Annotated in this window: 171 protein-coding genes and 1 pseudogene (2 of these 172 running past the window's edge); 88 read left to right on the forward strand and 84 right to left on the reverse strand. The window is 71.9% G+C overall.

Annotated features, from left to right (window positions below; all coding sequences use genetic code 11):
• Positions 1–1254: the 5' portion of an ABC transporter ATP-binding protein gene (locus WME83_RS44035; protein ID WP_437315691.1), read on the reverse strand. It extends 597 nt beyond the left edge of the window; only the first 1254 of its 1851 coding nucleotides appear in the window; it begins with the start codon at positions 1252–1254; its stop codon lies off the left edge, out of view.
• On the opposite strand from WME83_RS44035, the gene WME83_RS44040 reads away from it, so the two are divergent.
• The 3 genes from WME83_RS44040 (at position 1253) to WME83_RS44050 (ending at position 3009) form a co-directional block, all read left to right on the forward strand.
• Positions 1253–1438, forward strand: a complete 186-nt coding sequence (locus tag WME83_RS44040; RefSeq protein WP_437315692.1) for a hypothetical protein — start codon at positions 1253–1255, stop codon at positions 1436–1438. The two genes, WME83_RS44035 and WME83_RS44040, sit on opposite strands and share 2 nt — an antisense overlap.
• A gap of 243 nt (positions 1439–1681) precedes the next feature.
• Complete coding sequence (locus tag WME83_RS44045) at positions 1682–2059, forward strand: hypothetical protein (protein ID WP_437315693.1); 378 nt, start codon at positions 1682–1684, stop codon at positions 2057–2059.
• A gap of 512 nt (positions 2060–2571) precedes the next feature.
• Positions 2572–3009 (forward strand): hypothetical protein, encoded by a 438-nt coding sequence (locus tag WME83_RS44050; RefSeq protein WP_437315694.1) that lies wholly within the window; start codon positions 2572–2574, stop codon positions 3007–3009.
• 72 nt (positions 3010–3081) lie between these two features.
• Here WME83_RS44050 and WME83_RS44055 read toward each other — a convergent pair whose 3' ends face one another.
• Entirely contained in the window at positions 3082–4314 is a 1233-nt protein-coding gene (locus WME83_RS44055) for a choice-of-anchor L domain-containing protein (protein ID WP_437315695.1), read from the reverse strand.
• Between the two features lie 469 nt (positions 4315–4783).
• Positions 4784–6517 carry an arginine--tRNA ligase gene (gene argS, locus WME83_RS44060; RefSeq protein WP_437315696.1) on the reverse strand — a complete coding sequence of 578 codons (1734 nt, stop codon included), beginning with the start codon at positions 6515–6517 and terminating at the stop codon, positions 4784–4786.
• A gap of 294 nt (positions 6518–6811) precedes the next feature.
• Here argS and WME83_RS44065 point away from each other — a divergent pair, with 294 nt between their 5' ends.
• Both WME83_RS44065 and WME83_RS44070 read left to right on the forward strand, forming a co-directional pair.
• Positions 6812–8971, forward strand: a complete 2160-nt coding sequence (locus WME83_RS44065; RefSeq protein ID WP_437315697.1) for a protein kinase domain-containing protein — start codon at positions 6812–6814, stop codon at positions 8969–8971.
• A gap of 207 nt (positions 8972–9178) precedes the next feature.
• Positions 9179–9484, forward strand: a complete 306-nt coding sequence (locus tag WME83_RS44070) for a hypothetical protein (RefSeq protein WP_437315698.1) — start codon at positions 9179–9181, stop codon at positions 9482–9484.
• A 189-nt stretch (positions 9485–9673) separates the two neighbouring features.
• Here the strand turns inward: WME83_RS44070 and WME83_RS44075 are convergent, their stop codons facing one another.
• From WME83_RS44075 to WME83_RS44085, 3 genes are all read right to left on the reverse strand, one after another.
• Positions 9674–11083, reverse strand: a complete 1410-nt coding sequence (locus tag WME83_RS44075) for a GH1 family beta-glucosidase (RefSeq protein ID WP_437315699.1) — start codon at positions 11081–11083, stop codon at positions 9674–9676.
• Positions 11084–11128: 45 nt separating this feature from the next.
• Positions 11129–11308, reverse strand: coding sequence for a heavy-metal-associated domain-containing protein (locus WME83_RS44080; RefSeq protein WP_437322111.1), 180 nt, complete (start codon positions 11306–11308; stop codon positions 11129–11131).
• Between the two features lie 164 nt (positions 11309–11472).
• Positions 11473–12492 (reverse strand): hypothetical protein, encoded by a 1020-nt coding sequence (locus tag WME83_RS44085; protein ID WP_437315700.1) that lies wholly within the window; start codon positions 12490–12492, stop codon positions 11473–11475.
• 359 nt (positions 12493–12851) lie between these two features.
• On the opposite strand from WME83_RS44085, the gene WME83_RS44090 reads away from it, so the two are divergent.
• Together WME83_RS44090 and WME83_RS44095 are read left to right on the forward strand one after the other, a co-directional pair.
• On the forward strand, positions 12852–13631 hold the full coding sequence (locus WME83_RS44090; RefSeq protein WP_437315701.1) for a helix-turn-helix domain-containing protein: 780 nt from the start codon (positions 12852–12854) through the stop codon (positions 13629–13631).
• 17 nt (positions 13632–13648) lie between these two features.
• Positions 13649–14077, forward strand: a complete 429-nt coding sequence (locus WME83_RS44095; protein WP_437315702.1) for a membrane spanning transport protein — start codon at positions 13649–13651, stop codon at positions 14075–14077.
• A gap of 181 nt (positions 14078–14258) precedes the next feature.
• On the opposite strand, the gene WME83_RS44100 is transcribed toward WME83_RS44095, so the two are convergent.
• Positions 14259–15485, reverse strand: a complete 1227-nt coding sequence (locus WME83_RS44100; RefSeq protein WP_437315703.1) for an ROK family protein — start codon at positions 15483–15485, stop codon at positions 14259–14261.
• Between the two features lie 1027 nt (positions 15486–16512).
• Here WME83_RS44100 and WME83_RS44105 point away from each other — a divergent pair.
• Together WME83_RS44105 and WME83_RS44110 are read left to right on the forward strand one after the other, a co-directional pair.
• The gene (locus WME83_RS44105) at positions 16513–17448 is read left to right on the forward strand and encodes a Kazal-type serine protease inhibitor family protein (RefSeq protein ID WP_437315704.1); all 936 of its coding nucleotides are present in this window, start codon (positions 16513–16515) and stop codon (positions 17446–17448) included.
• Positions 17449–17739: 291 nt separating this feature from the next.
• Complete coding sequence (locus WME83_RS44110; protein WP_437315705.1) at positions 17740–18153, forward strand: hypothetical protein; 414 nt, start codon at positions 17740–17742, stop codon at positions 18151–18153.
• Positions 18154–18216: 63 nt separating this feature from the next.
• Here the strand turns inward: WME83_RS44110 and WME83_RS44115 are convergent, their stop codons facing one another.
• Both WME83_RS44115 and WME83_RS44120 read right to left on the reverse strand, forming a co-directional pair.
• On the reverse strand, positions 18217–19131 hold the full coding sequence (locus WME83_RS44115) for a metallophosphoesterase (protein ID WP_437315706.1): 915 nt from the start codon (positions 19129–19131) through the stop codon (positions 18217–18219).
• Positions 19132–19391: 260 nt separating this feature from the next.
• Positions 19392–20495, reverse strand: coding sequence for an alpha-hydroxy acid oxidase (locus WME83_RS44120; protein ID WP_437315707.1), 1104 nt, complete (start codon positions 20493–20495; stop codon positions 19392–19394).
• Between the two features lie 359 nt (positions 20496–20854).
• Between WME83_RS44120 and srmL the strand changes: the two genes are divergently transcribed.
• Positions 20855–22000, forward strand: a complete 1146-nt coding sequence (srmL, locus tag WME83_RS44125) for a PheS-related mystery ligase SrmL (RefSeq protein WP_437315708.1) — start codon at positions 20855–20857, stop codon at positions 21998–22000.
• A gap of 10 nt (positions 22001–22010) precedes the next feature.
• On the opposite strand, the gene WME83_RS44130 is transcribed toward srmL, so the two are convergent.
• The 3 genes from WME83_RS44130 to WME83_RS44140 all read right to left on the reverse strand — a co-directional run bounded on the left by WME83_RS44130 (position 22011) and on the right by WME83_RS44140 (position 25228).
• Entirely contained in the window at positions 22011–23006 is a 996-nt protein-coding gene (locus WME83_RS44130) for an expansin EXLX1 family cellulose-binding protein (RefSeq protein ID WP_437315709.1), read from the reverse strand.
• Positions 23007–23135: 129 nt separating this feature from the next.
• Positions 23136–24254: a hypothetical protein gene (locus WME83_RS44135; RefSeq protein WP_437315710.1), complete on the reverse strand. Its 1119-nt coding sequence runs from the start codon at positions 24252–24254 to the stop codon at positions 23136–23138.
• A 395-nt stretch (positions 24255–24649) separates the two neighbouring features.
• Positions 24650–25228, reverse strand: a complete 579-nt coding sequence (locus tag WME83_RS44140) for a hypothetical protein (protein ID WP_437315711.1) — start codon at positions 25226–25228, stop codon at positions 24650–24652.
• 195 nt (positions 25229–25423) lie between these two features.
• Between WME83_RS44140 and WME83_RS44145 the strand changes: the two genes are divergently transcribed.
• A complete protein-coding gene (locus tag WME83_RS44145) occupies positions 25424–25786 on the forward strand; it encodes a hypothetical protein (protein WP_437315712.1) in 363 nt (120 codons plus the stop codon).
• Positions 25787–25879: 93 nt separating this feature from the next.
• Here WME83_RS44145 and WME83_RS44150 read toward each other — a convergent pair whose 3' ends face one another.
• The 4 genes from WME83_RS44150 to WME83_RS44165 form a co-directional block, all read right to left on the reverse strand.
• On the reverse strand, positions 25880–26524 hold the full coding sequence (locus WME83_RS44150; RefSeq protein ID WP_437315713.1) for a DUF2267 domain-containing protein: 645 nt from the start codon (positions 26522–26524) through the stop codon (positions 25880–25882).
• 217 nt (positions 26525–26741) lie between these two features.
• Positions 26742–28154: a hypothetical protein gene (locus WME83_RS44155; protein WP_437315714.1), complete on the reverse strand. Its 1413-nt coding sequence runs from the start codon at positions 28152–28154 to the stop codon at positions 26742–26744.
• The gene (locus WME83_RS44160; protein ID WP_437315715.1) at positions 28151–29710 is read right to left on the reverse strand and encodes a YncE family protein; all 1560 of its coding nucleotides are present in this window, start codon (positions 29708–29710) and stop codon (positions 28151–28153) included. The genes WME83_RS44155 and WME83_RS44160 overlap by 4 nt, the downstream gene beginning before the upstream one ends.
• Positions 29711–29929: 219 nt before the next feature.
• A complete protein-coding gene (locus WME83_RS44165) occupies positions 29930–30211 on the reverse strand; it encodes a hypothetical protein (protein WP_437315716.1) in 282 nt (93 codons plus the stop codon).
• Positions 30212–30741: 530 nt separating this feature from the next.
• Here WME83_RS44165 and WME83_RS44170 point away from each other — a divergent pair.
• The gene (locus WME83_RS44170) at positions 30742–31593 is read left to right on the forward strand and encodes a fibro-slime domain-containing protein (protein WP_437315717.1); all 852 of its coding nucleotides are present in this window, start codon (positions 30742–30744) and stop codon (positions 31591–31593) included.
• Between the two features lie 58 nt (positions 31594–31651).
• Here WME83_RS44170 and WME83_RS44175 read toward each other — a convergent pair whose 3' ends face one another.
• From WME83_RS44175 to WME83_RS44185, 3 genes are all read right to left on the reverse strand, one after another.
• Positions 31652–31900, reverse strand: coding sequence for a hypothetical protein (locus tag WME83_RS44175; RefSeq protein ID WP_437315718.1), 249 nt, complete (start codon positions 31898–31900; stop codon positions 31652–31654).
• A gap of 11 nt (positions 31901–31911) precedes the next feature.
• The gene (locus tag WME83_RS44180; protein WP_437315719.1) at positions 31912–32145 is read right to left on the reverse strand and encodes a hypothetical protein; all 234 of its coding nucleotides are present in this window, start codon (positions 32143–32145) and stop codon (positions 31912–31914) included.
• 72 nt (positions 32146–32217) lie between these two features.
• Positions 32218–32547: a hypothetical protein gene (locus tag WME83_RS44185; protein WP_437315720.1), complete on the reverse strand. Its 330-nt coding sequence runs from the start codon at positions 32545–32547 to the stop codon at positions 32218–32220.
• A gap of 200 nt (positions 32548–32747) precedes the next feature.
• Between WME83_RS44185 and WME83_RS44190 the strand changes: the two genes are divergently transcribed.
• The 3 genes from WME83_RS44190 to WME83_RS44200 all read left to right on the forward strand — a co-directional run bounded on the left by WME83_RS44190 (position 32748) and on the right by WME83_RS44200 (position 35523).
• Positions 32748–33881 carry a PAS domain-containing protein gene (locus WME83_RS44190; RefSeq protein WP_437315721.1) on the forward strand — a complete coding sequence of 378 codons (1134 nt, stop codon included), beginning with the start codon at positions 32748–32750 and terminating at the stop codon, positions 33879–33881.
• Positions 33882–33994: 113 nt separating this feature from the next.
• Positions 33995–34156 carry a hypothetical protein gene (locus tag WME83_RS44195; protein ID WP_437315722.1) on the forward strand — a complete coding sequence of 54 codons (162 nt, stop codon included), beginning with the start codon at positions 33995–33997 and terminating at the stop codon, positions 34154–34156.
• A gap of 44 nt (positions 34157–34200) precedes the next feature.
• Positions 34201–35523 (forward strand): ferritin-like domain-containing protein, encoded by a 1323-nt coding sequence (locus WME83_RS44200; RefSeq protein WP_437315723.1) that lies wholly within the window; start codon positions 34201–34203, stop codon positions 35521–35523.
• Between the two features lie 29 nt (positions 35524–35552).
• Here WME83_RS44200 and WME83_RS44205 read toward each other — a convergent pair whose 3' ends face one another.
• Both WME83_RS44205 and WME83_RS44210 read right to left on the reverse strand, forming a co-directional pair.
• On the reverse strand, positions 35553–36098 hold the full coding sequence (locus WME83_RS44205) for a nuclear transport factor 2 family protein (RefSeq protein ID WP_437315724.1): 546 nt from the start codon (positions 36096–36098) through the stop codon (positions 35553–35555).
• A gap of 129 nt (positions 36099–36227) precedes the next feature.
• On the reverse strand, positions 36228–37703 hold the full coding sequence (locus WME83_RS44210) for an alpha/beta fold hydrolase (RefSeq protein ID WP_437315725.1): 1476 nt from the start codon (positions 37701–37703) through the stop codon (positions 36228–36230).
• 142 nt (positions 37704–37845) lie between these two features.
• On the opposite strand from WME83_RS44210, the gene WME83_RS44215 reads away from it, so the two are divergent.
• The 3 genes from WME83_RS44215 to WME83_RS44225 all read left to right on the forward strand — a co-directional run bounded on the left by WME83_RS44215 (position 37846) and on the right by WME83_RS44225 (position 41706).
• A complete protein-coding gene (locus WME83_RS44215; RefSeq protein WP_437315726.1) occupies positions 37846–38748 on the forward strand; it encodes a helix-turn-helix transcriptional regulator in 903 nt (300 codons plus the stop codon).
• A 185-nt stretch (positions 38749–38933) separates the two neighbouring features.
• Positions 38934–40049 carry a S8 family serine peptidase gene (locus tag WME83_RS44220; RefSeq protein WP_437315727.1) on the forward strand — a complete coding sequence of 372 codons (1116 nt, stop codon included), beginning with the start codon at positions 38934–38936 and terminating at the stop codon, positions 40047–40049.
• Between the two features lie 82 nt (positions 40050–40131).
• On the forward strand, positions 40132–41706 hold the full coding sequence (locus WME83_RS44225) for an ATP-binding protein (protein ID WP_437315728.1): 1575 nt from the start codon (positions 40132–40134) through the stop codon (positions 41704–41706).
• A 51-nt stretch (positions 41707–41757) separates the two neighbouring features.
• On the opposite strand, the gene WME83_RS44230 is transcribed toward WME83_RS44225, so the two are convergent.
• A complete protein-coding gene (locus WME83_RS44230; RefSeq protein WP_437315729.1) occupies positions 41758–43725 on the reverse strand; it encodes a TolB family protein in 1968 nt (655 codons plus the stop codon).
• Between the two features lie 551 nt (positions 43726–44276).
• On the opposite strand from WME83_RS44230, the gene WME83_RS44235 reads away from it, so the two are divergent.
• Positions 44277–44648 (forward strand): RNA recognition motif domain-containing protein, encoded by a 372-nt coding sequence (locus WME83_RS44235; RefSeq protein WP_437315730.1) that lies wholly within the window; start codon positions 44277–44279, stop codon positions 44646–44648.
• 183 nt (positions 44649–44831) lie between these two features.
• On the opposite strand, the gene eno is transcribed toward WME83_RS44235, so the two are convergent.
• Complete coding sequence (gene eno, locus WME83_RS44240; protein WP_437315731.1) at positions 44832–46127, reverse strand: phosphopyruvate hydratase; 1296 nt, start codon at positions 46125–46127, stop codon at positions 44832–44834.
• A gap of 293 nt (positions 46128–46420) precedes the next feature.
• Here eno and WME83_RS44245 point away from each other — a divergent pair, with 293 nt between their 5' ends.
• The 5 genes from WME83_RS44245 to WME83_RS44265 all read left to right on the forward strand — a co-directional run bounded on the left by WME83_RS44245 (position 46421) and on the right by WME83_RS44265 (position 55285).
• A complete protein-coding gene (locus WME83_RS44245; RefSeq protein ID WP_437315732.1) occupies positions 46421–47062 on the forward strand; it encodes a DotU family type IV/VI secretion system protein in 642 nt (213 codons plus the stop codon).
• A gap of 4 nt (positions 47063–47066) precedes the next feature.
• Positions 47067–48161 carry a type VI secretion system protein gene (locus tag WME83_RS44250; protein WP_437315733.1) on the forward strand — a complete coding sequence of 365 codons (1095 nt, stop codon included), beginning with the start codon at positions 47067–47069 and terminating at the stop codon, positions 48159–48161.
• 305 nt (positions 48162–48466) lie between these two features.
• Entirely contained in the window at positions 48467–53896 is a 5430-nt protein-coding gene (locus tag WME83_RS44255; protein WP_437315734.1) for an AAA family ATPase, read from the forward strand.
• A complete protein-coding gene (locus WME83_RS44260; protein ID WP_437315735.1) occupies positions 53893–54273 on the forward strand; it encodes a response regulator in 381 nt (126 codons plus the stop codon). Before WME83_RS44255 ends, WME83_RS44260 begins: the two co-directional genes overlap by 4 nt.
• 259 nt (positions 54274–54532) lie before the next feature.
• Positions 54533–55285 carry an Hsp20/alpha crystallin family protein gene (locus tag WME83_RS44265; RefSeq protein ID WP_437315736.1) on the forward strand — a complete coding sequence of 251 codons (753 nt, stop codon included), beginning with the start codon at positions 54533–54535 and terminating at the stop codon, positions 55283–55285.
• Positions 55286–55513: 228 nt separating this feature from the next.
• On the opposite strand, the gene WME83_RS44270 is transcribed toward WME83_RS44265, so the two are convergent.
• The 3 genes from WME83_RS44270 to WME83_RS44280 form a co-directional block, all read right to left on the reverse strand.
• Positions 55514–56395 (reverse strand): hypothetical protein, encoded by an 882-nt coding sequence (locus WME83_RS44270; protein ID WP_437315737.1) that lies wholly within the window; start codon positions 56393–56395, stop codon positions 55514–55516.
• 294 nt (positions 56396–56689) lie between these two features.
• Positions 56690–57694 (reverse strand): DsbA family protein, encoded by a 1005-nt coding sequence (locus tag WME83_RS44275; RefSeq protein ID WP_437315738.1) that lies wholly within the window; start codon positions 57692–57694, stop codon positions 56690–56692.
• Positions 57695–57857: 163 nt separating this feature from the next.
• Positions 57858–58475 (reverse strand): hypothetical protein, encoded by a 618-nt coding sequence (locus WME83_RS44280; protein WP_437315739.1) that lies wholly within the window; start codon positions 58473–58475, stop codon positions 57858–57860.
• A 642-nt stretch (positions 58476–59117) separates the two neighbouring features.
• Between WME83_RS44280 and WME83_RS44285 the strand changes: the two genes are divergently transcribed.
• Genes WME83_RS44285 through WME83_RS44295 form a run of 3 tightly spaced genes read left to right on the forward strand, consistent with a single transcriptional unit; the run spans position 59118 to position 61927 of the window.
• Complete coding sequence (locus tag WME83_RS44285) at positions 59118–60074, forward strand: c-type cytochrome (RefSeq protein ID WP_437315740.1); 957 nt, start codon at positions 59118–59120, stop codon at positions 60072–60074.
• Between the two features lie 6 nt (positions 60075–60080).
• Positions 60081–60941 carry a DUF692 domain-containing protein gene (locus tag WME83_RS44290; protein ID WP_437315741.1) on the forward strand — a complete coding sequence of 287 codons (861 nt, stop codon included), beginning with the start codon at positions 60081–60083 and terminating at the stop codon, positions 60939–60941.
• Complete coding sequence (locus WME83_RS44295; RefSeq protein ID WP_437315742.1) at positions 60938–61927, forward strand: HvfC/BufC N-terminal domain-containing protein; 990 nt, start codon at positions 60938–60940, stop codon at positions 61925–61927. Before WME83_RS44290 ends, WME83_RS44295 begins: the two co-directional genes overlap by 4 nt.
• A 276-nt stretch (positions 61928–62203) precedes the next feature.
• On the opposite strand, the gene WME83_RS44300 is transcribed toward WME83_RS44295, so the two are convergent.
• Positions 62204–65191 carry a penicillin acylase family protein gene (locus WME83_RS44300; RefSeq protein WP_437315743.1) on the reverse strand — a complete coding sequence of 996 codons (2988 nt, stop codon included), beginning with the start codon at positions 65189–65191 and terminating at the stop codon, positions 62204–62206.
• Between the two features lie 523 nt (positions 65192–65714).
• Between WME83_RS44300 and WME83_RS44305 the strand changes: the two genes are divergently transcribed.
• Positions 65715–66593, forward strand: coding sequence for a hypothetical protein (locus tag WME83_RS44305; RefSeq protein WP_437315744.1), 879 nt, complete (start codon positions 65715–65717; stop codon positions 66591–66593).
• A gap of 202 nt (positions 66594–66795) precedes the next feature.
• On the opposite strand, the gene WME83_RS44310 is transcribed toward WME83_RS44305, so the two are convergent.
• Entirely contained in the window at positions 66796–67896 is a 1101-nt protein-coding gene (locus tag WME83_RS44310) for an alpha/beta hydrolase family esterase (protein ID WP_437315745.1), read from the reverse strand.
• 1454 nt (positions 67897–69350) lie between these two features.
• Between WME83_RS44310 and WME83_RS44315 the strand changes: the two genes are divergently transcribed.
• Positions 69351–69998 carry a glycoside hydrolase family 11 protein gene (locus WME83_RS44315; RefSeq protein WP_437322112.1) on the forward strand — a complete coding sequence of 216 codons (648 nt, stop codon included), beginning with the start codon at positions 69351–69353 and terminating at the stop codon, positions 69996–69998.
• 131 nt (positions 69999–70129) lie between these two features.
• Here the strand turns inward: WME83_RS44315 and WME83_RS44320 are convergent, their stop codons facing one another.
• Genes WME83_RS44320 through WME83_RS44330 form a run of 3 tightly spaced genes read right to left on the reverse strand, consistent with a single transcriptional unit; the run spans position 70130 to position 73817 of the window.
• On the reverse strand, positions 70130–71524 hold the full coding sequence (locus WME83_RS44320; protein WP_437315746.1) for a hypothetical protein: 1395 nt from the start codon (positions 71522–71524) through the stop codon (positions 70130–70132).
• Positions 71508–72734 (reverse strand): MFS transporter, encoded by a 1227-nt coding sequence (locus WME83_RS44325; RefSeq protein ID WP_437315747.1) that lies wholly within the window; start codon positions 72732–72734, stop codon positions 71508–71510. Before WME83_RS44325 ends, WME83_RS44320 begins: the two co-directional genes overlap by 17 nt.
• 6 nt (positions 72735–72740) lie before the next feature.
• Positions 72741–73817 carry a TauD/TfdA family dioxygenase gene (locus WME83_RS44330; protein WP_437315748.1) on the reverse strand — a complete coding sequence of 359 codons (1077 nt, stop codon included), beginning with the start codon at positions 73815–73817 and terminating at the stop codon, positions 72741–72743.
• Between the two features lie 1556 nt (positions 73818–75373).
• On the opposite strand from WME83_RS44330, the gene WME83_RS44335 reads away from it, so the two are divergent.
• Positions 75374–75877, forward strand: coding sequence for an SRPBCC family protein (locus tag WME83_RS44335; RefSeq protein WP_437315749.1), 504 nt, complete (start codon positions 75374–75376; stop codon positions 75875–75877).
• Between the two features lie 207 nt (positions 75878–76084).
• Positions 76085–76342, forward strand: coding sequence for a hypothetical protein (locus WME83_RS44340; protein WP_437322152.1), 258 nt, complete (start codon positions 76085–76087; stop codon positions 76340–76342).
• A gap of 114 nt (positions 76343–76456) precedes the next feature.
• On the opposite strand, the gene WME83_RS44345 is transcribed toward WME83_RS44340, so the two are convergent.
• From WME83_RS44345 to WME83_RS44360, 4 genes are all read right to left on the reverse strand, one after another.
• Entirely contained in the window at positions 76457–77089 is a 633-nt protein-coding gene (locus WME83_RS44345) for a glutathione S-transferase family protein (protein ID WP_437315750.1), read from the reverse strand.
• Positions 77090–77171: 82 nt separating this feature from the next.
• A complete protein-coding gene (locus tag WME83_RS44350) occupies positions 77172–79472 on the reverse strand; it encodes a helicase-related protein (protein WP_437315751.1) in 2301 nt (766 codons plus the stop codon).
• Positions 79473–79755: 283 nt separating this feature from the next.
• The gene (locus tag WME83_RS44355; protein ID WP_437315752.1) at positions 79756–80616 is read right to left on the reverse strand and encodes a hypothetical protein; all 861 of its coding nucleotides are present in this window, start codon (positions 80614–80616) and stop codon (positions 79756–79758) included.
• A gap of 43 nt (positions 80617–80659) precedes the next feature.
• Positions 80660–83308, reverse strand: a complete 2649-nt coding sequence (locus WME83_RS44360; RefSeq protein WP_437315753.1) for a DUF6531 domain-containing protein — start codon at positions 83306–83308, stop codon at positions 80660–80662.
• Positions 83309–83778: 470 nt separating this feature from the next.
• Here WME83_RS44360 and WME83_RS44365 point away from each other — a divergent pair, with 470 nt between their 5' ends.
• From WME83_RS44365 to WME83_RS44375, 3 genes are all read left to right on the forward strand, one after another.
• Positions 83779–85662, forward strand: a complete 1884-nt coding sequence (locus WME83_RS44365; protein ID WP_437315754.1) for a protein kinase domain-containing protein — start codon at positions 83779–83781, stop codon at positions 85660–85662.
• A gap of 292 nt (positions 85663–85954) precedes the next feature.
• Complete coding sequence (locus WME83_RS44370) at positions 85955–86923, forward strand: D-2-hydroxyacid dehydrogenase (RefSeq protein WP_437315755.1); 969 nt, start codon at positions 85955–85957, stop codon at positions 86921–86923.
• Positions 86924–87397: 474 nt separating this feature from the next.
• Positions 87398–87649: a hypothetical protein gene (locus WME83_RS44375; protein ID WP_437315756.1), complete on the forward strand. Its 252-nt coding sequence runs from the start codon at positions 87398–87400 to the stop codon at positions 87647–87649.
• 26 nt (positions 87650–87675) lie between these two features.
• On the opposite strand, the gene WME83_RS44380 is transcribed toward WME83_RS44375, so the two are convergent.
• The 7 genes from WME83_RS44380 to WME83_RS44410 all read right to left on the reverse strand — a co-directional run bounded on the left by WME83_RS44380 (position 87676) and on the right by WME83_RS44410 (position 97699).
• Positions 87676–88692 carry an aldo/keto reductase gene (locus WME83_RS44380; RefSeq protein ID WP_437315757.1) on the reverse strand — a complete coding sequence of 339 codons (1017 nt, stop codon included), beginning with the start codon at positions 88690–88692 and terminating at the stop codon, positions 87676–87678.
• A gap of 185 nt (positions 88693–88877) precedes the next feature.
• Entirely contained in the window at positions 88878–90287 is a 1410-nt protein-coding gene (locus WME83_RS44385; RefSeq protein ID WP_437315758.1) for a DUF1552 domain-containing protein, read from the reverse strand.
• Positions 90284–91987 carry a DUF1592 domain-containing protein gene (locus WME83_RS44390; protein WP_437315759.1) on the reverse strand — a complete coding sequence of 568 codons (1704 nt, stop codon included), beginning with the start codon at positions 91985–91987 and terminating at the stop codon, positions 90284–90286. The genes WME83_RS44385 and WME83_RS44390 overlap by 4 nt, the downstream gene beginning before the upstream one ends.
• 265 nt (positions 91988–92252) lie before the next feature.
• The gene (locus tag WME83_RS44395) at positions 92253–93068 is read right to left on the reverse strand and encodes a BPTI/Kunitz domain-containing protein (protein WP_437315760.1); all 816 of its coding nucleotides are present in this window, start codon (positions 93066–93068) and stop codon (positions 92253–92255) included.
• A 216-nt stretch (positions 93069–93284) separates the two neighbouring features.
• Complete coding sequence (locus tag WME83_RS44400) at positions 93285–94976, reverse strand: metallophosphoesterase family protein (protein ID WP_437315761.1); 1692 nt, start codon at positions 94974–94976, stop codon at positions 93285–93287.
• A gap of 96 nt (positions 94977–95072) precedes the next feature.
• The gene (locus WME83_RS44405; protein WP_437315762.1) at positions 95073–96335 is read right to left on the reverse strand and encodes a c-type cytochrome; all 1263 of its coding nucleotides are present in this window, start codon (positions 96333–96335) and stop codon (positions 95073–95075) included.
• Positions 96332–97699 (reverse strand): DUF1501 domain-containing protein, encoded by a 1368-nt coding sequence (locus tag WME83_RS44410; protein WP_437315763.1) that lies wholly within the window; start codon positions 97697–97699, stop codon positions 96332–96334. Before WME83_RS44410 ends, WME83_RS44405 begins: the two co-directional genes overlap by 4 nt.
• Positions 97700–97882: 183 nt before the next feature.
• On the opposite strand from WME83_RS44410, the gene WME83_RS44415 reads away from it, so the two are divergent.
• The gene (locus WME83_RS44415) at positions 97883–99583 is read left to right on the forward strand and encodes an AAA family ATPase (protein ID WP_437315764.1); all 1701 of its coding nucleotides are present in this window, start codon (positions 97883–97885) and stop codon (positions 99581–99583) included.
• Here WME83_RS44415 and WME83_RS44420 read toward each other — a convergent pair.
• The 7 genes from WME83_RS44420 to WME83_RS44450 all read right to left on the reverse strand — a co-directional run bounded on the left by WME83_RS44420 (position 99573) and on the right by WME83_RS44450 (position 107346).
• A complete protein-coding gene (locus WME83_RS44420; RefSeq protein WP_437315765.1) occupies positions 99573–99776 on the reverse strand; it encodes a type II toxin-antitoxin system VapC family toxin in 204 nt (67 codons plus the stop codon). The genes WME83_RS44415 and WME83_RS44420 overlap by 11 nt on opposite strands.
• A 63-nt stretch (positions 99777–99839) precedes the next feature.
• Entirely contained in the window at positions 99840–100535 is a 696-nt protein-coding gene (locus WME83_RS44425; protein ID WP_437315766.1) for a hypothetical protein, read from the reverse strand.
• Between the two features lie 58 nt (positions 100536–100593).
• On the reverse strand, positions 100594–102522 hold the full coding sequence (locus WME83_RS44430) for a DUF1585 domain-containing protein (RefSeq protein WP_437315767.1): 1929 nt from the start codon (positions 102520–102522) through the stop codon (positions 100594–100596).
• Positions 102519–104108, reverse strand: a complete 1590-nt coding sequence (locus WME83_RS44435) for an ABC transporter ATP-binding protein (protein ID WP_437315768.1) — start codon at positions 104106–104108, stop codon at positions 102519–102521. Before WME83_RS44435 ends, WME83_RS44430 begins: the two co-directional genes overlap by 4 nt.
• Positions 104105–105187, reverse strand: coding sequence for an ABC transporter permease (locus tag WME83_RS44440; RefSeq protein ID WP_437315769.1), 1083 nt, complete (start codon positions 105185–105187; stop codon positions 104105–104107). Before WME83_RS44440 ends, WME83_RS44435 begins: the two co-directional genes overlap by 4 nt.
• Positions 105188–105196: 9 nt before the next feature.
• Entirely contained in the window at positions 105197–106294 is a 1098-nt protein-coding gene (locus WME83_RS44445; protein ID WP_437315770.1) for an ABC transporter permease, read from the reverse strand.
• A gap of 17 nt (positions 106295–106311) precedes the next feature.
• Complete coding sequence (locus WME83_RS44450; protein WP_437315771.1) at positions 106312–107346, reverse strand: BMP family lipoprotein; 1035 nt, start codon at positions 107344–107346, stop codon at positions 106312–106314.
• 231 nt (positions 107347–107577) lie between these two features.
• Between WME83_RS44450 and WME83_RS44455 the strand changes: the two genes are divergently transcribed.
• From WME83_RS44455 to WME83_RS44475, 5 genes are all read left to right on the forward strand, one after another.
• Complete coding sequence (locus WME83_RS44455) at positions 107578–108255, forward strand: hypothetical protein (protein WP_437315772.1); 678 nt, start codon at positions 107578–107580, stop codon at positions 108253–108255.
• A gap of 5 nt (positions 108256–108260) precedes the next feature.
• Positions 108261–109577 carry a c-type cytochrome gene (locus WME83_RS44460; RefSeq protein ID WP_437315773.1) on the forward strand — a complete coding sequence of 439 codons (1317 nt, stop codon included), beginning with the start codon at positions 108261–108263 and terminating at the stop codon, positions 109575–109577.
• A gap of 179 nt (positions 109578–109756) precedes the next feature.
• A complete protein-coding gene (locus WME83_RS44465) occupies positions 109757–111226 on the forward strand; it encodes a sensor histidine kinase (protein ID WP_437315774.1) in 1470 nt (489 codons plus the stop codon).
• Between the two features lie 14 nt (positions 111227–111240).
• Complete coding sequence (locus tag WME83_RS44470; protein WP_437315775.1) at positions 111241–111615, forward strand: response regulator; 375 nt, start codon at positions 111241–111243, stop codon at positions 111613–111615.
• 118 nt (positions 111616–111733) lie between these two features.
• A complete protein-coding gene (locus tag WME83_RS44475) occupies positions 111734–112354 on the forward strand; it encodes a DUF1349 domain-containing protein (RefSeq protein WP_437315776.1) in 621 nt (206 codons plus the stop codon).
• Between the two features lie 27 nt (positions 112355–112381).
• Here the strand turns inward: WME83_RS44475 and WME83_RS44480 are convergent, their stop codons facing one another.
• Entirely contained in the window at positions 112382–112975 is a 594-nt protein-coding gene (locus tag WME83_RS44480; RefSeq protein WP_437315777.1) for an NAD(P)H-dependent oxidoreductase, read from the reverse strand.
• 68 nt (positions 112976–113043) lie between these two features.
• Here WME83_RS44480 and WME83_RS44485 point away from each other — a divergent pair, with 68 nt between their 5' ends.
• Complete coding sequence (locus WME83_RS44485; RefSeq protein WP_437315778.1) at positions 113044–113973, forward strand: LysR family transcriptional regulator; 930 nt, start codon at positions 113044–113046, stop codon at positions 113971–113973.
• A gap of 57 nt (positions 113974–114030) precedes the next feature.
• Here WME83_RS44485 and WME83_RS44490 read toward each other — a convergent pair whose 3' ends face one another.
• Together WME83_RS44490 and WME83_RS44495 are read right to left on the reverse strand one after the other, a co-directional pair.
• Complete coding sequence (locus tag WME83_RS44490; RefSeq protein WP_437315779.1) at positions 114031–114540, reverse strand: DUF3291 domain-containing protein; 510 nt, start codon at positions 114538–114540, stop codon at positions 114031–114033.
• A 23-nt stretch (positions 114541–114563) separates the two neighbouring features.
• Positions 114564–115037 (reverse strand): MarR family winged helix-turn-helix transcriptional regulator, encoded by a 474-nt coding sequence (locus tag WME83_RS44495; protein WP_437315780.1) that lies wholly within the window; start codon positions 115035–115037, stop codon positions 114564–114566.
• 196 nt (positions 115038–115233) lie between these two features.
• Between WME83_RS44495 and WME83_RS44500 the strand changes: the two genes are divergently transcribed.
• From WME83_RS44500 to WME83_RS44515, 4 genes are all read left to right on the forward strand, one after another.
• Positions 115234–116400 carry a serine hydrolase domain-containing protein gene (locus tag WME83_RS44500; RefSeq protein ID WP_437315781.1) on the forward strand — a complete coding sequence of 389 codons (1167 nt, stop codon included), beginning with the start codon at positions 115234–115236 and terminating at the stop codon, positions 116398–116400.
• 52 nt (positions 116401–116452) lie between these two features.
• Positions 116453–118873 (forward strand): hypothetical protein, encoded by a 2421-nt coding sequence (locus WME83_RS44505; protein WP_437315782.1) that lies wholly within the window; start codon positions 116453–116455, stop codon positions 118871–118873.
• Positions 118874–119024: 151 nt separating this feature from the next.
• A complete protein-coding gene (locus WME83_RS44510) occupies positions 119025–119786 on the forward strand; it encodes an SDR family oxidoreductase (RefSeq protein WP_437315783.1) in 762 nt (253 codons plus the stop codon).
• A gap of 87 nt (positions 119787–119873) precedes the next feature.
• Entirely contained in the window at positions 119874–120620 is a 747-nt protein-coding gene (locus WME83_RS44515) for a class I SAM-dependent methyltransferase (RefSeq protein ID WP_437315784.1), read from the forward strand.
• 28 nt (positions 120621–120648) lie between these two features.
• Here the strand turns inward: WME83_RS44515 and WME83_RS44520 are convergent, their stop codons facing one another.
• Together WME83_RS44520 and WME83_RS44525 are read right to left on the reverse strand one after the other, a co-directional pair.
• Positions 120649–121122 carry a hypothetical protein gene (locus tag WME83_RS44520; RefSeq protein ID WP_437315785.1) on the reverse strand — a complete coding sequence of 158 codons (474 nt, stop codon included), beginning with the start codon at positions 121120–121122 and terminating at the stop codon, positions 120649–120651.
• Positions 121123–121211: 89 nt separating this feature from the next.
• Entirely contained in the window at positions 121212–121772 is a 561-nt protein-coding gene (locus tag WME83_RS44525) for an NADPH-dependent FMN reductase (RefSeq protein ID WP_437315786.1), read from the reverse strand.
• A 643-nt stretch (positions 121773–122415) separates the two neighbouring features.
• Here WME83_RS44525 and WME83_RS44530 point away from each other — a divergent pair.
• Positions 122416–122844: a DUF6184 family natural product biosynthesis lipoprotein gene (locus WME83_RS44530; protein ID WP_437315787.1), complete on the forward strand. Its 429-nt coding sequence runs from the start codon at positions 122416–122418 to the stop codon at positions 122842–122844.
• Between the two features lie 174 nt (positions 122845–123018).
• Here WME83_RS44530 and WME83_RS44535 read toward each other — a convergent pair whose 3' ends face one another.
• Complete coding sequence (locus WME83_RS44535) at positions 123019–123252, reverse strand: hypothetical protein (protein WP_437315788.1); 234 nt, start codon at positions 123250–123252, stop codon at positions 123019–123021.
• A 147-nt stretch (positions 123253–123399) separates the two neighbouring features.
• On the opposite strand from WME83_RS44535, the gene WME83_RS44540 reads away from it, so the two are divergent.
• Positions 123400–123996, forward strand: a complete 597-nt coding sequence (locus tag WME83_RS44540) for a TetR/AcrR family transcriptional regulator (protein WP_437315789.1) — start codon at positions 123400–123402, stop codon at positions 123994–123996.
• Between the two features lie 19 nt (positions 123997–124015).
• On the forward strand, positions 124016–124984 hold the full coding sequence (locus WME83_RS44545) for an alpha/beta hydrolase (protein WP_437315790.1): 969 nt from the start codon (positions 124016–124018) through the stop codon (positions 124982–124984).
• Positions 124985–125244: 260 nt separating this feature from the next.
• Here WME83_RS44545 and WME83_RS44550 read toward each other — a convergent pair whose 3' ends face one another.
• From WME83_RS44550 to WME83_RS44580, 7 genes are all read right to left on the reverse strand, one after another.
• Entirely contained in the window at positions 125245–128454 is a 3210-nt protein-coding gene (locus WME83_RS44550; RefSeq protein WP_437315791.1) for a hypothetical protein, read from the reverse strand.
• A 193-nt stretch (positions 128455–128647) separates the two neighbouring features.
• Complete coding sequence (locus WME83_RS44555) at positions 128648–129571, reverse strand: response regulator (RefSeq protein WP_437315792.1); 924 nt, start codon at positions 129569–129571, stop codon at positions 128648–128650.
• Positions 129565–132630: a response regulator gene (locus WME83_RS44560; protein ID WP_437315793.1), complete on the reverse strand. Its 3066-nt coding sequence runs from the start codon at positions 132628–132630 to the stop codon at positions 129565–129567. The genes WME83_RS44555 and WME83_RS44560 overlap by 7 nt, the downstream gene beginning before the upstream one ends.
• A 218-nt stretch (positions 132631–132848) precedes the next feature.
• The gene (locus WME83_RS44565; protein WP_437315794.1) at positions 132849–133709 is read right to left on the reverse strand and encodes a sugar ABC transporter permease; all 861 of its coding nucleotides are present in this window, start codon (positions 133707–133709) and stop codon (positions 132849–132851) included.
• Positions 133706–135970 (reverse strand): extracellular solute-binding protein, encoded by a 2265-nt coding sequence (locus WME83_RS44570; protein ID WP_437315795.1) that lies wholly within the window; start codon positions 135968–135970, stop codon positions 133706–133708. The genes WME83_RS44565 and WME83_RS44570 overlap by 4 nt, the downstream gene beginning before the upstream one ends.
• Positions 135971–135978: 8 nt before the next feature.
• Entirely contained in the window at positions 135979–137058 is a 1080-nt protein-coding gene (locus WME83_RS44575; RefSeq protein ID WP_437315796.1) for an ABC transporter ATP-binding protein, read from the reverse strand.
• A gap of 48 nt (positions 137059–137106) precedes the next feature.
• Positions 137107–139119: an alpha-amylase family glycosyl hydrolase gene (locus WME83_RS44580; RefSeq protein WP_437315797.1), complete on the reverse strand. Its 2013-nt coding sequence runs from the start codon at positions 139117–139119 to the stop codon at positions 137107–137109.
• A 520-nt stretch (positions 139120–139639) separates the two neighbouring features.
• On the opposite strand from WME83_RS44580, the gene WME83_RS44585 reads away from it, so the two are divergent.
• The 5 genes from WME83_RS44585 (at position 139640) to WME83_RS44605 (ending at position 151766) form a co-directional block, all read left to right on the forward strand.
• Complete coding sequence (locus tag WME83_RS44585) at positions 139640–143170, forward strand: AAA-like domain-containing protein (protein WP_437315798.1); 3531 nt, start codon at positions 139640–139642, stop codon at positions 143168–143170.
• Positions 143171–143422: 252 nt separating this feature from the next.
• Positions 143423–147004, forward strand: coding sequence for a protein kinase domain-containing protein (locus WME83_RS44590; RefSeq protein ID WP_437315799.1), 3582 nt, complete (start codon positions 143423–143425; stop codon positions 147002–147004).
• The gene (locus WME83_RS44595; protein ID WP_437315800.1) at positions 147001–150084 is read left to right on the forward strand and encodes a hypothetical protein; all 3084 of its coding nucleotides are present in this window, start codon (positions 147001–147003) and stop codon (positions 150082–150084) included. Before WME83_RS44590 ends, WME83_RS44595 begins: the two co-directional genes overlap by 4 nt.
• A complete protein-coding gene (locus tag WME83_RS44600) occupies positions 150081–150701 on the forward strand; it encodes a hypothetical protein (RefSeq protein ID WP_437315801.1) in 621 nt (206 codons plus the stop codon). Before WME83_RS44595 ends, WME83_RS44600 begins: the two co-directional genes overlap by 4 nt.
• Positions 150702–150872: 171 nt before the next feature.
• Positions 150873–151766 carry a hypothetical protein gene (locus WME83_RS44605; protein ID WP_437315802.1) on the forward strand — a complete coding sequence of 298 codons (894 nt, stop codon included), beginning with the start codon at positions 150873–150875 and terminating at the stop codon, positions 151764–151766.
• Between the two features lie 66 nt (positions 151767–151832).
• On the opposite strand, the gene WME83_RS44610 is transcribed toward WME83_RS44605, so the two are convergent.
• Positions 151833–153356 carry an MFS transporter gene (locus WME83_RS44610; protein WP_437315803.1) on the reverse strand — a complete coding sequence of 508 codons (1524 nt, stop codon included), beginning with the start codon at positions 153354–153356 and terminating at the stop codon, positions 151833–151835.
• 652 nt (positions 153357–154008) lie between these two features.
• Here WME83_RS44610 and WME83_RS44615 point away from each other — a divergent pair.
• The 4 genes from WME83_RS44615 (at position 154009) to WME83_RS44630 (ending at position 159077) form a co-directional block, all read left to right on the forward strand.
• Entirely contained in the window at positions 154009–155169 is a 1161-nt protein-coding gene (locus tag WME83_RS44615; RefSeq protein ID WP_437315804.1) for a tyrosine recombinase XerC, read from the forward strand.
• Entirely contained in the window at positions 155166–157469 is a 2304-nt protein-coding gene (locus WME83_RS44620; RefSeq protein ID WP_437315805.1) for a sulfatase-like hydrolase/transferase, read from the forward strand. The genes WME83_RS44615 and WME83_RS44620 overlap by 4 nt, the downstream gene beginning before the upstream one ends.
• Positions 157470–157600: 131 nt before the next feature.
• Positions 157601–158026 carry a MarR family winged helix-turn-helix transcriptional regulator gene (locus tag WME83_RS44625; RefSeq protein ID WP_437315806.1) on the forward strand — a complete coding sequence of 142 codons (426 nt, stop codon included), beginning with the start codon at positions 157601–157603 and terminating at the stop codon, positions 158024–158026.
• 67 nt (positions 158027–158093) lie between these two features.
• Positions 158094–159077 (forward strand): hypothetical protein, encoded by a 984-nt coding sequence (locus tag WME83_RS44630; RefSeq protein WP_437315807.1) that lies wholly within the window; start codon positions 158094–158096, stop codon positions 159075–159077.
• Between the two features lie 75 nt (positions 159078–159152).
• Here the strand turns inward: WME83_RS44630 and WME83_RS44635 are convergent, their stop codons facing one another.
• Positions 159153–159764, reverse strand: a complete 612-nt coding sequence (locus WME83_RS44635; RefSeq protein WP_437315808.1) for a hypothetical protein — start codon at positions 159762–159764, stop codon at positions 159153–159155.
• Between the two features lie 382 nt (positions 159765–160146).
• On the opposite strand from WME83_RS44635, the gene WME83_RS44640 reads away from it, so the two are divergent.
• Positions 160147–160773: a LysE family translocator gene (locus tag WME83_RS44640; RefSeq protein WP_437315809.1), complete on the forward strand. Its 627-nt coding sequence runs from the start codon at positions 160147–160149 to the stop codon at positions 160771–160773.
• A 19-nt stretch (positions 160774–160792) separates the two neighbouring features.
• Here the strand turns inward: WME83_RS44640 and WME83_RS44645 are convergent, their stop codons facing one another.
• Positions 160793–162028 carry a formylglycine-generating enzyme family protein gene (locus WME83_RS44645; protein WP_437315810.1) on the reverse strand — a complete coding sequence of 412 codons (1236 nt, stop codon included), beginning with the start codon at positions 162026–162028 and terminating at the stop codon, positions 160793–160795.
• 391 nt (positions 162029–162419) lie between these two features.
• Here WME83_RS44645 and WME83_RS44650 point away from each other — a divergent pair, with 391 nt between their 5' ends.
• Together WME83_RS44650 and WME83_RS44655 are read left to right on the forward strand one after the other, a co-directional pair.
• Positions 162420–163505, forward strand: coding sequence for an ATP-binding protein (locus tag WME83_RS44650; protein ID WP_437315811.1), 1086 nt, complete (start codon positions 162420–162422; stop codon positions 163503–163505).
• Positions 163506–163516: 11 nt separating this feature from the next.
• Positions 163517–165931 carry a DUF5682 family protein gene (locus tag WME83_RS44655; RefSeq protein ID WP_437315812.1) on the forward strand — a complete coding sequence of 805 codons (2415 nt, stop codon included), beginning with the start codon at positions 163517–163519 and terminating at the stop codon, positions 165929–165931.
• Positions 165932–166518: 587 nt separating this feature from the next.
• Here the strand turns inward: WME83_RS44655 and WME83_RS44660 are convergent.
• The 3 genes from WME83_RS44660 to WME83_RS44670 form a co-directional block, all read right to left on the reverse strand.
• Positions 166519–167439, reverse strand: coding sequence for a transposase (locus WME83_RS44660; protein WP_437322113.1), 921 nt, complete (start codon positions 167437–167439; stop codon positions 166519–166521).
• Between the two features lie 438 nt (positions 167440–167877).
• Positions 167878–168798, reverse strand: a complete 921-nt coding sequence (locus WME83_RS44665; RefSeq protein WP_437315813.1) for a hypothetical protein — start codon at positions 168796–168798, stop codon at positions 167878–167880.
• 192 nt (positions 168799–168990) lie between these two features.
• The gene (locus WME83_RS44670; RefSeq protein WP_437315814.1) at positions 168991–169920 is read right to left on the reverse strand and encodes a LysR family transcriptional regulator; all 930 of its coding nucleotides are present in this window, start codon (positions 169918–169920) and stop codon (positions 168991–168993) included.
• A 155-nt stretch (positions 169921–170075) separates the two neighbouring features.
• On the opposite strand from WME83_RS44670, the gene WME83_RS44675 reads away from it, so the two are divergent.
• The 5 genes from WME83_RS44675 to WME83_RS44695 all read left to right on the forward strand — a co-directional run bounded on the left by WME83_RS44675 (position 170076) and on the right by WME83_RS44695 (position 175420).
• Complete coding sequence (locus WME83_RS44675) at positions 170076–170396, forward strand: putative quinol monooxygenase (RefSeq protein ID WP_437315815.1); 321 nt, start codon at positions 170076–170078, stop codon at positions 170394–170396.
• A gap of 772 nt (positions 170397–171168) precedes the next feature.
• A complete protein-coding gene (locus WME83_RS44680) occupies positions 171169–171531 on the forward strand; it encodes a hypothetical protein (protein WP_437315816.1) in 363 nt (120 codons plus the stop codon).
• Positions 171532–171649: 118 nt separating this feature from the next.
• Positions 171650–173113, forward strand: coding sequence for a sensor histidine kinase (locus WME83_RS44685; RefSeq protein WP_437315817.1), 1464 nt, complete (start codon positions 171650–171652; stop codon positions 173111–173113).
• Positions 173110–174495 carry a sigma-54-dependent transcriptional regulator gene (locus WME83_RS44690; protein ID WP_437315818.1) on the forward strand — a complete coding sequence of 462 codons (1386 nt, stop codon included), beginning with the start codon at positions 173110–173112 and terminating at the stop codon, positions 174493–174495. The genes WME83_RS44685 and WME83_RS44690 overlap by 4 nt, the downstream gene beginning before the upstream one ends.
• A gap of 229 nt (positions 174496–174724) precedes the next feature.
• Positions 174725–175420: a UPF0158 family protein gene (locus WME83_RS44695; protein WP_437315819.1), complete on the forward strand. Its 696-nt coding sequence runs from the start codon at positions 174725–174727 to the stop codon at positions 175418–175420.
• Positions 175421–175519: 99 nt separating this feature from the next.
• Here WME83_RS44695 and WME83_RS44700 read toward each other — a convergent pair whose 3' ends face one another.
• Positions 175520–176539 (reverse strand): hypothetical protein, encoded by a 1020-nt coding sequence (locus WME83_RS44700; protein WP_437315820.1) that lies wholly within the window; start codon positions 176537–176539, stop codon positions 175520–175522.
• The gene (locus WME83_RS44705) at positions 176536–178905 is read right to left on the reverse strand and encodes a DUF4215 domain-containing protein (RefSeq protein ID WP_437315821.1); all 2370 of its coding nucleotides are present in this window, start codon (positions 178903–178905) and stop codon (positions 176536–176538) included. The genes WME83_RS44700 and WME83_RS44705 overlap by 4 nt, the downstream gene beginning before the upstream one ends.
• A gap of 285 nt (positions 178906–179190) precedes the next feature.
• On the opposite strand from WME83_RS44705, the gene WME83_RS44710 reads away from it, so the two are divergent.
• The gene (locus tag WME83_RS44710; RefSeq protein ID WP_437315822.1) at positions 179191–180432 is read left to right on the forward strand and encodes a VWA domain-containing protein; all 1242 of its coding nucleotides are present in this window, start codon (positions 179191–179193) and stop codon (positions 180430–180432) included.
• Between the two features lie 838 nt (positions 180433–181270).
• Here the strand turns inward: WME83_RS44710 and WME83_RS44715 are convergent.
• The 5 genes from WME83_RS44715 to WME83_RS44735 form a co-directional block, all read right to left on the reverse strand.
• Positions 181271–183460 (reverse strand): ATP-binding protein, encoded by a 2190-nt coding sequence (locus WME83_RS44715; protein ID WP_437315823.1) that lies wholly within the window; start codon positions 183458–183460, stop codon positions 181271–181273.
• A gap of 16 nt (positions 183461–183476) precedes the next feature.
• The gene (locus WME83_RS44720; RefSeq protein WP_437315824.1) at positions 183477–187808 is read right to left on the reverse strand and encodes a HAMP domain-containing protein; all 4332 of its coding nucleotides are present in this window, start codon (positions 187806–187808) and stop codon (positions 183477–183479) included.
• A gap of 116 nt (positions 187809–187924) precedes the next feature.
• On the reverse strand, positions 187925–188365 hold the full coding sequence (locus WME83_RS44725; RefSeq protein ID WP_437315825.1) for a response regulator: 441 nt from the start codon (positions 188363–188365) through the stop codon (positions 187925–187927).
• Entirely contained in the window at positions 188362–190026 is a 1665-nt protein-coding gene (locus tag WME83_RS44730) for an ATP-binding protein (protein WP_437315826.1), read from the reverse strand. The genes WME83_RS44725 and WME83_RS44730 overlap by 4 nt, the downstream gene beginning before the upstream one ends.
• A gap of 229 nt (positions 190027–190255) precedes the next feature.
• Positions 190256–190678: a winged helix-turn-helix transcriptional regulator gene (locus WME83_RS44735; protein ID WP_437315827.1), complete on the reverse strand. Its 423-nt coding sequence runs from the start codon at positions 190676–190678 to the stop codon at positions 190256–190258.
• Positions 190679–191181: 503 nt separating this feature from the next.
• Between WME83_RS44735 and WME83_RS44740 the strand changes: the two genes are divergently transcribed.
• Positions 191182–194160 carry a HEAT repeat domain-containing protein gene (locus WME83_RS44740; protein ID WP_437315828.1) on the forward strand — a complete coding sequence of 993 codons (2979 nt, stop codon included), beginning with the start codon at positions 191182–191184 and terminating at the stop codon, positions 194158–194160.
• 110 nt (positions 194161–194270) lie between these two features.
• Here WME83_RS44740 and WME83_RS44745 read toward each other — a convergent pair whose 3' ends face one another.
• The 4 genes from WME83_RS44745 to parA all read right to left on the reverse strand — a co-directional run bounded on the left by WME83_RS44745 (position 194271) and on the right by parA (position 199738).
• The gene (locus WME83_RS44745; RefSeq protein WP_129579780.1) at positions 194271–194693 is read right to left on the reverse strand and encodes a response regulator; all 423 of its coding nucleotides are present in this window, start codon (positions 194691–194693) and stop codon (positions 194271–194273) included.
• 277 nt (positions 194694–194970) lie between these two features.
• Positions 194971–197865 carry a PAS domain S-box protein gene (locus WME83_RS44750; protein ID WP_437315829.1) on the reverse strand — a complete coding sequence of 965 codons (2895 nt, stop codon included), beginning with the start codon at positions 197863–197865 and terminating at the stop codon, positions 194971–194973.
• Between the two features lie 570 nt (positions 197866–198435).
• On the reverse strand, positions 198436–199104 hold the full coding sequence (locus WME83_RS44755) for a hypothetical protein (protein WP_437315830.1): 669 nt from the start codon (positions 199102–199104) through the stop codon (positions 198436–198438).
• Entirely contained in the window at positions 199055–199738 is a 684-nt protein-coding gene (parA, locus tag WME83_RS44760; RefSeq protein WP_437315831.1) for a ParA family partition ATPase, read from the reverse strand. Before parA ends, WME83_RS44755 begins: the two co-directional genes overlap by 50 nt.
• Before the next feature lie 273 nt (positions 199739–200011).
• On the opposite strand from parA, the gene WME83_RS44765 reads away from it, so the two are divergent.
• From WME83_RS44765 to WME83_RS44795, 7 genes are all read left to right on the forward strand, one after another.
• Positions 200012–200536 carry an alpha-ketoglutarate-dependent dioxygenase AlkB gene (locus WME83_RS44765; protein ID WP_437315832.1) on the forward strand — a complete coding sequence of 175 codons (525 nt, stop codon included), beginning with the start codon at positions 200012–200014 and terminating at the stop codon, positions 200534–200536.
• 109 nt (positions 200537–200645) lie between these two features.
• Complete coding sequence (locus WME83_RS44770; RefSeq protein ID WP_437315833.1) at positions 200646–200927, forward strand: hypothetical protein; 282 nt, start codon at positions 200646–200648, stop codon at positions 200925–200927.
• 115 nt (positions 200928–201042) lie between these two features.
• Positions 201043–201744: a hypothetical protein gene (locus tag WME83_RS44775; RefSeq protein ID WP_437315834.1), complete on the forward strand. Its 702-nt coding sequence runs from the start codon at positions 201043–201045 to the stop codon at positions 201742–201744.
• A gap of 356 nt (positions 201745–202100) precedes the next feature.
• On the forward strand, positions 202101–202592 hold the full coding sequence (locus WME83_RS44780) for a hypothetical protein (RefSeq protein WP_437315835.1): 492 nt from the start codon (positions 202101–202103) through the stop codon (positions 202590–202592).
• Positions 202564–203127 carry a hypothetical protein gene (locus WME83_RS44785; protein ID WP_437315836.1) on the forward strand — a complete coding sequence of 188 codons (564 nt, stop codon included), beginning with the start codon at positions 202564–202566 and terminating at the stop codon, positions 203125–203127. Before WME83_RS44780 ends, WME83_RS44785 begins: the two co-directional genes overlap by 29 nt.
• 79 nt (positions 203128–203206) lie before the next feature.
• Entirely contained in the window at positions 203207–204145 is a 939-nt protein-coding gene (locus WME83_RS44790; protein WP_437315837.1) for a DUF6210 family protein, read from the forward strand.
• Between the two features lie 454 nt (positions 204146–204599).
• Positions 204600–205724, forward strand: coding sequence for an LLM class flavin-dependent oxidoreductase (locus WME83_RS44795; protein ID WP_437315838.1), 1125 nt, complete (start codon positions 204600–204602; stop codon positions 205722–205724).
• A gap of 82 nt (positions 205725–205806) precedes the next feature.
• Here the strand turns inward: WME83_RS44795 and WME83_RS44800 are convergent, their stop codons facing one another.
• The gene (locus tag WME83_RS44800) at positions 205807–206784 is read right to left on the reverse strand and encodes a DUF4423 domain-containing protein (protein ID WP_437315839.1); all 978 of its coding nucleotides are present in this window, start codon (positions 206782–206784) and stop codon (positions 205807–205809) included.
• A gap of 104 nt (positions 206785–206888) precedes the next feature.
• Here WME83_RS44800 and WME83_RS44805 point away from each other — a divergent pair, with 104 nt between their 5' ends.
• Complete coding sequence (locus WME83_RS44805; protein ID WP_437315840.1) at positions 206889–207515, forward strand: hypothetical protein; 627 nt, start codon at positions 206889–206891, stop codon at positions 207513–207515.
• A 261-nt stretch (positions 207516–207776) separates the two neighbouring features.
• Positions 207777–209537, forward strand: coding sequence for a carbohydrate binding domain-containing protein (locus tag WME83_RS44810; protein WP_437315841.1), 1761 nt, complete (start codon positions 207777–207779; stop codon positions 209535–209537).
• Positions 209538–209598: 61 nt separating this feature from the next.
• Here WME83_RS44810 and WME83_RS44815 read toward each other — a convergent pair whose 3' ends face one another.
• A complete protein-coding gene (locus WME83_RS44815; RefSeq protein ID WP_437315842.1) occupies positions 209599–210957 on the reverse strand; it encodes an FG-GAP repeat domain-containing protein in 1359 nt (452 codons plus the stop codon).
• Between the two features lie 405 nt (positions 210958–211362).
• On the opposite strand from WME83_RS44815, the gene WME83_RS44820 reads away from it, so the two are divergent.
• The 6 genes and pseudogenes from WME83_RS44820 to WME83_RS44845 all read left to right on the forward strand — a co-directional run bounded on the left by WME83_RS44820 (position 211363) and on the right by WME83_RS44845 (position 219266).
• On the forward strand, positions 211363–212742 hold the full coding sequence (locus WME83_RS44820; RefSeq protein ID WP_437315843.1) for a hypothetical protein: 1380 nt from the start codon (positions 211363–211365) through the stop codon (positions 212740–212742).
• Positions 212743–213580: 838 nt separating this feature from the next.
• Positions 213581–214516 (forward strand): glycosyl hydrolase family 18 protein, encoded by a 936-nt coding sequence (locus WME83_RS44825; RefSeq protein WP_437315844.1) that lies wholly within the window; start codon positions 213581–213583, stop codon positions 214514–214516.
• 230 nt (positions 214517–214746) lie between these two features.
• Positions 214747–215406, forward strand: a complete 660-nt coding sequence (locus tag WME83_RS44830) for a DUF4360 domain-containing protein (protein WP_437315845.1) — start codon at positions 214747–214749, stop codon at positions 215404–215406.
• A 209-nt stretch (positions 215407–215615) separates the two neighbouring features.
• Positions 215616–217175, forward strand: a complete 1560-nt coding sequence (locus tag WME83_RS44835) for an MYXO-CTERM sorting domain-containing protein (protein WP_437315846.1) — start codon at positions 215616–215618, stop codon at positions 217173–217175.
• Between the two features lie 106 nt (positions 217176–217281).
• Complete coding sequence (locus tag WME83_RS44840) at positions 217282–217971, forward strand: helix-turn-helix domain-containing protein (RefSeq protein ID WP_437315847.1); 690 nt, start codon at positions 217282–217284, stop codon at positions 217969–217971.
• 133 nt (positions 217972–218104) lie between these two features.
• A pseudogene (locus WME83_RS44845) lies at positions 218105–219266 on the forward strand (epoxide hydrolase family protein).
• A 109-nt stretch (positions 219267–219375) separates the two neighbouring features.
• Here the strand turns inward: WME83_RS44845 and WME83_RS44850 are convergent.
• Positions 219376–219576 (reverse strand): hypothetical protein, encoded by a 201-nt coding sequence (locus tag WME83_RS44850; RefSeq protein ID WP_437315848.1) that lies wholly within the window; start codon positions 219574–219576, stop codon positions 219376–219378.
• 6 nt (positions 219577–219582) lie between these two features.
• Here WME83_RS44850 and WME83_RS44855 point away from each other — a divergent pair, with 6 nt between their 5' ends.
• Entirely contained in the window at positions 219583–219819 is a 237-nt protein-coding gene (locus WME83_RS44855; RefSeq protein ID WP_437315849.1) for a DUF2845 domain-containing protein, read from the forward strand.
• 207 nt (positions 219820–220026) lie between these two features.
• Here the strand turns inward: WME83_RS44855 and WME83_RS44860 are convergent, their stop codons facing one another.
• Positions 220027–220449, reverse strand: coding sequence for a DUF6210 family protein (locus WME83_RS44860; RefSeq protein WP_437315850.1), 423 nt, complete (start codon positions 220447–220449; stop codon positions 220027–220029).
• Positions 220450–220925: 476 nt separating this feature from the next.
• On the opposite strand from WME83_RS44860, the gene WME83_RS44865 reads away from it, so the two are divergent.
• Complete coding sequence (locus WME83_RS44865; RefSeq protein ID WP_437315851.1) at positions 220926–222092, forward strand: PAS domain-containing protein; 1167 nt, start codon at positions 220926–220928, stop codon at positions 222090–222092.
• A 176-nt stretch (positions 222093–222268) separates the two neighbouring features.
• Positions 222269–222739, forward strand: a complete 471-nt coding sequence (locus WME83_RS44870; protein ID WP_437315852.1) for a MarR family winged helix-turn-helix transcriptional regulator — start codon at positions 222269–222271, stop codon at positions 222737–222739.
• A 36-nt stretch (positions 222740–222775) separates the two neighbouring features.
• On the opposite strand, the gene WME83_RS44875 is transcribed toward WME83_RS44870, so the two are convergent.
• The gene (locus WME83_RS44875; RefSeq protein WP_437315853.1) at positions 222776–223612 is read right to left on the reverse strand and encodes an NAD(P)H-binding protein; all 837 of its coding nucleotides are present in this window, start codon (positions 223610–223612) and stop codon (positions 222776–222778) included.
• Between the two features lie 364 nt (positions 223613–223976).
• Between WME83_RS44875 and WME83_RS44880 the strand changes: the two genes are divergently transcribed.
• The 3 genes from WME83_RS44880 to WME83_RS44890 form a co-directional block, all read left to right on the forward strand.
• The gene (locus WME83_RS44880) at positions 223977–228017 is read left to right on the forward strand and encodes a hypothetical protein (RefSeq protein ID WP_437315854.1); all 4041 of its coding nucleotides are present in this window, start codon (positions 223977–223979) and stop codon (positions 228015–228017) included.
• A 50-nt stretch (positions 228018–228067) separates the two neighbouring features.
• Positions 228068–229171 carry a UDP-N-acetylmuramate dehydrogenase gene (locus tag WME83_RS44885; RefSeq protein ID WP_437315855.1) on the forward strand — a complete coding sequence of 368 codons (1104 nt, stop codon included), beginning with the start codon at positions 228068–228070 and terminating at the stop codon, positions 229169–229171.
• A gap of 243 nt (positions 229172–229414) precedes the next feature.
• Positions 229415–230686 carry the 5' portion of a type VI secretion system Vgr family protein gene (locus tag WME83_RS44890; RefSeq protein ID WP_437315856.1) on the forward strand. It continues 1155 nt past the right edge of the window, so the window shows 1272 of its 2427 coding nt (coding positions 1–1272); it begins with the start codon at positions 229415–229417; its stop codon lies off the right edge, out of view.

The raw sequence follows: 230686 nt of genomic DNA on the forward strand, positions 1-230686 counted from the left end.
CCGCGTGAGCAGCTTGATGAACGTCGTCTTGCCGGCGCCATTGTGCCCGACGAGCGCCAGGCTCTGCCCGCTCGGGATGTGGAGATCGACGCCCCGGAGCGCCCAGCGCGACTGGCCAGGATACCGGTAGCCCACGCCCTCGAACCGCACGCCCCTGTCGAGCGCGCGGTCGGCCGACGCGGCGGGCGCGCCGCCGGTCGACGCCGGGGGCGCGCCGGCGTTCGTCAGCGCGGGCGCCTCGCCGGGCGGCAGCGCGGGCGGCGCGCTGGTCGGGATGCTCAAATACTGAAAGAGATTCGACATGTAGAGGTTGTGCTCGTACATGCCGCCGATGCCGCCGAGGACGGCCTGGAACGCCTGCTGGCCCTGCCGGAAGGCGGCGACGTAAAGGACCATCTCCCCGAGCGAGAGGCGCCCCGCCGCGGCGGAGGCCGCCATGGCGGCGTAGCAGCCGTAGAACGCGGCGGTCCCGAGGAGCGACAGGCCATAGGACCACCCGGCGCGGCGGACGGCGAGGGCGCTGTCCTCCCGGTAGAACGACGCGGCGAGCGCCTTGTACCGTTCGAGGAACATCGGCCCGAGCCCGAAGAGCTTCACCTCCTTGGCATGGCCGTCGTTGGCGAGCACGTACTCGAGGTAGTTGAGCCGGCGGGCCTCGGGAGAGCGCCAGTTGCGGAGGCGGAACGCCGCGCCGGAGAAGCGCGCCTCGGCGACCGTGGCGGGGACGGCCGCGAGCACGAGCGCGAGCACCGCGAAGCCGCTGAACCCGACGAGCAGCGCGGCGTACCCGGCGAGCGTGATCAGGTTCTGCACGAGGGAGAAGCTCTCGGTCACGACGGACGCGGGGCGCGACGAGGCCTCGCGCCGCGCGCGGGTGAGCTGGTCGTAGAACTCGGGGTCTTCGAAATGGCGGAGCTCCAGCGAGAGCGCCTTCCCGAGGATCATCGCGTGGATGTCGATGGAGAGCCGGGCGCCGAGCAGCTGCCGCGCCAGGGAGAGCCCGCGCTGCGCGAGCGCGAGCGCGGCGACGAGGCCGAGCTCGACCGAGACCCACACGAGCGCCGCGCGCTCCTCGCGGGCGACCACCGCGTCCGTGATCGCCTTTCCCACGTAGGCCACGCCGAGCGGCAGCACCGCCGCCGCGAGCGTGAGCGCGGCGAGCGCGAGGCTGGCCGCCTTCGACGAGCGCCAGACGAGCTGGAGCGTCCGCGGGGTGTAGGCAAAGCTGTCCCGCAGGCGGGAGAGGCCGAGCATGAGGGCGGATTCTAACCACGCCGCCGCGCGCTGCCCGGGCAGGCCCCCCGAGGGCGCGCGCAGGCGGGGGAGGCCCACGCGCGCGGGCGCGGCGAGCTCGGCGGGCCTCGCCGGGGCGGGGGCGTGCCCGGCGGCGGCGCCCGCGGCGCGGGGCACGCGCGCCGCGGGGCACGCGCGCGGGTGACCTGAGGCGCGGGGCGCGCGCGGGGGTCACCCCCGCCGCGGGGGGCGCGCGCGCGCGGCCGCGGTGGCGGGCGCGCGCCGGGCGTGGTGGCGGGCGCGCGCCGGGCGCGGTGGCGGGCGCGCGCGCGCGGCCGCGGTGGCGGGCGCGCGCGCGCGGCCGCGGTGGCGGGCGCGCGCGCGCGGCCGCGGTGGCGGGCGCGCGCCGGGCGCGGTATCCCGGGGGCTCCGAACAAGGAGGCTGTGCATGTCGAGCATGTCCAATATGACGATAGGCTACGGAGCGCTGCTCACGGCGCTCGGCGTCGGCGGCTTCGCGGCGACGAGCGCGCCGACGGCGCTCATCCCGGCCGGCTTCGGGGTGGTCGCGATCGGGCTCGGCGTGCTCGCGCGGCAGGAGAAGTACCGCATGCACGCCATGCACGCGTCGGCGCTGGTCGGCGTCCTCGGCGTCCTCGGCTCCGCCCGCGGCCTGTCGCAGCTGCCCGCCCTGCTCTCGGGCGGCGACGTGGAGCGCCCGGCGGCCGTCATCGCGCAGTCCCTGATGGCCGCGCTCTCCGCGGGCTACGTCGTCCTCTGCGTGCGCTCCTTCGTCGCAGCGCGGCGCGCCCCCGCCCGCCCCTGAGCGCGGCGCGCCGCGCTGCTGACGAAGGAGCGCGCCGTCCGGCCGCCGAGCCAGGCGCCGTCGCAGAGCCCCTCTCACCCCCACTCCCCCAGCCAGCGCGCGCCGAGCGGCCCTGTCGGCCGCGCGTCATCGGAGCCATCGAGCGATGGGCTCCTGTCGAATCCGTAGAGAACGGCCGGTGCGGCGTCCCCTGCGCGCCGATGAGCTCCCTCCCCTCGCCTTACTCTGCACGTCCCATCTCCGTATGTCCCATCTTCGAGCGTCGGATCCAGGCTCCCGCGCCGCCGGAGAATCTCCTCATGTCGATTCTTTGACAATCTTGGCCAGCAGTCCGGAATGCTAGAAATCCGCGCGCAAACGGCCAGATCGGTGCCCTTGCCGGCCGTGCTTGATGTACTGTCGTCGTTACCGGACCATCAACTACCAGAAGAGCGAGCACCATGCTTCGACGCGTCACTGCATTGGGGCTGACGGCGATTTTTTTCCTTTCGTGCGGGGAGGATGGTGCCGTCATGATGTGGAATTGCAACGAATGCCCCGAGGGGTGGACCTGCACCGAGAACACCTGTATCCCGCCGCATTGCAGCAATGGGATCAAGGATGGTCATGAAGGTGAGACCGACACCGACTGCGGCGGCTCGTGCGAGCCTTGCCGCTTCGGGGCCTCCTGCGAGACGGGAATCGACTGCAAGGAGGGCGTCTGTCGTTTGGGGGCGTGCCAGGCCCCGACGTGCGTGGACGGCGTGGCGAACGGCTTCGAGACCGGCGTCGACTGCGGCACGCGCTCGTGCCCGCTCTGCGCCGCGGGCGAGGGGTGCGTCGCCGGCGAGAACTGCGGGTCCGGCGTGTGCAGGGAGCGTGTCTGCCAGGAGCCGTCGTGCGACGACGGGGTCATGAACGGAAGCGAGCTCGACGTGGACTGCGGCGGGGAATGCCGGAGCTGCCGGTAGGGCGAGGAGCGGGGCGAGGCGCGCGCTCGCGGCACGGCCAGGGGCGCGCGCGGCCGGGGAGCGCCTCCGGCTTCAGCGGGGATCGACGGCGGGCGTGGTCTCCACGCTCACCGTGCCGCCGGTCGCGATCCAGCGGAATCCGTCGATGAGCGCGGTGGAGTCGAAGCGATTGTCGCCGGTGTCGAAGAGGATGAACCGGAGCGAGATCTCCTCGCCGCCGCGCACCGGCGCCCGGGTCTTCAGCCACCGGGTGCCGCCGTCGCGGCGCGGGCTGAAGCCCGTCCCGACGAGCTCGCTCGAGCCGAGCGGGCATCCGTCGCAGACATCGAAGAACGCGATATTGACGCTGACCGGCCTGCCCTCGCCGTCGAACGAGAGATTGCCGTTGTACGATCCGGGAGGCGCCGGCGTGGCGAGCGCGACGAATTGATCGTTGAAGTCCTCGCAGACCCACTCCGGGTATTCGTACGTATAGAACTTGAAGAGGAACTCGTAGCCGGTCGCGTTCTGCGGGGCGCGGAGGACGACCTCAAGGCCGATGTCGTCGTTGATGAAGTCGGAGGGAGGGCAGTCGGGGTTGTCCTGGGGGAACCCGGGCGGCGCGGCGCCGGGGCCGTAGCTCGAGCAGCTCTCGGTCCAGCAGGCGTCCGGGTGGTCCGGCAGGCGGGCGCGCCCCGTCGAGAGCGCGAGCAGGCGCGCGCCGCCCTGCACGCGCACGTTGGGCCCGAACCCGTCGAAGAGGCCGACGGCGGGCGATCGCGCCGCGGGCGAGCCGTCCCCGCGGACGTACCTCGCGGAGAGCACGCCCCAGCGGCGGTCGTCGCGGGAGGCGAACGCGCAGAGGTCGATCGCCCGGGCGCCGTTCGCCGGGTCGAAGTCGTCGAGCGAGAGGCCGTCGTCGCAGGGGGGTGCGACGTTGTCGATGGCGCCGTCGCAGTCCTCGTCCGCGGGCGCGGGGATCTGGCCGCTCGCGTCGGGCTCGGTGACCTCGACCTCGATGGCGCCGGGGTTCACGTTGGCGTCGGCGTCGTTGCAGTCGCCGGCGGCGGGCGTGAAGCCGTCTCCGTCGCTGTCCGCGTTGGGGTCGGTGACGGGGCCGGCGCCGCCGCTGCCCGAGCCGGGCGCGCCGGGCGCATCGAGCCCGCCGGAGCCGTCGTCGCCGCCGATCTGCGGGGGCTCCGCGCAGCCGTCGTCCGCGCCGCCCTGCGCGGGGGAGCCACCGACGGCCGAGCACCCGAGCGCGACGAGGAGTGCCGTCATGGCGGCGACGCCGGGGACGGAGGGGGCGAGCTGGCGATCAGTCATACTGCACTTTGCCACGAGGACCGGATCGAGCCCGGGCCTGCACGCAATGCCGCTCGGATCGGGCGACCACCGGATGGCCGGACGGCCTCAACCTCGGTCGGACGGCCTCAACCTCGGTCGGGTCGGCTCAACCTCGGTCGGGTCGGCTCAACCTCGGTCGGGCGGCCTCAACCTCGGTCGGGCGACCTCAACCTCGGTCGGGTCGGCTCAACCTCGGTCGGACGGCCTCAACCTCGGCCGGGTCGGCCTCAACCTCGGCCGGGTCGGCCTCAACCTCGGTCGGGCGACCTCAACCTCGGTCGGGTCGGCCCAACCTCGGTCGGACGGCCTCAACCTCGGTCGGGTCGGCCTCAACCTCGGTCGGGTCAGCCTCAACCTCAGTCGGCCTCAACTCCGGTCGGCCTCAACTCCGGTCGGCCCCCCCCCCCCCGGGGCACCCCGCAAGTAACCCGCCCGCCCTCCGGCCGCGCTACATCCGCTCCGGCGCCTCGATCCCGAGCAGGCCGAGGCCCTTCGCCAGCACCTCCGCCGTGAGATCGCACAGCGCGAGGCGCGAGCGGCGCACCTCCTCGCTCTCGGCCCGAAGCACCGGACAGCGCTCGTAGAATGTCGTGAACGACCCGGCGAGCTCGAACAGGTAACCGCACAGCCGATGCGGCTCGAGCGTGGCCGCCACGTCCTCCAGCACGGCCCCGAACCGGAGCAGCTCCAGCGCGAGCGCCCGCTCCGCCGGCTCGCCCACCGTGATCCCCACCCCGCGCGGCGACTCCACCCCCGCCTTCCGGAAGATCGACCGGATGCGCGCGTGCGCATACATCAAGTAAGGCGCCGTGTTCCCCTCGAACGCCAGCATGCGATCCCAGTCGAACACGTAATCCTTGATCCGATCGCTCGACAGATCCGCATACTTCACCGCCCCCACGCCGACCGCCCGCGCCACCGCGCCCGCGGCCTCGGCGTCGAGCTCCGGGTTCTTCTCCCGCACCACCTTGGTCGCGCGCTCCACGGCCTCGTCGAGCAGATCCGACAGCTTCACCGTATCGCCGCTCCTCGTCTTGAACATCTTCTTGTCGGCCCCGAGCACCGACCCGAACGCCACGTGCTCGGCCCGCGCCGGCGGCCTGAGCCAGCCCGCCTCCCGCGCCGTCGCGAAGACCATCGCGAAATGCTGGCTCTGCGGCGCGCCGACCACGTAGATGAGCCGCTGCGCGCCGACCGTCGTGAGCCGGTGGCGGATCGCCGCCAGATCCGTCGTGGCGTAGCCGTAACCGCCGTCCTGCTTGCGCACGATGAGCGGCAGCGGCTCGCCGCCCTTGCCCGTGAAGCCCGCCGGGAAGACGCAGAGCGCCCCCTCGCTCTCGCGCGCCAGCCCCTTCTGGCCGAGCTCCGCGAGCACGTCGAGCAGCATCGGGTTGTAGAAGCTCTCGCCCGCGAAATCGGCCTCGGTCAGGGTCACGCCGAGCCGCCGGTAGACCGACTCGAAGTAGCGCGTCGACTCGCGCACCAGCTGCCGCCACAGCCCGAGCGTCTGCTCGTCCCCGCCCTGGAGCCGCACGACCCGCCGGCGAGAGCGCTCGGCGAACGCCGGATCCCCGTCGAACTTGGCGCGCGCCTGCCTGTAGAACGCGTCGAGATCGCCGACCGAGAGCTCCTGCGAAGCGGCCGCCTCGCCGAGATCGAGCATGTGCTCGATCAGCATGCCGAACGGCGTGCCCCAGTCGCCCAGGTGGTTCTGGCGGATCACCCGGTGGCCGAGCGCCTCGAGCACGCGCGCGAGCGCGTCGCCGATGATCGTGCTGCGCAGGTGGCCGACGTGCATCTCCTTCGCGGCGTTCGGGCCCGAGTAATCGACGATCACCGTCTCGGGCTGCACCGCGGGCGCGATCCCGAGCCGCCCGCTGCTCGCCGTGTCGGCGAGCTCGCGCGTCAGGTAAGCGTCCTCGAGCGTCAGGTTCACGAACCCGGGGCCGGCGATCTCCACCTTCCGGCAAATCCCGCCGACCTGCAGCGCCCCCACGATCGCCGCCGCGACCTCGCGCGGCGGCCTGCCCAGGCGCTTGCCGAGCGCCATCGCGGCGTTCGCCTGGTAGTCGGCGTGGCTGGAGCGGCGCAGGGAGGGATCGGCCCCGGCGTGCTCGGCGCCGAACGCGGCGGTAATCGCCTCCTGGAAAGCGCGGGAAAGGGCGTGGACGGGATCGGCCATGGCGCATCCTTGGCTCGGCCCCGCGGCCAATTCAATAGGCAAGCCGGCGCTCATGGCCGAACCGCGCGCCGCCGCCCGCGGCACGCGCCCCGGCGCGGCCGTCTCGGCCGGGCGCTCGCGCCGCCGCGCCGCTGCGCGCGGCAGCGCGCAGCAGCGCGCGGCAGCGCCATGATTGCGCGACGACCCGCGGATCCACCTAGGAAAACGGGCCTTCCCGCGCGCGCGCCGGCGCGGCGCGCGGCGGCGATCCCCCTTTGACAAAAATCGGGCTAGGCCGGACAGTTCACGCCTCCCGTGAGCGCTTCCCTGCCCCCTGCCCCCGGCGATCCGAAGCCCGCCGCGAGCGACGCGCCCGCGGAGAGCGCGGCCGCCCAGATGGTCGGGACGGTCATCTCGGACCGGTACCGCATCGTGGAGCTGGTCGCGACTGGCGGGATGGGCGCGGTCTACAAGGCCGAGCACCTGCTCCTGCGCAAGTGGCTGGCGGTGAAGCTCCTCCTGCCCGCCGCGCAGGGCTCGCCGGAGCTCACCGCGCGCTTCGAGCGCGAGGCGATCGCGGGCGCGCACATCCAGCACCCGAACATCGCGTCGGCGACCGACTTCGGCACGCTCCCCGACGGCTCGCGGTTCCTCGTGCTGGAGCACGTCCGCGGCACGACGCTCGATCGCATCATCAAGAAGGGCCCGGTGCCCGCCGCGCGCGCCGCCGAGCTCGCGCGGCAGATCGCGGCGGCGCTCGCCGCGGCGCACGAGCGCGGGGTCATCCACCGCGATCTGAAGCCGCGCAACGTCATGGTCGAGCACGGCACCGACGCCGTGAAGCTCATCGACTTCGGGTTCGCGAAGGTCCCGCTGGAGCGCCTCGCCACGACGACCGCGCACAGCGGCGAGGAGCGGCCCGAGCCCATGCGCATCACGCTGAGCGGCATGGTCTTCGGCACGCTCGCGTACATGGCGCCGGAGGCGGCGCAGGGCATGGAGCACGTCGACGAGCGCTCCGACCTGTACGCGCTCGGGCTCATCCTCTACGAGATGCTCGCGGGCAAGCACCCGTTCGACTCGATCGTGCCCGTCGAGCTCTTCCGCGATCAATGCGAGACGGCGCCGCCACCGCTCCGGCTGCGCGCTCCGGGCGTGGAGGTGCCGCGCGAGCTGGAGGCGCTCGTGATGCGCCTCCTGCGCAAGGACCCGGCGGCGCGCCCCGCGAGCGCGCGCGCGCTGCTCGCCGCGCTCGACGCCGCCGTGCCGCGGTCCGAGGCCCTCGGCCTCCTCCCGTGGAAAGAGCCGCTCTCGAGCGGGTCGTGGTCCCTCGGCGACCCGCTGCGCGCGCTCCAGGCCGCCACGCCGCCCGAGCCGCCGGCGCGGCAGGACCGAGCCGCCGCGCTCGAAGGCGCAGCGCGCGGCGCGGCCGCGGCCGCTGGCGGGGCCGCAGCCCTCGACGGCGCGGCCGGCGCCGCCGCGATGCCGGCGGCCGGCGCGCCGCTCGCGGCCCCTGGCGGCGCGGCGCGCGGGCACGAGGCGCGCGGGCACGAGGCGCGCGGGGCGGCGGAGCGCCGGCCGGCGCCGCGGAGGCGCGCCCGGCGCTGGCTCGTCGCGGTGGCCGCGATGCTCGCGGCCGGCGCGGCGGGCGGCGCGGTGCTCCTCCGCCGCCTGCCCGCGGGCGCGCCGGCGGTCGCGAGCGCCCCGGCGCCGGCGATCGCCGGCCCGGAGCTCCAGGAGGCGACCGCCGCCATGCACGCACCGGCCGCCGCAGCGCCGGCCACCCCGGTGCCCGAGCCCCTCGGCGCGCCCCCGCCAGCGCCCTCCGCGGCGCCGGCCGCGAGCGCCTCGGCCCCCGTGCCGGCCGGCTCCGGGGCGGCGTCGGCCGAGGGCGCGGCGCTCGCCGGGGCGGCTCCGTCCCAGGGCGCGGAGCTCCCGGCCGAGCGGGAGCGCCTCGTGGGGGCGGTCCGGGCGAAGCGATGGGAGGACGCGGAGAGCGCGCTCTTCGTGCTGCTCGAGAAGGATCGCGCCGCCTTCGAGCAGCGCGACGTGATGACGGCCGCGGCCGCCGTCGCGGTGAAGAGCTCGTACCGGCCCGACGGCCGCGCGGACCCGATCTTCGAGGCGCTGGAGAGCCGCCTCGGCCCGGAAGGCCTCGACATCGCCTACGAGATCGTGAGCGGCTACGGCGGCACGCAGGGCGGAAAGCGCGCGGCCGCGCTGCTCCGCCGCCCCGAGGTGCTGGAGCGCGCGAGCGCCCCGCTGCGCATCGCCGTGGAGCTGCGCGAGGCCCCCTGCCGGCGCAAGCCGGCGCTCTTCGAGCGGGCGGCGCTCGAGGGGGACGCGCGCGCGCTCGTGTTCCTGGAGATGCTCCGCTCGTCGCAGTGCCAGCCGCGCATCGGGCAATGCTGCTTCCACCACCACGCGGGGCTCGAGCGCGCGGTGCGCTCGCTGCGCGACCGGCTGCGCTACTGATCCGCTGCGCCGCTGATCCGCTGCGCCCGCGCTGCGCCGCTCCGCCGGCGCCCGTCCCGGTGCTCCGCAGGGCCCGGGATCCCGGCGGGACACGGGCCCCCCCGACGGCCGCCGAGATGGGCTACGCTCGCGCCTGCGGTCCCGCGCGCCGAGCAGGCCCGAGCACGGCGGCGAACGGCGCGCGGACGATGAGAACAAGGAAGAGGAATGAGCGACAAGACAAATGAGGAGATCTACAGGGCCTACCTGCTGGCTTACGCGTGCAGCGGCGACACCTCGAAGGTCGCGGTGCTCCAGGACGCGCGCCCGCTGACCGCGACGGTCGCCGCCGCGCTCGCCCTGGCGGAGCGCGATCGCCAGGCGGGCGAGCCGCCGGACACGTGGGACTCGCTGACCGAGCGCCTGCAGGCCATGTTCGACGAGTTCGATCCGCACGGGTACGACCTGGCGACCGGAGACGACGAGGCGCTCGACGACGAAGAAGAAGACGGCGACGAGCCGATCGCCTCCTGAGCCCGCGCCTCCGCGGCCGCGGGCTCCCCGCGCGCCGCGCGGCCGGCGGCGGCCAGGCAAGGACCGGAAGGCGGTGAGCGGGAAGAAACGATGAACGTTCTTCCTGCTTTACCGCTCTCCTGGGAGGCCCTCTCCGGAGGAACTCACCAGCACCGGCGCCTCCCGGGGAGGCGCCGGGGAGCGGCCCGCTCAGCCCCCGAGGGTCGCGCCGTTCGAGGCGATGACCTCGCGATACCAGTGCGCCGAGTCCTTGAGCACGCGCTTGCCCGTCGGGTAGTCGACGAAGACGAGGCCGAAGCGGTGCTTGTAGCCGTGGGCCCACTCGAAGTTGTCCAGGATCGACCAGTGAAAGTAGCCGTTCACCACGGCGCCCTCGGCGATCGCCCGGCGGAGCTCGATCAGGTGGCGCGCCATGAAGTCGATGCGCTGGGGGTCGTGCACCTTCCCGTCGAGCGAGATCCAGTCCCGGGTGGACAGGCCATTTTCGGTGATCACGATGGGTCGCTTGTAGCGCTCATAAAAGAATTTCGGCCCCCAGTAGAGGCACTCGGGGGTGACGGACCACTCGAAGGCCGTGATCGGGTGTCCCACCGGGTGCGGCACGACCTCGGCGCCGCCGTTCGCCCCGGCGCGCACCGGGACTCCCCAGTAGACGTTCACGCCGCAGAACTCGACCGGCTGCGCGATGATCTCCATGTCGCCGCTCCGGATCTCGGGCAGCTCGCTCGCGAACAGGCGGAGCCCGTCCTCGGGGTACCTGCCGAAGAACACGGGATCCATCCACCACGTGTTGGTCCATGTGGTGCGGGCGCTGACCGACCACGTCGCCGCGCGCGCGGCCTCCAGATCCTCGGGTGACGCGCTGGCGGGGTATTTCACCTGCGCGACCGGCGCATAATAGACGTTGCACTTCCCCGGGCTCGCCGCGCGGATGGCCTGCACCGACTTGCCGTGCGCGAGCAGGACGTGGTGGCACACGCGCAGGACCTCGGCGAAGCGCAGCCGGTCCCCGGGCGCGTGGCGACCCTCGTAGTGGCCGGCGCCGGCGAACACCTGCGGTTCGTTGAGCGTCATCCAGTCGTTCACCCGATCGCCGAGCTTCTCGACCACGACGCCCGTGTACTCGGCGAACCAGTCGGCGCTGTCGCGGTTCAGCCAGCCGCCCTTGTGGTAGAGCGCGAGCGGGAAGTCCCAGTGGAACAGCGTGACGTGGGGCGCGACCCCCGCCTCGAGCAGCGCGTCCACCAGCCGATCGTAGAACGCGAGGCCGCGCTCGTTGACGGCGCCCGTGCCCTCCGGCAAGACGCGCGGCCACGAGATGCTGAGTCGGTAGGCGCGGAGGCCGATGTCGCGCATGAGGGCGACGTCCTCCCGGTACCGGTGGTAGTGGTCGCACGCGACATCGCCGGTCTGGCCGTTCCAGATCGCGTCCGGCTTCTTGCAGAACATGTCCCACACGGACGGCCCCTTGCCGTCCTCGTGCGCGGCGCCCTCGATCTGGTACGACGCCGCCGCGGCGCCCCACAAAAACCCTTCCGGAAAGCCCTTTTCGCTCGGTGCCTCTTCGCTCGATGCCTCTTCGCTCGATGATCGCGTCATGGTGGCCGCACCATACCAAACGCGGCCGAGCGCCGCACCGCGACGTCAGCCAGCCTCGCGCGCCTCGTAGCCCTCCTCGCGCACGGCCGCCACGAGCGCCTCGGCCGTCGCGCTCCCCTCGACGACCGCCTCTCCGCGCTCGAGGCTCACCTCGCACACCCGCGTGACGCCGGGGACCTTCGCGAGCGCCTTCGAGACCGCCCGAACGCAGTGGCCGCAGGACATTCCTTCGATAGCGAGTCTGCGCACCTCCCCTCTATGCCCCCACCAGGCAGCAGCGTCAACGAAGCCGCGCAGCGTCAAGCGACCGCGCAGCGTCAAGCGGCCGCGCAGCGTCGAGCGCCCTCGCAGCGTCGAGCGCCCTCGCAGCGTCGAGCGACCGCGGCGCGTCACCGCGGGCACTCCGGGCACGCCGGCCCGCCGCAGTCCACGCCGAGCTCGTCGCCGTTCCGCACGCCGTCGATGCACGTCGGCTCCTCGCACACGCTCGCCCAGCAGACGCCGGTCTCGCAGTCCGCGCCCGTCGCGCAACCCCCGCCCGGCGGACAGGGCGCCCACGGACCGCCGCAGTCGACGCCGGTCTCGGAGCCGTTCCGCACGCCGTCCGAGCTCGACGGGCGCTGGCACGTCTTCGGGTCCCCGAGGCACACCCCGGAGATGCAGTCCTGCGGGACGGAGCAGAGCGACCCGTCCTCGCACGGCCGCCTGCAGATGCCGCCGCAGTCCACGTCGGCCTCGTCCGGGTCGCGCCGCAGGTTGATGCAGTGGCTCGGCGCGCAGAAGCCTCCGCCGTGCTGCGCGCCCACGGTCGGGACGCAGATGCGCCGGGTCCCGCACTGGTCGTCCTCGACGATGCAGTCGAACGCCTGCGCCTCGTAGCAGATCTGGTCGACCGAGTAGAGCTCCATGAGGCTGATCCCGTTGTCGAGAGGCACATTGACAGGCCTGTCCTCCGCCGAGCAGACATCGGAGGTGCACAGGTTGCCGTCGTTGTAGAAGTCGGCCGGATCCGGCTTGGAGACGACCTTTCCCTCGTGCGTGCACTCCAGCTGCGCGCAGTCGCCGCGCACCTGAGAGGGCAGCGGGCCCGGGTAGATCTCCAGCTGGCACACCCGATCCACGCACCGCCCGGCGCCGCAGCGCGGGTCCGGCGGTCCGGCGCACTTCGCGTCGTTGTCGCACGCCGTCCCCGCCGTCCCCGGCGCGCAGCTGAACCAGCCCTCCTGGCACTCGCTGCACGGCCTGCAGGCGAGAAAGCAGTCAGGCGCCGTGTCCTCGGGCGCGCAGCACAGCGTGTGCCCCTCCTGGACGCACGTACACTCGTTGTCCGTGCACTCCGTGCCCGGCGCGTACTGGGTGTCCGACTCACAGTCGGCCGTCGATTCGCACCGCCCTCCCATCTGGCTCATCCGCTCGCAGGAAGAAACCGCCACGAAGATGAGAAATATGGAGCTGACAACGGAATGCTTAAGAAACCTGATCATGCGTCCAGTCCTCCGGCACGAGGCCATGGCGCCGACACCCCGGCGGCCCCAATCCGCCGTGATGTCGCTTCCAACTCGCGACGATCCTACTCGGACCCGGCACAGGTCTGCCAGTCCTGACGACAGTTTTCGACACGTTCGATCAACCCGGCATCGAGGCGCCGGCGCCGGCGCCAACGTGATTACGGGCGCGCGTCTCGTCCCATTTCGGATTCGGCTGCTCGCGGCGGCGCTCCGCGGCTCCGCGCTTGCGCGGTCCGCGCCGGAGTGGTTCGCTGCGGCGCGTGACGGCTCGCGAGCACACGGCGCTTGTCGGCCACGGCGGCGTGCACGTCGTCGAGGGCGCCGGGGCGACGCGCCGCCACGCGCTCCACCTCGTCAAGCTGATGGTGCCGGTCGACGGTCCGCTCGAGGTCGACGTCGAGGGCGGGCGGCCGTTCGGGGTGCGCGCGCCCGTGCTCACCGGCGCCGGGGTCGCCCATTCCGTCGGCGCGCCGGGCGCGACGGTCACGGTGTTCCTGCCGCCCGACGGGCTCGGCGCGGGCGCGCAGGCGGTCGCCCGCGGGCGGGCGCTGGTCCTCGAGGGGGCGCAGGCCGATCGGGTGCGCGCGGCGGCGCGCGACGTGCTCCGCGGCCGGCTCGACCACGCGGCGGCGCGCGAGCTCATGCGGGCGTGCGCCGGGGCGTTCGCGCCGGGCGGCCCGCCGTTCGACCGCCGCGTGGTGCGCGCCATGCATCGCCTGGCGGAGCGGGCGCCGGCCCGCCCCGCGCTGGGCCCGCTCGCCGCGGCCGAGGGCCTCTCGCGCTCGCGGCTCTCGCACCTGTTTCACGACGCCTTCGGCCACCCGCTGCGCGATTACGTGACCTTCCTGCGCGTCATGTCCGCCGTCCGGGCGCTCGTCGACGGCGCCGCGCCGGCCCGGGCGGCGCTCGCCGGCGGCTTCCACGACCAGGCGCACCTGGCGCGCGCCGTCGCCGCCACGCTGGGCCGCACGCCGGGCTCCGTGGCGCGCAGCCACTTCGTACAAGCGCCGGCCTCGGCCGGGCCCATCGTGGTCCTCTGAAACCCCACGGAGGACCCATGCCCCCTCGCGCTGTCGGCGCAGCCCGCGTCGCCCTCGGTCTCATCGTCCTGCTCGGCGGCATCAACGGATTCGTGCGCATCGTGCCGGTCCCCGAGCCGCTCCACCCGTTCGTCCAGCTGCTGCTCGACAGCGGCTACGTCTATGCCGTGAAGGCCGTGGAGATCACCGCCGCGGTCCTGCTCCTGCTCGACCGCCGCCGCCCCCTCGCGCTCGCGCTGCTCTGGCCGGTCGTGGTGAACATCGCGCTGTTCCACCTGCTGCTCGATCCCCGCGCCGGCATCAACGCCGTCATCCTGCTCGGGCTCCTCGGCGCGCTCACGTGGCACGATCGACACGCCTTCGCGCCGCTCTTCGCCGAGCGCCGCTCCGGATCGGCGTCCCCCGCGGGCAGCCCGGCCCGCGTAGAACGCGCGTCGCCCGCGTAGCGACGCCGCGCATGGGAGAGGCGAACGAAGAGGATTGGAACCACAGAGGCACAGAGAGCACAGAGGAAGAGAGAGATAGAGAGAGCTGGAGAGAAGAAGATATTATCTCTCCTTTTCTCTCCCTCTGTGCCCTCTGCGCCTCTGTGGTTCCAACTCTCTTCCCCCGCGTGGAGCCCCGGCGCTACGGCGCGCTGTCCTGGAGCACGCCGTCGGGCACGAGGCGGAGCGAGCGCACCGCGCCCTCGCGCGCGAGCAGGACGGCGCCGAGCAGGCCGGCCTCGCTGCCGAGCGGAGAGGCGACCACCGGCACCGCCCCCGCGCGGACGGCGTGGCGCGGCAGCTCCTCGCGCACGCCTTCGAGCAGGATGTCGGGCGCGGCGAGCAGCTCGCCGCCCAGCACGACCAGCTGCGGGTTGAGCAGGTTCAGCAAGACCCCGATGCCGCGCGCGAGCTGCACGCCCGCCTCGTGGAAGATCGCGCGGGCGCTCTCGTCGCCGGCGAGCGCCGCGCCCGCGACGGCGCTGACCGCGTGCGGCCGGGGGAGCGCGGCCAGCTGGGGAGAGCGCGCCGACGCGGCCTCGGCGGCGCGCCGGAGCGCCATGACCGAGGTGAACGTCTCCAGGCAGCCCCGGCGACCGCAGCCGCAAGGCGGGCCGTCGTCCGCGACGCGGCAGTGGCCGATCTCACCGCTGTACCCCTGCATCCCGAAGAACAGGCGCCCATCGACGACGAGGCCCGCGCCCACGCCGAGCCCGACGTAGATCCACGCGTACGACACCTGTCCTCGCGCGGCGCCGAGCTCCCCCTCCGCCACCGCCGCCGCCTGAGGCAGGTTGTACACGGGCACCTGCATGCGCAGCGCGCGGCTGAGCTCCGCGCGCAGCGGGAACCGCTCCCAGCCCAGGTTGGGCGCGAGCACGCAGACCCCGCTCGGCCGGTCGATGAGCCCCGGCACGATGGCGCAGGCGCCGCGCAGCCGCTTGCGCGGCACCCCGCTCAGCTGCAGCACCTTCGGCAACATCTCGGCCACCTCGCGGACCGTCCGGTGCGGATCGCGCATGACGGTCGGCTGGTCCAGGCGCGCCCGCAGCCGCCCGCGCGCGTCGGCCACGGCAACGGCCGTCTGCTCGACGCCGATCTCGATGCCCAGGTACGCCGCGCTGTCATCGTTGAACTCGAGGAGCCGCGCCGGGCGCCCGCCGCGCGACTCGGTCCCGACATCGCGGACGCTGCCGTTCTCGAGCAGCTCCTCGATGATGGCCGAGACCGTCGGCTTGGTCAGGCCGCTCAACCGCGCGAGGTTCGTGCGGGAAATCGGGCCGTGCTCCTGCACGAGATCGAGGACGAGGGAGCGGTTCAGCTCCCGAGGGGTGCGGTTGCTAGCCGTCTTGTCGTTTGCACGGACCATTCGAGCAGACCGAGACTTAGCCGTTCTCGCGCGGCGAAAGCAAGGGGCGTCACCACCGCGCCGCCACGAAACGCGCGCGCGGCGCGCCGCCGCCGGGCAACCCGCGCGCTGCGCGCACCTGGCCTCCCCCCGGCTTCCCCGCGGCCCTCTACCCTCTCCCTCTCCCTCTCCTCCCCCTCTCCCTCTCCTCTCCCTCTCCTCCCCCTCACTTCCCTTGGTTTCCTCCCCTCGCTCGCCCCGCACCACTGCGCTCCACACTCCGGGCGCGCTCGGACCGCCGGAGCCGTTATGTCATCATCGCACTTGCTGAGACCGGGCATGCGTTACCGGTGTCCCCTCCAGGTCTTCCGCGTAGCAAACTGCCCCGCAGCGCGGGATGCGGTCGTACGATGAGCACCCCCTGTGTGGCGGAACGCCTCATCCCCGCGTGTGAGGTGGGAACAGGGGGTGCGCGCGGTCTTCTCGCCGTCCGCCCCGCCCGGCCCTCCCCGGACCCGACGACCGCCGCGCTCCGCGGTGCCGTGACGCCGCAGAAATCGGCGGCGAGCGGACTCATCTCTTCTCGCGAGGAACGCTGATTGCAAACGGCCCACGCGGGAGGCGAGCAGACGTTGAGTCGATGAGGGCTGACGACGTGGATGAGTGAGGGAGAGCGATCGTCAAGGCGCTGGCGTGCGGACATACAGACGCACCACCGCCCCAGGTCGGGCGAGGACTCGACGGCATGGAGGATAGGGCGACATCGCGGCGAGGCGCGTTGCGCACGGGGGCCGTCGCGCGAGGCGGCTCGGCGCGCTCTTTCAGGGGCGATTGACGGGTCCTCGATGGGGTCCTGGCAACCGCCAGCCTGAGAGGGCAGGCCGAGGCGGCTCGCCCGGCGGCTGCGCTGGCGCTGCCGCTCGCGCGCGATTCGTATTTCCGAGGAGACGCCCGGATCGCTGGGCGTGTCTCTTCACGAGGAGTTTGCACGATCATGAAGATGGCAGATGTTCTGGGAGCTGTTCTCGCTGTAACGCTCGCTGGCTGCATGGCATCATCCGATGGTGCCGATGGCGCGGATCTAGAGGAGACCGGGACAGTCGAGGGCGCGCTCAGGCTGAGCGACGTGGCCGTCGTCCCCGTGTATTTCGATCACGAGAACCGTTTCACGGTCGACCGGGAGCGGTCGGTCTACGCGCACTTCACGAGCCATCCGGGCAGGACGCTCACGCTCGAGCTGCAGCCCGTCGCCGGGGGCAGGAGCGCCGCGATCGACTTCAGGCTCCACGAGGTCACGAGCGAAGGGAGGCTGAGGCACGTCCGGCGGCTCAGGGGCGACCGGGGGCAGGCCCTCGCGACGTGGGAGAGCCGCGGCACCGGGTCGTACGTCGTGCAGGTCCTCTCGCCGCGGGCGCCCGTCGAGGTGGAGCTCCGGCTCTCCTGCGGCGCCGACGTCTGCTCGCCCGTCGCGCAGCCGGGCGAGATGTGCGCCGGCATCGCGGGCATCCGCTGCGCGGAGGGCCTGTATTGCGACTTCGCCCCCGAGGCGAACTGCGGCGCTTACGACCGCAGCGGCACGTGCGAGTTCATGCCCGAGGTGTGCAGGCAGGATTATGATCCGGTCTGCGGCTGCGACGGCCTGACGTACGGCAACGACTGTGTCGCGGCGACGGCCGGCGTCTCGGTGAGGAGCCTCGGGGAGTGCGGCCCCACGGTGGTGGGGCTCGGCGAGAGCTGCGGCGGCTTCACCCTCGGCGGGCTGCGCGTCTGCGGGGACGGTCTCTACTGCAAGTACGCGCCCGACGCGATCTGCGGGCGCGCCGACGCCGCCGGCACCTGCGCGGAGAAGCCCGAGGTCTGCACGAAGGAGCTCGCGCCCGTGTGCGGCTGCGACGGCCAGACGTACTCCAACGCGTGCGTCGCCGCCGCGAGCGGCATCTCCGTCGACGCGCGGGGCGCGTGCGACCCCCCGCCCGTCGAGTGATCGCCCCCGGCGCCTCGCCCCTGCCCGCCCCGGCGGCGCCGCGGGCCCCCTGACGCCGCGACGGCGCGGCCAAGCGGAGCGCGCCAGCGCCGCGAGGGGCCGCGCTCCAGACAATCTGAATTTTTCCAGCCCTGCTTCCTGTCTGTCCGTCCGATCGGCGCGTCGTCGCCTCGTTCGGCGGGGGCCTGTGCCCCTTGACGCTCGCGCGCGCGGCGTGTGTGGCGTAGATTGGGTACAGCGCTCGACGTCCATTTGCTGGCTCTCTGGGGGCGTGAAGCGCAGGAGAACGACATGCTCGTATCGCCGCTTCCTGTCGATGTCCGCCACGAGTCCGGTCGAGGCAGCATCGAGATCTCGTACCCGGGGCGCCATCTCATCTATTACCGTCTCGCGGGGCATATCGACGCATCGCTCGTCCCCGGCCTCGTCAAGCCCACGTTGCACGCCATGGCGCTCCACGGGCACATCGACGAGTTCATCGATTGCACGCGGATGACCGGCTACGACTCGATCGTCCGTGTCCGCATGGTCGAGTACCTCCGCGCCGCGCGCGAGAGCGGCTCGGTGCTCCAGCACGTGCTCGTCGGCACCAAGATCGTGACCCTGGGCGTCTGGCTCGCGAAGCTCGCCGCCGGCGGCATCGAGATCTACCATGATCGCGCCGCGTTCGAGGCCGCGCTGGGCCGCGCGCTCTACCCGAGCTGACGCCGGGCGAGCCGCCGCAGGCCCATCCCCCGCCGCACCTCCACCGTAAGCCCCCGGCGCGCTCTAGGGCTCTCCCCCCGCGCTCTCCTCGCCGTGTCGGTGCGCTCGCGCCCGCCGTTCCCGGTTCCTCGCCACCCGCGCCGCCCGGCTCGCGATGAGCTCCGGCGTCGGCTTGCGCCCGCGGAGCGGCAGCTGCTCGGCGTGGTGCTCGTCGAACGACCCCGGCTCGCTGCCCAGCTCGAAGATCGCGACCTCGCGCTGGCCGCGCTCGCCGAGCCGCAGCGGCATCACCGCCGCGCCGATCCCCGCCCCCACGTAGACCGCCCCCTGGCCGGGCTCGCCCCGCTTGCGCGTCCCGTAGAGCCCGTGGATGTACCGGTGCCCCGCGATCTTGCCGATCGAGAGCTCGTTCAGGCGCGCGACCGTCACCTGGCCCGCGTGCGTGTGACCGGAGAGCACCAGCGGGATGCCGTGGCGCCAGAGGCCGTCCGCCTCCTCGGCGATGTGCGAGAGCCCCAGGGTCGGCAGATCGCGCCGCATCCCCTTCACCGCCTTCTCGCGCGACGCGTGGCCGGTATAGGCGTCGTCGAGCCCCACCACCTGGAGCCGCTCGTGGCCCAGCGTGATCACCGTGCTCGCGTTGCAGAGCACCGCGGCGCCGCCCCGCTCGAGCGCGCGCTTCACCGCGTCCGCGCCCGACCAGTGATCGTGATTCCCCAGCACGGCGATCACCGGCGCCTCGAAGCCGCGCACCACCTCTTCCAGCTGATCGAGGTAGAGCTGGCTGTGACACACGAAGTCGCCCGTGAGCACGACGAGATCGGGCCGCTGCAGGTTCGTCAGCGCCACGGCCGCGCGCTGCACCCGCACCGACGTCACCCGGCCGACATGCTGGTCGGTCAGGTGGGCAATGCGGAGCGACGACACCTGCTCGAGGTAAGCCGCCGGCCCCGCGAAGCGCCGGAGGCGAATCCCCATGGCCGCGTCCGCTCCCCCAGAATCCGGACCCTCACCCGAGGCGCCAGCGCCTCGCCGGAAGAGCCCCCGCCACCGCTCCCTCGCAGGTACTGCACCGCTCACGGCCGCCGAGTGTACGGGTGAGGTCGAGTGGCCGCCACCTTTTCTTTCGTCGAAGACGCCTTGATGCCGGGGAGCGCAGCAATCTGACGATCGCGTGGTCCAGCGCGTGGTCCAGCGCTGATCTTGGAAAACTCCGTGCTCGTGCGACTCGGCATCCCTCATCGGGCCTGAGCCCGGCGGATCAGGTCGCGATCGATGGAAGCCAGGGTGGGACAGCCGGCGAGCGCCATGGCCATCGACAGCTCATCGCGCAAGCCCCCGAGCACGCGCGCGACCCCCTCGCCGCCGAGCGCGGCGAGTCCCCACAGGACTGGCCGCCCGACCAGCACCGCGCGGGCGCCGAGCGCGATCGCCTTGAGCACGTCCGTACCCCACCGGACACCGCCGTCCATCAGCACCAGGCACCGTCCGGCGACCGCATCGGCGATGGCCGGGAGCACCTCGATCGTGGCGGGGGCGCCGTCGAGCTGCCGCGCGCCGTGGTTGGAGACGACGACGCCGGCCGCGCCCGCCCCGAGGGCGCGGACCGCGTCGTCGGGCCGGACAATGCCCTTGAGCAGGATGGGGAGCCTCGTGATCGAGCCGAGCCACTCGACATCGCGCCACGTGAGCGAGGCGTCGTGTCGCGAGGCGACGTAGGCCGCGAGCAGGGATCCCCGCTCCGCGGCCGGGGCCGCCGCGGCGACGTCGAGGAGGTTCGCCATCACGAGCCCCTCGGGGAGCGCGAAGCCGTTGCGCACGTCCGCGATCCGGCGGCCGAGGAGCGGCGTGTCGACGGTGAGCATCAGCGCCCGGTAACCTGCTGACTCGGCCCGCTCGACGAGCGCGCGCGTGAGGCCTCGGTCCTTGTGGACGTAGAGCTGGAACCACTTCGGCCCCGGAGAGGCCTCCGCGACCGCCTCGAGGCTCGTCGTCGAGAGGGTGGAGAGCGTGAAGATGGTGCCGAGCTCGGAGGCCGCCCGCGAAGAGGCGATCTCGCCGTCGGGGTGCGCGAGGCGCTGATAGGCGGTCGGCGCGACGAGGATGGGGAACGGCACCGTCGTGCCGAGCAGGGTCACGCTCATGTCCCGCTCGGCCACGTCGACGAGGACGCGATAGTGAATCTGGAGACGGCGGAACGCGTTGCGGTTCTCGCGGAGCGTCCTGCCCTCGTCGGCGCCGGATCGGTAGTAGTCATAGGCCATCTTGGACAGGCGGGCGCGCGCTGCGCGCTCGAAGTCATCGACGGTGAGCAGCGACGGGGCGGAGCGAGGCTCTTGCACGGCGTTCTCCTGAAAAGCGCGGCGAGGCGTCCTGGCCGCGGCCGCCGGCCATCTTACCAGCTGCCCTGGCGAGCGCGGCCCCGTCGATGGCGTTGGCAAGCGCGCCCCGCCGCGGTATGCTCGACGTCGCAATGCGCTGGACCGCCGCCGCCGCTCGTCGATTTACCGGCCCCTCGACCCAGGCCGGGCGTCGAGAGGTGCGGGCGTAGCGCTGTTTTCCAGGTTCTAGCGTCAGTCCCTCTCGCAGCGTGATCGCCGTGAGGCGGCCCCGGCTTCGGTCCGGGGGGTGACCCGAGGCTCGCGCCGCCCTTCGCGGGCGGCGCGTGGGCACACAGCACGTCTTGCCTGCGAGGGTTTCCATGTCTCGTCATGTCCTTGGCGCCGACGCGCGTCGGCGCGCGCTCTCTCTCCGCGATCTCACCGATCCGGCCCTCGGGCCGCACGCCATGCAGCTGCTCCTCGACGCGATCGTGGGGTCGCTCCAGCGCGCCTTCGGGTGCGAGGTGATCGTCCATCGCTCGAGCCCGGTCGTCTCGATCGAGGACAACTACGACAGGCTGCATTACCCGCCGGACGGGGCCGCGCGGGACGCGCGCTACACGCGGTATGTCTCCGAGACGGAGGTGCTGAGGACGCAGACCTCGGCGATGATCCCGCCGCTGCTCCGCCGGCTCGCGGCCGCGCCGAGCGACGATGTGCTCCTCGTCTGCCCGGGGCTCGTCTACCGCCGGGACACCATCGATCGGCTGCACACGGGCGAGCCGCACCAGGTGGACCTCTGGCGCATCCGGCGCGGGCCCGCGCTGACGCCGAGCGATCTCCGCGGCATGGTGGAGCGCGCCGTGGCCGCCGCGCTGCCGGGGCGCCCGCTCCGCTGCACGGAGGCGGCGCACCCTTACACGACCGATGGGCGCCAGATCGACGTCGAGGACGGCGGCGCCTGGGTGGAGATCGGCGAGTGCGGCCTCGCCCTGGGCGCGCTGCTCGAGGAGGCGGGGCTCGAGGCGCGCGGGTTCTCGGGGCTGGCGATGGGGCTCGGGCTCGACCGCATCCTCATGCTGCGCAAGGGCATCGACGACATCCGGCTGCTGCGGGCTACGGACGCGCGCATCGCCCGGCAGATGCTCGATCTCGCGCCGTACCGCCCGGTCTCGTCGCAGCCGCCCGTGCGCCGCGACCTGTCCATCGCCGCGCGGCTCGACGCGACCGCCGAGGAGCTCGGCGACCGGGTGCGGGCGGCGCTGGGCGACCGGGCGCCCTCGGTGGAGCTCGTCGAGGTGGTCTCGGAGACGCCGCACGAAGCGCTCCCGCCCGCCGCGGCCGAGCGGCTCGGGAGCGCGCCCGGGCAGAAGAACGTGCTGCTGCGGGTGGTGATCCGGGACGTCGAGCGGACGCTCACGCACGAGGAGGCGAACGCGCTGCGCGACGCGATCTACGCCGCGCTGCACGAGGGTCGCGTCCACCACTGGGCCTCCGGGCGGCCGCCCTCGGGCGGCGGCGCGTAGGCGCGATCGGTCAGTTGCAGGCGGGGAACTGAGCGCTCGCGGGCTGTTCCCCGCCCTTGAGCTCGAGCATCGCTTCCACGGTGGAGCCGTTGATGTCGGTGGCGCGGACATGGTACGGCGCATTCCCCATGTTCCCGTCGCCGACCACGAAGTAGTTGTACGACTGCCGCGTGGCCGTCTGCCACGTGCCGTTGATCTCCACCTCGACCTTCTCGATCGGGTGCGCGTGCCCCTCGACGAGGATCTCGTTCCAGTACCGGTTGGTCGCGTCCTTGAGGCGGAAAGTGACGGGGCTCGTCGTCGGGCACGGGATGTACCGCCAGGAGATCTTCCCCGCCGCGCCGCCGTTGGTGGTCCCGAGATACCCCTCGCGCTCTTCGCCGATCTTGAGAAAGGCGTTCTTGCTGAGATCGATGTGGCCCCTCACGCACTTCGGGTTCGTGGCGATCGGACACTGGTCCACGACCATCGCCTGCACCTTGCGGCCGTCGTCGCGGGAGACCTCCACGCACGCGCCGCACATCCCCGCGCTGTTGTAATCCTCGGTGTTCATGGCGGCGAAGTACTGGCCTCCGCCGAACGGCACGTGCGCGACGACGTCCGGGTTCCGCCCCGTGATCTGGTAGCTGCAGTTCACCTCGGCCGAGCCCATGTCGAGCGTGTAGAAGGTGATGGATCCGTTCGCGTGCTCCGCGGGATAGTCGCAGCTCACCGACGCGCCGCCGGCGCCCGTGGTGGTGGTGGCGGCGGCGACCGTGTTGCTGGGATCGCCGCTGCTGGCCGAGGTGGTGCCTGTCGTCGTGGAGCTGCCCGGGCCAGCGCCGGCGCCCGTCGTTGCGCCGCTCGCGCCCCCCACGCCGGCCGCGCCCGCGCCGCCCTCCCCGCCGGTGGCGGTCGCGGTCGAGGTGCTCTCCGTACCGCCAGCGTCGCCATTCCCGTCGTCGCCGCAGCCCGCAACGCCGAGCGCGATCAGCGACAACAGCGGCCATAAAATGCCCGTGGGCACGTAATCCAGCTTCATCTCGGCTCCTTAAGGTTTATGATAGGGGTGGATCCGCGAATCAACGCGACTGGATTACGCCAGGAGGGCCAATCGCGCAACAGCGCGTCGGCGCTGCAAATACGGCTGCGGGGTTCACGGCCCCACGGCCCGCTGCTCGATGAAGGTGCCGGCGCCCGTCGTGTACGCGATCCACAGCGAGCCGTCGCGATCCGCCTCGATGGCGACGTGCTTGAACGATTTGCCCTCCACCGCGAGGCAGCGCGGCTGAAACCGCCCTTCGGCGTCGAGCTGACCGAGCTCGAGCGCGTGCGGCGACCCGGGCTCGCGCGCGGTCGGCCGGACCCGGGCCACGTGGATCGGCGAGGCGCCCTGCGTGGCCGCGATCGGCGCGGGGCTCAGCCCGTTGGGGTAGAGCGACCAGACCGCCGGCATGTCGTCGCGCGGCGCCTGGTCGATGCGGATCGCCGCCATGCCGAACGCCGACATGTCCTTGGACGCCGGGAGGAGCACGAAGGCCGGCCCGTCGCCGCCGATCGCGAGCGCGCCGCCCATGCGCGACTCGCCGGCGTCGCCGACGAACAGCACCGCGTCGGGCCCGAGCTCGAGCTTGCCCTCCGGCGTGACGCCGACCGTGCGGGCGTGCACCGGCGTCAGCGCCGCGCGCGCGTCGATGTACATCGCGAGCGCGCCGCCCTTCCACGGCGACAGCGCGACGAAGGTGGCGCCGCTGCCCTCGGCGGAGAGCGGCACGGCGGGCTTGTCGTCGAGCACCGCGAAGGCCTGGGTCACGGCGCCCTCGCTCGTCTTGCGGTCCGAGAGGAAGGCGAGGAGCGTGTGCCCTCCGGGCAGCGGGATGGCGGAGATGCCGGTGCCGCGGCGCCCGGCGCCGATGGGCGGCCCCTCGCCTCCCCAGAGCGGGGTCCTCCGGATGGTGCCGCCGTGATCCATGCAGAACACGAACCGCGAGGCCACCGCGCACGCCGGCCAGGAGGCGCGCGCCGGCTCCGCGCTGGCGGCGCCGGCGTCGGGAGAGGCGTCGCGGGGGGGCGAGGCGGGCGTGGGGGGGCCGCTGGACGCCGGTACGGCGAGCGGGCCGAGCGCCGGCGCGACGTGCTGCGCCACGCCGTCGCGGTTGAAGATCACGCGGAAGTCCGCGCGGGCCGCGTCGTCCGGGGTCCAGAGCAGCGCCGGCCCGCGGAGCGAGAGCGAGAGGGGGCCGCGCCGGAGCTTGCAGCCCGCGCCGGGGGCCACGGCTGCCGCTGCGGTGTCGGGGGCTGCGGCGTCCGGTGCTGCAGCGTCGGGGGCTGCGGCGTCCGGCGCTGCGGCGTCGGGGGCTGCGGCGTCCGGCGATGCGGCGTCCAGCGCCCCTGCGTCCAGCGGCGCGGCGCTCGCTGAGGACGCCGCGCCCGCGGCGCTCGCGGTGGGCGCGACGGAGGGCGACGGTGCAGTAGCGCCTGCATCGGGCGCCGGCCCGGCGCCCGGCGCACCCGTGCCATCACGACAGGCCGCGAGCGCTACCAACACGATTGCGCACGCGCGCGGGGACCGGCAGCTCATCGCCGCAGCCAGACTCCGAGCAGGGCCAGGACGTTCCCTGTGCGCATGCAGAAGCTATCTCCGAAACACCCTTTCCTGGCCGGCTTCGCTCAGCTCAGGTCGTCGAGCACCTCGGCGAGCGACGCGGCGACGATGGCCCGTTCATGCCACCGCTCCAGGATCTCCGGATTCTTCTCGGCCAGGATGCGCTCCCGCGCCACGTCCGGCACGGCGATGCCGCGGACCCGGAGCGCCGTCAGCACGGCGCGCGCGGCCTCCTCGGCACGGCCCTCGTTGCGGCCTTCCTTCCGCTCCTCGGCGCGAAGCTTCCTCTCATAATCCTCGAACCACGCCCGGATCTCTGCGCTCACCTCGTCCTCCTTGTCGGTCGCCGGCTCCTGTCCTCCGAGCCGGAAGTGTACCAGCAGCGGCCTGGCGACGCTCTTCTCCCAGACGTCGTCCGGCAGCGCCGCGAGATCGGCCAGCGCCTCGCGCAGGAGGCGGCCCGAGCCGAGCAGCCGCAGGAGCAGCGTCGCCCGCGTCCGGGGCAGCTCCGCGAGCACCACCACGCGCATCGAAAGGCCCGGCACGGCGTGGTAGACGCCCGGCTGCACCGGCTCGCACCGGTAGGCGTCGAGCACCGTCTCAGGGCGCCCCGGGCCGATGACGACCAGCGCCGGGAAGTCCACCGCCGGCTGCGGCGGCGCATCGACGTCCTCGTCCGGCGCGGCGGAGCCGGCTGCGGAGCGGACAGCCGCCGCTGAAGTGGTACTCTATTTACACCGTCATTGGTCGGCTGACGCCATGGCCGCCGAAGAGGCGGCTGCCGGCGGGCGTCACGCGCCCGCGGTAGAGCGGTAAGGTGCCATGTCGAGGAGCAGCGCATGGGTGTCGGGTATCAGATGGTAAACTGGAGCCGGAGAGAGCGAATAAGCTTCGCTCACCTACCCGTGAACACTCGCAGAGAGATCTGCGGCAATCCTGTATCCGCATCGATCGTCGCCTGGTACTTGGCCACTCGCCAAGGCGACGAAGTGCAATTCGTCCCCGATCAGGGAGAGTGGCCGTTCCCCCATGGCTCGCTCGAGGAAGCACTTACGTACACAGACGTCACGGATACCGTCATTCAAGAGCTGATCGGCGCCCAAATACTCAGAGATGATGGGATCGAATGGGCGGACACGGACGAGCCGGACTCGGTCCACATCCGAGCGATCAAGAACATCTGGATGGATGGTGAACCATGACAGCGCCATGCTCGCGACGCACGGACATGCACGCGCGCGACGGTAGACGTAACGCCCATGAGCACATGGGCCGTGTGCCCAAAGGCGGGGTCATCAGCGCTGCGTCTCGCTGACCGGGCGCTCGGGGCCGGGCCGCCCCTCCGCCAGCGTGTCCCCGAGGCGCTCCTGCGTCAGCCCCCGGCTGCTCGACAGCTTGGTCTCCGCGTGCGGCTCGTCCGATCGGGCGACCGACCCCGCGTGCGCCGTCGCGGGGTGCGCCTCGCTCAGGGGGTGACGGCTTCCGGGTCTTCCTGTGGCGAGCGTCGCGCCCTGACCGACCTCGGGCGGCGCCGGTGCGTGCACCGGCCGCGGCGGGGGCGCTCCAGCCGCGCGCGGCGCGAAGAGGTCCGCCCAGTCCGGCAGGTGCCGCTGGAGCCTCAGGCGCTCGGCCTCGGGCAGCGCCTCCCCGATCACCTGGCACACGGCCTGGGCGTGCTCCACGCCGAAGCGGCGCGGCGCGCCCTCGCGACGGGCAACCCGGTCGTAGAGCTCATCGCGATCGAAGTCGCCCTGGTACGCCGCGCCGCGCACCGCGGCGCCGACCGGCCCCGGCAGCCCGCTCGCGACCGCGACCGCCTCCTGCTCCAGCAGCCGCTCGCCCAGCGTCCGCGCGGTCACCGCGATCGCGCGCTCGGCCTCGTCGCGACCCTCGAAGCCGGCGCGGCGCTGCACCTCCTCGACGAAGCGCCCGTAGTCCATGATGCACCTCCCTCCTGGGGTGATCTAGCGATGCCCGTGCCACGGCGGGACCGGTCCCCCGACGCGGGCCCGGGAGGGGCAACGGCGAGCTGAGCCCGCGCCGAACGTCCACATCAGCTCGCCGGCACTCCGGCTCGGGAGCGGGAATCTAGAGCGCCAACGGCACGTCGATCCGCAGGATCTCGCGCTCGGACGCCTTCCCCAGATGCCCCCGGGCCTACTGCTCGAGCACCGTGATCGACCGGTCCCAGTACGACGCGACCACCGCCCGCGCGCCGTCCTTCGAGACCGCCACCGCGCATGCGCCCTTGCCGGTGGGCAGCGACGCGACGACCCTCGGCGGATCCCCCGCGATGACCGCGACCCCGCTGCCCGCCGGCGGCCACTGGGCCCCGCCGAGCGCCACGAAGAGCGTCTTCCGATCCGGCGACGTCACCCCCGTCCGCGGCACCCCGCTGAGCGGCAGCGTGCTCTTCACCGTCATCGTCGACAGGTCGATGACGCTCGCGGTCCGCGCGTCGGCGTTGAGCGTGATGCCGTACCGATCCTCGTGGAGCAGGAAGCCCGCCGTCGGACCGACGCCGACGGGCGCCTTCCGCGTCTCGGTCACCCCGGCGACGCTCAGCAGGATCGCCGTGTTGGACAGCCGATCCGGGAAGAACACGGCGCCCCCGTCCAGCGTGATGTCGCCCTCGCGCGGCTCGCGCCCGACCGCGATGCTCCGCCGCGTGGCGCCGAACGGCGACTCGCTCGGGTCGAACAGGTCGATCCAGGCGCCCGCCGGGCGGCCGGCGTGCGTCAGCGCGCCGAGCGCCGCGATGTAGGGGCGCCCCTCGGCCTGCACCAGGAACAGCTGCCCCGTCGCGTGCGGGAGCGTGATGTTCGCGAGCCGCACCCCCGTCGGCAGCTCGAACTTCGTCACCCGCTTCGTGTCCGTCGTCGCCGCGACCACCGTCCGGCCATCCGGCAGCGCCACGATGTCGCCCGGCGTCCGGCCGACGTCGAGCAGCACCGGATCGCGGTCCCACGCCGTCGTGTCCATCACCGGGATCCGCGCGGCGTCCTCGTGCCGCAGCACCGCGACGTAGCGATCGAACAGGAGCCGGATGTGATCGCCCTGCGCCGGCACCGACGCCTTGTGGATGAGCTCGCCGCTCTCCAGCGTGTACTCGCGCAGCGAGGCGTCGTCGGCGCTCACGTAGACCGACGTGCCGCTCGGGTTGAAGACGACGTCGAGCGGGTGCACGTCCCCGATCCGGAAATCGCGGGCGCGCCAGCGGCCCTTCGGCTCGGGCGGCGGCGGAGGCGGCACGGGATCCGGGCCGAACGCCGCGGGGTTCGGCGCGTCGTCGGGCGCGCTCACCGAGGCGTCGGCCTCCGGCTCGAGCGCGGTCAGCGGCGGGGCCTCGCCCACGGGCGACTTCAGGCTCGTGATCGTGGCGATGATCACGGCCGCGACGCCGCTCGCCACCGACACCGCGGCCCGCGCCAGGCGCGGCTCGCGGCCGGAGAGCGAGGCGGCGGACCCGCGATGACGCTCGCCGAGCCACGCCTTGCAGGCGCGGCACTTGCGCGCCCCCTCGACGATCCGGGCGCCGCAGCTCGGGCACGGGACGCGGCGCTCGCTCATTGCAGCACCCACGCGACCTTGGCGCGGTCGCCGAGCGCGAGCGCCGAGCCGCCGTCCGGGGCGAGCCGGATCCGCGTCGGCTCGCCGCCGAGCGGGTGGACCTTCGCCGCGTACGTCTTCAGATCGATCAGCGCCACCGAGCCCGCCCCGTCGCCGCTCAGCGCCACCACCGCCTGCGCCCCGTCCGGCGCGACCGCCATGTCGAGGGCGCGGCCGGGGAACGTCACGGCGCGGAGGAGCTCGCGCTTCGAGAGGTCGAAGACCTGGATGGCGCGCCCCTCGTTGCACCGCACGAGGACGCGCCGGTCGCTCCGGACGAGCTCCATCTGCTCCGGCTCGCGGCACGTCGTGATGCGCGCCTCCTGCCGCACCGCGCCCGACGGGAGCCAGGTGAGCGGCACCAGCGTGTTCTCGGCCCGGAGGGCGACGAACCCCACCGAGCCGTCCGGGCTCATCAGCGCGCTGGCCGGGTTGCCCACCATCGAGGTGCGCACGCGATCCTGCTCGGAGCCGAGCCGGCTCGGGTCGAACGGATAGGCGACGCCCCCCGACGCCGGCTCGCGCTGGCCGGGCAGCGGGAGCTGGCCCGTCGTCGTGATCGCCCGCGTGCCGCTGTCGTCGACCGCCACCGGGCCCACGGGGTCGTCGCCGAACTGGATGCGCTCGATCTCGGCGTGGTACTCGGTCGCGAGGATCGCCACGGCGTGCGCCTCGGGCAGCGAGGCGAGCACGCGCCGGCCCGAGGCGCCGACCTGGATGTCGCCCACGGCCTCCCCGAGCTCGATCGTCTTGAGCAGCCGCGTCGTGGCGGCGTCGATCACGTAGATGCGCGACGGCGAGGTCGCGTAGACGACCTCGCCCACGCGGTGGAGGCGTCGCACGTTGGGCGCCTCGGTGACGAGGCTCAGCGCCTCGCCGGTCCGGGAGCTGCGCACCTCCAGGCCGGAGGACAGCGCGACCGCGAAGCGATCCCGGTCGAGCGGGAGCGCGTCGAACGCGTCCTTGGGCAGCGAGAAGGGCCCGGCGACCGAGGGCGCGTCGACGAGGTGGCCGACGTTGTTGGGGCGCTGCCAGACGCAGCGGCCGAGCTGGCACGACTCGCCGCTCCAGCACGGCGCCCCGCACACGGGGGCCGGCGGAGGGACCGCCGACGCGGCCCGGGACGGCGCGAACCGGTGGGGCGCCAGGTAGCGCAGGGCGCCGCCGGTGCTGATGAGCCCGAGGATGGCGCCGATCGTGACGAGCGGGCGCCAGTGGAGGGAGAGCCAGCTCGCGTCCGGGGGGGCGTCGGGGACCGAGGGCGCGCGCACCGGCCGCTTCGACCCGTCGGTCGGCTCCCCGCACTCGGGGCAGAGGGCGACCCCGGCGGCGATGCGCTCGAGGCAGACGGGGCAGCTCGCCTCATCGGCGGTGGGCGCGGGGGGCGACCGGCGCGACGGCGGCTCGGGCTCCGACCACTGCGCGGGCAGCGGCGTCGCCTCGGCGGCGTGGCGGGCCTCCCGCGCGTCCGCGGCGCTGGAGGCGGGCTCGATATCGCTCCGCGTCTCGTGGTCCACTGCGCACCTGCGTCTTTTCCGTGACGAGCGGTCCCCGCGTACTCCGAGCGTGCCCGGATGTCGAGCCCCTCGTCGCAGCGCGGCGGGCGCAGCGACGCCGCGAGCCGCGAAGAAGCCGCGTAGAAAATGACGCACGGAGAAATCGCGCGGCTGTCGGGAAGGCGCGCGGCCGGACGAGCGTTACCGCTGGATCAGGCGAGCATGGCTGTGGCCGCCAGCTCAGGAGTCGGCCGGCGGCCGCTGGATCGCCGCAACATCGGTGTAGTCGGATTGCCCGACGGGCTCGCGCCCGTCCTTCGGCGCGGAGGGCGAAATGCCGGAGGGCCGGTCCGCATACGCCTCATCGCCCGGCTCCGCGTCGTCGTCGGGGGGCTCGGCCGGCGGATCGAGCCCGGGGCCGTGCCCGATGTCCTCCGGCGGCGCGCCGTGCGCGGCGTGACCTTCTGCCCCGGTCTGTGCGGCCGTCCGCTCCGCGGCGTCACGTCGTTGATCGATCATCATCGCATCCTCCTTCCGCATTCCGCGTCTCGTGCTCCACAAGCAATCCTGGATCCACGCTCGCGGCGCTCCCCGCGGGCGAAGCGCGCCCGCGACGCCGGACACAGCCGCGCATGCGGTCGAGGCCGGCCCGCGAGCTCGGCGGCGCGCGCCGCACGCCCGCGCCGCGCGGCCCGCGCCGGCAGCCCGCTCCGAGGGACCGCCCGCCCCGTGGCGGCTCCCCGGGAGGCGCCGTCCGGGTCGACACCGGTCCTCGCGATGGCGAAGGAATTATCGTATGGGATCAAACAATGCCGCCCCTCGGATCGCGGGGCCTCTGACCACGATCGTCCGGCGATCAGCGATGATACAAAATACCAGCTTCAGCGAATCCCCAGGCGCGTCCACGTTGTGCGATTCTATCGGATGACGCACAACGTCAGCGTACATGCGAGGCGGCCTCATGCTATTTTACCGTCACGGCTTCGGGACGGCATCTTAACGCGAGGTTGGCGATGAAAAACACAGTGGGTGGCTTGGCGGCGCTTGCGCTTGTGGGTTTGCTGAGCGCGTGCAGCGCGGCGTCGAATGAGGGCGAGACCAGCGGCGGCCAGACGTCCGCGAACGGCCCCGGCGGCCCCGGCGGCCCGGGCGGGCCTGGGCCCACGGGGACCGGGGGATACGATGAGAGCTTCGGCTCGGTCAATCCGAGCGGCGGCGTCGGCGGCGGCGGCGAGATGCCCGGCGGGAACCAGCAAACCGGCGAGTCGTGCGACGGCAGGTTCACCGGCCGGGTGCGCGATTTCAAGGAGGAGCACCCCGACATGGAGCCTCAGGACTCCGGCAAGTGTGTCGGCTGCGACGACCATGAGATCGTCACCGACACGCTCGGAGCGGACCTGAAGCCCGTCTACGCCGGCGCGGCGGACGGCACGAGGAGCACGACCGGCAAGGAGGCCTTCGACCAGTGGTTCCGCGACCTGGAGGGCGTGAACATGCCGATGAACATCACGCTGCAGTTCGAGGACCCCGACAACGACGGCGTGTGGACGTACAGCGACCAGGAGTTCTTCCCGATCGACAACGCGCTGTTCGGCAACGAGGGGCGGCAGCACAACTACCACTTCACCTTCGAGATGCACATGGGCTTCGAGTACAAGGGCGGCGAGCGGTTCACGTTCGCCGGCGACGACGACGTCTTCACGTACATCAACGGGAAGAAGGTGGTCGACCTCGGCGGCGTCCACGTCGAGCAGACCGAGATCGTCAACCTCGACGATCTCGGCCTCGAGATCGGGCAGACATATCAGCTCGACTTCTTCTTCGCCGAGCGCCACGTGACCGACTCGCACTTCCGGATCGAGACCTCGATCGAGTTCATCAACTGCGGCGTCGAGGTCAAGTGACGCCGGGGAGCGCGCTCGATCGGCCGACGCGGCGGTCCGGCGGCTCGCCAGGTCCCGCTTAGTCCTCGCAGACGAACTGGGGGGGGAAGCTCGTTTGCACGACGCAGTCCGAGCCGCACTCCATGTGACAGTCCATGCACTCGTCGTACGCGGCCTCGTCGGACGTGGCGACCTGGCCGACCAGGGCGTCGCACGCCGCCCTCGCCTCGTCCTCGTCGTAGCCGCCGCCGCAGCCGAGCGCGGCGCCCCCGAGCGCGCCCGCGAAGAGGACCGCGACGACCCACGAAGCTGCTCTGCTCTTGCTCATGATGCTCCCTCTCACTCCGCGCAGGTGAATGTCTGGGGGCAGGCCCCCGACGGCTCGCAGCCGTCGCCGCACTCCTCGTAGCAGCTCACGCACGCGTCGTAGCTCTCGTCGGTTGCGCAGGACGGCACCGCGTCGCGCAGCTGATCACAGCGCTCTTGCGACGCCTCCGTCGAGAGCCCCCCGCAGCCGGACGCGAGCGTGACCAGCGAGAGCAGCACCGCGCCAATACCCAGCCTTCGAGCCATCGTCGCCTCCCTTCGAGCCACCGGAGCGTAACCGAAATGTCGCGGCGGGGCGCGGCTTTCCGCGCGGCGCGCTCAGCCCGCCGGCCGCGCCGCCGGCACGAGCCCGTACGTCCCTGCGCCGCTCACCTGAATCCACGCGCGCGTCACCTGGATGGGGCGCCCCGCCCGCGCGACGGCGGCGGCCGCCTCCGCGAGGTCGCGCGCGCACGCGGCGTGCAGGTCGTCGGTCGTCTCGTGATCCTCCGCCGAGCGGCGGATCCAGACCGCGGTCGACGGCATCGCCGCGCCCTCGTGCCTGTCCTGCCAGCGCCTGCCGACGAGGTGCGCCCGGAGGAGCTTCCTCGCGTCCGCGGGGGTATCCGGGTGAAGCTCGTAGACCATCGTCGCGATGAATGACCTCATGCGCCCGAGCCTGCCGGAGCGGCGCCGTCTCGTCCAGGCGGCGGCCGCTGCGTGGCGCACGCGCGCGCACGCGCGAACGCCAGCCGCTGCGCCGCGCGGCGCAGCGGCGCCGTCCTGCTCGCTCGATCGCCGGGTTGCATTCGAACGTAAGCGAGCTTATGCCTTTATGGCCAGCGGCTCTGTCGAGCTGGGGGTGCCGAATGACGCTTGATGAACGCCTTGCCCCGCTCGCTTCCTCCAACCTCGTCACGCTGGTCCTCGATCCGGAGCACCTGCGCTTTCGCTGGGCCAACGCCGCGGCGGTGCGGCTCTGGAACACCGCGAGCGTCGAGGAGCTCCTGGCGCGCGATCTCTCGGACATGTCGCCGGCGGCGCAGACGCGTCTCGCGGGGTATACGGCCCGGTTTCGAGAGGGCCAGACGGCACAAGAGACCTGGACCGTGTACCCGGGCGGCAAGCCTGTGCCGCTCCGGGCGTTTTTTTCTGGCATTGACCTGGATGACGGGCGCCAGGGCATCTTGATCCAGGCGCTGTCGGACGACGGGGCGCCGGAGGCGGAGCGCGCCCGGAGCGTCGAGGCGCTGCGCCATTCCTCGGTGATGGTGACGTTGCTCGACGCGCAGGGGGGCGTGCTGCTGCACAACCCGGCGGCGCTGCGCGCCTTCGGCGAGAGCGCGCCGTTCGCGGAGCGCTTCGTCGACGAGTCGCTCGCGCCGGCCCTGGTGGAGGCGGTCGCGCAGGGACAGGTGGTCTCGCGCGAGACGCGGGTGCGGACGCTGCAGGGCGAGCGGTGGCACGTGGTGGAGGCGCGCCCGGTGCCGGATCCGGCGACCGGCGAGGCCGCCATGCTGGTGCAGCACACGGACGAGACCGAGCTGCGGGAAGCCGAGGAGACGGCGGAGGCGCGGGCGAAGCTGGTGGCGGAGCTGGCGGGGGCGCTCGATCTGGTCGAGCAGCAGAAGGAGGAGATCCTGGCGCTGTCGGCGCCCATTCTGGAGGTCGCCACGGGGACGCTGGCGCTGCCGGTGATCGGCGCGCTCGACGGGGGGCGGAGCGAGGAGATGGGGGCGCGGCTCCTCCGGGCGATCGTGGAGCGGAGGAGCCGCAGCGTGATCCTGGACCTGACGGGGGCGGCGACGGCGGACGCGGCGGTCGCGGAGCATATCGCGCAGCTCGTGCGGTCGATCCGGCTGCTCGGGGCGAGGCCGATCGTCACCGGCGTGCAGCCGGCGCTCGCGCAGGCGTTCGCGGAGGCGGGGGCGGATCTATCGGGGGTGGTGCTGCTGCGGAGCCTGCGGGATGGGATACGGGCGTCGGCGCGGGGCTGGGGCTAGAGCGACAAACGGGTTGAAGCCGCTCGAAAGAGCAGAAATTCGAACCACCGAGGCGCCCGGGACGCCAAGACACTGCACACCTGGGCTGGCATTCACCGTGCAACGCCTGGGACATGAGCCTGCGACTCTCCAGCGTCGTGTCCGTGGCCGGCCTCGTCGTCGCGTGCGGCTCGACCGCCGGCCGCGAGCGCTCGTGTCCGAACGAGGGCGTCCGCGAGGTGTTCGGTGTCGAGCCGAGCCATTCCTCGGAGCGGGCTGTGGTGATTTTGCTGTAGGCGCCTCCAGCGCCGCGAGCCATCTTCACGGAAGGGGGGTCATCGTGGATTCACAAGATCATGTCGGTCGCGTCCTGCGCCGCGTGCTCGCGCTCTCGCTCGGGCCCGTCGTCGCCGGGACCTGCGCGAGCATCAACACCGCCGGCTTTACGCCCGCCGCCTGTCAGGACGACGGGACACCGCAGGTCCTCACGGGGCTCCGGCCGGTCGCCGGCGCCGATTACCTCGAGCTGCGCGGGGAGCTGCGCGAGCATGGGCACACGATCCGCAGGGCCGAGACCTCGGGCACCCCGTGCGCCCGGGCGACGGACCCGGCGGCGTGCGCGGCGAAGATCGCGGCGAGCAACCCGGACAGCGGCTTCGGGATGGGCGATTATCCGTGGGGGCACGGGCGGCATGTGCTGATCGTCAACGCGGGTGACGAGGTGAACGTCCTGCGCTCGAAGGCGGAGGTCAAGGCGTGGCTCGGGCGCGTGGACTCCCCCGGGGAGGCGGTGCTCGTCTCGGCGCTGGAGGGCTACCGCGTCCCTTGCGGGGGCAGCGAGCCGGGCGGGGTGCGATCCGCCGGCGAGGGCTACGAGGTGCTGGCGACCCGCTTGCGCACGTGCCCTATCGAGCGGGTCCGGTACGTGCTCCGGGTCGACCCGGAGGGCAACCTCAGCCAGGTCGACGCGGAGATCCTCGAGAGCAGTCCGGCCTGCATCGGTCGGCGCCCCGCGGGGCTGGTCCCGCGCGGGGCCGGCGGCGCGACCGTCGTCGGGGCGTGGTTCGCGGACGTGGCGCAGCTCGAGGCGGCGTCGGTACGCGCCTTCGAGGTGCTCCGCCGCGAGCTCGCCCGTCACGGCGCGCCGCCGTCGCTGATCGGCCAGGCGAGCGCGGCGCGGCGCGACGAGGTCCGGCACGCGCGCGCGATGGGCGAGCTCGCGGCGCGCTACGGCGGGCGCTGGCGCGCGCCGGAGGTGACGCCGCAGCCGTTGCGGTCGCTCGAGGAGCTCGCCGTCGAGAACGCGGCGGAAGGCTGCGTGCGGGAGACGTTCGGGGCGCTCATCGGCATGTGGCAGGCGCGTTTCGCGGCCGATCGCGCGGTGCGGCGGGTGATGCGGGGAATTGCCCGGGACGAGACCCGGCACGCGCAGCTGGCGTGGGCGATCGATCGCTGGGCGCGCCCGCGGCTGTCCGCGGTCGGGCGGCGGCGGGCCGCAGAGGCGCGGCTGAGCGCGCTCGGCCAGCTCGCCGCGGAGGCGCAGCGCGACGACGGCGATCGCGACCTCGTCCGCTGCGCGGGCCTGCCCGGGCCGGCGGACGCCCGCCGGCTGGCGGCGCATTTCGCGCGGGGCGTGGAGGCGCTCGCGCGCGACGCGGCCTAGGCCCCAGCGCTCGCGATCGGCGCCATGGCTCACCGCCCCACGTTGTAGCTCGCCCCGAGCGCGTCTCCGAACGCACGCTGCAGGACGATGGGATCGAAGTACTCGTAATACTCCGCGATCTGCCCGTTCTGGATCACGAACAGCGCGGCGTAGGTGTTGTTGTAAGGTCCGCCGGACTTGAGGCGGATCTCGCCGCGGTAGGTCACGAAGAACCGAGATGGGTCGACCATGTCGTGGACGACGAGGTCGGGGAACCGCATGCTGGCGAAGTTGTCGGGCATGCCCCGGTATTGATTGAAGATGGCGGTCCGCCCTTCGAGCCTCTTCGGGAAGCCTTCCGGAGAGAAGGGCATGATCTGCGTGCCCTGCTCGGCGAAGAGCTCGGAGAATCCGCGGATGTCGAACGCCTCCAGCCGGGCGAAGAAGGCGTGGACGACGGCGCGGTTCTCCTCGCGCACCTCCGATGAGCTCGAGCTGGGCACGACTTCCTCCGTGGGCCTGCGCTGCGGCGAGGCGCAGCTGGGGGTCGAGACGATGAAGAGAGACAACACTGCAACATCGAGCACGCGTCGCATGGCTTCCTCCATGGCGCCAGCCGGCGTGGCGGCCGGCGGCGACACCGGCGCGCCGCACCGCCGGACGTCCGTGAACTCCAACGTGGTCATCGGCGCGGGCCGCGCTCTCCTGGCGCGCGGGCCGCCGGCTCAGCGCGCAGCCAGCGTCGCGCGCAAATGCGCGGCGGCCTCCTGGCTCGCGCGATCCACCGTCGCCGGGTCGTCGTAGAAATGGAACTGCGTCCCAGCCATCCACACGACGCGCGGCGCCACCGGCATCGCGGCCGCAAAGCGCTTCGCCCCGTCCGGGATGGCGCCCTCCTCGGAATGGACGATGAGCGTCGGCGCGCGCAGGCGTGGCGCGCTCGCCAGCGCGTCGAACTCCAGCCACCCGGGCCACGACATCACGGCGAAGCGGTTCCCCCACTGCGGGATCCCGCCGCGGCGCACGTCCAGGTAGTAGTCGAATGGGCCGACCATCGCCGCGCTCGAGTCGGTCGTGCTCACGGTCGGCACATAGCTGACCTCGCCCGTCGACGCGAAGCGCGCGCGCGCCTCCCTCCCCTTGCGCACCCGCTCCGCGACGCCCTCCGGCCCGCCATATACCGAGGCGGCGAGCGCCGCGTCGTGCAGCCACGGGGCGATCATCACCACGCTCTTCACGCGCGGGTCGTCCGCCGCCTCCGCCGCGATGTAGCCGCTGCTGGCGCAGACGCCCACGAGCCCGAGGCGGCCGCCATCCACGGCGGGGTGCGCCGACAGGAGCGCCACCGCCGCGCGGATGTCCTCGATCTTCCGCGCCGGCGACTCCTCGTGACGAGGCGCCCCCTCGCTCTCGCCAAAGCCGCGCAAATCGAAGGTGAGCGCCGCGAACCCCGCCGCCGCGAGGCGCTGCGCATAGAGCGAAGGCATCTGCTCCTTCACGGTCGTCCACGACCCGAGCACCGCCACCGCGGGCAAACGCTCTCCTTCCCGCGCGCGCGCCGGCAGGTGCAGGACGCCCACGAGCTCCGCGCCCTCGCTCGGAAAGCGCACGTGCTCGACGCGGTACTCGGGCGCCCGCGGGGCGGGGAGGCCCGCCCGCTCGCGCGCGCGCTCGAGGAGCGCGGCGTTCCCCGTCGACTCGCCGGGGATCATGCGCATGCGCGTCACCTTCCACCCCGAGGCCGTGCGCGCGAGCTCGTGCTCGTAGCGGCCGGCGAGGCTCCAGAGCTCGCCGCCCGGCGCGCCGGCGAGGTGGTGCGCCGCCTGGAAGCGCGAGCGCACGCGCGCGAGGTCGGGGTCGACGAAGCTCACCTGCTCGTCGCGGATCGCGTGCTGGGTGCTGTCGAACGCCGACAGGAGCGGCTGCCACCGGGAGACGATCTCCTCGGGCGTGAGCAGCTCGGGGACGCCGTAGTCGAGCACGACGCGCCCGGCGAACGCCGAACGCACCGTGTCCCACTGGCGCAGATCGGCGCCCCGGGCGACGTTGTGGAGGGTCTCCAGGATGGCGGCTCGGTCTCTCGTCGCGTTCTGCATGGGGTTCTCCTGCGCGCCGGGCTTCACGGCGCTGGTCGGGCTTCCACAGGCGGTGAGCGCCATGGCAAGAGCGGCGATGGCGGCGCGGGCTCCGGTCGTGGTCATAAAGGCTCCTGATCGCGCCGTGAGGGTGCGCCCGCGCGGCCCCCCGCGCTTGAACGAAGCCCGCGCGCGCCGTTGAAGAAACCTGCGCGGCGGGGATCTGCGCCGTTCGCCTCGCGCCGCCAGGGCGGGTAAAGTCGGGCGGGTGAGAGGTCGCAGCGCGGTCCCGTTCGTCGCCTCGAGCTCGTCGGAGCCCGTCGATGCGCTCGCGTCGGCGTGCATCCACGTCTCCAGCGCGGACCTGGGCTGGCCGGAGGTGCACGTCGAGGCGGGGGAAAACCCGTCGTGGGACGTGCACGATCTCACCGTGCGCGCGCATTACCTCGCGCTGAACACCGACCCTCACGCGCTCACCTTCGAGGCGCTCGTCGACGGGCGCCCTCGCGAGATCACCCTCGCGCCGGGGCAGCTCTGGTTCTGCCCAGCGGGGGAGTCGTTCACGCACCGCGTGGCGGCCCCAGCGAGCTTCGCCATCGTCACGCTCGAGCCCGAGAAGGTGCTCCGCGTGCTCGGGGAGGCCGAGGAGCGCGAGCTCAGGCGGGCCTACTCGGTCGATTCCCCCCAGCTGGAGCACCTCGTCCGCGCCCTCGCGGCCGAGGCCGAGCGCGGGGGCCCGAGCGGGGCCATGTTCGTGGACGCCCTCGCCACGGCGCTGGCGGTCCAGGTGGCCGGGACGTTCGCCGTGAAGGCGGCGCCCGCCCTCGCGGCGCGCGGCGGGAAGCTGTCGCGGGGCGCCCTCCAGCGCGTGCTCGAGCTGATCGACGCGGAGCTCGGCGAGGGGCTCACGGTCGAGCGCATGGCCGACGCCGCGGGGCTGAGCGCGGCGCACTTCGCCCGCGCGTTCCGCGGATCCGTCGGCGTCGCCCCACACCAGTACGTCATGCGGCGGCGCCTCGAGCGCGCCCGGCAGGCGCTCGAGGCGCGGGGCGCCGATATCCTCAACGTCGCGCGCCGGCTGGGCTTCTCGGACCAGGCCCACCTGACCCGGCTCTTCAAGCGGGAGTTCGGCGTGACTCCAGGACAGTACATGCGCCATCGCGCCCGGTGACGCGACAGGCGTCCAGGCCCGACGGGCCGAGCAGCCTTGTGGGTCGCGCCGCCGTGGCGATGACTCGCATCGTCCTCATCGCCCTCATCGCCAGCGCAGCTCAGCTCGCTCCCTTGCAGGGAGTCCCGCGCTCCACGTCGCAGGCGAGGGCCTCGGCGGCGAGCCGCTGAGCTAGCATGGCGCCGATGTCGCTCGACCACCGGCGCATCCTGCCCATCGCGGACCGGCTCCACGCGGAGCCCGGCTATGCGGGCCGGGATGTGACCATCGCCTTCCTCGACTCCGGCTTTTACGCCCACCCGGACCTCGTCACGCCGCGCAGCCGCATCCTCGCGTACCACGACCTCTTCGCCCCCGAAGCGGACCTCTCCGCGCTCGAGCGCCCCGACGTCTCGTCGTGGCACGGCATGATGACCTCGGTGGTCGCCGCCGGGAACGGCGCGCTCTCGGGCGGGCGCTTCCGCGGGCTCGCCTGGGAGGCGAACGTCGTGCTCGTCAAGGTCGGCTCCGCGCACCGCATCGTCCACGACGACATCCGCAGGGGCATCGAGTGGGTGATCGCCCACCGCGAGCAGTACCGGATTCGCGTGCTCAACATCTCGTGCGGCGGCGATTACGAGGAGTCGTACCTGACCGGCGACCTGTCGCGCGCGGCCGACGACGCGACCCGCCACGGCATCGTGGTCGTGGCGGCCGCGGGCAACGCCGGGCACGACGCCGCGCACAACGTCCTCCCGCCGGCCAGCGCGCCGAGCGTCATCGCGGTCGGGGGGCTCGACGACGGCGGCGCCGGAGAGCAGACGTGGCATTACCACTCGTCGTACGGGCTCACCCTCGACGGGCTGCAGAAGCCCGAGATCATCGCCCCGGCGATCTGGCTGGCGGCGCCCATCCTCCCCGGGACGCCGACCGCGGCGCAGGCGCAGCTCCTGTCGCGGCTCGACGGCGCGCGGGACGAGGAGCTGCCGGGGCTGCTCGTCGAGCACGCGTGCGTCGATCCGGACCTCGACGCCGTCGCCGGGCGCGAGCCGTACCTCGTGCGCCAGCTCGCGGCCGCCAAGCTGCGCGACCAGAAGGTGATCTCCGGCCACTACAAGCACGTGGACGGGACGAGCTTCGCCGCGCCGATCGTCAGCAGCGTCGTGGCGCAGATGCTGGAGGCGAACCCGCGCCTCTCCCCGCAGCAGTGCCGGCGCATCCTGATGAAGACCGCGCGCGGGCTGCCCGGCATCCCGCTCGAGCGGCAAGGCTGGGGCGTCGTGCAGCCCCGCGCGGCCGTGGCCGCGGCGCGCGCCGCCTGAGCCGGAGCCTCCCGTCGGTCACCCCCTGCGCGATGCGACAGGCGCCTTGCGGGCGGGCGCGCGACCGGACCATGCTCGGGGCATGAAGCGGCGCTTCAACACGGCCGGCCCCTGCCGCCCGGACTGGCACTACATGATCCCGGCGGAGCGGAGGCTGAAAGAGGCGCCTTCCCTCGTGGAGCAGCGGGGCTACTTCGTGGTGCACGCCCCACGCCAGACCGGAAAGACGACCGCGCTCCGCTCGCTCGCGGCGCGGCTGACCGCGTCGGGCCACTACGCCGCGCTGCTCTTCTCCTGTGAGGCGGGCGAGGCGGCCGGCGACGACTACGGGGCCGCAGAGCAGCTCGTCCTCGCCGACATGGCGCGCAAGGCCGAGAGCGCGCTGCCGCCGGAGCTGAGGCCGCCGGAGCCGCCGCCGGCGCCGCCAGGGAGCGTGCTCGGCGGCGTGCTCGCCGCCTGGGCGCGCCGCTGCCCGAGGCCCCTCGCGCTGATGTTCGACGAGATCGACTCGTTGCGAGGACAGAGCCTCATCAGCGTGCTCCGGCAGCTCCGCTCGGGCTTTGCCGAACGGCCGCACGCTTTCCCCTCCTCCGTCATCCTGTGCGGGATGCGCGACGTGCGCGACTACAAGGCTGCGAGCGGCGGCGACCCGGACCGGCTCGGCACGGCGAGCCCGTTCAACATCAAGCTGGAGTCCGTTCGCGTCGGAGACTTCACGCGCGAGGAGCTCGGTGAGCTCTACGCCCAGCACACGGAGGACACCGGGCAGGTCTTCACCGAAGAGGGCGTCTCCCGGGCCTGGGAGGCGACGGCCGGCCAACCGTGGCTGGTCAACGCGCTCGGCCGCGAGATCGTGGAGAAGATGGCCGTGCCGGCGGCGGAGCCGATCGGCGGTAAGCACGTGGAGATCGCCAGGGAGCGTCTGATCCTGGCGCGCGCCACGCACCTCGACTCGCTGGCTCACCGCCTCGTCGAGCCGCGCGTGCGGCGGGTGATCGAGCCCGTGCTCGCCGGCACCTACGAGGGCGGGGGCGACAGCTACGAGGACGACCTGTCGTATGCCCGCGATCTCGGCCTCGTCGCGCCGGACAAGCCGCTGCGGATCGCCAACCCCATCTACCGGGAGGTCGTCGCGCGGGTGCTCTCCTCCGCGGTCGAGGACCGCATCCCGGCCGAGCCCTCGCGCTTCCTCCTGCCCGACGGCCGTCTCGCCTGGAGGCGGCTGCTGCGGGCGTTCGCGGCGTTCTGGAGCGAGCACGGCGAGATCCTCTCCGCCGGCGTCCCCTACCCCGAGGTCGCGCCGCAGCTCGTGCTCATGGCCTTCCTGCAGCGCGTCGTGAACGGCGGAGGGACCATCGACCGCGAGTACGGCGTCGGCCGCGGCCGGATCGACCTCCTGGTGCGCTTTCCGTACCGCAAGGCGGACGGGGGTCCCGCGCTCCAGCGGCGGGCGATGGAGCTCAAGGTGTGGCGCCGCGGGGAGCGGGACCCGCTCCGCCGCGGGCTCGCCCAGCTCGACGAGTACCTCGCGCGCCTGCGCCTCCGGCGCGGCACGCTCGTGGTGTTCGACGCACGCGACCGCCTCGCCGCGCGCCGGCCGCGCTTCGAGCGGGCCACGACCCCGGCCGGACGCGACGCCACCGTGCTGCGCGCCTGACGACGCCGGCGCGCGCCGGCCGCCCGGCGCGGCCCGCCCCGCCCGGCCGCCTCACCGCGGCACGGGGAGCGCCTTCTCGGCCCACTGCGGGATGTGGTTCCCCGTCGGAGCCGTCATGTCGTCGTTCTGCTGGGGCATCCAGACCGGCGCGAAGCTCGGGTCGCCCTCGATCGCCCCGCCCGGCGCGAGCGTCACGGCCGCGAACCAGAGCTGCGGCTTCGTCGTGCCGTCGGTCGACCCGGGCAGGCGCAGGCCGTACGGGCGCCGCGACGAGAACGCGACCCAGTAGATGTCCTTGCCGCGGTAGACGTCGTGGCCCGGCCCGAAGCGAGGCCACGAGTTCGCCCAGGTGTCGCCGCCGTTCGCCCGCGCGAGGTCGACCGGCGCGCCCCCCTCGACCGGGATCAGCTGGAGGCGCGCGGAGTTGTCGTCGTAGGCGTCGCACGGATCGTTGCCGGCAGCCCCGTTGCCCGGAGGCCCGTCGCAGCTCGACGTGTTGAACACCACCCAGGCGCCGTCATCGGAGATGGCAGGATAGTAATGGGTCCGGCCCTGCTCGCGCGGCACGAGCACGCGCGGCGCGTCGAACGCGCCCTCCCCGTCCGAGGCGGCGATCAGGATCTGCGCGCCCCTCACCGTGTCGCCGTAGAGCTCGGGGCCCGCGCCGTTCTCCCCCGGCTGCCACGCGACGAAGGCGAGGTGCTTGCCGTCCGGCGACCAGAACGGCTGCGTCAGCCGCTCGCCCACCTCGCCGAACAGCCCGCCGAGCGCCTCGAGCGTCTCGTCGGCGCGGCGGAGCGTGAGCGCGCCGCGGAAGGCGTTGACCATGAGCTCGCCGTCCGGCGAGAAGGTGGTCATCGTCGCGAACCCGTCCGGGTCGGTGTTGCGGAGCGCGATGATGTCCGCGGTCGCGACGTCCACGAGCGCGAACGAGGACGGGCCGCTGCCGCCGAACGTGAGCGCCATCTTGTCGCCGGCCTGCGCGAGGGCGTGGCACCCCATGCACGGCATCTCCTGGCCGTTCGCCAGCGGCGGCGACTGCTCGTTCTCCCAGAACAGCTCGGGCGGGCTCGCCGCGTCGTCGAGATCGTAGCGGTAGATGGCGGCCGACTGGAGCGAGGTGCCGTCGGTGCGCCAGTAGTACAGGCCGCCCGAGAGCGCCGCGCTCGCCCACCGGACGTCGATCGCCTCGCTCACCCCGAGCTCGCTCCCGTCCTCGGCGGCGAGGCGGACGCGCGTGTCCATCGCCCCGCCCTCGCTCGTGCGCACGAGCATCGGCACCATCTCCGCCGGGAGCGCCATCGCGCACCCGCCCGTGTCCGCGATCGGCTCGCAGGCGCCGACGAGGCGTAAGTTGACGAAATCACCGAAGATTTCGATCCGCCCGACGCGCTGCCCGGCGCTGCCCTTGCGGACCTGGAGCTCGACCGTGCCGATGTTGGAGGGGAAGAGCGCGCCGTCGAGGGGATAGGCGATCGCGGGGGCGTTCGCCGCCTCCGGGGTGCCGCCGAGCGCGGCGCTCGCTCCGGGGGGAGCGCCCGGCAGCGCGACCTCGCCGGCGAGCTTCACGGTGACGTCGGCGCTCGCCCTGAGGGAGCCGTCCGCGGCGGTCACCCGGACGCGTCCGGGGGAGCTGGTCGTGAGCTGGCCTTCGTTCACGTGGGCGAAGAGGTCGTCGGCGGTCCAGGTCACCAGCGCGGTGACGTCGCGCTCGGCGCCGTCCTGGAAGCGGCCGACGGCCTTGAGCTGCGCCGAAGCGGTCTTGCCGAACGCGAGCTCGACCGAGGTGGCGCCCGGCTCGACGCGCAGGGCGACGAGCCCCTCCACCACGCCGCCGCTCGAGGAGCCGCCGCCGCCCTGCGCCCCGCTGCTCGAGGAGCCGCCGCCGCCCTGCGCGCCGCTCGCCGACGCGCCGTCGCCCGAGGAGCACGCCGCCCCGGACGCCGCGATCGCCGTCGCGAGGGCGAGGAGGAGCGTCGCTCGATGCCCCGCGCGCGAGCCTGCCCTCGCGGAAAACACGCGTGATCTCATGGTGTGATCTCCAGGTTGAGCATCGAACGGGCAGGCTACCATGCCCGGCTGCAGGCGCTCGCCGGGCCCTCGAGCACGGACGGTACGAGGAAGAGCCGGAGCGTCGTTCGTCCGCAGTGCATCGACGATCGCCGCGCGGGAGCGCAGGCGCGGGCGCGATGCCCGCGCGCCGTCCTCGGGCGCGCTGGCGCCATCGCCGGCCGCGGGGGTCATCGCCGGCCGCGGGGGTCATCGCCGGCCGCGCGGGTCATCGCCGGCCGCGCGCCGTCATCGAGCGCGCCCGCGCGCGAGCATCACCAGGCAGACGCCGCCAGCCTGGGGGAATACCTTGCGTACCCCGCCGCCGGCCGGTAGCTTCGAGGCGCCTCAAGGCTCGTTCGTCCTCGACCTCTGATCCGGCCGCCTGCTGCAACGTGGTTGCCTCTTCTGAACGTGGGGTGACGGTCGGTCGTCGGGGAGCGTTTTCGCGTGCGGCCCGCGGCACGATCCGGGCCGTCCGCGAGGGAAGCGGGGATCGTGCAACGGGATTGGCGGCAGACATGAGCAAGCGGCTTTATGTGGGGAACCTGGCGTTCCATTCGACGGAAGACAACCTGCGCAACGCGTTCGAGTCGGCAGGCGTCGAGGTTCTGTCGATTCAGTTGATGACGGACCGGATGACCGGGCAGTCCCGCGGGTTCGGGTTCGTCGAGGTGAGCGATGCGCAGGCGCAGGCGGCCATCAACGCGCTGCACGGCAAGGACCTCGACGGCCGTACCCTGACGGTCAACGAGGCGCGCGAGCGCACCGGCGGCCCCGGCGGCGGCGGGGGCGGCGGCGGCTTCCGCGGCGGCGGCGGCGGAGGCGGGGGCCGTGGCGGCGGCGGCGGCCGCGGCGGCCGCGGCGGCGGCGGCGGGCGCGACCGCTGGTAGCCGCAGCGAGGTCGAGCCCCCCTGGCGCTTCGCCAGGGTGATCGGCGGGGGGACACGAAGGCGGGAAGGCAGGAAGAACGATCAAGGTTCGTCCCGCCTTCCCGCTTTCATCTGGGCGCCCTCCAGGGCGGAGGCGCCCCCGCCCCGGCGGCGCGGCGGCCTCGCGCCGCGCCGCCCTGGGCTCTAGCTGGCGCGCTGCGCCGCGGGGCGGCGGAACGGCTTGCGGCCGGCGAAGATCTGGCCGTCGCCGAGCGCGTACGAGATCCGGAGCAGCTGGTTGTACTTCGCGACGCGATCCGAGCGGGACGCCGAGCCGGTCTTGATCTGGCCCGCGTTCGTCGCGACCGCGAGATCGGCGATGAACGTGTCCTCGGTCTCGCCCGAGCGGTGCGAGATGATCGACCGGTAGCCGCCCTCGGCCGCCTGGCGGATGCACTCGAGCGTCTCGGTGACCGTGCCGATCTGGTTCAGCTTGATGAGGATGGCGTTGGCGAGGCCGTCCTCGATGCCCTTCGCGAGGCGCGCGGGGTTCGTCACGAACAGGTCGTCGCCGACGAGCTGGACCTTCTTGCCGAGCCGCTCCGTGAGCAGCCGCCAGCCCTTCTCGTCGTTCTCCGCGACGCCGTCCTCGATCGACACGATCGGGAACGCCTTGGCGAGCTCCTCGTAGATCGAGACGATCTCCTCGCGGGTCTTCTGCTGCTTGTCGAAGGTGTACCGCTCGGTCTTCGCGTCGTAGAACTCGCTGAGCGCCGAGTCGAGCGCGACGCCGACGTCCTCGCCCGGGCGGTGGCCGGCGGCCTCGATGGCGCGCACGACGTACTCGAGCGCCGACCGGTTCGACGCGAGGCGCGGGGCGAAGCCGCCCTCGTCGCCGACGGCCGTGACCATGCCGTCCTTCTTGAGCAGCCCCTTCAGGGTGTGGAAGATCTCGGCGCCCGTGCGCAGCGCCTCGGCGAACGACTCGGCGCCGTAGGGGACGACCATGAACTCCTGGATCTCGAGGCCGTTGTCGGCGTGCACGCCGCCGTTCAGGATGTTCATGAGCGGCGTCGGCAGCACGCGCGCCGCGGCGCCGCCGAGGTAGCGCCAGAGCGGGAGGTCGACCGTGTCCGCGGCGGCGCGGGCGGCGGCCATCGAGACGGCGAGGATCGCGTTGGCCCCGAGCTTCGACTTGTTCGCGGAGCCGTCGGCCTTGATGAGCACCTGGTCGAGCTCGGCCTGATCGAGCGCATCCATCCCGAGGATGGCCGGACCGAGGACGGTCTCGATGTTCTTCACCGCGGTGAGCACGCCCTTGCCGAGGTAGCGCTTCTTGTCGCCGTCCCTGAGTTCGACGGCCTCGTGCTCGCCGGTCGACGCGCCGCTCGGCACGGCCGCGCGGCCGGTGCCGCTCAGCGTGGTGACCTCGGCTTCGACGGTGGGGTTGCCGCGCGAATCGATGACTTCGCGCGCGATGACGCTCTGGATCTCCGACATGACCTCTCCTCAAGGGACCGCTTCCGCGCGACCCCGGCAGCTCTCGAAGGGGGCTCGAGAAGCGGCGGGAGCATAGGCACGGCCCTCCCCGGATGTCGACGCTCCGGTGCACCCGCGGCGCTCCAGCACGCCGCGCCGGAGCGCCGACGACCCGGCGGGGCGCGCCTCGCGGCCGACGCGGAGCCGACACGCGCCTGGACGGAGCGGCGATCGCCGCGTCCCCGGGGGCGCGCGGACGCGCACGCGCGCCCGGGTCGACGGGCCACGCGCGCCTGGCGTAAGCTCGCGGCCGCGTGGAAACCTCCATCGGCGTCTTCGGTGAGGAGATGCTCCTCTGGCTCTGCATGCTCCGCCAATCCCCGCGGCGGCCGCCGGCCGATCACGTGCTGCGGCAAGCGAACCTGCTGCTCGAGGAGCTCAAGGGGTCCAAGCTCGCGCAGGAGATGCCGATCGCCTCGGTCGACGACGGCATGTTCGCGATCGCCGCCTTCGCGGACGAGCTCGCGATGTCGCTGCCGGATCTCCGGCCGGTCTGGGCCCAGCGCCCGCTCCAGGCGGCGCGGTGGATGACCAACAACGCGGGCGTCGAGCTCTTCGAGCGGCTGGAGCGCGTCCGGAGCGGCCCGCTGCCGGTGATGGCGACCTACGCCTGCGTGCTCGGCCTCGGCTTCCGCGGCCGCTACGGGCTGCCGGGGCAGAGCGCCGACGACCTCCTGCGGATCCGCCGCGATCTCTCGCTGAAGCTCGGCGTGGATCCGGACCGCGACTGGAGCGGCGGGGTGCTCCGGCCGGCGCGCGTGGACGGCGTGGAGGCCCAGCACCTCCCCAACCTGCCGCTGTGGCAATCCGCGCTGGTCGGGCGCGCCCTGGCGGCGCTCGTGGCGATCGGCGGCGCGGTCGCGCTCGGGTGGACGATCGCGCAAAAGGTCGGATGATCGGATGAGCGGCTCCTTCGTCTACGAGCTGGCGAGCGTCCACGCGCTGGTCGAGCAGTCGAACCCGGACAGCGACCAGGGGATCTACGCGGTCCCCTGCTACCTCGTGCTCGGCGAGCCGGGCTCGGGCCGCTCCACGGTGATCCGCTCGATGAACCTCACCTGGCCCCCGGGCGGCGCCCCGCTCCAGATCGGCGTGCCCGGGGCGCGGTGCTCGTACTGGCTGGCGAAGGAGGCGCTCTTCATCGAGCCCGAGGCGTCGGTGCTCGGCCCGCGGCGGGAGCCGGCCGAGCTCGCGCAGCTCTGCGACGAGCTGCGCCGCTCGCGGAAGCGCGAGCCGATCGACGGCATCCTCCTCGTCCTGAGCATCGCGGACTTCGCCGAGCTCGACGAGCAGGGGGTCGAGGCCTACGCGAACCGGATGCGCGCGTACCTCATCGAGGTCGGCCGCGCGCTGCGCGCCGACGTGCCGGCCTACGTGGTGCTGTCGCGCTACGACACGCTGTGGGGCTTCGCCGAGGTGTTCCAGTGGACGCACGAGCGCGGGCGCGAGGAGCCCTGGGGCTTCACGCTCCCGCTCGAGGCGGGCCCGGGCGCGGCGGTCCCGCGGATCCTCCAGGAGCTCGAGGGGCTGAACGCGCGGCTGGAGTCGTACTGTCTGGCGCGGGTGAGCTCGGAGGATCCGCCCGACGCGCGGATGCGGGCGTTCCAGCACCTGGCCGAGGTGCGGGCGCTGATGGCGCGGCTGCGGCAGCTGTTCGGGGTGCTCGCCATGGAGAACGCGTTCGAGCGGGCGCCGTGGCTGCGCGCGGTGGCGATCGGCAGCGCGCTGCCCGGCATGGGGGACCGCCTCCGCGCGGGGGTGACGCGGTTCATCAACATGGGGCTGGCGCAGCCGCCGAACGTGGCGGTCGCGCAGCGGCCCGGGGGGCTGCCGATCCACGCGACCATGCGGGTGGTCGTGCTGCCGGAGCGGGACATCGTGCCGCTCCGGCCGCGGTGGCGGGACGACCGGTTCACGCTGATCGGCTTCGTGGGCGGGCTGCTCCTGTTGCTCGCGGCGGGCCTGACGGAGCTGATCCTGCGGTTCGTGGGGTGACGTGACGCCCGCGGCGCGGAGGAGGGTGACCGCCGGGGCGGCCGCCGCGCCTCCTCCGAGGCGACCGCCCCCGTCTGCGCGCCGCGCCCGCTGAAGCGCGGCCCGGCGCCGCGCCGCCGGCGCCGCGCGCCCGGTTGACAGGGCGTGCGGAAGGCTCATACGCACGCGATGGGGGGGCGCGTCTCGCCTGCGGGCTCGATCTGCCGATCAGGGCGCTCGCCGCGCGGCGCACGGCTCGGCGCCGCGAGGCTCCGTGCGCGGCGCTGCCCGGGCGGGACCGGGGCCGCGGGCGCGAGGACAGCGCGATGACGCACCTGCCGATCCAGCCAGGCGCGACCCGACTCCGAGGGCACCACGTCACCGCGAAGATCGGCGAGGGCGCGGGCTCGGCCATGTATCGGGCCCGCCGCGACGCCGACGGGCTCGAGGTGGCGATGAAGATGCTCTACGCCGATTACACGCGCATCGGCGACATCCTCCGCTTCAAGCACGCCTATCGCGTCATCCAGCGCATCGACTCGGCGAGGGTCCTCAAGGTGCACGCCGTCGAGGAGCACGGAGACGGCCTGGTGCTCTTCACCGAGGTTTTCCCGGGCGCTCCGCTGTCGTCGACGCGGATGTCGGCGGCGACAGGCGAGCTCGACGTCTTCGCGGTGCTCGACGCCGTGATCCCCGTGGCCGAAGCGCTGGCCGACATCCACCGTCACGGCCTCATCCATGGCGACGTGAGGCCCCCGAACATCCTGCTCGGAGAGGGCGGCCAGGTGAAGCTCACCGGCTTCGGCGTCGACGCCCTCGTGACGCGCGAGAAAGAGGAGATCTATTCCCGCCGCGTCCTCACGGAGGTGCTCCCTTACGCGTCGCCCGAGCAGACCGGCCGCATGAACCGCAGCGTCGACTACCGCACCGACATGTACTCGCTGGGGGTCGTGCTCTACGAGATGCTCACCGGGCGGCGGCCGTTCGAGGCGGCGGACCCGCTCGAGCTGATGCACGCCCACATCGCGGTGGCGCCCGTCCCGCCGTCGGAGATGAGCCCGGCGGCGCCCGGCGCGCTCTCGGCGATCGCGATGAAGCTGCTCAGCAAGAACGCCGAGGATCGCTACCAGTGCGCCGAGGGGCTGAAGGCCGATCTGGAAGAGCTCCGGTCGCGGGGGCGCCGCCGCGGCCTCTCGGGGACGTTCAGCCCCGGCCAGCACGACAGGAGAGACCTCTTCCGGCTCCCCCAGAAGCTCTACGGCCGCGAGGGGGACATCCGGACGCTCATCGACTCGTTCGACGACGTGCTCCGGGGCAAGCGCACGATCGTCCTCGTCTCGGGCTATTCGGGCATCGGCAAGTCGTCGCTCGTCCAGGAGATCCTGAAGCCGCTGGCGCGCGAGAAGGGCTATTACATCAGCGGGAAGTACGATCAGTACAACCGCGACAGGCCCTACAGCGCCATCGTCCACGCGTTCGACGGGCTCATCAAGCAGCTCCTCTCCGAGAGCGAGGAGCGGATCGCGGCGTGGCGCGGCGCCATCCTGGAGGCGATGGGGAGCAACGGGCAGGTCCTCTGCGATGTGCTCCCGTCCTTGAAGCACATCCTCGGCGAGCAGCCGCCCGTCCCCGCGCTCGGGCCGGTCGAGGCCCAGAATCGCTTCATCCTCTACTTCCAGAAGTTCGTCTCGGTGTTCGCCCGGCACGCCCACCCGCTGGCCGTGTTCCTCGACGATTTGCAGTGGGTGGACTCGGCCAGCCTCGGCGTGATCGCGAGCATCCTCGCGAAGGACAGCGCGGAGTCGCTCTTCTTCTGCGGCGCGTACCGCGACAACGAGGTCAGCCCGGCCCACCCCGCCCTCGTCGCGCTGGAGGAGCTCGAGAAGGGCGGCCTCGGGGTGCGGCGCATCGTCCTCGCGCCCCTCGGGCTGGGCCACCTGACCGAGCTCGTGCGCGACAGCCTCCAGACCGGCGACGGGGGCGCGCTCGCGGCGGCGGTCCTGAAGAAGACGGGAGGCAACCCGTTCTTCGTGAAGCAGTTCATGCGGCACCTCTACGACGTGAAGGCGCTCGTCTTCGATCCGGCGAGGGGCTGGGGCTGGGATCTTCGGCAGATCGAGCGGCTCGGGTGCACCGACAACGTCCTCTGCCTCATGGCGGAGACGATCCGGCGCCTGCCGCCGGCCACGCAGCGGGTGCTCCGGCTGGCCTCGGCGATCGGCAACACGTTCGAGCTGGACGTCCTGAACACCGTCAGCGAGCGCGCCCCCGAGGAGACGTACGCGAGCCTCGACCACGCCCTCCGCGAGGGCCTGATCGTGAGCGCGAACGGGCAGGCTCGCTTCGCGCACGACAAGATCCAGGAGGCCGCGTATTCGCTGATCCCGGAGCGCGACAGGCCGGCGTTCCACTACCGGATCGGGAGGCTCTTGCTCGGCAAGCTGCGCTCCGACAGGGGGCACGACCTGTTCGACGTCGTCGATCACCTGAACAGCGCGGGCGAGCTGATGAAGGACCCGGAGGAGCGCATGGAGTCGGCCCGGCTCAACCTCCAGGCCGCCGCGCGCGCCGAGGAGTCGGCGGCCTTCGCCGCGGCGCTGAGGTACCTGGAGCACGGCATGGCCATGCTGCCCGAAGACGCGTGGACCTCCGATTACGAGCTGGCGTTCCTCTATCACACGAAGAAGGGCCTCTTGGAGTCGCTGTGCGGGCGGCACGACGACGCGCTCGCGACGCTCACGGGCACCTTCGACAGGGCGAAGGGGCGCCGCCACAAGACGGAGGTGCGGCGGCTGAAGATGAAGGTCGAGATCCTGAAGAACGATCTGCCCGCCGCCATGGACGAGGGGCTCGCCGCGCTGCGCGCCTACGACATCCACCTGCCGCCCTATCCGGACGACGCCGCGCTCGCCGCCGAGCTCGCGCGGACCCTCGCGATCATCGGCGACCGCCCCATCGCGTCTCTGGTCGACCTGCCCGCGCTGGACGACCCCGAGATCGCGGCCCTCCAGGAGCTCCTCCAGGAGATGTTCTCGCCGACCTACCAGCTCGGCACGAACAACTTCGGCATCACGGTGATGAAGGCGCTCCAAAGCTCGCTCAGGCACGGCGTCTCGAAGAGCTCGATCTACGCCTACGTGAATTTCGGGACGTTCCTCTGCGCCGGGCTCGACATCGAGAAGGGCTATGCCTTCGGGCGGGCGGCGGTCCGCCTGAACGAGCGCTGCCCGGACGCGAAGTCCGAATCGATGCTGTGCAACATGTGGGGGGCGTGGGTCCAGCACTGGATGGACACCTACGACAGCTCGAAGGCGTCGTTGCGCAAGGGCATCCACGCCGGCGTCGAGACGGGGCAGTACATCTGGGCGTTCTACAACGCGTGCAACGCGAGCGTGAACGCCCTGCTCCGCGGGGCGCACCTCCACGACGTCCTCGAGGAGGCGAGGCTGCACGCGCCGCTCTGCAGGCTCGACGAGTTCAACACGATCACGTGGATGGTCGGGGCCGTCGCGCAGCTCAGCGAGCACCTGAGCGCGCCGGCCGGGGGCGACTGGAGGCGGGGGGCGTGGGTCGACATCGGCGCGGTCGCCGAGGAGGCGCGCCGCATCGACAACCGGGCGTCGCTCTATTTCCTCAACGTCTTCGAGGTCATCGCCGGCGTCTTCGAGGGCGCGTACGAGGAGGCGGCGGCGCTCTGGGGCAGGGCCGACCCCGGCACCCTCGGGATGCTCGCCGCGTGGCACGCGAGCCCTTGCTATTACTTCTATGGCGGACTGGCCTTCTCGCGGGCCGCCGGGGCCGCCGCCCCTGCGCTCAGGGACGCCTACCTCGCGAGGCTCCGGGAGTGCGCGCGCAAGGTGGAGTCCTGGGCGGCCCTCGGGCCGGAGAGCCACCGTCACCGCGCCTTGATCCTGAAGGCCGAGCTCGCCCGGAGCGAGGGGCGCGAGGGCGCGGGCGCCCTGTACGATCAGGGGATCATGGCCGCGCGGGAGGGCCAGTTCCTGCAGGACGCGGCGCTCGCCAACGAGCTCTGCGCCCGCCACTACCTCGACGCGGGCAGGATCTTCGTCGCGTGTGCCTACATGACCGAGGCGCACCGTCTCTATGGTCGCTGGGGCGCCGCGCGCGCGATGCGGCGCCTCGAGAGGGATTTCCCGCACGCGCTCCGGCCGGAGGCGATGCGCATGCAGGCCGCGGCGGGGCCTGCCGCGCCGTTCGATGCGCCGCACGCGAGGCTCGACCTCATCACCGTGCTCAAGGCGTCGCAGGCGGTCTCGGGCGAGCTGATCCTCGACCGGCTCATCGAGACCTTGCTGACGATCGTGGTCGAGCACGCGGGCGCCGAGCGAGGCCTCCTGATCCGCCCCCGCGGCGCCGAGCACGACATCGAGGCCGAGGTCGTCACCCGGCGCGGCCGGGTCGAGGTCACCCTCCGGCAGGCGCCCGTCACCCCGGCCGATCTCCCCATCTCGCTCCTCCACTACGCGATCCGCTCCCGGGAGAGCGTGATCCTGGACGACGCCGCCGTGCCCAACCAGTTCTCGGAGGACGCCTACGTGCGCGAGCGGCGACCCCGCTCGGTGCTCTGCCTCTCCCTGGTGAAGCAGGGCACGCTGGTGGGCGTGCTCTATCTGGAGAACAACCTGACCCCGCGCGCCTTCACCGCCGATCGCATCGCGATGCTGGAGCTCCTCGCCTCCCAGTCCGCCATCTCGCTGGAGAACGCGCGCCTCTATACCGAGCTGCAGCGCGAGAACAGCGAGCGCAAGCGGGTGGAGCTGGCGCTGCGCGAGCGGGAGGCGCGGATCCGGCGCCTCGTGGACGCCAACATCATCGGGATCGCCATCTGGGACCTCGACGGCAGGATCCTCGACGCGAACGACGCCTTCCTGTCCATGATGGGCTACAGCCGGGAGGAGCTCGCCTCGGAGAAGATCTGCTGGACGGAGAGCACGCCGCCGGAGTCCCAGGAAGTGACCCAGCGGGCGCTCGACGAGATCGCCCTGACCGGCCAGTTCCGGCCTTTCGAGAAGGAGTTCTGGCGGAAGGACGGCAGCCGCGTCCCCGTGCTGATCGGCGGCGCGCGGTTCGAGGGATCGGACGACCAGGGGGTGGCGTTCGTCCTCGACGTGAGCGAGCGCAAGCAGGCGGAGGAGCGCCAGCGGCTCCTTCTGAATGAGCTGAACCATCGGGTGAAGAACACGCTGGCGATCGTGCAGGCGATCGCCGCGCAGACGCTCCGCATGGCGGACTCGCCCAGGGCGTTCACGGAGGCGTTCCTGGCGCGGCTCCTGGCGCTGTCTCAGACCCATAACCTGCTGAACCAGACCTCCTGGCAGGGCGCGGGCCTCCGCGACATCGTGTGCGCCGAGCTGGCGCCGCACGCCGACTGCGACGCGGATCGAGTTCACGTGACCGGCGAGCACGTGCGCCTCCGCCCCGAGGCGGCGGTGACGCTCGGCATGGCCATCCACGAGCTGGCGACCAACGCGGCCAAGTACGGGGCGCTGTCGCAGCCTTCCGGGCGCGTCGAGGTCGCCTGGGACGTGAGCGCGGACGGGCGCGAGCCGCTGCTCCGGCTCGAATGGCGGGAGACGTGCGGGCCGCCGGTACGGCCGCCGCGCCGCCGGGGCTTCGGCTCGCGCCTGATCGAGCGCGACCTCGGGCGCCAGCTCGCCAGGGAAGTGCGCCTCGACTTCCTGCCCGAGGGCGTGCGCTGCGTGATGCATCTTCCGCTGGAGCGCGTGGCCGCATGATGCTCCCGGATCCCGAGGGCCCGCACGAGCTGGAGGGGCTGCGCATCCTCGTCGTCGAGGACGAGCCGATGATCGCCTCGTCCCTGGAAGATGTGTTGACCGACCTCGGCTGCGTGGTGGTCGGCCCGGCGTTGACCATGAAGGACGCGATCCGCCTGGCCCGCGAGGCGCAGATCGATGGGGCGAGCCTGGACGTCAACATCGCTGGCGAGAAGGTCTATGCCGTGGCCGACATCCTGATGGAACGGGGCATCCCGTTCGTCTTCGTGACGGGGTACGGGAAGGCGGGGCTGCGCGAGTCCGATCTCAGCCGTCCGGTGCTGCAGAAGCCGTACAGCCTCCACCGTTTCGTGGAGATCGCCATGCGGTGGCGATAGCCGGGCACCCCTGCGCGGCGGTGCCTGGCGCGGGCGCGCGTCGCGCGTTGCAGCGTCGAGCTCGCCCGCGCGCGTCGTCCCCGCTCCGGCGCCGGTGCGCGGGGTACGCTCCCCGCAGGCGGGCTCTTGGTGGCTTCTTGCGACGGCGCGTGCTCGGCCCTGTGACCTCGCACGACAGGCGCCGTCGCATCGACGTGCCCTTTCGCGAGGGCGATACGGCATTATGTTTGCAATGACTCCTCGTCGAAAGGAGGTTCCCATGGCGGAGCAGCAGCGTCAGCAAGCGGGTCAAGACGTTCCTGTGGCCAGGTCGCAGCAGGGCAAGCCCAGCAGCCAGGCGACGGGGCAGACTTCCTCTCTGGGGGCCGGCGGTCAGTCCACCGGGCTGCAGCGCCAGCAAGGCGGCGGTCAGCTTGGGCGGTACGGCGGGGCGGGCGGGGTCTTCAGCCCGTTCACGATGATGCGCCGGATGATGGAGGACATGGATCGCATGTTCGAGGACTTCGGCTTCGGCGGGACGCTGTCGCCGTTCAGGCAGTCTCGTTCGCTGGCCGAGCAGGGCGGCGGACGGGGTCCGTCGTCGTTCGGCGGCGGTCTCTGGTCGCCGCACATCGAGGTGGGCGAGCGCGAGGGTCAGCTCGTCGTGAAGGCCGATCTCCCGGGCGTGACGAAGGACGACATCCGGGTGGAGCTCCACGACGACGCGCTGATCATCGAGGGCGAGCGCCGGCAGGAGCAGCAGGAGCAGCGCGAGGGCGTGAGCTACAGCGAGCGCAGCTATGGCTCGTTCATGCGCTCCATCCCGCTGCCCCAGGGCGTGCGGGCCGACGACGTGGACGCGAGGTTCGAGAACGGCGTCCTCGAGGTCTGCCTGAAGCTGCCGCAGCAGCAGCGCGGCCGCACGGTGCAGATCAAGAGCGGCGGCGGGTCCGCGGCGCAGACGGCCGGCGGGCAGGGGGCGACAGCGGGCGGAGGCGCGACGGCGTCCGAGAAGGCGAATCGGCCGAGCTGAGCCGAGGTGGAAGGCGAATCATCCGAGCTGAGCCGACTTGATTCGAGGGGGGTGGCGGCGAGCCGCCCCTCTTCGTTTGGATGGCTGTGACGGGGGCCGGGGAGGTGTGCGGAGGCTGGAGGAGGTCGCCGGGAGGAAGCGTGGCGCGATCGTTCTGGGGGCAGGTTGCCGGCACCTGAGCGATGCATGGGCGCCGGGCTCCGGGGCCTCGGAAGCGCGGGGGGTGTCTCAGGAGCCGTCCGCGGCGAGGAGCTCCCGGGCGTCGGCGATGATGGCGGCGCGGCGGATCCAGCGGTCGAGCTCGGCGAGGTCGGTGCTCGCGAGGACGCGCTCCCGCACCTCGGCGGGGATCTCCAGCCCGCGGGCCTCGAGGAAGGTGAGCACGTCGTGCGCCTTGGCTTCGAGGAGCCCCTCCTGCCGGCCCTTGGCCACGTAGCTGCGCGCGAATTCACTCTGAAACTGGTATCCGCTCTTCATTATCGCCTCCAACGTCCGCCTCGCCGCGATGTTCAGCGAGGATAGCACCAGGTCTCCGTACACGGCGCGGCGCTCCTCATCGAGCCCGGCAGCCGCCGCCAGGAACGCCACGCCGATCGCTTCCCCCGCCTCGCCCTGCCCGTGCGCCATGGCCGAGAGCACGACCACCTCGGGCGCTGCCGTCGCCTGCTCGGCGTCCGTGACGACCGGGACGCCCTGCGGCCCGAGCACCAGCGGCGTCAGCATCAGGCCGGGGTGGCCCGTGTCGATCGGCCGCGAGCACCAGCGGGCCATCGCCGGGTCGGTCGTCACGACCAGCAGCCGGGTCGGACAGCGGTGGCGGGCCCGCGTCTGGGCGAGGTACACGAGCCAGACGTACGGCTTGTTCGGGTCCGTGCCGAGCTGCACCTCGACCACGATCGCGAGCGCGGGCCGCTGCTGCTCGCCCGCGAGCACGACGACCAGATCGGCCCGGCGGTCCGAGGGCACGATCTCGGCGAGAGTGGAGGACTCGATGCGCGCCTCCGTGAAGGTCGGAATCGGCTGGCCGAGCGCGTCCTGGAGCATCTCGGCGGCGAGCGTCGGCCGGTTCTTGAACAGCTCCACCAGGGCTTCATGGGTGACTGAGGGCATTGGAGCATCTCTCGGGTGATTACAGGCATGTTCGATTTTTAGGAGGCGCGTCTCGCGCATGCAGCGCTACCGTGCCAGCCGAAGCAGCCGCCTCCTGCCCTCTAAATTCCGGGTAGGTTCCCGGATTCGTCACGCCGTGTGATTTACGTGTGCTTCGACGTCAGACCACGGAGCCGGGGCTCCACGACGGCGATCAAGATCACCGAACGTGGGTGCGTCGCACACGTGGGCGAAGCTCTACCGAACAGTCCAGCAGGGCGATCGCATGATTACGCCCGCGCTGACCGGCGGACCTCAGCGCGCGCCCGCCGCCCCGGCGCCCCCGGCCGCCGCGCCCCCGCCCCCGCCGAGGATCGCGAGCTCCGTCGTAATCCACCGCTCCAGCTCCCCCTGCAGGCTGAACAGCGCCAGATCGAACTCCCGGCCGTTGACGACGATGAACGGCGTCCCCGAGAGCCCCGCGCGGTCGGCCTCGGCCTTGTCGCGCGCGATCACCCGGGCGGCCGCCTCGCCGGCCATGTCCGCGCGGAACCGGGCCATGTCGAGGCCGACCCGCTGCGCGTAGCCGAGCAGGTCCTTCTCCTCGAGCCGCTGCTGGTTCTCGAACAGGAGCCGCTCCATCTGCCAGTAGCGGCCCTGCGCGTGCGCCGCGATGGCGGCGCGCGCCGCGGCCTCGGCGTGCGGGTGCGACCGCAGCGGGTACACCTTGTGGATCAGCCGCACGTTCGGCGCGTGGCGCTCGATGATCTCGTCGAGGAGCGGGACCGCGCGGCCGCAGGAGGGGCACTCGAAGTCCGACCACACGACGATCTGCACCGGCGCGCGCTCCGGCCCGCGCGACGGCGAGTCGGCGAGGTCGATCGTCTTCACGTTCGGACCGAACCGCACGCCGTACGCGGCCTGCGCCTCCGCGGCGCTCGCGCCGCCGCGGATCTTGTCGGCGACGAGCTGCGCGGCGGGCACGCAGGCCGCGCAGGGGCGCGACTCGCGGACGCACTGCGCGAGCGACACCGCCTGATCGGCGCACGGCGCATAGAGCTGCGAGACGAGCTGCCACCACGTGTGGCGCTCGCGGCGGACGAGCTCGGCCGTGTTGACGCCCGGCAGCTCCTCCGGCTCGCCGCCGGGCGCGTCGAGCGGCGCGGCGCCCGGCGGCCCGGGGAGCGGGACCGCGGGCGCGTCGGCGAACTGGGGATCCTGCCGCTCCGCGCCGCCGCACGCGGCGAGCGCGGCGAGCGCGGCGAGCGCGGCGAGCGCGGCGAGCGCGAGCCGTCGTGCACCTGATTTCGGAATGAACACGCGCGGATGCTACACCCCCGCGGCGGCCGAGCCAGGCCGAAGCGCCGCCCGGATTGCGCGCGCCGCGCGCCCCTCGCGACGGCCGCCGGGCGGCGCGGCACCTCGCCGGCGCGCCGCGGCGCCGCAGCCCCCTCGCCGGCGCGCCCGCGGCGCCGCAGCCCCCTCAGAAGGCGCCGCCGAGGCCGAGCGTGGCGCGGTCCGGCGTCAGGGCGACGTGCGGCGCGAGCCGGAGCCGAGGCGAGCGGAGGCGGATGTACTCGTAGCTGTCGGCGGTCGAGCGCTCCTCGCGCTCGAGGAGCGCGATGTCGATGATGTTGGCCGTGAGCAGGCCGGCGCTGCTGCCGAGCATGATGCCACCCAGCTCTTCCCACCCGCGGGAGTCCGAAGCTCTGCCGACGAGCAGGCCGACCATGCCGCCGCCGAGCGTGCAGCCGGCGTTGAGGCCGAGGCTGGCGAAGCCCTTGCCAAAATTGCCGTTGGCCCAGTGGGTGACCGGACCCCCGAGCGCGAAGGTGCTGACGGACCACCAGGCGAGCACCTCGTTTTCCGTGCCGATGGCGATGGGCACGAGGAGGGCGGTCCCGCCGAGCACGAGGAGGTGCTGCCAGCCGTACCAGACGCGCTTCGGCTCGGGCTGCTCGCCCGCGGGAGCGCCCTCGAGCAGCCAGGGGCTCGTCGTCCAGGCCGGCAGCGCCTGGGGAGCTCCCGGCGCAACCCCGGTCGGCGGCGCGCCCGACGGTGGCGCGCCGCCGTCGCCCGGAGCTGGCTGCGGAGGAGACACGTCCGGCGCCGTCGCCGGCGCAAGGGGCACGTCCGCCGGGCCGCCCGGCGCCGGCGCTGACGGCGCGCCGGCTGGGCCGCCCTGCGACGCGGCAGGCGCCGGCGGCGCGCCGGCTGGGCCGCCCTGCGACGCGGCAGGCGCTGGCTGCGACGCGGCAGGCGCTGGCTGCGACGCGGCCGGCGCTGGCGAGACCCGGGGCGTGGGACCAGACGCCGGCTGCATGGCGGCGACCGGTCCCGCTGCGAACACCACGGCCGCTGCACAACCGAGCAACAGCCCCCCGCGAAGCATGCCTGTCATCCGGCGTTCCTCTTCTTCCTTCGACGCTCGCAGCCCTTGTACTTCCTTTCCCTTGACCGCTGCACGCAAATCCGGCCCGCCGCCCGCGCAAGCGGCGAAGACGGCTCCTCCGGCGGCGCGCGACGCGGACCCCAGCGCCGCGTCGACCGCGCGTATGTCTCGCACGCGGCGCCGAACCGGGCGCGCAGCCACCTCCCCTCGAACGCGATGTCCCCAACGATCGGAGGGTAGGCCTGCGACAACTTGACACATATTCCGCGCGCGCCAGCCGTGCCTACATGACCTGCGCCGGGCCGCCGGCAAGCGCGCGCAGCGCGCTCCTTGGGAGGCAGGACGACCACCATGACCCAATCACCGGGATCCACCTTGCTTGCGCTGGCGCTCGCCGGCTTCGCCGCCTTTGCGCCCGCCTGCGGCGACGACGACAGCGTCAACCCCATCTCCGGAACCGGCGGCGCCGGCGGCGAGGTGCCCGCCGGGACCGGCGGATCCGACACGGGCGGCGACGAGCCCGTGGATGACGAGGACAGCGACCACGACAGGGACGGCTTCACCCCGCGCGAGGGCGACTGCGACGACTTCAACAACACCGTCCACCCCGACGCCGAGGAGCGGAATCTCGATAACGTCGACTCGAACTGCGATGAGTCCGACGCGCCGGTCAGCACGCTCGTGTGGAACGCCGGCCCAGAGGACGATCTCGTGGACGCGATCGACGTCATGGACGAGGACGGCGATGGCCAGATCTCCCTCGAGGAGTTCGCCGCGGCGTGCGCCGAGTCCGCGATGCTGTCGGGCACCGCGCGCCCCGGCGTGGTGCAGGTCCACGCGTCCTGCGCCGGCACGAACAGCTGCCGCGGCATGGTCTATCAGACATGGAACGAGCTCTACGAGCACGCCTGCCGCGCCATGAACGGCTGCGAGGGCTGGAGCTGCGTGGAGACCGCGGAGGACCAGGATCGCGACGGCCCCGCGGCGTTCGCGGCCGGGACGTGCGCCCACTGCCACGCCGGCACGGCGGGCACGTTCGGCGTGAAGGTGCCGCCCGGCGAGGACGTGGACGCCTTCGTCGCCGAGTTCTGGGAGCGCCGCTCGGACATGTACCTGCAGTCCATCATCGCGTTCGGGATCGACGGCGTCGCCGCCGAGGGCTACGCCTACTCGAACATGCCCGGCGCCTATCACCTGCTCTCGCGGGCCGAGATCGATACGCTGATCGCCTACCTGCGCACGCTGACGCCGGAGGGCCACGCCTTCGAGCAGCTGCCGCCGGCAGATCCGATCGACCCGGGCCCCTAGCCGGCGATGAGCGCGCCGCGAGCCGCCGCCGACGACCGAGCGCCCGACGCGCGCGCTCTCCCGCGCGACGCGCTCGGCCTCGGGCTGCGCCCGCCGCATTACGAGGCGATCGAGCGGCTCCGGCCCCGGCTGGGCTTCTTCGAGATCATCGCGGAGAACTACCTCGGCGCGTCGCCCTTGCCCCGGGAGCGGCTCCGGCGCATCGCCGAGCGCACGCCGATCGTCGCCCACGGCGTCTCCCTCAACCTGCTGGGCGAAGCGCCCCTCGACCGGGATCACCTGTCCCGGCTCCGGGATCTGATCCAGGAGTTTCGCATTCCCCATTTCACGGATCACCTCTGCTGGACGGCGTTCGAGGGCATGACGCACCACGATCTGCTGCCGGCGCCGTACGATCCTGAGCTCATCCCGTACGCCGCCGCGCGGGCGTCGGAGGTCCAGGAGGCCCTCGGCGTCCCCTTCGGGATCGAGAACCTGTCGTCGTACGTCGCCTGGGAGCGCGACACGATGCCGGAGTGGGACTTCTATCGCCGCGTGGTGGAGGAGTCCGGCTGCTGGGCCATGCTGGATCTCAACAACATCTTCGTCTCCAGCCACAACCACGGGTTCGATCCGCGCGAGTACCTCGACGGCGTGCCGTGGAGCCGGGTCTTGCAGGTCCACCTGGCCGGACACCAGGTGTTGCCCTCGGGCCTGCGGCACGACACGCACGATCGTCCGGTATGCGACGAGGTCTGGTCGCTCTACGAGGAAGCGTGGCGCCGGGGCGGCCCTTTTCCGACGCTCCTCGAGTGGGACGCGGAGATCCCGCCCCTGCCCGTGGCGCTCGCGGAGCTCGACAAGGCGCGGCGGGTGCGATCGGCATGAGCCCGAGGGGCGGAGATCCTCCGCGCTGGCTGCGAGAGCTCCAGCGCGACTTCACCGCGGTCCTCCGCGCGCCGCTCGACCCGGGCGCCGGGCGCTTCCGCGAGCGGCAGGAGCGGTATCCCGCGCGCCTCGTGGCGCAGCTGAAGGGCGGCCCAGGGGGCCCCGCGCCGGCGGAGCGGCTCGCGGTCTATCACCGCCAGTACTGGATGCGGCTGTTCACCGCGCTCCAGACGAGCTTCCCCCGCGTGGCGCGGGCGATGAGCTGCTGGCACTTCAACCACCTCGCCGCGCTGCACCTCGCCGAGCGCCCGCCCCGCCACGCCGACCTCGACGACGCGGCCCGCGGCTTCGCGGCGCGGCTCCACCGCGCGCTCGAGCGCCTCGACGGCGCGGGCCCGCGCCGGCCGCCGGAGCGCCCGCCGCACGGCGACGCGTGGTGCCGGCGGGTCGAGCTCTCCAGGGCGCCGCTCGCCATGATCCGCCAGGCGCTCCGCATGGACGAGGCCGAGCGGCGCGCCTACGAGTCGCCCTTCGAGGGGCTGTGGCGGCCGACGCCGGAGGAGCTCTCCCGGCTGGCCGCATCGCGGCTGCGCTTCGCGGTGTCCTGCTCGCTGGCCGAGGAGGACTGGGACCTCGCCCGCTCCTCGCGGCTCGCCGGTGCCGATCGGGACGAGGGCGCGCCGGAGCCGATCCGTCGCCACGCGTCGACCCGGACCTGGGTCTTCGCCCGGAGCGCCGCCGGCACGACCACGACCTCCGTGGATCCGCTGTTCGCCCGGCTGCTCGAGCGCTGCCGGGAGCTGCCGTTCGGGCAGGCCCTCGCCGCCGTGGAGCAAGGCTGCACGGCCGCGGAGGCAGCGCAGCTGCGCGCGAACCTGCAAGGCTGGATCGCGCTCGCCCTCACGAGCGGCTGGTGGACCGGCCTCGCCGGCGGCGAGCCCTGCGCGCAGCCGGAGGGCTCGGGCGATGCTCCGGGCCGGGCGTGAGCCTCCCCGGCGAGTTTCGCCCGCCAGAAGATCGCCAGGGATCCGGGAGAGATTTCAACGCAAAGGCGCAAAGGCGCAAAGGCGCAAAACAACAAGATATTATGCATATTTGCGCCTTTGCGATCTTGGCGTCTTTGCGTTAGTGTACCCATCCTCTCGCGAGGCAGATTTCTGGCGGGACGATTCCGCGGGAACACCGCAGGCCTCGCCTCGATCGCGCGCTCAGATCATGACGTGACAGAGGCTGGCCCGGGGTGGGCTCGGAGGACGCGCCGGCTACGGCGCCTCGACCACCGTGCGCGACTCCTTCGCCTGGATCACGTCGGGAAGCAGGAACGGCACCAGGTGCGTCTGGTTCTTTCGCCAGAGCTCCGCCTGATCGCGGAAATGTGGGCTCTCGGCGTCCCAGACATTGCCTCCGGGAATGGCGTTCCACGCCTTCGGCCCCTCCGGGTCGAGCTCCACGACGAGCCGCTGCGACGGGCCGTGGACGTACCGGAAATCCGGTGACTCGTCGAGCGCCCACGAGAGGCGGTAATCCGAGGAGTCCACCGCGAACTCGTCGCCGCCGCGCGGAAAGCCGCCGCTCCAGAGGGGATCGCTCGGCGGAGGGATGCTGAGGCTGCTGAAGAGCGGGACGAGCGCGTCGAAGGTGACCGTGTGAAAGGCGCCCCAGCGGGGCGCCGCAGCCCCGGAGCCGCCCTGTCGATCGAGCCAGGCGAGGGCGTCGAGCAGGGCGCGCAGCACGCGCTCGTCCCTGGACTCGACCGCTGGCGTGCCCATGTCGTCCCACAGCGCGCTGTCCTGCACGGCCGGATCGAAGGTGGCGAGCTGCTCCCGAGCGGCGGAGAACAGGTGGAGGAGCGCCTTCGCCGACATCTCCCGGGAGAACGACGAGAAGCCCATCTGGCCGAGCTCGTCGCCCAGCACCCGGCGCACCACCCGGACGAGCCAGAGGTTGAAGACCAAGGTCGCCTCCGAGGCGCGGGCGTCGATCGCGCCGGGGCCATCGCCCTCGTCCGCGAGCGGCATGCCGGTATCGAGATCGACGCCGGCGGCCGCCTTGTAGTCCGCCTCCTTGCCCCAGCCGTCGAGGAGCGCCCGCAGGGCGGCGAGGCGCTGCGGTTCGTAGGCGGCGTCCGCGACGATCGCGCTCAGATCGGGGTGAGTACCGGGCGCAGCGCGCTCCTCTTCGGCGCGGTCCATGGCGCGGAGGAGGTGAGGCACGAGCCTCGCGCCGAGCGCCGACTTGATGTCGCCCTGGATCGCCGCGCAATCCTCCGGCGACAGAGGCCCCTCGTGGGCGTCGATCCGCTCCTGGATGCGGCCCTCGCGAAACCCGATGTCGAAGCTGCAACCCAGGTACATGGGGGTGCCGTCGGGGAGCGCGCCGTTCGATGGATCGTTGTCCAGGGAGTCCCCGATGGGGTCGTTGTTCGCCGTGGCGATGTATCCCGCCGGCGGGTTCTTCGCCCGGGGGATGAGGTGCTCGGGGAGCGTCCCGGTCCACTCCGCGGTCCCGTCGCCGGGGAGCACCATGCAGGGGAGGACGCCCGTATAGGTGGCCGCGTCCCAGGCGAACGCCTCACGAGACCGCGTCGGGATCGCCGCGTGCGTCGTCCAGAGGATGTCGCCCGCGGCGTCGCCCATCACCCAGTTCTGCGCGCCGACGCTGAATTTCGAGAGCGACGCCTGCGCATCATCGACCGAGCGAGCGCGCAGCAGGCCGAAGATGGCCTCCAGCTCCTTCGTCGGCTCCAGCCCCGTCCAGCGGACGCTGAGCGCCCCCACGGCCGGGTCCGGATCCACCACCGCGTGGTCGACGATGGTCGGCAGGAGCGGGCCGTGATGGGGCACGATCGGGACACGGTAGGTATAGGGCTCCCTGCCAGCGATCGCGATGACCTCCTCGACCGTCTGGAGGGGCACTGGATTGCCCTTGAAGAGCACAGCCTTGCCGTCGGGCGTGAGCGTCTCGGCGTAGACATCGGTGACATCGTACATCGCGACCGTCGCTCCCCACCCGACGTGCTCGTTGTGGCCCAGGATGATCCCCGGGATCCCGGGGAAGGTGACGCCCCCGACGTGAACATCGCGGCTCGCGTCCTTGCCCTCGGGCGCGGTGACATGGATCGAGACGGCATACCAGACGGCCGGCGCGCTCAGCGACAGGTGGGGATCGCTGGCCACGAGCGCGTGCCCCGTCGCGCTCCGGCTCGCGTGGATGGCCCAGTTGTTCGAGCCGAAGCCCTCCGGGGCGACCTTGCTCCTGGCGCGCCGGACCGCGCTCAGGTAGCCGGTCAGCGACGAAATGAGCTTCGCGCGGCCCGGCGCGGCGCGGCCCGGCCGTCGCGCGCGAGGCGCTCTCCTCGCCGCCTTGTCCTCCGCCTTCTGCGCCTTCTCCCGCGCCGGGGAGGCGGGATAGCCGCTGCTGGTCACCGCGGGCTCGGAGGGGGCGAACCTCAGGAAGTCCCGCTCGAAGCCGGCGCGCTTCTGCGCGAGCGGATCGGCGCTGCTCGACGCGAACGTCGTCCGGGCGGCATCGAAGAACTGCTGCGTGGTGATGTCCAGCTCGGCGTCGAACGACAGGAGGTAGCTGTGGAAGCGGCTGATCACGAGCGAGTCGACGCCGCTCCAGTCGGTGAACGCCTCGACCGGTATCCCCGTCGCGCCTTTGGGGAGGAGGATGTCCCCGGAGCGGATCTTCCTGAACACCTGGGTCACCCCGTCCGCGTACGCGTCGAGCATCTGGCGGAGCTCCCCCTCGGGGAGCGCGTCGTACTGGGCCGTGGCGATCCGACCGAGCCCGACATGGCGGAGAGCGATGTCCTGATCGATGGTGGTGGGATCGAGGTCGCCGAAGAGCTCTGCGAGCCTCCCCTCGGCGGTGCGCCGCAGGATCTCGAGCTGAAGCGCGCGGTCGCGCGCCGTCAGATACCCTTCGACGCGCATCGCGTCCACGAGGTTTTCGGCATAGATATGGGGTCTACCGTCCCTGTCCTGGACGACATCGACGGCGGAGAGCAGGTCGTCGATGGTGAGCCGCCCGTCGACGGGCAGATCCGGCCGATCGCCGAGCGGACCGAACGTCGCGGAGGAGGGCGGGCTGCCGTCGGGCGCGCCCGCGTCGGGCGGGCTGCCGTCGGGCGCGCCCGCGTCGGGCGCGCTGCTGCCGGGACCAGGCTCGTCCGAGCACCCGAGCATGCCCGTGAGCCCGGTGACCAAGGCGAGGACGCAATGTGCCGAAGAGAATGACAGTCGCATGAACGCTCCTTCATAGGATGGAAGCGAGCCACCTCGGCGGTGTCATCGCGCGACGCGGTGGCTGGAACGGCGCGTCGTCGAGCGAGGTAGGGTTCGGAGCTCCTTTCGCGGCAGCATGGGCCAGGGCACGACCGGGCAAGAGGGAGCGTGGCTTGGCGCGGTGTCTGGGCCAGCATGACACGCAGGCGCCGCCGCGGCCCGTGCCGGACCGCCGCCGCGCCGAGCCGTCTGCTCGCTGTTCGCGTTCGTCGGAAAGCGGCGGACCCCGCCCCCGCTTCCCGCGGAAGAGCAGCGCGCGACGAGCTGACCGGGCCGGTTCCATCGCGCCCATCCTGCACCAGCTGACCGACGTTGGGGCTTCGGCGCTTTGCGCAGCGCTTACTCGTGAGCGGCCGAGGTGTGGCGCCCCGTTCACGCGTCGCGTCTCGCGCCGCGATTTGGGCTGAAAACCCGCATGGTTCGGGGAGGTACGAGCTTTGCTCCCACCGCCGTCATGAGGAACTACTTTCGTTCGCTGGTTCTCGTGGGGGCTCCTTTCATCTTCGTCGCGGGCTGCGGCGGATCGGACGGCGACGCGATCGCCGAGCCCACCGCGGCGCCGGCAACCCCGTCGACTCCGGCGGAGGTAGACACCACCTATGAACAGATCGGGCGCGGCTGCGGCGACAACGGCTTTCTCGTTCGCTCGCTGGCGCACGTCCCCGCGCTCACCACCAACAACCTCTGGCTCGCCCCAGACGACGACGCCGCCGGCCTGGCCGCGTCCAAGAACGACAACGGCTGGGGAGCGAGCGTGGGCGTCTACGAGCTCGGGTTCGAGTCGAGCGCGGACAACATGGAGAGTCGCTCCGCCGAGCAGGCCGCACGATGCGACGCGGCCAGCGAGATCTTCGACCCCGCCGGGGACGGCGCGCGGCACCGCTTCCTCAACGTCCTCGTCTACGCCGGCGATCACCCGCACGCCGAGGCGATGCCCGCCGAGGGTCTCCCCGCCGCGGTCGAGGCGCCCGTCCGCCTGAAGGGCTATCTGGACGTGGCCACGGGCACGCGCGAGGAGATCAACGACGGCGTCGTGTACCGGGACGCGCAGCACCAGTACCTGCCCATCTACGTTCGCTGCGAGAAGCCCATGAAGATCACCCACGAGGAGCGCATGTTTTCTCGCGAGGAGGTCGAGGCGCTGAAGATCGACACCCGCATCTGTCGCCCCGTCGCCGAGGACGGCTACGGCTGCCTCTTCGAGCGCCCGCAGCCGATCGAGGGTGCGTGCACGTTCGTGGCGGCCGACGCGAAGTACGTGGCGACGAGCGGCGAGGAGCACAACATGTCGCTCGGTGGCCGCATCGAGCGCGGCGAACGACTCAGCTACAAGATCACGGTCGACCGCTTCGCCTTCCACTGAACGAGTGGTCCTCGGTCAGGGAGCGTGACGTCGGAGCGCGCGCACGTGCACCGGGATGCGCTCGCGAGCGCACCGAGCAGCCGCTCGATCAGGCTTGATTTGCCTACGCGCTCGGAGGCGGCCTCTATTCCCCTCGCAGGCGAGACGCCCCGAGCGCGGCGCTGCGCGCGGGCGAGCGTCCCGCCCGCGGCGAGGACGTCGGTCAGAACTGCTTGAAGAATTTCCACGACTCGATGGGAATCCAGTTCGGATTGCCGTCGATGTTCGTGTGCCCGCCGCCGAAGGTGCACACCCGCGTCGGATGCTCCGGATCGCAATCCTGGAAATCGTAGCAGCTGTACGCGCCGTTTGAAGTCGGGATATTGTCCGGAATCGTGCAGCCGTTGTCTTCGGCCTTTTCGAGGGCGATGAACTTGGCCCCTCTCTTCTGACCTTCGTTGTTCACCCAGGGGCAAGTCCCGTCGCTCATGCCCGTCGTGTGCATCCAAGCGATGGGCTTATGTGTCTTTTCAGGCAACCAGATGTTGTAGTTGGCCGGGGCGATGCCCACGGCCGCACGGATTTCCGCTTGATGGTTCGTCGACAGCGAATAGGTGATCATCCCTCCGAAGCTGAAGCCGGTCGCGAACACGCGGGTCGTGTCGTAGCAGACGTTTTCATTCATGAACGCCATGATGTCGTCGAACAGCGCGTGATCCTTCTGTTGCCACGTTGCACCGTCCGAGGAGGGGGCCACGAAGATGGCTTGCTCTCCGTCGGCCTCCAACTGCGGTTTGAGAAAGTAGAAGTCTTGATTCTTGACGTCTTGGTAGCGGCTGCCGATCCAATGTGAGGTGTAGAACAGCCGGTAGGGCTTGTTCATGTCGTAGTTGCGGGGCATATCGACGTAGTACACGCGATTTTGACCCGAGCTCGAGATCGTATACTCCTTGGACGTCAACGTGGTTGCCTTGCCGCAGCCCGCGCTCGGCACAGGGGCGTTCCCCATGGGAATGGCTCCTTCGGGCCAGCCACCCATGCCATTACCGCCGCTGCCGGTCGGCTCAGCCCCGCCACTCCCGCCGGTGTTGTCGCCGCCGGTCCCGGCCGCGGTGGTGCCGCCAGAGGTCGCAACGGTGCTGCCGCTCGCGCTGCTGCTCGACGTCGCAACGCCGCTGCCGCTCGCGCTACTCACGGAACCGGTCGCCGTCGCTCCCCCCCCTCCCTCGTTGTTCGAGTCGGACTCGGCGGGGGCGCACGAGATCGCGACCCAACTGGCAAGGGTGACACAAAGGGCGAGTCGGCTGAACGTTTGATCTTGCATCACAGGTCTCCTACGTACCGGAATCAGGTGAGAATGAAACAAAACGATCCGAGCGTATCAACGGCGACCCGCCACACGCACCTCAGGTGACAGAGCGTTCCTCACGGGATCCGCCTCCCTGGCAAAGTGCCTCCCACCCGGCGCAGACGAGCCCCCGGACGGGGCCGATGTGATGACACCGGTGCGCCCGAGGAGCGTCTCAGCGCGGCCCGCCGCGACATAGGTTCCCTCGTTCCCGAGCTTGCCGTCCGGCCGCTTCGCCAGCATCGCCGGATTCTTGAAAAAATCATCTCCGGTGGACAGCGCGCAGGATTTCACGACAGCCGTCGAACAAGCGAGGGCTGTCGCGTCCTCTATTGGATCGCTCTTGGCAAAACGCCGATCACCATCGATCAGCAATCGCTTCCGCGACGACCGAGCGAACAGGATCGGTGTAAAAATCGACCGAATGGATCAGATTGACGAAGAGCTCGGTACTCAGGAGGACCCGACCAAACCGAAACAAAAGGATGGCCCTCGACTGGAATGTGAACGTTAACATTGCCGGTGTCAATTCCAATCGACCGGCCCGCGGGTATCTTCGGGTCCGAGGGAGGACATGGCGGGCAGGGCTCCTTCGGAGCGCCGCGTTAAGAGGGGTGGGCGCCGGACCGCGGCCATCGCCGGACGGCACGACCACAATCGTACTGCCAGCGTGTCATGTCGCCGCGGCCGATGCGGAAACCGTGCCGCCATGGTCACTGAGCCCCGGAACATCGTCCGCTTCCTCTCCGCGCTCGGCGAGCCGACCGATGTTCCAGCGCGCTCTCCCAACCGGGGACCACCGTACTGGAAAAGCACCGTTGTGCGCCGCAAGGCGCTCGGTGTCGACGCCCGGTGACGAGCGCCCGCGCCACCGAGCTCGGGGGTGGTCGAGCTGGCGGATCGCGGCGGGCGGCGCATCGGCGTTGACAGCCGCTACGTGAACGTTCACGATGAGACCTCATCCTTACGCTTTCCCCTGAGTGGGCCGTCATGAGCACCGGGACCTCCGTCATCGGGATCGGGATCGATCTCTTCACCGGCTCCCATTGTTCGGTCGTCGCGGACACATGCGGCGGCGCGTTCGCGGGCGCCGCGCACAGGCCTCCACGACAGGTCCACTGTGCATTTCTCGCGTGGCCGCTCAGCTTCGAGCAGATCGAGTCGCTTCACGCCGAGGTTCGCGCGCCTGGCGCGCCGGGCGAGCGCGCCCGTCGAGGCCTCGGCCCCCTGTCGGCGTCAAGCCACCCTCGTCACTCTGCATCTGATAATATCGCACCTTCTTGATGACCAGGCCCGGTTGCATTGCTCAATCGACTTGACGCAACTGCCAGCCCCGAACAATAGATAGGCCAAGAAAGGCGATCGCCATGAACAACATCACCCGTCTCGGCATGTGCTCCGCCCTTGGGCTCCTACTGACCAACTGCGTCATGGATGGCGCAGAAGTGGACATGAACGAGACCGATCTGACCACCGATCAAAGCGCTCTCACGATAAGCGCGAATAAAACCGGAACGGACGGCCAGTGGTACACGTTCTGGAAAGACGGCGGGTCGGTCAGCATGAATTTGAACGGCGGCGGCAACTACGCTGTCAACTGGGCGAACGGCAACTACAATTTCGTCGGCGGCAAGGGCTGGAGCACTGGATCGTCGAGCAGGAACATTGGCTACAATGCCGGCGTCTGGTCGACGGGCAGCAGCAATGCATATCTGACCCTCTATGGGTGGACGACAAACCCGCTCGTAGAATACTACGTCGTCGACAGCTGGGGCAGCTGGAGACCGCCGGGCGGAACGCCGGCGGGCTCAGTCACCACGGACGGGGGCACCTACGACCTGTACAGGATGCAGCGGGTCAACGCGCCCTCCATCATAGGCAATGCGACGTTCTATCAGTACTGGAGCGTCCGAAGGTCGAAGAGGCCCACCGGGACCAACAGCACCATCACGTTTTCCAATCACGTAAATGCTTGGGCGTCAAAGGGGTGGAAACTTGGCACTCACAACTACCAGGTGATGGCGACAGAGGTGTTCAACCCCTCGAGCAGCGGCAGCTCCAACCTGACGGTGTGGTAGAAGCAACGTACGGGGCCATCGACGGCGCCATCCCAGGCCGCGCCGCGCGCGCCACGCCCGGTGCCGGTCGCAGAGGGCGGTGTACCGCAGACCGCAGGCAACGCGTCCGCGCAGGGAGACGAGCCCTACCGTCAGGCCACCTGCGCCCTGGCCAGCGCCTCCTCCATGACCGGGAGCCAGCGGCCATGTGTGCGGAATAACGCAAGATTCCGGGTGATGGACCGCGTGCGCCTCCGCGCGTAACGCTCCGCGAGCACCGGGAATATCCCCGCGCGCCCCGTCTGGGCGATGAGCGGCAGGACCTCGTCCGGCTCCTCCAGCACGTGCATCCCCCATCCGTGGTTGTCATCGGCGAGGATGTCCTCGACCAACGCGCGCTCGTCCCTGTCCGACCCATCGAGCATGGCCAGCAGGGCGGCTCGGTATACCGGCATGTACGCGAGCTGAAAGAACCCGCCCAGCGCGCGGAAGCCCGGCAAGAACGTCGCCGCGAGGAAGAGCAGGAACACATTCGGCAGCAGGGCGCCGCGGCGCAGCTCCTCGATCACGGCGCCTCGTTCGAATGGAACCGGCGCCACGTCCGGAGCTTCCTGCTCCACGAGGTGTCCGCCGCGCAGCGCCATGGCGCGGATCCGATGGTCGCGCACGCGCCAGAAAAAATCGGTGCCAGACGGGAGCATGCTGCCGATGGTCGCTCCAGCCGCCCGCTCGATGACGCGCATGCCGGCCGCGCGCCGACGGGGCTCGAAGAGCAGGCGGCCAAGCAAGCCGTCCTCCACCTCGAGGTGCCGCGCGACGAGGCGCGTACAGAACCCCTCGGCGATGACGACCAGCCGCGCCCGCCCCTCCGGCTCCCATTCCTGCCAGAGGAGGCGGTTGGCTGCGTCGACTGCCTCCGGCACGCTGTCATGCGCGGCGCCGCCCAGGAGATCACGCAAGTGGGCGAGCTCCGCGGCGACCGCAGGAGACAGCGCGCCCCTTTCCTCGAGCGCGAAGCGGACGGGCCCCGGGGCGGCGATGGCGCTGCTCCTGGTCATGAGCCTCCGCGACAGGCCAAAGACGTTGATGCACGTGCCCGCGACGCTCAGCCAGCCGGCGCCACGGCCGGGCCTCACCTCGAGCTTGTTGGTGAAGCAGGTGAACCAGAAATAATGCCTGCATCCCTGCGACAGCAGGCCGATGCGCGAGAAGATGGCCGTGTAGAACGCGTCATGGTCCAGCATGAGCTGACCATGAGGGCCGGTCTGGATCACGCCGGAGCGCTCGAGCTCGGCGAGCGCGGCCGGGACGTCCTCTGGCGGCAGCTGCGCGCGCAGCTCGGGTCGAAGCGCGTCGGCGAAGAGGGCGCGCGCCTCCAGGCCGAGCCGGCTGCGGGGAGGCCGCGCAGGGCGGTAGACGTGGCGGGCGTAGTCGACGAGCGGCGCGTCGTAGAGCGCGGACAGCGGCTGGCCGACCTCGGGCACGGCGCGGCGCAGCGCCAGCAACGCCGCGTCCTCGGGCAGGCGGGGGCTATCGTGAAACTCCATGGGATGACCTTCTGAATGCGGTGATTGACAGCCCGGCCCAGACCACGCCCAGAAAGACGGCGTAGCAGCGGTAGATGGCCGCTGGCGACGCGAGGTGGCCAAAGGCGCCCAGGTTCAAGTAAAGGACGCCGGAGAGGACCGCCACCCCGACCTGGACGAGGTTCTTGATGCGGCCGATCCTCTCGACGCCGCTGCGCTGCTGCAGGTCGCAGTCCGCGGACACCCGGCCCGTCACGATGCAGAGCCCCATGGCGGCGTAGAGCACCGCAGCGCCCGCGAGGCCGCGGCTCAGGCTGAACGCGCCGGTCGAGAGGCACAGCAGGAGCAGGCTGTGGCGCATCGAGAACCTCTGGAGCGCCTGGCTGCTCGCGGCGCTGAAGAGCGCCGCGCCGACCATCGCTCCGACCGCCCCGGCCGCGTCGATGACGCCGTACGCGGAGCCGTCGAGCTCCAGCGTATGCGCGACGAAGCCCGGCAGGAGCGTGTTCGTCACGCTGAGCAGGCCGATGAGCGTGGCCTGGAGGACGATGTTGACCTGGATCCCGCGACTCTGCTGCAGGGCCGCGACGCCCTCCATGAGAGAGTCCCGGAAGGACGCCGCGGCTCGGGCGCTCGTCGCCGCCGGGCGTGCCCGCCGGTCGCTGAGCCGGGAGAGCGCGAGCGGCGAGATGAAGAAGCAGACGGCGCTCACGAGCTGCGACGCGCCATAGCCGATGCTCGCCACGACGACGCCGCCGACGCCCGCCCCGAGCATGTTGCCGAGCTGGACCATCGAGGCGGTGCGCGAATTGAACCGCAAGAGCTCGTGCTCCGGGGCGATCTCCATGACAAGCGCATACACCGACCCCATGAACAGGCGATCGCCGAGCGCGGACAGGATGCCAAAGGTGTAGATCATGGCGGTCGCGCTGGGCGCCAGGTCGACGCTCCACGCGAGGAAGAGGAGCAGGAGCAGCGCCCCCCTCCCCGCGTCGGCGGCCATGCTGATCCTCTTGCGGTCCCACCGATCGATGACGATCCCAAGGAACGGCCCGACGGCGATATCCGCGGCGCTCTGCCAGACAAGCAGCCAGCCGACGGCGTTGACGGCGCCGGTCGCCCTCACGAGCTCCCACGACGCGGCGACGAGGAACGCGCCGCGCGCTACATAGGACGCGAAGACGGCGACGAGGAGCGGGATCTGGCTCATGCGCTGCTCGACGATCGCCATCGGCGCTCAACCGTGGAGCTGAGCCGTCGGGCGGGAGCTGGGCTGCTCGACCGTGAAGGTGGGAGCGAAGACCGCGTCGTCCATCCTCTCCCAGCCATCGAAGTTCTCCAGCGCGTCCGTCACGAAGATGCGCTGCACCCACCGGGACGCGCGCCCCTGCTCGTCGAACGACGCCTTGAAGGCTGTCCTGGCGTGGAGCGTGACGCGGTTGTCGATGCCCAGGAGCTCGCCGGGCGACACGATCTCGTCGATGGCCACCTCCTCCAGCGCCGCCTCGAAGCGCTTCGCCGCGCGCTCCGCTCGAGGGGACAGGATGTCGGCGATCATGTCTCCGTAAAACGCCGCGTTCACCACGAGACCAGCGGGCGTCCGCTCGATGAGCGGGATCGGGCGCGTGGTGACGTTCACATAGGCGCCGCGAGACCTCCTCCACCTGTAAGGCAGCTTCATCTGATAGGCCGGGCTCGCCAGCGCCGCGCGTTCTTCCGGGCTCAGCATGGATAGCGCCGACCGCGCGTCGCTGACCCGCGTGTACGGCGGGGAGGCGTCCTGACGGACGCCGGTGAGGAAGAGCGCCTTGGGTGAGCAGTCGCGCCCGGTCATGAAGCGGAGGGCGGCGTTCTCGATGTGGAGCCTGAGCTCGGAGGTCGTGCCTAGCCCGCTCAGATCGCCCGACGTCTCCCTGGACGGCACGAGGTTGTTCACGAGGCCGCGCCCTTCGCAGTACATCGAGTACGGTTCGCCGAAGAACGAGGCGATCATCGTCAGGAGGTTCTCGGAAAGATAGCTCGGCTTCTCGATCCTCTTCGCGAGCCCCGCCTGAGGCGGCGGCACAGGGACGTTCGCGCTCGTCGGCAGATTCCCGACCTTGAACGCGCCGCAGAACACCGGCGGCGAGCGGCCGAGATCCGCGAGCGCCGAGAGATCCGAGAACATGCCCGCGACGCGATCCCGCGCCTTCCGGAGCTGCGCGAGGTACTCCACGTAGCCGTTCTCTGGATACGTTATACCGGCGAGCGTCTCTTCGAGCAGCTCCCGTTCGCCGTTCGATAGCGTCTTCGTGTAGATTTGCGTAGATGCCACGATGCTCCTTCCGTCGACGGACGAAGGCCGCGATACCGCCGCAGAGGAGTCGGCGCTCCGCGAGCGGCCGGCCAGCACTGGCGGTGAATGGGTTCATCGACGAGGTCGGCCCATCGCGGCCCCGCCTCGTCGGCAGTCGACTCGGCGGGCTTGGCAACCCGCATACCAGAGCGCAGCGATGCTCCATCGGGGCTCATCAAGGCGTCCGCAGCCCACCCGGTGGCCTGATCGCGCCAGGAATCCGCAGGCGGGCGGCGCGGAGGCGGCGCGGAGGCGGCGCGGAGCGTGGACCGAGCACGCAGGAGCGGCAGTCACGTGTTGCGCGACCGCGCAAGGGATCGTTGCCCCCGGCGCGAGGAGTACTGGGATAGCGTGGAGGACGAGCAGAACGAGGGAGAGGGAGGAGGGCGCTCGCCCTGCGGCTCCGCAGAGGACCGCTGCGACGTCGGCGTCCGGAGCGCGCCCGTGCATGCAGGCAAAAAATCTCAGATCATGTCAATGCTTCAATCATGGCCGCAACGTAAAGAACGTGTTTCCAGCCAGCGTACGAAATCTCGCGAATTGGGGCCCTGGACTTCCAGTCCCTGCGGCTCTCCACCCGAACAAGCCTGTTGAGCTTGGGTCCCGGATGGCGACCCGCAACCGAGCCACATCGATAGCATTCTTTATAAAATCTTGAAAATTCGACTGCATTCGATCGTTGTCATTATTCGCGATATTAACCATCCGCTGCAGCCGCCGACGAGCCCCCTGATCGTAATTCGGACAATCGGAAAACCCATCGAACTGATTGGCGGCGCGAATGATGTCGATCAAGTTTCTCGCCCCGCGTGCCCCGAATCGAGAAGGATCGTTCGCCAATCGATTCTCCAGGACCCGTTGCATCCACCCCATACTATCCAATGTGTCTGCTGCCAGGTAGTCTGTGTGGGAAGGATCGCGGGCCTCCGACATCAACAGCCTGGCGACAGCTCCAGCTTCAGTAGCAGGATCCGGCAACTCTACCGCAACGTCAACCACAACCCTTAGTGTCGCCTGGATTCCGGACCGTGTCGCCGCAGTCACCGTTACAGCGTCGCTACCTGATGTTGTGGCAAGCGCGCTGAGGTAAAACGAAAAATTGCCAACGGCGCGCATGCGAGGTCTGCCATCGACGCTAACCACATCAGGATCACTGCTCGTTATTCTGGGAACACCATCCGAGCGTGGAACATCGGCGATCTCGATGCTGGCCGGAGAGTTCCCTTCGGTGCTCGATATGTGAATAGTCACATCCGTAACATCTGTTCCATGTCGCCGAAAACGCATATATCACCTGTCGCGAACGGATACGCGAGCCTATCGTAGGACAGCGGCAGGGGGAAGGCAGGAGCTCCGACGGCCTCGATGCTGGCGGCGCTGGAGAAGAGAGGCCGCACGCCCAGGCCGCGGCGGTGACGACGCGGAACCCGGGCGCGGTCTCGTCAGCCGACGGCGAGATCGCGTCCGGAACCCGCGGATCGTGACGGCCGTCTACAGGCCTTCCCTCGCAGCGCGGGGGGCCCTATGACCGCGGCATGATCGAGGGGATCAGCGAGGCGGTCATCCAGCGGCCGCCGGAAGCCATCATCGACTTCGTGACGGACCTCCATCGATACAAGCTTGCCGACCGGAAGATCGGCCGCGTCCTCGGCATGCGCCGCGAGGGCGACCGCATCTGGCTGCGCCACGACGGCAAGCTGCGCGGCCTCCCGGGGCCGCCGGTGACGCTCGAGATGACGATCCTTGGCCGCCACGCGGTGCGCTATCGCAGCCTGCGCTCGTTCCCCGCCTGCCTGTTCCTCACCTTCGAGGGCGGCTTCGATCTCGACGAGACCGCCGTGGGCACCCGCGTGGTGCATACCGAGCGCTTCCGCTTCTTCGCGCCGTGGCGCTGGGTAATGGATCCGTTCCTGCGTGAATGGCTGGTGAGGGACGTGCGCGAGGAGATGGGGCGGCTGAAGACGCTGATCGAGGCAGAGCACCTCGCGCGCCCGGCGCAGCGCGCTCTCCCGATGAACAATGCGAAACCGGCTCCCTGATCGCAGCTTTCTGTACGATCCACGCGCCCTTACCCCGACGCGCCTCCCCGGACGGCTTTCCACCCGGGAGGCAGCGCATAGCGGACATCTTCGGCGAGCCTTTGCCGAGGACGTGGACTGACGCGCCTCGCCGATCAAACAGCGCGCCGGGCCTGGTCTGGCGTGGTTCCAGTCCATGCTCGGCCCGATCATCGTCGCGCTGCACCCATGGGCGGGGACCCCGCGGACCTCCTGCAGCTGCTCCGGCGCTACCGCCGCCGCGCCCGGCTCATCCTCCCGTACGGCCACCCGAGCGGCGGGATGTACATCTGGTACGACTCCGTCAGCGACGACGTCGCCGCCCCCCTGGTCACGCGGGAAGCAGATCGGATCGCCGCCGCGCTCGCCGCCTTGGTTGCCGCCCGCCCCACCGTCGGCAACAGCGTCGCCGGGCGCGGCCCCGAGCTCAGCGCCGCCGACGGATAGAGCGACGGCGGGAGCAGGCCGCTGATGGGGAAGGCGGCCGCCAGCGCCTCGGGGTGGGTGACCGCCAGGGCGAAGGTCATGATGCCGCCCTGCGAGAAGCCGGTGACGAGGGGGCTAAGCCCCAGGCATCTTGAGGCCGCGCTCGTCCATCACGGCTTTGTTGCGCGCCTCGCTCTTCGCGTACGCCGGGCGGGCTCTGACCCGCTCGGCATATCCGGTGAAGCTCGGGCGCGGCTCGAGCATCTTGAAGTCGAGCATGTACGCGATGGTGCCGCCGAAGATGACGTCGGCCATCGAGAACTCCTTGCCGAGGACGAAGTCACGGCCAGAGATGGCCGATTCCATCGTCGCGATCATGTCGTCGTAGTTGCCCCAACCGGCGGAGCCGGGGCGGAACTCCCAGTTGCTGGCCTTGGCCATCGAGCCGGGCTCGATGACCGAGGGGGCGAAGAGCGACCAGCGGAAATACGTGCCGCGCGCCGCGTCGTCGAGCTTCGGCGCGAGGCGGCCCGGGGCATAACGATCCGCGAGATAGAGGCCGATCGCCGCGGATTCGGTGACGACGGTGTCGCCGTCGACGAGCACGGGCAGCTTGCCCATCGGATTGAGCTTCGTGACGTCCGCCTTCTTCTGGTCGCCGGCCATGATGTCGACGAACTTGAGCTCGTAATCGACGCCGACTTCCTCGAGCATCCACACAGTGTTGGCGGCGCGCGAAAACGGGTGGTGGTAAAGAACGATGGCCATGGTGGTGTCTCTTTCTCCGTTCGTCTCCGCCGGTCGGTCGGCGGCGCGGCGGAGGCTACCAGAGGCCGGCCCCGTTGGGCGCCTACCCGAGCAGCGACGCCGCGACGCGCGGCGCCTCCCGCGCCGGGCACCCCATCCAGCTCGAGAGCCGCGCCGCCGGCTCGCCGCTCGCGAGCGCGCGGTGCACCCGCTCCGCCACGTCCGCGCGGAGCGCCCGCGTCCCGAACACCGGGTAGCCGATCGCCGCGTAGGCCCTGGGATCCACGCCCCGGGCGACCGGCACCGACACGGCGCCGGGCGCCGGGCACGCGGGCACGCGGCCTCGGCCGAACCAGGCCGCGCACAGCGAGAGGCGGCGCTCGAGCGCGCCGCGCCGGAGCAGCTGCTGCACGTAGAGCACGCGCTCGCCCACCTCGATGCCGTGCGCCTTCAGCAGCGCGCGGTCCTCCGGCGCGAGCTCCGCGATCTGCTCCTCCGCGTCGCGCGCCGCCGCCGTCCCGAGCCCCTGCTCGAGCTGGTAGACGATCCCGCGCGCCGCGCCGGGCAGCGCGCGCACCTCGGGCGAGCGCAGCGGCGCGAGGAGCTCCTCGACGAGATCGCGCGCGAACGCCACGAGCCGCCGGAGGACGCGCGACCGCGCGCCGGCGCCGAGGTCGTCGAGCTCCGCGAGCCGCACGTCGGGCAGGAGCAGCGTCGGGCCGCGCGCGAGCTGCCCGAGCGGCCGCTCGCCGTGGGCGATCCGCCCGGCCGCGTCCACGGAGAAGCGCTCGTGCGGCGCCCCCACGATCGCCTCGACCCAGCGCGCCCGGTCGTCCTCGGGCGCCGGCGCCGCGGGCCCGGGCGCGAGCAGGGCCCGGAGCGCCGCGATCCGCGCGAACGGGTGCCCCGGGTCCACCGGCTCCGGCTCGGCCTCGGCCCGGCGCTGGCCCCCACGGGCGACCGCGCGCGCGCCCGACGACGCCCGCGCGCCGCCGCCCCGCTCGACGAAGCGCTGCACGAGCCGCTCGTGGAGCGCGTCGCTGAGCCGGTCCTCGATCGCCCGCGTCCGGTCCTGCCACGCCGCCGCGTCGCGGACCCAGCGGCCGTGGTTCGAGATGTAGGTCCACGTCCTGATCGACGCGATCCGCGTGATCAGCGTGTCGATGTCGCCGCCCACGTCGTCGATCTCGGCCACCCGGGCGGCCATCCAGTCGGTGTCGAGCGCCGCGCTCGGGCCCGAGAGCTGGCCGTAGATCTCGGCGAGGAGCGCGACGTGCGACTCGAACAGAAGCTTGCGGAAGTCCGGGATGCGGCAGACCTCCCAGAGCAGCGCCACCGCCTCGCGGCCACGCGCGCGGGCTCGCACCTCCGGGTCCTCGGCGAGCCGCATCAGGGCGGCGGTGTCCTCGGCGTCGTCGACGAGCTTCAGGCTGCGGGAGCGCGGGCGCTCCCGCAGCGACGCGAGGAGCGCGTCGATCGAGCTCCAGTCGAGCTCGCTGTTGCGCCAGAGCAGCCGCCGCACCGGGGGGAAGCGGTGCGCCTCGATGGCGGCCGCGACGCCGTCGGGGAGCGACAGCGGCGCGACCGTGCCGAAGGTGCCGTCGGCGAGGTGCCTGCCCGCGCGGCCGGCGATCTGCGCGAGCTCGGCGGGGTCGAGGTCGCGCACGGCGCGGCCGTCGAACTTGCGCAGCGCCGCGAACGCCACGTGGCGCACGTCGAGGTTGAGGCCCATGCCGATCGCGTCGGTGGCGACGAGGTAGTCGACCTCGCCGGACTGGAAGAGGGCGACCTGCGCGTTGCGCGTGCGGGGCGAGAGCGCGCCGAGCACGACGGCGGCGCCGCCGCGCTGCGCGCGCAGCCGCTCGGCGATCTCGTAGACCTGGGGGGTCGAGAACGCGACCACGGCGCTGCGCGGGGGCAGCCGCGAGAGCTTGCCGGCGCCGGCGCTGGCGAGCCGCGAGAGCCGCGGGTGCTGGACGATCTTGGCGGTGGGCACGAGCTCGGCCATGAGGGGCCGCATCGTGTCGGCGCCGAGGAACCAGGTCTCGCGCCGGCCGCGCGAGAGGAGCAGCCGCTCGGTGAACACGTGGCCGCGCTGGTCGTGCGCGGCGAGCTGGATCTCGTCGATGGCGAGGAAGTCGACCTCCAGGTCGACGGGCATCGCCTCGACGGTGCACACCCAGTAGTCCGGGCGCCTCGGGACGCGCTTCTCCTCGCCGGTCACGAGCGCGACGCGGGCCTCGCCGACGCGGGTGCTCACCCGATCGTAGACCTCGCGCGCGAGCAGCCGCAGCGGCAGGCCGATCATGCCCGAGTCGTGCGCGAGCATGCGCTCGATGGCGCGGTGGGTCTTGCCGGTGTTGGTCGGGCCCAGCACGGCGGTGATCGGGGAAGCGTCGACCATGCCGCGCGCAGCTTAGTACCGGATGCCGGAAAGACGCCCCCGGGCGGGAGCGAGGGGGGCGCGCGGGTGCTTCCGACTGGACGGGCTCTTCCGTTGGCCGCGGCGCGGAACGCGCGGCGGCGGAGGCCCTGCGGCTGCGGGGAGCACGCGGAGCGCACGCACCAGCGGAGGCCGTGCAGGTTCGCGGCGCACCATGGAGCCGGGGGTTGGGAAGTCAGCGCCTGCGAGGAACCCGCGACGGCCAGTCGGCGAGCCCGAGGTGCCGCGGGCCCCCGGCCAGCTCTCAGCTCCGGCGGACCTGGATGCGGTAGCTGCCCGGTCCGCCGTAGACCAGGACGTCCATGGGGCGGTCGCCCGGCTGCAGACCCCGGAAATGCAGGGTAGCACGCTCGCCGGGTTGAACGACGGCGCGCTCGGGGAGGCCGATCTCGAGCGGTGCCCGATCCATGATGGGGGAGATCGTCCCGAGAGCCCGTACCAGCTCGTCGGCGGACCGGAGCTCAGCCCGGGTGTGCACATGATATCCAGGCATGTTCGCCTCCTCGACATGCGCTGCGTGACCATGCCAGATCCGCGCGTATCGATCCCACGCCGGATTGAAGGCCTGCACGGAAAGCGCCTGCGCCATCGCGTCGCCCATCAGGTGCCCGTGGATCGTCAACGAGCAACGGTATCCGTCGTCGGTCCCCCCCGTCCCGCTCCACCACGGCTCACGCTGGAAAGCGTAACGCTCGAACATGGTCACATAGGATGCATAAACGGGCGCGCAGAAGCCGGAATCTTCCGGATCCCACGGAGGGCTCGCTGGCCAGCCTCGATAGATTGTGCCCTCGCCGTCCATCCAGAACTCCATCAGCTCGGAGCCGTGGATTGGCAGGAGCACCTCCCCCCTGCACACGAGCGCGTCCGAACGCCCGAAGCCGGGGCGGCTCTTCAGTGCACGAAATGTCGCAAGCTGTGTCTTGTCGCCGATGACGACGCCGCCCGCGCGCGCCTCCAGCTCCAGCACGGGCCCGTAAATGGGCAATCCGCGCTCTGCAAGCATGCTGGCGAGCTCGTGCGCATGGCAGGTCTCGGAGAGCTCGCGCCGGATGTCCAGCCGATCGAGCGCAGCCACCGCGTGCTCGCTCAGCACATCGAGCAATGACAGGCTCGCCCTCGGTCGCTCGGACGGATCTACGCTGCGTTCAGACATCACCGGGGGCGCCGGACGACGTCTCGTACACGGCGCCGGCCTCATCATAAACATAAGTCTCCGCGCTCGCATGCGAGGTGAAGCTCGCCAGGATGCGCCCCATCGGGTCGTATGAGAAATCGCGTCGACCTATATCCGCCCGGTGCTCCGCGATCACGTCGCCGCCAGGAGAATAGGCGTAGGCGGCCGCGAACGTCGTGCCAGGCGGCAGACGACCAACCCACCGCGGCTCCTGAGGAGCGACCGCACGCGCGCCGGGCGCGACCACCTGACGCTCGGTCAAATAGCCCATGGCGTCGAAGCGGCTCCGCACAGTCCCTCCCGCAGGAAGGATACGCGCCGTTTCGGAGTCGAGCGCGTCCCATTCGAACGCGACCGCGGCGTCCCCGCCAAGGAGCACCCGCGCGGGAAGCCCCATGCCGTTCGGCTCGAATCTCGCTGCGAGGCAGAGGGAGGTGCGAAGCGCCCGGCGGTGCCCCGCAGTCGAATACTCGCTCTCGACCGCATGCGTCTGTCCGTCGTACGTTTGCTTCTCCCGGACGAGGCGGCCGCGCGCGTCGTATGTGAACTCGCACCGGACATGCTCCGTCTCGGCGGCAATCAAACGACCCAGCTGATCATACTCGAACCTGTCGGCGGTCTCGTCCGCATACCGGCGCTCCGCGACGCGCCCACACGCATCACGCGTTATTTCGACAGCCATTCCGCCTTCGCTCCGGGTGCCAACGAGGTTTCCCGCGTTGTCGAGACGATACTCGTAGTACCTACCGTCGAAAGTGCGCTCCGCAACCACCCTCCCGGCTACGTCGCGTACGATCCGGTGTACCTCACCGCGTTCGTTGATGACCTGCACGAGGTTGCACTCGCGGTCATAGCGAAAGCGGACGGACTCACCTGTAGGTTTGCGGACCTCGTGCACGAGGCCGTAGCCGCCCCACGAGAGCTGGTAGACCCCGCCGTCGGCGCCGCAGATCCGGACAGGACGGCCGTCCGCGTCATGTTCCACGCGCTGGACACCGCCGTTGGGCATCCGGACGGTGGTGAGCAGGCCGCGGCCGTCGTAGAAGAACTCGGTGGCGTGTCCCTCCTCGTTCACGAACGACACGACTCGACCCACCTCGTCATAAAACAGTCTTCGCGGTTTGCCGTGCGGCTCGATCAGCTCAACAAGATTGCCGTGGGCGTCGTACCGGAATACCGTCTCGGCACCATCTGGCATCGTGGCGCGAACGCGCTGGCCCCGATTATCGTAGTCGAAACGAATAACTCTGCCGAGCTCGTCGACCGTTTCGATGAGACGCGAGTACGCATCGTAATGGTAACGCGAGAACTGACCAAGCACGTCGACGATCTCATCGAGATTACCACGCCGATTGTAAGAGAAGCGGGTCATCGCTCCCATGGGATCGGTGGTGCCGATGAGGCGCCCCTCGGCGTCCCGGTGATAGGTCGTCGATGCAGCGTTCTCGTCCGCGTACTGTTTCAGGTGCCCATGCTCGTCGTACGCGACCGTGGCCACGCCGCGCCCGTTCGTCGCCTTGTCGACCTTGCCGAGAGGGTTGATCTCGTATCGGCGTACCTGCAGCGAATTGATGACCTCGGTATATCCGTCCGCATATTCGAACCGGCAGTGCAGGACTCCCTTCGCCCGGGCCCTGCCATCGGCGAGGTACTCTGGCACGTCATTGGCCAGCGCTGGGTCGGCCCCGTCCGGGTAATCACACCATGTTTCTACGCACCGCCCTCGCTCATCATACCGATAGTGGACCTGCATCCCGCCCGGGTATGCGACGCGCGTGAGCCGGTGCTCGTCATAGGTGAACCGGACTGCATGACCATCGCCATCGTACACGGCCGCGAGGTCGCCGGCGGAGTCGTACTGATATGTCCGATACCGGACAGCTCTCCTGCCGCCGGCATCGATGTCGAAGGCGATGATATGCCCGCGCGCATCGCGCCGAACGTGCACGATCCTGCCCACGCTGTCGGTGATCGAGACCAGGTCGCGCCCGCGGTATGCGAGCACGATCCGGTTTCCGCTGAGGTCGGCGATGGCGCCGAGGATCCATCGCTCTTCGCCGCCTGGAACGCGTTCGAACAGGTGGACGAGCCCGTCCGGGTCCACCAGCACATACGCTTCCGGATCGCGCCTGAGGCGAACACCGCCGCCGAGATCCACCTCGGTGCCGACATCCGGGCGGGGCCGAACGGCGACCGTGCCGTTTGGTCGAAAGACAACGATCGTCCTCCGGCGCACCTCGATTTCATGGGAGAGAGAGTGGCACCATCCGGGGCCGAGGCCGACGTCGCGTTCGCGGGCCGATGTCGAGTACGACCGATGCATCAGCAAGAGCAGTGGGCCAGGCAGGACCAGATCGAGCTGCGGGACTGTGAAGACTCGCCCGTCAGCGACATCGACCGGATCGCCCACGGCAGTGCCTCCGCCGCCCCCGTGGGCCGGGTTCGGGCAGCCGGCGCCGCTGCCCTGGCCGCAGCCGTTCGCGCCGCGACCGCCGCCTTGACCGTCGTTGCCACCGCGCTGTCCGTTGGCGCCCTTTCCGTTCTTCCCCGCTCCTCCGTTCGGCCCGCCGGGGCCGCCGCCGCCGGCCCCTCCACCCATGACGAACACGCCGGGGTTCATGCCGGGAATCGCTGGTATATTCGGGAATGGTGCAGTTCGGGCCACCTGAGAAGGCTATCCAGACGCGGCAGGCGACGCCACCGCAGCGAGACGACCCGATCTCGGGCGGCTTCCACCGGGGCGGCCATCAAGCTGTGCGCTCGGCTGCAAGAAAATTCTACACCGACACCGGATTTTCAGGGGCAGGCACCTCGGCAACTGGCAACTGGCGGGAGCAGCGTGAGGACCGTTCACCATCGATCCCCCTCGCATCGACGCCGCGGAGCGCCCGCGGGTCCGGGAGCCGCGAATCCGGGGGAGGAGAAGATGCGACAGCAGACCGCTCGCGCTCGGTCTTCGTCCCGTCGCCGCGCCCGTGGCATGATGGCCCGAGATGCCGGCAGCTGTAAGAACCGCGACAGTGGGCCCCGCCTCTGCTAGAGCCCGAAGGCCCGAGCGCAAGGACACGGGGACGCAGAAGGCTCGAACGCATGCTGTCGCTTGAAGCGGGGAGCGTCGTCGGCGGGAAGTATCGGCTGGAGCGGCCGCTGGCGGGCGGCGCCATGGGCCTGCTCTGGGTGGCCCGGCACCTCCAGCTGGAGGTCGAGGTCGCGATCAAGTTCATGATGCCGCAGCACGCCGACTCCCCGGTCGCGCGCGCGCGGTTCGAGCGCGAGGCGAAGGCGTCCGCCCAGCTCCGGACGCCCAACGTGGTCCACGTCTACGACTATGGGCTCGAGGGCGACACGCCCTACCTCGCGATGGAGCTCCTCGAGGGCGAGGACCTCGCCGCGTACCTCGTGCGCCGCGGGCGCCTCGCGCCGGCCGAGCTGGTCGGCATCGTGAGCCAGGTCTGCAAGGCCCTCCGCCGCGCGCACGAGGTGGGCCTCATCCACCGCGATCTCAAGCCGGCGAACATCTTCCTCGCGCGCCAGGGCGAGGAGATCGTCAAGATCCTCGACTTCGGGGTCGCCAAGGCGACCGGCACCGGGCTGGCCGCCGACGCGACGAAGACCGGCACGCTCATCGGCTCGCCGCACTACATGAGCCCGGAGCAGGTGCGCCGGAGCAAGACGGTCGACCACCGCAGCGATCTCTGGTCGCTCGGGGTGATCATCTTTCAATGCCTGACGGGCCAGCTACCCTTCCCCGGCGAGGAGCTCGGCGACGTGCTCGTGGAGATCTGCACGGGCGACATCCCGGTCGCCTCGCAGCTCGCGCCGGATCTCTGGCCCGAGCTGGATCGGTTCCTGGAGCGCGCGCTCAAGCGCGAGCCCGGCGAGCGCTTCCAGAGCGCGAGCGAGCTCGCCCGCGCGTTCGCCTCGGCCGTGCAGCGCGCGGCGGTCCCGGATTCGCGCGACTCGCTGGACTCCGCCGAGGCGCTGGCTCAGGGCGGCGCGCTGGCTCAGGGTGGCGCGCCGGCTCAGGGTGGCGCGCCGGCTCGCGGCGGCCTGCTGGCTCAGGGTGGCCTGCCGGCCCAGGGCGGCCCGCCGGCTTACGGCGGCGCGGCGGCTCAGGGCGGTCCGCCGGGACACGGCGGCGCGCTGGCTCACGGCGGCGCGCCGGCTCACGGCGGCGCGTTGGCTCACGGCGGCGCGCTGGCCTACGGCGGCGCGCTGGCCTACGGCGGCGCGGCGGCTCACGGCGGCGCGCCGGCTCACGGCGGCGCGCCGGCCTACGGCGGCGCGGCGGCTCAGGGCGGCCCGCCGGGACACAGCGGCGCGCCGGGCTCGGGCGGCACTCCCGGCTCGGGCGGCGCCCCCGGCTCGGGCGGCACGGTGGCCCTCGATGACGCCATGGTCCCCGGCGGCACGCTGGTGGCGGGCGGAACGGTGGTCGCGGACCGAATGCGGGTGCCCGGCGGCATCCCGGGCCCGGGCGGCACGCTGACGGCGAGCGGCACGCTGGAGGCCGTGGGCGGCGCTCTGCCCCCGCAGCCGGACCGCCGCCCCCCGTCGTCGCGGGCGTTGCTCGCCGTGGCCGCCAGCGTGCTGACGGTCGGCCTGGGGATCGCCGCCGTCGTCCTGCTCCGCTCGCCGGCCCCCAACGAGCCCGTCACGCCGGCAGCCGCGCCCGCGCTCGGCGCCACGGAAGCCGCCGCGCCTCCCGACCGCGTGCCGGAAGAGCCCGCCCCGCCGCCTGCGGCCGCGAGCGCTCCTCCCGCCGCTGCGGAGTCCTCGTCTCCGGCCGCCGAAGACGCCTCCCCGGCCGCCGCGGACGCCTCTTCGGCCGACGCACCCCCCTCCCCGGCCGCCCCCCCATCCGGCGTCCCGAAGGCCACCCTCAAGCCGGCGCGCCCGCCCGCCAAGCGGCCTTCTCCGGCCGCGCCCTCCAGCAAGGGTGCTCCCGAGAAGGATCCGACCTTCGGCTTCTGAACGGGACGCGAGGGGAGAGCATCACGGCACCGCGCTCGCTCCCCTCGGCTCGGGCTCCACGGGCACTGCCACGCTCACCCCTGCTCCGCTCGATCGTGCCCAGGACGAGGATCGCGCCAGGCACGAGCGCGCGCAGCGGGGCTGAACGAGGCCTCGGCTCCTGCCGCACGTCTCATATAAAAGATTATCATCCGTTATAGTAGACAAACGACCGATCCTCAGGGATGCTCTTGCCCTCGCCAGCGCCGGCCGCTCGAGCGGCCGCGCTTCGCCAGCACCTGGAGGCCTGATCATGTCTGCATCTCTCACGATCGCGCTCGGCGTGGAGCTACCTCCGGAGATCGTCGAACGGGCGCGGAAGGTGGCGCCAGGCGTCGAGCTCTGGACCGCTGCCCAGCTCGAGCGCGATCCCAGCGGCTATCGGGAGGCCGAGGTGGCGCTGATCACGGGCTGGCTCGAGCAGGAGCACCTGCGGGAGGCCCGGAAGCTGCGCTGGGTGCAGACCGTCGGCGCCGGCGTGGAGCGCCTGCTCTCTCCGGAGGTCGTGGCGCGCTCCGAGCTCGTGATCACCAACGCGAGCGGGGTGCATGCGCAGCCGATCGCCGAGCACGTCTGGGGCTTCTTGCTCATGTTCACGCGCAACCTGCACCTGGCCGCGGCTCGGCAGCACGAGGGCGTCTGGCAGAGCCAGACGTACCGGGAGACGCTCAGGAGCCTGCGGGGGAAGACCCTCGGGGTGCTGGGCCTCGGCGCCATCGGCCAGCGCATCGCGAGCATCGGGCCCGCCTTCGGCGTGCGGGTCATCGGTCTGAAGCGCACGAAGGAGCCCGTCGAGCACGTCGCGGAGGTGTACGGCCCGGACGACCTGGAGGCGTTCCTCGCCCAGTCCGAGCTGCTGGTGAACATCCTCCCCCTGACGGCGAAGACGCGCGGCTGGATCGGGCGGCGCGAGCTCGCGGCGCTGCCGCGCGGCGCGTTCCTCGTCAACGTCGGTCGCGGCGCGACGGTGCAGACCGACGCGCTGGTCGAGGCGCTGCGCTCGGGTCACCTGGCGGGGGCGGGGCTCGACGTGGCGGACCCGGAGCCGCTGCCCGCCGAGCATCCGCTCTGGAAGCTGCCCAACGTGATCATCACGCCGCATTACTCCGGCGCCCATCCGGGCTATTACCAGCACCTCGGGGAGCTCTTCCTCTCGAACCTGCAGCGCTATGTGCGAGGCGAGCCGCTCGTGAACGTGGTCGACAAGCAGGGGGGCTACTGAGCGCCCGAGCCCGCGCTTCGCCCCCGCGTCGCCGCACGGGCCTCCGATGAGCAGCGCAGCAGCACGGCGCGCTCCGCCGCTCGCGGCGATGGGGCCGAGGTAGTCGAGGCGCGCCGGATTCGTTCGCTCTGCACGACCTGTGGCAGGTGCGGCGCGAGCTTTTCGTTATCCTCTTGGCTCAGAGGGCGCGGTCGCCGCCATGACCGCAACCCCCGCCGGCGGCGGCGCGGCGGCGTGACGGACAACGCGCGCCGCGGTTCCCGCTTGGGACTTCCATGTTCCTCGATTCCTGTGTCATCATGCTCAATGCTGGCGGCGCTGGATGTCGAATCGCCCCTGGCAAGATTCTCCTGATCGCGAACAACGTGTGACCTGACCGAGAAAGGTGTTCCAATGAATCAAGGCTCGTCTTCGGGGCGTCTGTCCAGGGGCCGCATCGGGCGCTCCCTGTCTGTCCTCCTCTGTGCGCCGCTGATGGCGCTCGCGCTCGCCGGTTGCGGTGACGAGGAACCCTCCTCTTCCTCCGAATCCGAGGCTGAAGAATCCACGCCGAGCGAAAACACCGACATGAGCTGGGAGGAGTTCAAGGCGAACGCCCACCGCGACAAGGAGAGTGGGCTCACCATCATCGACGGCTTCGAGCAGCGGCTCAACGACGCGGAGCTGCGCGCCGTCTATGATCGCTATGTTCAGACCGGAGCGCTCGTCGTGAACGGGCGGCGCTGACGATCCCCCCGGGGATCCGACCGATATCAAATCTTCGCCGACGTCATCCAGTGGGGGTTCTTGGTCGTCCCATCGAATCGCTCGGTGGTCTTGAACTGCTCGTGCTCCCCCTTCGCCCCGAGCGGCGCGGTCCGCGCGAGGATCTCCGACACGCGCTGGTTACCGAGCGGCTGGAACGTGTACGCCGCCTTGATCGCCTGCTTGAGGATGCCCATCGAGTCGCAGCCGGTGATCACCACCGACGTCGGCAGGCTCATGGGATAATGCAGGCAGTCCATCGGCGAGACCACCCCGGTCTTCGCGATCTCCCCGCTGGCGAACGGCTTCATCCCCAGCACCCCGATGCCCTGCTGCGTCAGCGCCGGGAGGACCATCTTCTCGAAGCTCCGGTAATGCGGATCCATGACGTTGAGCGGCATCTGCACGGCGTCGAGCGGGACGCCCTGCCGCTCCGCCATCTTCAGCATGGCGAGGTGGATGTCCGGGTCCTTGTGGCCCGTGAAGCCGATGAACCGGATCTTGCCGGCCTTCTTCGCGGCCACGAGCGCCTCCATCGCGCCGCCCGGCCCGAAGATCTTCTCGGGATCGCTCATCCGGATGATCTCGTGCATCTGCACGAGATCGATGACGTCGGTGCGCAGCCGGCGGAGCGACTGCTCGAGCTGCGCCTCGGCGGAAGCGCGGTCGCGGCCGTCGAGCTTGGTCATCAAGAAGACCTTCTGTCGATACCCGTCCTGGAGCGCCTTGCCCATCCGCTCCTCGCTCTTGCCGTCGTGGTAATCCCAGCAGTTGTCGAGGAAGGTGACCCCGTGATCGATCGCGAACCGGACGATCCGGAGGCTCTCCTGCTCGTCGTCCGGGACCGCCATGTGGTACCCGCCGAGGCCGATGAGGCTGACGTTCACGCCGGTCCGCCCGAGCGGCCTCGTCGGCATCACCCCGCCGGCCGGCAGCTCGACGTCCTTCTCCCCGGGCGCGCCAGGCGCCGGCCCCTGCGGCGGCTCCTGAGAGCCCCCGCCCGCAGATGCGGCGTTTTGCCCCACCTGCGCGCTTCCTCCACAGGCGCTGAGCGCGAGGCCCGCGCCCACGGTTTGCACAAATGCCCGTCGAGAAGGTCGCTTCGTCATAAAAGGCAGCGCTCCTTTTGAAGACGAAGCCCGTGTGCAGGGCGTGTGCCACGCGGCGCGGCGCGCGTGAACGTGAGCGCGCCGCGCCCCGGCCGCGCCGTTCAGGCCTTGAGCTCGTCGAACTCGCCCGGCTCGCCGAACGCGCCGAAGTTCTCGATCGGCCCGCCGCCCTCCTCGGTGCAGCCGACCGCGTTCGCGAGCGTCGTGAGCAGCTTGTTGTGAGGCGCGTCCTCGTCCTGCAGCGTGTTCTGCTGCCGCGTCACCTTGATGTACTGCCCCGTCTTGAAATAACCGCCGCAGCTCCCCGCGATGATGTACGGCAAATCGCGAAAATCGTGGACCTTGCCGTTGGAGAGCTCGTTCATGAACACGACGGCGCTGTTGTCGAGCACGGAGGTCCCGCCCTCGTCGTAGCCCGCGAGCCGGTCGAGCAGATAGGCATACTCGCCGATGAACCAGCGATCGATGTCGTAGAGCATCTCCTCGTAGCCGTCCACGACGCTCCCGCTGTCGTCGTCCTTCGTGTTGCCGTGAGAGAGCTTGTGGTGGTTGTACTCGTGGTTCATCCCATCCCACTTGAAGATGGGCCCGAACGCGCCCGAGCCCCATTGCAGCGTCGCCGAGCGCGTCGCGCGGGTCGCGATCGCCAGCGCGAGGATGTCCATCTGCATCCGGCCGATCTTCTTGAACTCGGCGTCGAACGACACCGTCGCCGGGTCGACCCCCTCGATCTCCGCCGCCCGCGCCGGCGGGAGCTCGCGCGGGATGAGCCCGGCGTCGCCCATGCCCACCTCGAGGTCGCGCACCGTCTGGAAGTGCATCTCGAGCTTGTCGCGGTCGGCCTTGCTGAGCTTCTTCTTGAGCAGGCCCTCGTACTCGGCCCCGACCAGGTCGAGCACGCTCTGGCGCCGCTTGGTCAGCCGCTCGAGCGCCTCGTCCTCGACGTTCGTCACGCCGATCAGGTCCTGGTACGCGAGCCACGGGTTGTTCTCGCCGGAGACGGGCTGCTCGCTGCCGCTGTACGAGATGTGCCCGCGCACGTTCGGGACCCGCGCCCCGACCATCAGCGTGAGCGCGGGCGTGCCCGGCGGGTTGAGCTTGTTCGCGATGAACTGATCGAGCGAGATCCCCGCGGCGTACTGGCTGCCCTGGACGAGCGGCTGCGCCGTGAGCTTGCAGCCGATCCCCTTCGCGTGATCGTCGCCCGCGCTCGGATCCCACCCGAAGCCGCGCGGCGCCATGTGAATGCCCCGCGGGATCAGGAGCTTGTCCCGGTACGAGGCGAGCGGCGCTATCGCGCGATCCGCGCCGAACGAGGCGTCCGTCAGCGCGCCGTACCGCGTGCTCGGGAAGAACCGGGCCATGTTCACGCCGTTGCACATGAAGAACGCGATGAACCGGCGCGGGGCGGCCTCCGGACCGGCCTTGGCGTCGCGAGCGCGCAGCGACTCGAGGAACGGCAGGCCGAGCATCACCCCGCACGCGCCCCGCAAGAACGTTCTGCGATTCATTGGTCCACCTCTTCCACGGCTCGATACCGGAACGTCTTCGTCTGGGTGAGCGCGACCAGCAGCTCCTTGATGTTGTATCCGGACGCGCTGAGCTTCGCGTCGAGGTCGTCGATCGTGCACGCGTCCTCGCGCGAGAGCTGGCGGGCGTTGCCGTAACGGTACCAGTTCGTCAGATAGCACCGCTCTGCGACCGGGCTCTCGGCGAGCTGCTTTGCGAGGTCGACGGCGCCGTCGAAGCGGATCTCGGCCTCGCCGACCGCCATCGTGCCGGTCGCGTCGATCGGCTCGCCGCCCTCGTCCTCGCGGTACCGCCCGACCGCGTCGTAGTGCTCGAACGCGAAGCCGGGCGGGTTGATCACGCTGTGGCACGAGCTGCAAGCCTTCGCCGACGTGTGCGCCTCCACCTGGTCCCGCGTCGTCCGGATCTCGCCCTGCTTGGGCGGCAGCTCCGTATTGATGTTCGCCGGCGGGTCCGGCAGGTCCGCGCAGAGGATCTGCCGCTGGATGAACACGCCGCGGTGGATCGGCGAGGTCTCGCGCGCGAACGCGTGCGAGGCGAGGAAGCCGGCCTGCGTGAGGAGCCCCGCGCGCGCCGCCGGGTCGAGCGGCGTCTCGACGAGCTCGCTCGTGAACGACCCCTCCACGCCGTAGATCGGGGCGAGCTTGTCGTTCACGAACCCGACGGGCGCGGTCATCAGCGTCCGGTAGTCGCCCTCCATCTCCAGGACGACGTGCCGGATGAACGCTTGCGTCTCGGCCAGCATCGCCGAGGACACGCTGGCGTCGAAGCCCTCGTAGAGCGACGGATCCTTCGAGAGATCCGCGTAACGGCTCATGTGGAGCCACTGGCGGTGGAAGTCGTCGAGCGCGCTCACCGCCTTGGAGTCGTCGACCATGCGCCGCGCCTCGGCCTCGATCCCCTCGGGCGAGCCCAGCGCGCCGCGCTCCGCCGCCGCGAGGAGCGCGTCGTCGGGCAGGCTGTTCCAGAGCAGGTACGAGAGCCGGGTCGCGACCTCGTAGCCGTCGAGCGGGATGATCTGCTCGCCATCGAGCTCCTCGCTGAGCTCGACGCGGTAGAGGAAGTGCGGCGACTGGAGCATCGCCTCCACGACGTGGCGGACGCCCTGCTCGAACGGCGTGCCCGACTCGAACAGGCCATCACCGCGCGCGTAGGCCGCGACGTACGCCGCCTCCTGCTCCGCCGAGAGCGGCCTCCGGTAGACGCGCTTGCCGAGCTCCCGGATGAGCTGCCGGGCGCACGCGGCGCCGTCGCCCTCCGGGGCGCACGGCAGGATCTTGCCGAGCACGGCCTGGTCGACCACGACGTCCGCCGCGATGGCCTCGGCGGCGCGCCGGTAATCGCGCGCGAGCCGGTCGGACACGACGAGCCCCTTGGCGTTGTTGTCGAACCCCTCGAACGCCGGATCCGCGAGGAACGACGCCGAGGCCTTCATGTCCTTGCCGAAGAGGTCCCGGATCGAGTTGTCGTATTGCGCGTGCGTCAGCCGCGTCAGGCGCGGGGTCGGTCCGGGCGCGGTGACGCCGGGCGCGCACTGGACGCCGGCGCCGGATCCGCCATCGCCCGCGCCGGTTCCGTCACCTCCCGCGCCGGTTCCGCCATCTCCAGTCGGTCCCGAGCACGCGGCCGCGCTGGAGAGCGCGAGGGCCACGAGCAGCATCCTCGGGGTGCTTCGATTCACGGGCAGCTCCCTTCGTGAAGAGGTCGAAGATGTAAGAATCTACAAGAGCTTCAAGACCCAGGCTATCGGGCGCAGCCGTCCAGCGTCAACGCGCGGCCACCGCGCGAACGGCATTTCCCGTGCGCTTTCTGGACTTCGTTCAGCGCGAATGCCCGGCGCGCTCATGACGCGCTGCGCGCGGGAGGCGCCGTGGTGGGTGCCGGGGAGAGCCGACGCTACGGTGCATGAAATTGCGCCTGATGGCGCAGGGCGGGGACGCGGGCGTTCACGGCGAGGACAGCTTTGGCTGACACCTGCCCTCCAGGCACACCGCGGTCATGCCCTCCGGGTACACGGGCGCGCAGGGGGGGCACGCGCCGAAGCCCTCGGGGCAGACGATGGACTCGATGTCCGCGCTCTGGTTGAGGGCGACGATGCCTTTCCCGCTGCACTCCTCGCAGCACCCGACGCCGTCGCGCAGCGCGCAGTCCGCGTCTTGGGTGCACTCCGTCAGCGGGGATTCGCGCACGTCGAGGACGACGCAGCGCCCGGCCTCGCACGCGGCGGCGAAGTACTGGCCGGTGCTCTCGGCCTCGCTGACCTCCGGGCACGGCGCGCACGCGACGTCGCCGCACCCGAGGGTGTTCCAGAAATCCGTCGCCGCGTCGCGGTGGACGGCGACGAACGCATGGGCGTCGTCCGGGTTGCAGGCGGCGCAGCAGCGCGGCGAGGCGAGGACGCAATCGCCCGGCGCGGCGCAGGCAGCCATGTCCGGGACGTTGCCCTGACAGGCCTCCTGGCACGCCTCGAGCGACTCGAAGCGGTTCTCGTTGCCCTCGCAGCCGCCATAGGTGAACGGAACGCACACGCCGGAGCTGGGGTCGTGCCAGTAGCTCGGGAACGCCGCGTCGCAGGGCCCGGGGTCCTGCGGCAGCGAACAGCGGTTCGGCAATTCGCCGCCGCCGCCGCTGCTCGTGACCGGGCCCGGGCCGCCGCCGCCGCTGCCGGCGACCGGGCCGCCGCCGCCCGCGCCGCCCGCGCCGCCGTCGCCGCCCGCGTCCGCGCCGCTGCAGCCCGCGGCGAGCAGGAGAGAGGTAAGCAAGCCAAGGCCGAGGGAGAAGCGCCGTCGCAATCCAGAGACATTGCAACCGGCGCGCCCTCGACCGCCCGAGGAGAAGGCAATCGATCGTAGGGTATTCATACGCATGCGATGGCATGCCCGGCCGCGGCGTGCCAGGCGACGCGGCACGCCGCGACGGCATCGTCGGCGGCAGCGTGCCGGCGCGGCGCGCCCGTCACGCGGCGGCCGCCTCGCTCGTCAGACGCTGAGCTCGAGCGACGGGAGCTGCTCCCGGAAGAACGCGTTGTACTTCGGGTCGTTGTACCGCTCGTATTCGATCACGAAGGGCGTGAGCTGACTGACTCCCCCCTTGTAACGGATGGTGAGGGCCATCGGGGTGACCTCGCGGTAGTTGCTGGTCAGCGGCAGGTCGTCGTTCGTCCTCCCGCCCGCGGAGAACAGCGTGAGGAGCACGCCGTCGGGGTCGTCGTAGACCACGCGGAAGCCCTCCTGGATGCGCTCGTGGCCGCGGATCAGCGTGGTGCAGCCGAGCTTCTGCATGAAGCTCTTGAACTGCCGCTTGCCGAAGGGGAAGCGGGCGGTGGACTTCTGGAGCTCCGCGGGGATGGCGTCGACCTCGCTCGGGTCGCTCCAGAGCATCTGGAACCGGATCTCGGGGTCGTTGAGCGAGGACACCGACTGCCACCGGGCGGCGAGGGTGTCGTCGCGGGGGATGCCCGCGTGGACGAAGAGGATGCGGTCGAAGATCAGCGTGTTGGGGAGCGCCTCGAAGAGGCGCATGTACGCGGCGAACACCTCGTTCGGGGCGATGGCCGCGAGCGAGCTCATCGCCTCGGAGGGCCGCACCGGCGCGAGCACGCGGCCGTTCAGCTCGACGTAGTACTCGTGGTTGCCGCGCAGGACGAAGACGTTGTCGGGCGCGGCGAGGAAGAGCTGCATCACCGTGCGCAGGATGCCGTTGTAGCTGAACCTGCCGCGATCGATGTAGTCGCCCAGGAACACCAGCATGATCCGCGGGTTGTGCGCGGGGTCCTCGCGGTACGCCTGCAGCTTGGCGAAGAAATCCGCCTGCATCAGCGCCGCCTTGAGGCACGAGTAGCAGCCGTGCAGATCCCCGATGACGAGGAGCTCGACCTCGTGGGAGGGATCGGGCGAGGCGACGTAGACGTGGCCGTCGAGGAACGGCGCCTGCCCGGCGAAGCTCGCGAGGTCCGCCGCGCCGTCGAGCCGGCCCGCGCCGCGCGCGCGCTGCTCGGCGAGCTTCTCCTCGAACCGGCGCATCAGGTCGAGATCGACCTTGGCCTGCTCCGCGAACGTGGCCGGATCGGTCGCGTAATCCCACTCGAACGCCTTGAAGAACGGGTGATCCAGCTCGCGCGCCTGCTTGCGCGTGGCCGGATCGATCACCACCGCGCCCTGCTCGATGGGCTCGATCTCCAGGTCGTCGATCTCGGCCGCGAGCGAGAGCAGCGCGGAGAGCTCGTCGCGGAACTTCTCCTCGCTCGGGTGGATGACGCCGTCGGCGAGCATGAGCCCGTCGACGGTGGCGAGCAGCGCCTCGCGGTTGTCGTCGTCGAAGCCGTCGAGGAGCTCGAAGCAGCGGAGCTTGATCTTCGCGAGGACGAAGTCCTTGGGGTCCTCGCCGTCGGGGACGCTCTCGGTGAAGAGGCCCTGGATCTGGTGGTCGATCTCGGAGAACACCTCGTGGAAGTGCTTGGTCCACCGCGCGATGACGTCCTGGTTCGCCTGGGCCTCGTCGCCGAGGGCGTCGCGCGCGCGCTGCTGGACGAGCTCCTGGATGTGGCCGCGGATGAACGATTTCTCGGTCGGATCGAGCTCGCCGTCGATGTACCCGAACCCCGTGAGGTAGTAGATGATGGCGTGCATCTGCTGCTCAGCGATGCGTGGATCAGGGCTGAACGTCATCATCAGGCAGCTCTCCTCTGGCGGTGGGGCCCCAGGGTAGCGCAAGACGGGCGCGCCGCGCCTGCAGCCGCGCGCGTCATGGCCGCATGGGCGCGCGCGTCACGGCCGCGCGCCATTCGGCCGCGGCGGCGGCGCGAGGCGCTCGACGAAACCGCGGATCCGCGCGCGATCGGCCTCGGACAGCGCGTGCCCCGGGGGCGGCATGGTCCGCTCCTCGACGACCCGGCGCGCGATGGCCTCCCGGAGCGACGCCCAGGCCGCGCGCGTCGAGAGGTCGACGCCGCCCTCGCCGCGCGGGCGGTGGCAGCGCGCGCACGCCCGGTCGAACACCGGCGCGATGTCGTCCCAGGCGGGCCCGGCGCCGACGTCGTCCGCGGCGAAGCGCCGGAGGGCGCCCGCCGCGAGCAGCCAGACGTCGCCGCTCGGCGATCCGATGAGCCTGCCGGCCTCCGGGAGGCGCGCGCCGCGGGTCGCGCGCGCGCCCGACGCGTCGAGCACGCCGAGCTCGCCCCCGTCGGCGAACCACACGCGATCGCCGGAGACGGCGAGCCCGTGGAGCGCCGCGCTCGCCCGCAGCCGGAGGCGCAGCACGCCGGCGGCGTCCTCGGCGTAGAGCGCCGCCGGCGTCGCCGCGAGCAGCGCGCCCGCGCCCGTCACGGCGAGGAGCGGCGCCGGGCCGTCGGCCTCGATCGGGTACGATCGCAGCGCCCTCGGCGCCACGTCGAGGGCGAGGACCTCCTCGCCGCCGAGCGCGAACGCCACGCGCCCTCCCCCCGCCGCGAACGCCGCGAGCGGCCCGGTCGCGTAGCGCGTGACGCGCTCGCCGTCCGCCACCGCGATCTCGCCGTCCAGCGCGAAGGCGGCGCCGCCGCCGAGGCCGAGGCCGGTTGCGGCCCGGACCGCGGCGCGCTCGAGGCCGTAGTGATCGGCGACAGGCTCGAACGACCCCCAGCTCGGCAGCCTGAGCAGCCGGCCCTCGGCGTCGACGCCGACGATCCATGTGCCGTAGCCGTCGGGCGCGGGCACCACCGCGGCGCTGACCCAGCGGTGGGGCGCGCGCTCGACCCGGGCGAGCGCGCCGTTCACGAAGACCGCCGCGGCGCCGTCGTGGAACAGGACGACGCGGTCGCCGTCGTCGGCGACCGCGCGGACCGGACCGAGCTCCCCCGGGGCGGACCAGGCGACCGGGCGTACGGCGAGCGGCGGGCGCGGGGGCGCGGCCGTCGACGAGCAGCCGGCGAGCGCGAGCGCGGCTAAGCAGGCAAGCGCGAGCGCCGTGAGGCGGGCGAGCGCGAGCGCGAGCGCGGCAAGGCGGGCGGGCGCGAACGCGGCCAGGGGCGCCGCTCGGCGCAGGGGCGTCACGACCGCCGGAGCAGCTCCGGCACCACCTCGCCGTCGCGCAGGTGCTCGAGCGGGGGGATGCCGAAGGCGAACAGGAAGGTGGCGAGCAGGTCCGGCGGGGCGATCGGCCGCGGCCCGCCCTGGAACGTCTTCGCCGGGGCCGGCAGGAGCTGCTCCGGGTCGGTCTTGCCGAACGAGATGCCCCCGCGGAAGCGGGGGGAGATCACCATCGCCGAGTTGTTGGGGTAGTGGTCGCGGCCCATCGCCGTGTTGAGCTGGGGCGTCCGGCAGAAGTCGCTCGTCACGAGGATGTGCGTGTGATCCGAGAGCTTCTTGCCGGCCCGGGTCGGGTGCGGGGTCTTGTCGAGCGAGCCGAGGAGGGCGGCGATCAGGTCGAAGAGCTCCTGCTGCGTGGCCGCGTGCTGGCGGTAGTTGCTCGTGTGCGTGTCGAACCCGTCGCACGCGAAGCTCACGCAGCGGACCACGTTCCGCCGCATGGCCTCGATCGCGAACGCCGCGTTGACGGCCGCTTGCCTGGCGAAGCGGGCCTTGTGGTCGAACTCCGGGTGCGCCTGGATGAGCTTGCCCCTGGAGAACACGTCCTGGAGCCCGGCGTTCAGCATCCTGCCCAGCGCTTCCGACTGGATCGCGAAGCCGTTCAGGGCCTCGGTGTAGCGCGATCGCGCGGCGAGGGACCTGGCCTCCTCGGAGAGCAGCGCGGTCACCGCGGCGCGGTCCTCGTCGGTGTCGTAGTGCCGCGCGCGGGCGAGGGAGCGGCTGATCGTGCCGATGTCGCCGACCGTGAGCGGGACGGCGCGCCGGTCGAGGCGGTCGCCCACGAACGCCGAGGGGAACTGCACGGAGACGGCGGGGAAGGTCTGGCTGGCGCCGAGCTCGCTGGCGCAGATGGCGTCGAGGCTGGAGGCCATGACGCGGCCGCCGCTCAGGTGGCGCCCGGTGGTCGCGAAGGCGGTGCCGTCGGGGTGGCTCACGGTGTTCATCGCCAGGCCGTTGACGATGCACAGCCGGTCGTGGAGGTCCGCGAGGGCGCCGATGCCCGGGCCGAACGTGAGGCTCGAGCCCTTCGGCGTGACCGGTGCGAAGCTCTTCGCGCCACCGGCCGCGGGCGCGTCGACCCAGAGGCGGAGCGGCGCCGTGTCGGTGTTGTCGGTCGTGGCCGGGGTCACGAGCCCCTTGCTCTCGTTCCGCGGGTCGGCCCAGAGCGTCACGTCCCAGCCGCCGGACGCGTGGATGAAGAGGAAGAACTCGTCCTGCGCCGCCTTGCCCTGCGCGGCGAGCACGCGCGCCGGCAGGCCGAGGACGCCGGAGAGCGCCGCGCCCGCGGCGGCCTGGAGCAGCGCGCGGCGCGGGAGACCATGGGGCATCGCGAGGGCAGTTTGCGCTCGGGGATGGCGGCGTGCAAGCGAGCGCGAGGCCGCCGGGGAGCGCCGGGACGCCAGCGCGCGATCGCCGCGCGGGGCAAGGCGGCGCCCTAAGGTCCCAGCTGGTCGCTTGCTCCCCTGCGCGCGCTTCTCCATGCTCCGGATGCCGGCGTGTCGAGCGTTCCCATGATCCAGCACATCCCCATCGGCGTTTCCGATTTCCGCGATCTGCGCGAGCGCGGGCTCGTCTACGTCGATAAGACGCACCTCATCCAGGAGCTGCTCGATCGCCCGGGGCTCCTCGGTCTCCTGCTTCCGCGGCCGCGCCGGTTCGGCAAGACGCTGAACCTGTCGATGCTCCGGTACTTCTTCGAACGCCGACACGAGGACCTGTCGCATCTCTTCGAGGGCCTTTCGATCTGGCGCGCGGGCGAGGCGTACCGGGCGCACTTCCAGCGCTATCCGGTCGTGTTCATGACCTTCCGGGACGTCAAGGCGCCGGCCTTCGAGGCGTGCTGGAAGGCCATCCGGAAGAAGGTCGAGGCGCTGTTCGACGAGCACCGGGCGCTGCTCGACGCGGGCGCGCTCAGCGAGCGGGAGGCGCGCGACTACCGTGCAATCCTCGACGGCACGGCGGACGAGGTGCTCTACCAGCGAGCGCTCTGCGACCTGTCCGCGTACCTGCACCGCGCCCACGGCGAGAAGGTCGTCATCCTCATCGATGAGTACGACGAGCCCATCCATGCCGGGTTCGTCGGGGGCTACGCCCGCGAGGTCCTCGACTTCTTCCGTGCCTTCCTGACCGGCGGGATCAAGGACAATCCCCACCTCGCCAGGGCGGTCCTCACGGGCATCCTGCGGGTCGCGCGGGAGAGCATCTTCTCGGGCCTCAACAACATCGGGGTCTACTCGCTCCTGCGCACGGAGTTCTCCACCTGTTTCGGCTTCACCGAGCCAGAGGTGATCGCGCTCCTCGCGGACGGGAATGCGCTCGATCGGCTCGAGAGCGTGCGCCGGGCCTACAACGGGTACGTGTTCGGCGAGACCGTGGTTTACAACCCGTGGTCCGTGATGAGCTTCCTGGCCAGCGACGACAGGCGCACGCGCAGCTACTGGGTATCCACCAGCGCGAACGAGCTCATCCGGGATCTCCTCGTGTTTCATGCGCTGGACGTCGAGGACGACATCGCGGTGTTGCTCGAGGGGGGCGCGATCGAGCAGCGGCTCGATGAGAACGTGGCCCTGGACCAGCTGCCGGGGAGCCCGCGGGCGCTCTTTGGCCTGCTCGTGTTCTCGGGATACCTGCGCGCCGAGGCCGCCGAGGCAGGGACGACCCATGTGCCGGCGTATCGATTGTCGATCCCGAACGAGGAGGTACGCGAGGTGTATACCAGCACCTTCCGCGACTGGATGGCGGAGCGGCTGTCCGGGCAAGGCGCGAGCTCGCGTCAGCTCGTGCGAGCGCTGCTGAGCGGCGATGCGGCCACCTTCGAGGAGCAGCTCCGGGCGTTCGTCACGAACGTGCTCTCGTATCACGAGGCGCGCCGCCTCGGTCCGGAGGAGGTCTACCACGGGTTCGTCGCAGGCCTGCTCGCCACGCTCGAACCAGACTACGAGGTGCGGTCGAACCGCGAGTCCGGCGAAGGGAGGCCCGATGTGCTGGTGCGGCCCCGGCAGCCGGGAAAGCCCGGGGTCGTGCTGGAGATGAAGGTGGCGCGGGGCGGCCAGACGCTGGAGCAGGCGCTGGAAGAGGGGGTAGCGCAGATCGCCCGCAGGGATTATACGGCCGAGCTCCGGGCCTCCGGCGCGTCTCCTGTGCACGCGCTCGCGGTGGCGTTCAACGGAAAGCAGGTCGCCGTGCGCGAGGCGGCGGGGATCAGCCGATGATCCTGACAGCGATCCTGCTGCTCAGCTGCCGGAAACGATCGTCGTTCGTCCACAGCCGATCGCAGCTGTGGTGGGTGGCGCACGCGGCATGGAGAGCGTCGGGAGTCTTCAGCCCATGCGAGGCCTGAAGCTCAGTCCCTAGGTCGAAGGCATCCGCAGAGAGCGATCCTCTGGAAGGTTGATCTCGACGCATCTCAACTTGGGAACGCGGACCATGAGCTTGTGTGCGTGCATGGCCCTTCGTGGAGCATACCCCCTAATACAGATGAAACTCCGGGTGCCTCACCAGCCCGTAACACACCGCCGCCCACCCCGCCTCGCCCGGCGAGAACCGCGACTTCGGCGCTCCCTTCGCGCGGTGCCGCGCGACCGTGCCCTGGTAGAGCGCGAAGAACTTCGCCTCCCGGTCCGGCGGCGCGAGGCGCGCCGGGTAGCTCAGGAACGTCCGGTGCAGCACGTCGAACCGCGACGCGAACGCCGCCGCGTCGAGGTCCTCCGCCGGCAGATCGAAGGCGAAGATCAGCCGGCGCTCGATCGGGACCGGCGCGCTCGCCTTGAGGTCGTGCTCCAGGGCGCGGTCGCACAGCGCGATCCCGAGCCGCTCGAACGCCGCCATCATGAGCGCATTGGTCTGCGTGCCGCGCGGGAGATCCAGGCCGTGCTCGGGGAGCCCGAGCGCCGTGAGGTAGTCCTCCCAGGTGTCGAAGAGCGCCGCCTTGTCGTCCCCCCGCGCGCGCCGCTCGACCTCCGCCGGCGCGAGGCCGCCGAAGAGCCGGAGATACGTCCTCAGGTACGCCTCGGCCGGGATGAGCCGCAGATCCTGCTTCGGCGTCCGGCTCTGCGCGACCCGCCCCGTCTCCCGGAGCGGCGCCGCAGGCCGCGGCGCGACCGCCTCCGGCGGGGCGCACGCGCCCGCCACCGCGGCCATCCCGGCAAGGGCGAAGGCCCTCACCCCGCCGCGCATCACCGCGCGCCCCCGCCGCGCATCACCCGCGCGCCCCCGCCGCGCATCACCGCGCGCCCCCGCCGCCGCGCTCCAGCGCTGGCCGCACGTTGCTCGCGCGCGCGTAGGCCGGCGACCGCACGATCGCCTCGACCAAGGGCCGCATCCGGTAGCCGCGCGACACGAACCGCTCGCGCAGCGCGCGGAGCAGGGCCTCGTCCTCGTCGCGCAGCGGCCGCCCGAGGAACGACTCGGTGACGCGCGCGACCGCGCACGACGCGAACTCCGGCATGCGCGTGAGATCGGCCGCGGCGCCGGCCGGGCCGCGCTCGGCGTGATCCGGCGAGGCATACGCGCCCCGGAGCACGCCGCGCTCCTTGCTCGAGAAGTCAGGGTCGTAGAAGCGCCGGCACGACCCGCCCGTCTTGCCCTCCGCGTCCAGCTTGCACACCGGGTTCTCGATCGGAAACCGCGAGGCGGGCAGATAGGTCCACGTCGTCTCCTCGACCCGCGTGAAATACGCCGCGAGCGGCTCCAGCGTCGCATGACAGCTGGAGCAGCCCGGCCGGACCATGAGATCGGGCTCGTCCGACGGCGGGAGCTCCGCGTGCTCGGCCGCGAAGCTCTTGCACAAGAACGCGCTGTAGAGCGCCGCCGCGCGAGCGCGGCGCGAGGAATACTTCGTCAGGAACACCGGCGTCGTGACGATCCCCGCCGCGCGCGGCCCGCGATCGGCGATGTACGTCCACTCCGACGCGTCGTGCGGCGCGACGACCGGCGGCACCGCGCCCGGCAAGAACAGCGGCGCCTCGTCCTCCCGCATCCCGAAGGACCTGTGCAGCGAGCAGCACGCCGCGGGCGCGCTCGATCGATAGAACTGCGCGAGCGGACCGTTGATGAACGTGTAACGCCCGGTGAGGATCTCCCGGAAATCGCGGTCGGCCCGGAAGACGTGCTGCATGAGGTGAATCGCCTCCTGCGACCACCAGAACTTGTTCCAGCCGGAGATCGTGCGCGGCGCGGCGCCGAGCGGGCTCTCGATGCCGAGCGGGACGTGGGCGGGCAGCACGAACGCGCGAGGATCCCTGCCGGAGTTGTCGCCCGGCAGACAATGCTCGAGGCCGATGCCGCAGCCGCAATCGACGCTCATCGCGAAGGCGAGCGCGCTCCGGCACGAGATCGGCTCGCCCCGGTGCTCCCTGGCATAGCGATCCTCGGGCATCGGCGGGCGAACGCGCCCCGCCGGCAGCGGAGCCCCCGCGGGCAGCGGGGGGATGCCGCTCGCATGGATGCGTCCGACCTCGGCGGTCTGCGCCTCTTCCTTGCAGACCCGGACCTCGACCGTCGGCGTCTTGCCGTCGGGCTCGACAAGGAGCTGCGGCAGCGGGACATAGGCGCTGTCGGCGTCCTTCCACCCGACGCCGTAGCGCTGCGTCGGCGAGACCGAGAGGTAATCGCGGTAAAGCCAGAACGGGCGCACCACCGTGGTCCGCTCGTCGAGGAGCTTCTGGGAGATGGCTTTGGGCGTCCCCGTCAGGGCGTGGAAGCTCCCGCGGAGCCCGCTCTCGGCCTCGGAGAAGCACAACTCGCCGTCGATCACCGGGTTCAAGCGGCGCTGGTTGTAGCGGAAATAGACGTAGAGCGGCTTGCCGTCCGGGCCGAGCACCTCGGCCCTCCGGAGCGTCGTCTCCGGCGGCGCGAACAGCCCCACCGGGCCGAGCTCCAGCCGCAGGACATCCATGTAAATGCGCGTCAGCCGCTCGACGTACCCCGGGCCGTCGAGGTGGCGCTCGATCCAGGCGTCGAGATCGAAGCCCGGCGACTCCATCTCCGCGAGCTCCTCGCGCGTCGGGAGACGACCCTCCAGATCGAGGGAGAGCGCGCGGAAATACCGGTACTGCTCCAGCGTCGGGGCGGCCGCGGACGGCGGCGCGAACAGGGCCGCGGCCGCCGCCGCGAGGAGCGCCGCCGCGGCGAGCCCGCCGAGCCCCCTCACGCCCCCGCCTCGCCCGCCTCGCCGGCGTTCCGCGCCGGCGCCGCCTCGCCATCACGCACCGGCGCCGCCTCGCCGGGGAGCACCCCGGCCATCAGCATCCCGAGCTCCGTCCGCGAGACCGCGCCCGCGTCCCGCGTCGCCACGATCCCGCCCCGGTACATCACCGCGATCCGGTCCGACAGCGCGAGGATCTCGTCGAGCTCCGCCGACACGAGCAGCACCGCCGCCCCCGCATCGCGCGCCGCCACGATCTCGCGGTGGATGTGCTCGATCGAGCCCACGTCCACGCCGCGCGTCGGCTGGCTCGCCACGAGCAGCTCCACGGGGCGGCTCATCTCGCGGGCGAGGATCACCTTCTGCTGGTTGCCGCCCGAGAGCGCCGAGACCGGCGTCCCAGGGCCGGGCGCGCGGATGTCGAAGGTCTTGATGAGCCGCCGCGCGTTCTCCTCGCGGGCGTCGTCGCGGAGCACGCCGCGCGCGGCGAACGGGGGCTTGTGGTACGTGCAGAGCACGAGGTTGTCCGCGATCGCGTACGAGAGCACGAGCCCGTGGCGCTGGCGGTCCTCGGGCACGTGCGAGACGCCGCGCTCGATGAGGTCGCGGGGCGGCGCGCCGGTGACGTCGCGGCCCCGGAGGAGCACGCGCCCGGCGCGCGGCGGCGCGAGGCCGGTGACGGCCTCGACGAGCTCGGTCTGGCCGTTGCCCTGCACGCCGGCGATCCCGAGGATCTCGCCGGCGCGCACCGAGAAGCTCACCTCGCGGACCACGTCGGCGCCCGACCCGCGCCGGCCCGCGACGCTGAGGCGCTCGACCTCGAGCACGACCGCCCCGGGGCTCGCCGGCGCCTTGCTCACCTGGAGCGCCACCTCGCGGCCGACCATCGTCGCCGCCAGGCCGCGCTCGTCGGTCTCGGCCGGGATCGCGGCGCCCACCACCTTGCCCGCGCGCATCACCGTCACCCGGTCCGCGACCGCGAGCACCTCCCGGAGCTTGTGCGTGATGAACAGGACCGAGACCCCCCGCGCCGTCAGCCCCCGCAGCACGCGGAACAGCTCGTCCGCCTCCTGCGGCGTGAGCACGGCCGTGGGCTCGTCGAGGATCAGGATCTCCGCCTTGCGGTAGAGCGCCTTGAGGATCTCCACGCGCTGCTGCACGCCGACCGGGAGGTCCTCCACGCGGGCGTCGGGGTCGACGTCGAGCCCGTGGCGCGCCGAGAGCGCGCGGACCTCGTCGCTCGCGCGCCGGCGATCGAGCAGGCCGCCGCGCACGATCTCGGCGCCGAGCACGACGTTCTCGGCGACCGTGAACACCGGGATGAGCATGAAGTGCTGGTGCACCATGCCGATCCCGAGCGCGATCGCGTCGCTCGGCGACCGCAGCGAGACGGGGCGCCCGCTGCGGCGGAGCTCGCCCTCGTCCGGGCGCAACAGCCCGTAAAGGATGTTCATCAGGGTCGATTTGCCGGCCCCGTTCTCCCCGAGCAGGGCGTGGATCTCGCCCTCGCGGAGGTCGAGATCGACCCCGTCGTTCGCGAGGACGCCGGAGAACCGCTTGGTGATCCCCCGGGCCTCCAGGACGGCCGTCACCGCCGGCCCTCCGGGTCGTAGGGCTGGCCGTCGGCGGCCGGCGGCGTGGTCTTGCCGATGACGCCGGTGAGGATGAGCAGCGTCAGGAGGTACGGCACGAGGCCGACGACCGACGATTGCTGCAGGAACGACCACGACGGCGGGATCTGGTCGCGGAAGAGCTGGAGGTTGATCTGGAACGCCTGCGCCGCGCCGAAGACGAGCGCCGCGGCCCACGCGCCGAAGGGCGTCCAGTCGCCGAAGATCATCGCCGCGAGGGCGATGAAGCCGCGCCCGTTCGTCATCATCGGCTCGAAGGACGGCACCGACTCCAGGGTGAAGTACGCCCCGCCGAGCCCCGCGATCGCGCCGCCGATCACGACGTTCACGGTGCGCACGCGGGCCACGTCGATCCCGACCGTGGCGGCGGCGCGCGGGTGCTCGCCCACGGCGCGCGCGCGCAGGCCCCACCGCGTGCGGAACAGCACGAGGTGCGTCACCCCGACCAGCGCGACGGCGGCGACGGCGATCGGCTGCTGCTCGAACACGGGGCCCACGATCGGGGCGTCCGCGAGGAGCGGGACGTGCAGGCGCGGCAGGACGCCGGGGGCGTGCGGCACCTGGCCGCCGAACGAGCTCCCGGGCCCGAAGAAGAGCTGTCGGTTGAAGAAGCCGGTGAGCCCCACGGCCAGCAAGTTGATCACCGTCCCCGCGAGGATCTGGTCCACGGAGAAGGTCACCGCAAGCACGGCGAGCAAGAGGCCGAGGAGCGCGCCGGTCGCGATCGCGATCGCGACGCCGAGCAGCAGGCTCGGCAGCGGGGGGACGCCGAGGACCGCGCTCGCGTAGATCGACCCGAACCAGCCCGAGAACGCGGCCGCGAGCATCATCCCCTCGATGCCGAGGTTCACGACCCCGGAGCGCTCGCAGAACACGCCGGAGAGCGCCCCCAGCGTGAGCGGCGTGGCCACGGCCAGGGTCGTGGCCGCCATGCTGGCCACGATCGTCAGCGGCGGCACCTGCGAGGCGCCGACGAGCGCCACGACGCCGACCAGCACCGTCACGACCACCGCGATGAAGGCGTAGCGTCGATGGCCCATCGCCGCCCCCTAGCCGCCCCACCCGCGCGTGAGCACGAGCCGCTCGCGCTCGCCGCGGACGCGGTAGATGCGGCGGACCAGGGTGTCCGCCGCGACGAACAGCAGGATCAGCGCCTGGATGACGGAGATCACGTCGATGGGGATCTGCGTGAGGTACTGCATCCGGGTCGCGCCGCTGCGCATCGCGCTGAACAAGAGGGCCGCGAGCACCGTGCCGCCGGGGTGCGCCTTGCCGAGGAGGGCGATGGCGATCGCGTCGAAGCCGTAGCCCTGCGAGAACCCGAGCTCGTGCCGGTGGTGGAGCGCGCTCACCTCGATGGCGCCGGCCACGCCGGCGAGGGCGCCCGAGAGCGCCATGGTCACGATCACGGTGCGGCCCACGCGCACGCCGGCGTAGCGCGCGGCGTCGGGGCTCTGCCCCGCGGTGCGGATCTCGAAGCCGAACGCCGTCCGCCGCAGCACCCAGCCCACGAGCGCCGCCGCGAGCAGGGCGAGCGGGAAGCCCCAGTGCAGCCGGTAGCCCTCCACGAGCTCGGGGACGCGCGCGCTCTCGTCGATGAGGGGCGTGCGGGACAGCACGTTGGACGCCGCGGGATCCTTCATGGGGCCGTTCAAGAGGAAGCTCACCGCGTTGAGGGCCACGTAGTTGAGCATGATCGTGCTGATCACCTCGTGCCCGCCGGCGCGCGCCTTGATCCACCCGGGCACCGCGGCCCACAGCCCGCCGGCCAGCGCGCCGAGGAGCAGCGTCAGGGGCACGTGCAGCGCCGCGGGCAGGCCGCCGCCCACGAGCCGCGGCAGCCAGTGGCCGGCCCAGGCCGCGGACAGCGCGCCGAGCGCGAGCTGCCCCTCGGCCCCGATGTTGAACAGCCCCCCCTTGAAGGCCAGCGACACCGACAGGCCGGCCAGGATGTACGGCGTCGCCCACACGAGCGTCTCGCTCACCGCCCGCGGCGAGCCGAAGGCGCCCTCGAACAAGCCCGCGTACGCCTCGAGCGGGTTGCCCCCGGCCAGGGCGATGAGCACGCCGCCCAGGACCATCGCGGTGAACACCGAGAGGGCCGGCAGGAGCAGCGGCTCGAGGAGCCGGATCAGCGTCTGTCGCATCCGCGGGAGCCCGGCGGCTACTTGGCGTCCTTGGCGGGCGGCACCGTCGTCTTGAGCGTCCCGTCGAGGAGCCCTTTCCGGAGCTCCTCCATCTTCGCCTTCACCTCGGCCGGGACCTTGCCGTCGAGATCGTGATACGGCGCATACCCCGATTTGCCCTGGAAGTTCCCGGACGGCAGCTTGCCTTCCTTGGCCATCTTGATGAGGTCGAAGGCGCCCTCGGTGATAAGCTTGACGGCGCTGGAGAGCAGGACCTTCTGCGCCTCGGGCACCGTGTAGTACTGGTCGGTGTCGACGCCGATGGCGTAGACGCCCTTCGTGGCCGCGCCGAGCAGCGCGCCGTTGCCCGTCTTGCCGCCGCCGCCGAAGACGATGTCGACGCCCTTGTCGATCATCGAGACGGCGGTCGTCTTCCCCCACTCGGGATCGGTGAACGTCTTATCGAAGCCAACGTCGTTGTGGTAAACGACGCTGAGCTCGATGTCCGGCTTGACGTGGCGCGCCCCGGCGCGGAAGCCCTCGCCGAAGCGGTAGACGGGCGGGACGGCGTCGGTGGCGAGCACCGCGCCGATCTTGCCGGTCTTGGTCATCATCGCGGCCAGCGCGCCGACGAGGAAGCCGCCGTGGTCCTCGGGGAAGACGAGCCCCACCACGTTCGGCTTCGTCGCGGCCTGGAACTGGTCGATGCCGATGAACTTGACGCCCTTGAACCGATCGGCCGCGGCGTGCGTCGCCTCGGTGAGCCCGAAGCCCGACGTGACGACCACGTCGTACTGCTCCTCGGCGAAGGTCGCGATGTTCTTGGGGTAATCCTTGGGATCCGTCGTCTCGATGTACTGCGTCGTGGCGCCGAGCTCCTTCTGCGCCCGCTGGATCGCCTCCCAGGCCGACTGGTTGAACGACTTGTCGTCGATCTTGCCCATGTCGGTCACGAGGCCCACGCAGAACACCTCGGGGCTCGCGCAATCCGCCTTCTTGTTGCGGGTGCACGCCGGGAGCGCGCTGGCGAGGGCCAGCAGGACCGCGATCGCGAGGCGCCGCTTCTTCAACATGCCGGATCTCCTTGGAAGGCCCGCATTGGACACCGGGCAGCGCACCAAGGCAACCCAAGGATCGCATCCGCGCACCTTTGCTCACATCGGGCTGCCGGGCTGAGCGCTCGCGCGGCGAAGGTGTCGCGATCGCGGAGCAACTTTTTTTTCTGAGGCGTTGTCACAGCCGATCGGCAGCGCCCGACGAGCGACGGGGCGCGCCGGCGCAGCCTGCCCGAGGAGGTCCTTTCCATGAATGGTCCCGCCGTTCGACTCACGCTTATTTGTGCTCTCGCCGCGTCCGCCCTGGTTTCTTCGGGGGACGCGTCGGCCTGCGGTGGTGTGGAGATCCTGCCCGCGATCGATCACCGCGTGATGGGGGTCGCCCAGGCCGAGCAGGCCCTGCGCGACGGCCGGATCACCGCGGCCGCGGGGAGCGTGATCCGCATGTTCCCCGAGATCCGGCGGATCTCTCACGACAAGGATCCGCTGCTCAACCGGGCTTTCCGCGTCCTCGCGGTGGCAACCGCGCGCGCCGACGGCGCGCTCGACGTCCGGCCGGAGGTGCCGCGCGAGCTGCTCGAGACGTGGGGCGGGGCGTCGGCCGAGGAGCGCAAGGCGAACCTCGCCTGGTCGATCCGCGCGCTGCGCCGGCTGAACGAGCACCGCAAGGGCGATCCCGCGCTGCAGACCGACCTCGGCGAGGCGCTCGCCCGGTCGCCGGAGCACCGCGGCGAGGCGCTGCAGCTGCTCGGCGGCCTGGCGGAGAAGGACCTCCTGGCGAGCCCCGAGGCGTACGCGGCGCTGGCGCGGCTGCGCGCGCTGTCGGGGGACGCCGCGGGGCACGACGCCGCGGCGAGCCGCTGCGAGGCGATGGCGAAGGACGCGGCCCTGTGTAGGACGACCCGCGCGGTCGGCCCGCAGAGCTGACGCCGATGCGCGCCCGTCCGCTGCTCGCCGCGCTCGTCGCGCTCGCCTCGGGCGCCGCCGCGTGCGCCTCCGAGGACGCGCGGGGGCCCGAGCCCGCCGCGCCGCTCTCCGCGGGCGGCGGCGCCGCGGAGGCCGCCGCCTCCACACAGGCCGCCGCCTCCGCCCCGACCGCCTCCACACAGGCCGCCGCCTCTGCGGCGCCGGCCGGCGATCCGGCGCGCGGGCAGCGGCTCGTCGCCGAATTTCAGTGCAACCGCTGCCACGACGGGACCGGGCAGGCGCCCGCGCCGCGCGACGCGCACTGCGTCCAGTGCCACCAGGACATCGCGGCGGGGCGGTTCCAGGCGCCTGCAGCGGCGATGAAGCGGTGGAACGAGAACCTTGTGCAGCTGCGCGACGTCCCGTCGCTCGCCGCCGCCGGCGACCGGCTCCGGCGCGACTGGATCCGCGGGTTTTTGCTCGCGCCGCACGACCTGCGCCCGCGCCTGCACGCGACCATGCCGCGGCTCGCGATCGGGCCCGAGCAGGCGAGCGACATCGCGGCCTACCTCACGCGCGATCGCCGCGAGCGGCCGCGCGAGGCGCTCGGGAGCGCGAGCGCGGCCCGGGGGCGCGAGCTCTACGAGGCCAAGGGGTGCGGCACCTGCCACGCCTTCACCGGGGCGGCCGGGCTGACGGCGGTCGCGCCGGTGAGGGCGATGGAGAAGGAGACGCGCGCCGCGGTCGCCCTGGCGCCGGATCTGCGGCACGCGCGCGACCGGATGGAGCCCGCGGACCTCGCCGCGTGGGTGCTCGATCCCGGGGCGATCAAGCCGGGCACGCCGATGCCCCAGGTGCCGATGTCGCCCGCCGAGGCGCGCGACATCGCGGCCTTCGTCGCGACCGCGCCGCTCTCGCCGCCGGCGCCGGCGAGCGCGCCCGAGCGGCTGCCGCTGCTCTCGCGCCGGGTGACCTACGCCGAGGTGGATCGCAGGGTGTTTCGCGTCACGTGCAGGCACTGCCACTCCGAGCCCGATTACGCGCTCGGCGACGGCGGGCCCGGGAACACGGGCGGCTTCGGGTTCGAGCCGCGCGGGCTGAACCTCGCGACGTACGAGGGGATCGCGGCGGGCTACGTCGACGATCGGGGCGAGCGGCGGAGCGTCTTCGCCCGCGGTCCGGACGGCGCGCCGCGCCTCGTCGCCGCGCTCGCGGCGCGGCAAGCGGAGGAGGGGGGCCGCGCGGATCCGGCGGTGCGCGGGATGCCGCTCGGGCTGCCCGCGCTCGGCCCGGAGGAGATCCAGCTCGTCGAGAGCTGGATCGCGCAGGGACGGCCGCAATAGCGCGACGAGGCGCGGCGCGGCGGGCGGCCCGGGCCGCGCCATCGCGAGGACCGCCTCGGTGTCGTCGTGGTGCCCACCTTGCTTCCCAGGCGACACCGAGGAGCTGGCCGATGTCTCGGTGGTCTCAACGTGCTCAGCACGCGGGCTCGCCTCCGAGCGGCGGGGGTGACGTGTATCCGATGCGGATGTCCATCGGCAGGCGCCTCTCCCTGCTCGTGCTGAGCGAGCTGCTCCTGGCCGCCATGGGCATCGTCGTATCCATCGTCGCGTTCAGGCGGCTGTCGGCCGAGACCGCCTACCTGCGTCACTACATCTTCGAGCCGTTCGTCGTCATCAACTCTGGCATCGAGTCGTCGAACGCGCTGTACGCCCTGCTCGCTCGGCCCTCGGCGAACGTCTCGGAGCACGCCCGGAGGCCGATCATGGAGCTCCGGTTCTTCATCGATCGGTACCAGCGCGACTGGCTGACGGCGACGTCGACCCAGCCGGACGCCGTCCACCTCCGCGCCGCGCTCGAGCGCGCCGGGAAGCTCAAGCTGCTGGAGGAGGAGCGCGACGCGGCGAACATCGTCGCCTCCGTCGTGGCGAGCCTCGAGCGCACGACCGGGGTCGTCGGCCCGGCGCCTGCCGTGCCATCCGTGCACCGCACCGACGTGCAGGACCTCAGCGCCGCGCTCGTCCGGCTGAACAAGATCAACCTGCGCTACATGGAAGTCGCTTACGTCGCCTACGAGCACAACCGGCAGAGCATCTTCCTCGTCTTCCTGGCCGTCGGCCTCGGGGGGATCACGGCGGCATCGCTCTTCGCCCTCGCCGTGCGCCGCGCGATCGTGCCGCGCATCCGCAGGATGGTGGCCGCCGTCCAGCGCTTTCGCGAGCTCGGCGTCTACGAGCCGCTCGGGAGCCTGGGCGACGACGAGCTCGCCGTGCTCGCCCACACGCTGAACACGAGCTTCAAGACCATCGCCGAGCGCGACAAGGAGCGCGACCGGTTCCTCGCCGTCGCCGCGCACGAGCTGAAGACGCCGCTCACCAGCATGAAGGGGTTCGCGCAGGTCGCGCTCGCCCACCGGAACGACGCGGCCGTCCGCGAGCGCGCCCTCGCGATCATCGATCGCCAGGCGACGCGCCTCGCCCGCCTCGTCCAGGATCTCCTGTGGTCGGCGCGCATGTCCGGAGGCGAGCTCCCCTTCAAGCCCCGAGCGATCGACGTCGAGGACCTCGCGCGCCGCGTGATCGGAGAGTTCGAGCTCGTGGCCAAGGATCACGTCATTCGCCTGGTGCCCCGCGGGGACGCGCACCTCCTCGGCGATCCCGAGCTCCTCGAGGAGGCCCTCTGGAGCCTGCTCGTCCAGGCCGTGGCGGTCGCGGTGGAGCACGATCCGGTGCTGATCACGATCGACGCCGCCTCCGCCTCGCGCGTGCTCATCACGATCGAGGTCCGGGGCGGGAAGGATCTCCCGGAGGACCTCGAGACGCTGCTGGAGCCCTTCGCCGTCGTCGCGTTCGAGGGGCGGCGCGACGAGCCGCGCAGCACGGGCATCGGCCTCCACCTCGTCCAGGGGATCGCCCGGCTCCACGGCGCGAGCTTCCGGGTCGAGCGGAGGCCCGGCGATCTCATGGTCTTCTCACTGGAACTCCGACGCTAGCGAGCCGAGGGAACATGCTGCGAAACCGCGTGCTGGTCATCGACGACGACCCCGATTTCCGGGAGCTCGTCGCCCTCAGCCTCGGCGCGTGGGGGCTCCACTGCCTCCAGGTCGCCGACTGTGCTCAGGCGCTCCCGCTGCTCGAGCGCGAGCGCGACCGGCTGCGGGCGGTGCTGTGCGACTACTTCATGCCCGGGCTCCCTCCTTGCCAGTGCGCAAAGGCGATCCGCGAACGGATCGACCCCGTGGTGCGCGTGGTGCTCGTGAGCGCGGCGGTGGACGTCGCGGAGCTCGCCGCGAAGCTCGGGCTCGCGCGGTTCCTCGCCAAGCCGTTCGATCTCGACGAGCTCCACGACGCGGTGCTCGGCCCGCGCGCGCCCTCGGCGTGAGCGGCAGCGCCGGGCCGCGCAGGAGCGCGCTCGGCGGCGGCGCGCTCCGTGGTAGGCTCCCGGCCCGCGCCCGCGCAGGGGCGGATCTCACGGGGCGCGATTTGTGGAGGCCGGCGTCATGACAGGGCAGCTTCTGGAAGAGGGCTTTACCAGCCTGGGAATCGACCCGCGGCTCACGTGGCGCAACCCGCCCTCGCGCTGGGCGGTGGAGCCGGAGCGGCGCGTGCTCGTGGTCGAGCCCGGCGCGAAGACGGACTACTGGCAGCGGACGCACTACGGCTTCCGCACCGACAACGGGCCTTTCCTCTTCACGCGCGCCGGCGGCGACTTCGTGATGACCTGCCATGTGCGGTTTCGGCCGGCGCACCAGTACGATCAGGCGGGGCTCATGGTGCGGATCGCCGAGTCGTGCTGGCTGAAGACGTCGGTCGAGTTCGAGCCCGACGGCCCGAGCCGCCTCGGCGCCGTGGTGACGAACGCGGGCTACAGCGACTGGTCGACCCAGCCGTTCCCCTCGGATCGCCGCGAGGTCTGGCTGCGCGTGCGGCGGGAAGGGCCGGATTACCTCGTCGAGAGCTCGGACGACGGCGAGGCCTGGACGCAGCTCCGCATGGCCCACCTGCACGAGGACGACGGCGCGCGCGAGGTCGAGTGCGGCCTCTACGCCTGCAGCCCGGTGGGCGAGGGCTTCGTCGCGGAGTTCGACCTGCTCCGGATCGCGCCGGGGCGCGCGACGTGAGCCCCCGCGGCGCGGGCGCCCCCGCCCTCATCGCCCGGCGCTGAACCGCCGCGCGTCCCGCTCGCCGATGCGCTCCATGTCCTGGAGCCAGGTCGCGCGTTGCCCGGGGGTCCGGGTGTTCTGATTGAACAAGGTGGTCTCGCGGACGGGCCCGAAGCCCACGAAGCGCAGCGTCGCGTTGACGAACGAGGCATGGAGGGAGCGCCGGTGCCAGAAGCGGTACCACCAGCTCGGGCTATCCATCGTGGTCACGACGCGCGCGCTGCGACCGGCGAGCAGCCCCTCGGGCAGCGGGCTGCGCTTTCGGTAGGCGAACGACCAGCCGGGCAAGAAGGTGCGATCGATGAAGCCCTTGACGAGCGCAGGCGGCCCCGCCCACCACGTGGGAAAGAACCAGGCCACGTGGCTCGAGCGCTCGATGGCGGTCCGGGCCTGGAGGAGATCGGGCTCGAGCTCTTGTCGACCGCTGAAGCCGGCGCGCAAGTGCGGATCGAAGGCGAGCGAGCGCAGGGCCAGGTGCTCGACGCTGGCTCCGCCCCTCTGGAGACCGCTGGCGTAGGCCTGGGCGAGCGCGTCGTTCAAGCTGTCGGGAGCTGGGTGACCGTGGATGACGAGGTGCATGCGTCGATCTTGGTCATGCAGCAGCCGCTGGGTAGACGAACCCGTGCAGGCGTGCCATGCGTGGATGCATGGCACGGTCTCCCGCTTCCGCGCCCGTTGGCAGGCCGCCCGCCGACGTGGATTGGGCCGATCTGCGCGTCTTCCTGGAGGTGGCGCGCGCAGGCAGCTTCTCGGCCGCCGCCCGCAAGCTCGGGATCGAGCAATCGACGGTGAGCCGGCGCATGGCGACCTTCGAGCGGACGCTCCGGGTGGCCGTGTTCGATCGGCACCCGGGGGGCTCCATGCTCACCCCGCTCGGCGAGCAGCTCCGCCGCCACGTCGAGTCGATGGAGGCCGGCGCCGACCAGCTCGTGCGCGAGGCCAACGGTCACGAGAGAGAGGTCGAGGGCCTGGTTCGCCTGGCGCTCACCGAGTCGATCGCCGTGCACGGCGTCATTCCGCGCGTGCTCCCGGTGCTCGCCGAGAGGCACCCGCGCGTGTCGCTCCACCTGCTGACCAGCTACGAGGCGGCGGATCTGGGCCATCGTGAGGCCGAGATCGCCGTGCGCTTCTTCCGGCCGAGGAGCGGCGATCTCGTGGCCGCGCGCGTCGTCACCTTGCCCACGGTGCCTATCGCCCACCGCAAGCACGCGAAGAAGGGCCGCGACGAGCTCGACTGGATCGGCGTCGATCTGGGCCGCATCCCCACGGTCGAGGAGGACTACCAGAAGCGGCACGTGCGGAGGGCCCCCAAGCTCGTCGTGAGCAGCTACATCGCTCAGCTCGAGGCCGTGCGAGCGGGCCTCGGCGCCGCCGTCTTGCCGCGCAGCGTGCTCGACCTGGACGACGGCCTGGTGGAGCTCGATCTCGGTCTCCCCGCAGGTCCCGTGCTCGAGCTCTGGCTCGTCACGCCGCGCAGCCTGCGCCACGTGCCGCGCATCGCCGCCGTGTGGGACGCGCTCGAAGAGCAGCTCCAGTTCCTGAACGGCGCGCGACGCGCGCGGGCGCGCCCGCGGTGAGCCGGCGTGAGCCCCGCGGCGCGGGCGGCGCCGGCGTCGTCGACCGGCGCCGACGGCTCAGCCGGCCGGGCAGCGCAGCGAGTCGTCCGCGGGCGCGGGGACGGCGGCGTCCGGCGCGTCCGGCGCGGGGAACGGGTGGCGGAAGGTGAACGCGCGGGGCGTCGGGCCGTGCCGGCGCAGGTGTTCGAGCCGCTCCTCGGCCTCGGCGACGGTCGGGACGTGCCCGGCCGGGATCCACCACAGCACCGCGATCGCCTCCTTCATCGGGACGAACCATTCCCGGCGACGGCGCATCACGGCGGCGTGCTCCGGGTTGCGGAAGACGAAGTCGGACAGGGCCTCCGCCGACGCCCACACCGACATGTTCACGAGGATCCGGTCGTCGCCGAACGCCCGCACCGCGGTGGCGTCGCCGCCGTAGCCCTGCAGCCGCCACACGAACCCTGGCGCGGCGTCGGCCAGCGCGTTGACCGGGGCGAGCGCCGACACGAAGTCGGCCAGCCGCGCCGAGTCGAGCGGCTCGAGCGGCAAGGCGATGTTGACCTGAGCGAGGTGGTAGGAAGGCATCCGGGGAGGATACCTCGCGGAGCCTACGGCTGCCGGAGCCGCCGTGAGGACAGGAGCGCGAGGCCCCCGGTGCGCTCCGCGATGCGCTGGAGCGACGCGAGCAGCGCGGCGGCCTGCTCCTCGCCGAGCAGCGCCCGGAGGCGCCGGTTCACCGCGGCCCGCGCGGCGCGCCCCGCCTCGACCGCGGCCCACCCGCGGTCGGTGAGCTCGACGAGCCGGTTGCGCTGATCGTCCTCGGCGACGCGCCGGCGCACGTAGCCGAGCTCCTCCAGCTCCGCCACCGCCTTGGACGCCCCCTGCGCCGTGATGCCGAGCCGCTCTGCGAGCTCCCTCACCTTCACCGGGCCCGGGATGAGGTGCTGGAACACGTACCCGTGGCTCGGGCGGAGATCGCCGTGGCCGGCCTTCTCCACGCGGCGCATCACCTCGTCGCTGGTCGCGGCGGCGATGGCGGCGAAGAGCAGCACGAGGTCCTCGTCCGGCGGCGCAGGCTTCACGGCGGGAGCCTGTACCCCGCAACCAAGGTTGCGCAACTGGAGTTGACGATCTCGAGCGGCGGCCCTATTCATCAACCACGGTTGCGCAACCGACGTTGCGCATCTCCGGGGTCGGCGTTCGGGATCGAGGGCCGGGCGGGATCGTCCGCGCGCGTCCCGTCCGTGCGGCCCCGAGAAAGGGACGAAGGGACGAGCGATGCACCTCGCGATCCAAGGCTCCTGCGACCCCGCGTTCGCGCCCGTGCGCGCGGCGTTCGCCTCGAACTTCGAGCGGTTCCCCGAGCTCGGGGCCGCCGTGAGCGTCGCCGTGCGCGGCCGCGTGGTGGTCGACCTCTGGGCCGGCTTCCGGGACGCGGCGAGGACCGCGCCGTGGGGCGGCGACACGATCGTGAACGTCTTCTCGGCGACGAAGGGCGCGGTCGCGCTGTGCGCCCACGCGCTCGCGCAGCGGCGCGCGCTCGACGTGGACGCGCCGGTCGCCGCCGCCTGGCCGGAGTTCGCCGCGGCCGGCAAGGCGCGCGTCCTCGTGGGCCAGCTGCTCGACCACAGCGCCGGCCTGCCCGCGCTCCGCGCCGAGCCCGCGGAGGGCGCGCTCTACGACTGGCGGGCGATGACCGCGGCCCTCGCCGCGGAGGCGCCGTTCTGGGAGCCGGGCGCCCGGCACGGCTACCACGCCGTCACCTTCGGCTTCCTCGTGGGCGAGGTGATCCGGCGCGCCAGCGGCCGGCGGGTGGGCGCGTTCCTCCGGGAGGCGGTCGCGGGGCCGCTCGACCTCGACTTCCACATCGGCACCGGCGCCGAGCACGACGGGCGGATCGCCGAGGTGCCGCCGACGATCGCGGGCCCTTCGGGCGTTGGTGGCGCGTTCGCCGCGAGCTTCCGCGACCCGGCGTCGCTCACCTCGATGGCCTTCACCCGGCCGCGGGACCTCGTGTCGCCGGGCCTGGTCAACACCGCGCGCGCCCGGCGCGCGGAGATCCCGGCGCTGAACGGCCACGCGAACGCGCGCGCCCTCGCGCGGATGTACGGCGCGCTCGCGAACGGCGGGGCGCTCGCGGGCACCGCGCGCGTGCTCTCGCCGGAGGCCGTCGAGGCCGCGCTCGCGGAGCGGTCGCGCGGCCCGGACGCCGTGCTCCTCGCGGAGAGCCGGTTCTCGCTCGGCTTCATGCTCCCGAGCGCGCTGCGCCCCTTCGGCCGCGGCCCGCGGGCGTTCGGCCACCCTGGCGCGGGCGGCGCGCTCGGCTTCGCGGATCCCGACGCGGGGCTCGGCTTCGGCTACACCCCGAACCAGACCATCGCGAGCGGCGAGGGCGGCGACCCGCGGTGGCCGGCGCTGATCGACGCGGCGTACGCCTGCCTCTGAGCCCCGCCGCGCCCCCCGGCGATGAGGCAGCCTCGGGGTCGAGGGCACGTCGATGGGCGGCGCCTCGGCGATGAATGGCCCGTGGACCGGAGGCATCCATGAGGCCATGCGCATGAGAGCCACAACGCTTGTCGCGGTATCGTTCGTCGCGCTCCTCGGCTGCTCCGACGCGGGGGGCGGCGACCCCGGCGGAGGTGGAGCTGCTCCTTTAGCAACGACGGGCACGGAGGGCAGCGGCGGCAGCCAGGGCGGCTCCGGGGGCGAGGGCGGAGGAACTGGAGGCGGCCTCGGCGGCAACGGAGGGCTCGGCGGCGACGGCGGCACTGGCGGCACCGGCGGCACCGGCGGCGACGGCGGCACTGGCGGCACCGGCGGCACAGGCGGCGACGGCGGCTCGGGCGGCGAGAGTTCTACCGTCACCTCCGGCACCGGCGGCGAAGGCGGCGGCGTCGGGGGCTCCGGCGGCGAAGGCGGCGGCGTCGGGGGCTCCGGCGGCACCGGCGGCGCCGCCGCCTCCTTCGGGCCGTGCGGCACATCAGGCCTCGCGCTCGGCGATCCGGAGGCCTTTCTCGATCTCGGTCACGAGCGCCGCCTGGCCCGGCTCTTCGTCTCCGGAGGCCGCGTCCTGAGCTGGGATTACGAGCGCTGGATCCTCTGGGATACGGACACCGGCGCCGCGATCGCCGACGGCCACGCGCCGGGCGGCATCGACCCCGGCGACCCGCTGGCTGGAGAACCGGAGTCCGAGCTGCCGGGCGGCGTGGCCCTCCGCGGAGACGTCGTGCTGGTCCAGACGAACCCACAGCACGCTTTCGAGCTGCGCAGCGCGGTCGACGGCTCCCTCCTGGCCTCCGTGACCGCGCAGTACGACGACGCGGGGCTCGCGACCGACGGAAGCTACGCCTGGACGCGCGACCTGTCCGCCAGGACGGTCACCCTGTGGAGCACCGCGGGGGTCGAGCGCTGGTCCGCGGCGGTGAGCCACTACGGCGACGTCCACGCGGCGCCGGACGCGCTGCGCATCGGACCGGGGCTCGCCCCCCTGCAAAACAGCATCGCGGTGCTCCCCGCCGACGGCTCGCCTCCCACGGTCACCCCCGAATTCGCAGGCACGTTCCACGCCTGGTTTCAGGACGGAGAGCGCTTCCTCACCACCGCCGGCACCACCGTGCGCGTGTATTCGAAGGCGGCGACCCAGGAGAGCATCGTCAATATGTCGTCGATCAAGCACCTCGCGGGGACGCGCGATTATTTCTGGTCGCTCGCGGACAGCAGACCGGACGACCCGCTCGTGATCTATCGCGTCGGAGGCGGAGCCGTCCCCGCCGCCGAGTACCCTGAAAGAGCCGACTATCGCTACACGTTCGTGCCGACCGAGCGCGCGCTCGCCTTGCTTCGCCAGGGAGAGCCGAGGCTCGACATCATCGATCTCGACGGCGCCGAGGTGACCCTGAGCGAACACCCGCTGCCGCTGGCCAACAACCGCAGCGTCACCATCGACCAGGACCTGCGCTGGGCGGTCTCGAATGGGCTCGGCGCGATCGCGCACAGGGGCACCCTCACCGATCCGGAGGGCTCGGGGCTGCTCGGCTGCGGCGCGCTCAACGCCATCACGGGCTCTCCCTCCGGGCACGTGGCCCTCGCGACGGCGTCGGGGAAGGCGTTGATCTACGATACGGCCGGGCTCGACGCCGGGCCCTCGGCGATCGTTCCGTTCCACAGCTCGAAGGTGCTGCTCTCGTCGGACGGCAGCCTGCTCGCGGCGCGCGCTGCCATCGATTCGTATACGGAGGACCGATCGCTCCGGCTCTTCTCGCTGCCGGACGGCTCGGAGCTCGCCTCGCTCTCGCGCGACACGATGGTTCAAGATTTCTCGATGTCCTTCGACGGCAGCACGGTCGGTCGCACCTACCTCATCGACGGCCGCATGACGGAGCGCGTCGTGAGCGGCTGGTCGGGCGGCGCGCCGCTCTTCCAGGACACCGGGATCCTTCGGCCGGCGCCGCTGGTCTCCCCCGACGGTCACCGCTTCGCCGTCACCGACACGGCCCCCACGGAGGGCTGCGGGTTCACGCAGTTCTACGAGGACGGCGCCCTCGTCAACGCGGTGCCCGGCTGCGCGATCGGCTGGATCGACGACACCCGCGTGCTCGTCCAGACCTACGTTTTCAACAGCAACCGCATCCGCTGGGAGTACAAGGCCTCGACGATCTACGACGAGCTCGGCAATCCCGTCGCCGCGCCGCCGCTGCCGATGATCCCCATCCGCACCGACATCAACTTTTCGCCCTGGTACGACGACTACGGGATCCAGCCGGTCTCGGCGGCGTTGTTCTACTCGCGCGGCGACGGCGTCCTCTACGACATCGACACAGGGGCGGCGCTCGCGAACTTTCCGGACTGGCGGAGCGCCGCCGCCGGCGCCTTCATGGTCTATCCGTGCGGCCACGGCGTGTGCGCGGAGACCTACTGAGCGGGCCGCGACGGCGGCGCGTGGATTCGATGGCAAGATCCGGAGCGCAGCCCGCCCCGGCGGTCGCTAGCTTCCCTCGTGACGCGGTCACGCGCGGCGCGATCCAGAGAGAGCGCCTGTAAGCGGACCGCCTCGCAGAAGGAGCAAGTCCATGACCAAGCGACTCGAGGGCAAGGTTGGCATCGTGACGGGCGCAAGCTCGGGGATCGGGCGGGCGACCGCCGTGGCGTTCGCGCGGGAGGGCGCGAAGGTCGTCGTCGCCGGCCGCCGCCCCGCCGAGCTCGAGGCGACGGTGCAGGCCGCCGCCAGGGCAGGCGGGCAGGCGGTCGCGCGCGCCGCGGACGTCACCAAGGAGGATGACGTCCGGGCGCTCGTCGGCTTCACCCTGGAGAGGTTCGGTCGCCTCGACATCGGGTTCAACGCCGCGGGAGGGACCTTCCCCGGCGCGCCGACCCACCAGCTCGACGTCGGCGACTTCCGCGCCTGGCTGGAGAGCTACCTGGTGAGCGCGTTCCTGTCGACCAAGCACGAGGTCGCCGCGATGCTGCAGTCGGGCGGAGGCAGCGTGATCAACGTGGGCACCTTCGTCGGCCGCACGAAGGCGCTCCCCGGCACGGCGGGGTACGCCGCGGCGAAGACCGGCCTCATCGGCCTCACGCGGACGGTCGCCGCCGAGTACGCGACGCAGGGCATCCGCGCCAACGTGCTCATCTCGGGCGGCGCCGACACACCCATGTTCCGGCTCTGGAACGACACCGACGAGAAGCGCGCCTTCGCGGCCCAGCTCCATGCCATGAAGCGCGTCGCGTCCCCCGACGAGATCGCCAGCGCGGCCGTGTTCCTGGCGAGCGCGGACGCGTCGTTCGTCACCGGGACCGCGCTGGACGTCGAAGGGGGCGTGTCGCTCGGGTAGCTCTCCTGCTCCCCTTCTGCTCACGAGGACGCCTGGCCCCCTCCGCGCAGCGTTCGTGATACAACGCCAGCGAGAGGACCGAAGGCCATGAGCGCGCTCTACGATCGCATCGGCACGTGCTATTCCGCCACGCGGCGGACGGATCCCCGTATCGAGGCGCTGATCAACGGCGCCCTCGGCGATGCCCGCTCGGTGGTCAACGTCGGCGCGGGCACGGGCGCGTACGAGCCGACCGATCGAGAGGTGCTCGCCGTCGAGCCCTCGGCGACCATGATCGCGCAGCGGCGGCCCGGCTCTGCGCCAGCCGTCCAGGCCAGGGCCGAGAGCCTGCCCCTGCCCGACCAGAGCTTCGACGCCGCCTTGGCCGTCAACACGCTCCACCACTGGACCGACCTGCGGGCAGGCCTGCGCGAGCTCCGCAGGGTCGCGCGCAAGCGAATCGTCATCTTCATGCGCGACCCGAGGAGCGGTCGACCTTTCTGGCTGACCGAGGAGCATCTCCCCTCGCTCGACCCGTCACGCAAATACTCCGCCGTCGCCGACGCGATTCGAGAAGAGCTCCCGTCCGTCAAGGCGCTGCCTTTCGCGCTGCCTCGCGATTGCGCCGACGGTTTGTTCGTCGCGTACTGGGGGCGGCCCGAGATGTACCTGGACGGCGAGGTCCGGCGGAACATCTCGAATTTCGCCCTCGCGGACGAGAATACCGTGGAAGAAGGGCTCGCGCGCTTGAGGGCGGACCTCGCGTCCGGGGAATGGGATCGCAGGCATGGAGAGCTGCGGCGGCTGGAGTCGCTCGACCTGGGTCATCGGGTGCTGGTCGCCGAGCTGGCGTGACGCACCACCTGGGCGGACCGCGCGCCGCTCACCTCGACTCCGGCGAACGCCCGCCCTCCGTCCACCTTCGCGCCATCCACGAGAGCAGCAGCACGCCCGCGGCGTCGGCCGCGAAGTCGGCGACGGACGAGGTCCGGCGCGGCGACAATCCCTGCGCGAGCTCCTCCAGGCCGGCGCCGGCGAGCACGAGCGCCGGGCCGAGGCGCGGGAACGGAACCCCGCGGCGGAGCGGGCGCTGGCCGAGCGCCCCGTCGACGCCGACCGCGAGCAGGCCGAAGCCCAGCGCGTGCCCCACGAGGTCGGCGTGCGGGACCGAAGGGAGCGAGGTGGGGAGCAGGCCCAGGTAGGCGCCCGCGGAGGCGGCGGCGACAAGCGCGAGCTGGGCGCAGAGCAGGAGACGGAACTGGCTGATCCGTGCGGCGGTCATGTGCACGGCGTAACGGCGGAGCGCACGCGGGCAATCCGAGGCGAGCAGGCTCCACGAGAATTCCTCGAGCGCCACGGCTCCGCCACATCGGCTCCACGCCCGCTCCTCGCCGAGGAGGCTCACCCGCTGGCTGACGCTCCGCGCGCTCCGCGAGCGCGTGTCCCTCACTTGTTGCGGAGGGTCTTCAGCGCACCGGCCCACGCGAGCAGCTGGTCGAGCAGGTTGCCGACGGACGCCTCGTGGCGGGAGCGGGGCTTGAACACGCTGAAATTTTCGAAGTCGTCGTACAGGGAGAGCGTGACCTGCGCGCGCACGTCCGCGACCTGGAGCTCGGCCATCACCAGCCGGAGGTGCTCGACGGCGCGGACGCCCCCCGCGCTGCCGTAGCTCACGAAGCCGGCCGCCTTGTTGTTCCACTCCTTGTACAGGTAATCGATCGCGTTCTTGAGCGCGCCCGAGGTGCCGTGGTTGTACTCCGGCGTGACGAACACGAAGGCGTCGAACGCGTCGATTTTCGCCGCCCACGCCTTGGTGTGAGGCTTTGTGTACTGCCCCATCGACGGCGGCGCTGGCTCGTCGAGCAGCGGCAGATCGAAATCCTTGATATCGACGAGCTCGTAATCGGCGCCGCCCTTCTTCGTCGCCACGCCGTGCACCCACTTCGCGACGGCCTCGCCGTTCCGGCCCGGCCGCGTGCTCCCGAGGATGATCGCCACCTTCAGCATGTCTCCGCTCCTGGCAATGGCCCCTCTCCGGTCGCCCCGGCGGGCGGCGTGATGCTCATTCCCACGACACCCCGGCGGAGAGAAGGGACCTTCGACGTTACTGCCAGATCGACGCTGCGACCAGCCAGGTTTCGCGCGATCGCGCGAATGCACGTCCGGTAGCTCCCACGCGTCGCGCAGGCCGGCCGGAGCGTGGCCGCCGCAGCAGCGGCGCTGGCGAGCTCGAGCGCGTCACGGCGTGCTCGGCGATGAAACGGCAGCCTCGGCGCCACGGGCGAGCGCCACATCCTCGATATCAGGCCGAGCGCTGAGCGCAGCGCGAGCACAGCGAGCGGCCAGGTGTGCAAGCGCGGAAAATGCAGGATGTCCCGGCAAGGGCCGGCCGCCTGTTGCGAGCGCGCACGCGGCGTCGCAATCTGCCACAAGCGTGCGCCTGGCGCATGGCGGCGCGCCGCAGCGGACACGCGCGATCCTCGTCGCAGAGCGCCTCCGAGCGTCCGCGGACGCGACGGAGGGCGACCTGGCACGGACGGTGCCTGAGCGGGTTGTACATGATAGCGAGCCCGCGGCGCATGGCCGCGAAGCGGGCTACGCGTGAGGCCGCCATTCAACATTCTGGCGAGCTGCGAGAGAGGAAACAACGATGCAAAAGTGTCTCTGGGTTTCTCTGGCGACGACGATCGTCCTGGTCGGAGCCGCGGGCTGTGACGACGCCGCGGACACGGTGAACGACGTGCTGCCCGGCGAGGAGTCGCGCGAGGCGCGGATCACGCAGATCGCCGAGGCGGCGTGCGACCGGTACGCGGACACCGAGGCGGGCTGCCCTGGTTATGGCACCGGGGACGAGCAGACCTACGAAACGGAAGAGGATTGCCAGCGCGATTTCGAGGACCGCGCGGGCGAGCTCTGGCCCGCGAGCGAGTGCGGCTCGGGACAGATCAACGATAGCCGTTACGACGTCTGCGAAGAGCGCGCCAAGGCGGTCGCCTGCTCACAGGGCGTCTTCGACGCGATCGCCGCGCTGGACGAGTGCAGCGCCGAGAGCGTGTGCACGGATCCCGCGGACAAGTGACCTCTCTCGGCGGGCTGCTGGACCGGCAGCCCTCCGAGTAGGACCCTGAACGGGTCGAAACCCCTAGGAAATGAGCCGCAGAGGCACAGAGGACACAGAGGAACAACGAAAGAGCTCTGTGCCCTCTGTGGTTCCAATCTCTTCATTCTCGGGCGTTTCGAGCTGATCGGCGCTCTAGGGTTGCGCGTTCGCTCGTCGTGCCCGGGCCACGGCTGCGCCGATCGCCGCACCGATCACCGCACCGAGCAGCAATCCCAGCCGGCCTGTCGCCTCGTAGCCTCGAACCCCCTGGAACTCGAGGTGGGTCGCGAAGTTGCCGCCGAAGAGCGCTCCCAGGAGCAGCCCCAGGGGAGCTCCCGCCGCGGCCCCGACCGCGGCGCCGACCACCAGCCGAACCACGTGCACCATGTCGAGGAGCCTACCCGCATTTCTTCTGCGTAGGGTTCCGAGATCTCGTCGATGTCAGGATCGCCCGCAAAGTCTCGAAGGTCGTCCGAGCGGAGCCGCCGCCCGCGCCCGTCTTGACGAAACGAACGGTCGTGCTACCGTCTCGTCGTGGCCAAGGGAGAGGACACCCGCAGGGCGATCCTGGCGGAGGCGCTGTCGCTCGCCAGCGAGGTGGGCCTCGACGGCCTGAGCATCGGGCTCCTCGCCGAGCGGGTGGGGATGTCGAAGAGCGGCCTGTTCGCGCACTTCGGCTCCAAGGAAGAGATGCAGCTCGCCGTCCTCGACGAGGCGACGAGCCGCTTCGTGGAGGTGGTCGTGAGCCCCGCCCTCCGCGAGCCGCGCGGGCTCCCGCGCGTCCGGGCGCTGTTCGATCGCTGGCTGCGCTGGACCGATCAGCCGTCTTTACCTGGCGGCTGCGTGTTCGTGCACGCGGGCGTCGAGCTCGACGACAAGCCCGGGCCGGCCCGCGACAAGCTCGTCGCCAGCCAGAAGGACTGGCTCGAGACCCTCGCGCACGCCGCGCGCATCGCCGTCGATGAGGGGCACTTCCGGGACGACCTCGACGTGCACCAGCTCGCGTTCGAGGTGTTCTCGATCGCGTACGGCTTTCACTTCCTGTACAGGCTGCTCCGCGACCCTAAAGCAGAGAAGCGCGCCCGCGCCGCGTTCGAGCGGCTGGTCGACGACGCGGCGGCGACGCGCTGACGAGACCTCCGGAGGTACCATGGGCAAGGCGATTCCGAGACCACAAAATAGTACGAACGTTCGACCTTTTGATCTGCGTCTTTTCGCGGTGCGCGCCGGCCTGCGCGCGGTGGGTGCTTTGTCGTCGGAGGCGGCGGCGCAGTGGGCCGAGCGGATCTACAGGACGCCCCGGCGGCACGCGCGGCCGGCGTGGGAGCGTGAAGCGCTCGCGGCGGCGGTGCCGTCGCGCGTGGCGAGCGGCGCGGGCAATGTCCCGGTGTGGACGTTCAACCCTCCTCGGCCGCGGTCCGGCGATCCTGCGGTGCTGCTGGTGCACGGGTGGGAGGGGCGCGGGAGCCAGCTGTCGGCCTTCGTCCCGCGGCTGCTCGCGGCGGGGCTCAGGGTCGTGGCGTTCGACGCGCCCGGTCACGGCGATCACCCCGCGCCCGACGCCACGGTGGTCGACCTCGCCGACGCGCTCGTGCATGTCGCGCGCGAGGCCGGGCCGATCGAGGGCATCGTGGCGCACTCGCTCGGGGGCGTGGCGGCGATCCTGGCGCAGCGGAGAGGCGTGGGCGCGGCTCGCTATGCGTTCATCGCGCCGCCGCTCAACCCGCACCGCTTCATCGGGGCGTTCGTGTCGTTCTTTGGGCTGGATGCGCGCGCCGAGAGCCGCCTGAAGGCGCGCATCGAGGCGAGGACCGGCATCGCGCTGCGCGAGCTCGACGGGCGCCTGCTCGCCCCTCGGATGCGCGGAGAGCTGCTGGTGGTGCACGATCGGCAGGATCAGGAGGTGTTGTTCGAGGACGGGCTCGCGCTGGCCGGCGCGTGGCCGGGCGCACGCCTCCACGAGACGCAGGGGCTGGGCCACCGGCGCGTGCTCCGCGACAGCCTCGTCATCAACGAGGTGGCGAGCTTCATCGCGAGCGCGGAGGCGGCGGACACAGGTCTCAGCATGGATTCGCTGGAAGGCGAGCTATTTCATCGAGAGCTGCGGTGGGTCGCCTGAGCGCTCGGCCGCCAGGATCGCTCGGCGCGTGATCGGACCCCGGCGAGCGACACCGCAGGATCATGTGGTTCTCGTTGCCCTCCTCGTCGTGCCACACCTCGTCCATGAAGGTGCGGATCAGCATCAGGCCGCGGCCGCTCGGAGGGCGCCTTCGTCACGGGTGCCAACCTGACGATCGACGGCGGCGCCTCGGCCTGAGCGGAGGCGGGAAGCCGCGCGCACCGGAAGCGTTGGGCCGCAGCCGCGGGCCCCCGAGCTCTTCAGGGATTCAACGTGGCGACGAAGGTCTCGAAACGCGCTGTGGAGGGGCGAGGGTCGGTGTCCATCGACGGGTAGATGTAACCGGCGATTGCAAGCGTGCCATTCGGAGAGATGGTCATGTCCGCCCCGCTGCCTCGATAACCCGTGGGGACGTCGACGTAGGCGGACCAGAGCGTGGTCCCGCCGTCGTCGAGCTTGGTAACCGCCAAGCCCCCGGCGAGGAACATTCCACCAGCAGGATCCAGGATTATATTCCCGGGGTAGGGAATCGTGCTGGAGGTGATGACCTCCCCTGCGGCGTCCAGCTTGACCAGCACGGCGGACAGCTCGTCGCCGGCTCCTGGCGCGCCACCGCCGAAGTCGACGGTGCCATCCGTGTAGCCCGTCACCAGGACCTCGCCCGCGGCGTTGACGGCCACCGAGGTGGCTGACGCCATGGGGTCCACGTGCGCCTTGGATGAAAACTGCCGTTGCCAGAGCAGAGCACCTGTCGTCGACAGCTTGATGACGTTGAAATCCGCACCGGGGGAGTAGATATAATCCTGGTCCGCGTTCACCACGAGCACGTTGCCGTCGCTGTCGACCGCGATGCCTCCCGTCCCGCTCGAGGATCCTGGACTCTCGGATCCTGGCAGAGACTCATCCCAGAGGACGGCCTCACCTCCGGCGCTCACCTTTGTCACGTGATAGGACACAGAATCCCAGCCACCCGTCACGTGGAGGACGAACACGTTGCCGACGCCATCGACGGCCATCTCCACCACGCCCCCGAAGTCGATCGCAGTCCGCGGGAAGCCATTGCTCCAGATGTGGTTGCCCTCGGGGTCGAGCTTGACCAAAAAGAGCGCGTTGGCAGAATAATCGGCGGGCGGGATGGGACCCCCACCAAAATCTGGGCTTTCATAAAAGTACGGCGCCTCCCCATCATAGGTTCCGGCAAAGTAGATGTTTCCGCTTCCGTCGACGGCCAGGCTGGGGGCCCACTCGTCGTGCTCAGACCCGAAGCGCCTGCTCCAGATGAGCGAGCCGGAGGGGTCGATTTTGAGGAGGAAGAGGTCGATTTCTCCTGCGCTGGTGAGGGGGCCGGCGCCGAAGTCCACCGTCCCTTGGAAGACGCCGGAGACGTAGTAGTTGCCCCACGCGTCGCTCACGATGGACGTGGCGCCCTGGTCGCCGGGGCCGCCGTATGCCCGCGCCCACGGCGGGAGGCGGGGGCACTGAGGATCGCCGTCGCAGTCCTCGTCCACCGGGCTGGCGCAGAGCTCTGCGGCCGGCGCCACCGCACCTGCACACGGGCCGTAGCCGAGCCCATCGGAGCGACACGTCTGCGTCCCGGTGATGCACGGCCCGATGCCCACGGTCCCGGTGGGGCCCGTGTAGCAGGTGAGCACCGTGCCCGGCACGCACGTGCCTGGCGTGCCGCCGCCCTCGCCGCCGCCGCTGCCGCCCTCGCCGCCGCCGCCGCCGCTCCCCCCGCCGCCGTCGTCGAAGGGGTTGAACGTGGCGACGAAGATGTCGCTGCCCGCCGCGTACGCGATCGGACCCGTCCCGAAGTCCACCGGCGCGAGCACGCGCCCGGTGGCTGCAATCGTGCCATTCGGAGCAACGGCGATGTCCCCGAAGATCGCATCGACGTCGATCGACCACGTCTCCGTCCCGCTCGCGTCGAGCCCGGCCAGGTCCTCCCCGGCGATGACCATGCCGCCGGCTGGGTCCAGGGCGATCTTGCCGCCGGAGCGGACCGGGCGGCTGAAGAGATGCTGGCCTTCAGGATCCAGCTTCACGAGCATGGCCCCACGAGGGAGCACGCCGCCGCCGAAATCGATGGTTCCGTCCGTGAAGCCCGTCACGAAGATCTCGTCCGCCGCGTTCACCGCCACCGAGGAGACCGATTTCTCGGCGGACTCGTCGGGCGAGTTTTGCACGAGCGATCGCTGCCACAACTCAATACCATCAGGATCAACCTTGAAGACGCTGAGGTGATACGGAGGAGGAAGACTGGTCGAGTCTATCGCACACACCACAACCGCGTTTCCTGCGCTATCGATCGCGAGATCTGCTCCCGCGATATCGATGCTGCGCGGCGCAGCCCAAGTTGTCCACGTGGGGGTTCCGGCGATCAACCTCGAGAGAATCACGTCACCGGCCGCAAAAAGCACGTACCCATTTCCGTCGCCATCGACGGCAGCTCGCTTGATCTTCCGGCCGCTCGCCGGATCCTGAATTCCTCTGCTCCGGATGTGATTGCCCTCGGGGTCGAGCTTGGCCGCGAAGAGCGCGGCCCGTTCGGTGGGCAGGAGCGGACCCCCGCCAAAATCTGGGCCCGGCACGGAAGCGTGGGCTGGACCATCATTATAGGTTCCGACAAGGAAGATGTTTCCGCCCTCGTCGAGGGCCACGGTGGCGCTCTCATCGTCATACTCGGCCCCGAAGCGCCTGCTCCAGATCACCGAGCCGGAGGGGTCGAGCTTGAGGACGAAGACGTCGGAGCCCCCTGCGCTGGTGAGAGGGCCGGCGCCGAAGTCCACCGTCCCCTCGAAGGCGCCGGAGACGTAGTAGTTGCCCGACGCGTCGCTCACGATGGACACGCCGCTGTCGTCGCCGGGGCCGCCATATCCTCGAGCCCACGACGCGAGGCGGGGGCACCGAGGCTCGCCGTCGCAATTCTCGTCCACCGGCGTGGCGCAGATCTCTGCGGCCGGCGCCACCGCGCCGTCACACGGGGCATAGCCGAGCCCATCGGAGCGACACGTCTGCGTCCCGGTGGTGCACGGCCCGATGCCGATGGTCCCGGTGGCGCCCGTGTAGCAGGTGAGCACCGTGCCCGGCACGCACGTGCCCGGCGTGCCTGGCGTACCGCCCTCGCCGCCGCTGCCGCCCTCGCCGCCGCTGCCGCTGCCGGCCACGCCGCTCCCGCCCTCGCCGCCGCCGCCGCTGCTGGCCACGCCGCTGCCGCCCTCGCCGCCGCCGCCGCTGCTGGCCACGCCGCTGCCGCCCTCGCCGCCGCCGCCGCTGCTGGCCACGCCGCTGCCGCCCTCGCCGCCGCTGCCTCCGGCGCCGCTGCCGCCGTCGCCGCCCTCGCCGCCGCTGCCGCCGCCGTGAGCGCTGGTCGTGGCACCGCTGTCCGCTCCGCCGCCGCCATCACCATCCGTGCCCCCGCGCACGACGAGATCGCACGCCGTGGACACGAGGACAGCTGCGATGGCCAAGGCGGCCGTCCCACCCCGGCTTGCCCGAGTGCGCGCTCGAGCCATCGACTCGTCGTCTCTGGTCATGGCGGCTTCGTTGCCCGGCGTGGCCGGGATATTCACGTTCCGCGACGGCCCCCGAGCAGAGCCGAGGCCATGAGCCGATGGCCGGACGCATTGCGCCGGCGCTAAAAGCCCACCGATCGCGGCCGCCTCAGCCGCCAGGGTCGCTCGGCTCGTGGTCGGACTCCGGCGAGCGACACCGCATGATCATGTGGATCTCGTTGCCCTTCTCGTTGTGCCACACCTCATCCATGAAGGTGCGGATCAGCATCAGTCCGCGGCCGCTCGGCTTGTCCAGGTTGGCGAGGTCGGTCGGGTCGGGCAGGTCGCGCGGGTCGAAGCCGGGGCCCTCGTCGCGCACCACGTAAGTCGCCTCGGTCCGCGTCTCCCGCGCCCAGACGACCACCCGCCGGTCCCGGTAGGGGCTCTCGGTCCGGCGCCGCTCGACAAGCGCCGAGAAGGCGCTCGGGTCCTCGTCGAGCAGCGACGAGCTCACCTCGAGGTTGCCGTGCACGATCGCGTTCACCAGCGCCTCGCGCAGCGCCACCGCGACCTGGATCCGGCCCGTCTCGTCGCACAGCCGCATCCGGCCCAGGCTCTGCTCGATGTGGCCCACCAGCGCGGGCACCTTCGCCACGTCGTTGTCGAGCTCGAAATGGGACTCGGTCGCCGTCAGGCACGCGAGCAGCTGCTGCTCCCGCCGGTCGAGCCGCGCCACCGCGAGGACGTTCTCGACCGTGCTCACGAGCTCCGCCGCGAGGCTCCGCTTCGCGACGTAGCTCGCGGCGCCGCGCCGGAGCGCCTGCACCGCGATCTCCTCGCTGCCGTGCGCCGTCATCAGGATCACCGGCAGGTACGGGTGCTCGCGGCGGATCGCCTCGACCAGCTCAAGGCCGTCCATCTCCGGCATCTGGAGATCGGTCAGCACGATCTCGGGCATCGCCTTCGCGATCGTCTGGAGCGCCTCGACGCCGTTCTCGGCGTACATCGGCTCCATGCCGGCGCGCTTCTTGAGCAGGCTCCCGGAGAGGCGCCGATCCAACGGGGAGTCGTCCACCACGAGCACCCTCACCATCGCGTCACCTCGTTATCAGAGCGCCGCTCGCCCTGCACCGGCGGCGCGGCGTCCACAAGCGGCGCGGCGTCCGCCGGCGAGCCCTCGCGCACGAACGCGGCGAGCTCGGGGATCAGGCGATCGATCTGCGCCCGCAGCGCGAACTGCGCCTCGGCCAGGCTGCCGAGCTCGTTCGAGCGCGCCATCTTCTCCAGCGCGAAGGCCGCCTCGAACGCGCCCCGGGCGCCGAAGCTGTCGACCCCGCCCTTCAGGCTGTGCGCGGCCCGCTGGAGCTTGCGGGCGTCGCCGGCGGTCACCGCCTCGTCGATGTCGGCCATCCACCGCGGGCACTCCTCCAGGAAGACCTCGGCGAGCTCGCGCAAGAGGTCGGCGTCGCCGCCCGTCCGCTCCAGCGCCCGGGTGCGGTCGAACATCGGCCGGCTCGCGATCGACGAGGGCGTGCCCTGCGGCCGCTCGTCCGCCGACCGGGTGCTCGGCGGCCCGTTGTCGAGCGGCGACGAGGGCACCGACGGGTACGAGTTCGGCGCGCCGAGCGACAGGCGCGCCGGGTCCTCGATCTCCAGCGAGGAGGGCCCGGCGGCGAGCCGGTCGATCATGTCGTAGAGCTCCTCGACCTGGACCGGCTTCGACACGTAGCCGTCGAAGCCCGCCCGGAGGCAGCGCTCGCGGTCGCCCTTCATCGCGTACGCGGTCACGACGATGAGCGGCATGTGCCCGCCCTCGCGCCGCTCGCGCGCGCGGACCGCCCGCGCGGCCTGGAGGCCGTCCATCTCGGGCATCTCCACGTCGAGCAGCGCCACGTCGTACTGGCCGGTCGCGATCTTCTCGACGGCGAGCCGGCCGTTCTCGACGATGTGCACGTGGTGGCCCTGCCGCTCCAGCCAGCGGCGCATCAGCTTCTGGTTGATCGCGTTGTCCTCGGCCACGAGGACCCGCAGGCCGCGGGCGCGCGGCCCGGGCACGGCGCGGCGCAGGTCGGCCGACCGGAGCGCGCTCCGCGTCGGGATGCCGAAGGCGTGGAACACGGCCTCCTGGAGGTGCGACGTCTTCACGGGCTTCGTGACCATCGCGAAGACGCCGAGATCGCGGCAGCGCGCGGCGTCCGCCTGCGCCGAGGTGGAGCTGAGCATCATGATGGTGCGCCCCTTCAGGATCTCGCGCCGCCGGCAGTGCTCGACCACGGCGAAGCCGTCGACCTTCGGCATGCGGGCGTCGACGATGGCGAGGCCGAACGAGGAGGTCGGCCCGACCGCGTTGCCCCCCGGCTTGCCCCACGGCAGCGCCCACGTGCCCGAGTCCTCCGAGAGCGCCGCGATCGCCGCCGCCCCCGAGTCGACGGGGACCGCCTTCATCCCCCAGCCCTCGACGGTCTCGCAGAGGATGCGCCGCGCGGTCGCGTTGTCGTCGGCGATGAGCACCCGCGTGCCGAGCAGGTCCCGCGGCATCTGCAGGCGGCGCGACCGGGCGGCGCCCTCGAGCGCCCGGAGCTGGAGGGTGAAGTGGAACGTGCTGCCCTTACCGAGCTCGCTCTCGATCCAGATCTTGCCGCCCATCATCTCGACGAGGCGGGCGCAGATGGTGAGGCCGAGCCCCGTGCCGCCGTACTTGCGGGTGGTCGAGCCGTCCGCCTGCGCGAACGCGTCGAAGACGAGCTGCTGCTTGTCGGGGGCGATCCCGATGCCCGTGTCGATCACGCGCACGTGGAGCACCACGAGGTCGCCGAGCGCCTCGCCCGCGTAGAGGCTGGGCGCGCTCTGGCGGTCGGCGCTGGCCTCCTCCTCGGGGGTGAGGGGCGCGCGCGCGTCGACCTCGGCGCGGACGACGATCTCGCCGGCGTCGGTGAACTTCACCGCGTTGCTGACGAGGTTCACGAGGACCTGGCGCAGGCGCAGCGGGTCGCCGACGAGCGCCTCGGGCACGTCGGGGCCCACGTCGTAGGCGAGCTCGAGCCGCTTCTCGTGCGCGCGGAGGGCCAGCGTCTTCACGGCGTCGCCGATGATCTCGCTCGGGTCGAAGACGACGGGCTCCATCTCGAGCTTGCCGGCCTCGATCTTCGAGAAGTCGAGGACGTCGTTGATGATGGCGAGGAGCGCGTCGGCCGAGATCTTGACCATCTCGAGGTACTCGCGCTGCTCCTGGGTGAGCTCGGTCTGGAGCGCGAGCGACGTCATGCCGATGATGCCGTTCATCGGGGTGCGGATCTCGTGGCTCACGCTGGCGAGGAACTCGCTCTTGGCGCGGCTCGCCGCCTCGGCGGCCTCCTTGGCCTGCTGGAGCTCGGCCTCGACCGCCTGGCGCTGCATGAGCAGGGCGCGCAGGCTCGCCGAGTGCTCGCGCTCGTTCTCGAGCGAGGCGGCGCCCATGGCGTCCGCGCGCCGCTTCGCGATGCTCGCCATCACCGCCATGGCGGGCGTGGTGACGGCGAAGACGACGACGCGGAGCAGGTTGTCTTCCTTGTACGAGAACGGCACGCCGTCCTCGGAGAAGTAGAGCGCGAAGTAGACGCACGAGATGAGCGCGGTGACGATGCCGCTCCACAGGCCGCCGCTGAACGCCGCGAAGACGATGATCATCGAGAGGATCGCCGGCGGGTTCGGGATGTTCCAGTCGAACGCGGCCTCGAGCGTGGCGACCGCGCCGATGACGAGCAGCGCGAGCAGGGGCCCGAGCAGCGGGAGGAGCCAGAGCTTCTCCCACGAGGTCCGGCTGTGGCGCCGCTGCGGCACGGCCCCGGCCGGCAGGAAGGTGCCGCGGCCGTCGGGGTCGCCGACGAGCGAGAGGCGGGGGTCGCCGACGAGCGAGAGGCGGGGGTCGCCGGCCAGGGAGGGGCGCGGCTCGCCGGCCAGAGACAGCCGCGTCTCGCCGCCCGGTGACGGACGCGGCTCGCCGGCAAGCGACGGGCGCGGCTCGCCAGCGAGCGACGGGCGGCCGTCGCCGGTCAGCGAGGGGCGGCCGTCGCCGCCGAGCGAAGGCCGGCCGTCGCCGCCCAGCGGCGGACGGGGCTCCGGGTGGGCGGTCCCCGGCGCGGCGGCAGGCGGGGGATCCTCGGCCTTCGGCATGGCTTTATGGAGATAGCGGGGTCGCGATCGGGCGTCCATGGCCGCGAGGTGGGGTCAGGCGGACGGTTGCCGCCGGGGCGGCCGGGGGGCGGGCCGGGGGTGCCGTACGCCCCCGCGCGCCGCGCCGCCGCCGCGCAGCGCGCGTCGCGCCACCGAGCGGCGCGGCCGCGCCGGCAGCCCGAGCCGCGCCTCCGGGGCGGGGTCGCGCGCAGGTCCGCTCACCCCTTCACGCCGCCCGTCGTCAACCCCGCCACGAGGTGCCGCTGCACCAGGTAGAACGCCCCCATGACCGGCAGCGACACGAGCAGCGCCCCCGCCGCGAACCGCTCCCACTGCGCGTCGTGCTCGCCGATGTACCGCTGCAGCACCACCGGCAGCGTGAACATCTCCTCCTTGGAGAGCAGCGTCGCCGCGAGGATGAACTCGTTGTAGGCCGTCATGATCGCGAACAGCGCCGTCACCGCGATCGCCGGCCGCGCCGCCGGGAGGACCACCCGGACGAAGGCCTCGAAGCGCGTCGCCCCGTCGACCATCGCCGCCTCCTCCAGGTCGACCGGGATCGCCTCGAACGCCGCGCGGAGCTGGAAGATCGAGAACGGAACCGCGGTCGACGCGTAGCAGAGCACGAGCCCCGTCCGCGAGTTGAGCAGGCCCAGCGCGTCGAGCAGGAGGTACAGCGGGATCGCGCTCGCCACCGTCGGGAACATCTGCGTCGCGAGCAGCGCCCGCAAGCCGCGGCGTTTGCCGACGAAATCGAAGCGCGCGAGCGCGTACGCCGCCGGGATCGCGATGGTGACGCCGACGGCCGCGGTCGCCAGCGCCACGGCGACCGAGTTGGCGAGCTGGCGGGGGAACAGCCAGATCGTCTCGCCCCCGACCTTCTGCGACGTGGTGACCACCGCCTCGAGGTGCTCGAGCGTCGGCTGGTTCGGGATCGGCAGCACCTCCGGCACCGGCGGGCGCGCCCCCGAGAAGGCGATCGAGACGACCCAGAGCACCGGGTACAGCGCGAACGCGACCGCCGCGAGCAACGCGACGTGCACCGCGACCGACTCGACCGGAGAGGGCCGCCGCGTCATACGGCCTCCGTCGCCGCCACCGGCGCGGGCGCCGACCCGTCCGCCGCCCCGCCGCCCTGCGGGATGAACGACCCCGGCGTCCGCCGCCGCCACCGCCAGTCCCGCGTCGCCAGCGTGAGCAGCAGGAAGATCAGCACCGAGTACGCCGCGGCGTAGCCGTACTGCGCCTCGCGGGTGAACGCCCACCGGTACGCCTCGGACACGAGGATGTCCGTGGTGCCGTCCGGATCGCCGCCGGACACGAGGAACACCACGTTGAACATGTTGAACGTCCAGATCGCGCCCAGCGTCACCGCCGGCGCGAGCACCGGTCGAATCAGCGGCAGCGTGATTTTCCAGAGACGCTGCCAGCGCGAGGCGCCGTCGACCTCGGCCGCCTCGAGCACCTCGCCGGGCACGGCGGTGAGCGCGCCGAGGGTGACCACCATCATGAACGGGAAGCCGAGCCAGACGTTGGTCGTCACGTTGGCCGTGAACGCGGTGGTGAAGCTCGAGAACCAGGCGATCGGCTCGATGCTCGTCCCGAAGGCGGCGTTCACCGCCTCGATGAGGCCGGTCACGGCGCCGTACTGCCGGTGGAACATGCCCTTCCAGGAGAGCGCGGTCACGTAGCTCGGCACCGCCCAGGGCACGATGAGGAGCACCCGGTAGAGCGCGCGGAGGCGCAGCGTCGGCCGGTGCAGGAGCAGCGCCAGCGAGACGCCGAGGACGAGGTGGCAGACGACGTTCACCGCCGTCCAGAGCACGGTCACCGCGAGCACCAGGTAGAACGAGCCGCTCGAGAAGAGCGGCTCGCCGCGCGCCGTGAGGATGCTGATGAAGTTGGCGAGGCCGACGTACCGGAGGCCCTCGCCGCTGCCGGCGAAGAGCGACGTCGCCGCGCCGATGACGAGCGGGACGATCACGAGCACGCCGATCGCGACGACGGCGTGCGCGACGTACTTGTAGGCCGGAAGCGAGCGTTCGAGGGATCGCCGGAGCGCGGGGCCCTGGACCGCGCCCTTCGCGGCGGAGACCCACCGGAGGACGAGGACGAGCGCGAGCGCGCCGAGCCCGACGAGGAGCGGCGCCGGCGAGGCGGGCGGGGGCAGCGGCCGGCGCACGTCGTCGAAGCGGTGCTTCGCCTCGGCGAGGGCGACGCCCGGGGGCGCGTCGCCCCGCAGCACCTTGCGGATCGCGCGCGCGGCGGGCTCCCAGGTCGAGCGCATCGCCGGCGACGTCGGCATCGGGATGGCCACCTTGGCCTGCTCGGTGAAGGCCGCGATGAAGGCGTCGTCGGCCGGGACGGCCACGTCGCTCCGCACCGGCGGCGTGCGCGCGATCTCGATCCGCGCGGCCGCGGCCGCGGCCCCGGCGATGTGGCGCGCGAGCGCCCGCGCCTCGGCCCGCTGCGCGCCCTGGGGCGAGAGCATGACCGCCTCGACGGTCATGAACGGCCGCATCGGCTGGCCGGTCTCGCGCACCTTCGGGAGCGGGACGACGCGCGCGCGCCGCTTCGCCTCGTCCTTGAGGCCGCCCACGAACCACGGCCCGCTGATCACGAACGCCGCGCGGCCCGCGTTGAACAGGTCGGTCACCAGCGCGCCGTTCGCGTCCTCCGGGACGACCCGCCGCGCGATCAGCGAGCGGACGAGCTCGAGCGAGCGCTCGGGCCCCGGGCCGAAGAAGCCGAACTGGTCGCGCTCGTCCAGCATCGCGCCGCCGAACGCGGCGAGGATCGGCATGTGCGCGTAGGCGTTCGACGCCTCGTACGCGAGCGGATACGCGCCCTGCGGCAGCGCACCGGCGAGCGCCGCGATGTCCTCGAGGTAGGCCGGGGCCTCCTGGACGAGCGCGGTGTTCATGTAGAGCGCCATGCACTTCTGGCTGATCGGCAGCCCGAAGATCTCGCCGCCCAGCCGGACGGCCGCGAGCGCCGGCCCCTGGAACACCGCCTCGCCGCCCGGCTCGAGCGCGTCGCCCACGGGCGCGACGATCTTGCGCGCGCGGTAGTCGCCGAGCCGCTCGTGGGCGTCGATGAACAGGTCGGGCCCCTCGCCCATCGGGACCGCGGCCTGGAGCTTCGGGGCGTAGGCGTCGAACGGGACGGCGAGGAGCTCGACCTCCGCGCCCTGGAAGGCCGCCACGATGGCGCCGAGCGCCCTGGCCTCGTCGTCGCGGTAGGCGTGCCAGAGCCGGATCGGCGCCGCGACCGCGAGCCCGGGCAGGAGCAGGACCAGGGCGAGCGCGGCGAGCGCGGGCGCGGGGCGGCGGCTCGGCATGGCGCGCCTCACGCCTCCCGCAGGGTCAGCCCCGAGTCCGCGTCGAACAGGTGCACGTTGCGGAGCGCGAGCGTCACGGTGTCCCCCTTCGCCACGCGCGCCGAGGGGTCGAGGCGCGCCACGAACGGCGCCCCCGCGACCGTGCCGTGGGCGTACGACTCGGCCCCGAGCGCCTCGACGATCGCGACCTGGAACGGGGCGCCGCCCTCGCCCGCGGCGAGATCCACCTCGTGCGGGCGCACGCCGACCATCACCCGCCGGCCGGACGCGAGCGCGCCCGGGAACTCGGCCGCGTCGACCTCGACCGCGAGGTCGCCCTGGGCCGCGACCCACCGGCCACCGCGGTTGTCCATGCGCGCCTCGACGAAGTTCATGGCCGGGCTGCCGAGGAAGCTCGCCACGAACTGGGTGCGCGGCCGGGCGAACACCTCGAGCGGCGGCCCCGACTGCTCGACGACGCCCTTGTTGAGCACGAAGATCTCGTCGGCGAGCGTCATCGCCTCCACCTGGTCGTGGGTGACGTAGACGCTCGTCGCGCCGAGCCGGTCGTGCAGCTTGCGGATGTCGACCCGCACCTGCGCGCGCAGGGCGGCGTCGAGGTTCGAGAGCGGCTCGTCGAACAGGAAGAGCTGCGCCCGCCGCACGATGGCCCTGCCCATGGCGACGCGCTGCCGCTGGCCGCCGGACAGCGCCCGGGGGTGCCGGTCGAGGAGCGGGCCGAGCCCGAGCATCTCGGACGCCTCCTTCACGCGCGCCTCGATCTCGGCGGGCGGCGTCTTCCGGAGCTTCAGGCCGAACGCGAGGTTCTCGCGCACGGTGAGGTGCGGGTAGAGGGCGTACGACTGGAACACCATGGCGATGTCGCGATCGCGCGGCTCCAGCCGCGTCACGTCGCGCCCGCCGAGCGCGATCGAGCCCTCGTCGGCCTCCTCGAGGCCGGCGAGCAGCCGGAGCAGGGTCGACTTGCCGCAGCCGCTCGGGCCGACGAGGACGGCGAACGAGCCGTCGGGCACGTCGACGGACACGCCGCGCAGCACGTGCGTCTGGCCGAATCGCTTGTTGAGTCCACGCACTTTGACAGAGGCCATAATCAAGGTTCTCGGAGGGAAGTCGGAGGGGAGGAGAGCTCGTGGGGATCAAAGACCCTGGATGACCTGGTCTTCCGGGATGAGCAGCGCCCCGCTCACGGGGGGCAGCTCGACGGTGACGGCGCCGTTCGCGCCCACCGTATACGTCGGTTTCCCGGGAGAGAGCACGTCGACGAGCACGGTCCCCGGCCGGAGCTCCGTCGTCATGACCGACCCCGCGAAGCGCGTGGCGCTCCGCTTCGCGGGGTGCGTGTTGAGCACGACGAGCGCGTAATCGCCGCCCGGCTCGCCCCGCTCGAAGGCGAAGATCCCCGCGTCCTCGTCCCCGTCGCCGGTCCGCTCCGTCGACCAGCGCACCCGCTGCTCGCCGGCCGTGAGCGCCCGGTAGCCCCGGCGCAGCGCCGTGAGCCGCTCGACCCACCGGAAGAGCGGATGCTGGGTGTCGTAGCCGCTCGCCCAGAGGTCCTCGCGGTTCGCCGGGTCGTGGCCGCCGCGGAAGCCCTGCTCGGTGCCGTAGTAGAGGCAGGGGATGCCGTCCTCGGTGAGGAGGAACAGGAGCGCGTTCCTGAGCGCCGCCTCGGGATCGGCCTTGAACGGCGAGACGCCCGGGCCGTCGTAGAGGAAGCGCGGGACGTCGTGGTTGTCGATGAAGTTGACCAGCGTCTTCACCGGCGGCAGGCCCGTGCCGTTCGCGTTCGGCTCGGTGCCGTAGTTGGCCTCCCGCGCCGCCCAGAGCTCCTCGATGCGCCGCGTGCCCAGCGCGTCGCGGAAGACGTCGCGGAAAGCCTGGTAGTACTGGGAGAAATAGAGGGCCCCGTCGAGCGTGTCCCCCGTGATCGGCGCGGCGCCCGGACAGCCCCCCTCCGCCTCGCTCGCGTTCTCGCGCTGTAGATCGCCGCCGAGCGCCGCGTCGTGCGGGTGGGCTGGGACGTCGTGCCTCGTGAAGCTGCCGATGAGATCGTCCCTGCCGTCGAGGACCTCGCCGAACATGAAGAAGGTGATCTTGCCCTTCTCCTTGAGCCGCAGCCGGACGTTCTGCGTGAAATAACGCCAGAACTCGTGCTCGACGTGCTTCACCGTGTCGATGCGGAACCCGTCGACGTCGGTGAGCTCGACCCAGCGCACGAACACGTCGACCATCGTCCGCTTCACGTCGCAGCGGGCGGTGTCGATGTCCTTGAGCCCGCCCGGGAAATCGCCGTGCACGAGCTGGTCGATGTCGTCGAAATCGACGGCGCGGCCCTTGCGATTGTAAACCTCGGGGCGCTGGAAGAGCTCGGGCCGCGGCGGGAGGTGGTTGGTCGCGGGATCGTGACGGAAGACGATCGGCGCCGGGCCCGACGCGCCGAGCGACGTCCGCGCCTGGACGCCGCGGGGGTCGAAATCGGGATCGTATTCGCTCTGGGGGTGCGCGCCCTTGCCGCCGCCGTCAACGGCCTTGTCGGGCTGCCCGTTCTGGTTGATGTCGTAAAAGAACAGCTGACCGACGTGGTTCGTCACGATGTCGACGATCACCTTCATTCCGCGGCCGTGGGCCGACGCGACGAGCCGGCGCAGCGACGCGAGATCGCCGAAATGGGGGTTCAGCGCGGTGAAGTCCTGCGTCCAGTAGCCGTGGTATCCGTCGAAGCCGGCGTCGGTCTCGACGTTCTTGACGATCGGCGAGATCCAGAGCGCGGTGACGCCGAGCTCCTCGAGGTAGGGCAGCCGGTCCTCGAGCCCCTTCCAATCGCCGCCGTGCCAGCTGCCGAGCGCCGAGGAGACCCGGTGGTTGTTGCTCGCGTCGCCGTCGGCGAAGCGGTCTATCAGCACCTGATAGACGATCTCCTCCCGCCAGTCGCTCACGTGCGCCGCGAGCGCGGCCTCCTGCGCGAGCCCGTCGTCGGGCTGCATGCACCCCGCCACGGGGAGCGCGAGGAGGGCCGCCCGGCAGAGGGCCGCCCCGGCCACCCGGCCAGAGGCCGCCCCACGCGACGAGGCGGCCGCGGCCTCGCTGGGCAGCCCGTGCCGGGCGGCCGCCGCCAGGAGGGCCGCCCCTGCAGTCGGCGGCGGACTCTGCATCTCTTCTCCGGAAGGTGCTTCAGGAGTGTCGGGCAAAGCCGTAGTATCCGAAGGAACCTGCTGAGCCGCAGAGCGCCATGCGAAGCGCAGCGGCGACAGGGCCGCCAGCGCGGCCACGACGCCTTGCCCCCTCGCCTTCAACGCCCCTCGCACGGCGCGAACGCTACACCAGCCAGAGTGGCCCGGTCCACGATTTCTGGACGTGGCAAGTGGGTTTTGAGGCGCAGCGCAACGGGCGCAACCGCGATCGCCGCACGGCGAAGGAAGGGAGGAGCGGAGGCGCGCGGCCGCGGCCGCGCCGCGCCGCGCGACGCCGCGCCGAAAGAAGCCGGCGGCCGCGCGCGAGGGCGCGCGCCGCAGCCCTGCTCCTGCCCTGCTCCTGTCCCTCCCCCGGCCCTCCCACGTGACGCTCTCGTGAAGTTCACGCGCCGTCGCGAGACCCGTTGTTCCACCGCGGACGCTAGCGACGCGGGATGTCGCTCCGTTGACGGTCCCGGCGCTGCATGGCACCGTCTGATTCGTGACCTTCTCGGCGCCTCCCGACCTCGATCAGGCGAAGGCCAGCGCCGGAGATCACAGGCGCCGGTTCCAGGCGGGCGGGACCGTGGGCGACGGCGCCATCTATATCGAGCGCTCCGCGGACAGGGAGCTCTTCGAGGCGCTGCTCGGCGGTGAGCTCTGCTATGTGCTGTCGACCCGGCAGATCGGCAAGTCCAGCCTGCGACTCCGGGTCTCGATGCGGCTCCGCGCCGAGCAGATCGAGTGCGCAAGCGTCGATCTCGGGGCGCTCGGCACCGACACCGCCACGCCGGTGGGCTGGTACCTCGGGATCGCGTCCGAGATCGCCGAGCAACTCGGCCTGGAGCCGCCGGACGAGTTCTGGGACGCGCACTGGCACCTCGGGCCGGTGCACTGCTGGCTGCGCTGGCTCGAGGACGTCGTGCTCGTGGAGATCTCCTCCGGGATCGTCCTGTTCATCGACGAGGTCGACGCCACCCTGTCTCTGCCGTTCTCGCGGGACGACTTCTTCGCGGCCATCCGCGCCTTCGTGAACCGGCGCGCCGAGCGCCCGGCCAACGCCCGGCTGACCTTCTGCCTGCTCGGCGTGGCGGCGCCGTCGGAGCTCGTCTCCGATCCGACGCGGACGCCCTTCAACATCGGCCGCGCGATCCGGCTCGACGACTTCACCCGCGCCGAGGTGCGGGGGTTCCGCGCCGGCCTGGAGGGGCTCGTGGCCGACCCCGACGCGGCGCTCGACGCGATCTTCGCGTGGACCTCGGGGCACCCCTACATGACCCAGCGGATCTGCGCGGATCTCGTCGGAGAGCGGCGCGGCCTCAGCGTCGACGAGGCCGTGGAGCGGCGCTTCCTGGGCCAGGGGCGGGCCGAGGACCCGAACCTGCGCTACGCGGAGCGATGCCTGGAGCCGCACGGGCCCCACCGCGCCCACGCGCCGAAGCTGCTCCGGCTGTACACGCGGCTGCTCGACGGCCACCCGGTGCCGGTGGACGGCGGCGATCCGATCCAGCTCTTGCTGCGGCTCTCGGGGCTCTGCGCCGAGCGGGCGACGGCGGCGGGCGCGCCGTGCCTCGACGTGCGAAACCGCATTTTCCGCCGCGCCTTCGACCGGGCGTGGGCCGGGTCGCGCGAGGTGGAGCGCGCCGTCACGGAGCCGCTCCTGCGCTGGCTCTCGAACGGGCGGAAGGACGACTTCCTCGTGGGCGGCGCGGCGCTCGCGGACCTCACGTCGTGGTGTGACGGGCGGGGCGACCTCTCGGCCGAGGAGCGGGCGTTTCTGACCGCCTGCGCGCGGGCCGAGGGCCAGAAGCGGTCGATGCGGCGGCTCCTCACCGTGCTCGCCGTCGCCGTCACGCTGCTCGGCGGCATGATCCTCGTGCTCCTCTGGCAGATGGGCAAGGAGGAGCAGGCGCTCGTCCGGGCGCAGCAGGAGGCGCGCGAGAAGGACGCCCGGCGGCTCGCGGCCCAGTCGGCGAAGGAGCTGTCCGGCGGCCTGCTGCAGCGCGCGCGCCTGCTCGCCGTGGAGGCAGGCCTCGCCGCCAGGGCGAGCGGCCGCCCCGCGGCCGCCACCGTGGTGCAGGCGCTCGGCGACGCCGTCTGGGGCCCCGCCGTCGGCCAGGAGGTGCTCGCCGGCCACGGCGGCGCGGTCCACGACGCGGCCTTCAGCCCCGACGGCCGCTTCGTGGCCACCGCCTCGGCCGACGGGGCCGCGCGGCTCTTCCGCCTCGGCGCGCGCGACGCGCCGGTCCTGCTGCGCGCCCACGACCCCGGCGGGGTGGTCGCCGTCGCCTTCAACCACGACGGCAGCCGCCTGGCGACCGCATCGACCGACGGCACGGTGCGCCTGTGGCGCCCCGACGGCCGCGAGGACGGGGCGCTCCACACGCGGGACGCCGCGCCGTCCAGCGTGGCGTTCAGCCCGGACGGCAGCCGCGTCGTCGCGGGGACCACGAACGGCGCGATCTACGTGTGGCGCCCCGGCATGGGGGACGAGCCGCCGCTCGTCGTCCCGCTGGGCGAGCGGCTCATCCGGCGCGCGGTCTTCAACCACGACGGCGCCTGGATCCTGGCCACGGCCATCAGCGGGACGGTCTACGTCGTCCGCGCCGACGGCCACGACGCCCCCGAGGCGCTGAAGGGGCTCGGGCAGGGCGTCGAGGGCGCGAGCTACAGCCCCGTGGACGCCCGCGTCGCCCTCGCCGCGGGCGACGGGACGGCGCGCATCCTCGAGCCCGGCCGCCGCGAGCCCGTCGTCCTCCGCGGGCACCAGGGCTCCGTGCGCAGCGCCGCCTTCAGCGCCGACGGCACGTCGGTCGTCACGGCCTCCGCGGACGGGACGGCCCGCATCTTCCGCTGCGACGGCAAGGGCACGTCGACGGTCCTCGTCGGCCACGAGGGGGCGGTGAACAGCGCCGCCTTCAGCCGCGACGGCAGGAGCGTCGTCACCGCCTCGGAGGACGGCACCGCGCGGGTGTGGCGCCTCGAGGCGCCGGGCGAGCCGCTGCTCCTCCACGGCCACACGGGGCCGCTGACCAGCATCGCGGTGAGCCACGACGGCAGCAAAATCGCCACCGCCGGGACGGACAAGACCGTTCGCATCTTCCGCGCCGACGGTTCGGGCGAGCCCGTCGTGCTGCGCGGGCACGAGGAGCACCTGCTCAGCGTCGACTTCAGCCCCGACGGCAGCCGCCTGGTCACCGGCTCGGCCGATCGGACGGCGCGGGTGTGGCGCACCGACGGCAAAGGCGAGCCGGTCGTGCTCGGCACCCACGACGATCGGGTGGTGGGCGTCGCGTTCAGCCCGGACGGCACCAGGATCGTCACGACCTCGTGGAACGGCATCCTGCGCGTGTTCGAGGACGGGGTCCCGGGCGAGCCGGTGGTGCTGCGCGACGAGCGCGCGGGGCTGCTCAAGGCGGCGTTCAGCCCGGACGGCAAGAGCATCGTGGCGACGTCGGGGCCCAACGTGAAGGTGTGGCCCGCCGACGGCCGCGGGGCCCCGCGCGTCCTCGCCTCGGGGTACGAGGACCGCGCGATCGCGGCGCTGGCGGTGAGCCCGGACGGCAGCCACATCGCGATCGCGGCCCTGGACGACGCCGTGCGGCTGCTCCGCGCCGACGGCCAGGGCCAGCCGCTGGTCCTGAGCGGCCTTGGCACCTCCGTCCGGACCGTGTCGTTCAGCAGCGACAGCGCGCGCGTGGTGGCGGTGTCGAGCGACGGCATCGCGCGGGTGCTCCCCGTCGACGGGCAGGGCGAGCCGATCACGCTCCGGGCCGAGGGGGTCACGCTGACGGACGCGGTGTTCAGCCCCGACGCGACCCGCGTGGTGACCGCCGCCAACGACGGCGCGGCGCGCGTCTTCACGATCGCGGCCGAGCCGCTGATGGCCCGCGCGTGCGCCTACGCCGGGCGCAATTTCACGCGCGAGGAGTGGGCGCTGCTCATGCCCGACATCGCCTACCGCGCCACCTGCCCCGAGTGGCCGGGCGCGCCCGAGCCGGACGCCGGCGCGGCGCCGCGCCGCGACCGATAGCCAGTGCGCTGACGCGCGCGACCGTCGGTGGCTGTCCGGCGCTGTCCGGCGTCGGCCGATATCGTCCGTCGTGGGTCGCGCGCGTGCGTCACACGCAGCCTCGCTGCCACCTTACGAACGCCTCTCCCACCTTTGTTCGGTGGGGGCGGACGAGCTTGTCCTGGTTCGCGCTTCACCGGGAACCATGTATGCTCGGCCTGGTTTACTCGCCCTCTGCCGCGCACGGCGCGGCCCTTGTCCGCCGCCCGGTCTATGGCCCCGCTCGACCCGCACGCCGAGGAGCCGAACCTCGTAGATACCGCCGCTGCGCGGATCGGGACGGCCCTGAACGCCAAGTGGCGGCTCGACGATCTGCTCGGCGTCGGCGGCATGGGCGCGGTGTTCGCGGCGACCCACCGCCGGGGCTCGCGCGCCGCGGTGAAGGTCCTTCACATCGAGTTCGCCCGCAACGCCGAGCTGCGCGACCGCTTCCTGCGCGAGGGCAAGATCGCGAACCGGGTCGACCACCCCGCGCGCGTGGCCGTGATCGAGGACGACCTCAGCGATCGCGGGGAGCCGTTCCTCGTGATGGAGCTGCTCACGGGCACCACCCTCCAGCGGCTCGCGAGCAACCACGGCGGCACCCTGGCCCTCGCGCAGGTGCTGCCCGTGTTCGACGTCGTGCTCGACCTGCTCGACAAGTGCCACTCGATCGGCATCGTCCACCGCGACATCAAGCCGGCGAACATCTTCGTCACGAGCGCCGGCCACGTGAAGGTCCTCGACTTCGGCATCGCCCGGATGCGCGACCCCGAGCGGCAGGCGACGCGCGCGGGGCTCACGTTCGGCACGCCGGCGTTCATGTCGCCCGAGCAGGCGATGGGGGTGTCCGGCATCGACGGCCGGTCGGATCTCTGGTCGGTCGGCGCGTGCCTGTTCACCCTGCTGTCGGGCAAGCGGCTCAACCGCGGCCGGAGCGAGTCCGAGTCGTATTTCCTCGCGGCGACGCAGACCGCGCCGTCGATCGCGACCGAGGTCCCCGACCTGCCGGTCGAGATCGTGGCGTTCGTGGACAAGGCGCTCGCGTTCGAGCGCGGGAGCCGCTTCCAGAGCGCCGGCGCGATGCGCGCCGAGCTCCGCCGGCTGACCGCCGCGAACGCCGCCGGCCAGCTGACCCCCTCGCGCGAGAAGAAGGCGCCGCGCGTGCTCGTCCGCGGCAACGACGCCATCGACGAGGACCCGGATCCGCAGCCTTCGTCCCTCGTCGAGCAGACCTGCCAGCGGCTCGTCGGCGTGTGGAAGCAGCTCGCGCTGGTGCTCAGCAACATCCGCCAGTACGGGTGGAACCACCCGCATGTGAACAAGGGGATCCACTTCGCGTTCGACGAGATCACGCGCACGCTGGCGCAGAACCCGCTCGGCGTCCGCTGGGAGGTCACGCCGAACGCGTTCACCTCGGGGGGCCAGCCGATCTGGCAGCCCGACAGGCCGCCGTTCGATCGCATCCCTTACCAGCTCTTCGCCGACGGCGTCCGGAAGATCCAGATCAAGGCCGGCATCACCGAGGCCGAGCTCCGCGACTTCGCCGCCATCCTGCTCCGCGACCAGAGCTTCGGCATCGGCGAGGACGACGACGCGGTGACGGCGCTCTGGGACCGCCGCTTCGAGCACATCGCCTACATGGCGATCGATCAGTTCGCCGAGGGCGACGTCGACCCCGAGGATTTCGAGGAGCAGTGCCGCGAGATCGCGATCGGGGCGCGCGCGCTCGCGCAGATCGAGAGCCTCTGGGACGAGAGCTCGCTCGCGGGCCGGGCGCTCCAGCGGAACGTCGAGGCCGCGCTCGCCGAGACGGGCGCGGCGGCCTCGGCGCTCGCCGTCGACCCGCTCACCCGGAGCACCCTCGGCGCCCAGATCGCGCTGCCGTCGGAGCAGTGGACCGAGCGGTACATGGAGGCGTTCGTCGACGGCTACGTCGACGCCGCGAGGCACGGCGACGCCGACCGCATGACCGGGGCGCTCACCGCGTGGACCGCCGACCAGATCGTCCTGCACAGCTACGAGCTCGCCTTCGAGGTGCAGACGATGCTCCGGCGCGCGTTCTCCACGCGGCTCGAGGGCGTCCAGCGCGGCGCGGCGGGCGCGGCGAGCAGCCGGCAGCTCGCCGCGATGCCGCAGCTCTCGCCGCGCGCGATCGACCGCGCGCTCGCGCAGTCGATGTTCCCGGTCGAGGCGCTGAGGGCGATCCTCGACGACCTCGCGACGACCCACCCGGAGGAGCCGGCGGCGACCGCCGCCGCGACGCTGGCGCCGGCGGCCGCCCGCGCCGGCGCCAGCCACGGCGCGGCCGCGGGCGCCGGCGCGGCCGCCGGCGCCGGCGTCGCGGCGCAGCCCGGCGCAGGGCGGAGCGCGGCGCAGCCCGGCGCAGGGCGGGGCGCGGCGCAGCCCGGCGCGGGCCGGAGCCTCGTGCCGCTCGACCCGGCGATCGCCGAGGGGCTGGCCCACGCGCTCGACGCGCTCGACGACGGCGCGCTCTTCGGCGCGGCGTGCCAGTGCCACGGCGCCGCGCAGTCCGAGCGCCTGCGCGAGGTCCTGTTCGCGTACATGCGGCGGTGGGCGCCGGGCCGCGAGGCCGAGCTCGGCGACCTGCTCTCGCGCGCGCCGGCCCCCCTCGCCCTCACGATCGTCCAGCTGCTCGCGCAGCTCAAGACCCCCGAGGCGCTCGCCGCGCTGGAGGCCGGCTTCGCGAGCCCGCACGTCGAGGTGCGCATCAGCGCGCTCGCCGAGCTCCCCGACGCCGCGGGCAGCGACGGCGCGAACGGCCCGGGCTCCGCCGCCGAGCGCGTCCGGGAGGAGCTCCAGAAGCTGCTCGACGATCCCGCGCCGCCGGTGCGCCGCGAGGCGCTGCGCCTCATCGGCAAGCTCGGCGTCCTCGCCGCGGGCCCGACGCTCGTGCGGCGGATCATCGCGCCGTCGTTCCACGACCTGCCGGGCTCGGAGCGGCGGCAGTGGCTCGAGACCGTCGCGCAGCTGAACCCCGCGCGGGCCGAGAAGCTCGCGATCGAGCTGCTCGAGAAGCGCCAGCTCATCCCGTCCGAGGCGATCGAGCAGACCCGCGAGCTGGCCGCGCACTTCCTCTGCCAGGCGCGGAGCTACGAGGCGCTCCGCGCGGTCAAGGAGGCCACCAAGCCGCGCTGGTGGAACACCCCGCCGGTGCGCGACGCCGCCGCCCGCGCCGCGGTCGCGATCGCCGCGCGCCTCGTCGCGCCGACCCGCCCCAGCGAGCGCCCGCCGGCGCAGGCGTCGCTGCCGTCGCCGCCCGCCCCCGAGGCGAGCGCGCCGCCCTCCCGCGCCGCGCGCTCGTACTCGCCGGTCTCGGTCCGGCGCGTGAGCCCGGGCGGGCCGCTCAGCCTGCCGGACCAGCTCGAGCCGTGGAGCACCCCGCGCCCGGGCTCCGTCGGCCCGTACAGCAGCGGCGACGCCGGCCGGCCCGCTTACCGGCCGCCGATGGTCTCGCCGGTGCCGTCCTCGACCGGCGCCGCCTCGGCGCCCCCCAACTCGGTGCCGTTCAGCAGGCGCGGCCCGCCGCCGTCCTCCGCCGCCGCGGCGTCCACCCCGACCGCCGCGCCGCCCCCGATGCCGCCGTCGATGCCGCGCCCGGCCGCGCCGCCGCGGTCCCCCGCCCCGCCGTCGGGCCCCAGCGCTCCGCCGTACAGCGTGCGGCAGGGCCCCGCGTCCTTCACGCTCGGCCCGTCGGCGCGGCCGGCGCCGGCGATCGAGCCCGCGCCGACGAGCGCGGTGCCGTCGACGAAGCCGGCGCCGTCGCCGTCGCCCCGGGGCGGGAGGAAGCCGTGAGCGAGGAGAAGGCCAACCTCCACGAGATCACCGGCGAGACGGCGATCTCGGGCGTGAAGGCCGACGGGCGGCGCCGCGCGGCGCTCGGCCTGGTGCAGATGATCTACCGGCTCGCGAAGGCGTGCCTCCTGCACAGCGACTCGAACCAGGCGGTGCTGTCGCTCGTCCCGTCGGCGATCGACAGCATCGTCCAGTTCTGCGAGCTGTCGGGGAGCGAGGCCGCGACGCTGGTGTTCGCGGGCAACACGCTCTTCATCAACGGCCAGATGCTCCGCGCCTCGCGCGAGACGTACGAGATCGCCCTGGAGCTCGGCAGCTTCTTCGAGGCCTGCGACGTCTCGGAGCTCGTGCTCGACAAGACGGTCCGCCGCGCCGAGCTCGCCGCCTTCGCCCGCCTCCTCGCCGACGCGCAGCGCGACCGCAGCATCGCCGCGCGGCTGCTCCAGTCGAGCCTGCGCGGCGTCCGGGTCCGCAAGCTCACGAACCCGTTCCCCGCCGGGGCCATCGAGGGCGACGGCACCCGCATCGGCCGCATCAGCCGCACCTACGCCGCGGCGATCCTCGTGATGCGCGGGTTCTACGCGGCCCTGCGCTCGTCCGAGCCGGCGCTGCCGCAGCGGGTGAAGCGGGTCGCGCAGAAGCTCGTCGCCGCGGCCGAGGAGGACGCGCGCCTCTTGCTCTCGGTCGCCGCGGGCAAGGTCGCCGACCCGGACGAGGCGGGCCTCTGCGTGTCGACGGCGATCGTCGCGCTGGGGATCGCGCGCCAGCTCACGACGGACCGGCGGATGCTGGGGAGCCTCGTCACGGCGGCGCTCCTCTACGACGTGGGCAGGCTGCGGCTCACGGGGGCGCTCGCGGGCTCGGCCGGCGACGACGAGCTGGCCGGGCGCTCGCTGCTCGAGCGCAGCCTGAGCGACGACGAGAAGGAGCGGCTGCCCGCGAGCGCGGCGGTCATGCTGACGGCGCTCGGCAAGCTGCACGCGCCGTCGATCACGCGCACGGTGATCGCCTACGAGGCGCTCGCGCTGCGGCCCGGCGGCCGGCAGGGCCCGCTCTACGGCGGCCGGCGCAGCCCCACGGTGCTCGCGCGGATCCTCGCGGCCGCCCGCCAGTTCACCGAGCTCCGGGCCGCGCCGTTCCCGTCGCTCGAGGGGGCGTCGGGCGGCGGCGCGTCGCTCGACGCCGTGCTCCAGCGGATGGTCTCGGGCGCCGAGAGCGCGACCGACCGGGCGATCGGCAAGCTGCTCGTCGGCGCGCTCGGCATCATCCCCACGGGGACGTTCGTGCAGCTGAGCACCGGCGAGCTCGGGGTCGTGCTCGCGACGCCGTCGTCGCCCGCGCACTTCGCGCAGCCGCCGGTGCGCATCCTGTTCGACGAGCAGGGTCACCTCGTCAGCGCGCCGTTCGACGTCGATCTGTCGCTGCGGGCGCCGGGCGCGGAGCCGTGCTTCATCGTCCGGCCGGTCGAGGTGGAGCCGCACCACGAGCGGGCGATCCGCGCCGCGTTCGGCTTCCGCTCCGGGCGGGGCGCGGCGGGCGTGGAGTCGCGCGGGGCCGGGTCGGCGCCGCTCCTCTTCGGCGACGAGGTCCCGGCGACCGAGCCGGGCGACACGCTCGCGCCGCGCGCGGTGCGGCCGGCGGAGGAGGGCGCGCGCTCGTCGCAGGGGCGCAAGGACGCCGCGTGGCTCGGCCGGCCGCTCGCTGGCTCGGCGCAGGGCGCGTCGTCGCCGACCAGCGTGCGGCCCCGGCAGCCTGCGCCGGCGGATCGCCCGGCGTCGGCCGAGCGGGGTCGCGACGAAAACCTCATCTCGACGCAGCCGCCCCCCTCGACGGCGGCGGCGCGCGCGGCCATGGCGGTCCCGCCGCCGCCGCGGCTGCCGCGGGACTCGCGGCCGTTCGGGCAGGTCGCGTCGACGAGGTACTCCGTGCCGGCGCCCGAGCCGACGCGCCCGTCGCGGCGGATGGAGCGCCGGGAGGACGCGCCCACGCGGGATCCGGGCGTGGGCCAGCTGCCGACGATCGGCCCGCCGGCGGGGTTCCCGATCTCGCGGAGGTCGGCCGATCTGCGGCTCGGCCCGCCGTCGCGCCGGTCGGATTCCCGAGTGGATCCGGAGGATTGGGACTGGGACGACGAGCTGCCGACCATCGATCCGCCGCCCCCTCCGCCGCCGCCGACGTCGCGGAGCCCCTCCTTCCCGCCCGAGCCCATGCCCAGCGTCGCGCCCGAGCGCGCGCCCAGCGTCGCGCCGGCCCGCGCGCCCAGCAACGCGCCGGCCCGCGCGCCCAGCAACGCGCCGGGACAGGCGCCCAGCGTCGCGCCGGGCCGCGCGCCCAGCCACGCGCCGGCCCGCGCGCCCAGCAACGCGCCGGGACAGGCGCCCAGCGTCGCGCCGGGCCGCGCGTCCAGCCACGCGCTGGAGCGGAGGTCCAGCCCTGCGCTGGAGCGTGCGTCGAGCCACACGATCGACCGTACTCCCCCCGAGTACACCGCGGACCGCCCATCGAGCCACACGCTCGACCGAGCCCCCGGGTACACCGCGGACCGCGCGTCGAGCCACACGCTCGACCGCGCGCCCGGGTACGCGCCCGACCGTCCGTCCAGCCATGCGCTGGATCGCGCTGCTCCCAGCTACGCGCCGGAGCCTGTCCCGACCGAGCGGAACGCGCCGCGGAGGTTCTCCAGCAGCGCCGGCTCCGTCCCGAGCCTGGAGGAGGCGGACCTGACCTGGACCGACGAGCTGCCGACGCTCGATCCCCCGCCGCCGCCGAGCACGGAGGAGCTCGAGCGCGACCGGCTGCTCGCGGCCTACCTGGCCGAGCGCACGCCGTTCCCGCAGGCGGGGCTGCTCGAGGGGAGCGCGGCGTCCGGCGGACCGCCGGGGCCGGCCGAGCCGGAGGCGAGCGGCCCGTGGCGCGGCGGCGCGCCGTCCCAGCCTGCGGCGCCCGACTCGCGCGCGGCGCCGCCGATCAGCTCGAGCTCCTTCGGCGCCACGAGGCGCCCGCCGCGCGCGCCCATCCCCCGGGAGGAGCCGGAGGACGAGGAGGGCCCTCCGCCGGCGCCGGAGCGGCGGGATCGATGACGGCCGCTCGCGCTGCGGCGCGGCGGGCGCTCGCGGCGCTGCTGCTCGTCGCGCCGGCGTGCGGCGACGACGAGGAGCCTCCTCCGCCGGTCGTCGAGGAGATGTGCAAGCTCGGCTACCTGGGCGAGGAGGGCGCGCCCATCCAGCTCGAGGTCATCGCGCTCGACTCGAGCGGCGTATCGCGCCCGGTGAGCGACGGCGATGCGGTCGACATCATCATGCCGCCGCAGGGCGGGCGGGTGCTCTTCCTGGGTGTCCGCGCGACGAACCTGAGCGCGTGCGGCGTCCAGCTCTCCGGCGCGCTGCGCGACCCCGGGTCGGGGCGGGTGATGTCCGAGGTGAGGACGGTCAACCTGAAGCCGACCGGCGACGGCTGGGGCGCGAGCGTCGACGTCGACATCTCGACGTTCGCGAACGTGGGCGTCTGTCCGAACAACTGGTCGAGCGACGACATCTTCGATCAGGACTACGAGATCGTGGTGCAGGTGAAGGACAGGGAGGGCCGGACGGCGAGCCACACGAGGCAGGTCCGGCCGGCGTGCAACGAGCCCGAGCTCGAGGTCGAGTGTCGCTGCATCTGCAAGCACGGGTACATCCTCGGCGAGGCGTGCGAGTAGGCCGTCGCGCTGCCAGATCCGGTGGCGGAGTGAGCGGTCCACAACATAAAAAAACTCGTGGCACATGCGTTTCTCAGACGCGCAGATATCGTCGTGCGTAAGGGCCGAAGGGCCCATGAACACGGCGATATGCGCTGGTTCCGGTGAACACGCTCTGGTACTGCGCTGCGCGTGGGCCATCCGGATCAGTTCGCCAAGCGCACCTTTGCCGACGAGACGGAGCGGATCACCGGCGGTGCCGTCACGTGGCGGGATCCGCCCGAGATCGGCCTGGTGAAGGTGCAGGGCGATGGGCTCTTGCTCGTACGCCACCCCGATCGCATCGCAGGGCTGTCCGCGCCGTGGCCGGAGGCCCGGATGCACGAGGAGATCCTGGTCGAGCTGAAGATGCCGGGTGACCATCTGGATTTCCCGGCGGTAGAGCGCGCATTGCTCCGGCGGCAGGCGAGGCAGGTGCAGCGGGCGGAAGAGAGCGCACGTGGGTGGTTGGGCCAGGAGCCGCTCTGGCTCGTCGCGCCGCACGTGCCCGACTGGCTGCGGACGCAACGCGCGCTCGTCGCGATCGGGCCGGGCTGCTACCGTGTGGAGCCGTCGTTCTTCCCCTTCCTGTGGATCGCAGCGAACGACCTGCCGCTGCGCGACGAGCTCGTGCCCTTCCTCGTGGCCCGCTCGGGACGGGCGCTCGACGAGTTCGCCCGGTGGGTCGCTTCGCGAATGCCGCTCGCGTGGGTGCTCGGCATGGTAAGATCCACCGCGATGTCGGCGACCGTACGCGAAGAGCTGTTGTGGTGGGTTGGCAAGGGAGAGGACCCCGAGGTCAAGGCGCGGGAGCGCGAGATCCTTCAGGCTCTGCTCGGCGCGAACCCGGACGTGCAGCAGAAGCTGGTCGAGAAGGGCCGCATTGCCGAGGCCCGGACCGCGCTGCGGAGGGTGCTCGCGCAGCGGCAGCTCGCGCTGCGCCCCGAGGAGGACGCGCGCATCGAGGGCTGCGCCGAGCTCGATGTGCTGGAACGGTGGCACGAGCGCGCCGTCACCGCCGCGACGGCGGCCGAAGCGTTGGAGTAACGCGGAGCGCCCTGCCCGCGGGCCCGACCGACGGATCGGGCCGCGCAGCAGCTCGGCCGGCAGAGCCTACACGTCGAGATCCTTCCACCGCTTCGATCGCTGGGAGAAGAGCAGCATCCCCACGAGCGACGCGACCCCGACCGCCGCGAACGAGTACCAGATCTCGTAGGGTTGATAGGTGTCCCAGAGCAGGCGCGTGGCCTGGGCCGCGTCGATCTGCAGCACCTCCTGGAGCTTCCGGAAGGCCTCCTGGCGCGACACCCCGAGGAGCTCCGGGAGCGACGCCACGTCGCCGTTCCAGGCCTTCCCCTGGGCGACATCGGTCTTCTCGGCGAGGTAGCGCAGGGCCAGCGTGGCCTTCTCGCCGCGCGTGCCATACAGGATCCCCGCCATCTGCGCGCCGATCGCCGGGCCGATCGCCGCCGGGATATTGACATAGCCGAGGTAGAGCGCCTTCTTCCCCTTCGGCGCGATGAGCGCGAAATACTCGCTCTTCTTCGGGCCGGTCAGCATCTCGCCGATGGAGAAGAGCAGGATGCCCAGGAAGAGGACGTAGAGCGACGTCGTGGTCCCGGAGACGATGATGCCAAAGGTGGCGACGAGGATGCCCAGCGTCATCGCCGAGAGCACCTTCATCCTCGCCACCAGGTACGAGAACGGCACGAGGAAGAGGACGATGCACACCGCGTTCAGGTTGAGCACGTTCTCCTGCTTCAGCTGGACCCCGCGCGCATCCTTGACGTCGAGCCACGAGCCCGGGAGCCAGGGGTTGTTCTGCACGAACGAGGTGCTGCTGATCCAGTCCGTGTAGAAGTTCGGCATCAGGTCCCAGAGCTGATACATCATCAGCCAGAACCCCGAGAGCAGCAGGATCACGGTGATGAGCCGCGCGTCCCAGATGTTCTTGATCGTGTCCCTGAAGACCCTCCACGCGTCGGCGGTCTTGTCGGCGCCGGAGTCGACCTCCCGGTAGGTGAAGAGCATCAGGAAATTCAGGGAGATGATGGCGGCGCAGCCGTAGAACACCCACGGCCAGCCCTTGCCGTGGAGATAGCCGGCGAGCGGCGGGCCGATCGCCGCGCCCACGTTCACGAGCCAGTAGAAGAGCCCCCAGCCGACCGACGAGTTCGATTTATCCATCGACTGGGCCAGCGTGCCCTGGATCCCGGGCTTGAAGAGGGCCGTGCCCGTCGCGAGGACGACCACGCCGAGCAGGAAGCCGGTGAAGCTCCGCTGCGTCGCCATCAGCAGATAACCGATGATCTTCAGCCAGACCGTGACGAAGATCGTGCGCTTGTAGCCGTACCGGTCCGCGTAGCCGCCGGTGATCATCGGGAGCAGCGACTGGATGAGGGCCCAGACCATGTAAATGGTGCCCTTGTCCTGCTGGCTGAAGTGGAGCCCCCCAGGCTCGTCGGCCTGGGCGATGTAGATGGGCATGACCACGCGCACGCCGTAGTAAGCGAGCCGCTCCCACATTTCCATGATGCAGCCCATCCAGAAGGAGCGCGGCAGGCTCCTCAGGGTCTGAGCAAAGGAGAGCTTCGGCGGGACCTCGGTGGCCGGCTCGCTCACGACTGCATTCGTCATTTCATGCTCCTCACGCCCCGCGCGCCGTCGCCAGCGCGCCAGCCCTCGTACCACACCGAAAGCGGCGCACATATCGGGATCACGCGCGCGATCCGCGGACGTCCGTCACAGGCGGCAGCCGAGCTGCCCAGGAGAGGGGCGCGCGAGGGCGGAAGGCGGGGAGATCCTCGCTCTTCCTCTTCGTATTCACCGTCATGTCCGGAATCCGGCCGGCAGCCCGCCGCCGCAACGCCGATTGAGCGGCGCCCACGCGCGAGCGCGCCGCCGTGGATCTTCCCGCAGCGCGCCTCCCGCAGCGAAACAACCCATGTCCGCCGCACCACGGCAAAACAGCCCATGTTTGAAGCGCGGTTCGGTAACTCAAGTCACGAAGCCATAACGATGGTCACCGAGCGAACTGAGCAGCATGGACGCGCGGCGGGCGCGTCCGCGCACCCCGAGGACCGTACGCCGCGCCGGCCGCGGCGAGCGGCGCAACGGCCCTGCGCAGCGCGCGCCGCGACCTCGACGGGGCTCGAGTCGGGCAGCCGCCGCCTCCACCCGGCCTGCGGGTTGCTTCCCGGCGCGGCCGCGCGGCGGGAGCGCGGCGCCCCGGCGGGCCGCCGGCGAGTCTTTGCCTGCCGCCGCGTCCTGGTGGTAGGGCAAACCGGTGATGCACGTGCGGCGAGGCGGCGATCGATCCGGCGAGACCACGCTGGAGCAGGCGATCGCGCGCTTCCTCACCTACCTCACGGCCGAGCGACGGGCGTCGCGCCACACCGTGGCCGCGTACCGGCGCGACCTCGAGCAGCTCGCGCGCTTCGCCCGCGAGAAGGCGGCCGCGAACGCCGACCACCGCTCCGTGCCGGCGCGCGGCAAGGCTCAGGCCGCCGGGAAGGTCCCGGCCGCCGCCGGCAAGGTCCCCGCCGGCAAGGTCCCCACCGGCAAGGCCCCGGCCGCCGGCAAGGTCCCGGCCGCTGACCAGGCCGCCGGCGAGGCCCCGACCGCGGGCGAGGACACGGCCGTGAACGGCCTCGACGTGCTCCTCCTGCGCAGCTGGCTGGGCTCGCTCGCGCGCACCCACGCGCCCGCCTCGATCGCGCGCAAGGTGGGCGCCGCCCGCGCCCTGCTCCGCTACCTCGAGCGGCGCGGCGAGGTCGACAAGAACGCGGCCGCCCAGCTCGCCCTGCCCAAGGTCCGGCGCCCCCTGCCGACCTTCCTCGACGTCGACGCCGCCGCCGAGGTCATGGAGATCCCCGGCGCCGACACCGCCGAGGGGCTCCGCGACCGCGCCATCCTGGAGACCCTCTACGGCGCCGGCCTGCGCGTCTCCGAGCTCTGCGGGCTCGACCTCGCCCACGTCGACCGGCGGCCCGCCGACAGGGCCTCGGTGCGCGTCATCGGCAAGGGCGACAAGGAGCGGATCGTCCCGCTGGGCTCCCACGCCCTCGCCGCCATCGAGCGCTACCTCGAGCGGCGCGACGAGCTCACGGACCCGGCGACCGGCGCCCGCGACCCGCGCGCGCTCTTCCTCTCCCGCCGCGGCGCGCGCATCGGCGTGCGCCGCGTCCAGGCCCTCGTCCAGCGCTACGGCGCGCTCGGCGCCGGCCGGTCCGACCTGCACCCGCACGCGCTCCGGCACACCTGCGCGACCCACCTGCTCGACGGCGGCGCCGACCTCCGCGCCATCCAGAAGCTGCTCGGGCACGCGTCGCTCGCCACCACGCAGCGGTACACGCACGTGTCGATCGACCACCTGCTCAAGGTCTACGACGCCGCCCACCCCATGGCGCGGAACGCCCACCCCATGGCGCGGAAGCGGAGCCCGGCGTGAAGCGCACCCCCAGCTCACCGGGGCCCGCGGTCCCGACGCTGGCCCGCGCGTGGGCAGGGCGGCTCGCCAGGAGCGCCCTCGGCGCCAGCGTCCTCGGCGTCGTGGCCGCGTCGCTCGACGCCGGCTGGGCCGCGGCGGGCGCCGGCGACGACCCCGCCTTCCAGCTCGCGACCTACCTCGCCGACATCGGCGTGTTCGCGCCGGTCGCGCTCGCCGTCGGCCTGCTCGGCGGCCTCGGCGCGATCGTGGTCGACCCGTCGCGCCCGCCGTCGCCGGCCACGCTCGTCGCCTCGCTCCGCGTGCGGGCGATCGGCCGGCCCGCCGACATCGCGGCGTTCGTGCCGCTCGCGGTGCTCGCGGCCTTCCTCTGGATGACCCTGTGCGCGCACCTCGCCCGCGCGCTGCTCGGGCTCGAGGCCGCGCCCCTGCTCGTCGGCACCGCCGTCGCCGCGGGCTCGCTCGGCCTCGGCCTCATCGCGGGGCTCGCCGTCCTCGCCCTGACGCCGCCGCTCCGGCGCGCGCTCGCGACCGCGAGCGACGGGCGCCCGGCCTGCGTCGACCCGGCGGTCACGGGCGGCGTCGCGCTCGGGATCGCGGCGGCCCTGTTCGCGGTCGGCGTCGCCACGGGCGGCGTCTCCGGCGAGGGCGGCTTCCTCGGCATCTACGGCATCTTCAAGCGCCCCGAGCTCGACCTGCGCGCGCCGGCGCTCCTGCTCGTGGTCGCGCTCGCCGCCTTCCTCGCGCCGGCCGCCGTCCGGACGGTGCGCGCCCCGGTGGCGCTCCTCGTCGCGCTCCTGCCGCTCGCGCTCACCGCGCGCGCGGCCTCGGCGCTCAACGCGGCGCCGGCGGTGGGCCAGGCGCTCGAGCGCGGCGCGCCCGTCGGCGGCAAGAGCCTCGCGGTCCTGCGCCGCCTCGCCGACCGCGACGGCGACCGCGCGGCCGGGCTCTTCGGCGGCGGCGACTGCGACAACCGCGACGCGCGCGTCCACCCGCTGGCCGAGGAGATCCTCGACAACGGCGTCGACGACGACTGCTCCGGCGGCGACCTGACCGCCGCGGCGCTGGCCGCGCTCGCCCCGGCCCCGAAGGCGGCCGCGCCCGCCGAGTCGCCCGCGGCGCGCCTTCCGCAGGACCTGAACGTCGTCCTCATCACGATCGACACGCTCCGCTGGGACCTCGGCTACGCGGGCAACCCGCGGCCCGTGTCGCCGAACCTCGACGCGCTCGCGGCCCGCTCCACGGTGTTCGAGCGCGCGTACGCGCTCGCGTCGTACACGGGCAAGAGCATCGGCCCGATGCTCATCGGCAAGTACGGGAGCGAGACCCACAGGAACTGGGGGCATTTCAACAAGTTCGGCGAGGAGGACACGTTCGTCGCGGAGCGGCTGAAGGCGGCGGGGGTGCGCACGATGAGCGTGCACGGGCACCGCTATTTCGGCAGCTTCGGCGGGCTCGATCGCGGGTTCGACGTGGTGGACATGTCCGCGGCGCCGCCCGAGGGCGCGCCGTGGGACGTCGACAACAAGGCGACGAGCCCCGCGCTGACCGACGCCGCGCTGCGGCTGCTCGGGTCGCCCGAGAACACGGGCGGGCGCTTCTTCCTGTGGGTCCACTACCTCGATCCGCACGCCGACTACCTCCGGCACGACGACGTGGCGGGCTTCGGCGCGTCGTCGCAGCGGGAGCTCTACGACGGCGAGGTGGCCTTCACGGACAAGCACATCGGCCGGCTGCTCGACGCGTTCGCGGCGGCGCCGTACGGCGGGCGCACGGCGATCGTGGTGACGAGCGATCACGGCGAGGCGTTCGGCGAGCACAAGATGTTCCGCCACGGCTTCGAGCTCTGGGAGGAGCTCGTGCGCGTGCCGCTGCTCGTCCATGTGCCGGGCGCGACGCCGTCGCGCGTCTCGGCGCGGCGGAGCCTCATCGACCTCGCGCCGACGCTGCTCGATCTGATGCGGGTCCCCGGGCCGGGCGAGGGCGCGCCCGCGACGGACTTCCTGTCCGGCGCGTCGCTCCTGCCCGACGTGTTCCTCGCGCCCGGCGCGCAGGCCGCGGCGCGCGACGTGCTGATCGACATGCCGGCCGGGCCTTACAACGACGCGCGGCGGTCGTTCATCCGCGGCGACCTGAAGCTGACGATCTCGGGCGGCGCCCGGTTCGAGCTGTACGACCTGGCGGGCGACCCGGAGGAGCGGAAGAACCTCTGGGGGACGCCGGCGGCGAAGGAGATCGAGCCGTACTACGCGGCGGCGCGGGCGCGCCTGCGCGAGATCCAGGTCACCGGCGCGCGGAAGTGACCGGCGCGCCGAGGTGACCGCGGCCGGGCGCGCGGCGGACCTGCCGGCTCTTGCACGGTGGACGGAGCCGTGCCGGCGATCGCGCCGATTGATACTTGCAACAACGCAAACAATGCACAAACAATAATATTGTGAGCAAGCAAAAGACCCTGGGCTCGCCGCTCGAGCAGTTCACGCGGATGATGTTCTCGCGCATCATCGCGGGGCTCGCGCGCACGCTGCACGAGGAGGACTTCAGCGTGGCGCAGGTCGCCGCGCTGCACCTCGTCGATCAGGACGGCCCGATGCGGGTCACCGCGCTCGCCACGTCGCTCGGCCTCTCGGCCTCCGCCGGGAGCCGGCTCGCCGATGGCCTGGTGCAGCGCGGGCTGCTGGCGCGGGAGGAGGATCCCGAGGACCGGCGCGCCAAGACGCTCGCGCTCACGCCGCTCGGCCGCCGCTTCGTCGACCGGGCGAGCGTGGAGCGCGTGCGGGTGATCCTGGAAACGGCCAGGTCGCTGCCGGAGGAGATCCCGGCGGCGATCCTGTCGGCGGTCAGCGCGTTCCGGCGCGAGTGAGCGTCTTCATCGAGCGCGCCGCGCGGGGCGCGGCGCGTGAAACCCCTTGTCCGAAGAGGAGGTCAGCATGGATATCGTCGTACTCGAGGCTCATGAGATCCCAGCCGCGCTCGGCGCGCTCCGGGAGGTGGCCCTGGCCGACGGAGCGCTCGCGCCCGCGGAGCGCGCCGTGATCGAGGAGATCGCGGCCCTGCACGGGGCGCGCGTCGACGTCGTCGACGTCGACGCGCTGCCGCGCGTGACGCCCGAGGCGGTGGCCCGCGCGGTCCCGGATCCGCACCGGCGCAAGCGGCTGGTGCAGCTCGCGCTCGTGATCGCGACGGCGGACGGCGCGGTGAGGGCGGCGGAGGTGGACGCCGTGGAGGCGCTCGACCGGGCGCTCGGCGTGCGCGAGCAGGGCGTGGGCGTGCTGCGCCTCGTGGCGCGCGGCCACCGGCGGCTCGCGACGGCCGCGGTGAGGCGCCGGCTCCTCGGCTCGTTCCTCCGCGAGGCCGCGGGAGAAGAGGGCCTCGCCGGCGTGCGCAAGCTCATCGGGCCCCTGTTCGGGGCGGGCGTCGAGGATCGCGCGCGGGCCCTCCGCTACAAGCAGCTCGGGCTCCTGCCCGAGGGCACGTTCGGCCGGGTGTTCTGGGAGCACTGCACCGAGCGCGGCTTCCTGTTCCCCGGCGAGAGCAGGGACGCGATCGCGGAGCGCATGGTGTTTCACGATCTCGGCCACGTGCTCGCGGAGTACGACACGGATCCGACGGGCGAGATCCAGGCCGGGTCCTTCCAGGCCGGGTTCATCCGGCGCGACGGGTTCGCCTTCCTGATGTTCGTGATCCTGCAGTTCCACCTCGGGATCCAGATCACGCCGATCGCGGCGCCGCAGGTGGGCCTCTTCGAGGCGCGCAAGGTGCTGCGCGCGGTGGCGCGCGGCGCGGCCTGCAAGGTCGATCTGAGCGACCGCTGGGACTTCTGGGACGTCGTCCACCTGCCGCTCGGCGAGGTGCGCGCGCGGTTCGGGATACCGCCGCTCGACGCGATGGGGGCGCGGCAGGAGGCCGCCTGAGCCCATGAATCCGCCGCTCGCCTGACCGCCACGGAGCCAGGTGTCTGGCTCACCGGAGCCGGGCGAGGCGGGCGATCACCTCGGTGCGAGCCGATCCGCGATGTCGGTGCAGGTGGCGTCGTCCACGGCCTGGCAGTTGCTCAGCCCTGACCACGGCACCCAGACACACCCCTCCTCGGAGTCTTCCTCGCACGCTTCTTCCAGGGACTCAGGGATCTCGACATCGCAGATCTGATGCAGAGACGGCGCCTCCCACGTGTCGGCCTGGCAGGGCGGCTCGTCGGGGGCTCCGCAGTGCCTCTCGCGGGTCTGCACGAGCGCGGTGCCGTCGCCCAGCACCACGATGAGCGACTCTGTCTCGTCGATGAACGGTCCGGGTGTATCGAGCGCCGCGAGGACGCCCGTGCCGCCCGAAAGCAGGAGCCTGGCCGCGCACTCCAGTGCCTCTCGTGGCTCCGGGCCGAGGTGCCGCGAGATCTTCTCACAGCTCAGCTCGAGGCCGCATGCGAACAGGTCTGGCGCTGTCTCGGGCGCGCTCACGTCGCCGCCGCCTTCGCCGGAGGGCTCGTTCCCGGTATCCGGCTCGGGATCGCCCGAGCCTTCGACCGCGCCCGAGCAGGCGGCAACGAACGGAACCTGTGCGGCGACCAGCAGGAGCGCGACCCGGGCGAGTCGATGTGCTTTCATGATCATCATCTTTCCAAGGGGTGGGAGAGCCGTCCGTGAGTGCGGCTCCGTCCTCGAGCGCGGTCAGTGCAAACTGCGTGCTCATCTGGCCCATGGGGTTGCGATCACGCCGTCGCGCTCGATCTAGCGCTGCCCACGATGCGCCGGTGTGTAGCAGAGCACGGAGCTCAGCGAGACCCGAGACCCCGCCGATTGACTCAGTTTGACACATATTGGCATCGATGATAGCGGCCTCCTCGCGGCTCCGGGACGTGCTCTGACCACCGCGCGACAGCCTGTGGTTCGCCGCGATCCTGCTCGGCGGAGCCCTGTCCTGTAGCTGCGGCGTTCGGGCTCGGTTACATTCGACCACGTAAGGACCCCAACACAGAGGATCGCTGCGATGTCGGAGACCCAGATCGTTCTCTTCTTGCTTACTTCGCTCCTCGTCATCGTGACTCCGGGCCAGGACATGATCCTCGTGATGTCGCGTTCCCTCGCGCAGGGCTCGTCCGCGGGCATGGCGACCGCGGGCGGCATCAGCCTCGGCCTGGTGGGCCACACGGCGCTGGCCGCGCTGGGGCTCGGATCCATCCTCATGGCGTCTGCCACCCTGTTTCTGATCCTCAAGCTCGTCGGCGCTGCGTACCTCGTCTATCTCGGCGTACGCCTCCTGCGCACGCGCGCTGCCGCGCTCGATCTCTTGGAGGCGAGGCCGTCGAGCCTGGCCAGGCTGTTCGCCGAGGGCGCGCTGTCCAACCTGTCCAATCCCAAGGTGACGATCTTCTATCTCGCCTTTCTCCCCCAGTTCGTCCCTGGTGATGCCGAGCACCCGACCTTGCTCATCAGCGGCCTCGGATTGGCGTTCTCGCTGCTCACCTTCCTGGTGAAGGGGCTGGTCGGCTACTTCGCGGGCGCCCTGTCGGCGTGGCTGCGCGCGCGCCCGAGGGCGCTCACCGGCGTCTACCGGACGAGCGGCGCGATGATGGTCGGCATGGGCGTCAAGCTCGCCTTCGAGCGGCGCACCTGAGCGCTTCACATCTGCGCTCTCACTCCGCAGGTGGCGGGGTCCTCGCGCACCGGACCCCGACCCCGGATTCGCGACCCGGGCTTCGGTAGGCACCGATCCACGTCGCCCGCTGGAATACCTCGCTCTGCTGATAGTTCCCGCCGTGGGTTATCAGGTAAGCGCCCATCGACGGCCTCTCCAGAATGGCACAGTCGACGCACGGGACCGGGAGCTCGCCCGACCAGTCCCGCGTGAATTCCGCCATGCCTCCGCTGAGATCCTGGTGTCCCCATCGCCCGGCTCCCGCCGGCTTCGATCCGACAGGGAGGATGTCGCTGAACGCGCACTCGCGCGCGGGGCTCCCATCCCCGAGGCAGTCGTAGCTCGCGTAGCTCGGATCCAGCCCCTGGCCCCACGGGTATTCCCGCTCCTCGTCGCCGCCGACGGCCGCGTAGATCAGCTCCGCGCTCGTGGGGAGACGCCCCCCGTCCCACACGCAGAACGCGAATGCCTCTGGCCACGTGATGCAGTTCATCGGCAGGTCCTCATTGGGCCCGACCGCATCGGTCCACGTCGCGTGCGTAGACGCCGAACCAGGCTCCGAACCGCAGCCGAGCGCGGCCCTGAGCGCCGCGGTGTCCTCTTTGAGCCAGCCGTTCCAGTCGGCAGACCAGCCGCTCCCCGGGATCTTCGGGTGCTGCCCCGCGTCGACGTCGGGTGCGCTCGCCCGCGTCCCCTGTCCCGCCTCGACGAACGCGCGAAACCGCCCCACCGTCACCTCGTACGTGTCCAGGAGAAAGCTGCTCACCGTCCTCTGCCCGACCGTGCCGCCAGGAACCAACCTGCTGTCGCAGCAGCTGATGCTCTCGTCTCCGCACAGCGCCTCTATCGCCAGCTCTCCTGAGCCGCAGCTCCGGGGCGCAGTTGGCGTCCCGGCGCCCGCACCGCCCACGCCGGCCCCACCGCCTCCCGTCGCGTCCACGCCGGCCCCACCGCCTCCCGTCGCGTCCACGCCGGCCCCACCGCCTCCCGTCGCATCCGCGCCGGCGCCGCCTCCGCCGCCCGTATCCGCCCCGCCGGCGCCGCCTCCGCCGCCCGTATCCGCCCCGCCGGCGCCGCCTCCGCCGCCCGTATCCGCCCCGCCGGCGCCGCCTCCGCCCTTGCCGGGAGGGTCGTGTCCCGGATCGGCGCCGCAGGCAGCCGCGCCACCGCCGGCGAGGACGACCGCGACGATCACCTCGACCCACGTGCCTCGTCCACGGCGCTTGCGCCTCATGGTCCGCTCCCTCCCTCTGGCCCTTCCATCGTTGCGCCACCGTCGGTGCAACCTTCGCCGGGTAAAGGCAAGATCCCGTACGAGCAGACGCGGCGTCAAGTCGCGCCCATGGCAAGCACGTTATCGTCTTCCGCACGCTGAGCGCCTCGCCGTGCAGCGCGCGCGCCGCTCCACAGCGCCTTCTCTGTGCGTCCCCGCGGCGCCGCCTCGTCGCGTTGAACGGCCAGAGGCGCGCACGGCAGCCCTCAGCGAGGCGCGGTCGGCTGAATCGGAGTCATCAGGAGCACCGCCCGCCCGGGAAGCCCGCCGGGCGCGCCGGCCCTCCAGGAGGTCCCGTCCGCTCGTGCCATTGCTCTCTCGGCCCCATTCTGCGGTAGCCTCTCCCTCGCCCATGAGCGACCTCCGCCAGCCCGCCGAGACCAAGTACGCCCACGAGCTCGCCGCCCTCGCCGCCGAGGACACGGCGCCGAGGCCGCCCGGGTGGCGCCTCTCGCCGAGGGCCGTGGAGACCTACATCCTCGGGAGCGACAAGCCCGTAGGCGGCGTCGCGATCACCCCCAAGTACATCGGCGATCGCGCCCTCGTGCAGGTCGCCCTCGCGACGCTCGCCTCCGACCGCGCCCTCATGCTGGTCGGCGAACCGGGCACCGCGAAGAGCTGGCTCTCCGAGCACCTGTCGGCGGCCATCAGCGGGACGAGCGCCCTCGTCGTCCAGGGGACCGCGGGCACCAGCGAGGAGCACGTCAAATACGGCTGGAACTACGCGCTGCTCCTCGCCGAAGGGCCGTCGCAGAAGGCGCTCGTGCCCTCGCCCATCCTCCGCGCCATGCGCGACGGGCGGTTCGCGCGCTTCGAGGAGATCACCCGCACCTCGTCCGAGATCCAGGACGCGCTGATCTCCATCCTGTCCGAGAAGCAGATCGCCGTCCCGGAGCTCGATCAGGTGGTCCCCGCCCAGCGCGGCTTCAACCTCATCGCCACCGCGAACACCCGCGACCGCGGCGTCAACGAGATGAGCGCCGCCCTCAAGCGCCGCTTCAACTTCATCACCGTCCCGGTCGTCGACGACCTCGAGCAGGAGATCCGCATCGTGCAGAAGCGCGAGGCCGAGCTCCGCGGCGACTATCAGGTCGGCGTCGAGCCGCCGGCCGAGCTCGCGAAGCTGCTCGTGACGCTGTTCCAGGAGCTCCGCGCCGGCGTCACCAAGGACGGCAAGACCAAGGTGAAGACGCCAGGGTCCGTCCTGTCGACCGCCGAGGCGATCAGCGTGCTCTTCAACAGCGGCATCCTCGCGCAGCACTTCGGCACCGGGAAGGTGACCGCCGACGACCTGTCCCGCTCGCTGCTCGGCGCCGTGAGCAAGGAGGGCGGCGACGACCTCAAGGCGGTGCGCGAGTACTGCGAGACCGTCGCCAAGGGGCGCACCGGGCTCTGGAAGGAGTTCTACGCCGCCGCCAAGAAGCGCCTCGCGCCCTGAAGGAGCCCCCGATGGACCTGGCCCGGCTCGCCGCCGTCCACCTCTTCCCGGTGCGCCACCACTCGCCGCGCTCGAGCGCGACGCTGCGCGCCTACCTCGACGAGGTGCGCCCGAAGGCGATCTTCGTCGAGGGCCCGAGCGACGCGACGCCGCTCCTCGAGGCGCTCGTCGACCCGAAGACCGTCCCGCCCGTCGCGATCCTCGGCTACCGCACCGACGGGACGCCCGCGTCGTCGCTGTGGCCGTTCGCCGCCTACTCGCCCGAGTACGTCGCGGTGAAATGGGCCTTCGAGCACGGCGTGCGCGTCGAGCTGATCGACGTGCCGGTCGGCATGACGCTCGCGCCGTTCGAGGGCGCCACGGTCGGCCACGACGACGTCGAGGACCCGGGGGGCCACGAGCAGGAGGGCGACGCGGAGGGCGGCGGGCGCGCGGACGACGGCGGCGTCGGCGAGGGCGACGAGGACGGCGGCGATGCGCCGGCGTCCGCGGAAGGGGCGCAGGAGAGCATCTACGAGGCGTGCGCGCGGGCCCGGGGCTTCCGCTCGTTCGAGGAGTTCTGGGAGGCCTCGTTCGAGGCGCCCCGCTACGACCCGAGGTCGTTCCGCGAGGCGCTCCTCGCGTACGCGGACCTCGCGCGCAGCGACGGGGACCGGCTGGTCCACCGGGCGCGCGACGCGTACATGGCGCGGTGCCTGCTGGAGCGCATGGGGCCGGACCTCGCCCCGCACGAGGTCGCGGCCGTGCTCGGCGCGGCGCACGCGGCGGCGTTCGCGGCGCGCGACGTCGATCCCGCGCTGGAGGCGCGGCTGCCGGCGCCGGTGCCGTGCGCCGTGACGCTCATCCCCTTCAGCTTCCCGCGGCTCTCCGAGCAGCTCGGCTACGGCGCAGGCAACCGGGCGCCGCAGTACTACCAGCGCGCGCACGACGCGGGCGGCGACTTCCGGCGCGCGACGCTCGAGGTGCTGATCGAGTTCACCGAGCACCTCCGCCTCCGCGGCTTCATGGCCTCGCTCGCCGACACCATCGAGGCGTTCCGCCTCGCGGTCACGCTCGCCGAGCTCCGCGGCAAGGCGGAGCCGGGCCTCGACGAGGTGCGCGAGGCGACCATCGCGACGATGTGCCGCGGCGACGCGACGCACGTGGACGGATTTCTGTGGCCGGCGGTCATCGGGCGCAACGTGGGTCGCGTCGGCGGCGGCATCGGGAAGAACTCGCTCCAGGAGGAGTTCTGGCGCGAGGTGCGCGAGCGCAGGCTCCCCGCCACGGACGCGCCCGAGTCGTTCCGGCTGTCGCTCACCAACCAGGTTGAGGTCGGCACGAGCGTGCTCCTGCACCGGCTCCGCATCGCCAAGATCCCCTACGCGGGCTACGCCGGAGCGCGGCGCGCCGGCGGCGGGGCGAGGCGGCGCGGCGGCCAGGCAACCCAGGAGACGCCGCCCGACGAGCTGCTCGGGCAGCTCAGCGAGACGTGGGAGGCGCAGTGGACGCCGGCCACCGACGTTGCGCTGGTCGAGAAGATCGTGCTCGGCGACACGCTGGAGCAGGTGGCGACGCGGCTGCTCGAGGAGGACCTCGCGGCGTGCCACACGACCGGCGAGGCCGCCGACGTGCTGCTGAACGGGGTGCTGGCGTCGAGCGCCCGCGCGGTGGCCGCGGCGCTGAGGGCGTGCGACCAGTTCGCCGCGGGCGACAGCGATCTGCCGTCGCTCGCCCGGGCGTGCCGCGCCTTCGCGGGGCTCGCGTCGTTCGGGTCGTCCCGGTCGCTGTCGTCGCTCGGCGACGGGGTGATCGCGCCGATGCTCGAGAAGACGTTCGCGCGCGCGGTGCTGCGGGTGCACGGGGGCTGCACGGGCAGCGACGAGGCGGTCGCCACGGCCAAGGAGGCGCTGCGCACGCTGCACGACGTGGCGCTGTCGCAGCCGATCGTCGACCGCGCGGCGTGGCTCGCCGCGGCGCGGGGGCTCGTGGACAGCGACGCGGTGAACCCGACGGCGTCCGGCTTCGCCTGCGGGCTGCTCTACCTGGCGCAGGCGATCGACGACGCGGAGGTGGCGAGGGTGGTCGGTCTGCGGCTCGGGGGCGCGGCCCCGCCCGAGCCGGCGGCGTCGTTCCTGGCCGGCTTCCTCGAGGTGAACGCGCTGGTGCTCGTCAAGAGCCGGACCGTGGTTGAGGCGCTCGACGCCTTCCTCGGGGGGATCGCGCCGGAGCGCTTCAACGACACGTTGCCGATCCTGCGGCGCGCGTTCGCGACGCTCGGCGCGACCGAGCGGCGGTATCTGCTCGAGAACGTGCTGGCGGCGCGCAAGCTCGGAGACAAGGCGCGCGCCGCGCAGGCCGTGCTCCTGGAGAAGGACCGCGAGAAGCTGAAGGAGATGAGCGAGGACCTCTCCGAGGCGATGGACGAACTGGACGACCTGCTCTGACGGAGGGCCGCTGACCGCGCCCGGCATTACCGCGGCGGGCCGGCGGCCACACGGCCGGACGTGGGCTCGATGGGGTGATTCTTCCTGGCCGGTCCGCAGGCGGCGCGAGGGGAGGGCAACCTCACCCGGGTTGGGCAACCTCACCCGGGTTGCGACCACCCCGGGGCAACCTCACCCAGGTTGCGACCACCCCGCGGACGGGGCAGGCAACATCACCCGGGTTGCGACCACCTCCGCGGACGGGGGCACCCCCCCCCGGACCCGGGTTGCGGGTTGCTGGTTGGGGGGTTGCTGCGGCTTGCTCCAGTCCGCGGGCTGCCGGGCAACGACCCGGATTGACCTGGTGAGCGAGACGCGACGGCGCGGCAAAGAACCGTCTCGTGCCATCGACCTGAGGCTTCGACAGCCCGGCATGGGCGCCGCGTCGTATTCGCTTGGCCCGGCACGGCATATGCGCGCAAGGCGCGTGATGCAACTCAGAGCATCCGCCGGCCGCTATCGCCTCACCGACACGGGCATATCCGCACCACAACGCGTCAAGACAACGCCGTTCCTCCCGAGTCGCTGTCGCGCTCCCGATCGCCGTTCTACGCTGCAAGCGTCGCGTCGTTCACCCTGGCACCGTGGAACGTACGCATCCACCACGTACCCACTGGGAATATGGCGTCGCGCACGCCAGCGCACCACTGTTGAAGCGCCGTGCGGTAGGATACGCGAAACGCACGTACAGCGGCCGTAGCGGTTCGCCAAGCGTCGCCCTGGTTGCGGCCCACGGCGAACGTTGGATTGCGTGCACCGAGCTCCTCGAAGCTCGTGGCTCGCTCGTACGGGGAGATCTCGCTGGCTCGCTCCGCGTCCGAAAAGCGGCGGCCTCGTTGCTCCACCTCTGCATGGGCCTGAGCTTCTTGGCGCTCAAGCTCGGCCGCGACCTGCAGGCGAAAGGCCTCCGCGTTCTCCTGCTCGATGGTAGGCGGCAGCGCGAGCGAGAGTGTCGCTTGCTCGACCCACTGCGGATTCTTTGGATTGAGATATGCGGACGGGCGCAGCGCGTGCAGCACTCCACGACCGAGGTCATCCACATCCACCTTGACGCCCGGCCATTCGCTCGCGCGCCGAACCAGCCCAGCAGCCACAGGGTTCGCGAGCACGTAGGCGATCTTCTCTACCACCGCCGCCTGCGTCACGAGCTGTACCACGCTCGTGGCCTCATGGTCCCATACTGGCCCTTCCCATTGCCGCAGCACCTTGGTGCCCAATGCGACCAGGCGATGGTAAAATTGCAAGAAGCGCGGCAGCACGCCCTGCACATCGGTCACGACCAAGTGCAGATGTGTTGACATCGCGCAAAGGGCATGAACCTCGATGCCGAAGCGGCGAGCCGATACAGCGAGGGCGTAGACCAACAACTGGTTGATGGCCGCATCGGGGCGCAACAGGAAGTGCCGACGCATGACCCGGCGGGTGAGTAGGTAGGTCGCACCTGGAGCGATTTGGCGAGGCTGGCTCATGGCCGCGCGCAGATACAAACGCCGCGCCATGAGTCGGCATGAATCATTTCAAGGACTTGCACCGTTGCATGGGTGGCGGCAGCGGTTTTCCGCCAGTTTCCGCCACGCTGAGTCGGCGTGCGACATAGACCAACCCATACCCGTAACCTGCCTTACTGCCTTGGATCGGGTTCGATCGGGTTCAACATGGGTTAGCTCCAACATGGGTTCGGGTGCCAACCTGGGGGCTGCGCCAACCTGGGTCGGGGCGGGCGGGGGGCGCCAACCTGGGTCGGGTCGGGCGGGCGCCAACCTGGGTCGGGTCGCGCGGGCGGGGTCGGGTCGGGCGGGCGCCAACCTGGGTCGGGTCGCGCGGGTCGCGCGCGCGGCGCGCGGGGGCGGCGGCGGGCGGGTAGTCGCCAACCTGGGTCGGGTCCGCCGCCGGGCGCGCAGTCCTCCTCACTCCTCCTGGCCGGCCCGCGACCATCCACCGAGCCTTACCCCCGGCGTCCGCTCCAGAAACGCTCGCACATCGGGCGGCGGCGACGCCCACGCCACGAGGCGCGCCGGCGTCCTCTCGACCGCCACCACCGCCGAGCGCGAGTACGAGCTCCACGCCCCATCGCTGCATGCGTAGCAGGCCGATCGCGCAAGCTGCGCCGTCAGCCGGAGCGCCCCCCGCTCATCGTAGGCCGGCGCGATCTGCACGAGCTCCGGTGCATCCCGCTCCTCCCCCGCGGCCTCTGCGCCGTCCTCGCCGTCGTCGAGCAGCGCCTCGGCCGCGCTCTGCAGCGCGGTCACGCCGCGCACCTCGGCCAGCAGATCGACGGCCGCGCCCCGCTCGGCGTCCCACGCCACGAACGCCGCGCCCTCGAAGCCGTGCGCCCCGCAGAGGTCCGTGTACGTCCGCTCCTCGATGAACACGTACGGCCCCACGCTCCCGATCAGCGCGGCCGTGTGGCGGATCTCGTTGCTCTCGTCCCCATCGGGCGGCGAGAGCACCTCCTGGCGCTCGCCCTTCCCGCGGAGCACGAGCGCCGCGCGGGTCGCCGTGCCCTCGCCCGGCTCGCGCATTTCCCCCAGCCCCATCTCGCAGGCCGACGTCGCCACCTGCTCCTCGCGCGTTTCCCAGCGCCACTCCCCTCGCCGGGTCGCCACGACGATCCCGGGCTCCTCGCGGATCACCGCGCCGCCCTCCGCGAGTTGCCACGTCCGCGGCGCTCCGTCGCCCACGCTGCCCCAGACCAGGACGACCCCGCCGGGCGCCGCGTTCCCTGCCGCCTCGGCTTCGGCCGTGCGCTGGGCCGGCGCGACCGGGATCTCGAGGAGAACGGGAGATGCGGACCGCGACCGGGCGGCACAGCCCGAAGTCAGCGTCACCAGGGCAATCAGCGCAGCGGCTCGGATGCACGGCATGCCGGCCCGGAGGAGCACGGCGCGTGCCGCCAGAGCACGACCCGGAAAGCCCGCACCGCGCCTGAGGCACGTGTCATCGCAGGACCACGCCGCGTGGCAGGCCGGCCCCATCACGCCCCGCCGTGCACCGGCGCCCGGCGCAGCTCGCGCCGATCCTCACCCGGACGCGCCCGCACCTTCGACCGGCTCGCAGGCGACGGCCCTCGCAATGGCGGCGCGAAGCCAGCGGTGCGCTTCATCGCGCTCGGAGCGCTCCGCCCAGACGAGCGTCAGCGCATAGCCCGCGATCTCGACCGGACACGGCCGCACCACCAGGTCGAGCTTCGACGCCACGGCTTCGGCGACCCGCGCCGACACGGTGAGCAGCAGGTCGGAGCCGGAGACGATGAACGGAGCGACGAGAAAGTGCGACACCGTCAGGGTCACCCGCCGGCGCAGCCCCCGCGCTGCCAGCTCCCGATCGATGACGCCGTGATCCTCTCCATGCGGCGACACCATCAGGTGCTCACAGGCGGCGTAGCGCGCCGCCGTCAGCGGCTTCCGGGACGCCGGGTGGCCTCGCCGCATCACGCAGACGAGCCGCTCGGCCGCCAGCAACATGGACCGACACCCGTCGGGCGCCGGCCCGCCCCGACCCAGCTTGCCGTCGAGCTCGCCGGAGCGCAGGAGCTCGGCGAAATCCGCCGGGATGTTGCGGCACCGCACGTCGACGTGCGGCGCCTCCGCGGCGAGGAGCCGGGCCAAGGCCGGAAGCACGAGCAGCTCGAGGTTGTCGGTCGCGACGAGCCGGAACGTGCGCCTGGAGCGCCCCGGGTCAAACCGCTCGGCCGGGCTGAAGACCTGCTCGAGGCGCTCGACGGCCTCCGCCGCTCTCGGCAAAAGATCCCGCGCCCGCTCGCTCAACGTCATCCGCCTGCCGACCTGGACGAGCAACGGGTCCCCGAAATGGGCGCGCAGCCGTGAGAGCGCGTGGCTCATCGAGGGCTGCGTCACGCCGACGCGGCGCGCGGCGCGCGTGACGCTCTTCTCCTGGAGCAGAGCGTGCAAAGCGACGACGAGGTGGGTGTCCACCGACTGCAGGCGCATGGTCGATGGATAGCACGCCAGCCCATAGACACCATCGATGGCTCGGCGCGCCGTCTGTCGATTCGACGGCAGCGCCGCGGTCACGTATCCCTGCTCTCCGGAGGGCGCGCGCCCCCGCGCGGAGCGCCCCCGGCCACCCGACCCAGGGAGCTTCCATGATCATCGAGTACATTCGTTACGCCATCCCCGCGGACCAAGAGCATGCGTTCCTGTCCGCTTATCGCGATGCGGCCGCGGAGCTGCGCGGCTCCGAGCATTGCCTCGACTACGAGATCTCCCGGTGCGTCGAGGATCCGGCGAGCTTCGTCGTCCGCATCCGCTGGGACTCGCTGGAGGGCCACCTCCAGGGGTTCCGCAAGGCGGCGTCGTTCCCGTCCTTCTTCGCCAAGGTGAAGCCTTTCTATGAGCGCATCCAGGAGATGAGACACTACGCATCCACCGACATCGCCGGCGCGGGGGGCGGCGCCAGCGGCTGATCGAGCGCGCGTGCGACGGGAGCCCTCCTGGCTTCGCGCGGGCCATCGTGCGATGCTCCCTTGGTGACACGCAAGCCAGCATCGGTCCGGGCGCTCGGGCGCCCTCTCTCGCTGCTTCTGTTCCTCGTCCACTGCGCGAGCACGCCGAGCCCGACCACCTCGGCCGCAGCCCCGGGCGCCAGGCCGGCTCGAGGGCCCGATTCGACCGCTGAGCGCGCGCCCGGCGCCGCGCCGACCGCGGGAGAGCCTGATTCGACCGCCGAGCGAGCGTCACGCCTCGAACCGACACACGGCCCCGAGCCGTCGCCGGGACCTACGTCCGACCGCGGGCCCGCGTCAGCGCCCGCGCCCACGGCCGGCGGCGCGCCGGCGTCCGAGCCCGCCCAAAGCCCTGCTTCCGGTCACGCGCCCAGCGCGGATCCCCATCCGCCCAGCAGGCCCGCGCGATGCGCTGCTCCCGCCCATCCCGCTCCGAGCTTCAGCGACTGCGGCGCCAGCGAGGTCTTCGCCGGCGGCTGCTGCCATCCCAGCTTTGAAGCGGCCTGCGCGGGTCTCGGCTGCTCGACGCGCACCTGCCTGCGCTTGAAGTCGAGCCCGTTGCAAGCCCGATGCAACCCCTGAAGGGCGAATCATGGCGCGGCGGCGCCGGAGAGCGCGCGAGCGGAGGCGGCCCGCAAGGCGGCGCTGGAAGCGCCGCGGCGCGCCCATCTCGACCTCTTCAGCCAGCGCGCCGATCGCGAGCCGGCACGCCGACGCGGGAAGGACACGAACGATGATCTCCACACCTCCGGAACGCCAGAACACCGTCGACGCTCACCGGCAATCCTCCCGGCGACGACAGCCCAGGCGCGCGTCGCCCTGGGCCCGCGGGCCCGTCGCGGCGCTCCTCGCGCTGCTCGTGGCCGGCGTCGCGCTCGCGGCCTGCTCCAGGGGCGCAGGCGCGCCGAAGCGCCGCGAGGCAGCGCCGGAGCGCGACAAGGCCTGCACGGATCCAGAGAAGCCCAGGGCGTACTTCTATCCTGCGGAGAACCGGACGGACTACGCGCCTGACGACCCCTGGAAAGACGGTTGCGCCATGCTGGTGCCCGATCACCTGTTCTGCTGCCCGGAGAAGGCGTCTGAGACGCCGAGGTGAGATCACACACCAGAGCCGTCCACCGCAGCTCCCTGGTGTTGCAAAATGCGGCATGTCGTAATTTGCGGCGGCGTCGTGCGGGTAGCCCGCCGCGCACCACCTGCGCTACGCCGTCGGCATGAAGCTCGCGCGCAAGCTGACGCTCGCTCTCGTGTTCGGGGTCTTCCTCGTGCTCGCGCTGAGCGCCTACGTCCAGATCCGCAGAGAGGCCAGGATCTTCGAGAAAGACGTGCAGCGGGATCACCACGCGATGGGCCGCGTGCTGGCCGCCGCCGTGACGGAGGTGTGGCGCTCCGAAGGGCAGGCTCGCGCGCTGAGCCTGGTCGACGACGCCAACGAACGCGAGCGACAGGTGGACATCCGGTGGGTCTGGCTCGACGAGCAGGCGAGCGAGGCGCATCAGCCAGGGCTGGCGCCGGCGCTGCTCGTCCCCGTCTCGATGGGACAAACGGTCGTGCACAGGATCCCCCGCAAGGACGCGGACGTGCTCGTCACCTGCATGCCCGTGCCGGTGCCCGGCGACCGCGTCGGCGCGCTGCAGCTCTCCGAATCGCTGGCGGGCGCGCGCCGGACCATCCGGAGCATGATCCTGAGCACGACCCTCACGACAGCCGCGCTGACGCTGGTATGCGGGTTGCTAACCACGTCCCTCGGAGTCGGGCTGGTGGGACGTCCCATGCGAACGCTGATCGACCAGGCGCGGCGGATCGGCGCGGGTGACCTCTCCCGACGTCTGTCGCTGCACCAGAAAGATGAGATCGGCGAGCTCGGGCGGGAGATGAACGCGATGTGCGATCGCCTCGCCGCGGCGAACCAGAAGCTCGAGTCCGAGGCGGCCGCGCGGCTCGCCGCGCTCCAGCAGCTCCGCCACGCCGAGCGGCTCGCCACGGTCGGCAAGCTCGCCTCCGGGATCGCACACGAGCTGGGCGCGCCTCTCCAGGTCGTCGCGGGGCGCGCACGCATGCTGGTGGACGGTGACGTCTCGGGAGACGAGGTGCCGACCAACGGACGGATCATCCTCGATCAGGCGCAGCGAATGACCCAAATCATCCGCCAGCTGCTCGATTTCGCCCGGCGCCGCAGCGCGGAGAAGCAGGAGACCCTGCTGGGGAGCGTGATCCGCAGCACCTTCACGATGCTGAGGCCGCTGGCGGAGAAGCAGGGCGTCACGATCCTTCAGGAAGGAGACTCGTCGGAGCTGTTCGTCCACGCAGACGCCGACCAGCTCCAGCAGGCGCTCACGAACGTGGTGGTCAACGCCCTCCAGGCCATGCCGGCCGGCGGCACGCTGACGGTCGGCGTCCGGGCAGAACGCGCCAGTCCCCCCGCCGACCAGGGAGGTGGGACCGCGGCGGATTACGTGGCGCTGTCCGTTCGTGACGAGGGAGGAGGCATGCCGGCCGACATCCTCGAGCACATCTTCGAGCCGTTCTTCACGACCAAACCCGTCGGCGAGGGGACGGGGCTAGGCCTGTCGGTCACGTACGGGATCATCAAGGAACACGGCGGCTGGATCCGCGTCGACAGCCGAGTGGGCTCGGGGAGCTGCTTCACGATGTTCCTGCCACGGTGGAAGGCATGATGGGGCGTGTCCTGATCGTCGACGACGAGCGCGGCGTCTGCGAGCTCCTCGACGCCGGGCTCAAGAAGCGTGGATTCCGGACGGCGTGGCGGACGTCGGCCGCCGAGGCGTTCGAGCTCCTGGGCGTCGAGGACTTCGACGTCGTGGTCACCGACATGACCATGCGCGGCATGAACGGCCTCGAGCTCTGCGAGCGGATCGTCCAGAATCGGCCCGATCTGCCGGTCATCGTCATCACCGCGTTCGGCAGCCTCGACACGGCCACGTCGGCGATCCGCGCGGGCGCGTACGATTTCGTGACCAAGCCGTTCGAGCTCGACGCGCTCCGGCTGACCGTCGAGCGCGCCCTGCGGCACCGCGCCCTCCGCGAGGAGGTCCGCCGCCTGCGGCGCGCCGTGGCCGACGCCCGCGGGTACGAGCAGATCCTCAGCAGCAGCCCGGCGATGAGGAGCGTGTTCGATCTGCTCGATCGGGTCGCCGACTCGGACACATCGATCCTCATCACGGGAGAGAGCGGGACCGGCAAAGAGCTCGTCGCCCGCGCCGTCCACCAGCGCAGCCGGCGGAGCGAGGGCGCGTTCGTGACGGTGAACTGCGCGGCGGTGCCGGACGCCCTCCTCGAGAGCGAGCTCTTCGGCCACGCGCGTGGCGCGTTCACCGACGCCAAGGGCGCGAGGAGCGGCCTGTTCGCGCGAGCTCACGGCGGGACCTTGTTCCTCGACGAGATCGGCGAGCTGCCGATCGGGCTCCAGCCGAAGCTCCTGCGCGCCGTCCAGGAGCGCGTCATCCGGCCCGTCGGCGCCGACGAGGAGATCCCGGTGGACGTCCGGCTCATCGCCGCCACGAACCGCGACCTCGAGACGGCGATCGAAGAGCGCCGCTTCCGCGAGGATCTCTATTACCGGATCAACGTGGTCCACGTCGACCTGCCGCCGCTCCGCTCCCGCGGCGGCGACGTGCTGCTGCTCGCGCAGCACTTCCTCGAGCACTTCGCGGCCATCAAGGCGCGGCCGATCGAGGGACTCTCGGCGCCCGCGGCGGAGAAGCTCATGGCCTACGCGTGGCCCGGAAACGTCCGCGAGCTCCAGAACTGCATCGAGAGAGCGGTCGCGCTCGCACGGTACGACCAGATCACCGTCGACGATCTGCCCGAGAAGATCCGGACCTACGCGCGCTCCCATGTCCTCGTCTCGAGCGACGATCCGACCGAGCTCGTCCCCATGGAGGAGGTCGAGCGACGCTACATCTTGCGCGTCCTGGAGGTGGTCGGCGGGAACAAGAGCCAGGCAGCGCAGATCCTGGGCTTCGACCGGGCGACCTTGTATCGAAAGCTCGAGCGGTACGGCATGCGCGGCGGACGCTCGAGCGACCCGAAGCCGTGACCGTCCGGCCGCCCTGCCGCTGCGCGCGCCTGCGCCGCGCCCTGCCGACGTGAGCGGCGGTCGCCGAAGGCGCCGCGAGGCGCCCGACTCCGCCCCTCGTCGACGTGTTGCACAACGCAACACCCACGGCGGCCAGCGCAGGACGGATGACCCTCGGGCGCGCCGCGCAGCGTGGGTGCGCGCCTCTTGCGTGGGTGGCATGAGAGCTGCCTGCGGACCGGGCGCCACCATGAGCACGACCACGACGGAGTCCGCTGCTGCGGGTCGGAGAGTCCCTGTCGACTGGAGCGCGCTCGCGAGCGCCTTCGACAACACCGCTCAGCACATCCGCTATTTTCTCCACCTCGAGACAGGCGCCCTGATCCGGCTGGTCGACGGGCTCGCCGATCCGGACACGCGCGTGCGCGTCGAGGCGGATCCGGCCTGCGTGCGCGTCGAGGCCATCGCTGCGCGCGACCAGTATCGATGGCTGCAGGCGTTCATCCCGACGGTCGACGACATCGAGCTCCAGGTGCTGCTCCTCCAGTGCCTCCAGGGGCCGGGGTCATTTCGGCGGTTCAAGGCCGTGCTCTCCGGCAGGCCGGACCAGCTCCGCCGCTGGCGCGTCTTCCGGATGGAGCGGATCCGCGCTGCCATCCTCGATTGGTTTGGCGCCCGCGGCCTCGTACCCGCTTCTTTCGAGCACGCCTGGCCCGGCGCCGGCGCCGAGTCGATGCGGTCTCGCGCCGTCGACTCGGCTCGCCAACAGCTCCACGCGATGACGCGCGACCTCGCGCCCGGCGATCTCCACGCGCTCACGGCGCTCGCGGAGTTCCTGCGCGCGACGCGCTCTGGCGCCCACGCTCCCGTGGTCCCGTCGAGGAGAGACGCAGAGCGACCCGACGGCCTGGGCCCGGAGCGGCGGGCGATGGAGACGCGAGGATGAGGGGTTATCCATGACCAACGAGATGGGATGAGCGCTCACGCGCCGCACGAGCGCCCGCGCCCGGCGGCGCTCTACCCTGCCGGCCGCGCCGCCGCTGGATCAGAGGGCGAGCCGAGCCGACAGGCCGGCCACCTCGCCCTGCAGCACGGGCAAGAGCTCGATCCGAACACCGCCTCGATCCTCGGTGCGGTGGGACTGGGGCCCGTTCATGAGGAGCAGCACCGTCCCCGTGATCATCGCCGCCCCACCCGCGATGAACGCGCCGATGGCCAGCCGGTTCTCGATGACGCTGACGTCGTACGCGTCGCGGGCCGACGGCGCGCACCACGGGTCGCACCCGCCCGCGAGGCGCCGGTCGGCGTCCCGGTGGTGCACGTCGGCCTGCCACCACAGACCGGCGCCCGCGACGCCCAGGGCCGCGCCGGCCCCGAGCGTCGCCCAGGGGACCCACGGAGCCCACCGACGCTCGACGATGACGGCATCGACGCTCAGCGTGACGCGGCCCGAGGCCTCCTTGCCGGCGAGCACGAGGACGGGCTTCACGACGGTGAAATACCCATCCTTCCTCGCCGTGATCACGTGCTCTCCGGGCGTGATCATCCGGCGCGCGGCGCCCGGGCCGACGAACCACGGCTTGCCGTCGAGCAGCACGCGGGCCCCCCGCTCATCACAGCGAATCTCGATGGCGGCGAGCTCGTGCTGCACCAGCGCCCGCAAGGTCGAGCGCGCCTCCCGCTCCTGCTCGGGGGTGAGCGAGCCAGGCCCCCATTGCAGCGACAGGCGCAGGCTCTCGTGGGCGAGGAGCGGCAGCCCGATGCTCCGGAGCACCCGCGCCAGGTAGAGCCGGAGCTCGGGGTGCTCCCAGGAAGCGAGCGCCTCCTGGTACTTCTCCCGCGCCTCCGCCAGCATCATCCGCCGGTGCAGGTCCCGCGCCTCCTGGAAGAGCGCGTGTGCCCTCTGCTTCCGCTCCTCGGAGACGCCCTGGTGCCACGGCTGCAGGGCGGGCGGCGCCTGGGCGCGCGCGGGCGCGGCGACCGCGGCCAGCAGCGCGAGCGACACGAGCGACGTCGCGCGGCGGCGGCGCGCCCTCTGGAAGGAAGGAGCCTGCGCGGCCTTCACGGCGGCGCCATCCGGGTATGACGATAGATGACGCCGCCCTCGCCGACGATGAACGAGGTGCCGCCGTCGCCCCACACGTCCAGGAGGTGAAGGTCCGTCGTCGAATTGAGCTTCAACCAGGAGATGCCGTCATAGTGCAGGAGCGTCCCCCGCTCGCCGACGGCAAAGACGTCCTCCGGCCCGCTCCCCCACACCGCGAGCAGGCGCGCGGACGTGGGCGACTCCATCGGCCCCCAACGCCGGCCGTCGTAGCGCAAGATCGTCCCGCTCTCGCCGACGGCAAAGACGTCCTTCGGCCCGCTCCCCCACACCGCGCGCGGGAGCGCGAACTCGGGCGAGGGCATCGGCTCCCAGCGCTCGCCGTCGTAGTGCAAGATCGTCCCGCTCTCGCCGACGGCGAAGACGTCGTTCGGCCCGCTCCCCCACACGGGCCCCAGGTTCACCTGCACGGGCCTCGCCATGGGCTGCCAGCGCTCGCCGTCATAGTGCACGATCGTGCCCGCCACGCCGACGGCGAACACGTCCTCTGGCCCGCTCCCCCACACGCCGAACAAGAGGTCGAGCGTGGACGACTCCATGACGTCCCAGCGCTCACCGTCGTAGTGCAAGATCGTCCCGCTCTCGCCGACGGCGAAGACGTCCGCCGGCCCGCTCCCCCACACGCCGGACAAACCGGACGACAGGGGCGTATCCATGAACGCCCAGCGCTCGCCGTCGTAGTGCACGATCATGCCGTCGTCGTCGATGGCGAAGACGTCCCTCGGCCCGCTCCCCCACACGCTGACCAGCGCCTCCGGCGTGGGCGATTCCATGGGCTGCCAGCTCTGGCCGTCGTGATGCACGATCGCGCTGTCGATGCTGACCGCGAACACGTCGCTCGGCCCGCTCCCCCACACGCCGTACAGCAGCTTCGAGGGGACCACCATCGGCTCCCAGCGCTCGCCGTCATAACGCAGGATCGTGCCCGCCAGGCCGACGGCGAAGACGTCCCGCGGCCCGCTCCCCCACACGCCGTACAGGGCCACGGACGCCGGCGACGCCATGGGCTCCCAGCGCTCGCCGTCGTAGTGCACGATCTCGCCGTCCTCACCGACGGCGAAGACATCGTTGGAGTCGCTCCCCCACACGCCGAGCAGCGCTGCCGGTGTACGCGAATCCATGCGCTGCCAGCCGTCGCCGTCGTAGCGCACGATCTCGCCGCGATCGCCGACGGCGAACACGTCGCGCGGCCCGCTCCCCCACACGCCGTACAGGGCCGCGGACACCGGCGACGCCATGGGCTCCCAGCCCTCGCCGTCGTAATGCAGGATCGTGCCCGCCAGGCCGACGGCGAAGACGTCCTCTGGCCCGCTCCCCCACACGCGGAGCAAGACCGCCGTCGTGGACGAGTCCATGGGCGCCCAGCGCTCGCCGTCGTAATGCAGGATCGTGCCGCGATTGCCGACGGCGAACACGTCGCGCGGCCCGCTCCCCCACACGCCGCCGAGCCACATCGGAGAGGTCGAGTCCATCGGCTCCCAGCGATCGCCGTCGTAATGCACGATCGCGCCCGCATCGCCGACGGCAAAGACGTCGTTCGGCCCGTGTCCCCACACGGCGAGCAGCGGCGCCGTCGTGCCGGGCTCCTGGAGGCGCCAGTTCCAGTCCCCGCACGACGCCGTCGAGAGCCCATCACACGCGCTCGTGCAGCCGGGCCGGCCGAAATCATAGCGCAGCGCCGCGCAGGGCGTGGTGATGAGCGCCCCCGTATCACACGCCTCCGCCTCGGCCACCCGCCCGTCGCCGCAGTGGACCTGGCAGTCGTTCCGGCAGTACCCGCCCGACGCCGCGTTCTGCGCCCCGCGGCACTGCGCCTCGACGGGCAGGACGTCGCCCGCCCCGCAATCGCACGTCTCGCCGCGCACCCTGTCGACCACCCCGTTGCCGCACCGCTCGTCGGACCGGCAGTCGGCGCTGCAGCCGTCGCCGTCCCTCGCGTTGGCGTCGTCGCAGACCTCCTCCAGCGCGGGATCGACCACCCCGTCGCCGCACTGCTCGTCGGACCGGCAGTCGGCGCTGCAGCCGTCGCCGTCCGCCGTGTTCCCGTCGTCGCAGATCTCGACGCCCTCGACGACCCCGTTGCCGCAGAGGTCGCGCTTGCCGGGGGCGAGGCACAGGTGCGTCGCCTCCCGGGTCAACACGCACGCGTGCTCGACGGCGCAAAAGCCGTCGCCGCACGGGACCCCGCCCTCGAGGCACGCCGCCGCGACTGCGCCCTTTGCCGCCGCGAGCACCACCGCGGCCGCACGGCGGAGCGCCCCGCCGCGACGGCGTCCCGCGGCGCCCCCGCCCGACCGCATGCCCCGCTTCCCCGTCCGCGCCCGCATCGTCCCCTCGCTCTCCTCCGCCGCGCGCCCGCCCCACCCGGCCGCTCGCTCCGGCCACCGCTCGCGGCGCGCGGGACGCCGCCGAACGCGCGCGCTCGTCAGCGTCGCGCGCGCCCGTTCTCCTTGTGCCCGTCCGCCGCGCCCCCTATTCTGCCTCTGTGCAGCGCGCTCGCACAGCGCTCGCACAGCGCGCTCGCCGGCTCGTCGCATGCGCCTCGGGACGGCTCACCGGGCTTCCGCCAGACAGGTCCTCTGGACAGTTCGCGATCCCCTCGACACCCCGCGATGAGCGCCCGCAAGCCAGGAAAAGCCCCGCCGCCCCCCTCCCCCGCCGCCGCGCCGGACGACCTCTCCGACGCCGACCGCGACGCGCTCTTGCGCTGGCGGCTCGCGCTCGGCCCGGAGGCCGAGCGGGTCGACCCGCGCCTCTCGCTCGGCGGCCTCGGCGGCGCGGCGACCGCCCTCCACGTCGACCCGCGGCGGCTCGGCGACCTCGACAAGGCCCTCTCGTTCATCTACGACGAGCGCGCCGGGAACCTCGGCGGCTCGCGGCCTTACGTGCCCGAGTGGCTGTCCGCCGTGCGCGAGTTCTTCAGCCACGACATCGTCGCGCTCGTCCAGAAGGACGCCATCGAGAGAAAGGGCCTGACTCAGCTCCTCTTCGAGCCCGAGACGCTGCCCTTCCTCGAGAAGAACGTCGAGCTCGTCGCCACCCTCATGAGCGCGCGAGGCCTCATCCCCGACGCCGCGCGGGAGACCGCCCGGCAGATCGTGCGCGAGGTCGTCGAGGAGGTGCGGCGCGCGCTGGAGTCCGAGGTCCGCACCGCCGTCCTCGGCGCGCTGCGGCGGAACACGACGAGCCCCCTGCGCGTCCTCAGGAACCTCGACTGGAAACGCACCATCCGCAAGAACCTCAGAGGATGGGACGCGGACCGGCGCCGCATCGTGCCCGACAAACTCTATTTCTGGGCGAACCAGACGCGACGGCACGAGTGGGACGTCGCCATCCTCGTCGACCAGTCGGGCTCCATGGGCGAGAGCGTCGTCTACAGCTCCATCATGGCCGCGATCTTCGCCTCGCTCGATGTCCTCCGCACGCGGCTCCTCTTCTTCGACACCGAGGTCGTCGACGTGACACCCATGCTCGTCGATCCGGTCGACGTGCTGTTCACGGCGCAGCTCGGCGGCGGCACCGACATCAACCGCGCCGTGGCCTACGCTCAGGCCAACTTCATCGAGCGCCCCGAGAAGACGCTGCTCATCCTGATCACCGACCTCTTCGAGGGCGGCAACGCGGAGGAGCTCGTCGCCCGGATGCGCCAGCTCGCCGACAGCAAGGTGAAGTCGATCTGCCTGCTCGCGCTGTCCGACAGCGGCAAGCCCTCGTACGACCACGAGATGGCGCAGAAGCTCGCCGCCCTCGGGACCCCTTGCTTCGGCTGCACGCCAAAGCTGCTCGTCAAGGTGGTGGAGCGGCTGATGAAAGGACAGGACCTCGGGCCGCTGCTCGAGGCCGAGGCGCGATAAAACCACGGAGGCACAGAGGACACAGAGGCTCTTCTCTTTCCTCTGCGTCGTCTGTGCCTCCGTGGCCCCCGCCTGGCGGGGCCTGAGCCCTATCGGCGCGCCTTAAGACGCGCTTGGACGCGCGCCTTCGTCAGCGAAGGCGCGCCCTCGACCTCCGTCGACGCGTCAGCGTGCGCGACGGATCGCCTTCGCGGCGCGCTCGTCCGTCCGCCGCGCGGCGGCGCGCTTGCGCGACGTGGCGCCCCGGGCAGCGCTCGCGGAGACCCGCCGGCGGGTGCCGGCCGCGCGAACCACCGCCTCCAGCGAGGGGGGCTGGGCCATCAGCGCACCAGTGCTGATCGAGGGGCCGACTAGGCTGATAGAAAGTTTCACTTGAACTACCGATTGGGTGGCGGACCGATCACGTCGCTCAGCGGAGGGCTCGTCAACCTATAAACTGTTTCGATCGTTTACGCAGCGTCGCAGTGCGGAGATCACGAGCCCTGGAGCGCCCGTCCGGACGTGAACATGTCCACCCGGGAGATCCACTCGCCTCTCCGCCTCTCACGGCGGATGCACGCACCACGGAGGCACGAAGGCACGGGTCTGGGTTTGCTCCGTGCCTCCGTGTCTCCGTGGTGATCGGCGAGGGACTGCCCCCGGTGGTTGCACCGGGCGCTCTGTTACGATCATGTTGCACGTTGCAGGCCAACGATGGCTGGATGCCGGCATCGCCCGTTTTCTCGGGATGCGCGTGGGCCGCCTTTCATGGTTGAAACCACCGGTTGCAACCGTGGCGCAACGCAGCGGCGCCCGCACCTCCGGGAGCGCCTCGCAAGCTCGGAGGGTGGATCTCGGCTCAGCCGGCAGGGCCGGTCAACGGAGATCCAGGGCGCTCACCCAGCGGCCCCGGGGATCCAGCCGCTCGGGGCGGGAGCGGCAACGCCACTTGGAACCTCGCCCCCATGCCCGGCGCGCTCTCGACCTGGATGCTCCCGCCATGGGCCCGGAGGATCTGGTCCACGATGTACAGGCCGACGCCGAGCCCCCCATAGGAGCTCGTCGGCGCCGCCCGCTCGAAGCGCCCGAAGATCCGGGCGATGTACTCCTGCGCGATCCCGATGCCCTGATCCATCACCTGGAGCACCGCGGACTTGCCGTCGACCGAGATCCGCATCTGGATCGGCTTGCCGCGCCCGTATTTGATGGCGTTCGTGAGCAGGTTGGTGATCACCTGATCGATGCGCAGCCGGTCCCACCGGCCGATCGCCGACTCCGGGATGTCCAGGTCGAGCGAGCAGCCGGCCCGCTCCAGCTCGGATTCGAGGCGGCCCGCCACCTCGCGCGCCACGTCGCACAGGTCCACGTCCTCGAGGCTGAGCTCGAGCTGGCCGCTGTTGATGCGCGTCACGTCGAGCAGCGTGTCGATGAGCCGCGTGAGCCGCTCGATCTGCGCCTCCGCCTGGGAGAGCTTCACGAGCGCCTGCTCGGCCGGCAGCCCGCCGTCCGAGCGGCCGACCGCGCGGGTGAGGCCCTGGATCTGCAAGACCAGCGCGCTCAGCGGCGTCCGGAGCTCGTGCGAGGCGACCGCCACGAAATCCTCGCGGATCTGCACGGCCTCGCGCGTGAGCCGCAACAGGCGGGCGTTCTCGAGGCAGAGCGCCGCCCGCTGCGCGACGTCGAGGGCGACCGCGAAATCCGGGGGCTCGAAGCGCTCGCCCGGCTCCACCCACACCATGCTGAGCGCGCCGAGCACGTTGCCGCGCGTGACGAGCGGCACGCACAGGTAGCTGCTCGCCCCGAGCTCCTGGATCTCGCCCGGATCGTCGATGTCGAGCGCCCTCGCCACGTCGCGCGGGGCGCACTCGACGCGCAGGTCGGGGCGGCCGCTCGTCAGCACCGCGCCCACGCCGCCCTCGGTGAGCGGGACCTCCCGCGGGCCGAACCGCTCCGCGAACCGCGCCGCGTCGCGCCCCCGATGCGCGGCGGCGACCCTGCACGCGCCGCCCTCCTTGCGCAGGTCGAGCACGCACCAGGTGCAGATGCGCTCCGCCGCGATGCGCACCAGGGCGGCCGAGACGCTGGCCTCGTCGAGCGACGCCGAGAACGCGCTCGACGCCTCCGCGAGGAGCTCCGAGCGGCGCACCGCGGCCTCGGCCTCGGCGCGGGCCGCCCGCTCGCGCGTCAGGAGGTGGATGCGCTCCTGCTCGTGGCGCTTGCTGTCGTCGATGTCGGTGAAGCTGCCGAGCCAGCCGACCACGCGCTTCCACACGTCCCGCTCCGGGACCGCCTGGCAGAGGTGCCAGCGGTAGGCCCCGTGGCGGGACCTGAGGCGACACTCGCCCTGGAGCGGCTCGCCGGACTCGATGCAGCGGCGCCATTTGCTGACGAACTGGTTCAGGTCGTTCGGGTGCACCGCGGCCTGCCAGCCCCAGCCGCGGAGCGCCTCGAACGCGAGCCCCGTGTACTCCAGCCAGCGCGAGCTCACGTAATCGACGCTGCCGTCGAGCTTCGCCGTGAAGACGCACTGCGGGATGGCGTCGGCCAGGTTCTGGTACCTCGCCTGGGCGGCGCGCCGCAGGTCCTCGACCTCGGCGTCGCGCCGCCGCTGCTCGGCCTTGCGCAGGAGCTCGGCCTGCTCCTTGATCTGCTCGCCGCGCCGGTGGAGCTCGACGAAGACCGCGACCTTCGCCTGCACGACCTCCGGCTCGAGCGGCTTCAACAGGTAGTCGACGCCGCCGACCGCGTACGCCCTGTAGATGGCCGAGAGATCGTCCGTCGCCGCGGTCAGGAAGATGATCGGCGTGTGGCGCGACCGCTCCCGCTGCTTGACCAGCGAGGCCACCTCGAAGCCGTCGATGTCCGGCAGCCGCACGTCGAGCAGGATGACCGCGAAATCCTCGGACAGGATCCTGAGGAGCGCGTCCTTCCCGCTCGCGGCGGTCACGAGGCGGTAGCTCTCGTCGACCAGGATCGCCTTGAGCGCGGCCAGGTTCTCGGGCTGGTCGTCGACGAGGAGGATGCTGGTCGTCGCGGGAGCGGTGGACACCGTGCGGCTCCGTGGGTCAGTCGGGGCGCAGCCAGTGCAGCATGACCGACATGAGCCGCCCCTCGTCGACGGGCTTGGCCACGAAGTCGTTCAGGCCGGCGTCCAGGCACTTCTGCCTGTCCTCCGGCATCGCCTTGGCCGTCACCGCGATGATCGGCAGCTCGTTGAAGCGGGGATCGCTCCGGATCTCGCGCGTCGCCTCGTAACCGTCGAGCTCGGGCATCATGATGTCCATGAGCACGATATCGATGCTCGCGTCGGACTCGCGCAGGAGCTCGATGCCGTGCCGCGCGTTCTCGGCGAGGAGCACCTGCGCCCCGCGCCGCTCGAGCAGGCTCGTGATGGCGAAGACGTTGCGCGCGTCGTCGTCGATGACGAGCACGTTCCGCCCCGTGAGCGCGACCGAGGCGGAGCCGTTCGTGAGCAGCGGCGCGACCGGCTCGGGCAGCTCGGCGCGCGCCGGCCGCGCGGCCTTCTGCTCGGGCCGCTCCGCCGGCAGGTAGAGGGTGAACTTGCTGCCGAGCCCGGGCGTGCTGTTCAGCGAGATCTCGCCGCCGAGCAGGCTGGCCAGCTCCCGGCTGATGGTCAGGCCGAGGCCCGTGCCGCCGTAGGTGCGGCTGGTGGAGGCGTCGGCCTGCTGGAACGCGTCGAAGATGAGCGTCTGCTTGTCCGGCGGGATGCCGATGCCCGTGTCGGTGACGGCGAACGCGAGGACGGTCTTCGCCTTGATGAGCGTGTCCCGCTTGAACGAGAGCCCCCGGCTGGCCACCTCGATCTCGAGCGAGATCCGCCCGGACGACGTGAACTTGAAGGCGTTCGACAAGAGGTTCTTCAGGATCTGCTGCAGCCGCTGCAGGTCCGTCATGATCGTCGAGGGCACGCCGGTGGCGACCCGGACCCAGAACTCGAGCTCCTTCTGCTCGGCGATCTGCCGGAAGCTCCGCTCGACGTACTCCGCGAGCTCGGACAGCGACACCCGCTGGGTCTTCACGTCGATCTTGCCGGCCTCGATCTTGGAGAGGTCGAGGATCTCGTTGATGAGCTGGAGGAGGTCCTGCCCCGCGGCGGCGATCGTCTTCGCGTACTCGACCTGCTTCGGCGTGAGCGTGTGCTCCTCGTTGTCCGCGAGGATCCTGGCGAGGATGAGCAGGCTGTTGAGCGGCGTGCGCAGCTCGTGCGACATGTTCGCGAGGAACTCGGACTTGTACTTCGAGGTGCGCGACAGCTCCCTGGCTTTCTCCTCCAGGGAGGCGCTGGCGCGGGCGATCTCGCGGTTCTTGATCTCGAGCTCCGACGCCTTCTCCTCCAGCTCCTGCGAGCGGGAGCCGAGCTCGGTGTTGGACCTCTGGAGCTCCTGGAGCAGCTCCTCCGTCCTCATGCTGGCGCCGATCATGTTGAACACGACGCCGATCGACTGCGTGAGCTGCTCGAGGAACGTGAGGTGGATGGGCGTGAAGTTCTGGAAGCTCGCCAGCTCGATCACCGCCTTGAGGCCGCCCTCGAAGAGCACCGGCAGGACGCAGATGTTGCGCGGCGGCGCCTCGCCGAGCCCCGAGCTCACCCGGATGTAGTCGTCCGGCAGATCCGTGACGACGATGCTCTTCTTCTCGAGGCCGCACTGCCCGACGAGCCCCTCGCCGAGCGCGAACCGGTTGGAGATGCCCTTGCGCTTCTGGAACGCGTAGCTCGACGTGAGCTTCAGCGTCGGGTGCTTGTCCTCGGACTCCAGCACGTAGAAGGCCCCGTGCTGCGCCGAGACGAGCGGGGTGACCTCGGACATGATGAGGCGGGAGAGCGCCTCGATGGTCCGCTGCCCGGCCATCATCCCGGAGAAGCGCGCCAGGTTGGTCTTCAGCCAGTCCTGCTCCTGGTTGGCGCGCGTCGTGTCCCGCAGGTTCGAGATCATCTGGTTGATGTTGTCCTTCAGCTGAAGGACCTCGCCCTGCGCCTCGACCGAGATGGCCCGGGTCAGGTCGCCCTTGGTCACGGCGGTCGCGACCTCGGCGATGGCGCGCACCTGGGTGGTGAGGTTGCCGGCGAGCTGGTTCACGTTGTCGGTGAGGTCCCTCCACGTGCCGGCCGCGCCGGGCACCTTGGCCTGGCCGCCGAGCTTGCCCTCGATGCCGACCTCGCGCGCCACCGTCGTCACCTGCTCGGCGAACACGCGGAGCGTGTAGGTCATGTCGTTGATGGTGTCGGCCAGCGAGGCGATCTCGCCCTTGGCCTCCAGGGCCAGCTTCTGGCGGAGGTCGCCGTTCGCGACCGCGGTCACGACCTTGGCGATGCCGCGCACCTGCGAGGTGAGGTTCGAGGCCATGACGTTGACGTTCTCCGTCAGGTCCTTCCAGGTGCCGGAGACCCCGGGCACCTGCGCCTGGCCGCCGAGCTTGCCCTCGGTGCCTACCTCGCGCGCAACGCGCGTCACCTCCGCGGCGAACGCGCGCAGCTGATCGACCATCTTGTTGATGGTGTCCTTCAGCTCGAGGATCTCCCCCTTCGCCTCGACCGTGATCTTCTGAGACAGGTCGCCGCTCGCGACCGCCTTCGTGACGAGGGCGATGTTGCGCACCTGGTTGGTCAGGTTGCCGGCGAGCTGGTTCACGTTGTCGGTCAGGTCCTTCCACGTGCCGGCGACCCCCGGCACCTGCGCCTGACCGCCGAGCTTGCCGTCCGTGCCTACCTCGCGCGCGACGCGCGTCACCTCGGCGGCGAACGCGCGCAGCTGGTCGACCATCTTGTTGATGGTGTCCTTCAGCTCGAGGATCTCCCCCTTCGCCTCGACCGCGATCTTCTGGGACAGGTCGCCGCTCGCGACCGCCTTCGTGACGAGGGCGATGTTGCGCACCTGGTTGGTCAGGTTGCCCGCGAGCACGTTGACGTTGTCCGTCAGGTCCTTCCACGTCCCGCTGACGCCCCGCACCTCGGCCTGCGCGCCGAGCTTGCCCTCGGTGCCTACCTCGCGCGCCACGCGCGTCACCTCCGACGCGAACGCGCGCAGCTGCTCCACCATCTTGTTGATGGTGTCCTTCAGCTCGAGGATCTCGCCCCGCGCCTCGGCGGTGATCTTCTGCGAGAGATCGCCCTTGGCGACGGCCGTCGTCACCAGGGCGATGTTGCGCACCTGGTTGGTCAGGTTGCCGGCGAGCTGGTTCACGTTGTCGGTCAGGTCCTTCCACGTGCCGGCGACCCCGGGCACCTGCGCCTGACCGCCGAGCTTGCCGTCCGTGCCTACCTCGCGCGCGACGCGCGTCACCTCCGCGGCGAAGGTCCGGAGCTGCTCCACCATCTTGTTGATGGTGTTCTTCAGCTCGAGGATCTCCCCCTTCGCCTCGACCGTGATCTGCTTCGACAGGTCGCCGTTCGCGACCGCCGTCGTCACGACCGCGATGTTGCGCACCTGGTTGGTCAGGTTGCCCGCGAGCACGTTGACGTTGTCCGTCAGGTCCTTCCACGTCCCGCTGACGCCCCGCACCTCGGCCTGCGCCCCGAGCTTGCCCTCGGTGCCTACCTCGCGCGCGACGCGCGTCACCTCCGACGCGAACGCCCGCAGCTGCTCCACCATCTTGTTGATGGTGTTCTTCAGCTCGAGGATCTCCCCCTTCGCCTCGACCGTGATCTGCTTCGACAGGTCGCCGTTCGCGACCGCCGTCGTCACGACCGCGATGTTGCGCACCTGGTTGGTCAGGTTGCCCGCGAGCACGTTGACGTTGTCCGTCAGGTCCTTCCACGTCCCGCTGACGCCCCGCACCTCGGCCTGCGCCCCGAGCTTGCCCTCGGTGCCTACCTCGCGCGCGACGCGCGTCACCTCCGACGCGAACGCGCGCAGCTGCTCCACCATCTTGTTGATGGTGTTCTTCAGCTCGAGGATCTCCCCCTTCGCCTCGACCGTGATCTGCTTCGACAGGTCGCCGTTCGCGACCGCCGTCGTCACGACCGCGATGTTGCGCACCTGGTTGGTCAGGTTGCCCGCGAGCACGTTGACGTTGTCCGTCAGGTCCTTCCACGTCCCGCTGACGCCCTGGACCTCGGCCTGCGCGCCGAGCTTGCCCTCGGTGCCTACCTCGCGCGCGACGCGGGTGATCTCCGAGCCGACCGTCTGGAGCTGCTGGACGACGTCGTTCACCTCGTCGGCGATCTGACCGATCGTCCCCGGCACCTCGCCGATGCCGACGCGCGCGGAGAAATTGCCCGCCTTCACCGCCTTGAGCACCTCCAGGATCGCCTGGAGCTGCATCTCACGCACATCCAGGTGGTTCCCGTCGGCGCCGCGCCTGCGGGACGGCGGCTTCTTCTTGCTGGCGCCGTTCCCGTTCTTGTCCTTGGTCGCCGCGATGTTGTTCGGTTGCATGGATACCTTCCTGACGACGAGTGCGCGCCTGGAAATCTCGGTCCCGCTGGGGGCTGATCAGGCCCGCGCGACGCCGGGGGTGGGCGGCGTCGCGGGGCCCCTGGTGCGCCGCCGTCTCACGACTTGCCGCGGCGCAGAACTTCTTCGACTTGTCGCTGGAGACGAGCGTGCTCGATTTCGCGGGCGCGCCGCTCGAGCGCGCGCCGCATGCGAGAGCTTAGCTCATCGGAACGGAAAGGTTTGGAGAGGTAATCGGAGGCGCCGACGCGGAGGGCGCGCATCCCCGTTTCGACGGAGCCGAACGCGGTGATGGCGATGACCGCCAGGGACGGGTCGTGCTGCTTGGCCCGGGCGATCAGCTCGATGCCGTCCATGCCCGGCATGCGGATGTCCGTGATCAGCAGCTCGAATTTGCCCGACGGGAGCAGGCGAAGGCCCGACAGGGCGTCGGCAACGTGCGTCGCGTGGTAGCCGTGGTCCGTTGCGATGTCAACGACGAACCGGCCAAGGTCGTCGTCGTCCTCGACAATCAACACGTTCGGTGAGCTCGAACTCATCCCTTCTGTCCTTCCTCCGTGCCCCCTGTCCTCGCCTCTCCCCTCGCCTCAGGGCCCATGGCCAGGCTCGCCCCATCGTCACCTGTAGAGCTCGCCTCCTCCCCCTGCCTCGCCTGCATGTCCACGGATGAGCTCGCATCCCGGCTCGACGGCGCGTCGGGCGCGACCGTGGGCAGGGTGACCCGGAAGCGCGCCCCGCCGGTCGGCGAGGCGGCGACCTCGACCGAGCCGCCGGCCTCCTGGACGATCCCCTGAACGATCGCGAGGCCGAGGCCGCTCCCGCCGCGGGTCGACTTCGTCGTGAAGAACGGCTCGAAGATCTGGCCCATGTCCTCGGCGCGCACCCCGGGCCCCGCGTCCTCGACCTCGAAGCACACCGCGCGAGAGCCCGCCGGGCCGTCGTGCTCGGGCAGGACGCGCACCACGAGCTCGCCCCCGCCGTCCTGGGCCTCGATGGCGTTCAGGCACAGATTGAACACCACCTGAAACAGGCGATCGGAGTCGAGCGCGACGCGCGCCCACGACCCGCTGTCGCGCGGGCACTCGACGCTCGTCTCGATGTCGCGCTTCCTGCACTCCGGGCCGAGGAAGGCGACCACATCGTCGATGACGCGCCGCAGATCGCTGTCCCCCTGCTGCGGCCGCGACGGCCGAGCGAGGGAGACGAGGCGGGAGACGACCCGCGTGATCCGCTCGGACTGCCGCGCGATCGTCTCCAGCTCGGCGCGCAGGTGCTCCGGGCAGCCGGGCAGGTCGGCCGCCCGGCGCGCGCGGCCCTGGATCACGTTCAGCGGCGAGCCGATCTCGTGGCCCAGCGAGGTCGCCACCTGCCCCGCGGCGGCGAGCGCCTGCGCCTGCTGCAGCCTGCGCTCGACGTTCACCCGCGCCATCTCCTCCCGCTCGGCGCGCTCCCGGGCCTCCCGGAGCGACCAGGTCATCGTGTTGAACGCGTGGGCCAGCCGCGACAGCTCCTCCGCGCCCTTCTCGGGCACGGCCGCGTCGAGATCGCCGCTCGCCACGCGCTCGGCCCCGGAGAGGATCGCCCGCGCCGGGAGCGCGACGGTGAAGCGACCCACGACCCCGGCCACGACCGCGCTGACCAGCAGCAGCACGACGCCAGTCGCCGCGAGGCCCCGATTCAACGAGCTCTCCAGCACTTCGATATAATGACGGTCGCGCACCAGGACGGCCACCAGCGGTGGATTGGCGCTGCTCGGATGGATGGCGACCGTGCGGACGAGCACCGGCTGCCCGGCCACGTTGGTGGGCTCCTCGATGTCCCCTCCCTCCAGGAACGCCCGGCGGGCGAGCGCCTCGAGGCGCTCCTGCTCCCGCTTGACCCCCTCGGTGATGAAGACCGCCTCGCCCTCCCGGGTGAACGCGGCGACGCCCTGGATGCGCTCGGCGCTCGCGAAGTGCTCCGCCCGCCGCCGGACGAGCGCGATGTCCCTGCGCTGCAGCGCGCTCTCGACGAACGCCTGAAGCAGCGTGGCGTAATTCCGGAGCTCCGCCGTGGCCTCGTCCCGCAGGACCTGTTTGCGGTGCGCCGAGGAGAACAGCCCATACAGCGCGATCGCCATCGCGATCGGGACCACGAGCGACAGCCAGAACTGGTGCGCGAGCCTCATCCCCGCGGGTCGGCGCTGGAGCTTCGGTGCCATACGACGATCCACCGCGGCGCCCGGAGGACGCCACCGCGTTAACGCTTCGCATCATCGGTGACTTCCGACCGTACGAAGCCCTCGAATCACATCATCATTTCACCCGAGCGGCAAGGCCTTCCACGAGATCGACAGGGGCATTCATCTCGCTACCTCGCCACACGAGGGCTCGGCGTCAGGCTATCCCTGAATGACGCCCAGGATCTGGCGGACTCCTTCGTGACATGCGTCACGGGCCCTTGCGTGGCTGCGCGGCGCGCCGCCGAGCGCGCTTCGCCGCCGGGCCGGGCTTCGCCCCGCGCGCGCCGCCCTTCGCCCCGCCGGCGCGCGCCGCGCTCTCCGCGAGCATCTCCCCCCACCGCGAGATCGCGAGCGCCACCTCGCCGAACCCCCGCCCGGCGGCGGTCAGCTCGTACTCGACGCGGACGGGGGGGCCGGGCAGCACCCGCCGCTCCACGAGGCCGAGCGCCTCGAGCTCCTTCAGCCGGCTGGAGAGCATCCGGTCGCTGATCGCGTCGAGCCGCTCGCCGATCTCGCCGAAGCGCAGCGCCCCCTCCTCGAGCGTCGCGATGATCAGGCCGTTCCACGGCTTGGCGAGCACGCTCATCGCCGTCTGGAACCTTTGGCAGAGGTGCTGGCAAGAGCGCTTCATCCCTCGTCCCCGTGCGCAGCATGACCTCTTCACTACCAAAAAGGAAGTACCCCGACGCGAGGCAGCTGCGACGCAGGATGCGCCTCCGACGGAGTTTACTCCCCTTTTGAAAGTAACGTCTCTTTTGCAAGCAGCGTCGATCGGGACCACCGCCTCTGACCTGCTGTTCAGCCCCTTCGCGCTCGGTCCCCTGTCGCTGCCGAACCCCCTCGTGAGGGCGCCGAGGACGCGCTGCCGCGCGGTCGCGTGCCAGCGGTCGCGCGCCAACCGAGCTGCACGCGCGGCGCTGCGAGCAGCGCGCCGGCGCCGCGCTCGGACCCGAGGGCGTGAGGGCGTGATGGCCTGAGCCCGGGATCCGCGGCCCCGGCCGGGCGCCTGGGCCAGGAGCTCCCGCGCTGCGGCCCATGATACGCTCCGAGGCCCATGCCGGCCGCCGCTCCCCCGCTCCCGAACGATGGACTTCCCCCGGCGCCGGGCCCGGCGCGCTCGCCCGCGGAGGCCCCGTGAGCGCGGCGCCGGGCGAGGTGCAGCGCATCGGGGCCGCCGAGCTCCGGGCGTTCATCCAGGACGCGGGGGAGCTCAAGAAGGGCACGCTGCTCTACGACGGCGGGCAGCTCCTGAACCTCGCGCGCTACGAGAACAAGCTGTTCTGCGAGGCCCGAGGCTCGGGGGCCTCGCCCTACAAGGTGACGCTCGTCTACAGCGACGCGCCGGCGCCCGGCTTCAAGGGGCGCTGCACCTGCCCGGCGCGCACCTTCAACACCGCGTTCTGCAAGCACGCGGCGGCGCTGCTCGTCGCCTGGGCCCGCGCGCCCGAGTCGTTCGCCGTGAGCGACGCGGCGCCGCCCGGCGCGCCGGGCGGGGAGACCGCGCGCAAGAGCGTGAAGAAGGGCGCCGCGAACGCGCAGGCGCTGATGAAATCGGGCGTCGAGCAGGTCAGCACGCTCGTGCGCGAGCTCGGCGTGGCCGGCGTCGCGACGATCGGGGCCGACCGCATCGAGCAGATGGAGAAGCTCGCCGAGGGGCTCCGGGAAAACCGCCTCCGGCGGCTCTCGGCCCGGACGCTCGATCTCGCCGCGCTGCTGCGGGGGCAGGCCGCGGGCGTGCGGGTAGTCGACCAAGCCGCGCGCGGTCCGCAGGCCGCGGCCGGTCCTCCGGCGGGCGCTCGCCGCGGCGCGCTCCCGTCGGTCGCCTACGCGAACCTGATCGCCGACCTCCTGCTCACCGCCCGCAAGCTCGAGAAGCACCTCGCGGGCGAGCCGCTCGACGACCGCCACGTCGAGGAGCTCGTCGGCAAGACGTGGAAGGCGTCCGACCGCAAGCCCGCGGACGGGCTCACGCTCGTCGAGTACGCCTTCTCGACCCGGACCACGAGCGACGATTTCGTCATCCGGGAGAGCCGCTTCCTCGACCTCGAGTCCGGCCGGCACTTCAGCGAGAAGCAGATCCTCCCCGCCTTCATGGCGAAGCGGACCGAGCCGAAGCGGAGCTTCGCCGGCGAGGTGCTCGCCGGGGCGCGGGCGACGACCTACCCCGGCTACCCGCCGCTCCGGCTCGATTTCACCGACCTCGGCGACAAGCGCCCGCTCGACGCCGGCGCCCTCGAAACGGTGCTCGCGCGGGCGCTGCCCGACGTCGGCGCCGCCCTCGCGGCCCTCCAGGAGCACCGCAAGGACGTCTTCGCGCCCGACCTCGTGCCCGTGGCCGTGCGCACCGACACGCTCTTCGCGCGCGGCGCGCGGCTCTCGGCCGTCGACGACAAGGGGGAGGCGCTCCACCTGCCCGACGACCCGGCGCTCGAGGAGCGGCTCGCCGGCTCGCTCCGCGACGCCCGGCTGCGCGCGCTGCTCGGCGACGTCGGGATCGACGCCGCGCTGCCCACCCTGTGGCCGCTCGCCGCCATCGTCGAGGGCCCGCTCGGCCTCTCGCTGCTCCCGGTCGTCGAGCCGGGGGCCGCCGCGCGCAGCGGGCCGCTCGAGGGCTCCGCGTGGAACGCCGCCGCCCGCGAGGCGGGCGCCTCGCCCGCGGCGATCGCGCTCGGCGAGGTCCGCGAGGAGCTCGCCGACGCGCTCGCCACCGGCCTGACCGGGCTCAGCGCCCGCGTGACCGACCCGCTCGCCGAGCGGCTCCGCGATCTCCGCCTCGAGAAGCAGGCCGCGCTGCTCCAGGGCCTGCCGCAGCGGCCCGATCCGGCGGACCGGCTCGACGACTTCATCAAGCTTTACCAGGTGCTCGAGATGGCGCTCGTGCGCCTCGCCGGCGCGACGCACGTCGATCGCGGAGGCGGGGCCATCGAGCGCGTGCCGACCTACGAGAGCGTCGCCGTGGCGCGGCCCGACGAGACGCTCCCCCCGGACGAGGTGGCGCGGCGCCGGGCCGCGGGCGCCATGAACCGCTACGTCGCCGCGGTCCACCACGCGCGCTACTACGCGTCGCTGCCGCCGGGCGAGCTCGTCGGGAGCATCTTCCCGATCTGGGCGGACGGCACCGCGACGCCGACCATCGCGCGGACGTTCGCGCCGCTCGGGGCCGAGGCGATCGCGGCCGCGGAGAAGGCGCTCACGGTGAAGGCCGGCCGCGTGGCCAAGCTGACCGCGGTGCGGGTGCTGCAGGCGGTCGTGCAGCACGGCGGCCCGGCCCGCGCCGAGGCCGCGGCGATGCTCGGCCGGGTCGCGGAGCACGCCAAGGACGCCGGCCTGCGGGCGCTCGCCCGCGACGCGCTCGACGTGGCCGACGCGGCCGGGCCGGGCGGGGCCGCGGTGCGCGCGCGCCGCGCCGCCCGGATGGAGCGGGTGCAGGAGCTCGCGAAGGCGCTCGGCGCGGCGCCGACCAAGGAGGAGCGGCTCGAGGCGCTCAAGGCGCTCGCCGAGCTGGGCGACCTCGCCGCGCTCCCGGCGCTCCGCCGCGCCTTCTACGCGGACGCCGCCCGCGGCGTGCGCGAGGAGGCCGCCTACGCGCTCGCCCAGCTCGGCGACGTCGAGATGGTCGAGACCTTCGCGCGGATGCTGGCGAGCCGTGGCGAGGACGACCGGGAGGCGAAGATCGCCGCGTACGCGCTCGGCTACCTGGGCGACGTCCGCGGGCTGAGCGAGCTCCTGTCGGCCTACGCCGAGGGGTACAAGCCCGGCATCGTGGCGGACGCGATCCGCGCGTTCGGCCCCGTGGCGCTCGCGCCGCTCGTGGAGCTCATCGAGGCGCGGCCGGAGCTCGCGAAGCGGGCCGCGGCGCTCGACGCGCTGAAGAAGATGGACGACACCGCGGTGGCGGGCTGCCTGCTCGAGCGGATCGAGGCGCGGCGCGGCGACGCCGATTTCGCCGAGAAGGCGCAGCTCTACCTGAAGCTCGCCGACGTGCACCCGCACAGCCGGCGCGAGGTCGCGGCCGCGATCGCGGCGGCGCTCGCGGGGGCGGAGGGCAAGGAGGCGCAGGCGGCCCTCAAGGCGGCGCAGAAGGCGCTCGGCGTGGTCAAGCGGAGCAAGTAGCCCGCCCCCGCCCGGTCCCATCGCGGTCTGTGGGGGGATCGCACGCGCGAGCGCGCGTCTCGCCGCCTCGCCGCCTCGCGCGGAGGGGGACAGAAAGCCGGCGAGCTTCGCTACGGTAGCTCGACGAGTCTCCAGTACTTGTTGAGCGCTGCCATGAGCTCAACGAAGCTGAGGAACGTGACGGGCTTGAGGAGATAACCGGCCACGTTGAGGTTGAAGGCCCCCACCTTGTCGCGATCGTCGTTCGATGTGGTCAGCACGACGACCGACGTGGCCACGAGATCCGGATCGGCCCGCAGCTCGCGGAGGAACTCGATGCCGTTCATCTTCGGCATGTTCAGGTCGAGCAGGATCAGCCGGCGCTCCACGGGGATGGCGCCGCTGCGCAGCATCTCCAGCGCCTCGACGCCGTTGCCGGCGACCCAGAGGGGGTTCGAGATGTTGTTGCGCTTGAACGCCCGGCGGACGTTCATCACATCGACCTCGTCGTCCTCGACGAGGAGGATGTTGAGCAGTTTTTCTTCGACGCTCATGGTCTCCTGGATCTCCTTGGCGAGGAGGACGTGAACGTCAACCTCCGCGCGATCGCCGCCGCGGCAATTCCCAAAGCAGCACGGCGACCGCCGCGGAGGTCTCGCGGCCGCCGGTGAGCCCGGACGCGCTCCGACCTGGCCCTACCCGCGCAGGCGCTCTCGAGGCGTCTCATCGTTCGAGCTTGGACCACCGGTCCGTCGGGTTCAACTCCAATGACGAGCTCCGAACACCTGCTGAGCCTGCTGCTTTCGCGCTCCGACGCGCGAGCGCCGCGTTTCAGGAATCGCTCGGATCGCGCTTCTGCCAGGTGAAGCGGAAGGTCGCGCCCTGGCCCGGGGAGGACTCGATCCAGATGCGTCCGCCGCGGCTCTCGACGATCTTCTTCACCACGGACAGCCCGATTCCCGTGCCCTCCACCTTGTCGCGCGCCTCGAGCGTCTGGAAGAGGCCCCAGACGCGCTCGTGAAACTCCGGGGCGATGCCTGGCCCGTTGTCCTCGACGAAGAACTCGTGGAGCAGGCCGGCGTCGCGGTGCCCGATCCGCACGCGCGCGTCGGCGCGCCGCGCGTGCTTGAGCGCGTTGCTGACGAGGTTCATGAACACCTGCTGCAGCGGGATCCGCTCGGTCCGCAGCGCCGGCAGCCCCGGCGCGACGTCGATGTTCGCCTCGGGCGGCGGCGCGATCAGCTCGACGACGTCCGCGAGGATCTGGCCCACGTCGACCGGCTCCACCGCGTGTTTCACCCGGCCGGCGCGGCTGTAGTCGAGGATCCCGTCGATGAGCGCCTCCATCCGGCGGACGCGGCCGCGCAGCAGGCTCATGTGCTCGCGCGACTCGCCCTGGAGCGTCCCCGAGAGGTCCTCCTCGATCCACTGCGCCAGGTTCGCGATGCCGCGGAGGGGCGCCTTCAGGTCGTGGCTGGCCACGTACGCGAACTGGTCGAGCTCCTTGTTGCTCCGCTCGAGCGCGGCGATGAGGCGCTCGCGCTCCGCCTCGGCGCGCTTCTGCTCGGTGATGTCGCGGACCTCGATGACCGTGCCCACGGGGACGTCGCCGTCGAGGATCGGGCTCGCGGTGAAGGCCACGTGGTAGAAGGAGCCGTCCTTGCGGACGAAGACGTCCTCTCCCTGCTCCTGGCTCTTGCGCGGCAGCGCCCGGTCGATCGGGCACTCCTCGATGGGATAGCGGCTGCCGTCCGGCCGCGTGTGGTGCACGATCTCGTGCAGGGGGCGATCGAGCGCCTGCATCTCGTCGAACGTGAAGCCGGTGATCTTCTCGGCCGCCGGGTTCATGAAGGTGCAGCGCTGGTGCGCATCCATCATGAACAGGCCGAGCGTCGCGTTCTCGGCGATGGTGCGCACGAGCCGGTGCTGGACCCGGAACGCCTCCTCGGCGCGCCGGATGTCGCTCACGTCGACGTTGCAGCCGACCCACTCGTAGATCGCGCCGTCGTCCGCGATCAGCGGGACGCCCCGCGCGACGGTGTGCGCCCACGAGCCGTCGCGCCGGCGCAGCCGGTACTCCACCTCGTACCGGGTCCTCGACGCGACGGCCCCTCGCCACGCGGCGTTCGCGTGCTCGCGATCGTCGGGGTGCACGGCGTCGAGCCAGCCGTAGCCGACCCACTCCTCGTAGCGCTGCCCGGTGAAGCCGCGCCAGGACGGGGAGTCCTCGACGACGTGGCCGCGCGGATCGGTCCGCCAGACGACGACCGCGGTCGCCTCGACCATGGAGCGGAAGCGCTTCTCGGCGGCGAGCGCCTCCTCGCGCAGCCGCGCGTTCTCGATGGCCACGCTGGCGAGCTGCGCGAGCTGCACCAGGATCGACTCGTCGTCGCCGGTGAACTCCCCCTCCTCCTTGTCCGAGAGCTGGACGAGCCCGAGGTTCCTGCCGTCGCGGCCGATGAGCGGCGCCGCGAGCCAGCCGCGCATCGGCGGGTGGCGCGCCTCCTCGCCGCTGAAGCCCCGCCACGCCGGGTGCGCCTCGAGCTCGGCCTGCGTCATGCGGAGCGGCTTGTTGGTCTTGCAGACCAGCGTGTAGATCCCGCTCCCGTCGCTCTTCGCGTCATAGCCGCGGTACGCGGCGTACTTGTCCGAGAGGCTGACGGCGTTGATGGCCTGCGCCCAGTTCTGGTCGTCGGTCATGCTGATGACCGACTGGTGCGCCCCGATGAGCGCGCGCGCCCGCTCGGTGATCTCCGCGAGCATCCCGTCGAGCGACGTCGCCGAGTTGACGGCGAGCGACGCCTCGGCGAGCCCCTTGAGCTGCTCGCTGCGGCGCTGCTCCTCGCGCAGGGCGCGGATCCGCGCCGTCGCGTCGACGCCCACCACGACGCCGGCCACGATCTGCCCCGAGGCGTCGCGGATGGGCGCGGCGCTGTACTCGATGATGGCGCGGGTGCCGTCGGTGCGCAGCATCTCCACCGGCTCGGCCCGGACGAGCTCGCCGCTCAGGACCGCGCGCGCGAGCGGCCACTCGTGCGGCGCGTAGGGGCGGCCGTCCCCGTGGAAGCCGCGGTAGGACGCGCTGTACGCCTCGACGTCCTCCGACGCGACGAAGGGGCGGCCCAGCTGCGCGGCGCCCTGGGCGTTGCCCATCACGAGGTGCCCCGAGGGGGCCTCCGCGATGTACACCGCGTGGGGCATCTGCTGGATGACCTGCTCCAGCTTGTGGCGCTCGTGCTCGAGCTGCTCGGCGAGCTGCTCGATGCGGCGCCGCGCGAGCACCTGGTCGGTGACCTCGACCGCGAAGAGCACCACGCTGTGCGCCCCGCCGGCGCCGGCCGGGATGGGCTGCAGGGTCACGTTGAAATAGCCCTCGGCGAGCGCCCCGTCGCCGGCGCCCCGGTCGAGCAGGATGAGGAGCTCGCACGCGGCGGCGGGCTGGCCCGAGCCGTAGGCCCGCTCGAGCAGCTCGGCCACCTGGGAGCCGGCGAGCTCCGGGGCGCACTGGAAGAGGCGCCTGCCCACGGTGGTGCGGTCGCGGAAGAGCCGCTGCGCGAGCCGGTTCGTGAAGTCGATCACCCAGTCGGGGCCGCGGAACACCGCGATGGCGGTGGGCGCCTCGATGAACATCGCGTGTACGGAGCGCCCGGCGTCCGGCGTGACCTGCGCCTCCTTCTGGTTGAGCCCACGCGCGGTCGTCCCCTCGTCCCGAACATGCTGGGTCATCGCTCGTCCTGGTGGTCAGTCGCCGCCGCGGCGAACGGCCCGGCGACGCTGGAGCCACGGCGCGCTCGGCGGCGGGAGCAGTGCGCTTCTCGCGCGGCGTCGCGGCGACTCAGAGCCTGCCCGCTCACCCCATGAATGTCAACGTCCGCCCCGGAAGTCGCGGCGTCGGCCCGGCGGGCGCGGCGCGCTCGCGACAGCGCGGTGATAGCGCTCACCGCGTCTGGCGGCGAGCGACCGGCGCGCGGCAGAGCGCCTGTCCGCGGCCGCCCCGGCGGAGCCGCCCGAGTGACCGCGCCTGCGGCGCGACGTGCATCATGCCGTCTGGATGCTGGACGCGGGCTGCGCGCGGGAACTCGGCAGGACCGCGGATGGCCCGTTTGGACCGGAGAGGCTCGCTCCCGATTCGAGATAGCGGGTAGACAGGAAGATCCTTGTTTTCCCCCCCGCGCGCCCGCCAAGGGTCGTCCGGCCACCCCGGAGCCGCGGCCGCGCCTGGGTTTGTTCAGGGACGGCGCCGGGGTTCGTTCGGGTTCGAGAGGGGGAGTCGCGCCGCGGGTCCGGGCGTTTGCGTCAGCTCGCGCGGGGCCGCTGCCGCCACAGGGTCATCAGCACGCGCCCGACCTGGACCATCCGGCCGACGCGCCCTGTCGGGCGGGTGTCGGCCGCGCGGAACGGCTCGGCGCGGTAGCTCGGGCCCGGCGGCGCGGCCTCGTGCGCGGCGGCCGCGCCGCCGCCGGCGGGGGCCGCGGAGACCGGCGCCGGCCCGAGGCGCTTGTCGAGGTGCACCTCGACCGCCTCGCCGACCAGGTTGCTCACGTCGCGGTCGTGCTCGATGCAGTGGAGCAGCAGCCGGTCCGCGAGCGGGTCGGGCAGGTAGACCGTGACCGCGCGCCGCGAGCGGCCGTCGTTGCCGACGAGCACCGGCGGGGCGGCCGGCGGCTCCGAGGTGGTGGCGAGCGGCTGGGGCTCGGCGGCCGCGCTGGCCTGCGGCGGCGGCGGCGTCGTCGCGACGGACGGCGGCGGCTCGGCGCTCGGCTGCGCTTCGGGCGCCCGCGCTTCCGGCGCGCGCTCCTGCTTTGCCTCGGCCGTCTTGTCGTCGTGCGCTCGCCTGTCGGCGGCGGGCCTCGACTTCACCGCGTCGTGGGCCGGCGCGCCGCCCTCGCCGCCCGCGACGAAGGCGTCGACCTTTTCAGGCGACGGCGGCTTTCTTAGCGAGACCGCGACTTGCTTTTTCGCCATGATGAAGCTTCTCCAGTTCTCCGAGAAGGTGGGTGATCTCTTTGGCCGCGGCGTCCCGCGGCGCGTAGCCCGTCACCCCTTGCCCGCAGGCGAGGGACTCCTGGTAGGCGATGCGATAGCCGAGCTCCGTGGCGAGCACCGGCAGGCCCGACGTCTCGAGCACCGCGCGCGCCGATTTGCCGAGGGCCGTGCGGCCCTGCTTGCGCGTGATGAGGATGCAGCCCTTGAGCGCGCTCCGCAGCGCCGCGGCCTCCCGGAACACCTCGATCGCGGCGGTGAGGGCCCAGGCATCCGCGGCCGTGGGGCCGCAGGGGTAGACGGCGACGTCGGCGACCATCAGCGCCGACCGCGCGATCTCGCCGTGACGGGGGGGGCAATCGATGACCGTGAGGTCGTACGCGGCGGCGACGTCCGGCAGCTGCCCCGGCTTGTGCATCGAGGCGCCCATGGCCATGACGGTCGGGGTCTCGTGCCCGGCCTCGGCGGCCACGTCGCCCCACGTACGGACGGTCCCCTGGGGATCGGCGTCGACGAGGAGCACGCGCCGGCCCTTCGCCAGCGCGGCCACGGCGAGGCTCACGGCCGTGGTGCTCTTGCCGATCCCACCCTTCTGTCCGGTGAGCGCGATGATCATGAGCCCCCCCTAGCAGAATTCTCGCGGCGCCGCCCAATTTCTGGAGGTCCCCGGCCGGCCGGGATCTCGCGCGAAGCGTGGAGCGTAGAGCGTGGACGGAGCGCGCGTCCCTCGCCTGCGTCGCGCGGCCGGCGCGCGCGGAGGCGATCTTCATCGCGGTCTGCCAGCCGCGCGAGCCATCCTCCACCTCTCGTTTCGAGGCTAAGATAAAGCGGAGGGCCGTATGGCGCGCAACCTCCGCGACATCGACGGCTGGCACCACCGCAGCGACACATGCCGGAAGACCTAGAAGCTCAGTACCTGGAGGGATTCGTCGCCGATCCGACGACCCTGTTCGACGTGGCGGAGCGGAGTCTCTCGTGGGACGACCGGATGCATTCACGCCGAACCGCCTCGTGCGGGGTGGCGTACAACTACTCAGGCATCTCCTACCCGGACCGCGAGATGCCGCCCTTCGTGCAGGAGCTCGCGGCCCGCATCGCCGGCGTGGTGGGGCACGGGATCAACAACTGCCTCGCCAACTTCTACGCCGATGGGGCGGCGAAGATGGGCTTTCACTCGGACTCCAGCGCCGGCGTCGTCGCCGGGACGACGACCTCGATCCTGTCGCTGGGCGCGCCTCGCGTCCTCACCTTCCGCCGGCGCTCTCGCCGAGAGGAGCGGCACGACATAGCCTTGGCGCCCGGCTCGCTCCTGATCATGCGCGCCAGCGTCCAGGAGGGGTGGCAGCATGCGGTCCTCGCCGTCGAGGCCGCGGGCCCGCGGATCAGCCTCACATTCCGGTTGCTCTCTCGATGAGTCGGCATCGATTGCAGCAGGCGGCCGATGGGACCAGCTGTTCATCCGAGCGGCCGCTCCGATCCGAAGCGAGCACAACGGCTTCTCTCGAGGGGACGCAGGCGGACGCATGATGAGAAGAATGGCGCCAGAGCCGACCCTGCGCGCAGCCCTACGGGTTCTCTACGTGGCATCGTACACGACGCGCAACTGGACGCTTCACGAGGAGGTCTCCCGGCGACAGGTCAACGACCTCTGGGAAGCCATACACGAGATCCCGGACCTCCTTTGCCGCTGGCACGACGGCGCAGAGAGGGAGCTACTCATGTACTTGGACGAATACAACCACAAATGGCCATCTCCGCACCTGCGAGGGATCTACGAGCAGGCGCTCGAAGATTCGGCGATATGAGAGAGCCGCCGAACATCGAATTGGATCCGGCGGGCGGCCTATGCCCGCTCGCGGCGCCAAGGGCGTTCATTGCACGGGCATGGCGCGGCAGCGAGCAGACGAAGGTGAATCCTTGATGTCAGACACGTCCACCAAGCTCGTTGCCGCCGCGCTCGCGGATCATGGCAGGTTCAAGCACGTCGCGGCAGAGCTTGAGCGACGTGCGCCCGATGCCGACGCGGCCGGCGCTCTTGTGGACGCCTATCGCGCCGGGGAGGCCCCACCCTGGTTGGTCGCGCATCTTCTCGGCTGCATCGGCCACGAGGTTGGCTACGCCTTGGTTCGCAAGATTCTGTTGAGCGCACCCGGGATGCTCGCCGAGAGCTACGCTGGCCCCGCGCTTGCGAAGATCCTTGGAGAACATGCTCTCTCGGACCTCTGCACGCTCGTCCGCGACGCCCCGAAGCAGGCGTCTCGCGAAGGTGCCGCCTGCGGGCTCGCGCGCATCAGATCGCCGAGCGCGGAGGCCGCTCTTCTCGACGCAGCCAGCACTGGGCGCATTCGTTGGCACGTCGCCGCGAACGTCCTCGCTGGTATTCCCATCGCTCCGTGGCGTCTGTGTGAGCTGTTCCGCTCGGGCGAGATCGAGCGCCTCCGGCTCGCCACCGAGATTGTTTCGGTGGCGCTTGGTGATGCCGACGGCGGCGGAAGCACGTGGATATACGATATTGCAGCAGAGGTGGGGCCCCTGGCTCGCGAAGCGCTCGCGAACCCCGCTCTAAACATGGCTCCTCGAAAGCGGACGCAACTGGAAGCATGGGTGTCCAAGGCGCACTGAGCGCAGCGCGCGCGCCGCATTCTTACTGGCACGTTGGGCTGGCACCGGTGATTTGGTGAAACATGGCATGGAAGGCTCTGCTGGATGATGCTCGATGGAACCATCGAGACGACCCGACGCGCGCTGACGAGCTCGCTCGACAGACCATCCGTTGCGCGGAGGCGGAGGCCGATGGAGCGGAGCGCGTACGCGCCTTCGAGTCGATCGCCGACTACCTCTGCGGCCGGGAGCGGTGGGCAGAGGCGTCCACGCTCTACGGTCGTCTGATCGACCTGCTGCGAGAGGATCGCGCTTCACCGGACGAGCTCGCAGCGCGGATCGCGCGCCGTGCCGAGCTCGAGGCGAGCGCCGGCGGCATGGAATCTGCCGCGAAGCTGCTCGAGGAGGCGCTCAGCCTTTGGCGCGCGTCGTCACGAGGTACGCTGGAGCGGGGCGCCGCATGGTATGAACGGCTGGCCGACGTGCGAGCGTCGGCAGCGCACCATGCCGCTGCGTCCGTGGCGCGGGGCCGTGCTACCGAGCTGCGCGTCGAGGCTTCGGGCCAGTACTACCAGCCCCGCGTGATGCGGCATGCGAAGAGCGACGGGACCGTCGAATACGCCGTCCACGACGTCTACTTCTCCTTGTACGGCGACGTCGAAGGTTACACCAAGCACGCGCGCTCACCGCGGATGCCCTCCGTGGCCGCGCTCCAAAGGTGGCTGGAGGAGACGTTGCCGATGGCCGCAACGGGTGTACTGTGCGGCGATCTCGGCTACGTGCACTACGCGCCCCAGCTCGCTCAATGGCTTCGTCATGTTCAGGAGGAGCCGCTGGACTATGAAAGCGAGCCCGAGTATACAGTCTGACGAGCGGCTGGCACTGACCCCGCGCCGCAAGCACACCCGCAAGTCGCACTACCCGCGAGAGGCGATGACCGTGGCTCGTCAAATGTCACCGGAGAGGCAACGCGAGTGGCAAGAGTTGAGGGGATTTTTCGACTTTTGGGAGCGACACCTGTTCCCCAGCTTCATGCCGCTGGACGATCCACGCCATCCTGCCAACGCCTTGGAGCAGATCGCCGAGAAGCTCGGCCCTTCGAAGGCCCTGCAAGGCCTGAAGCAGGCCATCCATGACATCGTGGAGCAATACGGACACTTGAGCGGCGAAGAAATCCGTCGAGCGGACGCCGCCCTCGCAGCGAATGGATTGCTTACATTCTCGGAAATCAGGAGGCGGTACTGGTCGAAGTATCGAGCAGTTTTGAAGCGGGGAGCCATCAGGGACGAGACAGAGTTCTACTTGCTGAAGGGCATCGCGGACGACTTGACGAGCGGCCCATCGGAGGAAGAGCGAGCGCAGATCAGCACGCTACTCTCAGAGTATGAAGCGCATCGATCATAACAGCTGCTCGCAGGCGACGCTTTCAAAGCGATGCGCGACTGAGCCACGTCGTGCGCCACGGAGGGCGTAACGGATGGGGATGCTTGAGCTCCAGGTCGGTGCTCGCGTGGTGTTCGCGCACTACCTGCCCGCGGACGCCGGCCCGAACAACGGCGGCTACCTTGGGCTGGTATACCCTGGTGGCACCTTTTACGGCGTCGGGTTCGACGAGCTCCGGGCGCTGGGCACCGGGCGCCACCAGCTCGCGCTGGACGAGCGGGCGCGGTCGGAGCGGGGCCGCGAGCCGGAGTACGAATCGGAGTGGCAGCGGCAGTTCGAGCGCTTCCAGTTCATGCTGTTCAGTTACAGCGTCGGTGCGTACGTCGCCCTCGAGGTGCTCTCTGCGGCCCGCGAGATCTTCGAGCTGGAGTGCCGGATCGGTCGCCTCACCCGTCGCCCAGACGATGATCTAAAGGCCGTCATGGGGGCCGACGGCAAGTGGCAGTTCCAGCGGGAAGACGGAGCGCCCCATTCATCGTCGGCGTCCCCGAGCACGGCGGAGCATACATTTGCCGTGAGCTCATCGTCGAAGCGACACGTTCACCTGGACCCGGATGGTACGTGGCGCGCCACCTGGCTGGTCGTCGTCGTCGAAGCTCCTACCGGCGTGCTCTACGAGCAGCAATGCGCCGGCACCGGCTGCGACGATCGTGCCATCGAAGGATATCTGGTTCCGCTCGGCGGCTTGAAGGTCGACGCGAGCGCTGGATTCATCGAACCCGACGAGCTCACGTCGGTGTTCCATGACGGCAGCGCGTGCGTCTGGGGGATGTGCGGAGATCGCCTCCCTCACGACCGGCTTGGACGGCTGCGCCAGCTGGTCCGCTCCGTACCATACTGGCATCGGCGTGATGACGGCGAGGAGGTGCCCAGCCCCCTCGAGCTCGACGAACGACGTCTCGGAGAGCTCGCGGAAGCGTGGGTGCCGGTCATCACCCCCGACGGACCGGGCATCCTGATGTGGCATAACTGCGACTGATCGGACGAACGCGACCCCGGCCTGGCCGCCGCGCTCGTTCACCTCGCCTGGAACACGATGCGCAGCGGCAGGTGGTCCGACCCCGTGGTCTTCTCTGGATGGCGCGCCGGCGGGGCCTTGCGCCTTCGTCACCGAAGCGCCCGAGCCTACACGGCCAGCGGGAGGACGGCCGTCGAGCGGCGGGCTGGGCGCGGCCGGGTGGTTCCCTGGCAGCACTGCTTCAGCAGCTGGGGCGCTCCAGTGCTGCTCTAGCAGCACAGCCCCGTGGCCGGGGAGGAGAGGTGCCTTGCCTCCGGCCGGTGCGCCGAGGGCTCCGCCTCCGGGCGCGCCGCTTGCAGTGTGCGGCCCGGCCGCACGGCGGTACGCGCCCGCGCCTACGCCATCCATGAGCGACCATCAACGACGATCCGAACGAGACATCGTTATGGCATGGAGGCGCGGCTAGGAGATTTCAGTGAGTAGCGACTTTCTTTGGTACCTGCCGACGCACGGCGACGGCCGCGACTTGATCGGCAGCGCACACCACCTCGAGGCTGAAGCGCAGCGACAGCGAGCGCCGGACATCGCTTACTTGACGCAAGTCGCGCTGGCGGCGGAGCGCGCGGGCTTCCTTGCGGCGCTCATCCCCACGGGCTCGCGCTGCGAGGATGCGTGGCTCGTGGCCGCGGCGGTCGCGCAGCACACGCGTCGCTTGAAGCTCTTGGTCGCGTTCCGGCCCGGGCAGATGTACCCGGCCGTGGCCGCGCAGAGCGTCGCCACCCTGCAGCGCATCACGGGCAATCGTCTCCTGCTCAACGTCGTGACCGGCGGGAGCGCGAAGGAGCAGCGGGCATACGGCGACTTCCTCGATCACGACGCGCGCTACGACCGGACCGCCGAGTTCCTGGAGGTGGTCGACAAGGCGTTCGGCGGACCCGGCGTGAACCACGAAGGCGCGCACTTCCGCGTCGAGAACGGCGGCCTGGTGGAGCCGCTCGCCGTGCGTCCCACCATCTACTTCGGCGGCGCCTCCGAGGCCGCAGAGCGCGTGGCTGCCAGGCACGCGGACGTCTACCTGCTGTGGGGCGAGACGCCGAGCATGGTGCGCGATCGAATCGCCTCGATGCGCCGCCGCGCGGAGGGCCTCGGCCGCACGATCCGCTTCGGGCTACGCGTCCACGTCGTCACGCGCGACACCGAAGAGGACGCCTGGCGCGAGGCGAAGCGGCTGCTCGACGGCATCCCGCCCGGCGCGATCGAAGAGGCGCAGCGCGGGCTCGGCTCGATGGAGTCGGTGGGTCAAGCGCGCATGCTCTCGCTGCACGCGGGCAAGAAGCTCGGCGTACGCGAGCTCGAAGTGTCGCCGAACCTCTGGGCGGGCGTGTCGCTCGTGCGCGGCGGCGCCGGCACGGCGCTCGTCGGGAGCCATCGGCAAGTGGCCGAGCGCATCGCCGAGTACGAGGCGCTCGGCATCGACACCTTCATCCTCTCCGGGTATCCGAACCTCGAAGAGGCGGTGCGCGTGGGCGAGGATCTGTTGCCGCTCGTCTCGTCCCCGCGCCGCGCTCGCGCGCCGCTCGGCATCGTCTCCGCGTCGTGAGCCAGCCGCCGTCACGAGCGCTCTCCGGCGGCGGATCGTCGTCGACATGCCCGGGGGGGAAGGGCGCGCTCCGGTTCGTGCCTCACGCGCCCAGCTCGAAGAGCTGCATCGCCACCAGCGCGACGCAATCGGGCTCGCGCGAATCCGACACGATCTGACGAAGCTCGTGGAAATACCGCACGTGCAGGGCCCGCAGCCGCTCGAGGTCACGGCGCGCGACGCTGACGAGGTTGTAGGAATACAGCCCCGGATCGCCGCGGCGCTGCCGGCCCGCGGCGACGTCGAGCCAGTGCGATTTCAATCGTTGTCGCGGCTCGGCGGCGCCGCGGGTCATATCGACCGTCTCGGCCGTGGTGGCGTACCGCCCTTCGCGCCACCGGATCAGGCCCGCCCGCGACAGGGCTTCGCGGCACGCACGCACCTCGTCGTCCGGGAGCCCGAGGCGAGCGGCGACCCAGGCGTCGTCATGGCGGGGGAGGGCTGCGTAGCTCGCGAGCTCGAGGACGCGCAGGACGGCGTGAGACCAGGGTAGCTCCGTCGCTATCCGACGGCGCTCCTCGAGCACACGGAAGTCGCGCGCCACCGAGGGCAGCTGCCCCGGATGCACGAAGAGGGCGAGGAAGTCGAGGAGCCGCTCGGTGGTCGCGTCGACGAGGGCCAGCACATCGGGGAGCCGGGGCTGCGACGCGCCGGCGATGAAGCGCGACACCTGCGACGCGCTGCGCCCGATACGGGCGCCGATGTCTGCGTTGCTCAGCCCTCCCTTGATGACCTGAAAGAAGGTCGCCGTGAGGGCCGGGTCGGAGACGGCGACGTCGGCGCCGAAGGCCGACTCCTGGCGAACGAAGCCCGAGAGCTCGCGATGGACGTCGACGCCGTTGTACGCCGCGACGCGCAGCAGGGTGGGGAGCGTGGGAAAGCGCCGCCCGGACTCCCAGCCGAAGGCGACGTTCGTGCCGTACCCGAGCCGGACGCTCAGCTGCCGCTGCGAGCGCCGGCCCCGGAGCGCGCGGCAGAAATCCTTTGCGATTTCATCGTACTGCGGCCTTTTGTATCGCATATATGCATCGACGCTAGCACATCGGAGCGATAGAATAATGCGTGGCTGCGCTACGCGCTCTTGCGCTGGCTCGTGCGCTGCGACAAATGGGGGCGGAGGCTTCGATGAACGTACGACTCGCTTGCTGGCTCTCGGCGGGGCTGCTCATGGGTTGCTCGCACGCCGGGGGACAGACGGGGGAGGTCGGCTCCGATCCCTGTGACTCCCTGCCGCTGACGCCGGGTCGGGCCGTGGAGCATGGCCTCACCGACCCGACGCCCCTCGGCGTGAGCGGCCAGGAGGCCCTCGACGCGACAGGCCGGGCCGGGCGCTTCGACGTGGCATGGGCCAACGGGATGATGAGCGCCGTGAGCTGGTCGCTCGTCGCCGACACCGAGAGCTCACCGGCCGTGGCGTACATCGACCGCAGCGGCGAGTGTGGCGACGGGTATCTGCAGATCCTCGTGCTCGGGCATCTATCGAGCGCCGACGGCATCCTCCACCACGAGCAGCGCGGGGCGCTCTATCGGGGCGACGACGGGGCCGCGCGCCTTCGCCTGTCGTTCATCTTCGACGAGAACCCGTTCCCGGACGTATACGCCGGCGGAGGATCGGGGGACGGCTGCACGGGGTGCGGCGGCGCCTTCGACCTCTCCGTCGAATCGCGCTGGGAGGCGGGCGAGTCGGCCCCTCGAGGCCATGTCTACCTGCTCGAGAACGGGGCGCTGCTCGGCGAAGTCGGCGCCTTTTGAGCCCGATCCGCGGCGCGCGCGTCCGCCTTTCACCCAAGGAAGCGGCCTGCGGAGCGCGAGGTCGGCGCAAGCGACTTCTCCCCGCGTCGGTGCGGCGCGGCGATTCACGGATGTAGTGACGGAGAGGATCGACGCAGCTTGGAGTCGCGACGCACGCTTCCCGTGTGCGCGAGCCTGAGCCGGCGCTGTCCTCGTTTCAAAGAAGAAGGTCGATTCATGAGTTTGGTTTCCAGGAAGATCAAGGTCAGAAGTCTCGCTGGGGTGCTCGCTGGTTGTGTCGGTCTGGCCGCCGCTCAGGCGTCGGCCGGCGTGGTCGTGGGTAAGCCCACGCCGCACGGCAACACCGCGTACCCCGAAGCCGGGACGACCCTGGCACGGGCAGGGACCTACACGCTGGTGGGCGCGCTCCAGGAGCACGTGAAGATCAGCGGGGAGCCAGAGCCCACGTTCCCCAGCACGATGCAGGGCGCCGTCTACTTGATGAACGGGACGAACGCCACGCCCGAGCGCGTTTACCAGTTCCCGGGCGTCGCCCAGTTCAACCTCCAGGCCGGGAGCCAGCTCGCGATCTCGAACCGCTTCCTCGCGTTCGCGACCCGAGGCACGAGCTCTTCCACCTCTCCGCAGGCGAACTCCGTGTTCATCGCCCGGAAGAGCAACGGCTCATGGGCGGAGTGCCCCCTGGTCGGCGGTCAGCGGAACTGCAACGGCGCGGTGCGCGAGAACGGACAGAACATCAGCCACGCGCTCACCCGCATCCCGCTCAGCTACCCCGCGCTGAGCAGCTTCAAGGACATCGCGCTCGCCCTCTCCGACGATTACCTCGTGATCGGCTACAAGCGACACAGCGTGCTCGAGATCTACCGCTACAACTCCTCGAACGACACGTGGGTCCTCGAGCACTTTCTCAACGAGCCGGACGAGCGCTTCACCGGCGCCGCGGTCGCGATCGACGGCGACCTCGTCGCGGTCGGATCGCCGTGGTCCGACGGCGGCGAGGCCGGGGCCGAGCTCGGCTCGGTCCGCATCTTCCGCAGGAATGCCAGCGACGTCACCTGGAACGCCGTGGCCCTCGTGAGCGGCTATTTCTCGAGCGGCGCCTTCGGGCGAAGCCTCGCCATGGCCTCCGGGAACTTGGCTGTCACGTCCGGCGCGACGTTCCTCGTCAACGACGTCATGCCGCAGCAGCACCTCTCGTTTTACCGGGTGGCGGCCGACGGCACGATCACGGCGAGCCAATCGCTGGCGACGGCCTACCCTCACGTGCACCTGGCGCTTTACGGCGACACGCTGGCCAGCACGGTCGGCGGTGGAGACGAGGGCCTCTCGCTCTACAAGCGCGACGCCGCGTCGGGGCAGTGGGCCTACGAGACCGGCCTGATCCGCGACTTCTACAAGAGCGTCAACAGCTCCAACTCCGGGTACGGCGGGATCGATCCCATCGGCCTCGTGGGCGATGACCTGTCGCTCGGCTGGCGCGCCTTCTCGGGCCTCCTGGGCGGCGTGGTCCACGAGAAGGTCAGCTTGATCGACGCTTGCCGCGATCCTCTCAACCTCGTGAGCAACTGCTCGTTCGACAATGTGACCAACACCTCGCTCGCGGGGAGCCAGAGCAGCAGCGGCTGGCAGCTCCTCAACTGGAACGGCGCCTCGGCATGGGCGGACTTCACCGGCCGCCAGATGCGCATCAACGTGCAGCAGCCCGGCTCCGACATGTGGCACATCCAGGCTCGCACCACGGTCAACGTGTCGCAGGCGGGGCGCTACCTGCTGACCTTCCGCGCCAAGGCGGACGACGTGCGCACGTTCGTGGTGAACCTGGGGCGCAACGGCAACAGCGACAACAACTGGGCGAGCTACGGTCGCGTGACCGCGGCGGCGGGCCCCGCGTGGGTCGTCTACGCGTTCGAGCTCCCGAACGTCCCGCAGGACTCCGCGGCGCTCCTCGACATCAACGTCGGCAACGCAGGGACCGCGGCCGTCACCGTGGACAGCGTGAAGCTCGTTCGTCTGGCGCAGTAAACACGCCTTCGCGGGCGCCGACGACGCCCTTCATTCCTCCCGGTCGCGCGCGCGGCGGCGCTCAAGGCGCCGTCGCGCAGCCGCGACCGCGGAAGACGACCAGTCCGTCGACCTGGACGCCCACGACGTCAGGGCAGCCGTTGCAGTCGAAATCGGTGATACCGACGCCGAAACCGTCGATGTCCTGGAAGGTGCCGGGGAATCGCGCCGGCTGGCCTTCGAACGTGCCCGCCGCGGTCTGGAGGAACGACCACATCTCGGCGGTGTTTCGGCTGACCACGACGAGATCGCTCCGCCCATCGAGGTTCAGATCGGCGATCTGCAGGCCTCCGGAGGCGAAATACTGGTGGTCGTCGATGGAGAGCAGCGCCTGCGGCGCCGTCAGCTTGCCGAGGTCGTCTTGCAGCAGGATCCAGACCCGCATCGGCCCGTCGCTGTACTCGTGCGTGACGGCGGCGACGTCCTTTCGTCCGTCGTTGTTCACGTCGCCCACCGCGACCGAGACGAACGAGACGCCCGAGCTCGGCGGCGTGGTCTCGAAGAAGACCTGCTGCCCGGTCGTGTCGAACCCGCGCTCGGCGTCGTGCGGAAAGACCGCGACGCCCGCGCCCACGCCGTCCATCGCGATCACCGCGTCGGGGCGCCCGTCCCCCGTCACGTCGCCGGTGACGACGCCGGACATGAACACGCCGGCCGGCAGATCGTGGGTGAGCGCGAAACCGCCGCCGCCGTCCCCCCGGTAGACGAGGATCTTGCTGTCGTATCCGATCCCGACGAGGTCGAGGACGCCATCTTCGTCGTGATCCACGGCGCTCGGGGAGAACGTGGGCAGCTCGGAGATCGGCCTCGGGGGCGCGAAGGCGCCGCCGCCCTGGTTGTGGAGGAAGACGAGCCCTTGCTGCTGAGCGACGACGATGTCGAGCGCGCCGTCGTGGTCCGCGTCGAGCAGCAACGTGCCTTCGACCGCGTCGGCCGGCGCGGAAGGGGTGTAGATGACTTCGCCGTTCAGGTCCCGCACCCGCGGGTGCGTCTGCACATACAGCTCTTCGCGATCCGTGCTCACGAAGTCGAAGCGCTTGTCCCCGTCGATGTCGCCGAGCGACAGCTGACCCATGTACACGCCCGGGGACTCCGCGGGGTAGAGGAGGCCGGGCTTCAAGGTGTAGCCGCTGCCGTCGCTCGGCTCCTCGCCGGGGAACGGGCCCGCGCATCGATCGATCGCGCCGCCGCCGACCGGCACATCGACGGCGGGCTCGGCCTTCCCCGGCTGGACAACGGGCCTGTCCGCCGAGCCGACGTCAGCCGCCTCCTCGCCCTGCGGCGGCTCGGCCGAGCCGTCCTGGGAGGATGGATCGGGAAGCACGACCGAGCCCTGGCACCCCGAGCTGAACCCGATGAGCAAGCAAGAAGCGACAAACATCCGTCCGCTGCTGTGTCGCGCAAACGTCATAGGCTACCTCCGTAAGACAAGTGCAATCCACGAACCCGAACGTCGCCGAGGCGCCCGCCCCACGGCCTCGGCGGCGCGGCGGATACGATGCAATGAACGTGGTATGGCATTGATTCGAACAGAAAATTTGCGCCGAGTCACCGGGCACGCGGCAGCGCGATCTTGCTCAACGCATCGCGTCGCGGCGCCGGTCGCGAATCATGATTGAACCCCTGGGCCACCGTGCGCCACCGTGCGCCATGCGACACGAGCCTCGCGCTCGGAACCTGGTCAGAGGGGCCCGGAGCTCGGGCATCGCGCGACTCCCTCGCTGGCGCGTGGGTTGCAGCGAGGCGAGGCATGCGGACAACGACCTCTTCCTGCACGATAGCATCGTTGCTCGTGGTGACGCTCGGCGCCTGCGGCTCGGTCGAGGTCGACCGAGATCCGGGCGGCGCGGGGGCGTCCGGCGGCACGGGCGGCTCCGAGCCGTTCCCCGAGACCTGCAGCCCGCCCGAGCGCTCCGCGGTGTGCGACACCGACGTGAAGCGCTGCGGGAACGGCGTGCAGGACACGTGCGAGGTCTGCTGGAGCGTCGACGGCGGCCCTGTCCAGTGCAGCGACCGCACCGAGGAATGCGACGGCGCCGTCAGCGAGACGTGCGGCTCGCTCGGATATGCGGGGGGAGGCCGCCTCGCGTGCAGCGACGTCTGCTCGATCGATGTCCGCGACTGCGACTCGTGCCTTGGGGCCCCGAGCCAGCTCGCGTGCGCGCGCCCGCGCGTCGACGGGTACAACGTCGGCGACCTCGCGCTCGCGAGCGACGGAGAGGGCCTCGCGGCGGCCTGGAAGAGCTTCGACGGTCAAATCCACTTCGCCCGCTTCTCGATGGACCTCGCTCTGGAGGGCCAGTGGGGCTGCGTGGACGTCCCCTCGCCGGGGTTGACGGTGGCGCTCGCGCCGAGCCCCGGAGGCTTCATCCTGGCGCTCGGCGGCGCGGGCGACGGCCCTGTGCTGCGCCTCTACCGCCTCGATCCGAAGGGGAACGAGATCGCGACGCGCACCATCGCCGACGCGATGTACCCGGTGCTCGCGGCGAGGCCTGGCGCGGCGCCGCTGCTCGTCTATACGAGCGGCGAGCACGCGGCCGCGCAGGGGGCGCTCGTCGCCGAGCTGCTCGACGAGGAAGGGAACGCGGCGTGGCAGGCGACCGTCGCCGCCGCGGTCTACGGCGACCTGACCGCGGCGGCCTTCGCGGATCCGGGGTTCCTGGTCGCCGCGCGCGTGATCGCCGGCGACGGCTCGGCGACGACCGAGCTCGTGCCGCTCGACGCGTCGGGCGCGGTCGGCCCGGCGCGCGAGCTCGCCGGGATCCACGACGTCGCGCTCGCGCCCGCCGGCGCCGGCCGGGCGGCGGGCGTGTGGCACGATGGAGAGCGCTTCGAGGTCGGCTGGTTCGACGGACAGGCGGCTCCGGCCGGCGCCCCCGTGACGATCGCGGCGCGCGACGCCATGAAGGCGACGCAGGAGCACGCGATCGCCGTGTCGGACGGCCGCGCCGTCGTGGCGCTGGTCGAGGAGGGCGATAGGCAGCTGAGCCTCTTCCACGTGGACGCCGACGGCTCCGTCGCCGTCCCGCGGTATGGCTTCGCGAGAGAGCCCCTCGGGCTGTCCTGGGTCGCGGCCGCGCCGACGGGCGACGGCGCCGCGCTCGTGTGGACGACGTACGCCGAGCCCGACCGCAGCCGGTTCGTCCTCGGCCGCGCGCGGCGCTGAGGCACCTTGGCTCGATCGACCGCCAGGCAGAGGAGCGCCTCGCTGTGGAAGAGCTTGGCCAGCGTGCCCCAAGCGCGATTCAGGTGGTGCGCCGCATCGTGGGTGCGAGCGCGCTCGAAATACGAGACCGCCTCATGAAACCGCCCCGACAAAGGCAGCATCACCCGCGACAGCTTCATCCACGTGCCTTTCCAGACGACGAACAGCACAACGACCAACCGATGGGGCCAAGTGAGGGTGTTCCGCTCGTCGGTGAACGGCTACGTCCGTCAGTGATCGAGGCATGAGGGCGCGCCTCGACGGCTCCGGACCGGGGATCGTCGGGGCTGCGCCAAGGCCGCTCATCGGCGCGCCACCCCGGCGCCCGCCGCGCTTCGCACCTCCAGCGTCGACACCGCGTCGCCCAGGTGGATCCGTGGTCCCGCGACCACGGATGATTTCGTCGCGGCAGGAAATACCACGCCTCGGTACATGGTCAACCCGTTCGTAACCCCATCATCACGCGGCGGACAAGCGAACGGGCTGAACACGCCCTGATCAAATAATCTGAAGGGCTGGCCTCCGTCGCGCCATCAAGTCCACGAGCTGCCCGGATCCGGGAGGCGAGCTGTCCTGTGTGCTCTGGGCCGATGCGCGAAAGGGTTCTACCATGCCGCACAATTCTACCTTCACTGCTGCCAGGATGTCTTTTCTCCTTGCCGCCATCGCGGCAGGCGGAATCGGATGCCTCGATTCCGGGTCGTCGCAGGGCGAGGCCGATATCGGGCACAACGAATCTGCCGCGTGCGCTGACGTTCCGGAATGGCAAGAAGGTCAATGGTACGAGGAGGGCGCCATCGTGAATTACCAGGGAGCGGCCTACATCGCCGAGCACGAAAATCCCGGCTATATCCCGACGGTCAGCACGTACTTCTGGGAGCCTTACTCCGCCTGCGCCGACACCCCCGAGCCCGGCGCGGTCGGCCCGCTCCCCGCGAAGGTCGTCGCCGGCTACTACCCCAACTGGACGCCGTCGCCCGTCCGCATCCGCGACGTCAACAGCAATTACAACCTCATCTACCTCTTCGCCGCGCATCCCGTGGGAGGGCCGCCCGGCACCACCGGCGCAGTCACCTGGACGCCGCCGGGCGACGGCAAGGGAGCGGCGACGCACCTCAAGGAGGACATCCAGTACGCCCGGACGACCCAGGATCGCAGGATCATCCTCTCCATCGGCGGCGCCGGCCAGGGCATGAGCTTCCCCGACCGCGGGAAGTCGCAGACGTTCGTCGACAGCGTGGTCGGCATCTACAACGACCTGGGTGGGTTCGACGGGATCGACTGGAACACCTTCGAGGCCAACCAGAACCCCGACACCGAGGAGATGATCTGGATCAGCCTGGAGCTGAAGCGGCGCTTCCCCGGCTTCATCATCACCGCGCCTCCGGCGCCCTGGAACCAGCGCGACAAGGATTTCTGCAAGGCGATGGTGGACGCCGGCGCCATGGACTACGCCGCCCCGCAGTACTACGACGGCCCCGACCTCGACCAGCAGTCCTACATCGTGAACAACGTGGACCAGTGGGTCGAGCTGCTCGGTCCCACGCACGTCGTCGTGGGCTTCGGGATCTGGGACGCGCAGCACTACATGTCGATCGACGAGGCGATCCCCACGTGGAACGAGGTCGAGGGCAACCACCCGACGCTCCGCGGCGCGTTCGACTGGCAGATCCACATCGACGAGAGCCAGGGGTGGCCGTTCGCCGACCGCATCGGGCCTCTGGTCACGGACTGAAGCGACGCCGCGCGGCCCCCGGGGGGTAACGCACCGTCGCCGCCGCCGCGTCCCAGATGGCACGCGGCTCTGCGTCGGTTCGTCATGAACAGTTATTTGCGCTGAGCGTGCTTCACTCGCTGCTTCGTGCGTGACAAGCTCCTACGGTCCGCGGGCGGCGTGCGTCGCACGAATCGAGAGATCAGAGCTGCATACCGCACCGGCTCGTCCGGTCACCATGAGAGGACGTCATGAAACGATTCCAACTTGCCAACGAGATTTTGAACCGTCATCTTCGGTCGTGTCTTGCGATGCTGCTTTGTTCCTCCCTGTGCGCCGCGTGCGCCGACCCCTCCGGCGACGGCGAGACGGTGGAAGGCCAGCCGGCCGCCCTCGGCGACGGCGACGTGCCTGATCCGAGCCAGGTCTCGATCAAGGCGACCGCCTCCGGCTGCGGAACCATGAATACGCAGATTGGGGCTCTCAACACGGAATACGCGCTCACGTTCGATGACGCTCGCGGGGGCCGCGACGACTTTGGCACGTACGACGTCGCTTGTGACGTCGAGGTCACCTACACGTTTCCAGCGGGCTACACGTTCGACGCGCCGTCCTTGGACGTGTTTGGCGACGTGTATACCGAAGACGCAGCCGTCGTCACGGTTCAAGCAAGCCGGTCACTGGCCGGCACGGCCAGCGTCTCCAAGACGTTCGAGAACATCGACACGGACGCCGAAGGGGTGTTCGAGCTGCTGTCTATCCCTGCCGGGGGACAAGCGGGCAGCGCCCCGTGCGGCGCCACCTCGGCTACGGTCAACGTGCAACTCCGCGCCACGATCGGTGGCACGGGAAGGGCATCCGTCAAGTTCAACTATATCGATGGGGTGATCCCCTGGCGTCGCTGTCAATGAACCGACCCAGGGGCCTACCGCCGCCGCCAATGTAGCACTCGCGGATCCGCGCCGCGCCGCCGAGGAGCAGGCGCCGTGTCAGGCCGCGCCAGCACGGGCCGCCGCGGAGCTCGATGAGCCCAGCCCGTCTGGGGAGAAGGTCGCGCGCGGACGTCACACGTCGCACGCGCCGTCTTGACGGACGAGCGCACCGGCGCATGCTGGCGGCCATGTCGCTACGCCGCGCGCCCATCGCTCCGCTCGCCCTGCTCACCTCCCTCCTCCTCGCCGCCCCCGCCGCCGCGGCCGTCGTGCCGGTCGGCACCACCGACGAGCTCGTCGCCGCGATCGGCGCGGCCAAGGCCGGCGATGAGATCGTCCTCGCCTCGGGCACCTACGCCTTCGACGGCGTCTCCTGCGCGGCCGCAGGCACCGAGGCCGCGCCGATCGTCGTGCGCGCCGCCGAGCCGCTCGGCGCGATCGTCGAGCTGTCGGGCGTCGAAGGCTTCAAGGTCAGCGGCCCGAACTGGCACTTCGAAGACCTCGACATCCGCGGCGTCTGCGCCGACGACTCGGACTGCGAGCATGCCTTCCACGTGTTCGGCGCTGCGAGCCGCTTCACCCTCCGCCGCTCGAAGGTGCGGGACTTCAACGCCCAGCTCAAGATCAACGCCGCGCAGGTGGACGGCGTCTGGACGGCCCCCGACGACGGGCTGATCGAGCGGTCGGAGCTGTTCGACACCCACCCGCGCAGGACCAGCAATCCCGTCACCAAGATCAACATCGACGGCGGCAAGCGCTGGACCGTGCGCGACAGCTACCTGCACGACTTCCAGAAGGACGGCGGCGACGGCATCAGCTACGCCGCGTTCATGAAGAGCGGCGGCTCGGACGGGCTCTTCGAGCGCAACCTCGTCGTCTGCACCACCGCCGGCTCGCCGGACGGTGTGCGCATCGGGCTGTCGTTCGGCGGCGGCGGCACGGGGGCGCAGTACTGCGCCCCGGCCTACGACCCCGACGTGCCCTGCGAGGTCGAGCACACCGGCGGAACGATGCGGAACAACATCATCGCGAGCTGCTCGGACGTCGGGATCTATTTGAACCGCGCGACGGACACGCGGCTTCATTTCAATACGCTGATCGCGACGAGCGGGATCGACTTCCGCTTCGCGACGACCAGCGGCGTCGCGCGCGGCAACGTGCTCACGGGCAAGATCCGCGACCGCGACGGGGGCACGCATGAGGAGAGCGACAACCTGGCCGAGGTAGGGCTCGCGACGTTCCAAACGTGGTACGAAGATCCGGGCCTCGGCGACCTGCACCTCAAAGGGGATGTGGCGCCGCTCGTCGGCAAAGCGCCCGCCGAGGCCGCGGTGACCGACGACTACTGCGCCCGTGGGCGGCCGGACAGCGGGAGCTTCACGCTCGGCGCGCTCGAACATTCGCTCGGCGACTGCGCGACGGTGCCACCGCCGGGGCCCTCCGGCGAAGGCGGCGCGGGCGGCGGCACCACCGGCTCGGGCGGGATGGGCAGCGGCACCGGATCTGCGGGTGGGACGGGCAGCGGCACCGGATCCGCGGGCGGGGGTGAGGCGGGCGGCACAGGCGGCGCAAGCAGCGGCGCCGGCGCGGCCGGCGGGGGCAGCGACGCCTCCAGCGACGGCGAGGGCTGCGGCTGCCGCGTCGCGGGCGTCGGCGGGAATGACGCCCTTGGCCTCCTGACGGCGCTCCTCGCCGCGTTCGCCCTCCGGCGACGACAGGCCTCCTCATCGCGGAGCGACGCCCGTTAGGTGGAGTTACAGCCGGGGTCGGACCGAGCCATCCGCGCCCGGCGTGGGAATTCCCCTTGCGGCGCGGGTCGGTCATACTGCGCAGCATGACGAAGGGAAGCTGCCCATGAGGACCACGCGCGCCATCCGCGGCAGCGACCATGCGCTGGTGCAGCGGATCACGCACGTCGCCTATGGCGACGACGCGCAGGACCAGTCCCTGCCCGACGGCTGCTGGGACCTGGTGTTCATGAAGCGCCGCGGCCGGCTGCAGGTGCTGCATACCGGTCTGATCACGCACCCGGTGGCGCTGGGCTACGAGACCGGCGACGAGTACCTGAGCATCGCCTTCCGGCCAGGCGTGTTCATGCCGGGGGTGCCGGCGACTGGCATGCTGGACCAGGGCGTGCTGCGCCCGCTGGCGAACACGCGCTCGTTCCTGCTGGGGCCGCGAGCCTTCGAGGTGCCCGACTTCGAGAACGCCGACGATCTCGTGGCACGCCTCATCGGGGCCGGCCTGCTGGCGGCGGACCCGGTGGTGTTCCGCGTGCTGCAAGGCGAGCCCGCCGGCACCAGCCTGCGCTCGGTGCAGCGCCGGTTCCTGAGCGCCACCGGCCTCACGGCGAAGCAGCTGTCACAGATCCACCGTGCGCAGGCGGCGCTGCAGCAGCTGATGCACGGCGATGCGCCGGCCGACGTGGCTGCCGCCTGCGGCTACGCCGACCAGGCGCACCTGGGCAATTCGCTGAAGCGGATCATGGGCAGGACGCCCGGCGAAGTGGCGCGGGCTGCGGCCCGGCCCGGGCCTAGACGCTGAGGGAGACGCTGAGGGCCCAGACGGTCCGTCGAGGCCTGAGCCTGTCGTTTTCTTCCAAGACCGGGCCCATCCCCCGTGGATACGGTGGCGCCGCCGACTCGCACCGGCGAGTTCGACCAACCCGAGGAGCCCCATGCACCGCGACTCCGAGATCCACCCCTTCCGCATCGACATTCCGCAAGCCGACATCGACGACCTGCGCGAACGCCTGGCGCGCACGCGCTGGCCGGCGCAGCTGCCGGGCGGCGACTGGGTGAGGGGCGTGCCTGTGGCCTACCTCCGGCGGCTGGCCGCGCACTGGCAGCACCAGTACGACTGGCGACGCTGCGAGGCCCACCTGAACAGCCGCCCGCAGTTCACCACCCGGATCGATGGCCAGACGATCCACTTCGTGCACCTGCGCTCGCCCGAGCCGGACGCGCAGCCCCTGTTGTTGCTGCACGGCTGGCCCGGCAGCTTCGCCGAGTTCGACCGCGTGGTGGACGCGCTGTCCGACCCGCGCCGCCACGGCGGCGACCCCTCGCAGGCTTTCCACCTGGTGATCCCGTCGATCCCGGGTCACGGGTTCTCGATGCCGCTGGCCGACGCCGGCTGGAACCACGGCCGCTGCGCCCGCGCGCTGGCGGCGCTGATGCAGCGCCTGGGCTACACGCGCTACGGCGTGCAAGGCGGCGACGTGGGCGCGTTCATCGCGGTGGAGCTGGGCCGCGTCGACAGCGAGCATGTCAGAGGCGTGCACTGCAATGCGCTGGTGACGTTTCCATCCGGCGACCCCGCCGAGCTGGAAGGCCTGACGGCCTCGGAGCAGCAGCGCCTGGAGCGGCTGCAGAACTTCCGCGACCGGATGATGGGCTTCGCGCACATCCAGGGCACGCGGCCGCAGACGCTCAGCTACGGGCTTCACGATTCGCCGGTGGGCCAGCTGGCCTGGATCGTCGAGAAGTTCAAGGAATGGACCGATCCTGCGGCCGCGCTGCCGGAGGATGCGGTGGGCCTGGACGCGCTGCTGGACAACGTGAGCCTGTACTTGGTTCACCGGCACCAGCGGCCCCTCGGCCAACCTGTACTATGAAGCCTTCAACGACCCGTCCGCCTGGGCGCCCAAGCCGCGCGGCACCGTGCCCATGGCCGTGGCCGTATCGCTGACGCAGGACGTGGCGGTGCGCCGGCTGGCCGAACGCGACCACAACATCGTGCGCTGGACCGAGCTGGCGCGCGGCGGGCATTTCCTGGCGACGGAGACGCCCACGGCGCTGGCCGTCGATCTGCGGGAGTTCTTCGGTTCGCTGTCCTAGTGCGACTGCGGCGCGGGCGGCCGCGTCCGCGGGCTCGCGTGGGCGACGGCGGCCCCCGCGCGCTCAAGGTCGTCCTCGATTCTCGCGTTCGCGCTCCGGCGGCCCTGGCTCAGCTCGTCCCGCACCCGAGCGGGATTGCGATCGGGGACCTCGCGCCGTACACACCGCATCGATGGAAGCCCCGCGTCGTCGTGCCCCGCTCGTAGGTCTCCTCGCGGTCGCGGCCTTCGCCGCGCCGCACGTCGCTGCAGCAGCGACGTGCGCGCTCGGGCGTGCGCCGGGTCGGGTCCACGAGGTAGCTCAGGCTCACGACGGCATGCGCTGCGGCGGCCGTCTGGTCGAGCTCGGCATGACGAAATCCGAGGTGGCGGCGCGATGCGGGGCGCCCTCGCACCAGACCATGCGCTACGAAGAGCGCGCCGTGGACGGCCGTCGCGAGCTCGTCACCGTCGACGAGTGGACGTATCTGCTCGGCCCCGGCACGTTTCCGCGCCTGCTCGAGTTCCGCAACAACCGCCTCGTGTCGCTCCGGGCCGGGCGAGGTGGTCTTTGAGCGTCCAGAATACCGATCGCGTCGATCGAGCGAGAAATGAGCCGCCTAGGGGCCAAGGACTCCGAGAAGAGAACAAGATCTTGGCGCCTCCTGTGGCCGTCGGTGTCGTGCGCCGCGCCGGCCATGAAGGCTCGGAGGAGATCATGACGGACCCGGGCCGCTGCGACCCGCAGGCAGCCGCTCGTGCTGGCGGTGCGCCCACCGTTGCTAGTCCGAGTTCGGCCACGTCAGCACTCCTCGCCGGGGGTACGGGCCGAATCCTGAGACGACACCAAACTGCTCGGCCTCGCCCACGATGAGCACGTGCACCCAGGCCTCATGCGACTCTTTCAGGCGAGATCGGTCCACGTGGAGCGGAACGCCGGTGCGTCCGTCACGCACGACCGACTCGATGAACGTCGCGTCCTCGTCGTCGAGGCCCTGCATGGCGCCAGTTCCTCTGTATTTGGGCCCCACGAAGTAGGCGTTGAGCCGCAGCCAGCTCTCCTCGGCGCCGAACGGGACGAAGACCCCCTCCATCACCGGCTGCGCGCAGCAGTGACCACAGGTCTGGTTCGTATACAGCACTCCGGTCGGGTGCTGGATGATGACCCCCAGTCCTGCATCGTAGAGTCGGATGCGCGCCGTCATGATCCCTGTCGCCATGAGCAGCCCGGACCATCGCCGGGAGCGCCTGCATCGCAGGGCGGAACTGTCGGCAGGCTATCACAGGGGGAACCGCTCTCCGCAGACGACCCCAGGGGACCGCTGCGGCGCAGCGAACCGACCCAGGTTGCGGCGCGTCCCGCGGGTTGCGGCGCCTTCCCCGCCCTCGCCCCCGCCGCGCGAGGCACCCCCACCGCGTCGGAGGTCCTCTCGCCAAGCCGGGCTCGCCCAGCGCCTCGACGAACGTAAGGGAGCTCTCTGCACGACGATGAACAGCACGCCGGATCCCAGCGGCCCGGCGGCGCGATCGAACCCCACCTCACACGCTCGGCTCAGCCCTCTCTTCCTTCGCTGGCCGCTCGGTCGCCCTCGACACCGGCCGCCGGCGCACGTTAGCTTGAGGACGAACGATGACGAGCACACCGATCGCTCCCCGATCCCCAGGGCTCCCCGAGAGCACCATGAGGGCAGTCCGCAGCACGCCTTTCGCGGTGATCGAGTGCGCGGGGGACCTCGGCGATCTCGAGATCGCCGCGTGGAACGGTGAGGCGGAACGCATCTTTGGAATTACCGCGGACGAAGCCGTGGGCCGCCGCCTCACGGACACGATCGTGACCGGACCGGACGCCGAGGCCTTTCGGCGCTCGCTCGCGCAGGCGGGCGCACCGTTCCGCTGCGCCCACACCCGCAAGGACGGGCGCGCCGTCGTGTGCGAGTGGCGACTCGCGCCCGTGCTCGACGACGGCGGCGCGCCGATTCGGCTGCTCTGCTTCGGGCTGGATGTCACGGAGCAAGAGAAGGCCCTCGAGCGGCTGAGGGAGAGCGACGTCATCCTCCGGGCCATCCTCGACAACGTGGACACGGCCGTGACCCGGATGGATCGGGACGGATTCTGCACCTTCCACGATGGCAGGAACCTGAAGGCCCTCGGCCTGACGCCGGGCCAGTTCGTCGGGATGAACGTGTTCGACGACCCTCCCGCGCCGATGGACATGGAGCCGATGCGAAAGGCGGTCCGGGGCGAGCTCGTCCGCACCCGCGTCGAGGCGTTCGGGATGGCCTGGGAGACGTGCGTCGTCCCGCTCCGCGACGCCCGCGGGGAGCCCGACGGCGCCGTCAGCTTCACGGTCGACGCCACGGAGGCGAAGCTCAGGGAAGACGAGCTGAAATCACGGCTCGAGCTGATCGAGCGCCAGCAGCAGGTGATCCGCGACCTGTCGACGCCCATCATCGAGGTCTGGGACAGCGTGCTGACCCTCCCCATGGTCGGCGTCGTCGACAGCACGAGGGCCGCCGACGTGATGGACGACCTCCTGGCCGCCATCGTGGACAAGCAGGCCCGCTTCGCGATCCTCGACCTCACCGGCGTCGAGGTCGTCGACACGAAGACGGCGAGCTACCTCATCGAGCTCGTCCGCGCCATCCGGCTCCTCGGCGCCGAGGGGGTCATCACGGGCATCCGAGCCAACGTGGCGCAGACCATGGTCTCCCTCGGGCTCGACCTGTCGGGCATCGCGACCGTGGGAAACCTCCGCGCGGGCCTGAAGCTGTGCATGCAGCGCGCGGCGGCGAGCGGCGCGCCCGAAAGAAGCGCCCCGCCGAGGCTCCCGGGAGGCGGCTCGCGCTGAGGCGGAGGGGGTGGATCCGGCCTCGCGGGTCGGGCGGACCGCCTCGCCGCCCCTGCGCGCCGCGCCGCCCGCGCCGCCCGCGTGTTTCCGACCGCTACGTTGAGTGCTAGACAGGGCCGACATTGGCACCTTCCGTTGGCAGAGGAGCTAAGCGGCGGCTGGTCGAAGAGCTGCTCGTGGCGGTGACCGATTTGCAGAACGCCTCCGAGATGGTCGGCGCTGCGGCGGCCGATAGGTTCGGCCTCAACCGCACCGACGCCCGCTGCGTGGCGTACCTGATGACACGCGGCCCCATGACCATCGGTGAGCTCGGCGACGCTTCCGGGCTGACCCCGGGAGCGCTCACGTTCGTCGTCGATCGGCTCGAGCAGGCCGGGTACGTCCAACGAGCGCGCGATCCCGACGACCGCCGGCGCGTGAAGGTCGAACCCACCGACCAGGCCCGCCAAGTGGCCGAGGAGTTCTGGGGCGAGATCAGCAGGGAAGCAGAGGCCACACTCTCGGGCTACACGCTCGAGCAGCTCCAGGTGCTCATCGATTTCGTTCGGGGCCAGGTCGATCTGCAGCGGCGTCAAGCGGCTCGCCTTCGTGACGCGTCCGGTGATCCAGCCGCGGTCATCGGCAGGAAGAGGGGTCAACGCCGCTGACGAGCCGATCGTGCGCCGGCGTGTCGCAGCCGTGTGCTAGCGAAAATCGGCGGCGTGATCGATCGCCCATTCGAGGAACGTACGCGCGGGCCGGCCTGTCACGTCCTCCACGACGCGCGTCACCTCGGCCGGGTGCGCCACCGCCGCCGCGAGCTGACCGAGGACGGCATCGACGATCGCCGCCGGCGCGTACCTCATCATCGCCTGTCGCGCCTCCCCGGGCGGGATCTCCTCGAACCGCAGCGTCCGTCCGATGGCCTGCCCGATGAGGCTGACCTGCTCGGCATGGGTGATCGCCTGAGGGCCGGTCAGCCGGTACTTCGCGCCGTCGTGACCCGCGTCGACGAGCGCCCTCACGGCGACGGCGGCGATGTCCCGCTCGTGGATCGGCGCCGTGCACGCGCCGCCGTACGGCGCGCGGACCACGTCGCCGGCCTTGATCTGCGCCGCCCAGTGCAGGCTGTTGCCGGCAAACTCGTTCGGGCGCAGAAATGTCCACTGTAACCCCGACAGCCTGATCGCTCGTTCGAAGGCCCCGTGGAGCTCGGCGACCGCGTCCGGCTGCCGCTCGACGTCGTCGAGCACGTCGCCCGTCGACAAAAGGACGATCCGCCGAACGCCGGCGCGCCTGGCCGTGTCCACGAAATCGGCTGGAGCGCCGCCCATCGCGACGAGGTACGCGGCCTCGACCCCGTCGAGGGCGGAAGCCAGTTTCTTTGGCTCTGCCAGATCGCCTTGCACGACGTCCGCCGCCTCCGGGATGCAGGCCGAGCCGGGGTTCCGGGTCAGCGCACGGATCGTGTGACCTTCGGCAAGGAGCCCGTCCACGACGTGCCGTCCGACGCTGCCAGTTGCTCCTGTCACCAGAATCATCGTTCTTCCCATCCTTTCCCCGAGCTACCGCGCATATAATTTAATTTTTGTATGTTACAATTTTTGTAATATATGGGCGGGCGCTCGGCGTGTCAAACCTCGGTCCACCGCGCCAGCTCAGGCTGGCGACATGCCATCGGCCGGAGCCGAGGCCCGTGAGGTCCGGCAGGCTCATCGAGCACCAGCTCGAACGAGCGCGGTGCGCCCCGGGCGCCGCCCGGCCCGCGGCGGGGCGGCGACGCCGAGCGCGCGCCGCGGGTCGGCCGGATCGCCGCGCCGCCCGAAGTTCGCGTTTGCTTCGGCAATCCCAGCCCCGTAAGGAACGGCGGACAGGCGCCCCGCGCGGCGCCGGGAGACGCCGACCGTGACCACCCCGCCCGAGAGCCCCAGGAACGTCGGCCAGCGCCCCGGGAGCCCGCGCCGCGCAGGGCGCGCCTCCCCCGCGCGCCGCGCCGCCCTCGGGCTCGCCCTCGCGCTCGCCGGCGCCGCGCCCGCCGCGTGCGCGCCGCGAGGGGCCGCGGCGCCGTCGGCCGCCGAGGCGCCCCTGCCCGCCGCGTTCGGCGCCGCGCTGGAGGCCGAGATCGCGAGCTCCGCCGCGGCGGCGCCGTACCTCGCCGCCATCGAGGCCGCCGTCGACGCGCCGGGCGACGAGGGCGCGCTCGCCACCGCGATCGCGTCGCTCGACGCGCTCGTCTTCGGCGCCGGCACCGCGGGCGGCTCCGCCCCCGACGCCTCGGCGATCGCCTTCCGCTCGCGCGAGGCGCTCCCCGAGGTCGCCCGCCGCCTCCAGCGCGCCTGGGCGTTCGCGGACGTCTCCGGCCGCGGCGCGCCGGAGATGCCTTTCTTGCGCGGCGCGCTCGCGAGCGCCCTCCACCGCATCGCCCTCCACGTCGGCGACGAGGCCGCGGCCGCGACGTGGAGCGCGCGCCGCGGCTGCGCGAACGAGGCCGCCCTCGTCGGCCCCCTCGACGCGGCCCCGCTCCAGAGCCTCACCCGCCCCTCGCCGGTGAGCTCCGCGAAGGGCGCGCCGCTCGCGCGCTCGTACCCCGGGATCGCGCCGTTCGCGACCGCCGTCTCGCCCATCGTGGTCCGCGCCGACGCCTGCGTCATCGACGTCGACGCGGTGAGCGCCCTCCAGGGCACGCGCGCCGTGGTCGTCGACCTCCACAACCCGGTCGCCCAGCGGGTGAGCCTCGCGCTCGCCTCCTCGTCCGCCGCCGCGCTCGAGGTGGGCGGCGTGCCCGCCCTCGAGCGCGACTACGCGGCCGGCGGCGCGCTGGTCACGCGCTTCGCGACCGTGGAGGCCCAGCCGGGCACGCTGCGCGTCGTCGTGCGCGTGGCGCAGAAGGGCGACGGCGGCGCCATCGAGCTCAGCGCCTTCGGCGAGAACGGCCTCCCGCTCCGCGCCCGCGCGCCGCGCCCCGGCGCCGCCGCGTCCGCGACCGCGGCGCGGCCCGCCGCGGTCAGCGTGGTCCCGGCGCCGGCCGCCCCGGGCAAGCGGCTCGGCCCCGCCGCCGTCGAGGTCGCGGCCGCCGCGCTGCTCGCGCTCGGCGACGCGCGCGCGGCCGAGCGCCTCCTCGACCCGGAGGGCGACGGCCGCCTCGGCCAGGGCGCCGCGCCCGCGCCGCGGTCGTCGCCCGGCGCCGCGCCGGCCGCCCCGCGCTCGCCGCGCCTCGACCTGCTCTACGCGCGGGCCGTCCGCCGCGTGGGCGATCTGCCCGAGACCAAGGTCGTCGAGCGCACCCGCGCCGCCGTCGATCGCGCGCTCGCCGCCTGGCCCGCGTCGTGGGAGGCGCGCCTCTACCGCGCGGAGCTCGCCGAGCGCCGCGGCGGCCAGGGCGAGGGCACGATGGACGCGCTCCGCGAGCTCGGGGTCAGGGTCGCGCCGCCAGGGCCGGCCGGACCGAGCGCGCCCGCGGTCCCCGACGCCGACCGGATGGTCCTCGCCGAGCTCGCGATGGTCGCCCGCCGCGCCGGCGTCACCGACGTCGCCGAGGCCGCGTACGCGAGGCTCGCCGTGGCCGCGCCGGGCTCGGCGCTGCTCGCCGCGGTCGACGACCGCGTCCACGGCCGCGCCGGGGTCGACGCGGTGAAGGCCGCCTGCGGCGGCGGGCTCGATCGCTCGGGCAACGCGTGCCTCGCCGCGCTCCTCGGCGCGAGCGGCGACCGCGCCGCGGTCCTCGCCGAGATCCAGCGGCTGCGCCGGCTCCGCCGCGCGCCGGACGCCCTGCGCGACGTCGAGCTCCGCGAGCGGGTCGCCCGCGGCGACCTGCGCGGCGCGCTCGCCGTGTACGACGCCATGCCGCCGGGCGAGCGCGTGATGCTGGAGGCGCTCGGCCTCGCCGCCGGCCGCGGCGACGTCCGCGCGGCGCGGGGCCGCCTCGCGCGCGACCGCGCGGCCGCGCGCGACGCCCCCGCCGCGCTCGGCCCCATCTCCCGCGCGCTCGGCCTCACGCCGGACCCGGCGCCGCCGCTCGAGGCCGAGGGGCGCAAGCTCGTGCTCGAGGACCAGGCCAAGGCGTTCCTGCCCGGCGCCGCGACCGCGGTGCTCCGCCACGTCGAGCGGTTCACGATCGCGCCCGACGGGCTCGTCCACTACGTGACCTACGACCTCCGCCGCGTCTCCGGCACCACCGACGTCGCCCAGGGCGCGGTCGCCTACGGCCCGCTCATCGAGGGCCGCGGCATGCCGCGCCTCTTGCGCCGCCGCATCCACAAGCGCGACGGCCGCATCCTCGCGCCCGACGCCGCGTCGAACGCCGCGCAGGAGCACAGCGACCTCTCGCAGCTCGAGCAGGGCGACTACGTCGAGCAGGTCACCGAGGGCTACGCCCTGCCGGGCGACAGCGGCCAGCTCGTCATCGACACCTGGGACCTGCTCCCCGAGCGGACGAGCGTCCGCGAGGCGACGATCGAGGTCCGCCGCCCGTCGTCGCTCCCGCTCGCGGTCTGGTCGCACCCGCTGCTCGGCGCCGCGGAGGAGCGCGCCGAGGGCGCCTCCACGGTCAGCGTCTGGCGCATCGAGGACCAGCCGCCGCGGCGCATGGAGGACGGCGTGCCGCGCATGGAGACGGGCGTGGGGGTCAGCCTGGGGACGCAGACCTGGAGCCACGTGGCCGCGGCGATCGACGAGAACCTCCGCGCGCTCTCGGACCGCGACCCGTACATGACCCGCTGGGCGCGGGAGGCGGCGGGCCCGGAGCGGGCGCCGTCGCCCGCGCTGCTCGAGCGCGTCGTCGCGGCCGCGGGCAAGGCGCTGAAGGTCGCCGGCGGCGCCGAGCTCTCGGATTTCGCGGCGCTCATGGCCGGCGGCCCGCAGCGCACGACGGCGCGCGCGATGATCGAGCTCGGCCAGGGCAGCCGGTCGTGGGTCGTCTACCGCGCGCTGCGCGAGCTCGGCGTGCGCGCCGACCTCGCGATCGCCGAGACCGAGCCGTTCAGCGCGTCGGCCGACTTCCCGCCGCACGCGGGGCGCTTCCGCCACCCGCTCGTCATCGCGCGCCTGCCGGGCGGCGACGTGTGGATCGACGCCGACGTCGAGGGGCCGCCGCTCCCGCCCGGGCGCATCAGCCCCGAGCTGCGCGGCCGCGCCGCCATGCTGCCGGGCGGCGAGCTCGTCACGGTGGCCGGCACGAGCGGCGAGACCGGCGACGAGGTCGACCTCCGGCTCGCGGTCGACGCGCAGGGCAACGCCTCGGGATCGTTCACGATCTTGCTGCACGGCCGGTCGGCGCAGGCGCTCTCGGAGGCGTTCGAGACGGTGGTCGGCACGGCGCGGCGCGAGATGCTCCGCGGCGTCGTGCTCGGCTGGCTGCCGTGGGCCGACGTCGAGGACGTCGTGGTCTCGTCGACGGAGGGCTCGTGGGAGGTCGCGCTCCGCGCGGCCGTGACGATCCACGGCTTCGCGCGGCCGGAGGGCAAGGACGCCGCGGCGTGGACGCTGCCGGGGCTGGAGCCGGTGCACCTCGTGTTCCCGCGCGCGTTCGCGGGCACGCTCGGCGCCACGTACGCCTCGCGCGGGGCGCGCAAGAGCGCGCTCTCGATCGAGACCGCGCTCCAGTACCACGTGCGCCGCCGGATCGAGCTGCCGGAGGGGTACGCGGTCCAGCGCGCGCCCGAGGGCGTGCGGGTCGAGCACGCGGGGCTCGAGGCGTCGCGCAAGGGCAGCTACGGGCCGGCGATCGAGGAGGACTTCGCGCTGAGCCTGCCGACGGGCACGGTGTCGGCCGACGAGTACAAGGCGTTCGTCGCGCGGGTGCAGGCGGTCGACAGCGGCTTCATGGCGGGCATCCGGGTGGCGCGGCCGGCGCCGGCCGGCAGCGGCGCGCCGAAGGCGGCGGGGCGGGGCCCGGCGCAGCCGCAGGGCGCGGAGAAGCGGCCGCAGGGCGCGGAGAAGAAGCCCTGAGCCTCGACGTCCGCGAGTCGGTCCCGCTGGCCCCGCTCACGACGCTCGGCGTGGGCGGCCCGGCGCGCTTCTTCGCCGAGGCGGCCGACGAGGCCGCGGTGGTCGAGGCGTTCCGCTTCGCCGAGGCCCGCGGGGTGCCGCTGTTCGTGCTGGGCGGCGGCTCGAACCTGCTCGTCGCCGACCGCGGGGTCGACGCGCTGGTCTTGCGCGTCCGCGTCCGCGGCGTCGAGCTCGCGGGCGGGGAGGACGCCGCCGGCGACGATGGGCGGGGCCCGCGCGTCCTCGTGCGCGCGGGCGCGGGCGAGGGCTGGGACGACCTCGTGGCGCGGGCGGTCGCCGAGGGCTGGGCCGGGGTCGAGTGCCTGTCGGGCATCCCGGGCGACGTCGGCGCGACGCCGATCCAGAACGTGGGCGCGTACGGCCAGGAGGTCGCGGAGACGATCGCCGAGGTCCGGGCGATCGACCGCGCGACCGGGGCGGCCGTCGCCATCGCCGGGGAGGATTGCGGCTTCGGGTACCGCGACAGCCGGTTCAAGCGCGCGTGGCGCGGGCGGTACGTCATCACGGCGGTCACGTTCGCGCTGCGCCCCGGCGGCGCCGCCACGGTCCGCTACCCCGAGCTCCAGCGGGCGCTCGCCGTGCCTCCCGGGGGGGCGCCGCCGCCGCTCGCCGAGGTGCGCCGCGTCGTGATCGCGCTCCGCCGCGGCAAGTCGATGGTGCTCGATCCGGCGGACGAGAACGGCCGGAGCGCGGGGTCGTTCTTCATGAACCCGACGCTCGAGGCCGGCGCGGCGGCGGGCGTCCTCGCGCGCATCGAGGCCGCGGGCGTGCTCGCGCCCGGCGAGGCGATCCCGCGGTATCCGGCGGGCGAGGGTCGGGTGAAGCTGTCGGCCGCGTGGCTCATCGAGCGCGCCGGGTTCGCGAAGGGGACGCGCCACGGCGCCGCGGGCATCTCGACGCGCCACACGCTCGCGCTGGTGAACCGCGGCGGCGCCACCGCGGCGGAGCTCCTCGAGCTCGCGCGGCGCGTGCGGCGCGGGGTGCTCGATCGGTTCGGCGTGGCGCTCACGCCGGAGCCCGATCTGGTCGGGTTCGCGCCCGGCGACATCGACGATCTGGTCGGCGGCGCCCACGCGGCCGACCAGGGCCGCTGAGGCGCCCGGCGCGCCGGCGCCCTCGCGACGCGGCCACGCGGCGCGGCCATCGAGCGCGCCGGCGAACACGTGGAATTCCGCCGCACGAGCGGATCCCGGCGAAACATCGCCGTTACAGTGACCAGCGCCGTCCTGGACGACAGCAACTAGGAGGCATTCCGACACACGATCGCCACAGAGCCCCTCTACGCTCCACGGCGCGTTCTTGTCCTTGCCGCCGCTCCTCACCCTCCAAGGCTCCCCATGCCCGACATCTTCGTCGTTCAATCGAGCGCCCTGCCCTCGTCCACCAGGCTCGTAGCTTTCCATGGCACCGAGGGTATCTCGAAGCTCTATCGCTTCGAGCTCTACCTGGTGATGACCAATGACGTCGGCCATAGCTTCGATATGGCCGCGGCCGTGGGCCAGCCGCTGACCCTCTCTCTGCAGCGGAGCGAGAGCGAGAACAGCGGCGACTCGACCTTCGTTCGAAGCGGCGTCCTGGGCAGCATCGAGCTCTTGAACGACACCGCCGGTCGGTGCGTCTTCCGGGCCACCCTGGTCCCGCGCCTCGCCTTGCTGGCCATGGCGTTTCACAGCCGCATCTTCACCGAGAAGGCCATCCCGGAGATCATCCAGAGCGTCCTTCAAAAGGGCGGCGTCACGGACTGCACCCTCCAGCTCCAGGGCGCCTATGTCGCCGAAGAGCATGTCTGCCAGTACCGCGAGAGCGACTACGCCTTCATCACCCGGTGGATGGAGCGCGAGGGCATCTACTATTACTTCGAGCACAGCGAGGGCGGCGAGACGCTGGTGCTGGCGGACGATCGGTCGGCCCATCAGCCGTATGGCGGCAAGCCCGTTCGTTACTACCCGCAGCCCGGCGGCGCCAACACCGCGAAGGACTCCTTCTACGCCTTCACCTGCCGGCATGAAGCCGTGCCCGGCGCGGTCCGCCTCAAGGACCACAACTACGCCAACCCGGCCGTGCCGGTCACCGGGCAGGCGCTGGTCTCTCCCAGCGGCTTCGGCGAGGTCAGCCTGTTCGGCGCGCGCTTCTTCTCGGCGGGCGACGGGGAGCGGCTGGCGCGGGTCAAGGCCGAGAGCCTCGCCGCGACCAGCGTCGTCTACCAGGCGATTGGCAACGCGGCGACGCTGCTCCCTGGGTTCACCTTCGAGCTCGACGAGCATCCGCGGGCCGCATTCAACACGAGGTATCTGGCCATCGAGGCCGAGCACTGGTGCATCCAGAACCGGGACATGCCCGAGCTCAGCGAGCTCGTGTCGTGGCGCGAGAACTACCGCATCGAGGGCAAGGCCATCGCCGCGACGGTGCAGTTCCGCGCGGCGCAGGTCACCGCGTGGCCGCGCATCTACGGCACCGAGCCCGCGGTCGTGGACGGCGCGGCGGTCAGCGAGTACGCGCAGATCGACACCCATGGCCGCTACCGGATCAAGTTCCACTTCGACGAGAGCGACCTGACCGGGGGCAAGGCGTCGACCTGGGTCCGGATGCTCCAGCCCCACGGCGGCGGC

The organism is Sorangium sp. So ce385 (assembly GCF_051474135.1).
In the GTDB taxonomy this organism is placed as follows: Bacteria; Myxococcota_A; Polyangia; order Polyangiales; family Polyangiaceae; genus Sorangium; species Sorangium cellulosum_D.

Excerpts from the sequence above, each read along its gene's own strand:
- WME83_RS44765 (WP_437315832.1), top strand. The coding sequence starts at position 200,012 with ATGCCGGAAGACCTAGAAGCTCAGTACCTGGAGGGATTCGTCGCCGAT.
- WME83_RS44375 (WP_437315756.1), top strand. The coding sequence starts at position 87,398 with ATGGCGCTCGCGCTCGCCGGTTGCGGTGACGAGGAACCCTCCTCTTCC.
- WME83_RS44770 (WP_437315833.1), top strand. The coding sequence starts at position 200,646 with ATGATGAGAAGAATGGCGCCAGAGCCGACCCTGCGCGCAGCCCTACGG.
- WME83_RS44315 (WP_437322112.1), top strand. The coding sequence starts at position 69,351 with ATGGATGGCGCAGAAGTGGACATGAACGAGACCGATCTGACCACCGAT.
- WME83_RS44560 (WP_437315793.1), bottom strand. The coding sequence starts at position 132,630 with ATGCCGAAGGCCGAGGATCCCCCGCCTGCCGCCGCGCCGGGGACCGCC.
- WME83_RS44075 (WP_437315699.1), bottom strand. The coding sequence starts at position 11,083 with ATGACGCGATCATCGAGCGAAGAGGCATCGAGCGAAGAGGCACCGAGC.
- WME83_RS44400 (WP_437315761.1), bottom strand. The coding sequence starts at position 94,976 with ATGATGACGTTCAGCCCTGATCCACGCATCGCTGAGCAGCAGATGCAC.
- WME83_RS44055 (WP_437315695.1), bottom strand. The coding sequence starts at position 4,314 with ATGACTGATCGCCAGCTCGCCCCCTCCGTCCCCGGCGTCGCCGCCATG.
- WME83_RS44145 (WP_437315712.1), top strand. The coding sequence starts at position 25,424 with ATGGGTGTCGGGTATCAGATGGTAAACTGGAGCCGGAGAGAGCGAATA.
- argS (WP_437315696.1), bottom strand. The coding sequence starts at position 6,517 with ATGGCCGATCCCGTCCACGCCCTTTCCCGCGCTTTCCAGGAGGCGATT.
- WME83_RS44650 (WP_437315811.1), top strand. The coding sequence starts at position 162,420 with ATGAGCGACCTCCGCCAGCCCGCCGAGACCAAGTACGCCCACGAGCTC.
- WME83_RS44455 (WP_437315772.1), top strand. The coding sequence starts at position 107,578 with ATGAATGGTCCCGCCGTTCGACTCACGCTTATTTGTGCTCTCGCCGCG.
- WME83_RS44835 (WP_437315846.1), top strand. The coding sequence starts at position 215,616 with ATGTCGCTACGCCGCGCGCCCATCGCTCCGCTCGCCCTGCTCACCTCC.
- WME83_RS44490 (WP_437315779.1), bottom strand. The coding sequence starts at position 114,540 with ATGCCTTCCTACCACCTCGCTCAGGTCAACATCGCCTTGCCGCTCGAG.
- WME83_RS44265 (WP_437315736.1), top strand. The coding sequence starts at position 54,533 with ATGGCGGAGCAGCAGCGTCAGCAAGCGGGTCAAGACGTTCCTGTGGCC.
- WME83_RS44415 (WP_437315764.1), top strand. The coding sequence starts at position 97,883 with ATGATCCAGCACATCCCCATCGGCGTTTCCGATTTCCGCGATCTGCGC.
- WME83_RS44645 (WP_437315810.1), bottom strand. The coding sequence starts at position 162,028 with ATGAGGCGCAAGCGCCGTGGACGAGGCACGTGGGTCGAGGTGATCGTC.
- WME83_RS44670 (WP_437315814.1), bottom strand. The coding sequence starts at position 169,920 with ATGCGCCTGCAGTCGGTGGACACCCACCTCGTCGTCGCTTTGCACGCT.
- WME83_RS44310 (WP_437315745.1), bottom strand. The coding sequence starts at position 67,896 with ATGCAAGATCAAACGTTCAGCCGACTCGCCCTTTGTGTCACCCTTGCC.
- WME83_RS44655 (WP_437315812.1), top strand. The coding sequence starts at position 163,517 with ATGGACCTGGCCCGGCTCGCCGCCGTCCACCTCTTCCCGGTGCGCCAC.
- WME83_RS44855 (WP_437315849.1), top strand. The coding sequence starts at position 219,583 with ATGCGCTGCGGCGGCCGTCTGGTCGAGCTCGGCATGACGAAATCCGAG.
- WME83_RS44290 (WP_437315741.1), top strand. The coding sequence starts at position 60,081 with ATGAGCGCGCCGCGAGCCGCCGCCGACGACCGAGCGCCCGACGCGCGC.
- WME83_RS44590 (WP_437315799.1), top strand. The coding sequence starts at position 143,423 with ATGGCCCCGCTCGACCCGCACGCCGAGGAGCCGAACCTCGTAGATACC.
- WME83_RS44040 (WP_437315692.1), top strand. The coding sequence starts at position 1,253 with ATGAGGGCGGATTCTAACCACGCCGCCGCGCGCTGCCCGGGCAGGCCC.
- WME83_RS44710 (WP_437315822.1), top strand. The coding sequence starts at position 179,191 with ATGAGCGCCCGCAAGCCAGGAAAAGCCCCGCCGCCCCCCTCCCCCGCC.
- eno (WP_437315731.1), bottom strand. The coding sequence starts at position 46,127 with ATGTCGGAGATCCAGAGCGTCATCGCGCGCGAAGTCATCGATTCGCGC.
- WME83_RS44800 (WP_437315839.1), bottom strand. The coding sequence starts at position 206,784 with ATGCGATACAAAAGGCCGCAGTACGATGAAATCGCAAAGGATTTCTGC.
- WME83_RS44110 (WP_437315705.1), top strand. The coding sequence starts at position 17,740 with ATGCTCGTATCGCCGCTTCCTGTCGATGTCCGCCACGAGTCCGGTCGA.
- WME83_RS44515 (WP_437315784.1), top strand. The coding sequence starts at position 119,874 with ATGAGCGCGCTCTACGATCGCATCGGCACGTGCTATTCCGCCACGCGG.
- WME83_RS44610 (WP_437315803.1), bottom strand. The coding sequence starts at position 153,356 with ATGACGAATGCAGTCGTGAGCGAGCCGGCCACCGAGGTCCCGCCGAAG.
- WME83_RS44780 (WP_437315835.1), top strand. The coding sequence starts at position 202,101 with ATGGAATCTGCCGCGAAGCTGCTCGAGGAGGCGCTCAGCCTTTGGCGC.
- parA (WP_437315831.1), bottom strand. The coding sequence starts at position 199,738 with ATGATCATCGCGCTCACCGGACAGAAGGGTGGGATCGGCAAGAGCACC.
- WME83_RS44295 (WP_437315742.1), top strand. The coding sequence starts at position 60,938 with ATGAGCCCGAGGGGCGGAGATCCTCCGCGCTGGCTGCGAGAGCTCCAG.
- WME83_RS44830 (WP_437315845.1), top strand. The coding sequence starts at position 214,747 with ATGAAACGATTCCAACTTGCCAACGAGATTTTGAACCGTCATCTTCGG.
- WME83_RS44745 (WP_129579780.1), bottom strand. The coding sequence starts at position 194,693 with ATGAGCGTCGAAGAAAAACTGCTCAACATCCTCCTCGTCGAGGACGAC.
- WME83_RS44320 (WP_437315746.1), bottom strand. The coding sequence starts at position 71,524 with ATGGAGTTTCACGATAGCCCCCGCCTGCCCGAGGACGCGGCGTTGCTG.
- WME83_RS44195 (WP_437315722.1), top strand. The coding sequence starts at position 33,995 with ATGAGCCTGCGACTCTCCAGCGTCGTGTCCGTGGCCGGCCTCGTCGTC.
- WME83_RS44325 (WP_437315747.1), bottom strand. The coding sequence starts at position 72,734 with ATGGCGATCGTCGAGCAGCGCATGAGCCAGATCCCGCTCCTCGTCGCC.
- WME83_RS44500 (WP_437315781.1), top strand. The coding sequence starts at position 115,234 with ATGCACCTCGCGATCCAAGGCTCCTGCGACCCCGCGTTCGCGCCCGTG.
- WME83_RS44555 (WP_437315792.1), bottom strand. The coding sequence starts at position 129,571 with ATGGTGAGGGTGCTCGTGGTGGACGACTCCCCGTTGGATCGGCGCCTC.
- WME83_RS44730 (WP_437315826.1), bottom strand. The coding sequence starts at position 190,026 with ATGGCACCGAAGCTCCAGCGCCGACCCGCGGGGATGAGGCTCGCGCAC.
- WME83_RS44570 (WP_437315795.1), bottom strand. The coding sequence starts at position 135,970 with ATGCCGAGCCGCCGCCCCGCGCCCGCGCTCGCCGCGCTCGCCCTGGTC.
- WME83_RS44080 (WP_437322111.1), bottom strand. The coding sequence starts at position 11,308 with ATGTCCTGCGGCCACTGCGTTCGGGCGGTCTCGAAGGCGCTCGCGAAG.
- WME83_RS44225 (WP_437315728.1), top strand. The coding sequence starts at position 40,132 with ATGAAGCGGCGCTTCAACACGGCCGGCCCCTGCCGCCCGGACTGGCAC.
- WME83_RS44190 (WP_437315721.1), top strand. The coding sequence starts at position 32,748 with ATGACGCTTGATGAACGCCTTGCCCCGCTCGCTTCCTCCAACCTCGTC.
- WME83_RS44220 (WP_437315727.1), top strand. The coding sequence starts at position 38,934 with ATGTCGCTCGACCACCGGCGCATCCTGCCCATCGCGGACCGGCTCCAC.
- WME83_RS44345 (WP_437315750.1), bottom strand. The coding sequence starts at position 77,089 with ATGGCCATCGTTCTTTACCACCACCCGTTTTCGCGCGCCGCCAACACT.
- WME83_RS44575 (WP_437315796.1), bottom strand. The coding sequence starts at position 137,058 with ATGGCCTCTGTCAAAGTGCGTGGACTCAACAAGCGATTCGGCCAGACG.
- WME83_RS44340 (WP_437322152.1), top strand. The coding sequence starts at position 76,085 with ATGGGCGGGGACCCCGCGGACCTCCTGCAGCTGCTCCGGCGCTACCGC.
- WME83_RS44805 (WP_437315840.1), top strand. The coding sequence starts at position 206,889 with ATGAACGTACGACTCGCTTGCTGGCTCTCGGCGGGGCTGCTCATGGGT.
- WME83_RS44175 (WP_437315718.1), bottom strand. The coding sequence starts at position 31,900 with ATGAGCAAGAGCAGAGCAGCTTCGTGGGTCGTCGCGGTCCTCTTCGCG.
- WME83_RS44545 (WP_437315790.1), top strand. The coding sequence starts at position 124,016 with ATGGGCAAGGCGATTCCGAGACCACAAAATAGTACGAACGTTCGACCT.
- WME83_RS44485 (WP_437315778.1), top strand. The coding sequence starts at position 113,044 with ATGGCACGGTCTCCCGCTTCCGCGCCCGTTGGCAGGCCGCCCGCCGAC.
- WME83_RS44630 (WP_437315807.1), top strand. The coding sequence starts at position 158,094 with ATGGATATCGTCGTACTCGAGGCTCATGAGATCCCAGCCGCGCTCGGC.
- WME83_RS44470 (WP_437315775.1), top strand. The coding sequence starts at position 111,241 with ATGCTGCGAAACCGCGTGCTGGTCATCGACGACGACCCCGATTTCCGG.
- WME83_RS44705 (WP_437315821.1), bottom strand. The coding sequence starts at position 178,905 with ATGCGGGCGCGGACGGGGAAGCGGGGCATGCGGTCGGGCGGGGGCGCC.
- WME83_RS44675 (WP_437315815.1), top strand. The coding sequence starts at position 170,076 with ATGATCATCGAGTACATTCGTTACGCCATCCCCGCGGACCAAGAGCAT.
- WME83_RS44420 (WP_437315765.1), bottom strand. The coding sequence starts at position 99,776 with ATGCGTCGAGATCAACCTTCCAGAGGATCGCTCTCTGCGGATGCCTTC.
- WME83_RS44615 (WP_437315804.1), top strand. The coding sequence starts at position 154,009 with ATGCACGTGCGGCGAGGCGGCGATCGATCCGGCGAGACCACGCTGGAG.
- WME83_RS44480 (WP_437315777.1), bottom strand. The coding sequence starts at position 112,975 with ATGCACCTCGTCATCCACGGTCACCCAGCTCCCGACAGCTTGAACGAC.
- WME83_RS44440 (WP_437315769.1), bottom strand. The coding sequence starts at position 105,187 with ATGGGCCATCGACGCTACGCCTTCATCGCGGTGGTCGTGACGGTGCTG.
- WME83_RS44360 (WP_437315753.1), bottom strand. The coding sequence starts at position 83,308 with ATGAACCCCGGCGTGTTCGTCATGGGTGGAGGGGCCGGCGGCGGCGGC.
- WME83_RS44085 (WP_437315700.1), bottom strand. The coding sequence starts at position 12,492 with ATGAGCCAGATGGGAGGGCGGTGCGAATCGACGGCCGACTGTGAGTCG.
- WME83_RS44255 (WP_437315734.1), top strand. The coding sequence starts at position 48,467 with ATGACGCACCTGCCGATCCAGCCAGGCGCGACCCGACTCCGAGGGCAC.
- WME83_RS44725 (WP_437315825.1), bottom strand. The coding sequence starts at position 188,365 with ATGAGTTCGAGCTCACCGAACGTGTTGATTGTCGAGGACGACGACGAC.
- WME83_RS44840 (WP_437315847.1), top strand. The coding sequence starts at position 217,282 with ATGAGGACCACGCGCGCCATCCGCGGCAGCGACCATGCGCTGGTGCAG.
- WME83_RS44155 (WP_437315714.1), bottom strand. The coding sequence starts at position 28,154 with ATGAGCGAGCGCCGCGTCCCGTGCCCGAGCTGCGGCGCCCGGATCGTC.
- WME83_RS44860 (WP_437315850.1), bottom strand. The coding sequence starts at position 220,449 with ATGACGGCGCGCATCCGACTCTACGATGCAGGACTGGGGGTCATCATC.
- WME83_RS44720 (WP_437315824.1), bottom strand. The coding sequence starts at position 187,808 with ATGCAACCGAACAACATCGCGGCGACCAAGGACAAGAACGGGAACGGC.
- WME83_RS44105 (WP_437315704.1), top strand. The coding sequence starts at position 16,513 with ATGGCATCATCCGATGGTGCCGATGGCGCGGATCTAGAGGAGACCGGG.
- WME83_RS44370 (WP_437315755.1), top strand. The coding sequence starts at position 85,955 with ATGTCTGCATCTCTCACGATCGCGCTCGGCGTGGAGCTACCTCCGGAG.
- WME83_RS44410 (WP_437315763.1), bottom strand. The coding sequence starts at position 97,699 with ATGCCCCATGGTCTCCCGCGCCGCGCGCTGCTCCAGGCCGCCGCGGGC.
- WME83_RS44635 (WP_437315808.1), bottom strand. The coding sequence starts at position 159,764 with ATGAAAGCACATCGACTCGCCCGGGTCGCGCTCCTGCTGGTCGCCGCA.
- WME83_RS44775 (WP_437315834.1), top strand. The coding sequence starts at position 201,043 with ATGTCAGACACGTCCACCAAGCTCGTTGCCGCCGCGCTCGCGGATCAT.
- WME83_RS44460 (WP_437315773.1), top strand. The coding sequence starts at position 108,261 with ATGCGCGCCCGTCCGCTGCTCGCCGCGCTCGTCGCGCTCGCCTCGGGC.
- WME83_RS44735 (WP_437315827.1), bottom strand. The coding sequence starts at position 190,678 with ATGAAGCGCTCTTGCCAGCACCTCTGCCAAAGGTTCCAGACGGCGATG.
- WME83_RS44210 (WP_437315725.1), bottom strand. The coding sequence starts at position 37,703 with ATGACCACGACCGGAGCCCGCGCCGCCATCGCCGCTCTTGCCATGGCG.
- WME83_RS44600 (WP_437315801.1), top strand. The coding sequence starts at position 150,081 with ATGACGGCCGCTCGCGCTGCGGCGCGGCGGGCGCTCGCGGCGCTGCTG.
- WME83_RS44815 (WP_437315842.1), bottom strand. The coding sequence starts at position 210,957 with ATGTTTGTCGCTTCTTGCTTGCTCATCGGGTTCAGCTCGGGGTGCCAG.
- WME83_RS44350 (WP_437315751.1), bottom strand. The coding sequence starts at position 79,472 with ATGGTCGACGCTTCCCCGATCACCGCCGTGCTGGGCCCGACCAACACC.
- WME83_RS44205 (WP_437315724.1), bottom strand. The coding sequence starts at position 36,098 with ATGCGACGCGTGCTCGATGTTGCAGTGTTGTCTCTCTTCATCGTCTCG.
- WME83_RS44185 (WP_437315720.1), bottom strand. The coding sequence starts at position 32,547 with ATGAGGTCATTCATCGCGACGATGGTCTACGAGCTTCACCCGGATACC.
- WME83_RS44365 (WP_437315754.1), top strand. The coding sequence starts at position 83,779 with ATGCTGTCGCTTGAAGCGGGGAGCGTCGTCGGCGGGAAGTATCGGCTG.
- WME83_RS44690 (WP_437315818.1), top strand. The coding sequence starts at position 173,110 with ATGATGGGGCGTGTCCTGATCGTCGACGACGAGCGCGGCGTCTGCGAG.
- WME83_RS44505 (WP_437315782.1), top strand. The coding sequence starts at position 116,453 with ATGGGCGGCGCCTCGGCGATGAATGGCCCGTGGACCGGAGGCATCCAT.
- WME83_RS44285 (WP_437315740.1), top strand. The coding sequence starts at position 59,118 with ATGACCCAATCACCGGGATCCACCTTGCTTGCGCTGGCGCTCGCCGGC.
- WME83_RS44660 (WP_437322113.1), bottom strand. The coding sequence starts at position 167,439 with ATGAGCCAGCCTCGCCAAATCGCTCCAGGTGCGACCTACCTACTCACC.
- WME83_RS44580 (WP_437315797.1), bottom strand. The coding sequence starts at position 139,119 with ATGCAGAGTCCGCCGCCGACTGCAGGGGCGGCCCTCCTGGCGGCGGCC.
- WME83_RS44865 (WP_437315851.1), top strand. The coding sequence starts at position 220,926 with ATGAGGGCAGTCCGCAGCACGCCTTTCGCGGTGATCGAGTGCGCGGGG.
- WME83_RS44070 (WP_437315698.1), top strand. The coding sequence starts at position 9,179 with ATGAGCGACAAGACAAATGAGGAGATCTACAGGGCCTACCTGCTGGCT.
- WME83_RS44300 (WP_437315743.1), bottom strand. The coding sequence starts at position 65,191 with ATGCGACTGTCATTCTCTTCGGCACATTGCGTCCTCGCCTTGGTCACC.
- WME83_RS44640 (WP_437315809.1), top strand. The coding sequence starts at position 160,147 with ATGTCGGAGACCCAGATCGTTCTCTTCTTGCTTACTTCGCTCCTCGTC.
- WME83_RS44100 (WP_437315703.1), bottom strand. The coding sequence starts at position 15,485 with ATGGTCCGTGCAAACGACAAGACGGCTAGCAACCGCACCCCTCGGGAG.
- srmL (WP_437315708.1), top strand. The coding sequence starts at position 20,855 with ATGTCTCGTCATGTCCTTGGCGCCGACGCGCGTCGGCGCGCGCTCTCT.
- WME83_RS44045 (WP_437315693.1), top strand. The coding sequence starts at position 1,682 with ATGTCGAGCATGTCCAATATGACGATAGGCTACGGAGCGCTGCTCACG.
- WME83_RS44510 (WP_437315783.1), top strand. The coding sequence starts at position 119,025 with ATGACCAAGCGACTCGAGGGCAAGGTTGGCATCGTGACGGGCGCAAGC.
- WME83_RS44180 (WP_437315719.1), bottom strand. The coding sequence starts at position 32,145 with ATGGCTCGAAGGCTGGGTATTGGCGCGGTGCTGCTCTCGCTGGTCACG.
- WME83_RS44755 (WP_437315830.1), bottom strand. The coding sequence starts at position 199,104 with ATGGCGAAAAAGCAAGTCGCGGTCTCGCTAAGAAAGCCGCCGTCGCCT.
- WME83_RS44465 (WP_437315774.1), top strand. The coding sequence starts at position 109,757 with ATGCGGATGTCCATCGGCAGGCGCCTCTCCCTGCTCGTGCTGAGCGAG.
- WME83_RS44445 (WP_437315770.1), bottom strand. The coding sequence starts at position 106,294 with ATGCGACAGACGCTGATCCGGCTCCTCGAGCCGCTGCTCCTGCCGGCC.
- WME83_RS44565 (WP_437315794.1), bottom strand. The coding sequence starts at position 133,709 with ATGACGCGGCGGCCCTCTCCGGTCGAGTCGGTCGCGGTGCACGTCGCG.
- WME83_RS44050 (WP_437315694.1), top strand. The coding sequence starts at position 2,572 with ATGATGTGGAATTGCAACGAATGCCCCGAGGGGTGGACCTGCACCGAG.
- WME83_RS44165 (WP_437315716.1), bottom strand. The coding sequence starts at position 30,211 with ATGATGATCGATCAACGACGTGACGCCGCGGAGCGGACGGCCGCACAG.
- WME83_RS44475 (WP_437315776.1), top strand. The coding sequence starts at position 111,734 with ATGACAGGGCAGCTTCTGGAAGAGGGCTTTACCAGCCTGGGAATCGAC.
- WME83_RS44530 (WP_437315787.1), top strand. The coding sequence starts at position 122,416 with ATGCAAAAGTGTCTCTGGGTTTCTCTGGCGACGACGATCGTCCTGGTC.
- WME83_RS44750 (WP_437315829.1), bottom strand. The coding sequence starts at position 197,865 with ATGACCCAGCATGTTCGGGACGAGGGGACGACCGCGCGTGGGCTCAAC.
- WME83_RS44695 (WP_437315819.1), top strand. The coding sequence starts at position 174,725 with ATGAGCACGACCACGACGGAGTCCGCTGCTGCGGGTCGGAGAGTCCCT.
- WME83_RS44680 (WP_437315816.1), top strand. The coding sequence starts at position 171,169 with ATGATCTCCACACCTCCGGAACGCCAGAACACCGTCGACGCTCACCGG.
- WME83_RS44095 (WP_437315702.1), top strand. The coding sequence starts at position 13,649 with ATGCCCCCTCGCGCTGTCGGCGCAGCCCGCGTCGCCCTCGGTCTCATC.
- WME83_RS44535 (WP_437315788.1), bottom strand. The coding sequence starts at position 123,252 with ATGGTGCACGTGGTTCGGCTGGTGGTCGGCGCCGCGGTCGGGGCCGCG.
- WME83_RS44260 (WP_437315735.1), top strand. The coding sequence starts at position 53,893 with ATGATGCTCCCGGATCCCGAGGGCCCGCACGAGCTGGAGGGGCTGCGC.
- WME83_RS44525 (WP_437315786.1), bottom strand. The coding sequence starts at position 121,772 with ATGCTGAAGGTGGCGATCATCCTCGGGAGCACGCGGCCGGGCCGGAAC.
- WME83_RS44785 (WP_437315836.1), top strand. The coding sequence starts at position 202,564 with ATGAAAGCGAGCCCGAGTATACAGTCTGACGAGCGGCTGGCACTGACC.
- WME83_RS44790 (WP_437315837.1), top strand. The coding sequence starts at position 203,207 with ATGCTTGAGCTCCAGGTCGGTGCTCGCGTGGTGTTCGCGCACTACCTG.
- WME83_RS44115 (WP_437315706.1), bottom strand. The coding sequence starts at position 19,131 with ATGGGGATTCGCCTCCGGCGCTTCGCGGGGCCGGCGGCTTACCTCGAG.
- WME83_RS44450 (WP_437315771.1), bottom strand. The coding sequence starts at position 107,346 with ATGTTGAAGAAGCGGCGCCTCGCGATCGCGGTCCTGCTGGCCCTCGCC.
- WME83_RS44250 (WP_437315733.1), top strand. The coding sequence starts at position 47,067 with ATGAGCGGCTCCTTCGTCTACGAGCTGGCGAGCGTCCACGCGCTGGTC.
- WME83_RS44385 (WP_437315758.1), bottom strand. The coding sequence starts at position 90,287 with ATGAATCGCAGAACGTTCTTGCGGGGCGCGTGCGGGGTGATGCTCGGC.
- WME83_RS44270 (WP_437315737.1), bottom strand. The coding sequence starts at position 56,395 with ATGCCCTCAGTCACCCATGAAGCCCTGGTGGAGCTGTTCAAGAACCGG.
- WME83_RS44335 (WP_437315749.1), top strand. The coding sequence starts at position 75,374 with ATGATCGAGGGGATCAGCGAGGCGGTCATCCAGCGGCCGCCGGAAGCC.
- WME83_RS44875 (WP_437315853.1), bottom strand. The coding sequence starts at position 223,612 with ATGATTCTGGTGACAGGAGCAACTGGCAGCGTCGGACGGCACGTCGTG.
- WME83_RS44685 (WP_437315817.1), top strand. The coding sequence starts at position 171,650 with ATGAAGCTCGCGCGCAAGCTGACGCTCGCTCTCGTGTTCGGGGTCTTC.
- WME83_RS44150 (WP_437315713.1), bottom strand. The coding sequence starts at position 26,524 with ATGGACTACGGGCGCTTCGTCGAGGAGGTGCAGCGCCGCGCCGGCTTC.
- WME83_RS44235 (WP_437315730.1), top strand. The coding sequence starts at position 44,277 with ATGAGCAAGCGGCTTTATGTGGGGAACCTGGCGTTCCATTCGACGGAA.